At 71.1% G+C, this 204,240-nt stretch carries 202 protein-coding genes and 1 pseudogene; 100 read left to right on the forward strand and 103 right to left on the reverse strand.

Annotated elements, in window-relative coordinates; translation table 11 throughout:
• Window positions 1-103: 103 nt before the first annotated feature.
• The 3 genes from MT346_RS10410 to MT346_RS10420 form a co-directional block, all read right to left on the reverse strand.
• Entirely contained in the window at window positions 104-598 is a 495-nt protein-coding gene (locus tag MT346_RS10410; protein WP_243562999.1) for a hypothetical protein, read from the reverse strand.
• 99 nt (window positions 599-697) lie between these two features.
• Window positions 698-1,021, reverse strand: coding sequence for a Dabb family protein (locus tag MT346_RS10415; protein WP_243563000.1), 324 nt, complete (start codon window positions 1,019-1,021; stop codon window positions 698-700).
• A gap of 249 nt (window positions 1,022-1,270) precedes the next feature.
• Window positions 1,271-1,780, reverse strand: coding sequence for a dihydrofolate reductase family protein (locus tag MT346_RS10420; RefSeq protein WP_243563001.1), 510 nt, complete (start codon window positions 1,778-1,780; stop codon window positions 1,271-1,273).
• Window positions 1,781-1,882: 102 nt separating this feature from the next.
• Here MT346_RS10420 and MT346_RS10425 point away from each other — a divergent pair, with 102 nt between their 5' ends.
• The 6 genes from MT346_RS10425 to MT346_RS10450 all read left to right on the forward strand — a co-directional run bounded on the left by MT346_RS10425 (window position 1,883) and on the right by MT346_RS10450 (window position 7,161).
• Window positions 1,883-2,239, forward strand: coding sequence for a VOC family protein (locus tag MT346_RS10425; RefSeq protein ID WP_243563002.1), 357 nt, complete (start codon window positions 1,883-1,885; stop codon window positions 2,237-2,239).
• A 127-nt stretch (window positions 2,240-2,366) separates the two neighbouring features.
• Window positions 2,367-3,725, forward strand: coding sequence for a sensor histidine kinase (locus MT346_RS10430; RefSeq protein ID WP_243563003.1), 1,359 nt, complete (start codon window positions 2,367-2,369; stop codon window positions 3,723-3,725).
• Window positions 3,707-4,381: a response regulator transcription factor gene (locus MT346_RS10435; protein ID WP_243563004.1), complete on the forward strand. Its 675-nt coding sequence runs from the start codon at window positions 3,707-3,709 to the stop codon at window positions 4,379-4,381. Before MT346_RS10430 ends, MT346_RS10435 begins: the two co-directional genes overlap by 19 nt.
• A gap of 140 nt (window positions 4,382-4,521) precedes the next feature.
• Window positions 4,522-5,403 carry an ABC transporter ATP-binding protein gene (locus MT346_RS10440; protein ID WP_243563005.1) on the forward strand — a complete coding sequence of 294 codons (882 nt, stop codon included), beginning with the start codon at window positions 4,522-4,524 and terminating at the stop codon, window positions 5,401-5,403.
• Window positions 5,400-6,476: an ABC transporter permease gene (locus tag MT346_RS10445; RefSeq protein ID WP_243563006.1), complete on the forward strand. Its 1,077-nt coding sequence runs from the start codon at window positions 5,400-5,402 to the stop codon at window positions 6,474-6,476. Before MT346_RS10440 ends, MT346_RS10445 begins: the two co-directional genes overlap by 4 nt.
• 4 nt (window positions 6,477-6,480) lie before the next feature.
• Window positions 6,481-7,161 carry an NUDIX domain-containing protein gene (locus MT346_RS10450; protein ID WP_243563007.1) on the forward strand — a complete coding sequence of 227 codons (681 nt, stop codon included), beginning with the start codon at window positions 6,481-6,483 and terminating at the stop codon, window positions 7,159-7,161.
• A gap of 69 nt (window positions 7,162-7,230) precedes the next feature.
• Here the strand turns inward: MT346_RS10450 and MT346_RS10455 are convergent, their stop codons facing one another.
• The 5 genes from MT346_RS10455 to MT346_RS10475 form a co-directional block, all read right to left on the reverse strand.
• Window positions 7,231-7,917, reverse strand: coding sequence for a hypothetical protein (locus tag MT346_RS10455; protein WP_243563008.1), 687 nt, complete (start codon window positions 7,915-7,917; stop codon window positions 7,231-7,233).
• A complete protein-coding gene (locus MT346_RS10460; protein ID WP_308221890.1) occupies window positions 7,914-8,651 on the reverse strand; it encodes an ATP-binding cassette domain-containing protein in 738 nt (245 codons plus the stop codon). Before MT346_RS10460 ends, MT346_RS10455 begins: the two co-directional genes overlap by 4 nt.
• Window positions 8,652-8,788: 137 nt before the next feature.
• Window positions 8,789-9,433, reverse strand: a complete 645-nt coding sequence (locus tag MT346_RS10465) for a response regulator transcription factor (RefSeq protein WP_243563009.1) — start codon at window positions 9,431-9,433, stop codon at window positions 8,789-8,791.
• Window positions 9,430-10,605, reverse strand: a complete 1,176-nt coding sequence (locus MT346_RS18410) for a sensor histidine kinase (RefSeq protein WP_243563010.1) — start codon at window positions 10,603-10,605, stop codon at window positions 9,430-9,432. The genes MT346_RS10465 and MT346_RS18410 overlap by 4 nt, the downstream gene beginning before the upstream one ends.
• A 146-nt stretch (window positions 10,606-10,751) precedes the next feature.
• Entirely contained in the window at window positions 10,752-11,774 is a 1,023-nt protein-coding gene (locus tag MT346_RS10475) for a LacI family DNA-binding transcriptional regulator (RefSeq protein WP_243563011.1), read from the reverse strand.
• Between the two features lie 213 nt (window positions 11,775-11,987).
• Between MT346_RS10475 and MT346_RS10480 the strand changes: the two genes are divergently transcribed.
• The 4 genes from MT346_RS10480 to MT346_RS10495 all read left to right on the forward strand — a co-directional run bounded on the left by MT346_RS10480 (window position 11,988) and on the right by MT346_RS10495 (window position 17,375).
• The gene (locus MT346_RS10480) at window positions 11,988-14,024 is read left to right on the forward strand and encodes a beta-galactosidase (RefSeq protein WP_243563012.1); all 2,037 of its coding nucleotides are present in this window, start codon (window positions 11,988-11,990) and stop codon (window positions 14,022-14,024) included.
• Window positions 14,021-14,938 carry a carbohydrate ABC transporter permease gene (locus MT346_RS10485; protein WP_243563013.1) on the forward strand — a complete coding sequence of 306 codons (918 nt, stop codon included), beginning with the start codon at window positions 14,021-14,023 and terminating at the stop codon, window positions 14,936-14,938. Before MT346_RS10480 ends, MT346_RS10485 begins: the two co-directional genes overlap by 4 nt.
• 200 nt (window positions 14,939-15,138) lie before the next feature.
• Window positions 15,139-15,972: a carbohydrate ABC transporter permease gene (locus MT346_RS10490; protein ID WP_374202524.1), complete on the forward strand. Its 834-nt coding sequence runs from the start codon at window positions 15,139-15,141 to the stop codon at window positions 15,970-15,972.
• Window positions 15,973-16,034: 62 nt separating this feature from the next.
• A complete protein-coding gene (locus tag MT346_RS10495; protein ID WP_243563015.1) occupies window positions 16,035-17,375 on the forward strand; it encodes an ABC transporter substrate-binding protein in 1,341 nt (446 codons plus the stop codon).
• A gap of 87 nt (window positions 17,376-17,462) precedes the next feature.
• Here the strand turns inward: MT346_RS10495 and MT346_RS10500 are convergent, their stop codons facing one another.
• On the reverse strand, window positions 17,463-17,906 hold the full coding sequence (locus MT346_RS10500) for a DUF4190 domain-containing protein (RefSeq protein WP_243563016.1): 444 nt from the start codon (window positions 17,904-17,906) through the stop codon (window positions 17,463-17,465).
• Window positions 17,907-17,983: 77 nt separating this feature from the next.
• Window positions 17,984-18,604, reverse strand: a complete 621-nt coding sequence (locus MT346_RS10505) for a TetR/AcrR family transcriptional regulator (RefSeq protein WP_243563017.1) — start codon at window positions 18,602-18,604, stop codon at window positions 17,984-17,986.
• A gap of 80 nt (window positions 18,605-18,684) precedes the next feature.
• On the opposite strand from MT346_RS10505, the gene MT346_RS10510 reads away from it, so the two are divergent.
• The 4 genes and pseudogenes from MT346_RS10510 to MT346_RS10520 all read left to right on the forward strand — a co-directional run bounded on the left by MT346_RS10510 (window position 18,685) and on the right by MT346_RS10520 (window position 22,150).
• Window positions 18,685-19,305, forward strand: coding sequence for a GNAT family N-acetyltransferase (locus MT346_RS10510; protein ID WP_243563018.1), 621 nt, complete (start codon window positions 18,685-18,687; stop codon window positions 19,303-19,305).
• A 439-nt stretch (window positions 19,306-19,744) separates the two neighbouring features.
• Window positions 19,745-19,873, forward strand: a pseudogene (locus MT346_RS18560) (DUF4236 domain-containing protein); the annotation flags it as partial.
• Between the two features lie 129 nt (window positions 19,874-20,002).
• Window positions 20,003-20,800: a hypothetical protein gene (locus MT346_RS10515; protein ID WP_243563019.1), complete on the forward strand. Its 798-nt coding sequence runs from the start codon at window positions 20,003-20,005 to the stop codon at window positions 20,798-20,800.
• 258 nt (window positions 20,801-21,058) lie between these two features.
• Window positions 21,059-22,150, forward strand: coding sequence for a Fic family protein (locus MT346_RS10520; RefSeq protein WP_243563020.1), 1,092 nt, complete (start codon window positions 21,059-21,061; stop codon window positions 22,148-22,150).
• A gap of 147 nt (window positions 22,151-22,297) precedes the next feature.
• Here MT346_RS10520 and MT346_RS10525 read toward each other — a convergent pair whose 3' ends face one another.
• Genes MT346_RS10525 through MT346_RS10535 form a run of 3 tightly spaced genes read right to left on the reverse strand, consistent with a single transcriptional unit; the run spans window position 22,298 to window position 25,756 of the window.
• The gene (locus MT346_RS10525; RefSeq protein WP_243563021.1) at window positions 22,298-23,056 is read right to left on the reverse strand and encodes a copper homeostasis protein CutC; all 759 of its coding nucleotides are present in this window, start codon (window positions 23,054-23,056) and stop codon (window positions 22,298-22,300) included.
• The gene (locus MT346_RS18415; protein WP_243563022.1) at window positions 23,053-24,579 is read right to left on the reverse strand and encodes a M81 family metallopeptidase; all 1,527 of its coding nucleotides are present in this window, start codon (window positions 24,577-24,579) and stop codon (window positions 23,053-23,055) included. Before MT346_RS18415 ends, MT346_RS10525 begins: the two co-directional genes overlap by 4 nt.
• A complete protein-coding gene (locus tag MT346_RS10535) occupies window positions 24,572-25,756 on the reverse strand; it encodes an ROK family transcriptional regulator (RefSeq protein ID WP_243563023.1) in 1,185 nt (394 codons plus the stop codon). The genes MT346_RS18415 and MT346_RS10535 overlap by 8 nt, the downstream gene beginning before the upstream one ends.
• Before the next feature lie 187 nt (window positions 25,757-25,943).
• On the opposite strand from MT346_RS10535, the gene MT346_RS10540 reads away from it, so the two are divergent.
• Entirely contained in the window at window positions 25,944-27,740 is a 1,797-nt protein-coding gene (locus MT346_RS10540) for a peptide ABC transporter substrate-binding protein (protein ID WP_243563024.1), read from the forward strand.
• Window positions 27,741-28,028: 288 nt separating this feature from the next.
• On the opposite strand, the gene MT346_RS10545 is transcribed toward MT346_RS10540, so the two are convergent.
• On the reverse strand, window positions 28,029-29,057 hold the full coding sequence (locus tag MT346_RS10545; protein WP_308221891.1) for a LacI family DNA-binding transcriptional regulator: 1,029 nt from the start codon (window positions 29,055-29,057) through the stop codon (window positions 28,029-28,031).
• Window positions 29,058-29,209: 152 nt separating this feature from the next.
• On the opposite strand from MT346_RS10545, the gene MT346_RS10550 reads away from it, so the two are divergent.
• The 4 genes from MT346_RS10550 (at window position 29,210) to MT346_RS10565 (ending at window position 34,470) form a co-directional block, all read left to right on the forward strand.
• Window positions 29,210-30,145, forward strand: a complete 936-nt coding sequence (locus MT346_RS10550; protein ID WP_243563025.1) for a carbohydrate ABC transporter permease — start codon at window positions 29,210-29,212, stop codon at window positions 30,143-30,145.
• On the forward strand, window positions 30,142-31,110 hold the full coding sequence (locus MT346_RS10555) for a carbohydrate ABC transporter permease (RefSeq protein ID WP_374202523.1): 969 nt from the start codon (window positions 30,142-30,144) through the stop codon (window positions 31,108-31,110). The genes MT346_RS10550 and MT346_RS10555 overlap by 4 nt, the downstream gene beginning before the upstream one ends.
• Before the next feature lie 98 nt (window positions 31,111-31,208).
• On the forward strand, window positions 31,209-32,543 hold the full coding sequence (locus MT346_RS10560; RefSeq protein ID WP_243563026.1) for a sugar ABC transporter substrate-binding protein: 1,335 nt from the start codon (window positions 31,209-31,211) through the stop codon (window positions 32,541-32,543).
• 76 nt (window positions 32,544-32,619) lie between these two features.
• A complete protein-coding gene (locus MT346_RS10565; protein WP_243563027.1) occupies window positions 32,620-34,470 on the forward strand; it encodes a beta-galactosidase family protein in 1,851 nt (616 codons plus the stop codon).
• A 30-nt stretch (window positions 34,471-34,500) separates the two neighbouring features.
• Here MT346_RS10565 and MT346_RS10570 read toward each other — a convergent pair whose 3' ends face one another.
• From MT346_RS10570 to MT346_RS10580, 3 genes are all read right to left on the reverse strand, one after another.
• Entirely contained in the window at window positions 34,501-34,956 is a 456-nt protein-coding gene (locus tag MT346_RS10570; RefSeq protein ID WP_243563028.1) for a hypothetical protein, read from the reverse strand.
• Window positions 34,957-35,033: 77 nt separating this feature from the next.
• A complete protein-coding gene (locus tag MT346_RS10575) occupies window positions 35,034-35,570 on the reverse strand; it encodes an SgcJ/EcaC family oxidoreductase (RefSeq protein WP_243563029.1) in 537 nt (178 codons plus the stop codon).
• A gap of 225 nt (window positions 35,571-35,795) precedes the next feature.
• Entirely contained in the window at window positions 35,796-35,972 is a 177-nt protein-coding gene (locus tag MT346_RS10580; RefSeq protein ID WP_243563030.1) for a CsbD family protein, read from the reverse strand.
• Window positions 35,973-36,131: 159 nt separating this feature from the next.
• On the opposite strand from MT346_RS10580, the gene MT346_RS10585 reads away from it, so the two are divergent.
• From MT346_RS10585 to MT346_RS10595, 3 genes are read left to right on the forward strand one after another with little or no spacing between them, the layout of a single operon-like run.
• Complete coding sequence (locus MT346_RS10585) at window positions 36,132-37,436, forward strand: ABC transporter substrate-binding protein (RefSeq protein WP_243563031.1); 1,305 nt, start codon at window positions 36,132-36,134, stop codon at window positions 37,434-37,436.
• On the forward strand, window positions 37,433-38,356 hold the full coding sequence (locus MT346_RS10590) for a carbohydrate ABC transporter permease (RefSeq protein WP_243563032.1): 924 nt from the start codon (window positions 37,433-37,435) through the stop codon (window positions 38,354-38,356). The genes MT346_RS10585 and MT346_RS10590 overlap by 4 nt, the downstream gene beginning before the upstream one ends.
• A complete protein-coding gene (locus tag MT346_RS10595; protein WP_243563033.1) occupies window positions 38,353-39,186 on the forward strand; it encodes a carbohydrate ABC transporter permease in 834 nt (277 codons plus the stop codon). The genes MT346_RS10590 and MT346_RS10595 overlap by 4 nt, the downstream gene beginning before the upstream one ends.
• Before the next feature lie 43 nt (window positions 39,187-39,229).
• Here the strand turns inward: MT346_RS10595 and MT346_RS10600 are convergent, their stop codons facing one another.
• The gene (locus tag MT346_RS10600) at window positions 39,230-40,333 is read right to left on the reverse strand and encodes an SDR family oxidoreductase (protein ID WP_243563034.1); all 1,104 of its coding nucleotides are present in this window, start codon (window positions 40,331-40,333) and stop codon (window positions 39,230-39,232) included.
• A 37-nt stretch (window positions 40,334-40,370) separates the two neighbouring features.
• A complete protein-coding gene (locus tag MT346_RS10605; protein WP_243563035.1) occupies window positions 40,371-40,769 on the reverse strand; it encodes a DUF3253 domain-containing protein in 399 nt (132 codons plus the stop codon).
• A gap of 61 nt (window positions 40,770-40,830) precedes the next feature.
• Between MT346_RS10605 and MT346_RS10610 the strand changes: the two genes are divergently transcribed.
• Window positions 40,831-42,168, forward strand: coding sequence for an alpha-amylase family glycosyl hydrolase (locus MT346_RS10610; protein WP_243563036.1), 1,338 nt, complete (start codon window positions 40,831-40,833; stop codon window positions 42,166-42,168).
• Between the two features lie 116 nt (window positions 42,169-42,284).
• Here the strand turns inward: MT346_RS10610 and mmsB are convergent, their stop codons facing one another.
• From mmsB to chvE, 3 genes are all read right to left on the reverse strand, one after another.
• Complete coding sequence (mmsB, locus tag MT346_RS10615; RefSeq protein ID WP_243563037.1) at window positions 42,285-43,466, reverse strand: multiple monosaccharide ABC transporter permease; 1,182 nt, start codon at window positions 43,464-43,466, stop codon at window positions 42,285-42,287.
• Window positions 43,453-45,006, reverse strand: coding sequence for a multiple monosaccharide ABC transporter ATP-binding protein (mmsA, locus tag MT346_RS10620; protein WP_243563038.1), 1,554 nt, complete (start codon window positions 45,004-45,006; stop codon window positions 43,453-43,455). Before mmsA ends, mmsB begins: the two co-directional genes overlap by 14 nt.
• 102 nt (window positions 45,007-45,108) lie before the next feature.
• On the reverse strand, window positions 45,109-46,236 hold the full coding sequence (gene chvE, locus MT346_RS10625; RefSeq protein WP_243563039.1) for a multiple monosaccharide ABC transporter substrate-binding protein: 1,128 nt from the start codon (window positions 46,234-46,236) through the stop codon (window positions 45,109-45,111).
• A 190-nt stretch (window positions 46,237-46,426) separates the two neighbouring features.
• Between chvE and MT346_RS10630 the strand changes: the two genes are divergently transcribed.
• Entirely contained in the window at window positions 46,427-47,467 is a 1,041-nt protein-coding gene (locus MT346_RS10630; protein ID WP_243563040.1) for a substrate-binding domain-containing protein, read from the forward strand.
• A 236-nt stretch (window positions 47,468-47,703) separates the two neighbouring features.
• On the opposite strand, the gene MT346_RS10635 is transcribed toward MT346_RS10630, so the two are convergent.
• The 4 genes from MT346_RS10635 to MT346_RS10650 form a co-directional block, all read right to left on the reverse strand.
• Complete coding sequence (locus tag MT346_RS10635; protein WP_243563041.1) at window positions 47,704-48,654, reverse strand: carbohydrate ABC transporter permease; 951 nt, start codon at window positions 48,652-48,654, stop codon at window positions 47,704-47,706.
• Window positions 48,655-48,658: 4 nt separating this feature from the next.
• Window positions 48,659-49,600: a carbohydrate ABC transporter permease gene (locus MT346_RS10640; protein ID WP_243563042.1), complete on the reverse strand. Its 942-nt coding sequence runs from the start codon at window positions 49,598-49,600 to the stop codon at window positions 48,659-48,661.
• An 82-nt stretch (window positions 49,601-49,682) separates the two neighbouring features.
• Window positions 49,683-50,990: a sugar ABC transporter substrate-binding protein gene (locus tag MT346_RS10645; protein ID WP_243563043.1), complete on the reverse strand. Its 1,308-nt coding sequence runs from the start codon at window positions 50,988-50,990 to the stop codon at window positions 49,683-49,685.
• An 8-nt stretch (window positions 50,991-50,998) separates the two neighbouring features.
• A complete protein-coding gene (locus MT346_RS10650; protein WP_243563044.1) occupies window positions 50,999-52,984 on the reverse strand; it encodes a glycoside hydrolase family 127 protein in 1,986 nt (661 codons plus the stop codon).
• 153 nt (window positions 52,985-53,137) lie between these two features.
• On the opposite strand from MT346_RS10650, the gene MT346_RS10655 reads away from it, so the two are divergent.
• The 5 genes from MT346_RS10655 (at window position 53,138) to MT346_RS10675 (ending at window position 59,776) form a co-directional block, all read left to right on the forward strand.
• Window positions 53,138-54,127 (forward strand): LacI family DNA-binding transcriptional regulator, encoded by a 990-nt coding sequence (locus MT346_RS10655; RefSeq protein WP_243563045.1) that lies wholly within the window; start codon window positions 53,138-53,140, stop codon window positions 54,125-54,127.
• 383 nt (window positions 54,128-54,510) lie between these two features.
• Window positions 54,511-56,244: a xylulokinase gene (locus MT346_RS10660; RefSeq protein ID WP_243563046.1), complete on the forward strand. Its 1,734-nt coding sequence runs from the start codon at window positions 54,511-54,513 to the stop codon at window positions 56,242-56,244.
• Complete coding sequence (locus tag MT346_RS10665) at window positions 56,241-56,957, forward strand: L-ribulose-5-phosphate 4-epimerase (protein ID WP_243563047.1); 717 nt, start codon at window positions 56,241-56,243, stop codon at window positions 56,955-56,957. The genes MT346_RS10660 and MT346_RS10665 overlap by 4 nt, the downstream gene beginning before the upstream one ends.
• On the forward strand, window positions 56,954-58,477 hold the full coding sequence (araA, locus tag MT346_RS10670; protein ID WP_243563048.1) for an L-arabinose isomerase: 1,524 nt from the start codon (window positions 56,954-56,956) through the stop codon (window positions 58,475-58,477). Before MT346_RS10665 ends, araA begins: the two co-directional genes overlap by 4 nt.
• Window positions 58,478-58,480: 3 nt before the next feature.
• A complete protein-coding gene (locus MT346_RS10675; protein WP_243563049.1) occupies window positions 58,481-59,776 on the forward strand; it encodes an FAD-binding protein in 1,296 nt (431 codons plus the stop codon).
• Here MT346_RS10675 and MT346_RS10680 read toward each other — a convergent pair.
• Entirely contained in the window at window positions 59,683-60,117 is a 435-nt protein-coding gene (locus MT346_RS10680; RefSeq protein WP_243563050.1) for a hypothetical protein, read from the reverse strand. The genes MT346_RS10675 and MT346_RS10680 overlap by 94 nt on opposite strands.
• 599 nt (window positions 60,118-60,716) lie before the next feature.
• Here MT346_RS10680 and MT346_RS10685 point away from each other — a divergent pair.
• From MT346_RS10685 to MT346_RS10705, 5 genes are all read left to right on the forward strand, one after another.
• The gene (locus MT346_RS10685) at window positions 60,717-61,556 is read left to right on the forward strand and encodes a cation-transporting ATPase (protein ID WP_243563051.1); all 840 of its coding nucleotides are present in this window, start codon (window positions 60,717-60,719) and stop codon (window positions 61,554-61,556) included.
• 177 nt (window positions 61,557-61,733) lie between these two features.
• Window positions 61,734-63,401, forward strand: a complete 1,668-nt coding sequence (locus MT346_RS10690) for an ABC transporter substrate-binding protein (RefSeq protein ID WP_243563052.1) — start codon at window positions 61,734-61,736, stop codon at window positions 63,399-63,401.
• Window positions 63,398-65,200 (forward strand): dipeptide ABC transporter ATP-binding protein, encoded by a 1,803-nt coding sequence (locus tag MT346_RS10695; protein ID WP_243563053.1) that lies wholly within the window; start codon window positions 63,398-63,400, stop codon window positions 65,198-65,200. Before MT346_RS10690 ends, MT346_RS10695 begins: the two co-directional genes overlap by 4 nt.
• A complete protein-coding gene (locus tag MT346_RS10700) occupies window positions 65,197-66,135 on the forward strand; it encodes an ABC transporter permease (protein WP_243563054.1) in 939 nt (312 codons plus the stop codon). Before MT346_RS10695 ends, MT346_RS10700 begins: the two co-directional genes overlap by 4 nt.
• Entirely contained in the window at window positions 66,132-67,130 is a 999-nt protein-coding gene (locus tag MT346_RS10705; RefSeq protein ID WP_243563055.1) for an ABC transporter permease, read from the forward strand. Before MT346_RS10700 ends, MT346_RS10705 begins: the two co-directional genes overlap by 4 nt.
• A gap of 113 nt (window positions 67,131-67,243) precedes the next feature.
• Here MT346_RS10705 and MT346_RS10710 read toward each other — a convergent pair whose 3' ends face one another.
• The gene (locus MT346_RS10710; RefSeq protein ID WP_243563056.1) at window positions 67,244-68,560 is read right to left on the reverse strand and encodes a GNAT family N-acetyltransferase; all 1,317 of its coding nucleotides are present in this window, start codon (window positions 68,558-68,560) and stop codon (window positions 67,244-67,246) included.
• An 89-nt stretch (window positions 68,561-68,649) separates the two neighbouring features.
• Entirely contained in the window at window positions 68,650-69,288 is a 639-nt protein-coding gene (locus MT346_RS10715; RefSeq protein ID WP_243563057.1) for a hypothetical protein, read from the reverse strand.
• Between the two features lie 85 nt (window positions 69,289-69,373).
• Between MT346_RS10715 and MT346_RS10720 the strand changes: the two genes are divergently transcribed.
• The gene (locus tag MT346_RS10720; protein ID WP_243563058.1) at window positions 69,374-69,793 is read left to right on the forward strand and encodes a VOC family protein; all 420 of its coding nucleotides are present in this window, start codon (window positions 69,374-69,376) and stop codon (window positions 69,791-69,793) included.
• Here MT346_RS10720 and MT346_RS10725 read toward each other — a convergent pair whose 3' ends face one another.
• The 7 genes from MT346_RS10725 to MT346_RS10755 all read right to left on the reverse strand — a co-directional run bounded on the left by MT346_RS10725 (window position 69,794) and on the right by MT346_RS10755 (window position 75,402).
• Window positions 69,794-70,405, reverse strand: coding sequence for a GrpB family protein (locus MT346_RS10725; protein ID WP_243563059.1), 612 nt, complete (start codon window positions 70,403-70,405; stop codon window positions 69,794-69,796).
• 42 nt (window positions 70,406-70,447) lie between these two features.
• A complete protein-coding gene (locus tag MT346_RS10730; protein ID WP_243563060.1) occupies window positions 70,448-71,980 on the reverse strand; it encodes a cryptochrome/photolyase family protein in 1,533 nt (510 codons plus the stop codon).
• 136 nt (window positions 71,981-72,116) lie between these two features.
• Complete coding sequence (locus MT346_RS10735; RefSeq protein WP_243563061.1) at window positions 72,117-72,650, reverse strand: hypothetical protein; 534 nt, start codon at window positions 72,648-72,650, stop codon at window positions 72,117-72,119.
• Window positions 72,651-72,661: 11 nt separating this feature from the next.
• Window positions 72,662-73,297, reverse strand: a complete 636-nt coding sequence (locus MT346_RS10740) for a signal peptidase I (protein ID WP_243563062.1) — start codon at window positions 73,295-73,297, stop codon at window positions 72,662-72,664.
• The gene (locus tag MT346_RS10745) at window positions 73,294-74,175 is read right to left on the reverse strand and encodes a hypothetical protein (RefSeq protein ID WP_243563063.1); all 882 of its coding nucleotides are present in this window, start codon (window positions 74,173-74,175) and stop codon (window positions 73,294-73,296) included. The genes MT346_RS10740 and MT346_RS10745 overlap by 4 nt, the downstream gene beginning before the upstream one ends.
• Window positions 74,172-74,765 (reverse strand): CalY family protein, encoded by a 594-nt coding sequence (locus tag MT346_RS10750; RefSeq protein WP_243563064.1) that lies wholly within the window; start codon window positions 74,763-74,765, stop codon window positions 74,172-74,174. Before MT346_RS10750 ends, MT346_RS10745 begins: the two co-directional genes overlap by 4 nt.
• An 82-nt stretch (window positions 74,766-74,847) precedes the next feature.
• Window positions 74,848-75,402 carry an alternate-type signal peptide domain-containing protein gene (locus MT346_RS10755; protein WP_243563065.1) on the reverse strand — a complete coding sequence of 185 codons (555 nt, stop codon included), beginning with the start codon at window positions 75,400-75,402 and terminating at the stop codon, window positions 74,848-74,850.
• A 364-nt stretch (window positions 75,403-75,766) separates the two neighbouring features.
• Between MT346_RS10755 and pnuC the strand changes: the two genes are divergently transcribed.
• The 5 genes from pnuC to MT346_RS10780 all read left to right on the forward strand — a co-directional run bounded on the left by pnuC (window position 75,767) and on the right by MT346_RS10780 (window position 78,699).
• Entirely contained in the window at window positions 75,767-76,432 is a 666-nt protein-coding gene (pnuC, locus tag MT346_RS10760; RefSeq protein ID WP_243563066.1) for a nicotinamide riboside transporter PnuC, read from the forward strand.
• 32 nt (window positions 76,433-76,464) lie between these two features.
• A complete protein-coding gene (locus MT346_RS10765) occupies window positions 76,465-77,154 on the forward strand; it encodes a hypothetical protein (protein ID WP_243563067.1) in 690 nt (229 codons plus the stop codon).
• A gap of 58 nt (window positions 77,155-77,212) precedes the next feature.
• Window positions 77,213-77,860 carry a TetR family transcriptional regulator C-terminal domain-containing protein gene (locus MT346_RS18420; RefSeq protein ID WP_243563068.1) on the forward strand — a complete coding sequence of 216 codons (648 nt, stop codon included), beginning with the start codon at window positions 77,213-77,215 and terminating at the stop codon, window positions 77,858-77,860.
• A gap of 84 nt (window positions 77,861-77,944) precedes the next feature.
• On the forward strand, window positions 77,945-78,382 hold the full coding sequence (locus MT346_RS10775; RefSeq protein WP_243563069.1) for a chemotaxis protein CheY: 438 nt from the start codon (window positions 77,945-77,947) through the stop codon (window positions 78,380-78,382).
• On the forward strand, window positions 78,379-78,699 hold the full coding sequence (locus MT346_RS10780; RefSeq protein ID WP_243563070.1) for a transcriptional regulator: 321 nt from the start codon (window positions 78,379-78,381) through the stop codon (window positions 78,697-78,699). Before MT346_RS10775 ends, MT346_RS10780 begins: the two co-directional genes overlap by 4 nt.
• A 73-nt stretch (window positions 78,700-78,772) precedes the next feature.
• Here MT346_RS10780 and MT346_RS10785 read toward each other — a convergent pair whose 3' ends face one another.
• From MT346_RS10785 to MT346_RS10800, 4 genes are read right to left on the reverse strand one after another with little or no spacing between them, the layout of a single operon-like run.
• A complete protein-coding gene (locus MT346_RS10785; protein ID WP_243563071.1) occupies window positions 78,773-80,428 on the reverse strand; it encodes a glycoside hydrolase family 13 protein in 1,656 nt (551 codons plus the stop codon).
• Window positions 80,429-80,474: 46 nt separating this feature from the next.
• Window positions 80,475-81,338, reverse strand: a complete 864-nt coding sequence (locus MT346_RS10790) for a carbohydrate ABC transporter permease (protein ID WP_243563188.1) — start codon at window positions 81,336-81,338, stop codon at window positions 80,475-80,477.
• Between the two features lie 44 nt (window positions 81,339-81,382).
• Window positions 81,383-82,369 (reverse strand): carbohydrate ABC transporter permease, encoded by a 987-nt coding sequence (locus tag MT346_RS10795; RefSeq protein ID WP_243563072.1) that lies wholly within the window; start codon window positions 82,367-82,369, stop codon window positions 81,383-81,385.
• 30 nt (window positions 82,370-82,399) lie between these two features.
• Window positions 82,400-83,695: an extracellular solute-binding protein gene (locus tag MT346_RS10800; protein ID WP_243563073.1), complete on the reverse strand. Its 1,296-nt coding sequence runs from the start codon at window positions 83,693-83,695 to the stop codon at window positions 82,400-82,402.
• Between the two features lie 133 nt (window positions 83,696-83,828).
• Here MT346_RS10800 and MT346_RS10805 point away from each other — a divergent pair, with 133 nt between their 5' ends.
• Entirely contained in the window at window positions 83,829-85,091 is a 1,263-nt protein-coding gene (locus MT346_RS10805; protein ID WP_243563074.1) for an ROK family protein, read from the forward strand.
• Here MT346_RS10805 and MT346_RS10810 read toward each other — a convergent pair.
• Window positions 85,088-86,305 (reverse strand): ABC transporter permease, encoded by a 1,218-nt coding sequence (locus MT346_RS10810; protein WP_243563075.1) that lies wholly within the window; start codon window positions 86,303-86,305, stop codon window positions 85,088-85,090. The two genes, MT346_RS10805 and MT346_RS10810, sit on opposite strands and share 4 nt — an antisense overlap.
• On the reverse strand, window positions 86,302-87,249 hold the full coding sequence (locus tag MT346_RS10815) for an ABC transporter ATP-binding protein (RefSeq protein ID WP_243563076.1): 948 nt from the start codon (window positions 87,247-87,249) through the stop codon (window positions 86,302-86,304). The genes MT346_RS10810 and MT346_RS10815 overlap by 4 nt, the downstream gene beginning before the upstream one ends.
• 106 nt (window positions 87,250-87,355) lie before the next feature.
• Here MT346_RS10815 and MT346_RS10820 point away from each other — a divergent pair, with 106 nt between their 5' ends.
• The gene (locus MT346_RS10820; RefSeq protein ID WP_243563077.1) at window positions 87,356-88,009 is read left to right on the forward strand and encodes a hypothetical protein; all 654 of its coding nucleotides are present in this window, start codon (window positions 87,356-87,358) and stop codon (window positions 88,007-88,009) included.
• A gap of 141 nt (window positions 88,010-88,150) precedes the next feature.
• Here MT346_RS10820 and MT346_RS10825 read toward each other — a convergent pair whose 3' ends face one another.
• The 10 genes from MT346_RS10825 to MT346_RS10870 form a co-directional block, all read right to left on the reverse strand.
• A complete protein-coding gene (locus tag MT346_RS10825; RefSeq protein ID WP_243563189.1) occupies window positions 88,151-89,386 on the reverse strand; it encodes an alpha-hydroxy acid oxidase in 1,236 nt (411 codons plus the stop codon).
• An 86-nt stretch (window positions 89,387-89,472) separates the two neighbouring features.
• Window positions 89,473-90,939, reverse strand: a complete 1,467-nt coding sequence (locus tag MT346_RS10830; RefSeq protein WP_243563078.1) for a rhamnulokinase family protein — start codon at window positions 90,937-90,939, stop codon at window positions 89,473-89,475.
• Between the two features lie 5 nt (window positions 90,940-90,944).
• The gene (locus MT346_RS10835; protein ID WP_243563079.1) at window positions 90,945-93,032 is read right to left on the reverse strand and encodes a bifunctional aldolase/short-chain dehydrogenase; all 2,088 of its coding nucleotides are present in this window, start codon (window positions 93,030-93,032) and stop codon (window positions 90,945-90,947) included.
• A 35-nt stretch (window positions 93,033-93,067) separates the two neighbouring features.
• Complete coding sequence (rhaI, locus tag MT346_RS10840) at window positions 93,068-94,240, reverse strand: L-rhamnose isomerase (RefSeq protein ID WP_243563080.1); 1,173 nt, start codon at window positions 94,238-94,240, stop codon at window positions 93,068-93,070.
• Between the two features lie 249 nt (window positions 94,241-94,489).
• The gene (locus tag MT346_RS10845) at window positions 94,490-96,802 is read right to left on the reverse strand and encodes a family 78 glycoside hydrolase catalytic domain (protein WP_243563081.1); all 2,313 of its coding nucleotides are present in this window, start codon (window positions 96,800-96,802) and stop codon (window positions 94,490-94,492) included.
• Window positions 96,803-96,815: 13 nt separating this feature from the next.
• Window positions 96,816-97,619 carry a carbohydrate ABC transporter permease gene (locus MT346_RS10850; protein WP_243563190.1) on the reverse strand — a complete coding sequence of 268 codons (804 nt, stop codon included), beginning with the start codon at window positions 97,617-97,619 and terminating at the stop codon, window positions 96,816-96,818.
• 71 nt (window positions 97,620-97,690) lie between these two features.
• Window positions 97,691-98,545: a carbohydrate ABC transporter permease gene (locus MT346_RS10855; protein WP_243563191.1), complete on the reverse strand. Its 855-nt coding sequence runs from the start codon at window positions 98,543-98,545 to the stop codon at window positions 97,691-97,693.
• An 80-nt stretch (window positions 98,546-98,625) separates the two neighbouring features.
• Window positions 98,626-99,951 carry an ABC transporter substrate-binding protein gene (locus MT346_RS10860; RefSeq protein ID WP_243563082.1) on the reverse strand — a complete coding sequence of 442 codons (1,326 nt, stop codon included), beginning with the start codon at window positions 99,949-99,951 and terminating at the stop codon, window positions 98,626-98,628.
• A 462-nt stretch (window positions 99,952-100,413) separates the two neighbouring features.
• Window positions 100,414-101,514, reverse strand: coding sequence for a LacI family DNA-binding transcriptional regulator (locus MT346_RS10865; RefSeq protein ID WP_243563083.1), 1,101 nt, complete (start codon window positions 101,512-101,514; stop codon window positions 100,414-100,416).
• A gap of 45 nt (window positions 101,515-101,559) precedes the next feature.
• Complete coding sequence (locus MT346_RS10870; protein WP_243563084.1) at window positions 101,560-102,570, reverse strand: LacI family DNA-binding transcriptional regulator; 1,011 nt, start codon at window positions 102,568-102,570, stop codon at window positions 101,560-101,562.
• A gap of 453 nt (window positions 102,571-103,023) precedes the next feature.
• Between MT346_RS10870 and MT346_RS10875 the strand changes: the two genes are divergently transcribed.
• The 4 genes from MT346_RS10875 (at window position 103,024) to MT346_RS10890 (ending at window position 106,899) form a co-directional block, all read left to right on the forward strand.
• The gene (locus MT346_RS10875; protein WP_243563085.1) at window positions 103,024-104,346 is read left to right on the forward strand and encodes an MFS transporter; all 1,323 of its coding nucleotides are present in this window, start codon (window positions 103,024-103,026) and stop codon (window positions 104,344-104,346) included.
• On the forward strand, window positions 104,343-104,705 hold the full coding sequence (locus MT346_RS10880; protein WP_243563086.1) for an L-rhamnose mutarotase: 363 nt from the start codon (window positions 104,343-104,345) through the stop codon (window positions 104,703-104,705). Before MT346_RS10875 ends, MT346_RS10880 begins: the two co-directional genes overlap by 4 nt.
• A gap of 74 nt (window positions 104,706-104,779) precedes the next feature.
• Window positions 104,780-105,712, forward strand: coding sequence for a metallophosphoesterase (locus MT346_RS10885; protein WP_243563087.1), 933 nt, complete (start codon window positions 104,780-104,782; stop codon window positions 105,710-105,712).
• A 170-nt stretch (window positions 105,713-105,882) separates the two neighbouring features.
• Window positions 105,883-106,899, forward strand: a complete 1,017-nt coding sequence (locus tag MT346_RS10890; protein ID WP_374202525.1) for an NADP-dependent oxidoreductase — start codon at window positions 105,883-105,885, stop codon at window positions 106,897-106,899.
• A 58-nt stretch (window positions 106,900-106,957) separates the two neighbouring features.
• On the opposite strand, the gene MT346_RS10895 is transcribed toward MT346_RS10890, so the two are convergent.
• From MT346_RS10895 to MT346_RS10905, 3 genes are read right to left on the reverse strand one after another with little or no spacing between them, the layout of a single operon-like run.
• Window positions 106,958-107,908: an ABC transporter permease gene (locus MT346_RS10895; protein ID WP_279396954.1), complete on the reverse strand. Its 951-nt coding sequence runs from the start codon at window positions 107,906-107,908 to the stop codon at window positions 106,958-106,960.
• Window positions 107,895-108,839 carry an ABC transporter ATP-binding protein gene (locus tag MT346_RS10900; RefSeq protein ID WP_243563089.1) on the reverse strand — a complete coding sequence of 315 codons (945 nt, stop codon included), beginning with the start codon at window positions 108,837-108,839 and terminating at the stop codon, window positions 107,895-107,897. The genes MT346_RS10895 and MT346_RS10900 overlap by 14 nt, the downstream gene beginning before the upstream one ends.
• A gap of 38 nt (window positions 108,840-108,877) precedes the next feature.
• Complete coding sequence (locus MT346_RS10905; RefSeq protein WP_243563090.1) at window positions 108,878-109,957, reverse strand: outer membrane lipoprotein carrier protein LolA; 1,080 nt, start codon at window positions 109,955-109,957, stop codon at window positions 108,878-108,880.
• Window positions 109,958-110,104: 147 nt separating this feature from the next.
• On the opposite strand from MT346_RS10905, the gene MT346_RS10910 reads away from it, so the two are divergent.
• Window positions 110,105-111,574 (forward strand): FGGY-family carbohydrate kinase, encoded by a 1,470-nt coding sequence (locus MT346_RS10910; protein WP_243563091.1) that lies wholly within the window; start codon window positions 110,105-110,107, stop codon window positions 111,572-111,574.
• Between the two features lie 116 nt (window positions 111,575-111,690).
• On the opposite strand, the gene MT346_RS10915 is transcribed toward MT346_RS10910, so the two are convergent.
• From MT346_RS10915 to MT346_RS10930, 4 genes are all read right to left on the reverse strand, one after another.
• Window positions 111,691-112,170: a ribose-5-phosphate isomerase gene (locus MT346_RS10915; RefSeq protein WP_243563092.1), complete on the reverse strand. Its 480-nt coding sequence runs from the start codon at window positions 112,168-112,170 to the stop codon at window positions 111,691-111,693.
• Window positions 112,167-113,909, reverse strand: coding sequence for a dihydroxyacetone kinase family protein (locus MT346_RS10920; RefSeq protein ID WP_243563093.1), 1,743 nt, complete (start codon window positions 113,907-113,909; stop codon window positions 112,167-112,169). Before MT346_RS10920 ends, MT346_RS10915 begins: the two co-directional genes overlap by 4 nt.
• A 69-nt stretch (window positions 113,910-113,978) precedes the next feature.
• Window positions 113,979-115,289 carry an MFS transporter gene (locus tag MT346_RS10925; RefSeq protein WP_243563094.1) on the reverse strand — a complete coding sequence of 437 codons (1,311 nt, stop codon included), beginning with the start codon at window positions 115,287-115,289 and terminating at the stop codon, window positions 113,979-113,981.
• A 57-nt stretch (window positions 115,290-115,346) separates the two neighbouring features.
• Window positions 115,347-116,471 carry a zinc-binding dehydrogenase gene (locus MT346_RS10930; protein ID WP_308221892.1) on the reverse strand — a complete coding sequence of 375 codons (1,125 nt, stop codon included), beginning with the start codon at window positions 116,469-116,471 and terminating at the stop codon, window positions 115,347-115,349.
• A gap of 88 nt (window positions 116,472-116,559) precedes the next feature.
• Between MT346_RS10930 and MT346_RS10935 the strand changes: the two genes are divergently transcribed.
• Window positions 116,560-117,411 carry a GolD/DthD family dehydrogenase gene (locus tag MT346_RS10935; protein ID WP_243563095.1) on the forward strand — a complete coding sequence of 284 codons (852 nt, stop codon included), beginning with the start codon at window positions 116,560-116,562 and terminating at the stop codon, window positions 117,409-117,411.
• Between the two features lie 25 nt (window positions 117,412-117,436).
• Window positions 117,437-118,399 carry a sugar-binding transcriptional regulator gene (locus tag MT346_RS10940; protein ID WP_243563096.1) on the forward strand — a complete coding sequence of 321 codons (963 nt, stop codon included), beginning with the start codon at window positions 117,437-117,439 and terminating at the stop codon, window positions 118,397-118,399.
• A gap of 73 nt (window positions 118,400-118,472) precedes the next feature.
• On the opposite strand, the gene MT346_RS10945 is transcribed toward MT346_RS10940, so the two are convergent.
• Window positions 118,473-119,009, reverse strand: a complete 537-nt coding sequence (locus MT346_RS10945) for a DinB family protein (RefSeq protein ID WP_243563097.1) — start codon at window positions 119,007-119,009, stop codon at window positions 118,473-118,475.
• A gap of 190 nt (window positions 119,010-119,199) precedes the next feature.
• Here MT346_RS10945 and MT346_RS10950 point away from each other — a divergent pair, with 190 nt between their 5' ends.
• Window positions 119,200-120,729, forward strand: coding sequence for an MFS transporter (locus tag MT346_RS10950; protein ID WP_243563098.1), 1,530 nt, complete (start codon window positions 119,200-119,202; stop codon window positions 120,727-120,729).
• A 71-nt stretch (window positions 120,730-120,800) separates the two neighbouring features.
• Here MT346_RS10950 and MT346_RS10955 read toward each other — a convergent pair whose 3' ends face one another.
• A complete protein-coding gene (locus tag MT346_RS10955) occupies window positions 120,801-121,835 on the reverse strand; it encodes a GTP-binding protein (RefSeq protein WP_243563099.1) in 1,035 nt (344 codons plus the stop codon).
• Between the two features lie 44 nt (window positions 121,836-121,879).
• Between MT346_RS10955 and ykgO the strand changes: the two genes are divergently transcribed.
• Window positions 121,880-122,002 (forward strand): type B 50S ribosomal protein L36, encoded by a 123-nt coding sequence (gene ykgO, locus MT346_RS10960; protein WP_242088603.1) that lies wholly within the window; start codon window positions 121,880-121,882, stop codon window positions 122,000-122,002.
• A 24-nt stretch (window positions 122,003-122,026) separates the two neighbouring features.
• On the forward strand, window positions 122,027-122,683 hold the full coding sequence (locus MT346_RS10965; protein ID WP_243563100.1) for a histidine phosphatase family protein: 657 nt from the start codon (window positions 122,027-122,029) through the stop codon (window positions 122,681-122,683).
• A 155-nt stretch (window positions 122,684-122,838) separates the two neighbouring features.
• On the opposite strand, the gene MT346_RS10970 is transcribed toward MT346_RS10965, so the two are convergent.
• A complete protein-coding gene (locus MT346_RS10970; protein WP_243563101.1) occupies window positions 122,839-124,584 on the reverse strand; it encodes a glycerol-3-phosphate dehydrogenase/oxidase in 1,746 nt (581 codons plus the stop codon).
• 237 nt (window positions 124,585-124,821) lie between these two features.
• Here MT346_RS10970 and MT346_RS10975 point away from each other — a divergent pair, with 237 nt between their 5' ends.
• From MT346_RS10975 to ald, 3 genes are all read left to right on the forward strand, one after another.
• Entirely contained in the window at window positions 124,822-125,763 is a 942-nt protein-coding gene (locus tag MT346_RS10975) for a sugar-binding transcriptional regulator (RefSeq protein ID WP_243563102.1), read from the forward strand.
• A 44-nt stretch (window positions 125,764-125,807) separates the two neighbouring features.
• Entirely contained in the window at window positions 125,808-126,854 is a 1,047-nt protein-coding gene (locus tag MT346_RS10980) for an AraC family transcriptional regulator (protein ID WP_243563103.1), read from the forward strand.
• 135 nt (window positions 126,855-126,989) lie between these two features.
• The gene (gene ald / locus MT346_RS10985) at window positions 126,990-128,090 is read left to right on the forward strand and encodes an alanine dehydrogenase (RefSeq protein WP_243563104.1); all 1,101 of its coding nucleotides are present in this window, start codon (window positions 126,990-126,992) and stop codon (window positions 128,088-128,090) included.
• Between the two features lie 199 nt (window positions 128,091-128,289).
• Here ald and MT346_RS10990 read toward each other — a convergent pair whose 3' ends face one another.
• Window positions 128,290-129,087, reverse strand: coding sequence for a tryptophan-rich sensory protein (locus tag MT346_RS10990; protein WP_243563105.1), 798 nt, complete (start codon window positions 129,085-129,087; stop codon window positions 128,290-128,292).
• Between the two features lie 118 nt (window positions 129,088-129,205).
• Between MT346_RS10990 and MT346_RS10995 the strand changes: the two genes are divergently transcribed.
• The 5 genes from MT346_RS10995 (at window position 129,206) to MT346_RS11015 (ending at window position 136,054) form a co-directional block, all read left to right on the forward strand.
• Window positions 129,206-130,189, forward strand: coding sequence for a magnesium and cobalt transport protein CorA (locus MT346_RS10995; protein ID WP_243563106.1), 984 nt, complete (start codon window positions 129,206-129,208; stop codon window positions 130,187-130,189).
• A 115-nt stretch (window positions 130,190-130,304) separates the two neighbouring features.
• Window positions 130,305-132,536 (forward strand): alpha-galactosidase, encoded by a 2,232-nt coding sequence (locus MT346_RS11000; protein WP_243563107.1) that lies wholly within the window; start codon window positions 130,305-130,307, stop codon window positions 132,534-132,536.
• A gap of 182 nt (window positions 132,537-132,718) precedes the next feature.
• Window positions 132,719-133,687, forward strand: a complete 969-nt coding sequence (locus MT346_RS11005) for a carbohydrate ABC transporter permease (RefSeq protein WP_243563108.1) — start codon at window positions 132,719-132,721, stop codon at window positions 133,685-133,687.
• A 25-nt stretch (window positions 133,688-133,712) separates the two neighbouring features.
• Complete coding sequence (locus MT346_RS11010) at window positions 133,713-134,666, forward strand: carbohydrate ABC transporter permease (protein WP_243563109.1); 954 nt, start codon at window positions 133,713-133,715, stop codon at window positions 134,664-134,666.
• 14 nt (window positions 134,667-134,680) lie between these two features.
• Window positions 134,681-136,054, forward strand: a complete 1,374-nt coding sequence (locus MT346_RS11015) for a sugar ABC transporter substrate-binding protein (RefSeq protein WP_243563110.1) — start codon at window positions 134,681-134,683, stop codon at window positions 136,052-136,054.
• 27 nt (window positions 136,055-136,081) lie between these two features.
• Here the strand turns inward: MT346_RS11015 and MT346_RS11020 are convergent, their stop codons facing one another.
• Window positions 136,082-137,251, reverse strand: a complete 1,170-nt coding sequence (locus MT346_RS11020) for an ROK family transcriptional regulator (RefSeq protein WP_243563111.1) — start codon at window positions 137,249-137,251, stop codon at window positions 136,082-136,084.
• 82 nt (window positions 137,252-137,333) lie between these two features.
• Between MT346_RS11020 and MT346_RS11025 the strand changes: the two genes are divergently transcribed.
• The 4 genes from MT346_RS11025 to sufU all read left to right on the forward strand — a co-directional run bounded on the left by MT346_RS11025 (window position 137,334) and on the right by sufU (window position 140,987).
• Window positions 137,334-138,617, forward strand: coding sequence for a chloride channel protein (locus MT346_RS11025; protein ID WP_243563112.1), 1,284 nt, complete (start codon window positions 137,334-137,336; stop codon window positions 138,615-138,617).
• Between the two features lie 237 nt (window positions 138,618-138,854).
• On the forward strand, window positions 138,855-139,067 hold the full coding sequence (locus tag MT346_RS11030; RefSeq protein ID WP_243563113.1) for an antitoxin: 213 nt from the start codon (window positions 138,855-138,857) through the stop codon (window positions 139,065-139,067).
• A gap of 109 nt (window positions 139,068-139,176) precedes the next feature.
• Window positions 139,177-140,541, forward strand: a complete 1,365-nt coding sequence (locus tag MT346_RS11035; protein WP_279396957.1) for a SufS family cysteine desulfurase — start codon at window positions 139,177-139,179, stop codon at window positions 140,539-140,541.
• Window positions 140,538-140,987 carry a Fe-S cluster assembly sulfur transfer protein SufU gene (sufU, locus tag MT346_RS11040; protein WP_243563114.1) on the forward strand — a complete coding sequence of 150 codons (450 nt, stop codon included), beginning with the start codon at window positions 140,538-140,540 and terminating at the stop codon, window positions 140,985-140,987. Before MT346_RS11035 ends, sufU begins: the two co-directional genes overlap by 4 nt.
• 74 nt (window positions 140,988-141,061) lie before the next feature.
• On the opposite strand, the gene MT346_RS11045 is transcribed toward sufU, so the two are convergent.
• A complete protein-coding gene (locus MT346_RS11045) occupies window positions 141,062-141,469 on the reverse strand; it encodes a MarR family winged helix-turn-helix transcriptional regulator (RefSeq protein ID WP_243563115.1) in 408 nt (135 codons plus the stop codon).
• Window positions 141,470-141,521: 52 nt separating this feature from the next.
• Here MT346_RS11045 and MT346_RS11050 point away from each other — a divergent pair, with 52 nt between their 5' ends.
• The gene (locus tag MT346_RS11050) at window positions 141,522-142,268 is read left to right on the forward strand and encodes an alpha/beta fold hydrolase (protein WP_243563116.1); all 747 of its coding nucleotides are present in this window, start codon (window positions 141,522-141,524) and stop codon (window positions 142,266-142,268) included.
• 24 nt (window positions 142,269-142,292) lie between these two features.
• Here MT346_RS11050 and MT346_RS11055 read toward each other — a convergent pair whose 3' ends face one another.
• Window positions 142,293-143,297 (reverse strand): YdcF family protein, encoded by a 1,005-nt coding sequence (locus MT346_RS11055; protein ID WP_243563117.1) that lies wholly within the window; start codon window positions 143,295-143,297, stop codon window positions 142,293-142,295.
• A 100-nt stretch (window positions 143,298-143,397) separates the two neighbouring features.
• Window positions 143,398-145,416: a glycogen debranching protein GlgX gene (gene glgX, locus MT346_RS11060; RefSeq protein WP_243563118.1), complete on the reverse strand. Its 2,019-nt coding sequence runs from the start codon at window positions 145,414-145,416 to the stop codon at window positions 143,398-143,400.
• A 68-nt stretch (window positions 145,417-145,484) separates the two neighbouring features.
• Here glgX and MT346_RS11065 point away from each other — a divergent pair, with 68 nt between their 5' ends.
• Window positions 145,485-146,174, forward strand: coding sequence for a DUF402 domain-containing protein (locus MT346_RS11065; RefSeq protein WP_243563119.1), 690 nt, complete (start codon window positions 145,485-145,487; stop codon window positions 146,172-146,174).
• Window positions 146,175-146,428: 254 nt separating this feature from the next.
• On the opposite strand, the gene MT346_RS11070 is transcribed toward MT346_RS11065, so the two are convergent.
• Complete coding sequence (locus tag MT346_RS11070; RefSeq protein WP_243563120.1) at window positions 146,429-146,608, reverse strand: hypothetical protein; 180 nt, start codon at window positions 146,606-146,608, stop codon at window positions 146,429-146,431.
• Here MT346_RS11070 and MT346_RS11075 point away from each other — a divergent pair.
• Window positions 146,607-146,786, forward strand: coding sequence for a hypothetical protein (locus MT346_RS11075; protein ID WP_243563121.1), 180 nt, complete (start codon window positions 146,607-146,609; stop codon window positions 146,784-146,786). The genes MT346_RS11070 and MT346_RS11075 overlap by 2 nt on opposite strands.
• Window positions 146,787-146,796: 10 nt before the next feature.
• On the forward strand, window positions 146,797-147,405 hold the full coding sequence (locus tag MT346_RS11080; RefSeq protein ID WP_308221893.1) for a class I SAM-dependent methyltransferase: 609 nt from the start codon (window positions 146,797-146,799) through the stop codon (window positions 147,403-147,405).
• A gap of 30 nt (window positions 147,406-147,435) precedes the next feature.
• Here the strand turns inward: MT346_RS11080 and MT346_RS11085 are convergent, their stop codons facing one another.
• On the reverse strand, window positions 147,436-148,287 hold the full coding sequence (locus MT346_RS11085) for a PHP domain-containing protein (RefSeq protein WP_243563122.1): 852 nt from the start codon (window positions 148,285-148,287) through the stop codon (window positions 147,436-147,438).
• A 28-nt stretch (window positions 148,288-148,315) separates the two neighbouring features.
• Window positions 148,316-148,900 carry a TetR/AcrR family transcriptional regulator gene (locus tag MT346_RS11090; RefSeq protein WP_243563123.1) on the reverse strand — a complete coding sequence of 195 codons (585 nt, stop codon included), beginning with the start codon at window positions 148,898-148,900 and terminating at the stop codon, window positions 148,316-148,318.
• A gap of 156 nt (window positions 148,901-149,056) precedes the next feature.
• Between MT346_RS11090 and MT346_RS11095 the strand changes: the two genes are divergently transcribed.
• The 5 genes from MT346_RS11095 (at window position 149,057) to MT346_RS11115 (ending at window position 154,122) form a co-directional block, all read left to right on the forward strand.
• The gene (locus MT346_RS11095) at window positions 149,057-150,391 is read left to right on the forward strand and encodes an MFS transporter (RefSeq protein WP_243563124.1); all 1,335 of its coding nucleotides are present in this window, start codon (window positions 149,057-149,059) and stop codon (window positions 150,389-150,391) included.
• Between the two features lie 92 nt (window positions 150,392-150,483).
• Window positions 150,484-151,308: a sugar phosphate isomerase/epimerase gene (locus tag MT346_RS11100; protein ID WP_243563125.1), complete on the forward strand. Its 825-nt coding sequence runs from the start codon at window positions 150,484-150,486 to the stop codon at window positions 151,306-151,308.
• Window positions 151,305-152,456, forward strand: a complete 1,152-nt coding sequence (locus tag MT346_RS11105) for a Gfo/Idh/MocA family protein (RefSeq protein ID WP_243563126.1) — start codon at window positions 151,305-151,307, stop codon at window positions 152,454-152,456. The genes MT346_RS11100 and MT346_RS11105 overlap by 4 nt, the downstream gene beginning before the upstream one ends.
• 71 nt (window positions 152,457-152,527) lie before the next feature.
• Window positions 152,528-153,277 carry a helix-turn-helix transcriptional regulator gene (locus MT346_RS11110; RefSeq protein WP_243563127.1) on the forward strand — a complete coding sequence of 250 codons (750 nt, stop codon included), beginning with the start codon at window positions 152,528-152,530 and terminating at the stop codon, window positions 153,275-153,277.
• Entirely contained in the window at window positions 153,274-154,122 is an 849-nt protein-coding gene (locus MT346_RS11115) for a hypothetical protein (protein ID WP_243563128.1), read from the forward strand. Before MT346_RS11110 ends, MT346_RS11115 begins: the two co-directional genes overlap by 4 nt.
• Here MT346_RS11115 and MT346_RS11120 read toward each other — a convergent pair.
• Together MT346_RS11120 and MT346_RS11125 are read right to left on the reverse strand one after the other, a co-directional pair.
• Window positions 154,100-154,645 carry an HAD family phosphatase gene (locus MT346_RS11120; protein WP_243563129.1) on the reverse strand — a complete coding sequence of 182 codons (546 nt, stop codon included), beginning with the start codon at window positions 154,643-154,645 and terminating at the stop codon, window positions 154,100-154,102. The genes MT346_RS11115 and MT346_RS11120 overlap by 23 nt on opposite strands.
• Window positions 154,642-155,481 (reverse strand): ornithine carbamoyltransferase, encoded by an 840-nt coding sequence (locus MT346_RS11125; protein ID WP_243563130.1) that lies wholly within the window; start codon window positions 155,479-155,481, stop codon window positions 154,642-154,644. Before MT346_RS11125 ends, MT346_RS11120 begins: the two co-directional genes overlap by 4 nt.
• A 71-nt stretch (window positions 155,482-155,552) precedes the next feature.
• On the opposite strand from MT346_RS11125, the gene MT346_RS11130 reads away from it, so the two are divergent.
• From MT346_RS11130 to MT346_RS11140, 3 genes are all read left to right on the forward strand, one after another.
• Window positions 155,553-156,404 (forward strand): formate/nitrite transporter family protein, encoded by an 852-nt coding sequence (locus MT346_RS11130; protein ID WP_243563131.1) that lies wholly within the window; start codon window positions 155,553-155,555, stop codon window positions 156,402-156,404.
• 145 nt (window positions 156,405-156,549) lie between these two features.
• Window positions 156,550-157,926, forward strand: a complete 1,377-nt coding sequence (locus MT346_RS11135) for an LLM class flavin-dependent oxidoreductase (RefSeq protein WP_308221895.1) — start codon at window positions 156,550-156,552, stop codon at window positions 157,924-157,926.
• Window positions 157,927-157,930: 4 nt separating this feature from the next.
• Window positions 157,931-158,422: a GNAT family N-acetyltransferase gene (locus MT346_RS11140; RefSeq protein ID WP_243563132.1), complete on the forward strand. Its 492-nt coding sequence runs from the start codon at window positions 157,931-157,933 to the stop codon at window positions 158,420-158,422.
• A 47-nt stretch (window positions 158,423-158,469) separates the two neighbouring features.
• On the opposite strand, the gene MT346_RS11145 is transcribed toward MT346_RS11140, so the two are convergent.
• The 8 genes from MT346_RS11145 to MT346_RS11180 all read right to left on the reverse strand — a co-directional run bounded on the left by MT346_RS11145 (window position 158,470) and on the right by MT346_RS11180 (window position 165,038).
• Window positions 158,470-158,730, reverse strand: coding sequence for a hypothetical protein (locus MT346_RS11145; RefSeq protein WP_243563133.1), 261 nt, complete (start codon window positions 158,728-158,730; stop codon window positions 158,470-158,472).
• A gap of 21 nt (window positions 158,731-158,751) precedes the next feature.
• On the reverse strand, window positions 158,752-159,183 hold the full coding sequence (locus MT346_RS11150; protein ID WP_243563134.1) for an Hsp20/alpha crystallin family protein: 432 nt from the start codon (window positions 159,181-159,183) through the stop codon (window positions 158,752-158,754).
• Between the two features lie 137 nt (window positions 159,184-159,320).
• A complete protein-coding gene (locus tag MT346_RS11155; RefSeq protein WP_243563135.1) occupies window positions 159,321-159,893 on the reverse strand; it encodes a VOC family protein in 573 nt (190 codons plus the stop codon).
• A gap of 146 nt (window positions 159,894-160,039) precedes the next feature.
• Window positions 160,040-161,476 carry an FtsX-like permease family protein gene (locus MT346_RS11160; protein WP_243563136.1) on the reverse strand — a complete coding sequence of 479 codons (1,437 nt, stop codon included), beginning with the start codon at window positions 161,474-161,476 and terminating at the stop codon, window positions 160,040-160,042.
• A 12-nt stretch (window positions 161,477-161,488) separates the two neighbouring features.
• Window positions 161,489-162,922 carry an FtsX-like permease family protein gene (locus MT346_RS11165; RefSeq protein ID WP_243563137.1) on the reverse strand — a complete coding sequence of 478 codons (1,434 nt, stop codon included), beginning with the start codon at window positions 162,920-162,922 and terminating at the stop codon, window positions 161,489-161,491.
• Window positions 162,919-163,662, reverse strand: a complete 744-nt coding sequence (locus MT346_RS11170) for an ABC transporter ATP-binding protein (protein WP_243563138.1) — start codon at window positions 163,660-163,662, stop codon at window positions 162,919-162,921. The genes MT346_RS11165 and MT346_RS11170 overlap by 4 nt, the downstream gene beginning before the upstream one ends.
• 71 nt (window positions 163,663-163,733) lie before the next feature.
• On the reverse strand, window positions 163,734-164,492 hold the full coding sequence (locus MT346_RS11175) for an SGNH/GDSL hydrolase family protein (protein WP_243563139.1): 759 nt from the start codon (window positions 164,490-164,492) through the stop codon (window positions 163,734-163,736).
• 39 nt (window positions 164,493-164,531) lie between these two features.
• Window positions 164,532-165,038 (reverse strand): MarR family winged helix-turn-helix transcriptional regulator, encoded by a 507-nt coding sequence (locus MT346_RS11180; protein WP_243563140.1) that lies wholly within the window; start codon window positions 165,036-165,038, stop codon window positions 164,532-164,534.
• A 38-nt stretch (window positions 165,039-165,076) separates the two neighbouring features.
• Between MT346_RS11180 and MT346_RS11185 the strand changes: the two genes are divergently transcribed.
• Entirely contained in the window at window positions 165,077-166,309 is a 1,233-nt protein-coding gene (locus MT346_RS11185; protein ID WP_243563141.1) for an FAD-dependent monooxygenase, read from the forward strand.
• Window positions 166,310-166,324: 15 nt separating this feature from the next.
• Here the strand turns inward: MT346_RS11185 and MT346_RS11190 are convergent, their stop codons facing one another.
• A complete protein-coding gene (locus tag MT346_RS11190) occupies window positions 166,325-167,272 on the reverse strand; it encodes an AraC family transcriptional regulator (RefSeq protein ID WP_243563142.1) in 948 nt (315 codons plus the stop codon).
• 257 nt (window positions 167,273-167,529) lie between these two features.
• On the opposite strand from MT346_RS11190, the gene MT346_RS11195 reads away from it, so the two are divergent.
• The 4 genes from MT346_RS11195 to MT346_RS11205 all read left to right on the forward strand — a co-directional run bounded on the left by MT346_RS11195 (window position 167,530) and on the right by MT346_RS11205 (window position 168,680).
• A complete protein-coding gene (locus tag MT346_RS11195; protein WP_243563143.1) occupies window positions 167,530-167,751 on the forward strand; it encodes a hypothetical protein in 222 nt (73 codons plus the stop codon).
• On the forward strand, window positions 167,748-167,873 hold the full coding sequence (locus MT346_RS18105; RefSeq protein WP_279396958.1) for a hypothetical protein: 126 nt from the start codon (window positions 167,748-167,750) through the stop codon (window positions 167,871-167,873). Before MT346_RS11195 ends, MT346_RS18105 begins: the two co-directional genes overlap by 4 nt.
• Complete coding sequence (locus tag MT346_RS11200; protein ID WP_243563144.1) at window positions 167,866-168,024, forward strand: hypothetical protein; 159 nt, start codon at window positions 167,866-167,868, stop codon at window positions 168,022-168,024. The genes MT346_RS18105 and MT346_RS11200 overlap by 8 nt, the downstream gene beginning before the upstream one ends.
• A 62-nt stretch (window positions 168,025-168,086) precedes the next feature.
• Window positions 168,087-168,680 carry a TetR/AcrR family transcriptional regulator gene (locus MT346_RS11205; RefSeq protein WP_243563145.1) on the forward strand — a complete coding sequence of 198 codons (594 nt, stop codon included), beginning with the start codon at window positions 168,087-168,089 and terminating at the stop codon, window positions 168,678-168,680.
• A 105-nt stretch (window positions 168,681-168,785) separates the two neighbouring features.
• On the opposite strand, the gene aqpZ is transcribed toward MT346_RS11205, so the two are convergent.
• The 5 genes from aqpZ to MT346_RS11230 all read right to left on the reverse strand — a co-directional run bounded on the left by aqpZ (window position 168,786) and on the right by MT346_RS11230 (window position 173,558).
• Complete coding sequence (gene aqpZ / locus MT346_RS11210; protein WP_243563146.1) at window positions 168,786-169,577, reverse strand: aquaporin Z; 792 nt, start codon at window positions 169,575-169,577, stop codon at window positions 168,786-168,788.
• Window positions 169,574-170,032, reverse strand: a complete 459-nt coding sequence (locus MT346_RS11215; RefSeq protein WP_243563147.1) for an Asp23/Gls24 family envelope stress response protein — start codon at window positions 170,030-170,032, stop codon at window positions 169,574-169,576. Before MT346_RS11215 ends, aqpZ begins: the two co-directional genes overlap by 4 nt.
• A gap of 188 nt (window positions 170,033-170,220) precedes the next feature.
• A complete protein-coding gene (locus MT346_RS11220) occupies window positions 170,221-171,150 on the reverse strand; it encodes an acetamidase/formamidase family protein (RefSeq protein ID WP_243563148.1) in 930 nt (309 codons plus the stop codon).
• Window positions 171,147-172,538 carry an APC family permease gene (locus MT346_RS11225; RefSeq protein ID WP_243563149.1) on the reverse strand — a complete coding sequence of 464 codons (1,392 nt, stop codon included), beginning with the start codon at window positions 172,536-172,538 and terminating at the stop codon, window positions 171,147-171,149. The genes MT346_RS11220 and MT346_RS11225 overlap by 4 nt, the downstream gene beginning before the upstream one ends.
• 117 nt (window positions 172,539-172,655) lie before the next feature.
• Window positions 172,656-173,558: a proline iminopeptidase-family hydrolase gene (locus MT346_RS11230; protein ID WP_243563150.1), complete on the reverse strand. Its 903-nt coding sequence runs from the start codon at window positions 173,556-173,558 to the stop codon at window positions 172,656-172,658.
• An 86-nt stretch (window positions 173,559-173,644) separates the two neighbouring features.
• On the opposite strand from MT346_RS11230, the gene MT346_RS18425 reads away from it, so the two are divergent.
• From MT346_RS18425 to MT346_RS11245, 3 genes are all read left to right on the forward strand, one after another.
• Window positions 173,645-174,376 (forward strand): FadR/GntR family transcriptional regulator, encoded by a 732-nt coding sequence (locus tag MT346_RS18425; RefSeq protein WP_243563151.1) that lies wholly within the window; start codon window positions 173,645-173,647, stop codon window positions 174,374-174,376.
• Between the two features lie 226 nt (window positions 174,377-174,602).
• The gene (locus MT346_RS11240; protein WP_243563152.1) at window positions 174,603-175,469 is read left to right on the forward strand and encodes an SDR family oxidoreductase; all 867 of its coding nucleotides are present in this window, start codon (window positions 174,603-174,605) and stop codon (window positions 175,467-175,469) included.
• Window positions 175,466-175,942, forward strand: coding sequence for a DinB family protein (locus MT346_RS11245; RefSeq protein ID WP_243563153.1), 477 nt, complete (start codon window positions 175,466-175,468; stop codon window positions 175,940-175,942). Before MT346_RS11240 ends, MT346_RS11245 begins: the two co-directional genes overlap by 4 nt.
• 36 nt (window positions 175,943-175,978) lie before the next feature.
• On the opposite strand, the gene MT346_RS11250 is transcribed toward MT346_RS11245, so the two are convergent.
• Both MT346_RS11250 and MT346_RS11255 read right to left on the reverse strand, forming a co-directional pair.
• On the reverse strand, window positions 175,979-176,476 hold the full coding sequence (locus MT346_RS11250; protein WP_243563154.1) for a DUF2087 domain-containing protein: 498 nt from the start codon (window positions 176,474-176,476) through the stop codon (window positions 175,979-175,981).
• A gap of 98 nt (window positions 176,477-176,574) precedes the next feature.
• Window positions 176,575-177,228: a hypothetical protein gene (locus MT346_RS11255; RefSeq protein ID WP_243563155.1), complete on the reverse strand. Its 654-nt coding sequence runs from the start codon at window positions 177,226-177,228 to the stop codon at window positions 176,575-176,577.
• Between the two features lie 304 nt (window positions 177,229-177,532).
• Between MT346_RS11255 and MT346_RS11260 the strand changes: the two genes are divergently transcribed.
• Window positions 177,533-178,312: an L-threonylcarbamoyladenylate synthase gene (locus MT346_RS11260; protein WP_243563156.1), complete on the forward strand. Its 780-nt coding sequence runs from the start codon at window positions 177,533-177,535 to the stop codon at window positions 178,310-178,312.
• A gap of 72 nt (window positions 178,313-178,384) precedes the next feature.
• Entirely contained in the window at window positions 178,385-178,849 is a 465-nt protein-coding gene (locus MT346_RS11265; protein ID WP_243563157.1) for a hypothetical protein, read from the forward strand.
• A gap of 70 nt (window positions 178,850-178,919) precedes the next feature.
• Here MT346_RS11265 and MT346_RS11270 read toward each other — a convergent pair whose 3' ends face one another.
• On the reverse strand, window positions 178,920-181,091 hold the full coding sequence (locus MT346_RS11270) for a phosphocholine-specific phospholipase C (protein WP_243563158.1): 2,172 nt from the start codon (window positions 181,089-181,091) through the stop codon (window positions 178,920-178,922).
• A gap of 218 nt (window positions 181,092-181,309) precedes the next feature.
• Here MT346_RS11270 and MT346_RS11275 point away from each other — a divergent pair, with 218 nt between their 5' ends.
• Entirely contained in the window at window positions 181,310-181,942 is a 633-nt protein-coding gene (locus tag MT346_RS11275) for an RNA polymerase sigma factor (RefSeq protein WP_243563159.1), read from the forward strand.
• A gap of 19 nt (window positions 181,943-181,961) precedes the next feature.
• Here the strand turns inward: MT346_RS11275 and MT346_RS11280 are convergent, their stop codons facing one another.
• Window positions 181,962-183,092, reverse strand: a complete 1,131-nt coding sequence (locus MT346_RS11280) for an acyl-CoA desaturase (protein ID WP_308221894.1) — start codon at window positions 183,090-183,092, stop codon at window positions 181,962-181,964.
• 179 nt (window positions 183,093-183,271) lie between these two features.
• On the opposite strand from MT346_RS11280, the gene MT346_RS11285 reads away from it, so the two are divergent.
• Window positions 183,272-184,024, forward strand: a complete 753-nt coding sequence (locus MT346_RS11285) for a GAF and ANTAR domain-containing protein (RefSeq protein ID WP_243563160.1) — start codon at window positions 183,272-183,274, stop codon at window positions 184,022-184,024.
• Window positions 184,025-184,103: 79 nt separating this feature from the next.
• Here the strand turns inward: MT346_RS11285 and MT346_RS11290 are convergent, their stop codons facing one another.
• The 4 genes from MT346_RS11290 to MT346_RS11305 all read right to left on the reverse strand — a co-directional run bounded on the left by MT346_RS11290 (window position 184,104) and on the right by MT346_RS11305 (window position 187,283).
• Window positions 184,104-185,342: an ice-binding family protein gene (locus MT346_RS11290; RefSeq protein WP_243563161.1), complete on the reverse strand. Its 1,239-nt coding sequence runs from the start codon at window positions 185,340-185,342 to the stop codon at window positions 184,104-184,106.
• Window positions 185,343-185,568: 226 nt separating this feature from the next.
• On the reverse strand, window positions 185,569-186,177 hold the full coding sequence (locus tag MT346_RS11295) for a TetR family transcriptional regulator (protein ID WP_243563162.1): 609 nt from the start codon (window positions 186,175-186,177) through the stop codon (window positions 185,569-185,571).
• Window positions 186,178-186,239: 62 nt separating this feature from the next.
• On the reverse strand, window positions 186,240-186,734 hold the full coding sequence (locus tag MT346_RS11300; RefSeq protein WP_243563163.1) for a chorismate mutase: 495 nt from the start codon (window positions 186,732-186,734) through the stop codon (window positions 186,240-186,242).
• 93 nt (window positions 186,735-186,827) lie between these two features.
• Window positions 186,828-187,283 carry an SRPBCC family protein gene (locus MT346_RS11305; RefSeq protein ID WP_243563164.1) on the reverse strand — a complete coding sequence of 152 codons (456 nt, stop codon included), beginning with the start codon at window positions 187,281-187,283 and terminating at the stop codon, window positions 186,828-186,830.
• Between the two features lie 32 nt (window positions 187,284-187,315).
• Here MT346_RS11305 and MT346_RS11310 point away from each other — a divergent pair, with 32 nt between their 5' ends.
• The 5 genes from MT346_RS11310 to epsC all read left to right on the forward strand — a co-directional run bounded on the left by MT346_RS11310 (window position 187,316) and on the right by epsC (window position 192,191).
• Window positions 187,316-188,380 carry a putative sulfate exporter family transporter gene (locus MT346_RS11310; protein WP_243563165.1) on the forward strand — a complete coding sequence of 355 codons (1,065 nt, stop codon included), beginning with the start codon at window positions 187,316-187,318 and terminating at the stop codon, window positions 188,378-188,380.
• Between the two features lie 10 nt (window positions 188,381-188,390).
• On the forward strand, window positions 188,391-189,419 hold the full coding sequence (locus MT346_RS11315; RefSeq protein WP_243563166.1) for a dipeptidase: 1,029 nt from the start codon (window positions 188,391-188,393) through the stop codon (window positions 189,417-189,419).
• Between the two features lie 96 nt (window positions 189,420-189,515).
• Window positions 189,516-190,535: a YhcG family protein gene (locus MT346_RS11320; protein WP_243563167.1), complete on the forward strand. Its 1,020-nt coding sequence runs from the start codon at window positions 189,516-189,518 to the stop codon at window positions 190,533-190,535.
• A 139-nt stretch (window positions 190,536-190,674) separates the two neighbouring features.
• The gene (cysK, locus tag MT346_RS11325) at window positions 190,675-191,613 is read left to right on the forward strand and encodes a cysteine synthase A (RefSeq protein ID WP_243563168.1); all 939 of its coding nucleotides are present in this window, start codon (window positions 190,675-190,677) and stop codon (window positions 191,611-191,613) included.
• On the forward strand, window positions 191,610-192,191 hold the full coding sequence (epsC, locus tag MT346_RS11330; protein WP_243563169.1) for a serine O-acetyltransferase EpsC: 582 nt from the start codon (window positions 191,610-191,612) through the stop codon (window positions 192,189-192,191). The genes cysK and epsC overlap by 4 nt, the downstream gene beginning before the upstream one ends.
• A gap of 9 nt (window positions 192,192-192,200) precedes the next feature.
• On the opposite strand, the gene MT346_RS11335 is transcribed toward epsC, so the two are convergent.
• The gene (locus MT346_RS11335) at window positions 192,201-192,500 is read right to left on the reverse strand and encodes an excalibur calcium-binding domain-containing protein (protein ID WP_243563170.1); all 300 of its coding nucleotides are present in this window, start codon (window positions 192,498-192,500) and stop codon (window positions 192,201-192,203) included.
• Between the two features lie 110 nt (window positions 192,501-192,610).
• On the opposite strand from MT346_RS11335, the gene MT346_RS11340 reads away from it, so the two are divergent.
• The gene (locus MT346_RS11340; RefSeq protein WP_243563171.1) at window positions 192,611-192,994 is read left to right on the forward strand and encodes an MmcQ/YjbR family DNA-binding protein; all 384 of its coding nucleotides are present in this window, start codon (window positions 192,611-192,613) and stop codon (window positions 192,992-192,994) included.
• Between the two features lie 41 nt (window positions 192,995-193,035).
• Complete coding sequence (locus tag MT346_RS11345) at window positions 193,036-193,776, forward strand: ASCH domain-containing protein (RefSeq protein WP_243563172.1); 741 nt, start codon at window positions 193,036-193,038, stop codon at window positions 193,774-193,776.
• Here MT346_RS11345 and MT346_RS11350 read toward each other — a convergent pair.
• Entirely contained in the window at window positions 193,760-194,464 is a 705-nt protein-coding gene (locus MT346_RS11350; protein ID WP_243563173.1) for an MOSC domain-containing protein, read from the reverse strand. The genes MT346_RS11345 and MT346_RS11350 overlap by 17 nt on opposite strands.
• A gap of 151 nt (window positions 194,465-194,615) precedes the next feature.
• Between MT346_RS11350 and MT346_RS11355 the strand changes: the two genes are divergently transcribed.
• From MT346_RS11355 to MT346_RS11370, 4 genes are read left to right on the forward strand one after another with little or no spacing between them, the layout of a single operon-like run.
• On the forward strand, window positions 194,616-195,023 hold the full coding sequence (locus MT346_RS11355; protein ID WP_243563174.1) for an Asp23/Gls24 family envelope stress response protein: 408 nt from the start codon (window positions 194,616-194,618) through the stop codon (window positions 195,021-195,023).
• A gap of 33 nt (window positions 195,024-195,056) precedes the next feature.
• Window positions 195,057-195,623 (forward strand): RNA polymerase sigma factor, encoded by a 567-nt coding sequence (locus tag MT346_RS11360; protein ID WP_243563175.1) that lies wholly within the window; start codon window positions 195,057-195,059, stop codon window positions 195,621-195,623.
• The gene (locus MT346_RS11365; RefSeq protein WP_243563176.1) at window positions 195,620-196,303 is read left to right on the forward strand and encodes a hypothetical protein; all 684 of its coding nucleotides are present in this window, start codon (window positions 195,620-195,622) and stop codon (window positions 196,301-196,303) included. The genes MT346_RS11360 and MT346_RS11365 overlap by 4 nt, the downstream gene beginning before the upstream one ends.
• Window positions 196,300-196,641: a hypothetical protein gene (locus MT346_RS11370; RefSeq protein ID WP_243563177.1), complete on the forward strand. Its 342-nt coding sequence runs from the start codon at window positions 196,300-196,302 to the stop codon at window positions 196,639-196,641. The genes MT346_RS11365 and MT346_RS11370 overlap by 4 nt, the downstream gene beginning before the upstream one ends.
• Before the next feature lie 120 nt (window positions 196,642-196,761).
• On the opposite strand, the gene MT346_RS11375 is transcribed toward MT346_RS11370, so the two are convergent.
• The 7 genes from MT346_RS11375 to MT346_RS11405 all read right to left on the reverse strand — a co-directional run bounded on the left by MT346_RS11375 (window position 196,762) and on the right by MT346_RS11405 (window position 203,077).
• Window positions 196,762-197,916, reverse strand: a complete 1,155-nt coding sequence (locus tag MT346_RS11375) for a low temperature requirement protein A (protein ID WP_243563178.1) — start codon at window positions 197,914-197,916, stop codon at window positions 196,762-196,764.
• A gap of 27 nt (window positions 197,917-197,943) precedes the next feature.
• Window positions 197,944-198,822: a phospholipase gene (locus MT346_RS11380; RefSeq protein WP_243563179.1), complete on the reverse strand. Its 879-nt coding sequence runs from the start codon at window positions 198,820-198,822 to the stop codon at window positions 197,944-197,946.
• Window positions 198,823-199,066: 244 nt separating this feature from the next.
• A complete protein-coding gene (locus MT346_RS11385) occupies window positions 199,067-199,528 on the reverse strand; it encodes a MarR family winged helix-turn-helix transcriptional regulator (RefSeq protein ID WP_243563180.1) in 462 nt (153 codons plus the stop codon).
• A 101-nt stretch (window positions 199,529-199,629) separates the two neighbouring features.
• Window positions 199,630-200,280 (reverse strand): GntR family transcriptional regulator, encoded by a 651-nt coding sequence (locus tag MT346_RS11390; protein WP_243563181.1) that lies wholly within the window; start codon window positions 200,278-200,280, stop codon window positions 199,630-199,632.
• 184 nt (window positions 200,281-200,464) lie between these two features.
• Entirely contained in the window at window positions 200,465-201,271 is an 807-nt protein-coding gene (locus MT346_RS11395; protein ID WP_243563182.1) for a YqjF family protein, read from the reverse strand.
• Entirely contained in the window at window positions 201,268-201,669 is a 402-nt protein-coding gene (locus MT346_RS11400) for a hypothetical protein (RefSeq protein WP_243563183.1), read from the reverse strand. The genes MT346_RS11395 and MT346_RS11400 overlap by 4 nt, the downstream gene beginning before the upstream one ends.
• Before the next feature lie 85 nt (window positions 201,670-201,754).
• On the reverse strand, window positions 201,755-203,077 hold the full coding sequence (locus tag MT346_RS11405) for a phosphopantothenate--cysteine ligase family flavoprotein (protein ID WP_243563184.1): 1,323 nt from the start codon (window positions 203,075-203,077) through the stop codon (window positions 201,755-201,757).
• A gap of 41 nt (window positions 203,078-203,118) precedes the next feature.
• On the opposite strand from MT346_RS11405, the gene MT346_RS11410 reads away from it, so the two are divergent.
• A complete protein-coding gene (locus tag MT346_RS11410) occupies window positions 203,119-203,907 on the forward strand; it encodes an NRDE family protein (protein ID WP_243563185.1) in 789 nt (262 codons plus the stop codon).
• The last annotated feature ends 333 nt before the right edge of the window (window positions 203,908-204,240 follow it).

Genomic DNA, 204,240 nt, shown 5'->3' on the forward strand with positions numbered 1-204,240 from the left:
CTGTTGCCACCCACACGAACCATCCCCGGATCTGAACCGACTAAAGAGTCCAATATCCGGGGACCAGTTCACAGCTGGCACCGCGCCTCCCGTCAGTCAGTTGCTAGCGCTGCTTCGCGGCGAGCTTCTGCTCCTTGACCGCGCGGAACCACGCGCTCGAGGCCGGCAGGAAGGTGAGCACGGCGGCGACGATCGACGCGAGGACGCCGAGGACAGCGACGATGCCCCCCACGACACCGGTGAGGCCGAGGATCGTGATGATCAGCAGGACGATGCGGGCCCAGTTCGCGCCACGACGCATGAGCAGGTCGAACACCACGAACGCGATGATGAACAACACACCGACCACGATGCCGGACACGAACGAGGCCTGCACGACTGCGTCCACGTTGATGCCGTTCGTCGACCCGCCGGTCTGGGCGATCGCGTCCTTGGCAGCCTGCTTGGCCGCCGGCAGCTGCGTGGCGCTGACGATGATGCTGATGACGCGGATGAGCGCGGTCACCAGGTACAGCCAGAACGCGATGGTGACGAGGCGGGGTGCTGCACCGGCCGCGGGCGACTGGTACGGGTTCGACTGGTACGGGTTCGACGTCATGCTGGTGGTCCTCCTCCGGCCTCGACCTTCGGGACCGTCCCTACAGATACTGCCCGGTTCCGACCGTTCGTGACCGGAACCCACGTTCTGCGGGCCACGTCAGCTGGCGGCGATGTCGAAGACCACCACCCGCTTGCTGCCCGCACCGATGAAGTCGGCGATGGGCTGGTGCTCGGCGTGCGGCAGGTAGCCGACCAGGGCATCGCGGTCGCGGAACCGGACGACGAGCATCCAGTCGAAGCCGCCCTCGAGCCCCTCGGTGCTGACGCTCGTGCCGGACGACACCGCCAGGACCCCGTCGATCCGGGGCAGGTGCTGCTGCGACAGGGCATCGGCCTGGGCGGAGTGGTCGACGCCGTCGTGCCACTGCACCAGGACCACGTGGGTCACACCGGACGTGTTGAGTGCGTCGTTGTCGGTCATGCCTGCAGCCTGCCAGGACCATGCCGAGCGCGTGGAGGGCTCCGGAAATCGAACCAGATGAAGCGCCCCGAACTGGCGCGCCCCCCGTGTGTGACCGACGATACGGCGGGTCGGATCCTCGAGGCATCCTCCGGAAGAACGAGGTCCCGGCTCTCCCGGTGGCCGGTCGGCCAGTCGGGTGACGGCCAGGCGTCTACCGTCGCACGCCGTACCGCAGCGCCAGCGCGCCCGTCCGGAACGTCCGGCTGCTCAGGAGCTCCAGGTCCACCTGCCGCTCGAGCCGGGCGAAGAACGGGGTCCCGCCGCCGACCAGGACGGGGAGACCCGCACGCGGTACTCGTCGATCAGCCCGAGTTCGGCTGCCGCTGCGGCGAGCGTCGCCCCACCGATCGCGATCTCGCCGTCCCCGGGTTCGGCACGCAGTCGTTCGATCTCCTGCGCGACCGTGCCCGTCGCCAACCGGGTGTTGCTGGCGTCGACGCTGGTGAGTGTGCGCGAGAAGACCACCTTCGGCAGGGCGTTCCACAGGTCGGCCCACTCGCGCTCGGCCTCGTCCCACGTGGCCGCCTGCACCGGGTCCTCCCAGTAGACCATCGTCTCGTGCAGCTTCCGCCCGAGCAGGTGCACGTCGACGCCGTGGATCTCGTCGATCGAGGCGCGGAACTCCTCGGCGTCCGGGGCGCCCCAGGCGAAGCCGCCGTCCGGTCCGGTGATGAACCCGTCCGCCGTCATGCCCATGGAGTACGTGACCCGCTTCATGCCGCGGAACCTACGCCCGTGGTGCGGTCCGTGCACGTTCCTGAGCCGGTGCCCATCGCCCTGCGCCGAGCGTGCGGGTCACCAACCACGGAAGGCATCATCATGGCAACAGGAGTTGCAGCAGTCTGGGTCCCCGTCACGGACATGGCCCGCGCGGTCGCGTTCTACCGCGACACCCTTGGGCTCGAGGTCACCAGCCAGGACGACGACTGGAGCGAGATCGACGCGAACGGCCTGCGCATCGGGCTGAACGCGCGCGAGTCGGCCAGCGCGTCCAGCGACGGCGGCGCGGTCGTGTCGTTCCAGCCGGACGGCAGCATCGAGGACGAGGTCGCCACCCTCAAGCAGCGCGGTGCTGACATCCAGGGCGAGATCAGCGAGCACCCGTGGGGCAAGATCGTCCCCTTCAAGGACAGCGAGGGCAACGACCTGCAGCTGTACGCTCCGCCGACCAGCTGACGGGTCGCGTCGCGACCACAGATCGGACGGGAGGCCAGGTGTCAGCTGGCACCGGGCCTCCCGTCGGTTCTCCACAACGTCCCGCGACGCTGCCACCCGCAGCGGTCGGACCGCTACCGTGGTGCCAATGACGACGACGGGGGTGGCCGCGCACGACGGCTGGTCGCGCCTGCCCGTCGGCCGCCGTGAGTACCGGCAGGACGTCGTCGTCGCGCTGGTGCTCGCCGGCGGGATCGCGATCTCGGCCGTCCTGTCCGGCGCTGCCGGCATGTACGACGACCAGGCACCGTGGTGGGTCTCCGCGCTCATGGTCGTCGCGAACGCCGGGCCGCTGGCGTTCCGCCGCCGCTTCCCGATGACCGTGGCGGTGGTCGTCGCGCTGGCGTTCGTCGGCACGCAGCTGCTGCGGGTGCCCGAGGCCATCTTCATCAACTTCACGCTGTTCATCGGGCTCTACACGGTGGGGGCGTGGTGCTCCGACCGTGTCCGTGCCGAGTTCGTCCGGTGGTTCGTGATCGTCGGCATGTTCATCTGGCTGTTCCTGGCGATCGTGTTCCGCTGGTCGGTCCCCAGCGCACTGCCGAACCAGGGCGACTCACTCATCCCGCCGTTCATCGCCAACGCGCTGCTGTCGATCATCATCAACCTGGTGTACTTCGGTGCCGCCTGGTACTCGGGCAACCGGGCGTGGGCGTCGGCCGTGGCGAAACACGCGCTGCACGAGCGCACGGCCGAGCTCGCGGTCGAGCGGGAGCGCACGGCTGCCCAGGCGATCACGCTCGAGCGGGTGCGCATCGCCCGCGAGCTGCACGACGTCGTCGCCCACCACGTTTCGCTGATGGGTGTGCAGGCGGGGGCCGCTCGTCGGGTGCTCGAGCGTGACCCGGCCCAGGCGGCGACGTCCCTCGGGGTGGTCGAGGACAGCGCCCGCACGGCGGTCGAGGAACTGCGGCGGATGCTCGGCACGCTGCGCGAGAGCGACGCCGATGCGGCCGACGGTCTCCTCGACGCTGATCGCACCGCACGCACGACTGCCCCCAGCACCGACAGCATCGCGCGCATCGCCGAGCTCGCCGACGCTGCCACGACGGCCGGCCACCCCGCGCAGTACACGGTCGTCGGCGACGTCCGCCCGGTGCCCCCGACCGTGGCGACGGTTGCCTTCCGCATCGCACAAGAAGCGGTGACGAACGTCCTGAAACACGCCGGGCCGGACGCGCGCACGGACCTGCGCCTGCGCTACCTGCCGGACGCGATCGAGGTCGAGGTGACGGACACCGGGATCGGCAGCCGTGCCGTGCGTCCGACCGGCGCGGACGACCACGACGCCGACCGCGTTGCCGGAACCGGCACGGGCATGGGCGCGGGCAGCGGTCTGGGCCACGTCGGCATGCGGGAGCGGGTGTCCGCCGTCGGCGGCACGGTCGAGATCGGGCCCCGTGCCCGGGGAGGGTTCCTGGTGCGCGCATGGCTGCCGACGACGTGACCGTACGGGTGGTGCTCGCCGACGACCAGGACCTGGTGCGGGCGGGGTTCCGGGTCATCCTCGAGTCGGAGCCCGGCATCGTCGTGGTCGCCGAGGCTGCCGACGGCGCGGCTGCGATCCGCGCGGTCGAGCAGTACCGACCGGACGTGGTGTGCCTGGACGTCCAGATGCCGACGGTGGACGGCATCGAGGCCGCCCGTCGCATCACGGCGCTGCCCGATCCGCCGGCAGTCCTGATCCTGACCACGTTCGACAACGACGACACCCTGTTCGACGCGCTCGATGCCGGCGCGAGCGGCTTCCTGCTGAAGAACGCGACGCCCGAGCAACTGGTCGATGCGGTCCTGACGGTCGCGGCCGGTGACGCGCTGCTGGCCCCCGACGTCACACGCCGGGTGATCAGCCGCGCGACGACGGGCACGGTGCCGGTCGTCGCACCCGACGCCGCGGTGCCGGGGTTGACGGAGCGCGAGACCGAGGTGCTGCGGCTGCTCGGACGCGGGTGCAGCAACGCCGAGATCGCGACGCAGCTGTTCGTCGGCGAGGCCACCGTCAAGACCCACGTGTCGAACGTGCTGCAGAAGCTCCAGCTGCGTGACCGGGTGCAGGCCGTCGTGTGGGCGTACGAGCACGGGGTGGTCCGCTCCGGCGGATGAAGCGCGGACGGTCGTGCTGGAGCTCGGCTCCGTCTCGGGGTGGAGGCCCGGGTTCCGTCCGGCGTGGGAGGTACCGAGCGCAGGTCCTCCGTAGCGTCGGTGGTGCGGTGGGAAGCAGCTCACCGCCGGAAGGGGACACGATGCTCAGGGTCGAAGGAGTGACGAAGCACTTCGGCGAACGCCGGGTGCTCGACGACGTGACGTTCGAGGTGGGTCGTGGTCGGCTCACCGGGTTCGTCGGCGGCAACGGCGCCGGCAAGACCACCACCATGCGGATCATGCTCGGGGTGCTCGACTCCGACGGCGGGACCGTCTCGATCGACGGACAGCCCATCGGGCCGACCGACCGCCGCCGCTTCGGGTACATGCCCGAGGAACGCGGCCTGTACCCGAAGATGCCGGTCGCCGAGCAGATCACCTACCTGGCGCGGCTGCACGGCGTCGACCGTCGCGCCGCTGCAACCCGCACGGCCGAGCTGCTCGAACGGCTCGAGATCGGGCAGCACGCCGACGACCCTGTCGAGAAGCTCTCGCTCGGCAACCAGCAGCGCGTGCAGGTCGCCGCCGCGCTGGCCCACCGCCCCGAGGTCCTGGTGCTCGACGAACCGTTCTCCGGGCTCGACCCGATGGCGGTCGACGTCGTGCTGGGCGTCCTGCGCGAGGCAGCGGCCGAAGGCGTCCCGGTGCTGTTCTCCAGCCACCAGCTCGACGTCGTCGAACGGCTCTGCGACGACGTCGTGGTGATCGCCGGTGGCAGCATCCGCGCGGCCGGTCCGCAGGAGGAACTCCGCCGCAGCGCGGGTCCCGCGGCGTGGGAGCTGCTCGTCGACGGCGACGCCGCGTGGCTGCGCGACGAACCCGGCGTGCACGTGCGCGAGTTCGACGGCGGCTACGCGGTCTTCGAGGCCGACGAGGCCGTCGCCCAGCGCGTGCTGCAGCGCGCCGTCACCACCGGGACCGTGGGGTCGTTCGGCCCGCGCGTGCCCCGACTCAGCGAGGTCTTCCGGGAGGTCGTCCGATGAACAACTCCTTCGCCATGGCGGTCCGCCTGGTCACCGTCCGCGAGATCCAGGCCCGGCTGCGCAGCAAGGCCTTCGTGATCTCGGCGGTCATCCTGCTCGTGATGGTCGTCGCCTCGATCGTCGTCGGCGGGATCGTCGGCAAGTCCACCGCCGGCAACACCACCCCCGTCGCGGTCGTGAACGGCGTGTCCCTGCCCTCGTCCGACGGGCTGAAGGTCACGCAGGTCGACGACCGGGCCGCGGCCGAGAAGCTCGTCCGCTCCGGGGACGTCGACGCCGCGATCGTGCCCGAGTCCGGTCCGCTCGGGTTCGGCGTGGTCGGCCTCGACAAGGCGCCGACCGAGGTCATCCAGGCACTCAGCGTGTCACCGAAGGTCGAACTGCTCGACCCGAACGCGATGGCGCCGGGCTTGATCTCGCTGATCGGGATCGCGTTCGGCATCGTGTACTTCGCTGCCGCCGTGACGTTCGGACAGTCGATCGCGCAGAGCGTGGTCGAGGAGAAGTCCACCCGCGTGGTGGAGATCCTGATGGCGGCGATCCCGGCCCGCGCGCTGCTGGCCGGCAAGGTGATCGGCAGCAGCATCATGGCGCTCGGGCAGGTGGTCGCGATCGCCATCGCCGCCGCCGTGGCGCTCGCCGTGACCGGGCAGGACAACCTGTTCGGGCTGCTCGGGCCGAGCATGCTGTGGTTCGTCGTGTTCTTCGCGATCGGGTTCGTGCTGGTGGCGTCGCTGTTCGCGGCCGCTGCGGCACTGGTCTCGCGGCAGGAGGACGTCGGCAGCGTGACCACCCCGGTGATGATGCTGCTGATGATCCCGTACTTCCTGATCATCTTCGCCGCGGACAACCCCACCGTGGTCGGCATCATGTCGTACGTGCCGTTCAGTGCCCCGATCGGCATGCCGATGCGGATCTTCCTGGGCACTGCCGAGTGGTGGGAGCCGATCGTCTCGCTGCTCGTGGTCATCGCGTCCGCTGCCCTCGTCGTGGTCGTCGGCGCCCGCGTGTACGAGAACGCACTGCTCCGCACCGGTGGCCGCGTGAAGCTCACCGAGGCGATGCGACGATGAGCGCATGACCTCGACCGAGCAGGACACCCCCGTGCACCGAACACCCGACAGTCGTGGCCGAACGGGACTCGACCGGGTCGGACGGGACCTGGACCGCAACCCGGACGTGGTGGTGCGCGACGTCGAGGTGACGTCGGACGGCTGGCACGTGCTCCGTCGGACCACGTTCGACGTCCGCGGTCGGGACGGGACCTGGTCGACGCAGCAGCGCGAGACGTACGACCGCGGCAACGGTGCGACGATCCTGCTGTTCGACCGGTCGCGCGGGACCGTGTTGCTGTCGCGGCAGTTCCGGTTCCCGGCGTACGTCAACGACCACCCGGACGGCATGCTCGTCGAGACCGCGGCCGGGCTGCTCGACGAGGACGACCCCGAGACCGCGATCCGCCGCGAGGCCAGCGAGGAGCTCGGCGTCGACGTCGGCACCCTGACGCACGTGTTCGACGCGTACATGAGCCCCGGGTCCGTCACCGAGCGGGTGCACTTCTACGCAGCCGAGTACACCCCCGCCGATCGCGTGACGGCCGGCGGGGGCGTGGCGGACGAGGGCGAGGAGATCGAGGTGCTCGAGCTGCCGTTCGCCCAGGCACTGGCCATGGTGGAGGACGGTCGGATCGTGGACGGCAAGACCATCATGCTGCTGCAGTGGGCAGCGTTGCGGGGCGTCCTGTCGGACGGGCGCTGACGGGGAGACCGCAGGACTGCCGGACAGGAGGCCCGGTGCCAGCTGGCACCGGGCCTCCTGTCCGGTGGTTCAGACGTCCGACCGTCGGAGCCGGACGACCGCAACGGCACCGGTGGCCACGAGCCACAGCACCACGCTCACCAGCGGGCGGCCCCAGTCGGGTGTGCCGGCGACCAGTGCGGTCGCGTTGTCGGTGAAGAGCCAGTCGACCACGTAGCCGTCGCCGATCCGCACGCCGCCGATCAGCCCGCTCACCAGGAAGAGGCCGATCACGGTGACGATGGCCGTCGGAGCCACACGACGGATCAGGAAGCCGAGGAACAGGCCGAGCAGCGCCGTCGCCGCGACCGCGGGCCCTGCCACCAGGACCGGGACCGCCGCCGCACCGAGGATCCCGACCACGGCTGCACCGACGATCGCGCCGACCCACCCGATCGCCAGACCGAACAGCACGACTGCCAGGCCCTTGGCGAGCACGACGCGGTCGCGCTGCGGGACGACCGTGCAGGTCGTGCGGATCGACCCGGTGGCGTACTCGCCGGCGACGGACAGCCCGCCGGCCAGCGCCAGCACGGCGCCCCCGACCATGCTGCCGGTCGCGACCGCGACCCCCGGACTGAACTGCGCCGCGGCGACGATCGTCAGGACGATCGCCGGTCCGGCCAGCAGCAGCAGCCACCCGATGGACGGGACCGACCAGGTCTTCTGCACCTCGGAGCGCAGCAGGCCGGGGAAGGTGATCGGGGTGGTGCTCATCGGATGGCTCCTGCGTCGTGGCTGGTGTGGCCGGCGGTGAGGTCGAAGAAGACGTCCTCGAGGGTGGCGCTGCGGCGTGGTGACGCGGCCAGCAGCTGGTCGGTGGTGCCGTCGGCGACCAGGCGGCCGTTGCCGATGACGATGAGTCGATCGGCGGTGGCAGCGGTCTCGGCCATGTTGTGGCTGGACAGCAGCACGGTGCGGCCCTGGGCGGCGAAGGACCGGCAGAGCTGGCGCACCCAGACGACGCCCTGGGGGTCGAGGCCGTTGACCGGCTCGTCGAGCATCAGGACCTGCGGGTCGCCGAGCAGCGCGGAGGCGATGCCGAGTCGCTGGCCCATGCCGAGCGAGAACGTGCGGATGCGCTTGTTCGCCACGCCTGCCAGACCGGTCATGTCGAGGACGGCGTCCACGCGGCGCCGGCCGATGCCGTGCGTCAGTGCGAGCCCGGTCAGGTGGGCGCGGGCGGTGCGGGCGGGGTGCACGGCCTTGGCGTCGATCATCGCGCCGAGCAGCTGCATCGGGGCGGGGGAGTCGGCGTAGGGACGACCGCCGACCGTGACGGTGCCCGAGGTCGGGCGGTCCAGGCCGACGATCATCCGCATCGTCGAGGACTTGCCGGCGCCGTTCGGGCCGAGGAAGCCCGTCACCGTGCCGGGCTCGAGCGTGAACGACAGGTCGTCGACCACGGTCCGGGCGCCGTGCCGCTTGGTCAGGTTGCGTGCTGCGATCATGGCTCCGACGCTACGGAGCGGTGCGGCGACGCCCATCGCCCCGCGGGGCCACGCCGGTGGTACCCGGGTACCGGCGTCGCTGCTGCGGTGTTGCTGCGGTGTTGCTGCGGTGTTGCTGCGGCGTCGTCGCCGCGGCGTCAGACCAGGCCGAGCTCGTGCGCGCGGATCACGGCATGCACCCGGTCCCGCAGCTCGAGCTTCGCCAGCACGCGCCCGACGTGGGTCTTCACGGTCGACTCGGACAGGAACAGCTCGCCGGCGATCTCTGTGTTGTTCCGGCCGCGACCGATGGCCACGAACACCTCGCGCTCGCGGTCGGTCAGGGCTGCGAGCTGGTCGTCGACGCCGGTGGCGGTGGGGAACTTCCCGCGGTGCAGTTCGATCATCTGCCGGGTCACGCGCGGCGACACGATCGCGTCGCCAGCGGCCACGGTCCGGACGGCGCTGACGAGTTCCTCGGGGCGGGCGTCCTTCAGCTGGAAGCCGCTGGCCCCGGCGTTGAGCGCACCGAAGGCGTACTCGTCCAGGTCGAAGGTCGTCAGCACGAGCACCGCGGCCCGGGCGCCGGAGCCGACGATGCGGCGGGTGGCCTCGAGCCCGTCCATGCCGGGCATGCGGACGTCCATCACGACGACGTCGGGATCGAGCGCCGCCGTGCGCTCGACGGCGTCGTGCCCGTTCGCCGCCTCGCCGACCACGGTGATGTCGTCGGTCGCGCCGAGCACCATCGCGGTCCCCATCCGGATGAGGTCCTGGTCGTCGACGAGCAGCACGCGGATCATGCGGTCCCTCCGGCACGCAGGACGACGCGCACACGCCAGCCGTGCGGTGTCACCGGTCCCGCTTCCACCTGGCCATCGTAGAGCGCCGCCCGTTCGCGCAGTCCGACGAGTCCGCGTCCCGACCCCTGTGACGGCACCGACCCCTGCGCACGCCCGTCGTCCTGCACGAGGACGACGACCGAGCCGCCGGACCGGGTGACCCGGACGTCGACGGTCGTCGGGTCGAGGGCGTACCGGGACGCGTTCGTCAGGGACTCCTGCACGATCCGGTACACGGTGGTGGCCAGGCTGTCGGGCAGTCCGTCGACGTCGTCGGAGTGCAGCGTCACCGGCAGGCCCGCCGCGCGCTGGTCGGTGACGAGCCGGTCGAGGTCGGCGAGCGACGGCTGCGGGTCGGTCGGCGTCTGGTGGGCGGCTGCGTCACCGGTCCGCAGCACACCGAGCACGCGGCGCATGTCGGCCAGCGAGTCGCGCCCGACCGTTCCGATGCGCTGCACGGCGTCCCGCGAGCGCTCCGGCTCCTTGTCGACCAGGGCGTCCGCGCCGTCCGCCAGCCGGATCATCACCGACAGTCCGTGGGCGACGACGTCGTGCATCTCGCGGGCGATCCGGGCGCGTTCGTCCTCGACCGCGGCGACGGCACGCTGTTCCTGTTCGGCGCGCACCCGGTCGGCCAGGTCGACGAGCGCCTGCACGTACGCGCGGCGCGTCCGGATCCACAGCCCGAGCACCATGCCGGCCAGCAGCACGACCGCGCCGAACACGCCCCGGGACGGATCGTGCAGCGTCAGCGTCCCGACGACCGTGAACACCAGCACGGCGGCGGCGGACGCGATCCACCCGACGCGGACGCCGACGCGGGTGACGACCGTCGCGACGACGAGCAGCACGAGTGGCAGCAGGAGCAGCGGGACCGCCAGTGTCGCGGCGATCCCGGCGACGACGAACGCCGCCAGTGGAGCCCGTCGTCGGAGCACGCCGACGACGAACCCGGCGACCAGGAGCGCTGTGGCCCCGAACGGCGCGGTGGTGAAGGCGTCGAGCGACAGCAGCTGCCCGGTCGTGACGATGCTGTAGACCACGACGAGCAGGACGTCGATGGCCGCTGGGTGCCGGCCCGCCCAGCGCTCGAGGGCACCCGGTCGGGGCGGAGCAGGGGACGCGGTCGTCACCCGGCCCACCGTACCTTCCGGTCCAGGCGGTGCGCCGCGCATGCGGGGCCGATGCGCATCGCACCCCGATACGGACATCGCGCCCCGCTGTGGCGGGGTGCGATGTCCGCAACGGGGTGCGACGTCGGCGGCAGACGACTGACCGGTCAGGCCGAGCCGCGCCAGACGACCTCGGTCGGCAGGATCAGGCCGCGGGGCTCGGGGGTCGAACCCTCGATCTGCAGCAGCACGCGGCGGGCGGCGTCCTCGCCCAGGGTCAGCGCCGGCTGCCGCACGGTCGACAACGGTGGGTCGCAGCGGAGTGCCCACGCGCTGTCGTCGAACCCGACGATGCCGACCTGCCCGGGGACGTCGATGCCCCGGCGTTGCAGGTGGTCCATCGCGCCGGCGGCGACCGCGTCGGACGCGGCGAACACCCCGTCGATGTCCGGTGCGCGCTCGAGCAGCTCGCGCATCCCGGTCCCCCCTGCGGCGTAGCTGAACAGCGGGTCGTCGACCACGAGCCGCGGGTCGTAGCGGTCCCCGAGTGCCGCGCGGAACCCGGCCAGGCGGTCCTGTCCGGAGTCACGGTCGAGTCCGGACGCCAGCATGCCGACCCGCCTGCGCCCGGTGGCGACCAGACGGCGCGTGATCTGCTCGGCGGCTTCGGCGTTGTCGATGCCGATGTACGAGATGTCGACCGCGTCCGACGGGTGCCCGACGAAGCACGCGGGCAGCCCGATCTCGATGATGGCGCGCGTGATCGGGTCGTCGGTGCGGGCCGACAGGACGATGGCGCCGTCGACGAACCCGCCGCGCAGGTACTCGACCACGCGCTCGCTGTCCCGCGGGGAGTCGACGATGACGGTGACGAGCTGCTGGTCGGCCTCGGACAGGACGGTGTTCGTGCCGATCAGGATGTTCCCGATGTTCGGGTCGTCCAGCACGACGACGTGCGGCTCGTGCACGATGAGCGCGACCGCCCCGGCTCGGCTGGTCACGAGGCTGCGAGCGGCGGCGCTCCGCACGTAGCCCACGCGGCGGACGGCTTCACGCACGGCATCGCGGGCTTCGTCGGAGACGTACGGCTCGTCGTTGAGGACCCGGGAGACGGTGCCGCGGGAGAGCCCGGCTTCGTCCGCGACGTGCTGGATCGTGACGCGGGAGCGCGTGGGTCGGCCGTCGGGCATCTGGCCAGCGTAGCGGTGCGCAGCGGGCTCCTGAGGACGCTCGTGTTGACATCGACGCCGTCATGGGCTTTGATCTGGGAGCGCTCCCAGACAGATCCGACGCGAATCCGCCGTCGCGATCTGGGAGCGCTCCCAGAACAAGGGTGACCTTCACTGCCGAAGGGGTCGGACGACCGCTGGCAGGGAGCGGTCACCCCGGAAGCACGAGGACCCGTGGACACCAACACCCTGCCGGCGCCGGCCACCACCGCGCTCGGCCTCGGCACGACCGGACTCGTGTTCGGCTGCGACTACAACCCCGAGCAGTGGACCCCCGAGGTCTGGGCCGAGGACGTCGCCCTGATGCGCGAGGCCGGCGTGAACCTGGTCGCGATCAACGTCTTCGGCTGGTCGCACGTCGAACCCCGGCCCGGCGAGTACGACTTCTCCGGACTGGACACCGTCATCGAGCTGCTGCACCAGGCAGGCATCGGCGTGAACCTCGGTACGGGCACCGCCTCACCGCCCCCGTGGCTGACGACGCTGCACCCGGAGATGCTGCCGATGGTGGCCGACGGCACCCGTCGCTTCCCCGGCGGCCGCCAGGGGTTCTGCCCGAGCTCCCCGGTCTACCGCTCGCACGCCCTCGCCCTGGTCCGCGCGACCGCCGAGCGCTACGGCCAGCACCCGGCGGTCCGGCTGTGGCACGTGTCGAACGAGCTCGGCTGCCACAACGCGTACTGCTTCTGCGACGTCTCGGCCGACGCCTTCCGCGACTGGCTGCGTGCCCGGTACGCCGACGTCGACTCGCTCAACGCCGCGTGGGGCACCGCGTTCTGGAGCCAGCGCTACTCGGCCTTCGACGAGGTGCTGCCGCCGCGGGCCACGCTGTCGTTCGTCAACCCCGCGCAGACCCTGGACTTCGACCGGTTCTCGTCCGACCAGCTCCTCGACCACCACCGCGCCGAGGCCGAGGTCATCCGGCAGCACAGCGCCCTGCCCGTCACGACGAACTTCATGGTCGCAGCCCACATCACGGCGCTGGACTACTGGAGCTGGGCGGACGACATGGACGTCATCGCCAACGACCACTACCTGGACCACCGTCTGGACCGCCCCGAGGTCGAGCTCGCCTTCGCCGCGGACACCACCCGCGGTCTGGCTCGCGGCGGTGCCTGGATGCTCATGGAGCACTCGACGGGCGCCGTGAACTGGCAGCCGCGCAACCTGGCGAAGGCCCCGGGGCAGATGCTCCGCAACACCGTCGGGCACATCGCCCGTGGCGCGGACGCGGTCTGCTTCTTCCAGTGGCGCGCGTCGGTGCAGGGCACCGAGAAGTTCCACTCGGCGCTGCTGCCCCACGCCGGCCGCGACTCCCGCACCTGGGACGAGGTCGTCGCCCTCGGCTCGCTGGTCGAGCGGCTCGGCGAACTGCGGGGCTCGCGGGTCGTCGCCGACGTCGCGGTCGTCTTCGGCTGGGAGGTCCAGTGGGCTGCCGACCTCGAAGCGCACCCCACCGGCGACCTGCGCTACCTGGAGCAGGTGCACGCGCTGTACGGCGCGCTGTGGGACCTGGGCGTCGGTGTGGACGTCGTCGCACCCGGCGCCCCGCTCGACGGGTACGCGGTCGTCGTCGTCCCCGAGCTGTACCTGGTCCGCGACGAGCACGCCGCCGTGATCGACCGCTTCGTCGCGGCGGGCGGCACCGCGCTGGTGACGTTCTTCAGCGGGATCGTCGACGAGCGTGACGCCGTCCGCACTGGCGGCTACCCGGGCGCCTTCCGCCATCTACTCGGGGTGCACGTCGACGAGTTCATGCCGCTGCCGGTCGGGGGCACGCTCGCCCTGTCGGACGGGTCGCGCGGCTCGCTCTGGTCCGAGCCCGTCGCCCTGCGCGGCGCCGAGGCCGTCACCACCTACGCCGAGGGCCCGCTCGACGGCATGCCCGCCGTCACCCGCAACACCCACGGCGGGGGCACCGCCTGGTACGTCTCCACCGTGCTCGAGGACGACGCGCGCCGCGCGCTGCTGCGCCGCGTGCTCGACGGCGCGGGGGTCCGTGCCGGTGCCGCTCCGGCCGGCGACGGCGTCGAGGTCGTCCGCCGTCGTGACGACGACCACGAGTGGGTGTTCCTGCTCAACCACACCGACCGCACCGTGCACCACGACGAGTCCGGCCACGAGCTCGTCGGCGACCACCCCGTCGCCGGCCGGACCGCACTCGCCCCCGGGGGGACCCACATCATCCGCCAGGACAGGAAGCGCTCATGACCACCTCCGCCCAGCCCACCCGGGCGTCACGACGACGCCGGACCGCCGGCGGGTTCCGCTACCGGCGGGCCATCGCGATCTTCATCACCCCGTTCGCGGTGCTGTTCACCGCGTTCTACCTCGTGCCGATCCTGTACGCCGTGTGGCAGTCGCTGCAGAAGATCGAGCGTCAGGGCACGTTCGGCGCCCCGACGCAGGTGTTCGGCGGTCTGACGCAGTACGCCCTGGTGTTCCAGAACAGCGAGTTCTGGAGCTCGGTGCTGCGCGTGCTGCTGTTCGGCATCGTGCAGGTGCCGGTCATGCTCCTGCTGGCGCTCGTCTTCGCGCTGCTGCTCGACTCCCCGCTGCTGCGCGGCAAGCGGTTCTTCCGCCTGGCGTTCTTCGCGCCGTACGCGGTCCCCGGGGTGATCGCCGCGATCATGTGGGGCTACCTGTACGCGCCCAACCTGTCGCCGTTCTCCGCCGTCACCACGCGCTTCGACCTGCTCGGCGCGGACACGGTGCTGTGGGCGGTCGCCAACGTCGTGACCTGGGTCTACGTCGGCTACAACATGCTGATCATCTACTCGTCGCTGCTGGCGATCCCGGCGGAGATCTACGAGGCCGCCAAGCTCGACGGGGCGTCCCAGTGGCGCATCGCGGTGTCGATCAAGATCCCGCTCGTCGTGCCGGCCCTGGTGCTGACCGCCGTGTTCTCGGTGATCGGGACCCTGCAGCTGCTGACCGAACCGACCGTGTTCCGCCAGTTCACGTCGACGATCTCGTCCACGTTCACCCCGAACATGCTCGTGTACTCGACGTCCTCGGTGCCGAACTTCAACCTGGCGGCCGCGTTCTCGGTCGTCCTCGCCCTCGCCACGTTCATCCTGTCGATCGGGTTCCTCCGGCTGACCCAGCGGAAGTCCGCCGAATGACCGTCAACGTCCCCTCGGAAGGCCGCCGAATGACCGTCAACGCCCCCGCCGACCGCGCCGCCGCGCGCGCCGCCGACCCGAGCGCCACCGCGCGCGCCGCCGACCCCGCGGCAGCCGTGCTCGACGCAGGCCGACCGCTCGAGTCGAACCGGGCCTCCCGTCCGCCCCAGCGGGGCACCCGCGGACCGCGCGAGAGCGTCATCTCGCGCAGCGCCGCGATGATCGTGATGGGTGTATTCACCGTCTACTTCCTGCTGCCGATCTTCTGGCTGCTGGTGTCGTCGACCAAGACCGTCGGCAACTTCAACACCTCGGCGCCGCTGTGGTTCAGCGGCACCGCGGTGCAGGACACCATCACGAACCTGGGCGAGCTGTTCACCCGGCAGGACGGCATCTACCTGCGCTGGATGGCGAACAGCATCGCGTACGCCGGTGTCGCCGGCCTGATCGGCACCGTCATCTCCGCGATGTGCGGGTACGCCCTGGCGAAGTACCGGTTCCGCGGCCGTGAGGCCCTGTTCAACGTGTTCCTCGGCGGCGTCCTGGTGCCCGCGACCGCGCTGGCGCTGCCGTTGTTCTTGATCTTCAGCCAGGTCGACCTGACCGACACGTTCTGGTCGGTGTTCCTGCCGAGCATCGTCAGCCCGTTCGGCGTGTACCTGTCGCGCCTGTACGCGGCGTCGAGCGTGCCGGACGAGATCATCGAGGCCGCCCGCATCGACGGCTCCAGCGAGGTCCGCACGTTCTTCACCGTGGCCGTCCGGCTGATGTCCCCGGCCCTGGTGACGATCTTCCTGTTCCAGTTCGTCGCCATCTGGAACAACTTCTTCCTGCCGCTCGTGATGCTCCGGAACTCGTCGCTGTTCCCCGTCACCCTCGGTCTGTACACGTGGAACTCGAGCGTGAACCAGTACCCGGACCTGCGCACCCTCGTGCTCATCGGGTCGTTCGTCTCGATCATCCCGCTGCTCATCGCCTTCCTCAGCCTGCAGCGCTTCTGGCGCGGCGGCCTGGGCTCCGGCGGCCTGAAGTAGCGCCCCGCTTTCCCTCTCCTTCCCTTCGCACCATCCCCACCACATCCCGAAACGGAACCAGCATGAAGACAACGAAGTTCCTCAGCGTGGCCGCCATCGCGGTCGCGGCGACCGTGGCCCTCGCCGGCTGCAGCACCGGCGGCAGCGGCAGCAGCAGCGGCTCCTCCGACAGCAGCGCATCGAGCTGCAAGCCCTCGAGCGGCAAGGTCACGCTCGACTTCACGACCTGGGTCCCGAACATGGACAAGGTCGTCGCCATCTGGAACAAGGCGAACCCGGACATCCAGGTCAAGACCTCGATCGTCGCCAACGGCAACAGCGGCACCTACCAGAACTTCTTCAACCAGCTGAAGGCCAAGCAGGCACCGGACATCGGCCAGGTCGAGTACGACACCCTGCCGGCGTTCCGCGTGCAGGGCGGGCTCGAGGACATCGGCGCCTGCTCCGGCATCAGCACCGCGAAGAAGGACTTCTCGAGCGGCCTGTGGAACCAGGTCACGTTCGGCGAGGACAAGGCCGTGTACGCGGTCCCGCAGGACTCCGGCCCCATGGCGCTGTACTACCGCAAGGACCTGTTCGACAAGGCCGGCCTGTCCGCGCCGAAGACGTGGGCCGAGTACGCCGAGGACGCCGTCAAGATCAAGGCGATGGGCGGCAACATCACCAACTTCGCCAAGGGCGACGTCAACCAGTTCGCCGGGCTCGTCTCGCAGGCCGGTGGCCAGTGGTTCTCGAACTCCGGCCAGGACTGGAAGGTCGACCTGACCGACAGCGCATCCAAGAAGGTCGCCGACTACTGGCAGGACCTGATCGACAAGAAGCTCGTCAACACCCTGCCGAGCTTCACCGACCAGTGGAACAGCGCCTACGACAGCGGCCAGGACTGGACCTGGGTCTCCGCCGTCTGGGGTGCGAACACCATCTCGAGCGGTGCGCCGTCGACCTCGGGCAAGTGGGCCGTCGCCCCGATGCCGCAGTGGAAGTCCGGTGACAGCAAGTCCGCCGCATGGGGCGGTTCGTCGAACGTCGTCTTCGCGGGCAGCAAGCACCCCGCCGAGGCGTCGAAGTTCCTGGTCTGGCTGAACACCTCGACCGAGGCGCTCTCCGCCCTCAACAAGGAAGCCAACCTGTACCCGGCGTCCTCCACCGGTGCCGAGCTCCCCGCGCTGACCGAGGGTCTGCCCTTCTACGGCGACCAGAAGATCTACGAGGAGTTCGCCTCGGCCGCCAAGGACATCCAGCCGTTCACCTGGGGTCCGACGATGACGCAGACCTACGCCGACGTCTCCGACGGCTTCGGTCAGGCCGCGTCCGGCCAGGGCACGCTCGCCCAGGCGCTGCAGTCCGGGCAGAGCAAGACGATCGCGGCGCTGAAGGCGCAGTCGATCCCGGTCAAGGGCTGACGCCCCTGACCTGCTGACGCAGGGACGGACGGGAGGCCCGGCGCCAGCTGGCACCGGGCCTCCCGTCCGTCGTGTGGCGGTACCCGCCTACGGGCTGGTGGTGCTGCTGGTGGCCGCTGCGCCGAACAGGCCGATGCCCGCGATGAGCATGACCAGCAGCAGGATGACCCACCCGGCGATGATGATCCCGTTCAGCACGAGTCCGGTGATGGCCATCCCGCGTCCGGCGGGTTCCTTCCGGATGCCGATGACGCCGAGCACGAGGCCGACGGCCGGGACCACCAGCGTGAAGCCGGCGACGATCGACACCAGGCCGAGGACCATGCTCGTGATGCTCAGGCCGCGCGGCGGCGCGGGCTGGTACCCGGGGTAGGGCTGCTGCCCGTACGCCTGGGGCGTCTGCTGGAAGTGCTGCTGCTGGCCGTACGCCTGCGGTGCCTGGTGCTGCTGCTGCGCGGCCGCCGGCTGCTGGTACTGCGGCGGCGCGTCCTGGTGCGGCGGTGCCGGCTGGAGCGGGTCGTGGTCGGTCATCGTGGTCCCCTCGTCGATGGTCCCCGCACCCTATCGGCCACCGACACCCGAGCGCGATGGTCGGCAGCGGCCGGTCGTCATCTGACCGTCGTCAGCGCGGACGCCAGCCCGCGCACCAGCAATGCGCGCGAGCGATCGGTCGCCGCGCCGTCCGGGTCGCTCCACGACGCTCGCGCCAGCCCGTCGACCAGGGCGATCACCGCGGCCGCGGCGTCTGCGACGGGCTCAGTCAGCGCGACGCCGCGGGTCGCGGTCCATCGCTCGATGGCGGCCGAGACCGCGTCGTGCCACAGCCGGCGCTCGGCTTCGACCAGTGTCGCGTCGCCGCTCGTTCCGGACACGGTGGTGCTCATGGCCTCGAGCAGCCGGAAGCGCTCGGGCTCCTGGCGCACCAGCCCGATCCACGTCGCCACGGCGGCGTCGAGTGCGCCGTGCAGGTCGTCGTGCTGGTCGGCCGCGGCCAGGACCGGCGGCAGCGCTGCGCGCGCCTGCCGCTCGAGCAGGGCCATCACCAGGTTCCGTCGGGCGCCGAACACGTAGTGCACGACGCCGTGTGCGACCCCAGCGCGATCGGCGACCGCGCGCGTCGTCAGCCCGGACAGCCCGTCGTCCCGCACGACCAGGGCCGCGGCGTCGAGCAGTTCCTGGCGGCGGTCGGCACGGCTGCGGTAGTGCCGCGGCTGGTGGTCCTGGGTCATCACAGGAAGCGTACGGCTCCCGCGCAGTCCGGTCCGGCACGATGAATCTGGCCGATTGGCCAACATGGCGAGGAGGCATCATGCAGATCACCGTTCGACCCGCTGCCGAACACGAGGTCGACGTCGCAGCAGCTGTGCTGGGCGAGGCGTTCGCGACCGATCCGGTGCTCGCGGAGTTCCGGCCGCCCCGCCCCGACGAGGACCGTGTCGCCGTGCTCGGTCAGCTGTTCGCCGCGCTCGTGCGCGCGGTTCCCGCCGGGTCGCGCGCGCTGGACGTCGCCGTCGAGGCCGGTGGCCGCGTCGTGGGGGCAGCGTTCTGGGAGGCGCCGCGCCCACACCCGGGCGGCACGATCGCGTTCGTCCGCCAGCTGCCGGCGCTGCTCGGGGTCTTCGGGGTGGTCGGGGGGCTGTCGGCGCTGCGGCACCTGCGCCGGACCGACCGCGTGCGTCCGGAGGCGCCGCACTGGTACCTGCTGGGGATCGGCGTCGCACCGGTCGCCCGTGGGCAGGGGGTCGGCGGGCTGCTGCTCGAGCACGCGCTCGATCGGGTCGACGGGCAGGCGCAGCACGCCTACCTGGAGTCCTCGACCCCCGTGAACCGGCGCCTGTACCGGCGTCACGGGTTCGGTGACGGGGCGCCTGTGCCGGGGTTCCGGTCGGCTGCGCCGATCGCGATGTGGCGGCCGGCCGTCGCGCCCTGACGTGGTGCCGTTCGGCGCGGTCTCGTCAGCCGCATGCGGTGGTGCGTTCGGATGGTCGGGGCAGGAGCTCGACAGCTCCTGCCCTGACGCGCGGCTACTTGCAGCGCTGGCAGCGCGGCCATCCGTTGGTGCCCGAGGCCCTGTTGCGTTCGGGGATCTGTTTCCCCACCGGGCAGTCACGGTCGTCGTGGTGGACGTCGGGGTCTGACTGGTTCGTCGAGTGGTAAGCGGTGACTCGCATGTTGGCTCCTTTGCCGACAGAACTCACTGAAGTGAGCATTGCCCAGAAACGTACCCGAAGAAGCCCAGATCTCGGGCCGCTGAACGACCCGGGTCGAGACGATAGGTCGTCCAGCGCACCGTGCGGCAACAGTCCGGGTCCAGAACTCCCGCTCGTTACGATGGTCGCGCATCGTCGCGGCACGGGTAGGGGGCACACGTGGGTATCAATTTCCGAACGAGTGTGCGAGCGGGGCCGCTTCGGTTCACGCTGTCCAAGTCCGGGATCGGCGTCAGCGCCGGGATCCCAGGCCTCCGCGTCGGCGCGGGGCCGAGAGGCAACTACGTTCGCGTCGGAGCGGGTCTCGTCACGTACCTCGCCTCGCCGGCGACGCGGAGAGTCTCGCGGTACGGCACCCCTCCCGAGCGGACTCTTCCTCACGGGGCGGCCGAGGTGCCGCTGGTGGACGCTACTGGCTTGTCCGCGCTCGAGTTGCGCCCGACTGGCGGTGACGACGTCGTGCGGCAACTCAACGAGGCGGCTCGACGTACCCGGTGGGGCTGGATTGCAGCGGTCACTGCATTCGTCGTCGGACTGGCCTTCTTGCCCTGCGGGCTGATCCTGTGGGCCATCGCCGTCCCGAGCTGCTGGTGGTTGTTCCTCCGCGACGGGCTGCGGAAGAACGTGGTCCTGTTCTACGAACTGCAGAGTGGTACTGCAGAGTGGTTCGAGCGGTTTGCACTCGCGTGGGAGCAGGTGTCCGGCAGTCAGGAGGTCTGGCGAACCGTCCAGTCCGGGGCGGTCCAGACGACGTACCAGCACAAGACCAACGCGGGTGTCGGATCGCTGGTGCGGAGGATCACCGCCCGGGCGAGCACCGAGGTGCCGAAGTACCTCGCCACCAACGTCGAGATCCCTTCCCTCAGGGCGGGAACAGAGACGCTGTACTTCCTGCCCGATCGCCTCCTGGTGCGCACGGGGAAGCAGTACTCGGACATCGCGTACCGCCATCTGCGGTGGCGGCGAACGGCGACGCGTTTCGTTGAGCAGCCTGGGCAGGTGCCGAGCGACACCCGGCTGATCGACCGGACGTGGCAGTACGTCAACGTCAAGGGCGGGCCCGACCGTCGCTTCAAGAACAACCCCGTGCTGCCTGTCGTCCAGTACGGCCAGCTCGATCTGACGGCAGTGCAGGGGCTGCTCTGGAGTGTTCAGGCATCGCGCGTGAGTGCCTTCGATGAGCTGTGTCTCGAGCTCGAGCGGCGGCCCAGCTGACGAGAATGCTCGGTGGGACGAGGGACTCGCGTCCGGAGCACGTCATTTAGTCGAGTCGGCGTCGCCGCAGGGTTTGCCGATCTCAGAAGTCGTCAGTGATTTTTTCTGAGATGATGAATGAACTCAGAAAATCACAGAATGTTCGTCAGAGATCGGAGTGCCGTGGACACCCAGGCCTGGCCTGCGCTCGATCACGAGCAGGTCGAGTGGACGAATCGGTACGCCGAGGACGGACCTCGGGCCGCTCGTCGATCGACGTTGACCGAACGCTACGCGGCGGCCGTCCCGCCGATGATCGCGCACCTTCCGCTGACGCTCGGAGACGAGGTCGCTGGGCTGGTCGACGAAGCGTCTTCGGCGCTGGTCCGTTTCGACAGCGAACTCGGTGGCGAGATCGCGCCGTTCTCCTCGCTGCTCCTGCGGTCCGAAGCCGCCGCTTCCTCACAGATCGAGCACCTGACCGCGAGTGCCCGACAGGTCTTCACCGCTGAACTCGGAGCACCTGGCAAGCGCAACGCCGGTGAGATCGTGTCGAACACACGCGCGATGCGCACCGCGATCGAGCTCTCCGATCAGCTCACCCCGGACACGGTGCTCGCCATGCACCGCGTCCTGATGGAAGGCGATGCGCACCACGAAGCGGGAGCGTTCCGGAGCGAGGCGGTCTGGATCGGGCAGAACGGTCGTTCACCGGTGGGGGCGGACTTCGTGGCGCCGACATCCGCGCGGGTCCCCGACCTGGTTGCCGACGTGATGGCGTTCGCACGACGCCTCGATCTCCCGCGGCTGGCGCAGGTCGCGATCGTCCATGCACAGTTCGAGACGATCCACCCGTTCACCGACGGGAACGGACGAACCGGACGTGCGCTGCTGCAGGCGATGCTCCGCTCGAACGAGTTGACCCGGAACGTGACCGTGCCCGTGTCCGCCGGGTTGTTGACCGACACGGACGGGTACATCGCGGGATTGACGGCGTACCGCGCGGGCGACGTCCGTCCCGTCATCCGTCAGGTCGCCGAGGCTGCCTTCGTCGCGGCCGCGAATGCGCGACAGCTCGTCGCCGACATCCAGGAGATCCGTCGGGGGTGGCGAGAGCGGGTCTCGGCGCGGAGGGACTCCGGCGTGTGGCACGCCCTCGATGTGGTCGCGCGGCAGCCGGTGCTCAACGCCGCTGTCCTCGCCGCGGGGATGGGCGTCGAGCCGAGGAACGCGTACCCCCACATCCAACGACTCGTCGAAGCCGGCGTGCTCGTGTCGAAGAACGAGTACCGGCACGGGATCCTCTACCGGAACGACGAGGTGCTCACCGCACTCGATGCGTTCGCGGCGCGCGCAGGACGTCGGGGCTGACGGACAGGAGGCTCGGTGCCAGGCCGCACCGAGCCTCCTGTCCGGCAAGCGGGACTGGTCCGCTTCGCACCCCGCCACGCACATCGCGCCCCGGTGGGACGGGGCGCGATGTGCGTCAGGGGGTGCGAAGGCGGCGCCGCGCCGGCGTCAGGCGTCGAGTGCGGCCCGCGCCGCGGCGACGACCGCGGCGTCGGTGACGAAGTGCGCCGAGCCGTCGTCACCCGTGCCCATCGGGACCCCGTCGTGCGCGCTGCCGGCCGAGCGCTTGGCCGACAGGTGCACGGCTGCCACTCCCGTGCGCAGCAGGGCCGGGACGTCGTGTGGGGTGACCCCGGCGCCGGCCATCACCTGCACGGGGCCGGCGGCATCGACCATGCGGGCGATCGTCGCAGCGCCAGCCGAGGCTGTCGGTGCTCCACCGGACGTCAGCACCCGGGTGAACCCGAGGTCGGCGAGCAGTGCGACGGCGGCCACGGGGTCGGTGGCGTGGTCGACCGCGCGGTGCAGGGTGACCTCGACCGAGGCTCGCACCGAACGGGCAGCGTCCACGAACCGTCGGAGTGCATCGACGTCGAGCGTGTGGTCCGGGCGCAGGGCCCCGACCACGACACCGGCGGCACCGGACCGCAGCACGGCCCGGACCTCGCGCTCCATCAGGTCGAGTTCGTCTCCGTCGTACACGAAGCCGCCCGGCCGGCTGCGGACGAGCGCGTGCGCGGGGATCCCGGTCTCGTGCACGGCCTCGACCAGCGCCTGCGACGGGGTGAGGCCGCCGAGTTCCAGCCCGACACACAGCTCGACCCGGTCGGCCCCGCCGTCCCGGGCGACGAGCGCACCAGTCGGTGAGGTCACGGCGATCTCGAGTGAGACCGAGACCGGGACCGGGACGGACGGGGCTGTGGTCACGCGACGACTCCGAGGGGTTCGTTGGACGGCGGGATGATCCGGGCACCCAGGTCCGGGGCCGACGGGAACTCCCGATCGTAGGGGAACATCGGCCGCACGATGCGGTGGTGCCCGAGCCGCTCGAGGTCCTGGTCGACACCACCCGGCGTCAACGCGAGCATCCAGTCGGCGGCCATCGCGAACAGCTCGGGCTCGAGGTAGCCGATCTTCACGATGACGATGTCGGCCTCGCGCGGCACCAGGTCGAGGTCGGTGAAGTCGTGCTCGTGGTGGTACGGCTTCCGCAGCGTCGTCAGGATCGCGAACACGCTGCCGACCTGCAGGACGACCTCGGTCTCGGCGTCGCGGTCCCCGTGCTTGATCGCGTGGACGCGGCCGGTCATGGTGATCGGTCCGGCGTGGATGTCGTCCACCGCGGCACCGGCCGTCACGGTGACCGTCGCCCCGACCCCCGCATCGACGGCGGTGGCCACTGCGGCCGGTCCCGGCACGCTGGCGTAGATGACGACCGGGCCGGTGGGGTCGGCGAACTCGGGTCGCGCCAGGACCTGCGTGAGCCCCCACGTCATGTCGCCCGAGCCGCCGGCCGTCGGGTTGTCGCCCGAGTCGGAGACGAAGTACGGCCGGGCGGCGTCGGGGGCCAGAGCCGCGGCCAGGCACTCGTCGAACGAGCCCGTCGGCGCCACGAACACGAAGTCCTGGCGCACGTCCCAGAACGCACGTGCCAGGCGTTCGGCGCCCGCGGCAACGGCGTCGCGGTCCCATCCGGTCACCACGGTGACCGCACGGTCGCGCGGCTGGTCGGCCCACGCGTACCCGACCCAGATCGCGGCGTCGAGCACGCCGTCGGTCTGTTCGACGAGCGGTACCTGGGCGTAGAGCGACGCGGCGGGTTCGATGCGCGTCGAGGTCTGCTCGCCGGGCAGCAGCACCGGGATCGGGACCCAGGCCTTGACCGGGCGCTGCGACCCGACCGGCCGGGTGGTGAGCACGTCGACCAGGTTGCGGACGGCGCGTTCCTTGGTGTCCATCGCGTCCTCGTGCGGGGCCATCCGGTAGCAGGTGGCCAGGTCGACCTGGTGCGCGAGCTCGGCCGTGACGTTGCCGTGCAGGTCCATCGACGCCGACACGATGACGTCGGGGCCGATCACCGCGCGGATGCGTCCGAGCAGGTCGGTCTCGGCGTCGTCGAGCCCCTCGACCACCATCGCGCCGTGGATGTCGTACCAGAGGCCGTCCACCGACGTCGCGGACACGATGGCCTGCAGCCGCGACACGATCTCGGACGCCAGTTCCTCGTACGACGCACGGTCGACGATGCCACCGGGCAGCGCGTGCCCGATGAGCGCGCCGTGGAAGTCCGCGTTCAGGTCGGCCAGGAACGGGTACCGCGTCACGACCTCGTCGCCGCGGTCCGGGTGGAACGCGGCGGCGTGGGTCCTGGTCGGGGTGAAGGTCGACGTCTCGATGGCCAGCCCGGCGATGGCGATGACCGGACGGGTGGTGGTGGTCGTGTCAGACACGGGCGCTCCTGTTCCTGGTGGTCGACTGGGGGATCGGTGCGGAGAGCTCGTGCAACGAGGCGGCCAGCCCACGCTGCAGGGCGAACTGTCCGGCACCGACGAGACCCGCGTCCGCGCCGAGCGACGCGCGCTCGATGGCGAGGTGTTCGGTCATGAGCGGGTGGCAGCTCTCGTAGAGCTGGCTCCGCACGGCCGCGACGAACGGGTCGAGGGTGGAGAGGATGCCGCCGAGGTAGACGGCGTCCGGGTTGAAGAAGTTCACGTTGGCGGCCAGGACCTCGCCCAGGTAGCGCCCGGCCAGGCGGACCGCACGGGTGGCCTCGGGGTCGGCGTCCGACGCGAGCCGGACGACGTCGGCGGTCGAGGTCACGGGCGCCCCGGCGGCGGACAGGATCCGCACGAGGGCGGCTCCGGACGCCACGGTCTCCAGGCACCCGGTGTTGCCGCACGAGCACGGCGTGTCCCCGGCGGCGTCGATGCGCACGTGGGTGATGTCCCCGGCCGCGCCCGTCGAGCCGCGGTACAGCCGCCCGTCGATGACGATGCCGGCACCGATCGCCGATCCGGCCTTCACCGTGATCGCCTGGCGTCGGCGCGGGTCCTGCACGGTCTGCTCGCCCGCGGCCATGCAGTTCGCGTCGTTGTCGACGGCCGCGGGCACCCCGAACCGCTCGGTCAGCCACGCCGCCACGGGGAAGCCGTTCCACCCGGGCATCCGGCTCGGCAGGTCGACCACGCCGGCCTCGACGTCGACCGGGCCGGGCAGGCTCAGGCCGATGCCGCGCAGCCCCGCACGGCCCCGCGAGTCGACCAGCGACGCGAACAGCGCCGCCAGGCGCGTGAGCCCGGCGTCGGGACCGTCGGACAGCGCGAACGGGACGTTCGCGACGGACTCGAGCGAGCCTCCTGGCAGGACGATGCCGACCCGCGCGTGGCCGCCACCGACGTCGGCGGCGACCGCGTACTCGTCCGCTCCGCCGATCCGCAGCACCTTGCGGGGGCGACCACCGGTGGAGACGTCGGTGCCCTCTTCGGCCAGGATGCCGTGCTCGAGCAGCTGCCCGACCACGTGCGACACCGTCGACGGGGCCGCGCCGAGCAGCTGTGCGATCTCGGTCCGGCTGGACGCCTGACCCGAGGCGATGAGCTCCAGCACCCGGGAACTGAGATCGGCCACGACTTTCTCCAATCATGCACGAAGCACGGCCGGACGCGGCCGTCTGGTGGGAACTCTATGGGCGGAACAGCCGTCTGGGCTTTCGTCGGATCGGCAGAAACAGACTATTTACACGCGAATGTTTGTTTTTCCAACGACTTTGGCCATTGACTGTGCGCATCCCGACGTCCCCGCACAAGGAGTCCACATGATGAAGCCCCGTCGCTGGGCACTGCTCACCGGAGCAGCGCTCGCGGTGAGCGCCCTGCTCGCCGGATGCTCCGGAGGCGGTTCCGCCACCTCGAGCACGAAGTCCGACGAGATCAACTACGCGTTGCCGGCGAACTTCACGCCGAACTGGATCCTGCCCATCGGCACCGCCGCACACCTCAACACGAACAACGGCTCGATCGCGCAGTCGCTGTACGAGCCCCTGGTGGCGTACGACGGCTCGACGGGCAAGATCGCGTGGAACAAGGCGGGCTCCGTCGCCACGGCGGCCGACTTCGCCAGCGACGGCACGAGCGTCACCATGACGCTCGGCGACCGGCACTGGTCGGACGGCAAGCCCATCACCAGCCGTGACGTCGAGTTCTGGTTCAACCTGATCAAGGCGAACAAGGACCAGTGGGGGTCGTACTCCGAGGGCAAGGCGCCGGACAACTGGACGTCGTTCAAGGCCGTCGACGACACGCACTTCACCATCACGTTCGACAAGGCGTACAACGCCGACTGGATGCTCGCGAACCAGCTGAGCCACATCATCCCGCTGCCGCAGCACGCCTGGGACAAGACGAGCGCGAGCGCGAAGGTGACGGACGCCGACCGCACCACCGCCGGCGCGAAGGCCGTGTGGAAGTACCTCAACACCGCCGCGGGCAAGATCTCGGACTACGCCACCGACGACCTGTGGAAGACCATCTCGGGTCCGTACGGCGTGACCTCGTTCAGCACCGCCGGCAAGGTGCAGCTCACCGCCAACAAGCAGTACGACGGTGGCGAGAAGCCCGCGATCACGACGGTGAACCTGCTGCCCTACACGACCACCGACGCCGAGACCAACGCGGTCCGTTCGGGCGCGGTCGACTACGGCTACATCAACGCGACCGATCTCGACCAGAAGGACTCCTTCACGTCGAAGGGCTACGACGTCAAGCCGTGGACCGGGTGGGCGATCACGTACATGCCGTACAACTTCAACAACCCGACCATGGGTGCCGTGTTCAAGCAGCTGTACGCCCGCCAGGCCGTGCAGATGTCGATCGACCAGGCCTCGCTGTCGAAGGTCGTGTTCAACGGCACCGCCACCTCGACCTACGGTCCGATCCCGCAGGCGCAGGAGTCCGACTACGTGTCCAGCACGCAGAAGGACAACCCGTACCCGTTCAGCACCTCGAAGGCCAAGGCCCTGCTGACCAGCCACGGCTGGACCGCCAAGGGCGGCACGATGGTCTGCACCGACGCCGGCTCCGGCGACAGCCAGTGCGGCGAGGGCGTGGCGGCCGGCACGAAGTTCACGATGTCGGTCCTGTCGCAGTCCGGCTCGACCGTCACCGACAACATGATGAGCGCGATCCAGTCGTCGCTGCAGAAGACCGGCATCGGCTTCACGATCAAGACCGCGCCGGTGTCGAGCGTGCTGTCGCAGACCCCGACCTGCACCTCGGACCAGGCGAGCTGTGACTGGGACCTGTCGTTCTTCGGCACCGCGGGCAGCTGGTACTTCCCGGCCTACCCGACGGGTGAGTCGCTGTTCCAGACCGGTGGTTCGGCCAACTTCGGCAGCTACTCGAACAAGCAGGTCGACGCGCTCATCAACGCGACGACCACCTCGACCGACGCCGCAGCGGTGCAGGACTACAGCGCCGCCGTCGCCAAGGACCTGCCGGTGATCTGGCTGCCCAGCCCGGACTACCAGATCTCCGTCGTCAAGCAGGGCCTGACCGGGTTCGACCAGGACTCGCTGGCCAACTTCCACCCGGCCCAGTGGAAGTGGAGCAAGTAGGCCGCTGACGCGACCACGGCCTGGAGGCGGGGGGGGGGGGGGGGCCCCCCCCCCCCCCCCCCGCGTTTCCACTTCCCGGAGCGGGAGGGGGCGGTGGGCCGGCGCCCCGCCGGACGGGAGGCCCGGTGCCAGGCCGCCACGAGCCTCCCGTCCGCACCGTGCTCGGTTCGCGCGCCGTGCGAGCGTGCTCGGCTGGTGCGGCGCAACAAGCGCGCACCGGGCAGCCAACCCTGCACACGGGACCGACCTCGCACCGTGCGCGGTCCGCGGACCTCGCACCGTGCGCGCTCAGCGCGCCGGGGCCGCCGTGCTCGCGCGCTCGACCAGCCGCACCGGCACCAGGTCGGTCACCGCGTCGACGGTCTCGCCGTCGATCTGCGCCAGCAGGGTCGCGACCGCGCGCTGGCCGACCTCGTCGAAGGACTGGTGCACGGTGGTCAGCGGCGGCCAGAACGAGTCGGACTCCGGCGAGTCGTCGAAGCCCACCACGCTCAGCGACGCGGGCACCCCCCGACCGAGCTCGTGGCACGCCCGCAGGATCCCGAGCGCGGTCTGGTCGTTCGCGGCGAACACCGCGGTGATCTCCGGCCGCGTCGCGATCTCGAGTCCGGCACGGTAGCCGGAGCCGGTGTTCCAGTCGCCGTGGAACACCGGCGGCACCGTGCGCCCGGCCTGTTCGAGCGTGGCCTGCCAGGCGGCGAGCCGACGTGCGGCGGAGTACGACGACGAGGGGCCCGCGACGTGCCAGACCGTGTCGTGGCCCAGGTCGAGCAGGTGCTGCGTGGCCTGCCGTGCGCCGTCGGCCTGGTCGGTGTCGATCGCCGGGTGCTCGCTCGTGCCGGTCGAGTCGACGACGACGACGGGCACGCCGTCGGGCAGCGCGACCTCGGCGGTGTCGATGACGTGCGACTCGATGATGATCACGACGCCGTCCACGGCCTGTTCGTGCAGGCGTGAGAAGGCCGAGCGGACGCCTTCCTCGGTGCGCGAGGCCATCGGCAGCAGCGTGATCGTGAAGTCGGCGGCACCGGCGGCGTCGGCGATGGCCTCGAGCGTGCGCATGTTGCCGAACGACGCCAGCGTGAACATGATGACGCCGATGGTGCGGAAGCGGCCGGAGCGCAGTGCCCGGGCGGCGCGGTTCGGTCGGTAGCCGAGCGACGTCATCGCGGTCTGCACGCGCAGGCGGGTGTCGGGGCTGACGTTCTCGAACCCGCGGGCCACGCGCGAGACGGTCTGCATCGAGACGCCGGCGGCCTCGGCGACCGCGGCCAACGAGGGGGCGCGCTTGGCACCGGGCGACAGCTCCGTCGTCACGATGATCCCTCTCGACAACTGCGGCGACCGTGCGGGGTTCCGGACGGCTCCCTCGGACGCTAGCGCATGTTGACGTTGCCATGCTATCGTCTCGACGTTCGATGTTGACGTCAACATCGACGGCACCCGAACGCAGCAGACAAAGGAGTCCCATGAGCACGCTCGCAGCGCGCACGGCACCGGCGGCCTCGCCGGCATCGCCTCCGCGACGGCGGCCGAAGCCCCGAGGCCGCTACACCGGCTGGCTCTTCGTCGGACCGTTCGTCGCCGTCCTGGTCCTCATGCTCATCGTGCCGATCGGGTACGCGCTCTGGCTGAGCCTGTTCCGCGACCAGCTCGTCGGCGGCAACCAGTTCGTCTGGTTCGCCAACTACGTGCAGCTGTTCCAGGACTCGCAGTTCTGGACCGGGTTCGGCCGGGTCGCGGTCTTCCTGGTGATCCAGGTGCCGATCATGCTCGGCCTGGCGCTCGTCGCCGCGCTCGCCCTCGACAGCGCCCGTCTGTGGGGGACGAGCTTCTTCCGCATCGCCGTGTTCCTGCCGTACGCGGTCCCCGGGGTCGTGGCAGCGCTGATCTGGGGCTTCATCTACGGCAACCAGTTCGGCCTGACCGGGGCGGCGAACGACGCCCTCGGCATCGACCTGCTGCAGCCGTTCAGCCCGACCTGGGTCCTGACGTCGATCGGCAACGTCGTCACGTGGGAGTTCCTCGGCTACAACATGCTGATCTTCTACGCGGCACTGCGCACCGTTCCCGGCGAGCTCTACGAGGCCGCCGAGCTCGACGGCGCCGGCCCGCTGCGCACGGTGTTCTCGATCAAGCTCCCGGCCCTCCGCGGCCCGATGGTCATCGCCACGATCTTCTCGATCATCGGCAGCTTCCAGCTGTTCAACGAGCCGAACCTGCTGAAGACCCTCGCCCCGAACGTCATCGGCAGCTCGTTCACGCCGAACATGTACGCCTACTCGCTGTCCTTCAGCGGCCAGCAGTTCAACTACTCCGCCACCGTCGCGATCGTCATGGGCGTGATCACCGCCGTGATCGCCTACGTCGTGCAGGTCCGCGGCACCCGACAGGAGAACCGATGAGCACCCTGCAGGACCCGGCGACCGTGCCGGCCACGGTGACCGAGGCGACCACGACGCTCCGCGACGGCCGTGGCGGAGCGGGACGAGCCTCCAGGAAGGCGAAGCAGCCAGTCGACGGCCGGAAGCCGAAGCGCTCCGGGCTGCTGACCGCCGTGATGATCGTCTTCGTCGTCTACTCGTTCGCGCCGCTGTTCTACCTGCTGGTCAACAGCACGAAGACGCAGTCGTCACTGCTGAGCACCTTCGGACTGTGGTTCGGCGGGAACTTCAACCTGTGGCAGAACATCGTCGACACGGTCACGTACAACGACGGCATCTTCCTGCAGTGGTTCGGCAACACGCTGCTGTACGTCGTCGTCGGCGCCGGTGGAGCGACCCTGCTGGCCACCGTGGCCGGCTACGGCATGGCGAAGTTCTCGTTCCCCGGACGTCGCGCGGTCTTCGCCGTCGTCCTCGGCGCGATCGCGGTGCCCGGCACGGCGCTGGCCGTCCCGACCTTCCTGCTGTTCTCGCAGGTCGGCCTGACGAACACCCCGTGGGCGATCATCCTGCCGTCGCTGATCAGCCCGTTCGGCATGTACCTGATCTGGACCTACGCGGTCGACGCGATCCCGGCCGAACTGCTCGAGGCGGCACGCATGGACGGCGCGGGGGAGTTCCGGATCTTCTTCACGATCGCGCTCCGCCTGCTCGCACCCGGCGTCGTCACCGTGCTGCTGTTCGCGGTCGTCGCGACCTGGAACAACTACTTCCTGCCGCTGATCATGCTGAGCGACCCGAAGTGGTACCCGCTGACCGTCGGTCTGAACCAGTGGAACGCGCAGGCCACCGGCTCCGGCGCGCAGCCCATCTACAACCTCGTCGTCACCGGATCGCTCCTCACGATCATCCCGATCGTGGTGGCGTTCCTGTTCCTGCAGCGCTTCTGGCAGTCCGGCCTGGCGGCCGGTTCCGTCAAGGCCTGAGACCCGGACAGGAGGCTCGGGGCGACTCCGCCCCGTGCCTCCCGTCCACCCGCACCACAGCAGCACCACCCCCAACACGAAGAAGTGAAAGGCACCCCATGCACAAGCGCATCCGGCGCGGGCTCAGCGCCCTCGCCATCGGCGTCACCGCCGCCATCGCCCTGGCGGCCTGCGCCTCGGGCGGTTCGTCCGCCGGCGGCTCGTCGTCGGACATCGACTCCGCGCTGGCGAAGGGCGGCACGCTGACCTACTGGTCGTGGACACCGTCCGCCAAGGCCCAGGTCGCCGCGTTCGAGAAGCAGTATCCCAAGGTCAAGGTCAAGATCGTCAACGCCGGCACCGGCGCCGACCAGTACACCAAGCTGCAGAACACGATCAAGGCCGGGTCGGGCGCTCCCGACGTCGCGCAGATCGAGTACTACGCGATCCCGCAGTTCTCGCTGTCCGAGTCGCTGCTGGACCTGTCGAGTTACGGCTTCAACGACCTGAAGAGCAAGTTCGCGGCCAGCACCTGGAGCTCGGTCACGAACGGGGACAAGGTCTACGGCCTGCCCCAGGACTCCGGCCCCATGGCGCTGTTCTACAACAAGAAGGTCTTCGACGAGCACGGCATCGCCGTCCCCAAGACCTGGGACGAGTACGTCACCGCGGCCGAGAAGCTGCACAGCGCCGACCCGAACGCGTACATCGCAGCGGACTCCGGCGACGCCGGCTTCACCACGAGCATGATCGCCCAGGCCGGTGGCACCCCCTTCACCACGAAGGGCGACAAGGTCTCGATCAACCTCGCCGACTCCGGCGTGCAGAAGTGGACCAAGACCTGGAACCAGCTCGTCGAGAAGGGCCTGCTGTCCAAGACCGTCGGCTGGACCGACGACTGGTACAAGCAGCTCGGCAACGGCGAGATCGCGACCCTGATCACCGGCGCCTGGATGCCCGGCAACCTCGAGGCGAGCGTCGCCGACGCGTCCGGCAACTGGCGTGTGGCACCGATGCCGACCTACGACGGCTCGAAGGCCGCCACCGCGAACAACGGCGGCAGCGCCGAGGTCGTCATGAAGCAGACGAAGAACCCGGCCCTGGCCGCGGGCTTCCTGAAGTGGCTGAACTCGTCGAAGGAGTCCACGAAGGTCTTCATGGAGTCGGGCGGCTTCCCGTCGACCACCGCTGACCTGGAGTCGTCGTCGTTCCTCAACGAGGAGCCGTCGTACTTCGGTGGCCAGAAGATCAACGAGGTCCTGGTCGACGCGTCCAAGGCGTCGGACAACGACTTCACCTACCTGCCGTACCAGGTGTACGCGAACAGCGTGTACGCGGACACGGTCGGCCAGTCCTACGAGAAGGGGACGTCCCTCGAGTCCGGGCTCAAGGCCTGGCAGGATGCGCTCGTGAAGTACGGCAAGCAGCAGGGCTTCACGGTCTCGACCAAGTAGTCCCGCCAGCACTGACACCGGGGAGGGCCGCACGGACGACCGTGCGGCCCTCCCTCCATGACGAAGGAACCACACCATGCGCTTCGCCATCGGCGACACCGACTTCCTGCTCGACGGCGAGCCGCACCGGGTCCTGTCCGGCGCGATCCACTACTTCCGTGTCCACCCCGACCTGTGGGCGGACCGGATCCACAAGGCCCGGCTGATGGGCCTGAACACCGTCGAGACCTACGTGGCGTGGAACGCGCACGAGGCCACACCCGGCACCTTCGACTTCACCGGGGGACTCGACCTGGGACGCTTCCTCGACCTGGTCGCCGCCGAGGGCATGCACGCCATCGTGCGCCCCGGCCCCTACATCTGCGCGGAGTGGACCAACGGCGGGCTGCCGTACTGGCTGTTCACCGACGGCACCGTGGGCATCCGCCGCGACGAGCCGCAGTTCCTGGCCGCCGTGTCCCGCTACCTCGACGCCCTCGCGCCGATCCTGGTCCCGCGGCAGATCGACGCCGGCGGGCCGATCGTGCTCGTGCAGGTCGAGAACGAGTACGGTGCGTACGGGTCCGACCCCGTGTACCTGACCAAGCTCGAGGCGATGCACCGTTCGATCGGGCTGACCGTCCCGTTCACGAGCGTGGACCAGCCGATGGGCACCATGCTCGAGGACGGGTCGCTGCCGTCGCTGCACAAGACCGGGTCGTTCGGGTCCCGTTCCGCTGCGCGGCTGGAGCGTCTGCGACAGGCGCAGCCGACCGGGCCGCTGATGTGCTCGGAGTTCTGGGACGGCTGGTTCGACAGCTGGGGCGAGCACCACCACACCACCTCTGCGTCCGACAGCGCCGCCGACCTCGACGTGCTGCTGGCAGCCGGCGGGTCGGTGAACGTCTACATGTTCCACGGGGGCACGAACTTCGGGTTCACGAACGGCGCGAACGACAAGGGCGTGTACCGGCCGATCGCGACGTCGTACGACTACGACGCTCCGCTCGACGAGGCCGGTCGCCCCACCGCGAAGTTCCATGCGTTCCGGGACGTCATCGCCCGGTACGCACCGGTGCCGGAGCTGCCGGCGTGGATGGAGCCCGGTGCGTCTGACATGTCCGGCACGTCGGGCGGGTCGGGCACGTCGGGCACGTCGGGCGGGTCGGGCCTGGAGGCCCCGGTCGCCCCCGCCACGGACCTCGCCGTTCGGCTCGACCGGTCCACCCCGCTCCGTGCGCTGCTGCCGCAGCTCACGTCTTGGACCACGCACGACACCGTCCCCACGTTCGACCAGCTCGGAGCGGCATCGGGCTTCGTGCTCTACCGCACCGAGGTCGACCTGCCCACCGGCGGTGTCCTGACCGTCGGCACCGAGGTCCGTGACCGCGTCGTCGTCAGCGTCGACGGGCGCCCCGTCGGTGTCCTGGAGCGCGAGCACCACGACCGGGCGATCGCGCTGCCGCCCGTCACCGGCACGCTCGAACTGCTCGTCGAGGACCAGGGCCGCGTCGACTACGGCACGCGCATCGGCGAGCCGAAGGGGCTGATCGGCGGGGTCGCCGTCGACGGTGTCCCGCTGGAACGCTGGTCGGCGTCGCCGCTCGCACTCGATCCGATCGCACCGGTTGCGCTCGCCGCACTGCGCGAGGCGCCGGTGTCCGAGGGTGACGAGCTCGCCGGGCCCGTCGTGGCGATCGGGTCGTTCGACCTTTCCGACGTCGCCGACCGGTTCCTGGCCCTGGACGGGTTCCGCAAGGGTGTTGCGTGGGTCAACGGGTTCTGCCTCGGACGCTTCTGGTCGCGTGGCCCGCAGCACACCCTGGCCGTCCCGGGACCGGTGCTCCACCAGGGCGAGAACGAGGTCGTCGTGTTCGAACTGCACGCCTCGGCGTCGCGCACCGTTTCACTGCGCGTCACGCCGGACCTGGGGCACACGGAGTCCTGACAGCGGGTCCGGGGTCGCCGGGCCCGCACCTCAGGTCGAGCGTGCGTGTGCCCAGTCCCGGACCTGCAGCAGCGCTTGACGTCGCCATCGCCACAGCGGCGCGGTCTTCGTCCCGTCGTCCCGGTACGCGGGCGCGAGCATCCAGAGTTGCCGGCGACGCTGGCGGCCGGCCGCGTCCTGCCACTCCACGAAGCAGTCGTCGAGCACCGTGGTGATGCCGGCGCGCGGAGCGGTCCACGAGACCAGGAACCCGTCGTACCGCAGGGTGTCGTCGTCCAGCCGGATCGCGACCCGGGGCAGCCGGATGCACAGCCAGACGCCGCCGACCACGAACGCGACGCCGAGGACGGCGACGAACGCCCGTGCCGAGGCGCCGGGGACGAAGGCCACCGCGCCCACGGCGAGCCCGGTGCCGACCAGGACCGGCCCGAGCACCACGGCGGTCACCACCCGTTGCCACCGTGGCGCGCGGATCGCGGTGCTCATGCAGGAACGGCGAGGGTCTCGGTCACGCTCACGATCCTGCACCCCTGCGATCACGCGGCGGTCAGATTGCGCGGCGATCAGCTCGGGGGCGTCGACTCCATGACGTTCGCACCGGCGATGAACTGCCACGCGGCGTCGGCCCGCACGGCGGTGAAGGTGAGCACACCCGCGCTGTCGGGCACCACGAGCGTGGGGTCGGCGTCAGGGGCCTTCGCGAGTCGCCACGACAGCTGCACGACCGCGACGTCGGGCGCGACCTGGTGCTCGTCCACCCTGGTCGTCGTGAGCGCAGCGCCGCCCAGGCGGCTGGCGAACGCCGCCTGGTGGCCGTGTTCGATCCCCGACCGGCCGGACATGCGGATGCCGTAGATGTTGACGAACTCTGCATCGTCGGCGAACAGGGCAGCGAGTGCCCGGGCGTCGCCCTGGTTGAAGGACCGGACGAACGCGCGGGCCAGCTCGCCGGGACGGCTGTCGTCCGTTGCCGCGCGCGACGTCGAGGTGGACGTCGGAGCGTCGGGCACAGGGGACGCGGCGCAGCCGGCCAACCCCAGGGCGGAGACGATCAGGGTGGAGAGCGCGGTGGCCCGGACGACGGTGCGTGGCGTGGACATGGTCCCCCTCTGCTCGGATACTGTATTTCACAGTATCACCGGGGGGATCACGGGTCCAGCGCGTCCAGCGCGCGTTCGGCGACGCTGTTGCGGAGTCGGGCGGCCCGCCTCGCCCGGCGGATCGTCGGGCACATGACGACGGCAGCCCGTCGGGCCCCGTCACCAGATCGTGACCGTGCGCCTGTCGAGCTGCCGTCTGGCGTCGCGCCTGGCCGGCGCGGACGCTCACTCGCCGTCGAGCGCGTCCTTGGCCTTCTCGGTCTGCATGCGACCCTCGCCCATGACCTGGTCCTTCTGGCCCTGGTGCTTGAGCTCGGCGTCGTCGGTGTGCTCGCCGACGGCCTCCTCGACCTTGCCGACGATCTTCTGCGTGGCGTCCTTGGCCTTGTCTCCGAGCGACATGGTGGTTCCTTCCGGTGGGGGCATCACCGGGGACCCGATGGTGTGTCTCGGACAGTACGTGCACCCCTGTACCCCGCTCCCCAGGTCCGCGACGTGGACGGCGGAGCATGCTGATGGAACGGATGTCGTCCCAGCCCCGGACCGATCATCGGAGAACACGTGCACATCACCCGCCGCAACCTCCTCGTGGGGCTCGGTGCGCTCACGCTGCCCGCTGCCCTGGCGGGGTGTGGCTTCGTGCCGCAGGACACGGGTGGGCAGGACGACGCGGACACGCTCGCCTTCACCACCTGGGGGACCGACGCCGAGCTCGCCGGGTTCCGTTCCGCCATCGCCGCGTTCCAGCGTGCGTATCCCGGACGACGGGTCGCGTTGAACGCCGTCCCGTACGAGCAGATGTTCACGAACATCGACGCGCAGCTGCAGGCCGGCAACCCACCCGACGTCTTCCGGGTGCCGTACTACTCGTTCGGCGCCTACGCCGGGCGCGGGCAGTTGCTGGACCTGTCGCGGTCACTGAACGCCAGCGTGGGCGACCGGTTCACGGAGACGGCCTGGGCGGCAGTGCAGTCCGACGGTCGCCCGTTCGGTGTGCCCCACCACACGGACACGTCCGCGATCCTGGTCAACACCGACCTGATGCGGAAGGCCGGCATCACCGACCTGCCCCGGTCGGTGGACGAGGCGTGGACCTGGGACGAACTCGGCGACGTCGCGGGGAAGCTCCGCAACGGGCTGCCCGACGACGTCTACCCGTTCGCGTACAACTGGCAGGGCAACGGCGTGACCCGGTGGCTGAGCCTGCTGTTCCAGGCCGACGGGGCGTTCCTCGGGACCGACCAGAAGACCCCGCGGATCGACAGCGCAGCCGGCCGCGATGCCGTCGCCTTCGCCAAGAAGTTCTTCGACGAGCGGTGGGTGCCCGCGAACGACTCGATCAAGTCGGCGACCTACGCCAGTGACACCTGGTACCGCCAGCGGGTCGCGATGGTGTGGTCCGGAGCGTTCCAGATCCCCGACGCGGCGTCGACGCTCGACTTCCCGTGGACGGCAACCTACGCGCCCCGTCGTGACCGCGGTGGCAGCGACTTCGGCGGGAACGCGCTGGTCGCCACCGCGCAGACCACCAAGCCCGACCTGGCCGCCTCGTTCCTCGACTTCATCACCCGTCGGCCGCAGATGCAGGACTTCTGCCAGCGTGCGTCGCTGCTGCCCACCCGCCGCGACCTGGTCGACGGGGGACTGCGGTTCCGCGTGCGACCCGAGCTGACGGACGTGTTCGTCGACCAGGCGTCGGTCATCCAGCCCGAGGACGTCGCCCAGGTGGCCTCGCCCGACATGGCCGCCATCATCACCGTGCTGCAGAACGGCATCGAGGACGCGCTCGTCGGTGGCGTCGGAGCCGCCGAGACCGTCTCGCGCCTGCAGCGGGGCATCGCCGACGCCACCGGAGGCACCGCATGACCGCCGCGACCGATCGCCCGCTGCCGACGCGGCGGCCACGACGCTCCCGTTCCGCGCGACACGAGGAGCGGGCCGCGTACGCGTTCATCGCCCCGAACATGGTGCTGCTGGCGCTGTTCGTGCTGGTCCCGCTGGTCGGCGCCTTCGTCATCAGCTTCCAGCGCACGAACGGGTTCGGTGCCGCGGACTGGGTGGGGCTGGACAACTACCGACGGCTGCTCGGCGACGCGCTGTTCTGGCGGGCGCTGCTGAACACCGTCCTGTTCACGGTCCTGGTCACCCCGATCTCGATGGGGCTCGGGCTGCTGGCGGCACTGCTGCTCAACTCGGTGCTGCCGGCACGCGCGCTGTTCCGGTCGCTGCTCATCATGCCGATGGCCGTGTCCGGCGTCGCGACCGCCCTGATCGGGGTGCTCGTGTTCGACCAGAACTCGGGCGTGCTGGACGCGCTGCTCGGACTGGTCGGCGTCTCGCCCGTGCAGTGGCAGTCCGACCCCACCGCGGCGTTCGCCTCGGTGGTGCTCGTCACGATCTGGTGGCGCATCGGGTTCAACATGCTCATCTACCTGGCGGGTCTGCAGGGCATCGGACCGGAGCTGCCCGAGGCCGCCATGCTCGACGGCGCTGGCTGGACCCGGCGGTTGCGCTCGGTGACCGTGCCGCTGCTCGGTTCGTCGACGTTCTTCCTGACCGTGCTGAACGTCATCTACTCGTTCCAGGTGTTCGACATCGTGTTCGTGCTGACCGGGGGCGGGCCGCGGAACGCGACGTCGGTGCTCGTCACCTACGCCTACGACACCGGGTTCGTCACGCGCGACCAGGGGTACGCGGCGGCGATCGGCATGGTGCTGCTGTTGCTGGCGATCGTGTTCGCGATCGCCCAGTGGCGCGGCAGCCGCAACCGGGACCTCGCAGGATGAGCGCCCGCGCACGCCGGGCCCGCATCGGCCTCGCCGCCCGCACGGTCCTGGCGATCGTCGTGGCGGTGGTCATCATCGCGCCGCTGTACTGGATGGTCGTCGTCGCGTTCTCGCCACGCTCGGAGTTGCTCGGCGGCGTCGTGCGGTTCTTCCCCCGCACGCTCACGCTCGACAACCTCGACCGGGTGTTCGCGTCGTTCCCGGTCGTCGAGTGGCTCGGCAACTCGACCGCCATCGCGGTGTCGGTCGCCGTCCTGACGACGGCGATCAGTCTGCTCGCCGGGTACGCCTTCGCCCAGCTGCGGTTCCGCGGGTCGACCGTGCTGTTCTTCATCGCCCTGGCGACGCTCGCGGTGCCCGTGCAGGTGATCATGGTGTCGCTGTTCCGCATCGTCACCGGGATGCACCTGTACGGCACCTACTGGGCGGTGATCCTGCCGAGCGCTGCGTCGGCCTTCGGGGTGTTCCTGGCCCGGCAGTTCCTGCTCGGGATCCCGAAGGAGCTCATCGAGGCGGCGCGCATCGACGGGGCCGGGCACGCGGGCGTGTTCTTCCGCATCGTCCTGCCGATGGCCCGACCGCTCATCGCCGTGCTGTTCTTCATGAGCCTGCTGCAGGCGTGGAACGACTTCGCCTGGCCGCTGATCGCGCTGCGCGAGAACCGTCTGTTCACGCTGCCCATCGGGTTGCTGTACCTGCAGGGGCAGTTCAACTCAGACTACGGCGCCACGATGGCGTTCGCCCTGCTGGACGTGGTGCCGATCGTCGTCGTGTTCCTGCTGTTCCAGCGGTGGTTCGTGCAGGGCTTCGCGCGGAGCGGGATCCGGTAGCGCCGGGCGTACGAGGCGTGCACCCGGCGCCACGCGTCGGACCTCAGGGGACCAGGCGGTCCGAGCGGTAGCGGTCGAACAGGTCCGTGAAGGCCCGCTCGGTCCGCCGGTACCCGGTGAACCCGGCCTCGCGGCTCTTGCTCATGTCGGTGACGACCTCCATCGCCCGGCCGAGGTCGGCGTCGGTGTGCCACCAGGACGCCAGGCGGGTGATGTCCGGCTCGACCAGCCCGTGACGCGCCGCGATCGCCGGCCACGCCGACTCGTGGGGGGCCATCTGCTGCTCGAGCGGTCGGGGCGCGTCCTGGTACCCGACGACCCGCGCCGGGTCCACGCCGAGGTGTGCGGCCAGTCGTGGCCACATCCAGCGCCACCGGAACACGTCGCCGTTGACGATGTTGAACGGCTCGTCGGCACCCTCGGGCGACGTCGCCGCCCAGACCATGTGCTCGGCCAGCAGTCCGGCGTCGGTCATGTCGGTCAGGCCGTCCCACTGCGCCTCGCTGCCCGGGAACACGAAGTCCAGGTCGAGCTCCTTGGCCAGGGTCGCCTGCACCGCGATGGTCAGCCCCATGTTCATCGCGTTGCCGACGGCGTGGCCGATGACGGTGTGCGAGCGGTGCACCGACCACGTGAAGCCCTGGCGCGCGGCGGCGGCCATCAGCTCGTCCTCTTGCGCGTAGTAGAAGTTCGGGGTGTCGAGCCGCGGCTCCTCCTCGTGGAAGGGCGTGTCGGGCATCTCGCTCGCGGCGTAGGCCTCGAACGGGCCGAGGTAGTGCTTCAGGCCGGTGACCAGGGCGACGTGCTCGAGCGGCGCGTGGTCGAGCGCGGCGAGCAGGTCGCGCACCATCCCGCCGTTCACGGTGATGTTCTCGGCCTCGGTGGCCTGTCGCTGCCACGCGGTGAAGAAGACGTGCGTCGGCTGCTCGTCCGCCAGTGCGGTTCGGAGCGAGTCCGGGTCGCGCAGGTCCGCGGCGATGCCACGCACACCGTCACGCGTGCCGGCGCTCCGCGACAGGGCCGAGACCTGCCATCCGTCGGCGCTCAGCCGCTGCACGAGCGCCGAGCCGGTGATCCCGCTGGCGCCCACGACCAGGGCGCGGCGGTGGGGGAGGGTGGACTGCGGTGCGGTTGCGTCAGGAGTCATCCCGGCCGACAACACGTGTCGGCCGTGGTCTGTTCCCTCAGCGCGGACGACGGATCCGGATCGGGCCCTTCGCCGTGGACGGATCGACCACCGATCCCCCCTGCGTGATCTCGACCTCGCCCCGGGCGACCATCCGGCGGGCAGCACGGCGGGCGGGCTCCATCAGGTCGCGCCAGTCGTCGCCGCCGATCGCGCGCGCGGCATCGGACGGGCAGATGCTCGACGCGCGTGCCCGCGCATCGAGCAGCTCGGCGATCGTCCGTTCCAGGTCCCGGTCGGTGTCGTCGACCCGGTGCCGTCGGCAGGCGTCGGAACAGTACTTCGCGTCGGCCGCGGCGTTCGACGGCATCCGACGACCGCACGACGCGCAGGTGCGCTCGGCCTGCGCAGCGGCACTGCGCGCGGCATCGTCCTCGGTACGGATCGCTCGTCCCATGACCCCATCTTCGTCCGGCGGTGCTGCGGCACGTCCAGCTGGCACTGGCACGATCAGAGCAGTGACCCCCGACACCGCAGCAGTCCGTCCGCACGAACCGGAGTGGGTGCGCCACGTCATGTGGTGGCACGTCTACCCACTGGGCTTCGTCGGCGCCGATGTCCGTCCGGACACGTCCGTCGCAGACCGTGCGGTGGAGCACCGGCTCGACCGGATCACCCCCTGGCTCGACCACATCGTCGACCTCGGGCTGAACGGCCTGCTGCTCGGCCCGGTCTTCGCCAGTTCGACCCACGGCTACGACACGGTCGACCACCTGCAGATCGACCCGCGTCTGGGCGACGACGACGACTTCGACGCACTCGTCCGCGCCGCACACGACCGGGGCGTCCGTGTGCTGCTCGACGGCGTCTTCAACCACGTCGGCCGCGAGCACCCGGCGTTCCGTGCACTCGAGGCGCAGGGGCCGGACGCGCCCACCGCCGACCTGTTCGCCGTCGACTGGTCCGGGTGGCAGCCGGGGCAGCCCGTGCCGGTCGGCGACTTCGAGGGCCACGACATCCTGGTGGCGCTCGACCACGACACCCGCGCGACCGAGGACCTGGTGGTCGAGGTGATGACGCACTGGCTGGGACGCGGCGTCGACGGGTGGCGGCTCGACGCGGCGTACGCGGTCCCGCCGGCGTTCTGGGCGCGGGTGCTGCCGCGCGTGCGGGAGCGGTTCCCGGACGCCTGGTTCAGCGGCGAGGTCATCCACGGTGACGCGGCGGCGATCGTCACGGCGTCGACGATGGACTCGACGACGCAGTACGAACTGTGGCAGGGCATCTGGCACGGCATCGCGGACCGGAACTGCCACGAGCTCGCCCACGCGATCGAACGGCACGACGCCCTGCTGCCGACCTTCGTCCCGACGACGTTCGTGGGCAACCACGACGTCACCCGGATCGCCAGCGCCGTGGGGGAGCGGTTCGCCGGGCACGCCGCGGCGGTGCTGTTCACGGTCGCCGGTACGCCGATCGTCTACGCGGGCGACGAGTACGGCTGGACGGGTGTGAAAGAGGAACGCGAGGGTGGCGACGACGCCGTCCGACCCGAGTTCCCCGCGACACCGCCGACCGCCGACACGCTGACGCACGCGTACGAGGCGCTCGTCGCCCTGCGGCGTCGCGCACCCTGGCTGCACCGTGCCCACACCGACGTCACGCACCTGACGAACACGGCGGTCGTCCTGCGCACCGCGACGGCCGACGCCGCGGTGGTGACCGCCCTGAACCTGGGCGACGACCCCGTCGAGCTGCCCGTGGCCGACGCGACGCAGGTCGAGGCGGGCGGGGGCGACCTGCGGGGCGCGACCCTGCGCCTCCCGGCCGCCGGATGGGCCGTCCTGTCGGGCTGACGCCCGCCCCGCCCGCCCTCCCCACAACGCGAAAGCGACAGTTCGCCACCGATGTCCGGTGGCGAACTGTCGCTTTCGCGCGGAAGACGCGGCTCGCGCAGAGGACGCGCTGACCGCTACTTGCGCGCGGACGCCGCCCGGCGCTTGTTGAACACGTCGAACGCGACGGCGGCGAGCAGCACCAGGCCCTTGATGAGCGACTGGTACTCGGTGCCGACACCGAGGATCGACATGCCGTTGTTCAGCAGACCGATGATGAGACCACCGACGATGGCGCCCGGCACGGTGCCGATGCCGCCGGTGACGGCCGCACCACCGATGAACACGGCGGCGATGGCGTCGAGCTCGAAGCCGTTGCCGGCGCCCGGTGCCGCCAGGTTGAGCTGGCCCGTGAAGACCACACCCGCCAGTGCCGAGATGACGCCCATGTTCACGAAGAGCAGGAACGTGACGCGCTTGGTCTTCACGCCGGACAGCTGCGCGGCCAGGGCGTTGCCGCCGATCGCGTAGATGTGCCGACCGAACACCGCGCTGCGCATGACGACCGAGTAGATGACCACCAGGGCACCCAGGACGACGAGCACGATCGGGGTGCCGTTGTAGCTGGCGAGCAGCAGCGCCACGTAGATCACGAGCACCGCGCCGAACGCCGTCTTCACGATGAACCAGGCGAACGGCTCGCTCTCGAGCTGGTACTTGCGACGCGTCGCACGACCGCGGAAGGCCGTGATCACCATGACCGCCGCGGCCGCGAAGCCCAGGATCATCGTGAGCGGCTCGTACCCGCTGGTGCCGAACGACGGCAGGAAGCCGGAGCCCAGCGAGCGGAACCCGGTCGGGAAGGGCGAGATCTGCTGGTTCTGCAGGACGATCTGCGCCGCACCACGGAACGCGAGCATGCCCGCCAGGGTGACGATGAAGGCCGGGATCCCGAAGTAGGCGATCCAGAAGCCCTGCCAGGCACCGACCAGTGCACCGACCACCAGGCAGAGCACGACGGCGATGGGCCACGGGATGTGCCACTGCGTGATCATCACACCGGCCATGGCACCCGTGAAGGCGACGACCGAACCGACCGACAGGTCGATGTGGCCGGCGATGATGACCATCACCATGCCGATCGCCAGGATCAGGATGTAGCTGTTCTGCACGATCAGGTTCGAGACGTTGATCGGGGCGAGCGTGATGCCGTTCGTCGTCACCTGGAAGAAGATGACGATGACGATCAGCGCGATGAACAGGCCGATCTGTCGGAGCTGCCCGGTGAGGTAGCCGACGGCGGACTTAAGCGCGTTCATTGACAGGGGTCTCCCGTTCCTGGGTCATGTACTGCATGAGGACCTCGGGCGTGGCCTCGGAGCGGGGCACGTCAGCGGTGATGGTGCCCTCGGACAGGGTGTAGATGCGGTCGCAGATGCCGAGGAGCTCGGGGAGCTCGGAGGAGATGACGATGACGCCCTTCCCCTGGTCTGCGAGCTGGTTGATGATCGTGTAGATCTCGTACTTCGCGCCGACGTCGATGCCACGCGTGGGCTCGTCGAGGATCAGCACGTCGGGGTCGGCGTACATCCACTTGGACAGCACGACCTTCTGCTGGTTCCCGCCGGAGAGCTTCCCCGTCACGACGTCGACGTTCGGCGCCTTGATGTTGAGGCTCTTGAGGAACTGCGACGCCACGGTGGTCTCTTCGGACGCGTTGACGAAGCCCCACTTGGCGAGCTTGCCGAGCGCCGACCCGGAGACGTTCCGCTTGATGTCGTCGATCAGGTTCAGGCCGTAGCGCTTGCGGTCCTCGGTGACGTAGGCGATGCCGTTGTCGATCGCCTGCGAGACCGTGTGCGTCTTGATCTGCTGGCCGCGCTTGTACACGGTGCCGCTGATGCCGGTGCCGTAGGACTGCCCGAACACGCTCATCGCGAGTTCGGTGCGCCCGGCGCCCATCAGGCCCGCGATGCCGACGACCTCGCCGGCACGGACGCTGAGGTTGGCCTGGTGGATGATCTCGCGCGAGGAGTCGAGCTGGTGGTGCACGGTCCAGTCCTCGATCCGCAGGAGCTCCTCGCCGATGACGGGTGCTTCGCGCTCGGGGTACCGGTTCGACAGGTCACGACCGACCATCCCGCGGATGATCCGGTCCTCGGACACGTCGTCGGCGTGCATGTCGAGCGTCTCGATGGTCTTGCCGTCGCGGATGATCGTGACCTTGTCCGCGATCGCCTTGATCTCGTTGAGCTTGTGGCTGATGATGATCGCCGTCATGCCCTCGGCCTGCAGCGTGCGGATCAGCTCGAGCAGGTGCGCCGAGTCGTCGTCGTTCAGGGCAGCGGTCGGCTCGTCGAGGATGAGCAGCTTGACCTTCTTGGACAGGGCCTTCGCGATCTCGACCAGCTGCTGCTTGCCGACACCCAGGTCCACGATCTTGGTGACCGGGTTGTCCTTGAGCCCGACGCGCTTGAGCAGCTCGGCGGCCGTCAGGTTCGTCTTGTTCCAGTCGATGAAGCCGCCCTTGGACTGCTCGTTGCCGAGGAAGATGTTCTCGGCGATCGACAGGAAGGGGCTCAGCGCGAGCTCCTGGTGGATGATCACGACGCCCGAGGCCTCGGAGTCGTTGATGTCGGAGAACGACACGGGCTTGCCGTCGAGCAGGATCTGGCCGTCGAAGGAGCCGTGCGGGTACACGCCCGACAGCACCTTCATCAGCGTCGACTTGCCGGCGCCGTTCTCGCCGCAGATCGCGTGGACCTGTCCGCGTTCGACCGCGATCGAGACCCCCTGCAGGGCCTTGACGCCGGGGAACGTCTTCGTGATGTCCCGCATCTCGAGGATGGTGTCCGCCATGTGGACGCCTTTCCGTCGTGCGCGCTGGGCGCGCTGGTGGAGACGGACAGGAGGCGCGGTGCGAGCGTGCGCCGCGCCTCCTGTCCGTGAGATGGGCCCTGACTACTTCAGGTCGGCTTCGGTGTAGTAGCCCGAGTCGATGAGGACTGCCTTGTAGTTGTCCTTCGTGACGACCGTCGGCTGGAACAGGTAGGTCGGGACGACCTTGACCTTGTTGTCGTAGCTCTTGGTGTCGTTGACCTCGGGCTTCTTGCCGGTGAGCAGGTCCTCCGCCATGGTGACGGACTGCTTGGCCAACTTGCGCGTGTCCTTGTAGATGGTCGAGTACTGCTGACCGGCGATGATCGACTTGACCGAGGCGGCCTCGGCGTCCTGGCCCGTGATGATCGGGAGGGGACGGTCACTGGTGCCGTAGCCGGCGCCCTGCAGAGCCGAGATGATGCCGATCGACATGCCGTCGTAGGGCGAGAGCACGCCGTTCAGCGTGGTGCCGCCCGAGTAGGACTTGGCGATCAGGTTCTGCATGCGGGACTTGGCGGTCGCCGGGTCCCACTGCTGCGTCGCGGCCTGCGAGAGCTGGTCCTGGCCGGACTGGATCTTCAGCGTGCCGTCGGCGATGTACGGCTTCAGGGTCTCCATCGCGCCGTTGAAGAAGAAGCTCGCGTTGTTGTCGTCGAGCGAGCCGGCGAAGACCTCGATGTTGAAGGGGCCCTTCTTGCCGGTCTTCTTGCCGTCGGCGTCCAGGACACCCAGGCCCGTCAGCAGGCTGTTCGCCTGGTCGACGCCGACCTTCTCGTTGTCGAACGACACGTAGTAGTCGACGTTCTTGTTGCCCGTCAGCAGGCGGTCGTAGGAGATCACCTTGATGCCGGCCTTGGCGGCGGCGTCGAGCTGGTCGGAGAGCGCGCCACCGTCGATCGACGCGATGATCAGGACCTTCGCGCCCTTGGTGATCATGTTGCTGACCTGTTGGGCCTGCTGCTGGACCTTGTTGTCCCCGTACTCCAGGTCGACCTTGTAGCCGGCCTTCTCGAGGTCGCTCTTGACGGCGTTGCCGTCCTTGATCCAGCGCTCGGAGACCTTGGTCGGCATGGCGACGCCCACCAGGGCGCCCTTGTTGTCGGTGGAGCTGCCGGTGTCGGCGGCACCACGGCCGCCGGCGGAGCAACCGGCGAGTGCGATCGCGATGCCGAGGGCGGCGACGCCCGCGACGATCCTGCGCTTCATCATCGAAGTACCTCATGTTCCCGTCACGTCGACATCGACGTGAGCTGTGTGACGTCGGCTGCTGTGCCGTTGTCGGAGATGTGATCGCTCGGAGTGAGCGCTCACATACTGGGCTTTGTGTCACGCCCTGTCAACTCAGGACATGAGCGATCTGCAAGGGCGCGCCGGTCACGCCGGGCGGTACGGTTGCCCGATGACGACCACGGCGGCCGCGAACGGCAAGGGGCGGAAGGCTCCGACGATCTTCGACGTCGCCGAACGTGCGGGGGTGTCGCACCAGACCGTCTCCCGCGTGATCAACGGGGACCCGACCGTCCGCGACCACTTCCGCTCGCGTGTCACGACCGCCGTCGCCGAGCTCGGGTACCGCCCGCGCGCGGCTGCCCGGGCGCTCGCCGGCGGTCGCAGCAAGGCCCTCGGACTGGTGACAGCCGGCGATGCGCTCTACGGACCTTCCAGCACCGCGATCGGGTTCGAGCGCGCCGCCCGACACGCCGGCTACCACGTGCTGCTGTCGACGCTGCCCGAGGACCCGCGCCCGAACGACCTGTCGAACGCGCTCACCACGCTGCTGGCGCAGGACGTCGCCGCGGTCGTGCTCGTCGCCGCCGACAACCGCGTGCTCGACTCGCTCGCGTCGCTGACCGTGCCGGTCGACGTGCCCGTGGTCGTGTCGAACGCGGTGCAGCGGGATGCCCGGCGCGCCGAACGGCTGCCCACGGTGGCGGCCGTCGCGATCGACCAGGCCGCCGGCACCCGGATGGCGATGCGGCACCTGTTCGACCGTGGGTACCGCCGCATCGTGCACATCGCGGGGCCGACCGTGTCACAAGAGGCCGAGGTGCGCCGGGCGACCTACCTCGAGGTGATGACCGGCGCCGGACTCGAACCCGTGGTGCTCGACGGCGACTGGACCCCGGTGAGCGGGTTCGCGGCCGCCCGGACCCTCGACACCACCGCGGTCGACGCGGTGTTCTGCGGGAACGACCAGATGGCGCTCGGGGTGCTGCACGCCTTCGCGGACGACGGGCTGCGCGTGCCGGACGACATCGCCGTGGTCGGTTTCGACGACATCCCCGAGGCGGCGCACTTCACCCCGCCACTGACCACCGTCCGGCAGGACTTCAAGGCGATGGGGGAGCAGGTGCTCGCCACCGCCCGGTCGCTGGTCGAGGGTGAGCCGCTCGACGAGATCCTGCTGCAGCCCGAGCTCGTGGTGCGGCGCTCGGCGTAGCGCGAGGTTGATGCGCGGCGCGAGGTTGACCGCGTGGTGCGCGGTGCGAGGTTGCTGCGCGGTGCGAGGTTGACCGCGTGGTGCGCGGTGCGAGGTTGACCGCGTGGTGCGCGCTTGTTCCGCGGCACCGGGCGGCCAACCTCGCACCAGCGGCGAAGCTCGCACGGTGCTCGGTCGGTCCGAGATCAACACGGCGCCGCACCGTGCCGCGAACCCCGCACCGTGCGCGCCCGGCGTCAGCCCTTCAGCGCCCCGGACGACAGGCCCGCGACGTAGAACCGCTGCAGCCCGATGTAGAGCGCGATGCACGGGATCATCGCCACGACCGACCCCGCCACCAGGTTGCCGTACGACACCTGCCCGTAGGCACCCGTCTGCAGGTTGAGCAGCGCGACCGGCAGCGTGTACAGCGAGTCCTTCGTCAGGAACGTCAGCGCCCCGAGGAACTCGGTCCACGAGGCCAGGAACGCGTACAGCGCCGCGGTGGCCGCACCGGGCAGCAGCAGCGGGCGGAGCACCGACACGACGACCCGGAAGCGCGACGCACCGTCGACGAACGCGGAGTCCTCGAGTTCGGTGGGCACCGACTCGAACGCGTTCCGCATCACGAACACCCCGAAGGGCAGGTTCACCGTCGTGTAGAAGAGCACCAGCCCGAGCAGCGAGTTCGTCAGCTTCAACGCGTTCATCTCGAGGTACAGCGGCGTCAGGATCGCCTGGAACGGCACCATCATCGTGAGCAGGACCAACCCGAACACGAGCCCTGCGCCGCGGAACCGGAAGCGGGCGAACCCGTACCCGGCCATCGTCGCCAGGACCGCGGTCAGGACGGCCGTCGACACCGACACGATCAGCGAGTTCAGGACGCCGGTCAGCAGGTGCGACGACGACCCGAACACGGCCGCGAAGTTCTGCCACCCGAGTCGGAAGAACGTCGCCGGGTCCGGCGCCGCGGTGATGACGGCCTCGGGCTGGAACGCCCGCAGGATCGCCCAGACCAGCGGGACGCCGAACACCAGCGCCGCTCCGATGCCGGCGATGGCGTACAGGGTGCGCTTGACCACGGTGTCGCGGGGGTGCTGCACGCTGCCCTGGTGGTGTCGGCGGCGTCGGCCGGGGTCGGTGGTCAGCGTGCGGGTCGAGGCGTCGGGCACGGGTGCGACGGCACGGGAGGTGGTGGTGCTCATGGCGTCAGTCCTTCTCTCGGAGTGCCCAGAACTGGAACAGGGTGACCGCCGCGATGACCACGACGAGCGCGATCGACTCGGCCGTGGCGGCGCCGAGCTGCAGGTTCACGAACCCGCGGTTGTAGATCGCGTTGACGATCGTCGTGGTCTCGGTACCGGGGCCGCCCTGCGTCAGGATGTAGAACTGGTTGAACGCGAGCAGCGAGCCGATCACCGAGATGATCACGCTCAGCGCGATCGTCTGGCGGATCATCGGCAGCGTGATCAGGCGCTCGGTCTGCCACCACGACGCGCCCTCGAGCTGCGCGGACTCGTAGACCTCGTCGGGGATGCCCTGCATGGCGGACATCAGCAGCACCATCGTCAGCCCGGACACCGCCCACACGACCAGGACGCAGATCAGCCCGGTCGCGAGCGGGCCGTTGACCAGCCACGCGGTGCTGCCGTCGGTGATGTGCAGCGCCTTCAGCACGATGTTGACGGCGCCGGACCCCGGCTGCGCCTCGAGCACGAGCATGAAGCTCAGGGTGGTCAGGCCGACGACGTACGGCAGGAAGAAGACCGTCCGCAGCAGGGTCGAGCCGCGGCGTCGTGCTCGGACCAGGATCGCCAGGAAGTACCCGAGCACCAGGATCGGCACGGTCACGATCGCCGTGTACAGCAGCGTGTACCCGATCGCGTGCACGAAGGTCGGGTCCTGGAACAGCGTCGCGTAGTTCTGCAGCCCGATGAACCGGTACGGGCCGATCAGCGGCCAGTTGGTGAACGAGATGTACAGCGCGAACAGCAGCGGCACCAGGACGAACACGGCGACGAACAGGATCGCCGGGGTGACGAGCAGCGCACCGGCGCGCGGCGGGTGCGTGAGGGAGTTCCGTGACGGGCCGGAGCCGCGACCGAGGGGTCGACGGCCGACGGCCGAGCGCTTCGCCGAGATGGTCGACATGACGTGCACCTCTCTGTGCAGCGGGTGGAACCGGGTGGAACGGGGTGGTCCGGGACGGATCGACGGCCGGACCGGGGCTCGGTCAGGCCTGGACCTGGTCGAGGATCCGCTGGTAGTCGGACTCGGCGGTGCGCATGGCGCCGGACACGCCGTCGCCGAACACGGCTTCGCGGAACATCGCGAAGTACGGCGACGACGGCTGGTTGACCAGCAGGTTGTACGCCAGGGTGCGCGGCGCGTACCCCTTGTCGATCGCATCGAGCGGTCCGGACGCCAGCGGGAACTGCTTGCGGTACGCCGGCGTCGCGGCGTCGGCCCTGGTGGGGAAGTACCCGCCGTCCGGCAGCAGCTGCTGTTGCTGGAGCGAGTTCGCGTACTGCATGAAGGCCCACCCGCCGGACGGGTTCGCCGCACCGTTCGGGATGCACATGTTGTCGCCGCCATCGAAGAACGACCGGCGACCGTCCGCGCTCGGGATGAGGACCGTGCGCATCTTCGCCCGCATCGCCTTCGTCGCGGCCGGCACCGCGGCGCCGTACGACGTCGGCATGATCCCGACCTTCCCCGCACGGAAGTCGGCTCCCCAGGTGGTGCCGGCATCCGAGAACGTCGCTCGGCTGAGCGAGCCGTCCTTCCACAGCTTCCGGTAGAACTCGAGCATCTGTGTCAGTGCGTCGTTGCCGGTGATGTTCGCGCGCTGCTTCCCGACCTCGCCGGACATCATGTCGACGCCGGTGGCCCACACGTGCGGCTGGGTGACGAAGCCGATGATCCCGGCCGAGTTGCCCGCGATCGTCCACCCGTACACGTCGTCGCCGGTCTTCCGGATGCGCTTCGCCGCGTCGGCCAGGCTGTCGAGGTCCTTCGTGGCGTCCTCGACGTCGAGCCCGGCCCGCTCGAACAGCTCGGTGTTGACGAACAGCTGCGAGTTGTCGGCCAGGTAGGGCAGCCCGTACAGCCGGTCGCGGTACTCCAGCAGCCGCAGGTGCCCCGTCGACAACTCGTCGAAGTAGTCCAGGCCCTTGACCACGTCGGTCAGGTCGGCGAACGCTTCGCGGAAGATGAACAGCTGCGAGTTGATGTCGTCGAGGTCGACGACGTCCGGCGGCTCGCCCCCGCGGATGGCCGTCGCGAGCTTGGTCACGTACTGGCCGTCCGGCACCGGGGTCAGCTCGACCTGCAGCTTCGGGTTGCTCTTGTTGAAGCCCGCGACGGCACTGGTCAGGCCGGCCTGGGTGGCCGCGCGGCACCAGACGTGCACGGTTCCGGTGGCCCGGACGCCGAACCCGGCGACCTGCGCGTCCACCTTGGGCAGGGTGCCGGAGCACCCCGCCAGCATCAGTGCTGCTCCGCCGGCGAGGCCGCCGGCCAGGAACACTCTGCGGTCCACGGCGGTGCCTAGGCGTCCAGCGGGAGCCAGACCCGCATCGGGACGGCACCGCGGTTGGCCCACGCGTAGTACGGGATCGCGACGGCCGTGACGGACTGGAGGCCCGGCTCGGCCCCGCCGCCACCGCTCGCGTCGTCGACGCTGGTCGCGGTGCGGGCCGCACCCGCGCCTCCCGTCCCGGTCGCCGTGTCGAGACGGCGGTACGGCCATGCCGCCTGGGGGTGTCCCGCCGGTGCGTGTGCCGGGATCCGCAGGGTCACGACGCCGTCGAGCAGGTCGTCGCGGGGGGCCTCGGTGATCACGGCGCCGGGGTCGATCGTCAGGTCGTCGACCGTGAAGCCGTCCTGGTCGGGTTGTTCGACCGCGTAGACGAGCGGTCCGCGTTCGATCGCGACCTGTCCGCGCGCCGCGTCGATGCGGGTGTCGGCGACGTAGCGGTGCGGGGTGGTGTCGAAGACGACCTCGACCGTGTCGCCGACCTGCCAGTCCCGCTCGACGGTGTGCAGCGTGCCCGCAGTGGGGTGCTCGGTCGTGCCGTCGACGGTGACCGTCGTCGTGTCGGACCACGCCGGCACCCGGATGCCGAGCGCGAGCGGGCCCGCCTGCGTCACGGTGATCCGCACCGTGCCGTCGTGGGGGTAGCCCGTCTCGACGGACACCGGACCCAGGTCGGCGGTGGCGTACTGGTGCAGCTGGAGACCGCCGTCGGTCGCCGTCGCCAGGTAGCCGTCCAGGCTGGCGAAGGTCCTCATGATGTTGGGCGGGCAGCACGCGCAGTCGAACCAGCCGCGGCGTCCGTGGGCGGGGGAGCGGTTCTCGTCGGCGTGTGCGTGGTCGCGGTGCTGCAGCGGGTTGACGTAGAAGTACTCGGTGCCGGCCAGGCTGACGCCGGGCAGGAACGCGTTGTACAGCAGCCGCTCGACCGCGTCGGCGTACTCGGGCTTGCCGGTCGCCAGCAGCAGGCGCCAGGCCCACTGCACGCCACCGATCGCCGCGCAGGTCTCGGCGTAGCCACGGTCGGTCGGCAGCTCGTACGGGTCACCGAACGCCTCGAAGTCCCAGCGCGCGCCGAGGCCGCCCGTGATGAACGCCTTGGTCGCCATCATGTCGGCGAACTGGCGCTCGCTCGCGGCCAGCAGCTCGGCGTCACCGGTCTCGATCGCGACGTCGACGGCGCCGGCGGCCAGGTACACGGCACGGACCGCGTGGCCCTCGACCGTCGTGGCCTGGCGGTTCGGCACCCGGTCGGAGAAGTAGGTCGGTTCGCCGCCGGCGCGCTCGATGATGCCGTGTCCGCGGGCGTCGACGAACCAGTGCGCCAGGTCGAGGTAGGCGCGGGTGCCGGTCTCGCGGTACAGCTCGACCAGGCCCATCTCGACCACGGGGTGCCCGTCGATGTCGCGCACCTGGTCGGGGCCGTCGCCGAAGGTCCGCACCAGGTGGTCGGCGTTCTTCGTCGCGACGTCGAGCAGGGCCGTCTCACCGGTTGCCCGGGACTGCGCCACGGCCGCCTGCATGAGGTGGCCGGCGCAGTACATCTCGTGGCTCCACTTGAGGTCCGTGTACCGCGCGCCGTCGAAGCGGACCTGCTGCACGGAGTCGATGTAGCCGTCGTCCGCCTGCGCCGCGGCGATGAGCGCGGTGACCTCGTGCTGAAGGTCGCGCAGGTCATCGGCGGGTTCGCGCCCGAGCTCCCAGGCGACCGCCTCGAGCCACTTGTAGACGTCGGAGTCCATGAAGATCGGCCCGACGACCTCGCCCTGCTCGGTGCCGGCGGCGATCCGCAGGTTCCGGAAGTTGCCCGCCGTCTCGAGCTGGCGGTACCCGTCGCGGACGGCATCGCGACCGTTGCGCTGCTGACGCAGGTGCCAGAAGCCGCCGGTGATCCGCGCGTGGCCCGCAGGCAACGGTCGGAACCTCAGGTGCGCGCCCGCCGTCGGCAGGACCGGGGTCGCGGTGCGGGCACGGTGCTCGGTCGCGAGGGTGGTGCTCATGTCGTCTCCTGCTGTCGTCGTTGACACGGTCCGCTTGTCGCGGAAAACGCTTTCTGGGTGGAACGCTACGACAGGCACCTTCGGGGCGCAAGGGCGAATCGCCCGGATGATCGTATGATCGTCATCGCGACGCCGATCCGGAAAGGAGTTGCCGTGACGCTTGAGCGACCCGTGCGGATCACCGACGTGGCAGCGCTCGCCGGGGTGTCGATCGGTACCGCGTCGAAGGCGCTGAACGGCACCGGGCAACTCCGTGACGCCACGCGGGAACGGGTGAAGGACGCCGCCGAGCGACTCGGGTTCGTCGGGGACGCCCGGGCCCGCGCGCTGGCATCGGGACGGACCTACACGGTGGGCATGATCACCACCGACTCGTTCGGCCGGTTCTCGATCCCGGTGCTGCTCGGCGCCGAGGACGTCCTGTCCGCCGGGCAGATGGCCGTGCTGCTGTGCGACACCCGTGACGACCACGTGCGCGAGACCCACTACCTGCGCTCGCTGGTCGCCCGCGGGGTCGACGGCATCATCGTCACCGGCCGCTCCGCCGACGCCCGCCCACCCATCGACGTGTCGATCCCGGTCGTCTACGCGTTCACGCCCTCGACGGACCCCGCCGACGTGTCGGTCACGCTCGACGACACCCACGGTGCGGGCCTGGTGGCGTCACACCTGCTGACGCTCGGGCGGCGCGACGTGGCGATCGTGACCGGCCCGGCCCGGCACAGCTCCGCGTCCCGCCGCGTCGAGGGGGCGTCCCGGGCGCTCGGGTCATCGCTCGTCGCGCCCCCGCTGTACGGCGAGTGGTCGGAGCGGTGGGGTCGGCAGGCGGTCGACGTGCTGGTGCGCGGCGGGGTGCGGGTGGACGGGATCGTGTGCGGGTCGGACCAGATCGCGCGCGGCGTGTGCGACCGGCTGCGGGAGCTCGGACGGTCCGTCCCACAGGACGTCGCCGTGACCGGGTTCGACGACTGGGACGTGATGGCTCTGTCGAGCCGGCCGCCACTGACGACGGTCGACCTGCGGCTCGAGGAGCTCGGTCGGGTCGCCGGGCAGGCCCTGCTCGACCTGATCGAGGGCTCCACCGCTCGGTCCGCCGTCGTGACCCCGTCGCTCGTGCTGCGCGAGAGCACCCTCGGCACCTGACGCGCGCGGGCCTGCGCCGTCTCGTGGTCCCCGAGGTCGCCCCGTCCCGCCCTCGCCCCGCGCCGCGCCGCCCTCGCCCGTCCCGGCGCCCCTCGCCCCCTTCTCGAGTGGTCGCAACACCCCGCTCGTGTCCGTCGAGTGGTCGGAGAACGTCGGTTCAGGAGCGCCGGATCGACGATGTGTGACCGGTCGGCGTCCGGCGAGCGGGGTGTCGTGACCGCTCGGCGGGCCTCCTGGGGGCCTCCGGGGGGTCTCCGGCGGGCCTCAGTGGGCCTCCGGCGTGGTCCGTGCGCGCCGCGTTGCGGGAGTGAGCGCTCACGTGCCAGGATGTGAGCGCTCACCCGATGACGGTGGCACGGACGACGGAGTCTCGGGAGGACACCATGGGCGAGGACCGCCGACAGCAGGTCGCGGACGGCCGGACGACCCTGGGGATCGAACTCGGATCGACGCGCATCAAGGCCGTCCTGATCGACGAACAGCACCGCCCGATCGCCAGCGGCGACCACGAGTGGGAGAACGCCTTCGTCGACGGCCGTTGGACCTACTCGCTCGAGTCCGTCGAGTCCGGACTGCAGGCCGCGTACGCCGCCCTGGTCGCCGACGTCGAGTCGCAGTACGGCGTCCGCCCGACGTCGTTCCGCGCCGCGGGCGTCTCGGCGATGATGCACGGCTACCTGGCCTTCGACGGCGCCGGCGAGTTGCTCGTGCCCTTCCGCACGTGGCGGAACACCTCGACCGGACCCGCGGCCGAGCAGCTGAGCGAGCGCTTCGGCTTCAACGTCCCGCTGCGCTGGTCCGTCGCGCACCTGTACCAGGCCGTCCTCGACGAGGAGCCCCACGTCGCCGAGACCGCCCGGGTCACCACGCTCGCCGGGTACGTCCACCAACGTCTGACGGGTCGGGACGTCCTCGGTGTCGGCGACGCGAGCGGCATGTTCCCGATCGACCCCTCGACCCGCGACTACGACGCCGGGATGCTCACCACCGCCGATGCGCTGATCGGCGCGGACGTCCGCGCGCTCCTGCCCGAGGTCCTGGTCGCCGGACAGGACGCCGGCACCCTGACGCCCGAGGGTGCCGCGTGGCTCGACCCGACCGGCACGCTCGAGCCCGGCGTGCCGCTGTGCCCGCCGGAGGGTGACGCCGGCACCGGCATGGTCGCGACGAACGCGGTCGCGCCCCGCACCGGCAACGTCAGCGTCGGCACGAGCATCTTCGCGATGGTCGTCCTCGAACGCCCTCTCGGCACCCCGCACGAGGAGCTCGACGTCGTCACCACCCCCGCCGGTGACGCCGTGGCGATGGTGCACTGCAACAACGGTGCGAGCGAGATCGCCGCGTGGGCCCGCGTGTTCGGCCGGTTCTCCGACGCCGCGGCCGAGCGGACCGGGAGCGCCCGGGTCGACATCGACGACGTGTACGCGACCCTGTTGGCCGAGGCGGCGGACGCCGACCCGGACGCCGGCGGTCTGCTGTCCTACAACTACCTGGCGGGCGAGCCCGTCACCGGGGTCGCCGACGGCCGCCCGGTGCTCGTCCGCAGTCCCGACGGCCGCTTCACGCTCGGCAACCTGGTCCGCGCCGAGGTGCAGGGTGCGTTCGCGACCCTGGCGATCGGCATGGACGTGCTGCACGGCGAGGACGTCGCCGTCGACCGGATGACCGCACACGGCGGGCTCTTCCGGACGCCCGAAACGCCCCAGCAGCTGCTGGCGGCCGCACTCGAGGTGCCCGTCGCGCTCGAGGAAACCGCGGGCGAGGGCGGCGCCTGGGGCATCGCGGTGCTGGCGGCGTACCTGCAGCACGCCGGGGACACCGACCTGACGACCTACCTGGCCGCGCAGGTCTTCGGCGGCGACAGCGTGCACGTGGCCGAGCCGGACGAGCGCGACGTCGCCGGGTTCCGTGCCTACCTGGCGCGCTTCCGCGCAGGCCTGCCCCTGCAGGCCGCGGCGGTCGCTGCGACCCGACCGACAGCGCACGGCGACCAGACCGACGGCGCCGACCCGAGCCTCCAGGCCGACGCGACCGACGCGACCGACGCGACCGACCCGGCCGACGCGACCGACGCGGCTGACCAGGCCGACCGCACCGAGAAGGAGCCGACCCGATGACCGACCCGACCCCGCAGGACCCGACCACCCAGCAGGCGGTCGCCGCCACCCGCGAACGCGTCGCCCGCCTGCACGGCGAGCTGGTTCGCTACGGCCTGGTCATCTGGACGGGCGGCAACGTCTCCGAGCGCGTCCCCGGCACCGACCTGTTCGTCATCAAGCCCAGCGGGGTCTCCAGCGACGACCTGACCCCCGAGAACCAGGTGGTCTGCACGCTGGACGGTGTCCCCGCGGACGGCTGGGGCAACGCCCACGGCCCGTCCAGCGACACCGCCGCCCACGCCTACGTGTACCGGAACATGCCCGAGGTCGGCGGCGTCGTGCACACCCACTCCACCTACGCCACCGCGTGGGCGGCCCGCGCCGAGGAGATCCCGTGCGTGATCACCGCGATGGCGGACGAGTTCGGCGGTCCGATCCCGGTCGGCCCGTTCGCGATCATCGGCGACGACTCGATCGGCCACGGCATCGTCGAGACGCTCAGCGGTCACCGGAGCCGTGCGGTGCTCATGCAGAACCACGGCGTGTTCACGATCGGCAAGGACGCGAAGGACGCCGTCAAGGCCGCGGTGATGTGCGAGGACGTCGCGCGCACCGTGCACATCGCCAAGCAGGGCGGCGACCTCGTGCCGATCGCCCCCGAGGACATCGATCGACTCTTCGATCGCTACCAGAACGTCTACGGACAGAACCCCGAAGGAGCCATGCGATGACGCAGGTGGACCCCCGAGCAACGCTCGACAGCTACGAGATCTGGTTCCTCACCGGTTCGCAGGGCCTGTACGGCGAGGAGACACTGCGCCAGGTCGAGGAGCAGAGCCGCGCCGTGCACGCCGAGCTGGCACCACACGTGCCCGTGAAGCTCGTCTGGAAGCCCGTGCTCAAGGACGCCGACGGCATCCGCCGCGCCCTGATCGAGGCCAGCGCCGACGACAAGGTGATCGGTGTCACGGCCTGGATGCACACCTTCAGCCCCGCGAAGATGTGGATCGGCGGCCTCAACGCGCTGACCAAGCCGCTGCTGCACCTGCACACGCAGGCGAACGTCGTGCTGCCCTGGGCGGACATCGACTTCGACTTCATGAACCTCAACCAGGCCGCGCACGGCGACCGCGAGTTCGGCTACGCCCTCGCCCGCATGGGGGTGCGCCACGCCACCGCGATCGGCCACGTCTCCGACGAGCGCGTGCAGCTGCGCGTCGCGAACTGGAGCCGTGCCGCCGCCGGTGCCGCCGCCATCCGCGAGCTCAAGCTCACGCGCTTCGGCGACAACATGCGCTACGTCGCCGTCACCGAGGGGGACAAGACCGAGGCGGAGATCGAGCTCGGCGTGCAGGTCAACACCTGGGCCGTGAACGAGCTGGCCGCAGCGGTGTCCGATGCAGAAGGCGACGCGGCAGCGGTCGACGCGCTCGTCGCCTCGTACGACGAGTCGTACGACCTGGTGCCGGAGCTGCAGGACGGTGGCGCCCGTCGCCAGTCGCTGCGGGACGGCGCCGCGATCGAACTGGGCCTGCGCGCGCTGCTGGAGCAGAACGGGTCCGCCGCGTTCACGACGAACTTCGAGGACCTCGGCACGCTCAAGCAGCTGCCGGGCCTGGCGGTCCAGCGCCTGATGGCGGACGGCTACGGCTTCGGAGCCGAGGGTGACTGGAAGACCGCGGTGCTGGTGCGCGCGATGAACGTCGCCGGCGCCGGACTGCCCGGTGGTGCCTCGCTCATGGAGGACTACACGTACGACCTGACGCCCGGTGCGGAGAAGATCCTCGGCGCCCACATGCTCGAGGTCTCCCCGACCCTGTCGTCCACGAAGCCCACGCTCGAGATCCACCCGCTCGGCATCGGCGGCAAGGACGACCCGGTGCGCCTGGTCTTCACGGCCGACTCCGGTGAGGCCGTCGTGGTCGCCCTGTCGGACACCCGCGACGGGTTCCGGCTGACCGCCAACGTCGTCGACGTGGTGCCGCCGACCGAGGCGCTCCCGAAGCTGCCCGTCGGCCGTGCCGTCTGGGAGCCCCGTCCGTCGTTCCCCGTCGCCGCCGAGGCGTGGCTGACCGCCGGCGCCGCCCACCACACCGTCATGACGACGGCTGTGGGGCTGCAGGTGGTCGAGGACCTGGCGACGATGCTCGGCACCGAGTTCCTGGTCATCGACGAGCACACGACCTCGCGCGGCTTCCGCGACGAGGTCCGGGGCCAGCAGACCTGGCACCGGCTCGACCGCGGGTTCTGACCCGTGGCACGCACCAACTGGGCGGGCAACGTCACGTACCGGGCCTCGGCCCTGGCACGCCCGACATCGGTCGACGAGCTGCAGTCGCTCGTCGCGTCGACGCCGCGCCTGACGGCGCTCGGGTCCACGCACTCGTTCAACGAGATCGCGGACACCGACGCCGTGCAGGTGACGCTCGCCGACCTGCCGCAGGTGGTCGAGGTCGACACCGAGCGACGTGTCGCCCGGGTCGCGGCCGGCATGACGCACGCGCAGGTCGCGGTCGCTCTGGAGGCTCGTGGCTGGGCACTCGCGAACCTGGCGTCCCTGCCGCACATCTCCACGGCCGGGGCGGTCGCCACCGGCACGCACGGTTCCGGGGTGCGCAACCCGTCGCTCGCGCAGTCGGTGGTCGGCCTCGAGCTGGTGCGTGCTGACGGTTCACTCGCGCGGGTGTCCGGGTCCGGCGTCGGCGCCGGGTCCGTCGTCGGCGCCGACGTCGGCGCCGTCGCCGGTGCCGAGCTCGACGCCCACCGGGTCGCACTCGGTGCGCTGGGGGTCGTCACGACGGTGGAGCTGGCGATCGAGCCGTCGTTCCAGGTCGCCACGACCGTGCACACCGGGCTCGGGTGGGACGTCGTCGACGAGCACTTCGAGACGGTCATGTCCGCCGGGTACAGCGTCAGCATGTTCACGGGCTACACCGACGAGGGCGTCCGACAGGTCTGGACCAAGCGCCGCACCGATCGCGACGAACCGGTGTTCGACCTGCAGGCCGTGGGTGCCGTCGCCGGTACCGCGCCGATCCACCCCGTGCCGGGGTCCGACGTCGCGGGGGTCACCGACCAGCAGGGCGTTCCCGGGCCGTGGCACGAGCGGCTGCCGCACTTCCGCTCGGCGTTCACCCCGTCGGCGGGCGAGGAGATCCAGGCGGAGTGGCTGGTGCCCGCCGAGGCCGCCGTGCCCGCGATCCAGGCGCTCCGCACGATCGGCGACCAGCTCGCCCCGGTGCTGTTCGTGTCCGAGATCCGACGGATCGCCGCGGACCAGGCCTGGCTCGCGCCGAGCTCCGAGCGCGACTCGGTGGCGTTCCACTTCACGTTCCACCGCGACCCCGGGGCCGTCGTGTCGCTGCTGCCGGTCATCGAGGACGTGCTCGCGCCGTTCGACCCGCGGCCGCACTGGGGCAAGGTGTCCGCGGCGTCACCCGATCGGCTGCACCTGGCCTACCCGCGGCTGGCGGCGTTCGCGGCGCTGGCGCGGGAAGTCGACCCGGGCGGTCGCTTCCGCAACCCGTTCCTGGAGCGCGTGCTGGGCTGACGGGCCGTCAGTGGCGTGGCGCGAAATGACGCGGCCAGCGCCGGGAACCGGTTCTCCCAGGCAGCGCGCGCTCGTCCGGGGATCAAGAGATCGGCCCAGACCGAGCGGAGCCGATTCGGGTTGAGGATCGCGACGAGGTCCTCGATGCGGCCCTCTTGGATCACCGACTGGTACGCCTTGTCGACCCCGTCGTCCGTGTCGAGATCCACCACCGGGTTCGGTCCCCAGTAGACATTCACGGGGAGTTCGAGCAGGCCGTGTTCCGGTCCGTGGAGGTCTTCGAGACGCGCAGGTACGGCATAGGGCTTCACATTGCTGTACAACACACGGTTCGACGTCATTGCCAGAACTCCTCGAAGCAGGCCTGGGGATCTCGTCCCGCCCATGCCAGGGGCGCGGTGTGCGGGCGAAGACATCAGGGTGGCTTGGCTGTTGTTCGACGACGAGGAGCGGTCGCGCCGCTGGCTGCGACGCGACCGCCCGTCTCACTGGCCCCTGCGGTACAGGTCGTGCAGGAACCGTGCGACGGTCACGAGCAAGCTCGCGACCCCCAGCCACGGGACCTGACGCCTGGGCCGGCGCTCGTCGTCGTCGGACATCGAGTACCTCCTGGTGTCATCACCGGCGGACACGAGGAGCAGTCGGCCAGGGGTGTGGAGCCGAGCGGGCTCGGCTACACTGACTCCCGAGTGTTCGACTCGGGGAAGTCTGTTTTCCCCTGGCTCTCCACTCGGAGAGCGAACCGAAGCCCGGAACTGTTGTCGCAGTTCCGGGCTTCACTCGTTCGCCCTGGGGTCGCACTCCGGTGGTGGTGCGCCCCCGCGTCCAGCCTACCGATACTGATGTTCCAGTCGGCCTCCCAGGGGATCGGGATGGGTTCTCCGGGTGATGCACTGTCGGGGTGCTGAGCGTTCACATGTGAGAACGCAAAGGTCGATGCATGGCGAACCTCTCTCGATTCATCGGCATGGCCTCGAAGGTCATCAGCAAGCAGATGCAGCAGCGCGGCCAAGGGAGTGCCCCGGTCGGCAACCGGCAGCCGTCGCAGGGTGGCAGCGACTGGCGTGACATGGTGCGGAGCGCAGCGGACAAGCTGACCGGCGACGACCGGAGCCAGCCGCAGCCGCCGCAGTACGGCCAGCGTCCGCCGCAGCAGCAGTACGGCCAGCCGCAACAGCACACCCGCCCGCAGCAGCCCGGCCCCGTCGACGCCGACAAGGTGGCGCTGGCGAAGTACGACTACCTGCTGCGCACCGCGTCGCCCGACCAGCTGGAGCAGGTCCACCACGACGCGTTCGCGCGGCTCACCCCCGAGCAGCGGCAGCAGGTGCTCCAGCGCATGAACGCCGAGCTCCCGCCGCACGACCGGCCCGCGGACGCCTCGGCAGGTGGCTTGGCGCGCGCGATGACCCGCGGCGAGGTCGCACGGCCTGGCATGGCCCGCCGTGTCCTCGGTGGTGCAGCCGTCGGCGCCGGCGCGATGGCGCTCGGCGGCATCGCGGTGGCGGTCGCCGGCGGCGCGGTCATGAGCGCGGCGGCCGGACCAGTGCTGGCAGGCGCTGCCGACCTCGGCCTGGACTTCGAGGGGATCGCGTCGGGCTTCGGTGACGTCGGACTGGCCGACCTGGGCGGGGACCTGGGCGCCGGCGTCGACGGGCTCGGCGAACAGGCCTCCGGGCTCGGCGAGCAGGTCTCCGGACTGGGAGAACAGGCCTCCGGCCTCGGAGAACAGGCGTCGGGCCTCGGCAACGACCTGCTCGGAGGACTGTTCGACCGCTGACCTGGTGGGCCAGCCCCACGGATCGGGAATGGCGGCAGGGACGCACGGCTTGGATTGTTTCGTCGTGCGTCCTCTCGCGTGCCGCCAGCCCTGCGCGGTGCCAGGATGGACGCCGCCGTGGCGTGCAGTCCGCCGCGTGCACCGCAGCAACCACCCCCTCCGAGGAGCACCACCGTCATGAGACGCCCCAAGCGCCTGACCATCACCGCAGCCGTCGCCGCAGCCGCAGCCCTGGTGCTCACCGGCTGCTCGGGCGGCGGCGCTTCGGACGACGCGTCCTCCGGCACCAGCAAGGGCGGCACGCTCAACATCCTCACGCCCCAGACCGCGCTGCACTTCGACCCGGCGACCAGCCAGAGCCTCGGCATCACGTCGATGGGCCTGGTCGCGCGGCGCCTGACCACGTGGAGCGTCGAGCCGGGCAAGACCGCCAAGGTGGTGCCGGACCTGGCGACCAACACGGGTGACTCGAGCGACGGCGGCAAGACCTGGACCTACCACCTCAAGCAGGGCCTGAAGTTCCAGGACGGCTCCGCGATCACCACCAAGGACATCAAGTGGGGCATCGAGCGCTCGTTCGCGCCGACCCTGACCGGTGGCCTGAGCTACCACAAGTCGCTGCTGGTCGGCGGCGACAGCTACAAGGGGCCGTTCGAGGGCAAGACGCTCGACAGCATCGAGACCCCGGACGACTCGACCATCGTCTTCAAGCTCAACGCGCCGTACGGTGACTGGCCGTGGTTGGCGTCGATGCCCGCGTTCACGCCGGTCCCCGAGGGGCAGGGCACGGACACCGGTGCCTACGACGCCAAGCCCGTCGCGAGCGGCCCGTACCAGATCCAGTCCAACACGCAGGGCTCGCAGGTCACGCTCGTGCGCAACAAGGAGTGGAGCGCGAAGACCGACACCGTCCGCACCGCCGGTCCGTCGAAGATCGTCTTCAAGGAGGGCCAGGACGCCTCCACCATCACGCAGAGCCTGATCGCCGACAACGGTGACGCCAAGAACTCGTTCGGCGCGATCTACCTGGGTGCCGCCGAGCTGAACCAGGTGCGCTCGAACCCCGCCGCGCAGGACCGTCTCGCCACGAGCAAGGCCGGCCCGATCACCTACATGGCGATCAACACGCAGCGCGGGCAGCTCAAGGACCTCAAGGTCCGACAGGCCCTGCAGTACGCCGTCGACCGCAAGTCCTTCCGCATCGCTGCTGGTGGTGCGCTCGCCGGGTCGTACGCGTCGACGCTCATCACGCCGGGCATCGCCGGGCGCCAGGACTACGACCTGTACAAGACGAGCGCCACGGGTGACGTCGACAAGGCGAAGCAGCTGCTGAAGGAAGCCGGGGCGACCGACCTCAAGCTCACCCTCGTCACGCAGAACGACCCGACGTACCTGGCGCAGGCCCAGGCGCTGCAGTCCGGGCTCAAGCGTGCCGGCATCACCGTGACGCTCAAGCCGCTCGACTACGACTCCTTCACCCAGGCGACGACGAACGGCACCGACTTCGACCTGTCGCTGTCGAGCTGGCAGCCGGACTTCCCGAGCGCGAACGCCAACCTGCAGCCGCTGTACGCCTCGTCGCAGATCGGTGGCGGCGGCTACAACGTGTCGAAGTACAGCAACCCCGACGTCGATGCGCTCATCGCGAAGGCGACCGGCACGGTCGACCAGCAGGACGCGCAGAAGCTGTGGGCTCAGGCCGACGAGAAGATCATGGAGGACGCCCCCGTCGTCCCGCTGATCTACGCGAAGCAGTCGTTCCTGGCCGGCTCGAACGTCGCCGACTTCCGCATCGCGGACTTCCCGGCGTACCCGAACTACCTCACGGTGTCGCTCGCCAAGTGACCGATCCGATCCTGCAGGTCGAGGGGCTCCACGTCGCGTTCGGCGACGCGGAGCCCGTCGTCCGTGACGTCTCCTTCACCCTGACGCCCGGACGGGTGCTCGCCCTGGTCGGGGAGTCCGGCTCGGGCAAGTCCGTCAGCGCGATGAGCGTGCTCGGGCTCCTGCCGCCGCAGGCCCGGGTGTCGGGCAGCATCCGGTTCCGCGGCGACGAGCTCGTGGGCGCGCCGACCGAGCGGCTGCGTGCCGTTCGTGGTGCGGGCATCGGGGTCGTGTTCCAAGAGCCGATGAACTCGTTCACGCCCGTGCTGTCGATCGGCACGCAGATCGCCGAGGCCGTCCGGGCACACCCCCGAGGCCTCGATCGTGCGGGTGTCTCCGCGCGCATCGACGAGCTGCTGCGCTCGGCTGGGCTGTCCGACCCGGACCGCATCCGCCGCGCGTACCCGCACGAGCTCTCCGGTGGACAGCTGCAGCGCGCGATGATCGCGATGGCGCTGGCCGGCGACCCGGTGGCCCTGATCGCCGACGAGCCGACGACCGCGCTCGACGTCACCGTGCAGGCGGGCATCCTCGACCTGCTGCGCGACCTGTGTCGCGAGCGCGACCTGGCCGTCCTGCTCATCACACACGACATGGGCGTGGTGGCCGACGTCGCCGACGAGGTCCTGGTGATGCGTCGCGGCGAGGCCGTCGAGCACGGCGCGGTCGCTGCGCTGTTCGGTGCACCACAGGCCGCGTACACGCGTGCCCTGCTGGCCGCCGTCCCCGGACTGGAGGCTCGGGACCCGTCCGCCACGCCTGCCCGGCCGCCGGCCGGTCCGGCCCACCCCGCGGCCGGTCCCGCCGAGTCTCGGCCCACCGGACAGAATGCGGCGCACGACGGCCGCAATGTGTCCGCCGAGCCGAGTCTCGGCGACCCGCGCGCCGTCGTCGAGCCGAGTCTCGGCGACCCACGCGACGTGGCGGAGGCGAGTGGGGCCTCCCGTCCGGTGGTCGCGCAGGTGCGCGACGTGAGCGTCCGCTACGACCGGCGCGGTGCGCCGACCGTCTCGGGCATCGACTTCACGCTGCACGCCGGGCAGACGCTCGGCCTGGTGGGGGAGTCCGGGTCCGGCAAGTCGACCATCGGGCGGGCCCTCGCCGGCCTGGTGCCGGTCGTGGCCGGGTCCGTCGAGGTCGACGGCAGCGATCTCCGCACCGCGCGTGGACGTCGCCTGCGCGAGGTCCGCAGCCGCGTCGGGATCGTGTTCCAGGACCCCGCGTCGTCGTTGAACCCGCGACAGACCATCGGCTGGAGCATCGCCGAACCGCTGCTGGTGCACGGGGTCTCGCCGTCCGAGCGGTCCACGCGTGTGCACGACCTGCTGGTCGCGGTGCAGCTCGACCCGACCTGGGCCGAGCGGTTCCCGCACGAGCTGTCGGGCGGGCAGCGGCAGCGCGTCGCCGTCGCCCGTGCTCTGGCCCTCCGGCCCGCACTCGTGATCGCCGACGAGCCGACCTCGGCGCTCGACGTCACCGTGCAGGCGGCCGTGCTCGACTTGCTGGCCGCGCTGCAGGACGACTTCGGGTTCGGCATGCTGCTCATCAGCCACGACCTGGCCGTCGTGCGGCAGCTCGCCGACCAGGTCATCGTGCTCCGTGACGGGCGCGTGGTCGAACGCGGTGCCACCGAGGCTGTGCTCGACGACCCGCACGAGGACTACACGCGCATGCTGCTGGCCGCCGCACCCGTGGCGGACCCCACCCGCCAGGCCGAGCGTCGTGCCGCCTGGCGTCGACTGACGGAGGCTGCCTCGTGACCGCGAACGTCGTCGAACGGCCGATCTCGGCGTCGGCCGCCCGCTCGACCGGCTTCCGCGCCGTCGTCCGCCGGGTCCGCAGTGACCGGTGGGCGGTGGCCTCGGCCGTCGTCATCGTGGTGTTCCTGCTGGTCGCCGTGCTCGCTCCGGTGATCGCCGGCCTCAGCGGACAGGACCCGTACGGCTACAACATCGACGCGCTCAACTCGTTCGGCGCTCCGCGTGGGTCGCTCGGCGGTGTCAGCGCGGACCACTGGTTCGGCGTCGAGCCGCTCACCGGACGCGACCTGTTCGCGATCGTGACCTACGGCGCGCGGACCTCGCTCGGCATCGGCCTGGCCGCCACGGGGATGTCGATCGTGATCGGCGTGCTCGTCGGTGTCACGACCGGGTTCTTCGGCGGCTGGTACGACCGCGTGCTGTCGCGCGTGGTCGACGTGATGTTCGGCTTCCCCTCGCTGGTCTTCATGATCGCGCTGACCGCCATCGTGCCGACGTCGTTCCCGAAGCCGCTGCTGGTCGTGCTGGTCATCGGGTTCTTCGGCTGGCCGGCCGTTGCCCGCGTGGTCCGTGGCCAGACACTGTCGCTGCGGACACGGAACTACGTCGTCGCCTCGACCGCGCTCGGCGCCGGACGCTGGCACGTCATCCGCACGCAGCTGCTGCCGAACCTGGCCGCGACGATCACCGTCTACGCCACGATCTCGATCCCGTCGATGATCGGCGCCGAGGCCGCGCTGTCGTTCCTGGCCGTCGGCGTCACCCCACCGACACCGTCGTGGGGCCGCAGCATCGGCGACGCGATCGGCTGGGTGCAGACCGACCCGATGTACCTGGTGTTCCCGGGTGCCGCGCTGTTCCTGATCACCCTGGCGTTCAACGTGCTCGGCGATGCCCTGCGCGACGCCCTCGACCCACGGGGAGGCACCCGATGAGCGCCCTGCGCTTCCTGCTGTTCCGCGTGCTCGGCGCCGTGGTCGTCCTGCTCGTGGTCGCCGCGGTGACCTACGCGCTGTTCATGCTGCTGCCGACGAACCCCGCGCGGGCGATCTGCGACAAGCCCTGCACGGCCGATCGGCTGGCGCAGGTGCAGGCGTTCCTCGGCACGGACAAGCCCTGGATCGCGCAGTTCGGTGCCTACCTGGGTGGGATCTTCACCGGGCGGACCTTCGGCAGCGGCACGTCTGCCATCCACTGCGCCGCCCCGTGTTTCGGGTACTCGTTCCAGCTGCACGACAGCGTCACCTCGCTCATCCTGACCCGGCTGCCCGTCACCGCGTCGATCGCCGTCGGTGCCGCGGTGCTGTGGCTCGTCGCGGGTGTCGCCGGGGGAGCGGCCTCGGCCCTGCGCCGCGGGTCCGTGCTCGACCGCACCGTGATGGGCATCGCGGTGGCGGGGGTGTCCTCGCCCGCGTACCTGATCGGGTTGCTGTCGATCCTGCTGTTCGGGTTCGTCCTGGGCGTGCTGCCGACCAGCGGGTACGTGCCCTTCACCGAGGACCCCGTCGGGTGGCTGACGCACCTGGTGCTGCCGTGGTGTGTGCTGGCGTTCATCAGCGCCGCGATCTACGCCCGACTGACCCGCGGCGAGATGCTCGAGGCGATGTCGCAGGACTTCGTCCGCACGGCCCGCGCCAAGGGCATCCGCGAGCGTCAGGTCGTCGTGCGGCACGGGCTGCGCACGGCGATCCTGCCCGTGGTGACGCTGTTCGGGCTGGACCTCGGGTCACTGCTCGGCGGGGCCGTCATCACCGAGAAGGTGTTCTCGATGCAGGGGCTCGGCGCGCTGCTGATCGACGCCGTGCACACGCTCGACCTGCAGGTCGTCGTCGGGTTCACACTGTTCTCGGCGTTCCTGGTCGTCACCGCGAACGTGATCGTCGACGTCGTCTACGCGGTCGTGGACCCCCGGGTGCGCCGGCGGGCGTAGCGCGGCCGCGCGTGGTGCGAGGTTGATCGGCCGGTGCGAGGTCGTTTCCCCGCACCCGCCGATCACCCTCGCACGGGCCTCGAACCCCGCACGGTGCGACGGGGCATCGCGCGTCAGAAGTACGTGATGCCGTGCGGGGTCCGCGCGGGCAGCAGCATCGCACGCAGCAGCAGGGGCGCCGCCGGGTTCGACGCACGCAGCAGCCCCGCGGCGGCCAGCGTCACCGGGGACACCGACCCGAGCAGCAGCGCGCCGAGGTCGGCGACGTCGAGCTGCACGTCGGACGGGGCGTCGGCGACGTCGGACTCCCGCGTCACGGTGCCCACACCGGACACCACGTCGAGCCGGTACGTCCCCGTGGCGTGCCCGAGTGCGTCGGACACCGCCAGCACGAGCGTGCCGTCGGCGGCGTACGGGCGCGAGGACAGCGTGGCCGCGACGTCGAGCACGCGCAGCCAGACGTGGTCCTCCTCGTGGTCGACGTCGTACGCACGGTTGTCGCCGAGGGCCGCGACGATCGGGTCGTCGAGCCGTGACCGGTTGTACTTGACGACGTCGTTCAGGTCGATCGACAGCAGGAACTCCCACAGCGACAGGTACGCCTGGTCGGTCGCGTACACCAGGTCGAGGATCTTGACGGTGGTCTCGTCGCCCTCGTCGACGCGCCAGGTGACGTAGCCGTCGACCTCGTCCGACGCCGAGGCACGGTGGACCGCGGCGCGCACGCCCTTCGCCTTCTCGCCGTCCGGGCCGTACTCGCCGAACACGACGGGCCACGTGCCGGTGTTCCGGATCATCGACCCCGGCGTGCGTTCGTGGAACCGTGCGAAGACGTCCTTGCCGACGCCGTCGGCCAGCCAGGCGGTGGGCACGACGGTCACGATGCCCGAGGTCGGCGCGACGAAGGGCAGTGACCGGTTGCGGCGCACGCTGACGGCACGCTCGCGGATGGTGCAGCCGAAGCCGAAGCGTCGGTAGATCGTGCCCTCGGACGCGGTGAGCGAGGCCATCGCGTAGCCCTCGTCGACACCGCGCTGCAGCGCGTGGGTCATCATCGCGCGCAGGATGCCCCGACGGCGCTCGGTCGGCCGGACCGTGACTGCGGAGATGGCCTGCGTGTCGACGGACGACCCGTCGCCCCAGCTCAGCGCCTTGCGGAACCAGGTGAACGTGCCGACCGGCCAGGTCTCGTCGACGGACCCGGGGAGCGGGTCCTTGACGTGGACACCCAGGAAGGTCTCGTTGTCGGCGATGAAGTGCGATGCCATCCGCGCGGCCAGCTCCGGCGAAGCGGATGCCTCGTGGAAGCCGAGGCCCACGGCCTCCATCCACGGGGCGGTCCGGGCGTCGGGAGCGCCGTCGGCGTCGGTGCCGGGGGTGAACTCGCGCAGGTCGAAGCGGTCGGTGAACTCGTCGTTGATCGGTGCCACGTGCCGACCCTACCGGTGGGCCGCGCGGTCAGTCAGAGCGTGGCGCCGAAGCCCACGGCTCCACCGCAGCGACACGAACGGCCGGATGCTCAGAGCCCGACGACCACCAGCCAGGCGACGACCGACATGCCGACGGCCCGCAGCACCGCCGCCGCCACCGGCCGGTGCCGCCACGTGGCGACGAACTCGGCGATCGCCCCCGCGAGTGCGACCAACGTGGTCACCACGACGATGCCCGGCAGCGGATGCCCGACGACGCCCGCGCCCACCTGGTGGAACGCGATGATGCCCCACGGCACGATCCCGACCGCCGAACCGAGGCCGAGCGGCACGCGTGACCCCTCGCCGTCCGGTGGCCGAAGTCGGTCGTCCCGGTGCTGCACGACCGCGAACAGCACACCGGCCGAGGCGAGCGCGTAGATGCCGACCAGGGCGCCGACGTCACGCACGCCGTTCAACTGCGCGATCACGAACACGGTCACCGGCGTGGTCAGCAGCGGGTCGACGGCGCCGCCCGGACGCGGGGGCAGTACCCAACCCACGGCCAGCAGGGCGATCACGACGACCATCGCGAGTCCCACGTCCACGTGCGAGAGCGTCACGGGGTCGCGACCGTCGAGTGTCACGGTCACCGCCCGCGTGGCACGGGTACCGATCAGGGCAACGGCCGCCAGCGTGACCGTCTGGGCCGCCATCAGGAGGCCGAGGGTCCTGCGCCAGTTGCCCATGGTCGAGAGCCTGCCACGCGCCTCCCTCGGTGGTTCGGAGCAAGGGGACCTTGACCGCCCTGCCGCGGGCGAGGACCATCGCGCCATGAGCCTCTTCATCACCTGCCCGGTCGAGAGCGTCGAGCGCGCGACCGCCTTCTACACCGCGCTCGGCTGGACCCACGACGTCGCGATGTCGAACGACGGCGTCGCCTGCTTCACGATCGGACCGGCGCAGCAGACCGGCGCCCAGTCGGTCATGCTCGCCAGCCGCGAGATGTACGCCAGCGTCGGCGGTGTCGAGGAACTGATCGGCGGCCCGAGCACCCCGTCGAAGGTGACGGTGTCGTTCGACCTCGACAGCCAGGCGGCCATCGACGAGCTGGTCGAGCGTGCCGGGGCGGCCGGCGGTCGGATCGGCGACACCGACGACTACCCCTTCATGTACCAGCGCCAGTTCGACGACCCGGACGGGTACCACTGGTCGCCGTTCTGGATGAAGCCCGAAGCGCCCGCCGACGCCTGATCACCCCCGCGGCTGCGGGTCGTGCTGGTGCGCGGGGTCCGCGGCGAAGACCCGCTCGTACACGTCGTACACGACCGCCGCCTTCGCGTCGTTGTAGCGCAGCACCCCCGCGCCGTCGGCCGCCGCGCGCTTCGCCGCCGCGTACGCCGACCGGTCCGACGGGTGCGCCCGGAGCCAGTCGACGAACACCCGGTGTCGCCGGGGCTCGACGGCGTCGGGCGGGAACACGTGCAGGTTCGCGTTGGGCTCGGTGAAGGTCAGCTGCCGGTGCGGCGAGCCCCCGAGCTCGTCGCGGAACAGCAGCCGGAAGCCGACCGCCTCGAGCCCGGGGAGCCAGGCGCCCTCGTCCAGCACGTCGGGGACGACCAGGTCGACGTCGACGATCGGTTTCGCGAGCATCCCCGGCACCGCGGTGGACCCGACGTGGGCGATCCGGCAGTCGTCGCCGAGGGCAGCGCGGACCGCCGCGCGGACGACCAGGTACGCGGAGGCCCATCCCGGGTCGTGCTCCTGCAGCGGGCCGGGTTCCGTCTGCCGGAACGCCACCCGCTCCGCCTGCCGCGCAGCGTTGCTGTCGGGGGAGAACGGACGCCACAGGGGATGCAGGACCACGCACCCATCATGCCGGTGCCACCACGCGCCGGGCCGCCGCCCTCACGGCATCCGACGCCGGGCCTCCTGGGCGACGACCTGTTCGCGGTCCGCCAGCCCGCGCAGCTGCTGCAGCGGCCGCATCATCCGCTGGTTCCCGCGCAGCTCGGGCTCCGCGCGGTCCAGGAACGCCCAGTAGCCCGCGGTGAAGGGACACGCGTCGTCGCCGAGCCGCTTGGTCGGGTCGAACCGGCAGCTGCCGCAGTGGTCGGTCATCCGGTCGATGTAGCGGCCACCGGCGGCGTACGGCTTCGTGGCGACCCGCCCGCCGTCGGCGTGCTGGGACATCCCGATGACGTTGGCCGGCATCACCCAGTCGGTGCCGTCGACGAACACGTCGGTGAACCACTCGGTCAGCTGGACGGGGTCGTACCCGCGCTGCAGGGCCCAGTTGCCCAGGACCATCAGGCGCTGGATGTGGTGCGCCCAGCCGTGCTCTGCGACACCGTCGATCGCGGTGGACAGGCAGACCGCCTCGACCTGGGACGCATCGAGCTCCCGCCACCAGCGCGGCAGCCGCGAACCGGAAGTGGGACCGGAACCGGAACCCGCACCGGGACCGGAACCCGACCCCGACCGTGCCCCCAGCGGCGCAGCGTCCACCCCGTACTCCTCGCCGAACCACCAGTACAGGTGCCAGACGTAGTCCCGCCACCCGGCGACCTGCCGGACGAACCCCTCGACGCTGGCGAGCGGCGCGGCCTGGTCCTGGTAGGCGGCCACCGCAGCCGCGATCGCCGCGCGGGGGTCGAGCACCCCGAGGTTCATCGGCACGCTCAGCAGCGAGTGCGCCATCGTCCAGTCGTTCGTCAGCACGGCGTCCTCGTAGGGGCCGAAGTCGCCCAGCCGCACCTCGACGAAGTCGGCCAGGGCCGCGTCGGCCTCGGCAGCGGTGACCGCGAACCGCCGTCGGTCGTCCTTCCCGACGAACTGCGCGACACCGTCCCGCTCCCACCGGTCCAGGTCGTCGCGGACCTCGGCGTCGACGTCGTCCTCGGTCGGCCACCACGGGTCGGGCAGCCCGAGCGTCGTCGCGCCCTTCGGCGGGGGCTGCCGGTTGTCGGCGTCGTGGCTGAACTGCCCGCCGACCGGTGCGTCCCGGTCCATCAGCCAGCCTTCGCGCCGCCGGACCTGCTCGTAGAACGTCTCCATCAGGAACCGGTCGCCACGCCCCGAGGCCCACGCGCCGAACTCGTCCTCGCTCGTCACGAAGCCGCGGCTCGGCAGGATCCGCGTCTCGTGGCCCCAGTGCCGGACCTGGCCGCGCAACCGACGCGAGGGCGGGTCGATCGCCTCCAGGTCGTCCCGCCCGACCAGGGCATCGCGCAACTGGTCGACGCGGACGTGTTCCGCTCGGTCGCCGAGCTCGCGCACGCGGTGCCGCAGGGCGCTCAGCCAGAGGTGCGCCTTCGCCCGGTGCATCGGCCGGGCGGTGAAGAACTCGCGGGCCTCGACCACGAGCATCGGCCCGCCGTCGTCGAACTGCGGGCCGTACTGCCCGGGCAGGACCAGGCGGGCGCGTGGGGCATCGGTCACCCTCGGGACGCTACGCGAGCGCCGGTGGCCGTGTCGGTCGGTGGCCACCGGACGCGCTGGGCGCACGCTGGGATCGGACTGGAGGCCCGGCTCGCCTCCGCCACACGGCGCACCCTGGCCACGGGTCGCGTCGTGCTCAGTCCGTCGCGCCGGCGGGTGGGTCGACGAGCAGGCCGACGCGGTCGGCCAGGTAGTCGGCCAGCGGCACCGCGGTCGCGGCCGTGGGGGACCAGCGCACCATCGGCACGTCCCCGTCGACGTCGACGTACAGCACGCCGTCGCTGCCGACGAGTCCGTCGTCGAGCGGGATCGGGACGGCCCCGTGGTTGACCGTGTCCCCCGCATCGAAGTGACCGCGCACCGCGGCGGCCCGGTAGGCCCGACGGGTCTCCATGGACACCGACTGGAACTGCGCACGCCCTGGGTCGGTCACGCGGGTGATCGTGCCGGTCGCCCAGACGCGGCCGCCGGTCTCGAGCGACGACCCGAGCAGCAGGGCCCCGACCCGCCACACCCGGCCGAGCGATCGCATGGACGCCTCGCGCCGGATGCCGAGCACCGGCTTCGGCACGACGTACTCGCCGAGCGCCTCGTCGGGGACGTTCGCGGCCCGCAGCGTCCTGGCCGCGTCGTCGAGCAGCTCCCGCGTCCTGGCCACACCGTCCGTCACGTCCACCGAGCCTAGACGCGCGGGCCGGTCGCCCGCGCAGCCGACCGGGTAGGTGCCCGCCCGGGTGCCCGTCGACGTCCGTGACGACGACCCGCGCGGCGCCGACGGACGGCGGACACCGTCCCGCTCGTCACCATCACGGCGCCGGCGGTGATGAGGATCGCGGCCACCAGGGGGACGAGCCAGCCCCGCGAGCCGTTGACCACCTGGTTGACGTACCCGACCCGGGGGACGCTGTACCAGACGACGCCGCGCACCTGGACGGCTGCGACGGGGGCATCGGCGCGGGCGTTGGCGTCGCCCTTGACGACGAAGGTCCGCGAGCCGTCCGACGACGACGCGATCGACACCACGCGGTGGCTGATCACGGCCGACTGTCCGGACACGATCTGGTACGTCATGACGTCGCCGACGCGGATGTCGTCGATCGGGGTGGGGCGGACGACGAGCAGCGTGCCCGGGGGGAGCGAGGGCTCCATCGACTGCGTCAGGACCGTGAGCGGTGTCGAGCCGCTCGCCTTCGGCACGACGATGAGCACCACGGCCAGCCCTGCCACGATCAGCAGCATCCCGGTGCTCAGGCCGAGCAGGACGGCGTGCAGGACCGCTCGCCACCCGGTCCGCGGCGCCGCGCCACCCGACGTCATGCGCCGCACCGGATGGACGGTCCGTTGTTCTGCGTGAACAGCGTGACCGTGCCGCTGCCGGCGACCGTGGTGGTCGGGTTCCCGTTGCTGTCGAGCGCCTTGACCACGACCGTCTGGGTGCCGGTCGTCGCGGCGGGGGCCAGGTCTTGCGGGGCGAGCGTGATGAACCCGGAGTACGTCTGCGCCCGCGAGCCGACCATCGTGCCGTTCACGTACGCGGCGTACCAGGTGTCGGCGGGGCGGGACGAGTCCGGCCACCGGACGTCGACGTAGTTGTTGCTGTGGTCGGTGCAGGTCAGCGCCGCGGCGGCCGCGGGCGTGGTCAGCGAGAAGCCGCCCGTGACCGTCGCCGACCGCCAGCTGCCCGAGCTCGTCGACAGGCCGATGACGACGTTCGCGGTGCTCGATGCCGGGGCCGACGCACGCGGGGTGCTCCGTGTGCACCACACGGTGCTCGCGCCGGCGGCCAGGGACGACGTCATGCTCGGCAGTGACGCCCAGGTGCCGGTCACCGATCCCGTCCCGACGGCGGCGCTGGTCGTGCACGCGGCGGTGGATGCCACCGGCCATGCGACGACGTCGACGGTCTGGGCCAGGGCAGCCGAACTGCCGGCAACGGTGGACACCGTGGTCGTGGTGGTGCCGGCGAGGGTGCCGGTGTTCGTCAGCGTGACGGGCTTCGTCATCGCGGGCACGGAGTCCGAGAACGTCACGGTCATCGCGTCGGTCCCGCTGATGCCGGCGGTCAGCGTGCCGATCGTGGTGCTCGACGTCGTTCCGGCGCTGGAGGTCCAGAGTGCCCACGCCGCACTCGAGCCACCGACGACGAAGGTCGCGCTGAGCACGAGCGCGAGGGCGATGCGCAGCCGGCGGGTCACGGTGCCACCTGCGTCCCGGTCACAGTGAGGGTGAACGAGGTGACGGCACCCGCCACGCTCTGCGGGGCGTTCTGGGCCAGTGCGACCTCGACGCACGCGGTACTGCTCGCCCCCGCGGCGAGGGTGGACCAACCACTGCCGGTGTCGAACGACGCGAGGGGTCCGCTCGTGCCGCCCAGTCCGGCACGGCACGCCGACGCCGACGCGACGCCGGTGGTCTTCAGGGTCTGCGCACCGAGCACGACGGCGTCGGTGGTGCCGGCGGACGAGACCGTGGTCGCCGTGGTCGTCACGCGGAGCGACAGGGGGACCGTGCCGGTGTTCTTCACGGTGAACGAGCCGACGGTGCTCGACCCCGGACCGATCACCGTGGTGTTCATCGCCGACAGTTGGCCGACCGTCAGCGTCGCGGTGCCCGACTTGACCGTCGCGGCCCGGGTGCTGGCTGCGGCGTTCCAGAGCGCGTAGGTGCCGCCGGTGCCGAGCAGCGACAGCAGGACACCGGCCACCAGCACGAGTGCCGAGGGCAGCAGCCACCGGTGGTGTCGGGCCGCGCGGTGGCGGCCGTGCGTCGTCGTGGTGCGGGTCATCCTCGTTCACCCCCCGGTGCATCGTGGTCGACGGTGGTGGGACCGGCGCGGTCGGCGGATCAGGGACCGACCGCGCCGGGGGTCAGGAGCCGATCGCGGTCTGCGTCAGCGTGAAGGCGAGCGCGCCGACGTTGACGGTGCCGTTCTGCCCGGTGGTCGCGGACGACGGCAGCTCGATCGTGAACAGGACCTTGACGGCCGAGGTCGCGGTCGAAGGTGACACGACGAAGGTGTTGGCGTTCGACGTGGACTGCACGACCGACGTGCTCGCCGAGGTCACCGACAGGGTCTTCGTCGTCGCCGCGACCAGGGCCGCGTCGCCGGTGATGCTCTGGGTGGCGTAGGTCAGGTTCGCCTTGAGGTCCTGGCCGGTCGCCCCGATGTTGAGGGTCTGCGTGAACTGGTACTTGTTGCCCGGCACCATCAGCACGCTGGCCGGGTTGATCGTGGCGGAGCGGCCGTTCGTGACGTCCGTCCAGACGCCGTCGTTGGCGGCGCTCAGCGTCAGGGTGCCGGAGCTGACCGCGGTCGCGGCGGTGGAGGCGTTGGCGTTCCACAGGGCGAACGTGCCAGCGCCGCCCAGGAGCAGTGCGACGCCGGCAGCGCCGGCGATGGTTCCGGTGATGATCTTGTGCAAGGAGTGTCCGTTTCCGCGCAGGGGAGCGCGCTTCGAGCCAGCGGCACGATGGTTCGGGTCGAGGTGCCGGTGGGACGGTGTCTGTCGAGCCCGTGGAACGACGGGTCGCGGCTGACCGGTGCCGGGGAGGACCGCCGGGCTCCGGAGCAGGGGGCGCTCGGGCGGGCTGGGTCGCTCCTGAGATCGACGGTACAGGTCCCCCAAACGGCCGACAACACGATCCATGCTTTTTCATGGACCCAAAACAGGGGTCATTTTCGTCCCCGAGAGTGCGGACACGATCTGTACCCCGGTCTGGTGGCCGCGCTCCAGGAATGGGCGCACGGTGCGACCGGTTGCAGGCCACGGAACGAGGAGGACCCAGATGGGCATCGTGCGCTGGTTGTTCGACGCGCAGATCGTCATCGGTGACCAGACGGTGCTCTGGCGCGAGGTGATCGGCAACGTCTTCGGCCTGCTCAGCGCGCTCGGTGGCATGCGTCGCCGGATCTGGGCCTGGCCCGTCGGCATCGTCGGCAACGTCCTGCTCTTCACGGTCTTCATGGGTGCGCTCTTCGACACCCCGAACCCGGTGAACCTGCTCGGCCAGGCCGGCCGTCAGGTGGTGTTCGTGGTCGTCAGCGTCTACGGCTGGTACCGGTGGACGCATCGTCCTGCCGAGGCGACCACCGTGATCGACCCGCACTGGGCCTCCTGGCGGGCCCGCGCGTTGCTGGTTGTCGCGCTGGTGGGCGGCACCGCCCTGCTGACGCCGCTGTTCCGGGCCCTCGGGTCCTACGAGCCGGTGTGGAGCGACGCGTGGATCTTCGTCGGTTCGCTGCTGGCGACGTACGGCATGGCGAAGGGATGGGTCGAGTTCTGGCTCGTCTGGGTCGCGGTCGACCTGGTCGGCGTCCCGCTGCTGTTCTCGGCCGGCTACTACGCCTCTGGACTGATGTACGTGGTCTACGGCGTCTTCACGCTGACCGGGTTCTTCGTCTGGATGCAGCAGCGGACGAAGCCCTCGGCCGCGCCGGTGACGGTCGGCTGACCCCACAGGCTGCACCGGAGCAGGATGGGCTGATGAGCGATGGCGCGTTCGTCACCGGGTGGCGGGTGTACCGCGCCCGTCGGTCCGAGTTCCTCGACCCCGTGCGGGTCCGACGTCGTACGGTCGTGAGCGGGATCGTCGCAACGGTCGCGGGCGCGGCCGTCGTGGTCACGCAGCTGCTGTGGGACTGGACCGGGGTGTCCGAGCCGGCGGCCGTCGGCGCCGCGGTGGCGTTCGCGGCGGCGATCGGGTGCCTCGTCGCCACGTTCCTCCGAACCAGCCGGAAGCTGCAGGCGCAGCCGTTCTCGCCACTCCCCGGGGGATGGCGCCGCGACGAGCGGATCGGCGCGCAGTTCACCGCCCGGCCGCCCGCGCTCGACCCCGAGGACCGTGACGCCGTGCTCGACCGCGCGGACCGCAGCGTCGAGCCGGCGATCGCGAGCATCGATCGTCTGCGGTGGATCCCGACGGGCTGGTTCGCCGCCTGCATCGGCGTGATCGCCGTCGAGTTCGCCTCGACCGACGGGCTGGTCCCCGTGCTGGTGCCGGTGGTGTTCGGCCTGCTGCAGGGTGGCACCGCGGCCGCGGCGATCACCTGGCTGGGCCGCGCCGAGCTCACCCGCCGGCGGGTCGCCATGACGCCGGCGGTGGAACCGACGCCACCGCTGCCCGGACGGAACACCGAGCCGCGCGGGTCGAAGGTCGTCCTGCCCGACCAGTGAGTGGTGACCCCCCGGTCTGGGACGCGACAAACCGAGCGGCATGCGGTGAGATCACAGAGTGGACACCCTCACTGACGACACGATCGTCGAAGAACAGACGATCGCGGAGCGCCTGACCCGGGCCGCCATCCGCGCCTACCGCATGTACGCCTTCACGGACGTCGATGCCGCCGTGGTCGCCGAGGTCGCGGGCGTGCCGGTCGACGTGGTCACCCGGGCGTTCCCGTCGTGGGACGCGCTGCTGCTGGTGACGTACGACTACTGGACCCAGTTGCGGGGCTCGACCCGCCGTCGGAAGCCCACCTGCGCCATCGAGCACGTCCGGATGACCCTGGCTGAGGACATCGCCGACCCCGGTCTGGTGCGGGTGCTGGCCGGCGTGATCAACATCGCCGGTGCCGAGACGAGCTTCGCCGAGCTGTTCCGCAAGCGCTACGAGGACTACGCGACCCAGCTCGCCACCGCCCTGCGCCGCGACTTCGATGCCGGCGTCGAGACGTCGGTGATCGCGCCCGAGCGGGCGGCCACCCAGCTGCTTGCCCTGTACGAGGGCTTCCAGATCCAGCTGCTCGTCCGCCCCGGCATCGACGTGCTCGCCGAGTGGGACGAAGCCGTCCGTGGTCTTCGTGCGGCCTGGCGCCGTCCGCGGTCCGTCCAGGCCTGGGACCTCGACGCCGTCCCGACCTCGCCGATCCTGCCCGTCTGACCCGGCTGACAGCATGCCCGGTCTGGCAACCACTTGCCAAACTGGAAAGTAGTTGCGATGATGGAGTCTCCGAGAGGGGACACCATGGACGACACCGCCACCAGCAGCATCGGTCCGACCGAGGCACGAGCGCTGCTCGAGCACGCCGACCGCACCAGTCGTCGCGCGCACGACGCCGTGCGCTGGCCGTACGTCGGCTTCATCACCGCACTCGGCGTGTCGACGGCGCTCGGCACGCTCGCGATGGGACTCACCACGGGGACCGCCTTCGCGGCCGTCTACGTCGGCACACTCGCTACTGTGTTCGCCCTGATGCTGTGCTTCCTCATCGCGATCCGGGGACGATCCGCCTTTGCACGCAGCCGCCGCTGGACCGTCTACATGGCGAGCTGGACGGTGACCTACTGTGCGGCGATCGCGGTCGTGGCCTGGGTGCACGGATCGGTCCTGTGGTCCGGCATCACGTCGGGGCTGGTCCTGGTCGTCGCGCTGGCCTGCGCCGCGTGGGAGTCGCGGTCGTGACCGTGTCGCAGGGGACCCACCCGCGGCACCGGCTCGACGACGTGTTGCAGAACGCCGTGCGGTTCTCGGTCATGGCGGCGCTCGACCGAGCGGGCACCCTCGGCTTCCGCGAGGTCCGCGATGCCGTCGAGATCACCGACTCGGCGCTCAGCAAGCAGGTCACGACGCTCGAGGCCGCCGGGTACGTCGCCGTCGGCAAGGCCTTCGTGGGCAAGACACCGCGCACGTCGCTGACCCTGACACGCACAGGGCGCGCCGCCTGGCGCGCGCACCTGGACGCGCTCCGTCTGATCGCGGGGGGCGACGCGGCGCTCTGAGCGCGCGCCGAGACGGACTGGAGGCCCGGTGCCTGCCTGCACCGAGCCTCCGTTCCGTCATCTGGTCGCGGTGCTACGCGCGCAACCAGACCGTCCCCACACCCGTCAGGGCGCCGTCTGCCACCGGCGCCGAGGCGAGCAGGAGCTCACCCGCCGGCAGGTCGTAGGGCACGTCGGTGAAGACCGTCACGCTCGTCCACCCGTTCGGACGGCGGAAGGCCAGCACGTCGTCGCGGCCGGTCTCGAGCCACTCCAGGTGTTCCTCGGACTGCAGCTGACCGCGCAGACCGAGCGCCTTGCGGTACAGGTTCAGTGTGGAGCCGGGGTCGGTGTCCTCGGCCTCGACACTGCAGTCACCGAACCACGCCGGCTGCGGCAGGTGCGCGCCGCCGGTGCCGAAGCCGAAGCTCGGACCGGACCGGGTCCAGGGGAGCGGGACGCGGCAGCCGTCGCGGCCGACGTCGACGCCCGGGTTCCGGAAGAACGCCGGGTCCTGGCGTTCAGCGTCCGGGATGTCCCCGACCTCCTGCAGCCCGAGCTCCTCGCCCTGGTACAGGTACGCCGACCCGGGCAGGGCGAGCTCGAGCATGGTGGCCGCGCGGGCACGGCGCAGGCCGAGCTGCTGGTCGAGCACGTCCTGCGACCCACCGGCCAGCAGCCAGGCGCCGCCCTGCTTCTCGTCGCCCGTGCGGGGCGGCAGGGCGTACCGGGTGGCGTGCCGGACGACGTCGTGGTTGGAGAACACCCACGTCGTCGACGAGCCGGACTGCTCGGCGAGCCCGAGGTTGAACTCGATGATGCTGCGGAACGCGCCGGCGTCGAAGTCGGCTTCGAGCAGGTCGAAGTTGAACGCCTGCCCGAGCCCCTCGGCGCTGGCGTAGCGGGCGCGGCGGTCGGCGGCGACCCACGCCTCGGCGACCGCGGTGCGGGCCGGGGTGTACTCGTCGAACACCTGGCGCCACTCCGCGTAGATCTCGTGCACGTCGTCGCGGTCCCACAGCGGGTGCGACCCGTCCTTCGGCATCGCGGACAGCTCGGCCCAGGTCGGCAGCACGTCGCCGAGGTCCTTCGACAGCCCGTGCGCGACGTCGATGCGGAAACCATCGACCCCGCGGTCGGACCAGAACCGCAGCGTGTGCAGGAAGTCGTCGCGGACCTCGCGGTTGGCCCAGTTCAGGTCCGGCTGCTCCGTCGCGAAGCTGTGCAGGTACCACTGGCCGTCGCCGACGGCGGTCCAGGCCGGACCACCGAAGATCGAGACCCAGTCCGCGGGTGCCTGCTCACCGTGCTCCCCGGTGCCGTCACGGAAGACGTAGCGGTCGCGCTCGGGGGAGCCCGCCGGGCTGGCGAGCGCCTGACGGAACCAGGCGTGCCGATCGCTCGTGTGGTTCGGCACGATGTCGACGATCACCCGGATGCCGGCAGCGTGCAGCGCCGACACCATGGCGTCGAAGTCGTCCAGCGTGCCGAGCCTCGGGTCGACGTCACGGTAGTCGTCGACGTCGTAGCCGCCGTCGGCCAGTGCGGACGGGTAGAACGGGCTGAGCCAGACGGCCTCGATGCCGAGGGACGCCAGGTACAACACCCGCTCGGTGATCCCGGGCAGGTCGCCGATGCCGTCGCCGTTCGCGTCCGCGAAGGAACGGGGGTAGATCTGGTAGACGCTGGCCTGGCGCCACCAGGTCTCGTCGGAGCGGGTGGTGGTGTGGGCCGGCAGGGTGTCGGTCATGGCGTTCCTTCCGTGGTGCGGGGCGTCGGGCTGTCGGGCCGACTCGTCACTTGATGGCGCCCTGGGTCACCCCGGACATCACCCAGCGCTGCGTGAGCACGTAGACGATGATCGACGGGGCCATGGCCATCAGGTACGAGGCGAACGACACGTTGTAGTTGTTGCTGAACTGGCTCTGGAAGATCTGCTGCAACACCGGCAGGGTCTGGAGCGCCGGGTTCGCCGTGATCAGCGCCGGCATCATGTAGTCGTTCCACGACGCCAGGAAGGCGAAGATGCCGACCGTGGCGCTCATCGGCGCGAGCAGCGGGAACAGCAGCCGCCAGAAGACCTGGCCGACACTCGCACCGTCGATGCGGGCGCTCTCCTCGAGCTCACCCGGGATCGACCGCAGGAACGCCGTGAACAGCAACACGCTGAACGACAGCTGGAACATGACGTGCAGGATCGCGACGCCGAGCGGGTTGTCGAGCCCGACCATGCCCGTCAGCTTCACCTGCGACAGCGCGAGCACCGGGAACGGCAGGAACATCGCCGCCAGCAGGTAGAAGAACGACCAGCGGAACAGCCGGTGCTGCCAGTTGTGCGAGATCGCGTACGCGGCGAACGAGGCGAGCAGGATCGTGCCCGACACCGAGATCGCGGCGACGAACACCGACACCCCGAACGCACGGGGGAAGTCGGTCAGTTTCCATGCCTGCACGAACCCGTCGACGCTGAACGGAGCCGGCAGCGAGAATGCGTTGCCGTCGAGCGCCTGACCGGTCGTCTTGAACGCCATCACGACGGTGACGTACAGCGGGACCAGCACGGTCAGCGTGCAGACCGCCAGGATGATCGTCAGCGGCCAGTTCCAGCCGCCGTTCTTCGACCGCCGACCACGCGTGCCGTCGGCGTCGACGGACCGCATGCTGCCGGTCTGGGTGGTGCCGGGCTGCAGGGGTGCTTGGAGCGTCATGAGAACAGGGCCTTCCCGCGGCTGAGCCGCAGCTGCACGAGCGCGAGGACGACGGTGATGACGAAGAAGATCGTCGCGTTCGCCATCTGGTAGGAGTAGTCACCGCTGTTGAAGCCGTTGAAGATCGACATCGCGACGCTCGTCGTCGAGGTCCCCGGTCCGCCGGCCGTCAGACCGACGATGATGTCGTACGCGTTCAGGAAGTTCTTGAACCCGAGGATCAGGTTGATCACGATGTAGCCCGCGGTGAGCGGCATCGTGATCGAGATCAGCTGCCGCCACGACGAGGCTCCGTCGATGGCTGCGGCCTCGTACACCTCACCGGGGATCGCGAGGACGCCCGCGATGTAGATGAGGAGCGTGCCGGGGATGGCCTGCCACGTGGTGACGATGACGATCGCGACCCACGCCAGGTCGGGGTTCGCCAGGATGCTCGTCTCCAGCGGCGCGAACCCGAGCGACGTCGCCAGGGCCGGCACACTGTTCGAGAACAGGAACGAGAACACGTAGGCGATGACGATGCCCGAGATCACCATCGGCAGCACGAAGACCGCACGCAGGGCGACCTTCGCGCGGATCCGGCTGGTCAGCGCGATCGCCAGCAGCAGCGCCAGGGCGTTGACCACGAGCACGGTGACGAGCGAGAAGCCCATCGTGAACAGGTAGGCGTTGAGGATCGCGGGGTCCGAGAAGATCGCCAGGTAGTTCGTCAGCCCGGTGAACCCGAACTCGCCGAACCCGACCGAGTCCGTGAAGCTCAGGACGATGCCCATCACGGCGGGCACGGTGATCGCCAGCGTGAAGACCACGAGCGTCGGCAGCAGGAAGGCCAGGAACACCGGCTGGATGCGGTGCGAGTGGGGTCGACGGGCGCGTGTGGCTGGTGCGCTCGCCGTGGGGAGGCCGTCCGGGGTGGAGTCCGGGCTGCCGGGGCGGGGTTCGTTCCGGCGGTTGCCGCCGGATGACGTCGTGGCGATGGCCATGGTGATCGTCTCCTCGGTCCGCAGACCGGGTCAGGCCTTCCGACGCGCGACGCGCGCCCAGTCGGCATCGAGTGTGCGGAGCTGCGGAGCGGGGGCGCCGCCGAGCGCGATCGTCTGCGCGTAGTTGGCGACCGGGATCTCGGCGGGGACGAGCTGCGACGTGCCGAGGTAGAACGCGGCGTCGTCGTAGTACTGCTGCATGCCCTTGAGGGTCGGGTTGGCGACCGGTGGCGAGTCCTTGCGGGTCCCGAAGCCGTTGTTGTCGGCGTTGTACTTGTCCGCCACCTCGGACGACATCAGGAACTTCAGGAACTCGCGCGCGGCGTCCTGCTTCTTCGACGCCTTGGGGATCCAGAGCGCCAGGTCGACGTTGACCCGCACCTTCAGGTCGTTCGGGTCGTCGGTCACCGGCAGCGGGAAGGTACCGAGGTCCATGTCGGGGGACGTCTTGGCGATCTCGATGAGCGCCCACGGCCCCTGCAGGTACATGGCCGACTCACCCTTGGCGAACGCCAGGTTGCCGTCGCCGTACGCGCGGCTGGCGGCGTTCTTGTTCGACCACTTGGCGATCTGCTCGACGCGGCCCATCGGTGCCTCGAAGTCCTTCGAGAACGAGACGGGTGACGACGGGCCGACGCTGGTGCCCTCCTTCTCGAGGGCTGCGAAGGTCGACTTCACGTCGAGCATGCCGCCGATCGAGTAGTCGAACATGCCCTGGGCGATGGTCCAGGTGTCCTTGTAGGTGTTGTAGAACGGCGTGACGTCCGCCGCGAGCAGCTTCTCGCACACGGCGGTCAGCTCGCTCCAGGTCGTCGGGATCTCGATGCCCTGCTCGGCGAAGATCTTCTTGTTGTAGATCACCGATGCGGCGGTCACCGAGTAGGGCAGCGCGTTCCGCTCACCCGGGTACGACGCCGTCTGCTCCATGAGCGTCCAGAGGTCCGGGTTGATCGCCTTGGCCTCGTCCATGTCGGACAGGTCGGTCAGCGCGCCGTGCTCGACGAACGAGACCATCGCGTAGTTGTAGTTCAGGCACCCGAGGTCCGGCGGCGAGCTCCGCACGAAGTCCGCCGGCAGCGACGACGTCGAGTCGCGGACGACCCGGATCTTCGACTGGCTCTTGTGGAACTTCGCGATGACGTCGTCGAAGTACCCGATGACCTCGGGCTTCGACACGTAGAACGTGATCGTCTCGGTGCCGCCCGAGGACGAGGACATCGGCGCGCATCCGGCGAGCGCGAAACCGCTGGCGATGCCACCGGCTCCGAGCAGGAAGGAGCGTCGACTGAACCCGGCAGGCTTCCGTGTCGTGGCGTGTGCTTGCACGTCGTCTCCGTTCGACCGGGCCCGGCGTCCTTGCCGTCCTGGTTCCGCGTCCGGCTCCGATGCCGTCCGCATGACTAAATGTAGCGAGAAAATCTAATAGCGCAAGGAATGCGTGGCGCGATATCCTCGCGACATGCCCGGCACCCGCGTCACCGCCCGTGGGTCGAGCACCGAGACGGTGCTCGACCACGCCTTCGCCGCGCGCGCCTTCACGGCGACCGACGCCATGCACGCCACCGGGCTCACGCGCTCGACCGTCCTGGCCGCCTGCGACGAACTCGTCCGGCTCGGCTGGATCCGCGAACTCCGCGACGCACGCGCCGTCGGGCAGTACCGCATCGGGCGTCCGGCGAAGCGCTACGGGCTCGACGAGCGCGCGGGCGTGGTCGTCGGTGTCGACGCCGGGCAGCACCGCGTCACCGTGTTCGTCGCGGACCTGCGCGGAAGCGTCCTGGCCCGCGCCGAAGGGACCCCGGGCGCGGACGACCTCGACGTGGACGTCCGCCTGGGGACCGTGTCCGACACCATCGCCCGAGCACTGTCATCGGCCGGCGTCGCCGCCGAACGGGTCCTCGTCACCACGATCGGCGTCCCCGCACCGGTCGCCGCCGACGGCACCTCGTTGCCTGGCGACGGCGGCTACTGGGCCGCGATGAACCCGGGGTTCGACGGCGTCACCGGCCACGGACTCGTCGTCGTCGAGAACGACGCCAACCTCGCCGCGGTCGCCGAGCGCGACCTGCGTGGCGATGCGTCGTTCGCCGCGCTGCTGGCGGGCGAGCGTCTCGGCACCGGTCTGGTCGTCGACGGCCGCCTGCTGCGCGGCTCGCACGGCGGGGCCGGCGAGATGCGTGTGCTCAGCATGGTCACGGGCGTCGGGTCGGCCGACGGCCTGGGTCGCGCGGCGAAGGACCTGGTGGACGCCGCCGGACAACAGGACCGGATCGCCCCCGGCACGCCGCTCGCGGCTGCCGTGCGCGCCGGCCGGACCGACGCTGCGGCCGTGTTCGCCGCCGCACGCAGCGGTGACCCCGTGGCGCTCGACGTCGTGGAGCAGCTCGGCGACCGGCTGGCGCGGGTGTGCGTCGTGCTCGCGAGCCTGCTCGACATCGACCGCGTGGTCGTCGCCGGTGCCATCGCACAGCCGGCCGGAGCCGTGATCGACCACGCGCAGACACTGCTGCACGAGTGGAGCCTGGACCCCGTGCCGGAGATCGTCGCCTCGACGCTCGGCGCGGACGTCGTCGTGCACGGTGCCATCGCCCTGGCGCTGGACGTCGTGCAGGACGACCCGCTGTCGCTCGCACTGCCCGCGGCTCGTGCGTCGTCGCACCGGCAGCCCGTCGTCGACGCGGTCCAGCAGCCCGTGCCCGTCGAGACGCCCGCTGCGGTCTAGGAACGCCCCCGGCGCCAGGACAGCACCTGACGGACGGTGACCTTCGAGCCGTACTGCGCGACCGAGTGGCGGAACAGGTACTGCGCGAACCACAGCAGCACGACGGCCACGGCGAACACCTCGACGATGCAGATCACGGACTCGAGCGGTGACAGCGCCCCGACCGCGTTCCGGACCATCGCGGTGATCGGGGTGAACGTGGGGAAGTACGTGAAGAACGCGGCCACCGGGCTGCTCGGGCTGGTCATCACGAAGAACGCCGCGTAGACCGGGATGATCAGCGCGAAGATCGCCGCCGACTGCAGGGTCGAGGCGTCCTTGATCGTCGGCACCGCCGCGCCGACGGCCACGAACAGGGCCGAGGCGAGCAGCACTCCACCGATCAGCAGCAGTGCGCCGACCACCATCCGCCACGGGTCGACCACGACGTGTCCGATGCGCCCGGCCAGCAGTGGGACGACGACCACGAGCGACAGCAGCCCGGGCACCAGGAACACCCCGATCTGCACGAGCCCGACCAGCAGCATCGCGACGACCTTGCCGCGGATCAGGTCACCAGCGGTCACCGTGGTCAGGATCATCTCGGAGATCCGGTTCTCCTTCTCCTCGACCACGACGGTCACCATGCGGGCCGCGAGCAGGAGCACCAGCCCGAAGAACGCGGCGACGTACACCAGCGGCGGGATGATCGACAGCCACCCCGGGGCCACCCGGCCGTCGGCGTAGGCGGTCACGTCGGCGGTCGGTGGTGATCGCAGGATGCTCACCGACTCCGGGTCGTCGACGTCGGCGGCGACGCTCTGCTCGAGCACGCGCTCTGCCAGCGACGAGTAGCCGCCGTTGCCGAACAGGCCGCGGTCCTTCGCGGTCACCTGGATCGCGCTGCTCGACGGGGTCTTCGGGAAGACGATCAGGGCGTCGAGGCGTCCGGCGACGACGTCCGCCCGGTCGCCGGACTCGTCCGTCGACGGTGTCCCGCCCCACCGCGCCGCGACGGACTCCGACACCAGGCCGGAGCGGTCGACGTAGTGGAACGGGGTCTTCGTCGCGGACGAGCTCGACACGACCGAGTCGGCCCCGGCGCTCTGTCCCACGCCGACCAACAGGGACACGACGACGATGACGAGCGGCAGCGCGAGGGTGCCGATCCAGAACGCGGGCTTCTTGACCGCGCGGACGAACTCGAACCGGATCACGGTGCCCAGGCGGCTCATCGGGCGCCCCCGGATGCGGGGACCGGCGCGGCCTCGTCGGCGCCGGCGTCGTGGCCGTACACCTGCACGAAGATCTCGTCGAGCGGGATCCGGCGCATCTCGAAGCCCGTGACGTGCACGCCGTCGGCGACGAGCGACGCCAGGATGTCGGAGCCGTCCGCCGCAGCGGTGCTCGAGGGCACCAGGTACGCGACGTGTCCCTCGTGTCGGGCGAGCTCGTAGAGCGGGGAGCGTGGGACGGCACCGTCGAGAGCGACCTTGGCCACCGCGCCGCCGAAGCGGTCCTGCACGTCCGGGATGGTGCCGTACGCGGCAGCGGTGCCGTCCTTGAGCAGCAGGATCCGGTCGCACAACCGCTCGACCTCGTCCATGTGGTGCGTGACCAGGACGACCGTCGCACCGTCGGCCTTGCGCTCGTCGACCAGGTCGAGCAGCAGTCGACGGTTGACCGGGTCGAGGCCCTTCGTCGGTTCGTCGAGGATCAGCAGCCGCGGGCGGTCCATGATCGTGATGCCGAGCTGCACCTTCTGCTGCTGTCCGCCCGACAGCTTGTCGACGCGGAGCTTCGCCTTGTCGCCCAGACCGACGCGGGCCAGGTAGTCCATCGACCAGGCCGTCGCGGCCGACCGGGGCATGCCGCGCAGCGCCGCGAAGTACGTCATCACGTCGATCACCGACTCCTTCCGGTACAGCCCGCGCTCTTCGGGCAGGTACCCGATGCCGCCGGTGGCCGGGCGGTAGGGACGTCCGTCGATCGTCAGGGAGCCGGCCGTGGGCGAGGTGATGCCGAGCAGTGCACGGATCGTCGTCGTCTTGCCCGACCCGTTGCTGCCGAGCAGTCCGAAGGTCTCCCCGGGGGCGACGTCGAACGACAACCCGTCCACGACGGTGCGGTCCCCGAACCGCATCACGAAGTCCTGCACGTCGATGCTCGCCCCGGCCATGGAGCCCCCTTCTCGTCGCGCCGAACATACCGGGTGCGCTTGTGCCCCGGCCTCCCAGCAGCGCTGCACCCTCGACGGGCACGATGGCGGAGATCGAGGGAGTCTCATGGACCGTTTCCGCAGGTTGCCGCTGCCCGTGCTGCTGCCCGTCATGTTCCTGGTCGCCGGAGGGGCGTACTTCGTCATCGGCCTCGCCACCACTGGCGGGCGAGAGGGGTTCGTCGGACGACTCGTGAGCGCGGTGTTCTACGCCGCTGGTCTGACCGCAGTCCTCGGCGTGTTGATCGCCCGGCTGCGTCGTCGCGCCGGTGGTGCCGCCGAGCTCAGCAGGATCCAGCGCTCGGTGAAGACCGGGTCGGTGCCGCCGGATGCCGACCCCACGAACTGGGTGCCGTCGCTCGAACGCCTGCAGCGGCAGTCCCGCAGGAACCGGTGGCTCGGTCCGCTCGTGTTCGGCTCGGCAACGGTGCTCGCCGTCTGGCTTGCCGTCACGAGCGGGCCCGTGTGGTGGTTGTTCGTGGTCGCGTTCGTCGGCTTCTTCGCCTGGACGACGTTCGAGACCCGACGAGCCCTCCGAACCCTTCCTGTGATGCTCGCGGATCTGCGCGGCCGGCCCCTGTCGCCGACGGCCCCGGACGCCGTGCCGCGAACGACACCCGGTGCTCGGTGGAGCCTGCCAGAGCAGACGATGACCGCGGACCCGTCCTCGGCCACCGGCACGACCACCGGTTCCGAAGCGGACACCGCCGAGCGCCGCTGACCGATCCGGTTCACGAACAGCGGTGTTCGTCGACCGGATCGGCCACGGCCACGGCCACGGCCCCGGACGAGGACCGCCGCGCCGCGGCCGGGGACCGGGAACCGGAGCACCGGGAGCCGGAGCACCGGCCGGGTACCCGGCCTAGGGACGCGGGATCGGGGCGAGGCGCGCGAGCTGGGTGACGTGGCCGGGCTCGAGTTCGTCGAGGGACGCGACCCCGAGCAGCCGCATCGTGCGCTCGATCTGCTCGGACAGGATCTGGATCATCCGGTCGACCCCGGCTTCGCCGCCCGCCATCAGCCCGTACAGGTACGCCCGCCCGACCATGGTGAACTTCGCTCCGAGGGCGACCGCGGCGACGATGTCGGCGCCGGACATGATGCCCGTGTCCAGGTGGACCTCGGTGTCCGCGCCCACCTCCTTGACCACCGACGGCAGCAGGTGGAACGGGACGGGCGCGCGGTCGAGCTGCCGTCCGCCGTGGTTCGACAGGGTGATGCCGTCGACGCCCATGTCGGTCAGGCGCTTGGCGTCGGCCAGGGACTGCACGCCCTTGACGACGACCTTGCCCTTCCACTGGGACCGGATCCAGGCCAGGTCCTCGTACGTGACCGTCGGGTCGAACATGTGGTCGAGGAGCTCGCCGACGGTGCCGGACCAGCGGTCGAGCGAGGCGAACGCCAGGGGCTCGGTGGTCAGGAAGTCGAACCACCACCACGGGCGGGGGATCGCGTTCACGATGGTCTTCACGCCCAGCTGGGGCGGGATCGAGAACCCGTTGCGCTTGTCGCGGAGACGGGCTCCGGCGACGGGGACGTCGACCGTGACCAGCAGCGTGTCGAAGCCGGCGGCCTCGGCGCGGGAGACCAGTGCCATCGACTTCTCGCGGTCCTTCCACATGTACAGCTGGAACCAGTTGCGGCCGTGGGGGTTGGCGTCGCGGACGTCCTCGATCGCGGTGGTGCCCATCGTGGACAGCGAGAACGGGATGCCCGCGCGGCCGGCCGCCCGGGCCCCGGCACGCTCGCCCTCGGTCTGCATCATCCGCGTGAACCCGGTCGGCGCGATGCCGAACGGGTACGCCACGTGCGCTCCGAGCACCTGGCGCGAGGTGTCGACGGTCGACACGTCACGCAGGATCGCCGGCGTGAACTCGATGTCCTCGAACGCCTGGCGTGCGCGGGCCAGCGAGATCTCGGCCTCGGCAGCACCCTCGGTGTAGTCGAACGCGGCCCGGGGTGTGCGCCGGGCCGCGATGTCCCGCAGGTCCCAGATCGTCAGCGCGGACTCGAGTCGACGGCGCCGGGCGTTCAGGTCCGGCTTCTTGAACTGCATGAGCGGCGCCAGGTCGTGCACCGTCGGCAGCTGCCGCTTCATGGGGGTCCGCCGGGTCGACGGTGTCCCCGGGGTCGCTGCCGGGGCCCCGGTGGCGGGGTCCACGCGGCGTTGGTCGTCGGTCGAGGTCATACAGACATCCTACGTCTCGGGGTGGATCGGTGGGCGGTTCGTGTCGTGGTCGGGGTGTAGCGGACCGGCTCGACCGTGCGCGCGACCACGGCGCGGAGCGCTTCGAGCGAGGCACCGCCGAGTCCGGCCAACCCGGCTGCCCGCGCCTGCACCAGGATGTTGCCGAGCGCAGTGGCCTCGACGGGACCGGCGAGCACGGGCAGTCCGGTCCGGTCCGCCGTCAGCTGGCAGAGCAACCGGTTCTGCGACCCTCCGCCGACGATGTGCACCTGTCGGATGTCCTTGCCCGTGACGCTCGAGATCGTCGACACGGTGTCGGCGTAGGCAGCGGCAAGCGACTCGAGGATCGACCGCACGAACTCCGCCGGTGTCGCGGGCGCACTCAGGCCGTGCGCGTCGCACCAGGCGGCGATGCGGGTCGGCATGTCCCCGGGGGGCGTGAAGGAGTCGTCGGACACGTCGAACACCGGCACCGGGGCCGTGACGGCCGCGGCGGAGGCGAGCAGGGCCTCCAGGTCGACGCGGTCGCCGTCGCGCTCCCAGGTGCGGACGCTCTCGGAGAGCAGCCACAGTCCGGACACGTTCTTCAGGAACCGGACGCGGCCGTCGACGCCGCCCTCGTTCGTGCAGTTCGCCAGCCGTGCCGCGTCGGTGAGCACCGGCGCGTCGAGCTCGACACCGACGAGCGACCACGTGCCGGACGAGATGTAGGCGAAGTCCGGCTCGGTCGCCGGCACGGCGACCACGGCACTCGCCGTGTCGTGGGAGCCGACCAGGGTCACCGGCGCCGACGTCTCGAGCAGGCCGGGGAGCAGGGGGCCGAGCTGGTCGCCCGGGTCACGCAGCGCCGGCAGCAGACCGGACGGGAGGCCCGCCGCAGCCCGCAGCGTCGGGTCCCATCCACGCGTGGTCGCGTGCAACAGCCCCGTGGTCGACGCGTTGGTGCGCTCGGCAGCCTGGACTCCGGTCAGCCAGTACCCGAGCAGGTCGGGGACCAGCAGTGCGCGGTCGGCCAGGGGGAGCAGCGGGTCGGCAGCGAACTGGAACAGCGTGTTGAACGGCAGGTGCTGCAGGCCGTTGCGGGCGTACAGCGCGGCGGCGTCGATCGCGGCGTGCACGGGTGCGACCCCCTGCTGGTGCCGCTCGTCGCGGTAGTGGTACGGCAGGCCCAGCAGCCGTCCCTCGCGCAGCAGCCCGTAGTCGACGGCCCACGAGTCGATGCCGATGCTGGCGACGTCGTGGTGCTGGCCGAACGCCGTGCGCAGGCCGTCGACCACCTGTCGGTACAGCTCGACGACGTCCCAGTGCAGGGCTTGACGGTCGTGCTCGTGCAGGGCCACGGGGCCGTTCGGGAACCGTGCGACGTGGTCCGTCCGCACGCCGTCGCTGTCGACGTGCCCGACGATGACCCGGCCGCTCGTGGCACCGAGGTCGACCGCTGCCACGCTGCCGCTGGTCGTCACGGCGACTACCGCAGGAACGCGGCCGCGACGCCCGCGTCGACCGGCACGTGCAACCCGGTGGTGTGGGAGAAGTCCGACGTGCAGATCGCGTACACGGCGTTGGCGACGTTCTCGGGCACGACCTCGCGCTTCAGGATCGTGCGCTGGGCGTAGAACGCGCCGAGGTCCTGTTCGTCGATGCCGTAGGTCTTCGCGCGGTTCGCACCCCACCCGGACGCGAAGATGCCCGAGCCGCGCACGACACCGTCGGGGTTGATGCCGTTGACCCGGATGCCGTGTTCGCCGAGCTCGGCCGCCAGCAGTCGCACCTGGTGGGCCTGGTCGGCCTTGGTGGCGGAGTAGGCGATGTTGTTCGGGCCCGCGAAGACGGAGTTCTTGCTCGAGATGTACACGATGTCGCCGCCCAGGCCCTGCTCGATGAGGACCTTCGCGGCGGCCTTCGACACCAGGAACGAGCCCTTCGCCATGACGTCGTGCTGCAGGTCCCAGTCCTGCTCGGTGGTCTCGAGCAGGCTCTTGGAGAGTGAGAGCCCGGCGTTGTTGACGACCAGGTCGAGCCCGCCGAAGTGCAGCAGGGTCTCTTGGACCGCCCGGGCGATGTCGTCGGCGCTCGTGACGTTCGCCGCGACGCCGATCGCCTGGTCCGGACCGCCGATCTCGGCCGCCGCGTCCTGCGCCTTCTGCAGGTCGAGGTCCGCGATGACGACCGCCGCACCCTCGGCTGCCAGGCGCTTTGCGATCGCCTTGCCGATGCCGCTCGCAGCGCCCGTCACCAGCGCGATGCGCGTGGCGAGCTGCTTCGGGGCGGGCATCCGCTGGAGCTTGGCCTCTTCGAGCGCCCAGTACTCGATGCGGAACTTCTCGGCCTCGTCGATCGGGGCGTAGGTGCTCAGCGACTCGGCGCCGCGCATGACGTTGACCGCGTTGCCGTAGAACTCGCCGGCGACGCGGGCGGTCTGGGCGTCCTTGCCGTACGAGAACATGCCGACGCCGGGGACCAGCACGACGAGCGGGTCGGCGCCGCGGATCGCGGGGGACTCCGGCGTCGCGTGGCGCTCGTAGTACGCCTGGTAGTCCTCGCGGTACTGCTGGTGGAGCTCGTGCAGCCGGGCGATCTGGTCCTCGACGGAGGCCGTCGTCGGCAGGTCGAGCAGCAGGGGCTTCACCTTCGTGCGCAGGAAGTGGTCCGGGCAGCTCGTGCCGAGGGCCGCCAGCTGGGGCGCCTTCTCGCTCGCCAGGAAGTCGAGCACGACGTCGCTGTCCGTGAAGTGCCCGACGACGGGCTTGTCGTGGCCGGCGATGCCGCGGATCGTCGGTGCCAGGGCCGCCGCCCGTGCACGTCGTTGGTCGGTCGGCAGAGCACCGAAGCCGGCGCGCGGGGGACCGAACGGCTGGTCCGTGCCGTGCTGGGCGATGTACGCCTCGGCGGTGTCGATGATCCAGCGCGAGTTCGCCTCGGCCTGCTCGCCGGTGTCACCCCATGCGGTGATGCCGTGGCCGCCCAGGATGGTGCCGATCGCCTCGGGGTGCTGCTGCTGGATGGCGGCGATGTCGAGCCCCAGCTGGAACCCCGGCCGGCGCCAGGGGACCCACACGACCTTCGCGCCGAAGATGCGTTCCGTCAGCGCCGGTCCGTCCGCTGCCGTCGCGATCGCGATGCCGGCGTCCGGGTGCAGGTGGTCGACGTGTGCGGCACCGACCAGGGCGTGCATCGCGGTGTCGATGCTCGGAGCAGCCCCACCGCGACCGAACAGGCAGTGGTCGAACGCGGCGACCATGTCGTCCTCGTGCTCGACCCCCGCGTACACGCCACGGAGCGCTCGGACCCGGTCGAGTCGCAGCACCGCCAGGCCCGCCGGGGTCAGCGTGCCGAGGTCGCCCCCGGAGCCCTTCACCCACAGCAGCTCCACCGGTTCGCCGGTGACCGGGTCGGTGTCGGTACCCTTCGCCGAGGTGTTGCCGCCGGCGTAGTTCGTGATCCGCGGATCCGAGCCGAGCGCGTTCGAGCGCGCGATGAGCGCACTGACGGTGGCGTCTGCTGACGTGGGCTGCGGTGCGGGGTCCACCCGGGCCTCCTGGCTGGTGTCGGTCATGGTGCTGTGCGTTCCTTCGTCGTTCCGTGCGCCGGTCAGGCGCCCCAGCCGGCCTGCACGCCGCCGACACGGTCCTCGGCGATCTGCCGCTGGTACCCGGACTCCTGGTACGCGCGCATCGGGTTCGCGGGGAGCCCGCGGGACTCGCGCCAGGCGGCGAGGTCCGCGCGGACGTCGGTCTGGTACGCGTCCATGAAGACCTCGTTGGCGCCGAGGACGTCGTGCGATTCCTGTGCAGCGGTCAGGGCGACGCGGTCGAGCAGCAGTGCGCGGGCGGTCATCTCCTGCACGTTGAGCACGGAGCGGATCTGCCCGGGGATCTTGTCCTCGATATTGTGGCACTGGTCGAGCATGAACGCGACGTCGGGGTTGTCGTAGCCGCCGCCGCGGATCACCTCGACCAGGATCCGGAACAGCTGGAACGGGTCGGCCGCGCCCACGATCAGGTCGTCGTCGGCGTAGAAGCGCGAGTTGAAGTCGAACGAGCCGAGCTTGCCGAGGCGCAGCAGCTGCATGACGATGAACTCGATGTTCGTGCCGGGGGCGTGGTGGCCGGTGTCCAGGCAGACCATCGCCTTGTCGCCCAGGGCCGCCGTCTGCACGTAGCTGGTGCCCCAGTCCGGGACGTCGGTGTGGTAGAACGACGGTTCGAAGAACTTGTACTCCAGCACCAGACGCTGCTGGGGGCCTAGGCGGTCGTAGATCGTGCTGAGGGAGTCGTGCAGGCGGTCCTGACGGCTGCGCATGTCCTCTTGCCCGGGGTAGTTCGAGCCCTCGGCCAGCCAGATCTTCAGGTCGCGGCTGCCCGTGGCGTCCATCACGTCGATGCAGCGCAGGTGGTGGTCGATGGCCTTCTGCCGGATCGTCTCGTCCACGTGGGTCAGCGCGCCGAACTTGTAGTCGTCGTCCTGGAACGTGTTCGAGTTGACCGTGCCGAGCTGCACGCCGTGCTCTTCGGCGTGGCGTCTGAGGTCGGCGAAGTCGTCCACCAGGTCCCACGGGATGTGCAGCGCCACGGTCGGGGCGAGCCCGGTGTACCGGTGCACCTGCGCGGCGTCGGCGATCTTCTCGTAGGGGTCGCGCGGGGTGCCGGGCGTGCTGAAGACCTTGAAGCGGGTGCCGGAGTTGCCGAAGGCCCAGCTCGGCAGCTCGATCCGTTGCGCGGCCAACTGCTCGGCGATGCCGGCGAAGCTCGGGGTTGATGTCATCGTGTCACTTCCTCGTGATTGAATCGTTTCATACGGTAGTCCGTGGTGGACCTGCTTGCAAGCGGGCGTGTCGTCCGGCGGCACCTCTCGGCGTTGCACCTCCGTGCGGACATCGCACCCCGGTGCACCGGGGCGCGATGTCCGTGGGTGGGTGCGATCCGGCCTGGAACGCCGACGGCGTCCCACGCCGACGGCGTCCCCGGCCGCGTCCGCCGGCCCGGCGGCCGCGGCGCCCCGCGGCGCCCCGCGCTACCCCGCGGGGACCGCAGCCGGCGCGCGCACCTCGTGCGAGCCTCCGGTCAGGTGCTGCTCGTCCAGGCCGGGCAGCCGCACCACGGCGGTCACGCCGTCGGGCACGGTCGTCTGCACGACGAGTTCGCCGTCGACGAGCTCCCACCGGACCGCGATCCGCCCGTGCACGCTGTCCAGCGAGGTGGACGCCCACGTCAGCCCACCACCGGGCTGCGGCGCGATGAGCACCGACTCGTACCCGGGCGTCAGCGGCGCGAGGCCGCCCACCACACGGTGCATCCAGTCCGCCACCGCACCGAGTGCGTAGTGGTTGAACGAGGTCATCTCGCCGGGGTTGATGGTGCCGTCGGGCAGCATCGAGTCCCAGCGCTCCCAGACCGTCGTCGCGCCCATGGTCACCGGGTACAGCCACGAGGGGCACTCGGTCTGCAGCAGCAGCTGGTACGCGTCGTCGAGGTGCCCGGTCTGCGTGAGCGCATCGGTGATGAAGGGCGTGCCCGCGAAGCCGGTCGAGATCCGGTACCCGGATGCCGCCGCCAGCTCCGCCAGGCGGTCGCCGGCCCGGCGCTCGTCGTCCTCGGACAGGATCCCGAACACGATCGCCAGGGCGTAGACGGTGGTGCAGTCGGAGCGGATCCGGCCGTCCGTCACGTAGTGCTGCCGGAACGCGGCCTGGAGGCCCGTGGCCAGCTCGTCGGCCTCGCTCGCCTCGGCCGGGTGGCCGGTCAGACGAGCCGCCTCGGCCACCAGGGTCGCGCTGCGGTACGCGCACGCCGTCGCGACGACGCCCGGGTCGGCCTTGGCCTTGGCGGCGTCCTCGGGCGGGGCGTCCGGGTCGAGCCAGTCGCCGAACTGGAACACCGTGTCCCACAGTCCCTCGGGGGACAGGTGATCGCGGATCCGACGCAGGTGCGCGACCATCGAGTCGAGCTGTTCCTCGAGCACCGCGGTGTCGCCGTACGCCTGGTACAGCGTCCACGGCACCCAGACCCCGGCGTCCGACCAGATCGCGGTGGCGTCGGGGGTGCCGAAGTCCTCGGCGGGGGAGTACTTCAGCACGTCCGGCACCACGAAGGGGATGATCCCGTGGTTGTGCTGCTGCTCGAGGGACAGGTCGCGCAGCCAGTCGCCCAGGAACGCCCGCGTGTCGAACAGGTACGACGCGGTCGGGGCGAACGCGGCGATGTCGCCCGTCCACCCCAGGCGTTCGTCGCGCTGCGGGCAGTCGGTCGGCACGCTGAGGAAGTTGCCCTGCATGCCCCGCACGACGTTGTCGTGGAACGTGTTGAGCAGGTCGTGGCTGGACTCGAACGTGCCCGTCCGGGTCAGGTCGCTGCCGACCTGCACCGCGGTCAGTGCCGTCCGCAGTTCGTCGAGCGTGCCGGGCCAGCCGTCGACCGACGCGTACCGGAACCCGTGGAACGTGAAGCGCGGCTCGAAGGTGTCCGCTCCGCCGCTCAGGGTGAAGCGGTCCGTGGCCTTCGCGGTGCGCAGCGGGCGGGTGCCGAGCTCGTCGTGCTCGAGCACCTCGGCGTGCGTGATCGTCAGGACCGTGCCCGCTGGGCCGGATGCGACCACCCGGAGCCACCCGACCAGGTTCACGCCGAAGTCGACCAGGGTGGTGCCGGACGGGCTCGTCCAGACGTCCACCGGAGTGATCTCGGCGAGCGGTCGGACGGGCGGCACGGTGTCGGCGACCAGCGCACGCTCGCCGATGTCGACGGTGTGCACGGCGCTGGTGCGGCCCTGGTGCCCGTCGACGCTCGGCAGCGTGACCGGCCCGGGCTGCAGGAACGACCCGTCGCGCAGACGGGCGTCGATGTCCTGCCCGTCGTACAGCTGGTCGGCGGTGATGGCGCTCGACAGTGCCTGCCAGTCGGTGTCGGTGCCGACGACCTGCTGGTGGCCGTCCGCGAACGTGATGCGGAGCTCGGCGAACCCGGCACGCTCGTCCGTGTACCAGCCGCCACCGCCGCCCCAGGCCAGACGTCCGGCTGCCCAGCCCCGTCCGATCACGAGCGCCAGGACGGCTGCGTCGCCGGGAGCCGTGCTGCCGAGGTGGGACAGGACGTCGTGCGAGGCGACGCGGATGCGCCACTCGTAGCTCGTCCACCCCGGTTCGAGCAGGTGGTCCGAGACGCGTTGCGCGCCGAGCCAGGCCTCGATGACGCCGAGCGCGCTGACGTCGAGCGTCGCCCGGGTGACGGCGCCGTGGCCGTCGTCGAGGGTGAACTCGCGGCGCAGGATCGGTGCGGAGTCGCGGTCGGTGTCGTCGTCCGCCGCGATGAACGATGCGGTCCAGGTGGTCATGTGTGGTTGCCTTTCAGCCCTTGACGGCGCCGCTGGTCATGCCGGCGACGATCTGGCGTTGGAAGAAGATGTACAGCACGAGCGGCGGGATCGTGATGAGCAGCACGTCGGTGAACAGCAGGTTGAGCTGGCTGACCGACTGGCTCTGGAACGCGTACAGCGTCTGCTGCACGGTGGCGTTCTCGGACCCCGGCAGGAAGTACAGCGGGTTGGCGAAGTCGTTGAACACCGCGACCGACTGCACCAGCACGACCGTGATGATGACCGGCTTGAGCAGCGGCAGGACGACCCCGAAGAACAGCCGGATCGGGCCGGCGCCGTCCAGGACCGCGGCCTCGTCGAGCTCCTTCGGGATGGTCGCGACGAACGCGCGGAACAGCAGGATGCAGAACGACAGCCCGAAGGTGGCCTCGATCAGGATCATGCCGCCCATCGTCTTGAACAGGTTGAGTCCCTGCAGCACCCAGATCGTCGGGACGATCGCGGGCGGCACGATCAGGCCGGCCAGGACGAAGAAGTTGATGACCCCGTTCCACCGTCCCGGTCGTCGCTGCAGCACGTACCCGACCATCGCCGAGAACACGACCATGATCACGACGCTGCCGACGGTCAGCACGGCGCTGTTCAGGAACGCCCGGACGATGCCGGACTCGCCGCTCTGGAACACCGCCTGCAGGTTCTGCCACAGCTGCCACTGCGTCGGCAGCGTGAAGCCGAGCTGGTTCGCCTCGGCCGGGGACTTCGCCGCCTGCAGCAGGACGAACACGAAGGGGACCAGGAACACCACGAAGCTGACGACGATGGCGATGATGCCGATGACCCACTTGCGGGTCGTGTCGGGGCGTCGCCGGCGCGGGGTGGCCGTCCGACGCGGGGTGCTGACGGCGGTCACAGTTCCGGCTCCTTCCGGTTCAGCAGCCACGACACCGGGACCATGATCGCCGTCACGACGACGAACAGGACCACGTTGCCGGCGGTCGACAGGCCGTAGAAGCCCGCCTGGTACTGCTTGTAGATGACACTCGCGATGACGTCGCTCGTGAACCCCGGTCCGCCGCCGGTCATCGCCCAGATCAGGTCGAACGACCGCAGGCCGCCGATGAGCGACAGGATGATGACGGTGCCCATCGCGGGGCGGGACAGCGGCAGCGTGATGTTCCGGAAGATCGTCCACGCGCTGGCGCCGTCGACCCGGGCCGCTTCGAAGTACTCCTGCGGGATGGCGACGATGCCGGCGATGAAGATGAGCGTCGCGATGCCGACGCCCTTCCAGATGTCGACCGCGGCGACGCTCCAGAGTGCCAGGGCGGGGTCGGTCAACCAGCCCGGGGTGGGCAGGCCGACCGATCCCAGCAGGCCGTTCACGATCCCGTGGAAGGGGTCGAGCAGCGCCTTGAACGTGATGCCGATGCCGATCGTCGACACGAGCACCGGGAAGAACACGACCGCGCGCAGGTACCCGCGGCCGAGCACCGGGGACGTGAGGAGCAGGGCGAGGGCGAGTCCGAGGACCACCTTCGCCGCGCTCGTCACGAACCCGTACTCGAACGTGTGGATGAACCCCGAGACGAGTTGCGGGTCCTGGAAGAACCGGGCGAAGTTGTCGAAGCCGATGAAGGTCTGGTCGAACAGCGTCCAGCGTGTGAGCGAGAAGTAGAACCCGGCGAAGGTCGGGACCGCGAAGAACACGACGTACAGCGCGATCGCGGGGATGAAGAACCACGCGGGGTAGAACGAACGCATCTTCCCGCGAGCCGGACCCGGCCCGGACTTCGTCGTCTGCGGCGGGGCCACCGCCGTCGTGAGCGTCGCGGTCACCGCCGTCACCAGCCCTTGATGCCGAGCTGCTGGGCCTGCTGCACGACGTCCTGGTCGTACTGCTTGGCACCGACCGCTGCGGTGGTGATCCCGGAGCCGACCTGCACGCAGATCTTCTCGAGGTTCGGTCCCTTGATGGGCGACAGGAACTCGAGCGCCGGCGTCGCCTTGCCGTCCGTCAGGTACTTCTGGACGTCGGTCGCGATGGTCGGGACCGAGGAGGGCAGCGTGCACGAGCTGATCACGTACGGGCCGGCCGGGGCGCCGGTGTCGTTCTGCACCTTGCAGCCGTCCGACGAGTTGGCGAACGCGATGAACTTCTTCGCCGCCGCCAGCTTGTCACCCGTCGAGGTCTTCGGGATGTACAGGCCGTTCGGCTCCCAGATCGTCAGCCGGGTGTCCGAGGCGGTGTCGGCCGGCAGCGGGAACACCCCGATGTCGTTCACCGCGTCCGGGCTGTCCTGCTGCAGCGTCGAGATCGCGTTCGTCAGCATCGGGTACTGCGCCCCGGTGCCGTCGGCCAGCATCTTCAGGCCGTTCGCCTGGGTCGCCGACGCGTAGTCCTCGTTGACCAGGTCCTTGTCCTTGACCTCGGCCAGGTGCTCGAAGCCGGCGAACGCCGGGTCCTTCGCGTAGGACTCCTTGTGGGCGGTGTACTTCGTCGCCCAGTCGGCCTGCTGCGCGGAGATGTTCGCGAAGTCACCGAGCACGAACAGCTGGCTGGTCCAGGTGTCGCCGTAAGTCTGCACGATCGGTGCGACCTTGCCGGCGTCCTTGATCTTCTCGCTGTTGGCGATGAACTCGTCCCACGTGGTCGGGATGCTCAGGCCCAGGTCGGCGTAGACCTTCTTGTTGTACATCACGCCGCCACCGAAGCTCGTGCCGAACGGGGCGCCGTACACGCCCTTGTCGGTGCTGACGACCTTCGTGAACTGCTTGTCGACGTCCTTCGCCCAGCTCTGGTCGGACAGGTCGACGAGCGTGTTGTCCGGGTTGAGCGCCTGCATCAGCGAGCCCGAGTTGTAGTTGAACACGTCGGCCATCTCGCCGGTCGACAGCTGGGTCTTGACCAGGTTGTCGCCCTCGGTGCCCTGCGGACGGGTGTCGAACTTGACGGTGACGTTCGGGTTGGCCTTCTCGAAGGCCGCGATGAGTGGCTTCGCTGTGGCCGCGGTGGCCGGCGAGTTGTCCGCCTGGTAGGTGATCTGGACCTTGCCGCCGCTGCTGCCGGTGTCGGCGGAGCCGCCCGACGAACACGCGGCCAGGCCGCCGATCAGGACCGTGGCGCCGCCGATGGCGAGCAGCCGCGTGGTCAGGGAACGTGCTGACATCCTTACCTCCTCGTAAGGCCCGGGGATGGGGACCCGGGTGGAAACGGACCCGGTCACCGCGTCGTCGTGGTGGCCGGTCATGCTGTTTAGAACGTTTCAATCGGAATGGAACCATGCGGATTGAAGCGTGTCAATCACCGAGTCCGATTCGTTGCAGACGGCGCGCGACGCGCGCTCCACCGGACAGGAGGCTCGGTGCCAGGCCACCACGAGCCTCCCGTCCGGTGGGTGGCGCGCTGGTGCGCGCGCGCACCGTGCGAGGTCTGCCGCTGGTGCGCGTGCGCACGGTGCGAGGTCTGCCGCCGGTGCGAGGTTGGCGGCCCCGTGCGGGGGAACAACTTCGCACCACCCCGCGAACCTCGCACCGGGCGCCAACCGCGCACGGTGCGAGCGGCACACGGAGCGCCGCAGTGCGCACGGTGCGAGCTTGTGCTGTGACCCGGCGCGGTCACCGGTCTGACGTCAGGGCTCGGAACGCCGGGGATCCGTCGGAGTCGCGGCCAGCCGAGCACGGTGCGCCGCCGCTGCCTGGCGTCCGAGGGTGCTCTCGCGCGGCACGAGCTCGCTGCCGAGGACGACCGTGCGGTGCACGTGCTCCCCGGGCGGATCCGTCAGCTCGGCCAGCAGCAGGTCGACCGCGACCCGGCCCATGTCCGCGCCGTGCATCGTCACCGACGTCAGCGGGACGGCCCCGCCCCACGCGATGGAGTTGTGGTCGCAGCCGGAGACCGGGATGTCCTCGGGGACACGGATGCCGGCGGCGCGCAGCTCGGTGACGACGGCCATCGCGAGCAGGTCCGTCACGCCCAGCACCCCGTCCGGGCGCTCGTCCGCGGGCATCCGGGCGATCCGGGCGCCGGCGTCGGTGCCGCCCGGTGGGTCGATCTCGCCGGCATCGACGTCCACCAGGGTGACTCCGGGATGCGCGGCGATCGCCCGCAGGACCCCGGCCCGTCGACGGGACACGGGCTGCAGGTCGGGTCGGGCGCTGACGAAGCCGACGCGCCGCGAGCCGCGCTCGATGAGGTGCTCGGTGGCGATGTACCCGGCCTGCTCGTTGTCGACGACCACCGAGCAGGCGTCGACCTCGGTCGGCTCGTAGTTGACGTAGACCACCGGGTGGCCGTGGCGGCGGGTGCGTTCGACCTGGTCACGGGACTCCTGCATCGTCGCCAGCAGGACGCCCGAGGTGCGGGTGCTCTCGAGGTAGGCCAGGTGGTCGCCCTGGGCCTGCAGGTCGTTCTCGCTGCTGGCGATGAGCAGCGTGAAGTCCCGTGCGCGGGCAGCGAGCTGCGCTCCGTTCAACAGGTCGCTGAACAGGGAGTTCTGCAACGAGGAGACCACCAGGCCGATCGACCGTGTGCTGCCGGAGACCAGGGCCCTGGCGTTCCGGTTCGGGGTGTAGCCGAGGGCGGCGATGGCGGCGTGGACCCGGGCGGCGGTGGCCTCGCGCACACGTTCGGGGTGGTTCAGGACGTTCGACACGGTGGCCAGGGAGACGCCCGCCTGCGCAGCGACGTGGTGCACGCTCGGCGGCCCGTCACGACGAGGGGGCTGCACCATGCCTCGATCGTAGATGGACCGTCGACCCGGTCCGGTCGCGCGGTCTCAGCGGTCGCGGACGGTGGACTGGCGCACGACCAGCTCCGGCGTGAACTCGACGCGCTCCAGCTCGACGTCCTGGCCGTGTTCGACCTGGCGCACGAGCAGCTCGATCGCCTGCCGCCCGAGGTCCTGCGCCGGCTGCCGCACGCTCGTGAGCGGCACGACGGCGGCCTCGGCGAACGCGATGTCGTCGTACCCGACGATGGCGATCTCGTCCGGTACGGCGACGGAGCCGCGCATGATGAACGCCTGTTCCAGCCCCACGGCGAGCAGGTCGTTCGCGGCGAACACGGCGTCGGGACGCTCGGACGCCGGACGACGCTGCAGTGCTTCGCCGACGCGTCGGCCCTCGAGCACCGACAGCGAGGTCGTCGTGAGCACCTCGAGCGTGGCCCCCGCGGCCATCGCGGCGGCGAGTGCCCCGGCGTGACGGTCGACGACCTGCCGGATGCCGAACGGGCCGCCGACGTAGGCGATCCGGCGTCGGCCGATGGCGAGCAGGTGTTCGACGGCGATCCGTCCCCCGGCGACGTCGTCGACCGACACCGACGAGAAGTGTTCGTCGTCCGCGCGCCGGTCGACCAGCACGACGGCGGTCCCCTGGTCGCGCAGCCGGGCGAGTCGGGCGAGGTCGTCGCCGGCGGGGGAGATCAGCAGCCCGGCGACCCGGCGCTCCTCGAACAGGTCGACGTACATGCGTTCGCGGTCGGTGGACTCGTCCGAGTTCCCGATGAGCACCGCCAGACCCTTGGACATCGCGGCGTCCTCGGCCCCCCGCGCGACGTCGGTGAAGAACGGGTTGCCGCCGTCGAGCACGATGAGCCCCACGGTCGAGCTGCGTCCGGCGCGGAGCTGGCGAGCGGAGTCGTTGCGGACGAACCCGAGTTCGGCGATGGCGCTCTGCACGCGTTCGACCGTCGCAGGGGCCACCTTCTCGGGGCGGTTCAGCACGTTCGACACGGTTCCGAGGGACACGCCGGCGAGTGCTGCGACCTCCCGAACGCTCACCGTCATGCCGTCATCCTGACATCCCGACGTGGTTCCGCGGTCGTGGGGTGGGTCCCGGCGCGGCGTGAGCCCCGCCATCGCGCACCGTGCGGGGTCGACGGCGCCGCGCGGGGTCCCCAGCTCGAGCACGGTGCGAGGGTGCCGCCCCGGTGCGGGGTCGACGGGCTGAGCACCGTGCGAGCTTGCTCGTCCGTGCGCGACTGGTGGCCCGGTGCGCGGTTGTTGCCCGGCACGGGCCGCGCAACCTCGCATCACCCGGGCGGGCCGGCGCGTCGCCGCACGGGCCGCGCAACCTCGCACCACCCGGGCGGGCCGGCGCGTCGCCGCACGGGTCGCGCAACCTCGCACCACCCGGGCGGGCGCACGGGACCGCCGCTTGCGACGCGCGCGGCGGGCGCGTATCGTCCTCGCAGCACCGTTGAAACGATTCACCGACGAACACGCACGAACGGAGGACCAATGGCGGTCCGTATCGGAGCCAGCAACACCACCGGCTGGAAGGCCACCGTCTCGGTGGCGATGTCGAACTACATCGAGTCCGGGTCGATCATCGCGATCGCCACGAGCCTGAGCCTGTGGCAGGCCCAGTTCCACATCGGGGACCTGCAGGTCGGACTGCTCGCGAGCCTGTCGGCCAACGCCTTCGGCGCGGCAGCGGGTGCGATCGTCGGCGGTCCGCTCTGCGACCGCTACGGCCGGAAGTTCATCTACACGTACGACCTGCTGCTCTACATGCTCGGCATCCTGCTGGCGGTCTTCGCCGGCAGCTACGGCATGCTGCTCGTCGGGTTCATCCTGACCGGCATCGCCGTCGGCGCAGGGGTGCCCGCGAGCTGGACGTACATCGCCGAGCAGGCGCCTGCCGACAAGCGCGCCGCCCACGTCGGTACGGCGCAGCTGGCGTGGTCGATCGGCCCGATGGTCGGGTTCGCGCTGGCGATCGCCGCCGCGCCCCTCGGCCTGCTCGGCAGTCGGCTGATCTTCGCCCACCTGTTCGTGGTCGCGGCGATCGTGTGGTGGCTCCGTCGCGGCCTGCCCGAGTCCACGATCTGGAAGGACGAGCGAGCGGCGACCGGCACCGCGAACTTCTTCCACGGCATCACGCAGCTGTTCAGCCGCAAGGTGAACCTGACCGCGATGCTGTTCCTGTTCGGCGTCTACGCGCTCTGGAACACCGTCGCCGGGCAGGCCGGCATCTTCCAGCCGCGCGTGTACTCGGCCACGGGCGTGACGAGCACCACCGAGCAGTACGGGCTGCAGATCCTGGTGTGGGGCTGCACGGTCGCCGCGACGTACTTCGGGTTCATGCGCTTCGCCGACCGGATGAGCCGCCGCGTGCTCTACGCCATCGGGGCCGCGCTGGCGATCATCGCGTGGGCCGTCCTGATCTACGCGCCCGCCAATCTCGGCACCCTGCTGTTCTTCGCGATCGCGTGGGGGATCTCGTCGGGCATCGGCGCGCAGGCGTTCTACGGCCTCTGGACGAGCGAGCTCTTCGCCACGCGGTACCGGGCCAGCGCGCAGGGCGTCCTGTTCCTGGCAGCGCGGGTCATGGTCGGTCTCCTGAGCATCTGGTTCCCGCTGCTGCTGAACGGCATCGGTCTGCAGGCGCTCGGCGGACTCATCCTGGGCCTGCTCGCGCTGTCGTTCCTGGTCGGCACGATCTGGGCGCCGTCGACCCGTGGCCGTTCCCTCGACGACATCGAGGCCGAGCGGTACGGCACGGTGACGAGCAGGTCCGGGACCGTCCGGACCGTGGACGAGCCGGCGACCCGGTCATGACGGGAGGCCCGGATCACGTCACGCGCGTCTGCTTCCGGCTGCAGGTGGCCGCGGAACACCTGGACGCGTACCGCGAGCGGCACGCTGCGGTCTGGCCCGCGATGCTCCGGGCCATCGCGGCGGCGGGTCGACGCAACTACTCGCTGTTCCTCGACGAGGACGGCCTGCTGATCGGGTACTACGAGACCGACTCGGTCGCCGACGCCGATGCGTCGCTGGCTGCCAGCGAGGTCGCGACGGCGTGGGAGGAGCACATGCAGGACCTGTTCGACGGTGCCACCGGCCGGGCGGACCAGACGGCGCGGGTGCTGCCCGAGGTGTTCCACCTCGAGGACCAGCTGGCAGCGGCCGCCGACTGACGGTCCGGTCGGCTGACGGCCCAGCCGACTGACGGTTCAGCCGGCTGATCGGGCTGTTGGCTACCGTGGGCCGCATGCAGACACCTCAGCCCGGCACGCTCCGCATCCTGCACCTGTCCGACACCCACCTGACGGGGGACGGAGCGCTGCACCAGGGCACGGTCGACACCACGGCCGCGCTCGACGCCCTGCTCGCACGACTCGACGAGGTGCCGGGCATCGGGCTCGTCGTCGTGTCCGGCGACCTGTCCGAGGACGGCTCGCCCGACTCGTACACGGCGCTGCTCGACCGGGTCGGGGGATGGGCGACCCGGCACGGTGCCGCGCTCGTCGCCGTGCCGGGCAACCACGACCAGCGCGCGGGCTTCCGACAGGTGCTGGCGAACGGCCACGTCCTGGGCGAGGGCGGCCGCCCGGTGATGCACACGATGGAGCACCACCCGCCCACGGTGCCGGTGTGGGGGCAGTCACTCGTCGCCGGTCGGCGCGTCGTGACGCTCGACACCAGCGTGCCGGGCGCCGGCTACGGACTGCTCACGGACGAGTCGCTCAACCGGCTGCGGACGGCCCTGGCGAGCGACGCGAACGCCGGCGAGGCCGGTGCCGCCCGTGGCACCGTCGTCGTCCTGCACCACCCTCCGCTGCCCGCCCCGACGGCACTGCACGAGGCGCTCCGGCTGCAGGACCCCGAGGACCTGGCCGATGCCATCCGGGGCTCCGACGTGCGGGTCGTCCTGGCCGGCCACTACCACCACCCCTTCGCGGGCAGCATCGGTGGCGTGCCGGTGCTCGTCGCGCCGGGGGTCGCGAACGACACAGACCTCACCGGCCCCTACGGCACCGAGACCGCCCACGTCGGCACGGGGGCGCTGGTGGTCGACCTGGCCGAGGACGGCACGGTGTGGTCGACCCCCGTGCACGTCCGCACCCCGGCGGACGGAACGGTCGCGGTGCACCACGACGCCCAGGCCGTCGCGCGCATCATCCAGGCGGTGGGCCCGCGCTGACCGCGACGCGCGTGGCGGGCGGGCACCGGGCCTCCAGGACGGACGTGGCGACCACGGGCACGTCGTGACCCTCTGGGAAGTCCCCGGGACGCGCGGGCGGTCGCACGGCGGCGCGAGTATCAGGGTGCAACAAGGTCTGACAGGAGTGAGCCATGCGAACCGGCAACGCAGTGCAGTACGCCCGCTACGGCGGGTTCGACGTCGTCGAGGTCGTCCCCCAGGAGCGACCGAAGCCCGGCCCGGACGAGATCGTCGTCGAGGTCTCCGTCGCGGGCCTCAACCACATCGAGCGGTTCCTGCGTGAAGGGCGCCTGCAGGACTCCATCCAGCTCGAGTTCCCGGCGCGACAGGGCGTCGACTTCGCCGGCGTCGTCGCCGCACGCGGGTCCGACGTCCGCGACCTCAAGGTCGGCGACGAGGTCATGGGGCACGCACCGCACGGTGGCTCGCACGCGACGTGGGTGACCGTGCCCCGCAGCGCCGCCGTCAAGAAGCCGTCGACGATGAGCTTCGAGGTCGCCGGCAGCCTGTACCTGGCGGGATGCACCGCGCTCAGTGTCGTGCGCTCGCTGCGGCTCGGCCCGCAGGACACCGTCGTGATCAGCGCGGCGGCCGGCGGCGTCGGGCACATCGAGTGCCAGCTCGCCAAGGAGGCGGGCGCGACGGTCATCGGCCTCGGCAGCCCCCGCAACCACGACGCGCTCCGGCAGATCGGCGTGCTGCCCGTGGCCTACGGCGAAGGGGAAGAGGACCGGATCCGCGAGATCGCCGACGGTCGCCCCATCACGGCCTTCATCGACAACCGCGAGCACGGTGAGAACAACGAGCTCGCCCGTCGCCTGGGGATCGACGACAAGCGCTTCGTCACGAGCCAGGAGCGGGGCGAGCTCGAGGTCCGGTTCCTGCGCGCTCCCGGCGACGACCACGAGGCCATGGAGATGCTGACCACGCTCGGCGACCTGGTGCAGCGGCACAAGGTGCAGTTCATCATCTCCGGGTACTACCCCTTCGAGTACATCGTCGACGCCTACGAGGACCTGGCCGAGATGCACTCGCGCGGCAAGGTCGTGGTCGGCATGCAGCCTGTCGAGACCGGTGCGCGCCTGCACTGGTACAAGTCGGAGAAGTCCCGCGACCTGCGCGACCCCGTGTCGAGCGGCGCGCCCGCCCGGCCCGCGGCCGAGTAGCGCCACACACGACGACGGGCCCCGGCGGATCACCGGGGCCCGTCGTCGTGACACCGCTTCAGCTCAGGATGTCCTTCGAGGCGAACCGGCCGTACGCCAGGGTGCCGAACACCGCGACGTAGCAGAGCTGCAGCACGGCGTTGCTGCCGAACGAGTCGAAGGCGATCGGGTCGCGCAGCAGATCACCGAAGCCGAGCCACTGGTGCGAGAACAGGAACGGGTGCAGCCAGTCGAGCTGCGGCAGCTGGTCGAGCACCTGGGACGCCCCGGCGAGGACGACCGTGGCCGCCATCGCGCCGACGGGCACGTTCGTCAGCGACGACGCGAACAGCCCGATGGCGGACAGCCCGAGCATCGACAGCGTGACGTAGAGCGCGAGCAGCAGGGCACGGCCGGCGTAGGACCACCCGTCGACCTGGGTGCCCGACAGCAGGGTGACCGGGCCGATCGGGAACAGCAGTGCCCCGATGGCGGCACCGACGAGCACGATGACGAGCGTGGCCGCCAGGCAGAACGCCACCGCGCCGACGTACTTGACCAGGATGAAGCGCAGGCGCCCGGTCGGTGCGACGAGCAGGTAGCGGAGCGTGCCGTGACTGGCCTCGCCCGCGACGGTGTCGCCCGCGACGACCCCCACCGTGAGCGGCAGGAACAGCGGGATCGAAACCGTCAGCGCGGTGAACGACACGAACAGGCCGTTGTTGGTGATGTCGCCGAGGAAGGCGGGGCCGCCCGAGTCGCCGCCCGTGGTGATCCGGACCGCGACTGCGATCAGGACCGGTACGAGCGCCAGCGCACCGAGCATCGCCCACGTGCGGCGGCGGCGGAACACGAGGGCGAGCTCGGAGCCGAGCAGGGCGAAGGTGCGCGTGCGGGTTCGGGACGGCGACGTTCGCGGCGCGTCCTGCTGCTGCGGCTGCGCGGCCGACTGCTGCGCGGCCGACTGCGCCGTCGCGTCGCCGTCCGGACCGGAGGCCGTGGTCGCGTTGGTCGGGTCAGGCAGCGACATCGAAGCCCTCCCCGGTCAGGGCCACGAACAGGTCCTCGAGGGTGCCGCCGCCGACCGCGATCCCGCGCACCCGGACGTCGGCCTGCACCAGTTCGGTGACGATGGTCTCGGTCAGCAGCGTCGCCGGCAGGTCGGCGACCAGTGCATCCGCGCCGCCGTCGTGCCGCGGGGTCAGGCCGAGCCGCATCAGGACGGAGCCGGCCTGCCCGAGGTCGGGCGTGCGGACGGTCACCGTGCGGGCACCGGCCGAGCGCAGGTCGTCGAGTGTGCCCTGCGCGACGAGCTTGCCCGTGCGCATCACCCCGGCGTGGGTGCAGACCTGCTCGATCTCGGCCAGCAGGTGGCTCGAGACGAACACCGTGGTGCCGTCGTCGGCCAGGGAACGGATGAGGTTCCGGACCTCGCGCGTGCCCTGCGGGTCGAGGCCGTTCGTCGGCTCGTCGAGCACGAGCAGCTCGCGCGGTGTCAGGAGTGCGTTCGCCAGACCCAGCCGTTGCTTCATGCCGAGGGAGTAGGCGTGCGCCTTCTTGTCGGCCGCGTGGGTCAGCCCCACCCGGTCGAGCGCCCGGGCGACCCGCTCCTTGCGCGTGCGGGCGTCCGAGGTGGGGTCGGCGGCGTCGAAGCGTGACAGGTTGGCCCGGCCGGACAGGTACGGGTAGAACGCCGGCCCCTCGACCAGCGCGCCCACCTTCGGCAGCACCGAGTGCAGTGCCTTCGGCATCGACTCCCCGAGCACCTGGATCGAGCCACCCGTGGCGGACGACAGTCCGAGCAGCATCCGGATGGTGGTGGTCTTGCCGGAGCCGTTCGGCCCGAGGAACCCGTAGACGGACCCCCGGGGCACCGCGAGGTCGATGCCGTCGACCGCGCGCTGCTTCCGGAAGACCTTCGCCAGGCCCGTCGTGCGGATCGCCAGGTCCGTCTCCGTCACGGGAACTGACCGGTCCGGTTGGGTCGGTGCCGTCGTGCTCACTTGGCGGCGGCGACCAGGGACGACACCGGCACGGCACCCGCCAGGACACGACCGTCGTCGGTCAGGTACACCGACACCAGCGAGGTCTGGATCGCGCGGCCGCCGTCGACGGCTCGGGTCACCTGGTTCAGCAGCGAGGTGCCGTCGGCGTCGAGGCTGCTGGTGTCCGCGCTGCCGGCCGGGAGCTCGGCGATCGTGGCCCACCCGGTGCCCGTGGTGGTCGGTGCGCCACTGCGGTCGCCCGCGTGGCCCTTCGCGCCGTCGTGGTGCTTCGCGTGGTCGGCTTCGCCGGAGAGGTCCTTCGTGGTGACCTTCGCGTTCGACGGCGGGGTGAAGTCGAACAGGCGCGAGGCCGGAGCGCCGTACGACAGGCTGGTGTACCCGACCTGGAACGCGGGGGCGGACTGGCCCTGCGCCAGGACGGTCGCGCGCAGCGGGAGACCGGTCTGCTGGTCGACGGCGAGCTGGACGCGGCCAACCAGGGTGTCGGAGGACTTGGGCGTCAGCGTGATCTGCCACGCGCGCTGTCCGGCGACCGTGGTGCTGATCGGCTTGGAGACGGTGGTGCTGGGCGTGATCGCGTCGATGGCCTGCTTCGCGATGTCGGCCGGGGTGGTCGTGCCGTTCTGCAGCGACTTGGCGGTGTCCTTCGGCAGGGTGACGTGCGTGGCTTCGCGCTGCTTCGAGTCCCAGGTCCAGACGTCGCTGCCGTTGCGGACGAGGTCCTGTTCGGCGAGCTGCTGCGTGACCTGGATCCGCTGCTTGGACGCGCCGTCGACGTACACACGGGCGGTGTGCGACTGGGTGAGCATGCTCAGCGCGTCGGAGGCGTTGCCCTCGAGCGAGGACCCGCCCGAGCCGGTCGGCAGTTCGGGGAGCCCGAGGTCACTCGTCTGCGCGAGCTTGCCGGAGTACTGCGCGTCGGACGACTTCGCGACGCTGGCGATCACGTCGGCCGCGGTGGGGTTCGCACCGGCGAGCGGCGTGCTGGCGGCGTTGGCCAGGGCCGGAGCGGCGATCACACCGGCGACGACCACGGGTGCGATGACGGCGGGCAGCCATGCGGACTTCTTCATCAGGGATCCCCTTGCTTCGAGTCGAGAGCACAGTAGGTCCGGCAACCGACAGTCCGCTGTGCTCCGACCGGGTCCGACGCGGTCCGTGGACCTTCGTAGACTCGGGTGTGCGGCCGAGTCGGGTCGGATGGCGGCGAAGGAGACGGCATGCGGGCAGTGCTCGGTCTGGACATCGGGACGTCGAGCACGAAGGCGCTGCTGGTGCGGTTCGACGGACACGTCGTCGCCGAGGTCGTCCGGCACCACGAGGTCGACCGCCCCGAGCAGGGCCTGGTCGAGATGGACGGCGCCGTCTGGTGGGACGAGTTCGGCGCGTTGACGCGCGAGCTGCTGGCCATCGCACCCGACGTCGAGGTGGCGTCGGTGGGCGTCAGTGGCATCGGCCCCTGCGTGCTGCTGACCGACGACGCCGGCGAACCGCTGCGCCCCGCCGTGCTGTACGGCATCGACACCCGCACGTCGGCGATGCTCGACGACCTGACCGCCGAGCTCGGTGGCGAGGACACGATCCGGCAGCGCTGCGGTTCGGCCCTGAGCACCCAGGCCGCCGGCGCCAAGCTCGCGTGGGTCGCACGCAACGAGCCCGCGGTGTGGCGGCGAGCGGCACGGTTCACGATGCCGTCGTCGCGCGTGGTCGAGCTGCTGACGGGGGAGTACGTCCTCGACCACCACTCCGCCAGCCAGACGACCCCGCTGTACGACGTCCGCACCAACGCGTGGATCCCGGAGTGGTGCGACCGACTGGCGCCCGGCCTGCCCATGCCGCGTCTGCTCTGGTCCGGCGACCAGGCGGGGACGGTGACCGACGCGGCGGCCGCGGCCACGAGCCTCCCGGCCGGCATCCCGGTGACCGCCGGCACCATCGACGCCTGGGCGGAAGGGGTGAGCGTGGGGGAGTCCGTGCCGGGGCGGATGTTCCTGCAGTACGGCACCACGATGTTCATGATCGTGCCGACCCCCGAGCCGACCCCCGTGCCGGGGATGTGGACCACCGTCGGCACCCACCCTGAGCAGCCGAGCGTGTCCGGTGGGATGGCGACCTCGGGGGCGATCACCGAGTGGCTCCGGCGGCTGGTCGACGGTGACTGGCGGTCGATGCTCGACGAGGCGGACGCGTCCGGGATCGGCGCGCGCGGGCTGCTGATGCTGCCGTACTTCGCGGGCGAGCGGACGCCGATCGCGGACCCGGACGCACGCGGGGTCATCGCCGGACTGACCGTGCGCCACACGCGGGGCGACCTGTACCGGGCGACGCTCGAGGCGACCGCGTTCGCCGTGCGGCACAACGTCGAGGTGCTGCGCGGTGCGGGGGTGGCCGTCGACGAGCTGGTCGGTGCGGGCGGCGGGCTGCTCGGGCGGTTGTGGCCGCGGATCGTGTCGGACGTGACGGGGCTGCCGCAGACGATCCCGACGGTGACCGTGGGCGCCGCGTACGGGTCGGCGTTCCTGGCCGCGGCGCTCGTCGCGAAGGTCGACATCGCCGCGTGGAACCCGCCCGCCGAGCGCATCGAGCCGGACCCCGTCGCGCACGCGGCGTACGAGGACGGGTACCGCGACTACCGCGAGCTGTACGAGGCGACGAAGGCCGTGGTGCACCGGCTGGCGGCGCGGGGCTGACGCGGTCAGTCGCCGGGCTCGTGCGGGGTTGCGCCCCCTCGCGAACATCGCGCCCCGAGGGAACGGGGCGCGATGTGCGTACGGGGGTGCGAACCGGGGCGGGCGGGCGAGCCGCGCTACTGCGCGTCGACGCCGGCCGGGGCGCTGCCGTCGTACTCGCAGATGGCGGCGACCTTCTCGGCGCTCGCCGACGAGGTGTCGAACTCGTAGCCGAGCCACTCCTTCGCCAGGCGCCTGGCCAACTCGACGCCGATCACGCGCTGCCCCATGCAGAGCACCTGCGCGTCGTTGGACAGCACGGAGCGCTCGACGCTGTACGAGTCGTGCGCGGTGACGGCCCGGATGCCGGGGACCTTGTTCGCGCTGATCGCGACGCCGAGGCCGGTCCCGCAGATCAGGATCGCCCGGTCGGCCTCGCCGTTCGCGACGAGCCGGGCAGCGTCGAGGGCGACGTGCGGGTAGGCCGTGTGCCCGTCCGCGTCGACCCCGACGTCCACCACGGACGCCACCCGGTCGTCGCGCTCCAGGTCCTGCTTGATGATCTCCTTGTAGTCGAACCCGGCGTCGTCCGAGCCGATCACGAGACGGTACGTCATGCGTGCGTTCCTTCCTTGTCTGCTGCACGGTCGGCGAGGACCTCGCCGACGCGCGTGAGGATCATCCCCATCGAGGTGGCACCCGCGTCGGGCGTCCCCAGGCTCTTCTCGGCCAGCGGTCGGGCACGCCCCACCTTCGGCGTGAGGTCGGCGGTCTTCAGTGCCTCGTCACGAGCCACTTCCGCGGCAGCCTGCCATGCGGGAGCGAGCGACTGACCGGCCTTGACCGAGGAGTCCAGCGCATCGACGAACGGCAGCAGGGCGTCGAGCAGCGTCTTGTCCCCGCGCGAGGCGCCGCCCAGGTGCACGATCGAGTCCGCGAAGGCCTGGGCGGCATCGACGACGTCGCTCGCCGCGATCGCGGCGCGGTCGTCGCCGAGCGAGCGGCCGAAGGCCTCGAGCGCCGCACCCCACAGCACCCCGGAGGTGCCGCCCGCGAACTCGGCCCACGCGTCACCGGCGCGGCCCAGGACGAAGGCGACCCCGGCCTCCTGGGCGACCTGGTCGACCGCCTTGCGGGCGGAACCGATCCCCTTGACCATGCCGCGACCGTGGTCGCCGTCGCCCGCGACCGCGTCGATGCGGCCCAGCTCGTCCTCGTGCTCGCGGAGCAGGGCGTCGATCGCCTCGATCGCGGCGCGCGCGGTCTGCGCGGCCCGACGGGAGGCCTCGGTCGCGTCCGGCGCGACCAGTGCCTCGGTCTCGGCATCGGCCACTGCCTCGGCCGGCACGAGCGCCGCGACCGGCGCCGCCACCTTGCGGTAGGCGGGCGTGTACGCGTCGGCGCGCCACAGGGTCTCGAGCTCGTCGTCGAGCCACTGGAGGGTGAGCGAGCAGCCGCCCATGTCCAGACTGGTGACGAGCTCGCCGACCTCGGGGTCCACGACCTCGAGCCCGGCTTCCTGCAGCAGGGGGAGCACTCGGCCCCAGAGCAGGAAGAGTTCTTCGTACTTCGTGTCGCCCAGTCCGTTCAGGATCGGCGCGACGCGGGTGCCCGCGCCCGCGGGACGCTCGGCCAGCAGCCGCTCGACGAGCAGCGCCGCCAGGTCCGTCGCGCGGAGCAGGGGGACGTCCTCGATGCCGGGCTCGCCGTGGATGCCGAGCCCCAGGCCCAGGTGACCGTCGGGAACGGTGAACAGCGGCTCGGTGGCCCCGGGCATCGTGCAGCCCGAGAACGCGACCCCGATCGTGCGGGTCGCCGCGTTCGCCGCCGTGCCGACGCGTTCGACCTGGTCGAGGTCCGCGCCCGTGGCCGCTGCCGCACCCATCGCCTTGAACACCGAGAAGTCCCCGGCGATCCCACGGCGCTTCGACACGTCGTCCGCGCTGGCGACGTCGTCGGTGACGATCACGATCCGGGTGTCGATGCCCTCGGCGTTCAGCCGCTCGGCCGCCAGCCCGAAGTTCATCGTGTCCCCGGCGTAGTTGCCGAACGACAGCACGACGCCCCGGCCCTGGTCGGCGGCCTTGGCGACCGCGTACACCTGGGCCGTCGAGGGCGAGGTGAAGACGTTGCCCACCACCGCGCCCGTGGCGAAGCCCGGGCCCACGACGCCGCAGAACGCGGGGTAGTGGCCGGAGCCACCGCCGACGACGACCGCGACCTGGGGTTCGGCGTGCTCGGTCGGCAGGGCCACGACACCACCGTGGACACCGCGCACCCGGTCGGCGTACAGCGCGAGCCAGCCGGCGAGCTGGTCCTCGGCGAACTCGTCGGGGTCGTCGTGGATCGTGGTCATGTGCGGGGTCCTGTCGTGTCGGGGTTCAGTGTGCGCCTGCCCGGTGGGCCGACGGTCAGGCGGGGTCGGTCAGTGCGTGCGCTCGCCCTGCGGCACCTTGAGGAAGTGGATCATCACGAACGCGCAGGCGTACAGGCCGACGAAGGTCCAGGTCACCGCCTGGCCGCCGCCGCCCAGGGCGAAGACCGCCGCGACGACACCCGTGCCGAGGAACGCCGCCCCACCGGCAGCCGTCGTGTACATCGCCATCGCCGCGCCCTTGTGGTCGGGTGCGAGCGCCGGCATGATCGCGCCCATCGGGACGAAGCCGGCGAGCAGGCAACCGAACACGCATCCGGCGATCACGGAGAGCACGTAGCCCCAGGTCGAGCCGGCGGGGACGAGCTGCGGGACGTACCACCAGGCGACGAGCCCGATCGCCGAGCCCATGATCCCGAACCACTTGACGGTGCGCTGCCAGCCGATCTTGTCGCCGACCCAGCCGAACAGCGCGTTGACCAGGATGTTCGTCGCGTAGACGCACACGGTCATCAGCAGCCACCGGCTCTGGCCCCAGCCGCGGTCGTTCGCGATCACGGCGGGCAGCACGACGAACATGCCGAACTCGGGCGCGGTGTTGATCAGGCGGACCAGGAAGCCCATCAGGACCTTCGGGCGTGTGGCCGTCAGCCGGATGCCGCTGGTCAGGACCCGCCAGGCGCTCTCGCCCTCGGGGGCGATCCGGCGGAACCCGTTGGGCAGCCGCACGCCGAACAGCAGGATGAGGAACCCGATCACGACCAGGCCGATCGAGGCGACCATCGCGCCGGTCTCACCCACGGTGCCACCGCCGAACACCGGGATCGCCCCGATGGCGAACAGTGAGCCCAGCGTCGGCAGTCCACCGGTGAAGGCCACGTAGAACCACCCGACGGCCGAGCCGTTGCGCTCGACGGGGGTCGTGATGTTCACCCACACCAGGAACGCGAACGCGAAGAGCGGGTAGCCGAAGCCGCGGATGGCGTACGCGGTCGCGGCGAACGGCACGCTGCCGACACCGAGCGCGATGAGGAAGAGCACCTCGAACACGACCCAGACGGCGAAGCCGATGATCATCACCCGGCGCGGGCCGATCAGGTCGGACAGGGCGCCCGACACGTAGCTGCCGATCAGGGCGGCCAGGCTGTAGAACGTCACGATCGTCGCCACCGTCGCCTCGGGAGACCCGAGCACGGCGACCATGTGGGGCGTGATGAAGTTCGACTCGACGCCGTTGCCGGTCATGAAGACCAGGACGGCGAGGAACCCGAGTGCGAGCGGACGGGGGATGCCCATCCGGTCGAGGCGGCCCTCGGGGCGGGGTGTTGTGGGCGCAGCGCTGCGCTGTGTCGTCGTCGACATCGTCGTCTCCTGGACTGTTCCGGGTGGTCGGGGTCGGGTCGGGTGGGTCAGGTCGGCTCAGGACATCGAGGGGATGATCGACACCTTGACGCTGGCGCCGGCGGAGTCGCCGACCAGGTCGAGGGCGTCCTGGAAGCGCTCGAGCGGGAACTGGTGCGTGCAGATCTCGTCCATCGGCAGCGTCTCGGCCTCGAGCAGCTTGATCGCGGCGGGCCAGGTGTGCGGGCCGAGGTGGGCACCGCGGACGTCGAGCTCCTTGTCGTCCGAGATGATCGACCAGTCGACCGACACGGCGTCCTTGAAGACCGAGTACTCGACGAAGGTGCCGAGCTTGCGCAGCAGGTTCAGGCCCTGGGGGACCGCGGAGGGGTGGCCGGTCGCCTCGATGTAGACGTCGGCGCCGTAGCCGTCGGTCAGCTCCTTGATGATCGACACCGCGTCGTGTTCGGCGATGTTGATCGTCATGTCCGCGCCGACCTTCTCCGCAAGGTCGAGCTTGGCGTCGACGACGTCGAGCGCGATGATCCGGAGCGGGTTCTTCTGCCGGGCACCGGCGATGGCGGACAGGCCGATCGGGCCGGCGCCGGCGATCACCACGGTGTCGCCGAACTTGATGTCCCCGCGCTCGACGGCGTGGAAGGCGCACGACAGGGGCTCGGCGAATGCTGCGACCTGGCCGGGCAGCGCGCTCGACACGGGGTGCGTCAGGGCCTTCGCCGGCACCAGGACGTACTCGGCCATCGCGCCGTCGTAGCCCTTGAAGCCGAACATGTCGTGGACGTTGCACATCCAGTACGCGCCCTCGAGGCAGTAGCGGCACTCCCAGCAGGGGACGATCTGCTCGCAGGCGATGCGGTCCCCGAGGGCGACCTTGCGCTTGGCCAGGGCGTCGTCGTCGCCTGCGACGATCGTGCCGACGAACTCGTGCCCGGGGATGCGGTCGGTCTCGGCCCAGGCGGCGCGGTTCTCGTCGCCCCAGAACTTGGCGGCACCGTGGTAGCACTTCAGGTCGCTCGCGCAGATGCCGACCGCGTCGGTGCGCAGCAGGAGTTCGCCCGGCCCGGGGACCGGGACGGGGCGCTCTTCGAGCCGGTAGTCCTCGGGGCCGTGGACGACGACGGCACGCATCGTCGTGGGGATCGCCGAGGTGGTCTGGGTGGTGGTGTTCGTCGTCATCGACATGAGCTGCTCCTTCATCGGGTGGCTTCGCGGACGACTGTACACCTCGCAGAACGTTTGTCCAGAACACAATTTCTGGTACGGTCCGACCATGACCGACACCACCGAGTTCACCGACGCACTCCGTCCGGGTCCCGACACCGTCGACCTGACCAACGACTTCTCCGGGCGCACCGCGATCGTCACCGGCGGTGCGTCCGGCATCGGGAACGCCATCGCCGTCGCACTGGCGGCACGGGGAGCGCGCGTCGCGATCGTCGACGTCCGCGCCGAGGGCGCTGTCGAGGCCGCGGCCGCCCTGCCCAACCCGCCCGACGGGTCCGGTGCCGAGACTGGTGCGGCTGCGGGTGCCGGTGCGTCGCACGCCGGCTTCGGCTGCGACGTCACCGACCAGGCCGGGGTCGACGCCACCGTCACCGCGGTGGCCGAGCACTTCGGCCGCATCGACGTCCTCGTCAACTGCGCAGGCGTCGCGATCCTCGCCCCGGCAGAGGACCTGGACGCCGCCGCGTGGGACACCACGATCGCGGTGAACCTGACCGGCACCCACCGCGTCACCCAGGCCGTCGGCCGCCACATGCTCGCCGCCGGCTACGGCCGCGTCGTGACCATCGCCTCGCAGGCGGCGCACGTCGGCATCGACGGCCACGCGGCCTACTGCGCGTCGAAGGCCGGTGTGATCGGGCTGACCCACGTGCTCGCGCTCGAGTGGGGCCGCCGCGGGGTCACCGTGAACACCGTGTCGCCCACCGTCGTGCTGACCGACCTGGGCCGTGGCGCCTGGGCGAACGAGAAGGGCCTCCGGCACCAGGACGAGATCCCGACCGGCCGGTTCGCCACCCCGGACGAGATCGCGGCGGCGGTGCTGTTCCTGGCGTCGGCGTCGATCGCCATGGTGAACGGCGCGGACCTCCGTGTGGACGGCGGGTTCACGATCCGCTGAGACCCGGCGCGGCTACGATCGCCCCATGTCCGCCGAGACCCCCACCCCGGACGGAGCCCGCCCCCGTTTCCCGCTCGACACCGTGTACCAGGCGGCGCGGATGTACTACCTCGAGGACGCCACCCAGGTCGAGATCGCCTCGCGACTGGGGGTCTCGCGCCCGACGGTGTCGCGGCTGGTCGCCGAGGCTCGCCGCGCCGGACTCGTCCGCATCGAGGTCGTCGACCCGTTCCAGGACGAGACGGTGGCGCTCGCCGAACGCCTGCAGGTGAAGCTCGGCCTGCACGCGGTGCACCTGGCAGCGGTCACGCACACCGCCACACTCGGCGCCGACCTGGCGGGACCGCTCGCCAGTGCGGTCGAGGGGATGGGGCTGCAGCCCGGCGACGCGGTCCTGATGTCGTCGGGGCGCACCGTGTACGACGTCGCCCACGCGGGCATGCCGCAGCTGCCGGGCGTGCAGCTCGTCCCGACCGTCGGCGGTCAGGCGGACCCGATGCCCTGGTTCCAGACGAACGAGATCACCCGCACCGCCGCCGAGCACTCCGGTGCGATCCCGGCGTTCCTGTTCGCCCAGGCCCTGCCGTCCCAGGCGATGCGCGCGACCCTCGACGAGGACCCCGCCTTCCAGCACGTCATCGGCCTGTGGGGTCGGGCGAAGGGCGCGATCCTGGGCGTCGGCGCCCCGACACCCACCCGCGACGCCCTAGCACGAGGCGTCCCGGTCGAGGACCAGGCGTTCGACCGCGCCGCCGGCGACGTCTGCCTGAACTTCTACGCGCCCGACGGCTCGGCGATCGAGTTCCCCGGCAGCGACCGGATGGTGCGCACGTCACGTCAGGTGCTGGCCGCCGTGCCGCACGCCGTCGGTGTGGCCGTCGGCGAGGCGAAGGTCCCGAGCATCATCGGCGCGGTCCGTGGCGGGCTGGTCAACGAGCTGGTGTCGGACGCGGCCACGGCACGCGCACTGCTCGACGCGCTCGCCTGACCGCCGCGCCGTGGGCGCGACCCGGCACCGGACGGGAGGCCCGGGGCGGGCCCGCCCCGCGCCTCCCGTCCGACTACAGCCGGCCCTGGTGGCTGCGCCGCACGTCCCACAGGTGGTGCACCGGGTCGTGCGCGTAGTAGACCGCCAGCGAGGCGACCGTGAATGCGCTGCCGTCGGAGCGCAGCCCGGTGCGCTCGAGCTGGTCGTCGCGGACGTCGTCGAACGCGCGCGCTGCCCGGTGTGCCGCCTCGCCGAGCTCCCGCTCGACCGTCGCGGGGTCCTGCTGGTCGTAGGCGTCCTCGATCGCCGTGGCGTCCTGGTCCCAGTTCGCGAACGTCGGGGTGTCCTCGGTCAGCATCAGCGTCAGCCGCTCGGTCATCTTCCGGTGGACGTCGCGCACGTGCGCGGCGTACTCCAGCGTCGACCACGTCGCATCGTCCGGTCGGTCACGGACGTCGGACCGGGCGAGCGCGGTCGGCCAGCCGGTGGCGTTCGCTTCGACGATGCCGGGCACGTCGCGGATCGTCGTCGTGCTGCCGTCGTAGCCGCAGTCCGGGCACGGTGTCCCGATGACCCACGTCCAGTTCTTGGTGTCCGGTTCGATCGCCATGGCCCGATCGTACGAGATCGTGGCAGGCCCCGGCGCTTCCGCGGAACCGAGCGGATCGGGCGGGCTCCGCCGGGTGGATGACACGCCCGGTCCCTGGGAATCACCGGTCAATGACATTCCAGTTGCTCGGTAACGTCGTCGGCTGTTCGTCCGACCGGAGGGTCGGCAGTGCACCCGACCGAGGAGAGACATGGGTTCCGATCCCAGCAGTACCGAGCGCCGACGGCCCGCCCGCCGGCTCCGCGAGAGCGACGTCACCGTCGTCGACAAGAGCATGATGCGCAAGGCCGTCAGCGGGATGGTCGTCGGCAACACCATGGAGTGGTACGACGTCGGCGTGTACGGCTACCTGGCCGTCACGATGGGCCGCGTGTTCCTGCCGACCGCCGAACCCGCGGTGCAGATCCTGTTCAGCCTCGGGGTCTTCGCGGCGACGTACATCGCCCGCCCGCTCGGTGGGATCGTCTTCGGCCGTCTGGGTGACCGGATCGGCCGGCAGAAGGTGCTGGCCACGACGCTCATCATGATGGCGGCGTCGACGTTCCTGATCGGGGTGCTGCCCGCGTACGCCACGATCGGGGTGTTCGCGCCGATCGTGCTCGTGGTGCTCAAGCTGCTGCAGGGGTTCTCGACGGGCGGTGAGTACGCCGGGGCCACCACGTTCGTGACGGAGTACGCCCCCGACCGCCGCCGCGGGTTCTTCGCGAGCATCCTCGACTTCGGCAGCTACATGGGCTTCGCGCTCGGCGCGACGGTCGTCTCGGTGCTGCAGATCAGCCTGGGCGAGGAGACCATGACCGCGTGGGGCTGGCGCCTGCCGTTCCTGGCCGCCGGTGTCATCGGTGCCGTGGCGATCTGGTTCCGGCTGCGCATCGAGGAGTCGCCCGCGTTCCAGGCCACCCAGGCGGCGCAAGAGGCCGCCAGCGAGGCCCGCGCCGACGCCTCTGGGCAGCGCCCCACGAGTGTCGTCGCGATGGTCCGCGAGCACTGGCGTCCGATCGTCATCGCCGTGATGCTCGTCGCCGCGTCGAACACCGTCGGCTACGCCCTGACCAGCTACATGCCGACCTACCTGACCGACTCGCTCGGGTACTCCGCGATCGACGGCACGCTCCTGACGATCCCCGTGCTCGTGCTGCTCGCCGTGATGCTGCCCCTGACCGGCAAGCTCTCGGACCGGCTCGGACGCCGCGTCGTGATGTGGATCGGCGCCGCCACCACCGTCGTGCTGGTCGTGCCCGCGTTCCTGCTCATCGGCCACGGCGAGCAGTGGTCGACCCTGTCCGGCCTGGCGCTGCTGGCGCTGATGACCGCGCTGTGGGTCTCGAACCAGGCTGCGTCCCTGCCCGCGCTGTTCCCCACGTCGACGCGGTACGGCGGCATGGGCTTCGCGTACAACATCGCGATCGCGGTGTTCGGTGGGACGACGCCGCTCATCGTGCAGGCACTGCTGACGGCGACGGGCGACGAGCTCGCCCCCGCGTACTTCCTGATGGCGATGAGCGTCCTCGGTGCGATCGGGGTGTTCTGCATGAAGGAGTCGTCCCAGCGGCCGCTGCCGGGATCGATGCCCGCGGTGGAGACCGCCGCCGAGGCCCGCGAGCTCGTCCTGACGCAGGACACGAACCCGCACCTGGACCTGGGGGACCTGCCGTTCGCCGCGCAGGACGCCGCGGAGGCTGCTGCCGAGCCGGTCACCGGGGCGCGCGCCGGCCGCTGAGCCCGAACGACATCGCCGCTGTCGGACGACGGCGGCGATGTCGTTCCGCGTCGGAAGCCCCCCGGCCTCTCTCACCCGTGGTCGTGCAGCGCCGGCCAGACCGGGAACGGATCGGCCCACGAGCGCCAGACGTCCGGCCCGGCGAGCAGTTCGGCCGGGGTCAGGAGCGCCGAGTCGAGGGCACGCTCGATCCCGCGCACGTCGAGCCGTTCGCCGACGAACCACAGCGCCTGGCCGATCGGGGCGTCCTCGTCCCAGGACGGGTTGGCGGTCGGGTCGAGGGCGAGCATCGCGCCGAAGCTCGACCACGAACCGACGTGGTCCGGCCGCGACGCCAGCCGGAAGAACCCCCGCGAGCGCAGCACCCGGCCGCTGACCCCGGCGGCCAGGTCCTCGGCGATCACGGTGGCCAGGCGCCCCGGGTGGAACGGCAGCGGCTCGCGGTAGCGCATCGTGACCAGGTCGTCGTCGACGTCCCGCCCCAGGTCGGCGCCACTCGACAGCGCCACCATCCACCCGGCGCCGGTCGCCAGCAACCGTGCGGCACCGCCGTTCGACGCGGGCAGGTCGTCGGGGCCGCGCAGGTGGTCCAGGGCCATGATCGACGCGTACGGCGCCATCCGGTGCAGCAGCGCGACGAGTGCCCGCCGGCGTCGACCGGACAGCGGCCCGAGCCGGTCGAGGGCGATCACCGTGGCGTACTCCGCCAGCGACGCGATGCGGTCGGCGGCGACGAAGGCGTCGTCGACGTCGGACCAGAGCAGGTGGGCGACGTCGTCGGCGCGCAGGACCGTCACCGCGTGGCGGAGGACCCGGTCGTGCCCGTGCTCGGCGCGGGCGGCGTTCGCCAGGAGCATGCCGACGGCGCGGGTGTCCGCTCCGGGCGCCAGGGTCACGACGAGTCCGTGGTCGGCCTCCGGTCCGCACGCCCGGTCGAGCTGGTCCGTGCGGGCGGCGATCGCACGAGCGGCGGTGAATGCACTGCCGGCGACGTGCATCCGGTGGTCGGTGCTCCCGCGGGTGCCGCGGCGGGCCAGCAGGACGGCGACACGATCGGCGTCGGCCTGGTGCAGAGCGGAGACGAGGGTGATGACGGCGGGGCGCATGCGGACTACGCTACATGAAAACCGTTATCAACAAGGAGGATGTCGTGCAGGTCCGCAACTCGCTCAAGGCACTGAAGAAGATCCCCGGATCGCAGGTGGTGCGCCGGCGCGGCCGGGTGTATGTGATCAACAAGCAGAACCCACGGTGGAACACGCGTCAGGGCTGATCGCGTCTTCCGTAGGGTGGCAGCATGCGACTGCTCCTGATCCGTCACGGCCAGACCCCCGCCAACGTCTCCGGCATCCTGGACGCCGAGGTCCCCGGTCCCGGGCTCACCGAGCTCGGTGAGCAGCAGGCCCAGGCGTTGCCGGCGGCCCTGGCCGAGCGGGGGATCGAGCGCCTGTTCGTGTCGTCCATGCTCCGCACACAGCTGACGGCCGCGCCACTCGCCACCGCGCTCGGGCTCGAGCCGGTCGTGCTCCCCGGGCTCCGCGAGATCGAGGCGGGGGACCTGCAGGGCAAGCGCGACCAGACCTCGGTGCAGCGCTACCTGGCCGCCTGCTACGCGTGGGCGTCGGGGGAGCGCGAGGCCCGGATGCCCGGCGCCGAGACCGGTGAGGACTTCTTCGACCGGTACGACGATGCGGTCCGGCAGATCGAGGACACCGGCGTACAGGTCGCCGCGGCGTTCAGCCACGGCGCTGCGATCCGGATCTGGGCCGCGACGACCGCGCAGAACACCCCGAACCACCTGGGCGCCGATCGACACCTCGAGAACACCGGTGTCGTCGAGCTCGAGGGCTCGTCGGCGGACGGCTGGCGCCTGGTCGACTGGGAGGGTGAGCCGATCGGCGGCGACGACCTGATCGACCGGACCGCGCAGGACCCGACCGGCGAGCGGTTCTAGCGACAGCGGTGGATCGCAACCCTGTCGCGAAAGCGACAGTCTGCCGCCGACGTTCCGGCACGATCTGTCGCTTTCGCGGGGTGTGACCCCGCCACAGACGGACGGGAGGCGCGGGGCCAGCTGGCACCCGGGCGCCCCGCCCGCGGGGTGCGGGTCTAAGACGCGTGGGGCGCCCTGGCGGTGAGCGGCACGATCACGCCGTGCGCCTCGCGCAGCACGTCGAGGGTGTGCTGGATCTCGTCCGCACGCTCCTCGGTGCTCCAGCCGAGGGCACCGGCCAGCACGTCCGCCAGCTCGTCGAGCAGGTCGATCGTGACCCCGCCGACGAACGCCAGGTTCGTGCGACGCAGCACCACGTCGATCAGGTGGACGGCCTGCTCGTGCTCGGCGAAGTACGCGACCTCGGCGCGGGTCAGCGCCGGGTCGGACTCGAGCGGCTCGACCGGACCGTCGGTCAGCACGTCGACGACCTCGGCTGCACGGGTGCCGTAGCGCTCGAGCAGGCCTTCGACCAGGGACTCGTCGAGCCCGTCGCGGTGGGACTTGATCCACAGGGCGCGCTGGGCGTCCGTGGTCGGGAAGTCCTTGCCGCCGCCGATGGCCATCCCGGTCGTGTCGACCTTGCGGGCGACGCCGAGCTTCTGCGTGGCCTCGGTCGACAGGTGCGCGGCGAGGGCGCGGAACGTCGTCCACTTGCCGCCGACGAGCGACAGTACGGTGGTGCTGCCGAGCCCGGGGATCTGGGTGTCGACGATCCGGTAGTCGCGGGACACGAAGCCGGGGGCGGTGTCCTCGTGGCGGGGGAGCGGCCGGATGCCCGAGTAGCTGTAGACGATGTGGTCGCGGGTGACCTCGATCTGCGGGAACACGTGCTTGACCAGGCCGAAGAAGTAGTCGATCTCCTCGTCGGTGGTCGTGACGGGCTTCGACGGGTCGGCGTCGATGTCGGTCGTGCCGATGAGCACGCGGCCCTTGAGCGGGTAGATCAGCACGATGCGGCCGTCGTCGTTCTCGAAGAACAGCTCGCGGCCCTTGGTCGCCTCGAGCAGCTCGTCGTTCTGCACGACGATGTGGGAGCCCTTCGTGCCGCCCATGTACTTCGTCTCGCCGCCGAACGCCTGGTTCGTCAGGTCGGTCCACGGGCCGGATGCGTTGATCACGACGTCGGCCTGGAAGGCGAACTCCTCGCCGGTCTCCAGGTCACGCAGCAGCACGCCACCGTCGCGGGTGCCGGCGGCCTCGACGTAGTTGGTCGCACGGGCGGTCGCGGCGGAGCCGGTCCCGGTGCCGGCGGCCAGGCCGTCCTTGAGCACGTCGAGCGCCAGGCGCTCCGGCTCGTGCACGCTGGCGTCGTAGTAGGTGCCCGTGTACTTCAGGTCCTTGTTGAGCGCCGGCATGTCCGACAGCGCCGCCTTCTTGGTGCGGAAGACGTGCTTGGGGACCGAGCCGCCGTCGCGCGAGAACGAGTCGTAGATCGTCATGCCGATCTTGATGAGCATCGCGCCGCGCTCCTTGGTGGAGCGCTGCTTGTGCGTGAGCATGCGCAAGGGGGCGTTCATGATGCCGGAGAACGTCGAGAAGATCGGCATCGTCGTCTGCAGCGGCTTGACGTAGTGCGGGGCGATCCGGATCAGGCCGTTGCGCTCCTGCACGCTCTCGCGCACCAGGCGGAACTCGCCGTTCTCCAGGTAGCGGATGCCGCCGTGGATCATGTGGCTGGACGCCGCGGAGGCGCCGGAGGCGTAGTCGCCGCGCTCGACGAGCGCGACGTCGACGCCCTGCAGGGCGAGGTCGCGGAAGGTGGCGATGCCGTTGATGCCGCCACCCACCACCAGGACCTGTGCGTTGGGGCGCTCGGTGAGGGCGGTCACCGTGCGTCGGGGCTGCGTCGTCTTCGACATGTGCGTACGCATCGCTTTCTGGGGTCGGTTCTGTGGTCTTGCATCCGATCGTGCGCCTGTCGAGAAGTCCGGGCAACCTGCGTGCACGAACGTGCAGCACCGGTGTCGGCACGCCCGCTGGCGGCTCCGATCAGGCACTGGAGGCTCGGTCGGGCTTGCAGAGGCCGTGCACGTCCGTGCATGGTTGCTCCATGTCCTCGAGTGCCGGTGATCCGGTTGTCTGACGCGGCCCAGCCGATGCGCACGCAGCAGGCGCTGCGCGCCGCACACCTGTACTACCTGCAGGACCTGACGATGGACGCCATCGCGGACGAACTCGGGACGTCGCGGTCCTCGGTCTCGCGGCTGCTCAAGCACGCCAGGGACACCGGCCTGGTCGACATCCAGATCCGGTCGCCGCTCGACCAGGCCGCGGCGCTCAGTCGGAGCATCCGGGCCCGCTTCGGGGTGCACGCGCACGTCGTCCCGGTCCCTGACCACACGAGCGACGTCGACCGGCTCGAACGGGTCGCGCTGTCCGCCGCGCGGATCCTGACGCAGTACATCGAGTCGAACATGGTGATCGGGTTGTCGTGGGGCTCGACGGTGAGTGCCGTCAGCCGGTACCTCGTGCCGAAGACCACGCACGGATCGACCGTCGTGCAGGTGAACGGCGCGGCCAACACCCGGACGACGGGCATCGTCTACGCCTCGGAGATCCTGCGGCGGTTCGGCGAGGCGTACGGCGCGCTCGTGCAGCAGTTCCCGGTGCCGGCGTTCTTCGACGACCCCGCCACGAAGGAGGCCCTGTTCCGCGAACGTTCCATCCGCCGCGTGCTCGACCTGCACGAGCGGATGGACGTGGTGGTGTTCGGCGTCGGTGCGCCGCAGGCCCCGGTGCCCTCGCACGTGTACTCCGGCGGGTACCTCGACCCCGCCGACCGCGAGGAGCTGGCGAAGGCCAAGGTCGTGGGTGACGTGTCCACCGTGTTCTACCGCGCGGACGGGTCGTGGCGGGACATCGGTGTCAACGCGCGCGCCGGCGGCCCGGACCTCGACACGATCAAACGTGCGCCACGGCGGATCTGCGTCGTCGCCGGTCGTGGCAAGGCGGCGTCCCTGCGCGGTGCCCTGGCCGCCGGGCTGATCACCGACCTGATCCTCGACGAGAGCATCGGGCAGGCGATCCTGCAGAACTGACGGGCGCCACGCGTTTGTCGGTGGCTCGTCGTACGTTCGGGTGCATGGTGCCATCCACCGAAACCACCTCGCCGAAGGCGCTGCGCACGGCCGTTGCCGTGCCCGGTGCCGAGCGGTGCGTGACGAGCGTCCCGGACCGCCGCGGGACCGCCGACGGCCGCTGGTCGAAGCGACTCGCCGGTTCGGACGTCGACCAGGCCCTCGCGTTCTTCTCGGCCGACTACGACCTGCGGACGCCTGCCGTCCGCCGGACATCGACCGCCGCCAGCTGGAGCTTCGCCGGCGTCGGTGACGAGCGGATGTCCCTGCGCAGCTCCCGGTTCCAGGTCGACCTGCGCAGCGAGTCCCTGGTCGAGGACGAGTTCATCGTCGTGTGGCTGCGTTCGGGCACCAGCAGGATCTCGTACGCCGGACACAGCATCGACCTGCAGCCGGGCATCCCCGTCGTGCTGCCGAGCGACGGTGCCTACCAGCTGCATCACCGCGACATCGCGCTCAACCTCGTGCAGCTGGACCGTTCGTTCGTGGCCGAGCTCGCGGGCGACGCCGACTTCGCGTTCGAGCCGTTGCAGCGTCCGACGGCCGAGGGCGCGCACGTCTGGCAGCAGGCCGTCCGTGCGCACTCGGCGACGTGGCTCGACATGGGTCACACGCTCGGTGACACGGCGCGCCGTGCGGTCGCCGACGCGTTCGCCAGTGCCGCACTCCGGGCCTTCCCGCAGCGCACGACCTGGCGTGCATCGGTCCCCGGCACGGGTCCCGAGCACGACCGCCTCCGCCGTGCGCTCGAGTTCGTGCACGCCCACGCCAGCGAGGCGATCGGTACCCCCGAGATCGCCTCGGCCGCAGGGCTCAGCCCACGCGGCCTGCAGCAGTCGCTGCGTCGCCACCTCGACCAGACGCCCGGTGACCTGCTGCGCGGTGTCCGACTCGACGGCGCGCACACCGACCTGCGTCGGGCTGACCGCGACGAGACCTCGGTGGCGGACATCGCCCGGGCCTGGGGCTTCGGACATCTGGGACGGTTCTCGGCTGCCTACCGGGCCCGGTTCGGCGAACTGCCGAGCGAGTCGCTCCGCAGCCGGAGCTGATCCACCGAATCTGATCGCACGGATCCGGGGATCGTCATCCGGATGTTCGGCTGCAACCTGCGTGAAACGCACGAGTGGCTGGATGGTGGGTGTCACCGCGGCTCGGCCGCACCGCAGCCCACGAAGGAGTCCGCCATGCGCATCGGCGTCCCCACCGAGATCAAGAACAACGAGTTCCGCGTCGCCGCCACGCCGGCGGGTGTCGCCGAGCTGACGATGCACGGCCACCAGGTGCTCGTGCAGGCCGGGGCCGGCGACGGCTCGTCCTTCCCGGACGCCGAGTACCAGGTCGCGGGCGCGACGATCGTGCCGTCCGCGTCCCAGGTCTGGGAACAGGCCGAGCTCGTGCTCAAGGTCAAGGAGCCCGTCGCGTCCGAGTACGCGTCGATCCGACCCGGGCAGGTCCTGTTCACCTACCTGCACCTGGCGGCCGACCGTCCCCTGACCGACGCGCTGATCGCATCGGGCGCGACGGCGATCGCCTACGAGACGGTCCAACTGCCCGACCGGTCGCTGCCGCTGCTGTCCCCGATGTCCGAGATCGCCGGACGGCTGTCGACCCAGGTCGGTGCGAACCACCTGATGCGCGCCCACGGCGGACGTGGCCTGTTGCTCGGCGGTGTCCCCGGCACGCCGAAGGGTCGCGTGGTCGTCATCGGCGGCGGTGTCGCGGGGGAGCACGCCGCGGCGATGGCGCTCGGCCTGGGCGCCGAGGTCACGGTCTTCGACATCAGCCTGCCCCGCCTGCGTGCGCTCGACGCCCGGTTCGACGGACGGATCACGACGCTGCGGTCCTCGACGCACGCGATCGCGTCGGCCCTGCGCGACGCCGACCTGGTGATCGGGTCGGTGCTGATCCCCGGTGCTTCCGCGCCCAAGCTCGTCACCGACGCCATGGTCGCCGACATGCGCCCGGGGTCGGTGCTCGTCGACATCGCCATCGACCAGGGCGGCTGCTTCGAGGGCTCGCGGCCGACCACGCACGACGACCCGACCTTCCGCGTGCACGACGCCGTGTACTACTGCGTGGCGAACATGCCCGGAGCGGTCCCGCGCACGTCGACGATCTCGCTGACGAACGCGACGCTGCCGTACGCGCTGGCGATCGCCGACCAGGGGTGGGAGCAGGCACTCGAGGCCGACGCTGCCCTGGCTCGCGGGCTCAACGTGCACGCCGGTCAGGTCACGAACGAGGCCGTCGCCGCTGCCCACGGCCTGCTCGTCGCCGCGCGCTGACGCGCCCGGCCCGGCCCGGCCCGCGCGCCGACGCGGCCCGCGCCGGAGCTCACTCCCGGTTCATCGCGAAAGCGACAGTTCGCCGCGGAACATCCGCGGCGAACTGTCGCTTTCGCGTGGGGGTTGGGGTTGGGGCCGGGCAGCGGCGCAATGTCGCGTTCTCGGGCGGATCGCGCGCGGCGCCGCGCGCAGGCCCGGGCTAGCGGACCGTCAGGCGCGGGGCCGGGGCGCGGAACCCCGCGCGGGCCCGCACCACGAGGGTGACGACGACCGCGACGGCAGCGGCGACGATGGCCGCGACCGCGGTGGGCACCGACACCAGGGGTCCGTCGAGCCGCGCGACCGCGACCCACGCCAGACCCCAGGCGAGCGAGACGACCGGGGACAGTCGACCCTGTCCGCCGAGTGCCACCAGGACCCCGACGAGCCCGGCGACGAGCGCCACGACGACGCCCCACACGTCCTGCCCGAGGCCGAAGCCCCGGAAGCCGGCGGCGGTCAGCACCGCGGCGGTGTTCGCCGCCGTCGCGACACAGAGCCACCCGAGGTACAGCCCGAACGTCCCGTCGGTGACGATCGCCTCGACGATGCCCGACGGTCGCGTGCGCCGCAGGATGACGAACGCCCACACCAGCACCGCGAGCAGCGCGACGATGATCGGCTCGCTCGCCCACAGGAACCCGAACTGCACGGACAGGATCCACGCGGCGTTGAGCAACAGCGACAGCACCGCGGGCACGACCAAACGGTCGTGACGCTCCTGGTCGGCGTGACGCGGCAGGAACTGCCAGATCGCGAACGCGATGAGCCCGGTGTAGATGACGCTCCAGATGCCGAACGCGGGGCCACCGGGGGCGATCGCCGTCGACGATGCCGACAGTGCCCCTCCGGCGGCGTCCTGGATCGGCGTGCCGCCCGCGGCACCCGACCCGATGAACGAGCCCACCAGGGCGATGACGGCGCTCGCCGCGATCGCGATCTTCCGGAACCATCGCATGGTCACTCCTCTCGTCGGCACACCGTCGTCAGCATGCTGAAGACCCCACGCTATGCCCGGACCTGCTGGCCCTCGCAGGGAGTGCTCAGGCCGCGGGGGACGTGCGTAGCCTGGGCACGTGACCGTCGAGCTGAACACCGTGTACGTCGACCGCATCGCCCCGATGGCGAGCCCCTCGCTCGACGAGTCCTTCCGGCTGATGGCCGACCAGGACGCCAGTACCTGCATCGTCCTGTACCGCCCGGACGCCGAGGAGCTCGGGGACGTCGCCGTCGCGCTCGGACTGCACGAGCTCGCGGTGGAGGACTCGGCCGAGGGGCACCAGCGACCGAAGCTCGAGCGGTACGGGTCGACGCTGTTCGCGGTCCTCAAACCGGCGCTGTACAACGACCGGCTCGAAGAGGTGGCGTTCGGCGAGGTGCACGCGTTCGTCGGGGACGACTTCTTCCTGGCCGTCGTGCAGGCCGACCCGCGCGGACAGCAGGTCGTCCCGCGGGCCCTGCAGCGCATGAGCGGCAAGCCCGGCCTGGTCACGGCGGGTCCGCAGGCGCAGCTCTGGGCGCTGATGGACTCCATCGTCGACGACTACATGCCGGTGATCGACGGGCTCGAAGAGGACATCAACCAGATCGAGGACCAGCTGTTCGCCGGGGTGCCCGGCGTGTCGAAGCGCATCTACGAGCTGTTCGGCGAGGTCGTCGACTTCCAGCGTGCCGCCCGCCCGCTGGTCTACATGATCGAGAACCTGCACCGCGGGGCCGAGAAGTACCACCTGCCGGTCGAGATGCAGCGACGCTTCCGCGACGTGCTCGACCACGCGATCCGCACGGCGGAGCGGCTCGACACGTTCCGGCAGCTGCTGCAGAACGCCCTGACGGTCGATGCCACCCTGGCGGCGCAGAAGCAGAACGACGACACCAAGAAGATCTCCGGCTGGGCGGCGATCCTGTTCGCACCGACCCTGATCGCGGCGATCTACGGCATGAACTTCACGCACATGCCCGAGCTGACCTGGACGTGGGGGTACCCGCTGGCCGTCCTGGCGATGGTCGTCTTCGCCGCGGCCCTGTTCGTGGTCTTCAAGGTGAAGCGCTGGTTCTGAACCGAGGTGCAGCGCTGGTTCTGACCCAAGGCGAAGCGCCGGTTCTGACCCAAGGTGACGCGGCGGTTCTGACATACTGAGCGAACATAGTTGCGAAACAAAAGAAAGAGCTCCGATGACGCAGCACGCGCAGCCGACGCAGCACGACCGCCCCGATGCCCTCGTCCACCTGACCGCCGCCGGGGTGTCGCTCGTGCTCGACTGCACCGCCGGCCAGCTGCCCGCGGTCGTGCACTGGGGCGCCGCTCTCGGTGCCCTGTCGACCGCGGACCTGCTGTCCCTGGTCGAGTCCGGCCGTGAACCCGTCGTGTCGAACGCCGTCGACGAGCCGATCCGCCTGGCCGTCCTGCCCGAGCCGCACGCCGGGTGGTCCGGCAAGCCCGGCATCAGCGGCCACCGCGACGGCCACGACTGGTCGCCGAAGTTCACGACGACGAGCCTCGACGTGCACGGTGAAGCGCACCAGACGGAACCAGGAGCCGAGCGCCAGGACGACGCCCACGAGCGCCAGATCCCTGCCCGCATCGACGCCGGCCCCGCCACGGTCGTCGTCGAGGCCACCGACCCCACCGCGGGCCTGGCCGTCCGGCTGGAGATCGAACTGCTGCCCGCCGGCCTGGTCCGCACCCGGGCCGCCGTCACGAACACCGGCCAGGGCACGTACACGGTCGACGACGTCACGGTCGCCCTGCCGGTCCCGACCCGGGCGCGCGAGGTGCTCGACTTCGCCGGCCGCTGGGGCAAGGAGCGCACGCCGCAGCGCAGCGAGCTGGTGGTCGGCATCCACGAGCGTGAAGGACGCAAGGGCCGCACCGGAGCCGACGCCGCCACGGTGCTGAGCGTCGGGGTGCCCGGGTTCGGCTTCGCCCGTGGTGAGGTCTGGGGCGTGCACACCGCGTGGAGCGGCAACCACCGCCACCATGCCGAGCGCCTGTTCAACGGCAAGCAGGTCGTCGGCGGCGGTGAGCTGCTGCTGCCCGGCGAGGTCCGCCTCGGCACGGGGGAGACGTACGCAGGACCGTGGGTCTACGGCGCCTACGCTGACGGGCTCGACGCCCAGGCGCGGCGCTTCCACACCCACCTGCGCAGCCGCCCGCAGCACCCGCGCTCGGACCGTCCGATGACGATCAACGTGTGGGAGGCGGTCTACTTCGACCACGACCTGGCCCGCCTGCGCGACCTGGCCGATCGGTCCGCCCGGCTCGGCGTCGAGCGGTTCGTGTTGGACGACGGCTGGTTCCGGCACCGCCGCAACGACTTCGCCGGCCTGGGCGACTGGTTCGTCGACGAGGGGGTGTGGCCGGACGGGCTGACCCCGCTCGTCGAGCACGTCCGCGCGGCGGGGATGCAGTTCGGCCTGTGGTTCGAGCCGGAGATGGTCAACGAGGACAGCGACCTGGCACGCGCGCACCCGGAGTGGATCATGCAGGCCGACGGCCGCCTGCCGATCCGCTCGCGCCACCAGCAGGTGTTGAACCTGGCGATCCCCGAGGCGTACGAGTACGTGCTCGACCGGATGACGTCGATCATCGACGAGTACCGCATCGACTACGTCAAGTGGGACCACAACCGCGACCTGGTCGAGGCCGGACGCCCGGGCGGTGGTGCCGCGGTGCACGAGCAGACCCTGGCGGCCTACCGGCTGATGGCCGAGCTCAAGGACCGGTTCCCGGGCTTCGAGATCGAGTCGTGCTCGTCCGGTGGTGCCCGCGTCGACCTCGGCGTGATCGAGCACACCGACCGGGTGTGGGTGTCCGACTGCATCGATCCGCTCGAGCGGCAGCAGATGAACCGCTGGACGATGCAGCTGTTGCCGGCGGAGCTGCTCGGGTCGCACATCGCCAGCGGGGTGAACCACACGACCGGGCGTTGGCACGACCTGTCCTTCCGTGCCGGCACCGCGATCTTCGGGCACCTCGGCATCGAGTGGGACCTGTCGACGGCGACCGAGGCCGAGGAACGTGACCTGGCCGAGTGGATCGCCCTGTACAAGCAGGTCCGTCCGCTGCTCCACGGGGGCGACCTGGTGCGTGTCGACCAGGTCGACGCGACGCAGAACGTCTACGGCGTGGTCGCCCCGGACCGCCGCGATGCGCTGTTCTTCCTGGCCTCCCTGGGCAGCTCCGAGGTGAGCCTGCGCGGCCGCATCACCTTCCGCGACCTCGACCCGGACACGCGCTACCGCGTGGACCCGCTGCTGATCGGCACGGGTGCGGACGGCGTCCGGGCGCCGGTCTGGTGGTCCGGCGACCGCGTCTTCTCCGGCCGTGTGCTGACCGAGGTCGGCCTCGAGGCCCCGGCGCTGTCCGCCGAGCGCGTCGTGCCGTTCCGGGTGACGGCGGTCTGACGGCCGCCCACCGGCGGGAGCAGGGACCCACCTGCAGGACGGGAGGCCCGTGGTGACGTCACCACGGGCCTCCTGTCCGTCTCGGTGCCGGAAATGTCTTGACAAGCCTTTATTGCGCGGCAACACTAAGGGCATCCGGAGGCCGACGCCCCCGAGGAAACCGCGTTGACGAAGGAGTCACGATGGCCACCGAAACACCGTTGTCGTCAACCCTGACGACGAGTGCCCGGCGAAGCCGACCGGTCACGCAGAACGGCGCGGGGGTGTCGAACCCCAAGCGCCGCCGTCGGAACGACCTGTGGCTGGCGCTGGTCTTCATCGCCCCGGCCTCGATCGGGTTCGCCCTGTTCCTGCTCTGGCCGACCCTGCGCGGCATCTACCTGAGCTTCACGAGCTACAACCTGCTCACGCCGCCGGTGTTCACCGGCCTGCAGAACTACGAGCGCCTGCTGCAGGACTCGATCTTCTGGCACTCGATGGCGGTGACGGTCGAGTACGTCCTGCTGAACATCGGGTTCCAGACCGTGCTGGCGCTGTTCATCGCGGTGATGATGCACCGGCTGACGAAGTCGACGTTCGTCCGCGGCATCGTCCTGGCGCCGTACCTGGTGTCGAACGTGGTCGCGGCGCTCATCTGGCTGTGGATCCTCGACACGCAGCTCGGCATCGGCAACGAGGTCCTCAACGCGATCGGCGTCGGGCGGATCCCGTTCCTGCAGAGCGACGTGTGGGGCATCCCGACCATCGCGTTCATCAACGTCTGGCGGAACGTCGGCTACACCGCGCTGCTCATCTTCGCCGGCCTGCAGGCACTGCCCGAGCAGGTCTACGAGGCCGGCCGCATCGACGGTGCCAGCGAGTGGAAGATGTTCTGGGGGATCACGGTGCCGCTGCTGCGCCCGATCCTGTCGCTCGTGCTCATCATCACGGTCATCGGGTCGTTCCAGGTGTTCGACACCGTCGCCATCACCACGCAGGGCGGACCGGCGAACGCCACGAACGTCGTGCAGAACTACATCTACAACCTGGCGTTCGGCCGGTTCCAGTTCGGGTACGCGTCTGCGGTCTCGGTGGCACTGCTGGTCGTCCTGAGCATCATCACCGTCGTCCAGTACCGACTCTCGCGCTCCAGCGAGAGCGACCTGGACTGACCCGGACCACGGAAGCGAGTCGACGATGACCAGCACCCTGCCCCCGGTGGTCGAACCCACGACCACCCGCGCCGTCACCACCCGTGGCGCCAAGCCCCCGCGTCCGAAGCCGAGCGTCGGCCGCGTGGTCGCCTGGATCGCGATGATCGCCGTGATCGCCGTGACCCTGTTCCCGTTCTACTGGATCCTGCGCACCGCGCTGTCCTCGAACGGCGCGATCTCCGCCGACCCCACCTCGCTGTTGCCGACCGGGTTCAGCCTGGGTGGCTTCGAGCGGGTGTTCGGCCTGCAGTCCACGAAGGAGGCGCTCGCACAGGGCGGCTCCGGCGCGGCGATCAACTTCTGGCAGTACCTGCTGAACTCGGTCATCACCGCGACGATGATCACCGTCGGCCAGGTGTTCTTCTCGGCGGCAGCGGCCTACGCCTTCGCCCGCCTGCGCTGGCCCGGACGCGACCAGGTGTTCGGCGTGTTCCTGGCCGGGCTGATGGTCCCGACGATCTTCACGCTCCTGCCGAACTTCACCCTGATCAAGTCGCTCGGGCTGGTCGACACGCTGCTCGGGATCTCGTTGCCGTCGATGCTCATGACCCCGTTCGCGGTGTTCTTCCTGCGGCAGTTCTTCCTCGGGATCTCGCGCGAGGTCGAAGAAGCCGCACTCATCGACGGTGCGGGCAAGATCCGGGTGTTCTTCCGCCTCATCCTGCCGATCGCGTCCGCCCCGATCGCGACGCTGGCGGTGCTGACGTACATCACCGCCTGGAACGACTACTTCTGGCCGCTGATGGTGTCGTACACGGACAGCTCCCGCGTGCTCACGGTCGCGCTGGGCGTCTTCAAGTCGCAGTCCCCGCAGTCCGGCACCGACTGGGCGGGCCTGATGGCCGCGACCCTGGTGGCCGCGCTCCCGATGATCGTGCTGTTCGGCGTCTTCGCCAAGCGCATCGTCAACTCCATCGGCTTCTCCGGCATCAAGTAGGGAACCCCACGACCATGACGAACTCCATCACCCGTCGCTCGCTGTTCGCCGGCGGCGCCTCGGCGCTGGCCCTCGGTGCGCTCGCCGCGTGCTCGTCGCCCGGTGCCGTCAACCCGAAGAGCGGCGCGACCGGCACCGTGTCGTACTGGCTGTGGGACGCGAACCAGCTCCCCGCGTACCAGGCCGTCGCGAAGGCCTTCGAGCAGGAGAACCCGGACATCACGATCAAGATCACCCAACTCGGCTGGGCCGACTACTGGACGAAGCTCACCGCGGGCTTCATCGCCGGCACCGCCCCCGACGTGTTCACCGACCACCTGTCGAAGTTCCCGCAGTTCGCCGACCTCGACGTGCTGTACAAGCTGGACGAGCTCGAGGCGACGTCGTCCATCCGCGACGACGACTACCAGTCCGGGCTCGCACAGCTCTGGAAGGGCAAGGACGGCCACCGCTACGGCTCGCCCAAGGACTGGGACACCATCGCGATGTTCTACGACGAGAAGGTCATCGCCAAGGCGGGCTACTCCGCCGCGGACCTGGCCGCCCTGCAGTGGAACCCGGACGACGGCGGCACGTTCGAGCAGGCCGTCGCCCACCTGACCATCGACGGCAAGGGCCGCCGCGGGGACGAGCCCGGCTTCGACAAGAACGACGTCGCCGTCTACGGGATGAGTGCGAACGGCAGCGGCGGTGACGGCTTCGGGCAGACGCAGTGGTCGCCGTTCACCGGGTCGACGGACTGGTACTACACGAACAGCAACCCGTGGGGGAACAAGTTCCGCTACGACGACGCCGGGTTCCAGAAGACGATCTCGTGGTACTTCGGGCTGGCCGAGAAGGGCTACATGCCCAAGTACGGCGTCTTCTCGACCACGACCGGTCCGGACGTGCAGCTCGGGTCGAAGAAGGTCGCACTGTCGTTCAACGGCTCGTGGATGATCGGCACGTACGCCAACCTGCCCGGCATCACGGTCGGCATCGCACCGACGCCGTCGGGTCCGGTCGGGCATCGTGCGTCGATGTTCAACGGCCTGGGCGACTCGATCACCAAGCAGGCGAAGCACCCCGAGGCCGCGGCGAAGTGGGTCGCGTACCTGGGCAGCGACGCCGCGCAGCGGATCGTCGGTCGTGCCGGCATCGTGTTCCCGGCACGCCGGGCCGGCACGGACGCCGCGGTGGCCGCGTTCGCCAAGCGCGGGCTCGACGTCGCGGCGTTCACCGAGCAGGTCGACGACAAGACGACCTTCCTGTTCCCGGTCACCCGCAACCCGGCCGACGTGCAGGCGCTGGTGCAGCCGGCGTTCGACGACATCTACGCCAACGGCAAGCCGATCTCGTCGCTCACCGCGGTGAACGAGCAGGTGAACACGCTGCTCGCGCTCACCTAGGCGGGTGGTCCGGTGTGGGGTGCGGTGTCAGGCGCCCAGCGCGTGCATCTGGATCGCGACCGCGGCCGCGCCGCGGGCCCACTCGTTGAACCGGAACGGCTGTGCGATCAGCGTGGGGGCCGGGGTGGACCAGTGTCGAGCCGCCTCGACGGAGCGGTCGAGGGCATCGCGGCCGACCTCGGCGATCCCGACCAGCTCGCCGGACAGCAGCACGACCTCGGGATCCACGACGTTGACGACGTCGGCGACGAGCAGGCCGAGCGCCTCGGCGGCGGTGTCGACGACCGTGCGGGCCCGGGGGTCACCCTGTCGCGCGACGTCGAGCAACTCGGCGGCCGTCACCGTCCGGTCGAGCGCCCGGCTGCCGGTCAGGGCGAGCGCGCGTGCGCTGAGGACCGCCCGCGCGCAGCCGCGGTGGCCGAACTCGCACTGCAGGTCGGATGCGCCGACCGCACCGCCGAGCCGCTGGTGCCCGATGCTGCCCGCGGTCGAGTGCGCCCCGTCGACGACGGCGTCCCCGACGACCAGCCCGAGCCCGATGCCCGCGCCGACGGTCAGCAGCGCCAGGGACCGGTGGTCACGGCCCTCGCCGAACCAGTGCTCGGCGTGGGTGAGTGCGCGGACGTCGTTCTCCACCGACGCGGGCAGGCCCGTGGCGGCGGTGAGCAGGGCCGCGAGCGGGACGTCCTGCCACCCCAGGAACGGTGCACGCCGGATCGTGCTGCGGCCCTCGGTGGCGCCGCCGACCGCGACGCAGAGCGCCCGGATCCGGCTGTCCGTCGCGGTGACGTCGGCGACGACTGCGGCGATGCGCGCGACGACGGCCGACACGTCACGGTCCGGCAGGGGTTCCTCGCGTTCGGTGAGCACCCGACCCCGGTGGTCGGTCGACACCGCGAACAGCCCGTCGCCGGTGAGCTTCACGCCGATGAAGTGATGTGCGTCCGCGTCGATGTCGAGCGGGATGGACGGTCGGCCGGTGCCGGTCTGCTGGATGCCGTCCCGCTCGACCAGGACCCCGGACTCGAGCAGCGGACGGGTGATGCGCGACAGGCTCGGACCGGACAGGCCGAGCCGGGCGGCGAGCTCGGTGCGCGGGCGCGGGCCCGCACGCAGGACCTCGAGCACGACGGCCTGCGCGCTGCCGGCGAGGGGCTGCCAGGCGCGCGGGTGTCCTGGGTCGGAGGTGTCGAGCACGGTCGCAAGCCTAGGGCGCGGTGGCGGCCCACAGGCTCGTCCCGGTGCGGGCGCGGCGCGGGCCACCGGTAGGGTTCCTGACATGCCGCACGCTGCACACGCGACACCGATCTGGGCCGTCAAGCTGGCCGTCGTCACCGCACTGGTCGGCATCGCGGGCGGCATCGCCGGTGTCGCGGTGTGGCTCGCGCTGCAGCTGATCCAGTTCGTCGCGTTCGGGTACCCGTTCGGTGGGCACCTCGAGGCAGCCGACGCCCCCTCGGCGCTGAACCGGTTCCTGGCGCTCGTCGCCGCCGGTGTCCTGACCGCGTTCGCCTGGTGGGCGCTGCGTCGCTGGGGGCGTCCGACCGTCGCGGTGACGGCAGCCGTGGGGGGCAAGCGGATGCCGTCCCTGGTGACCCTGGCGAACTCCGGCGTGCAGATCCTGGCGGTCGGGCTCGGCGCATCGATCGGCAAAGAGGTCGCGCCGCGCGAGATCGGTGCCTGGCTGGCGCAGGTCGTCACCCGCCGGGCCGGCCTGACCGAACGCGAGACGAAGATCCTGGTGGCGTGCGGTGCCGCCGCGGGCCTGGCTGCCGTGTACGACGTACCACTCGGCGGGGCGCTGTTCGCGGTCGAGGTCCTGCTCGGCGAACTCACCCTGTCGACCGCCCTGCCGGCGTTCGCCACGAGTGCGATCGCGGCACTGGTCGCACGCCTGGCGATCCCCGACGAGGTGCTGTACCACGTGCCCGCGATGCCGATGTCGCCGTCGTTGCTCGTCTGGGCGATCGTCGTCGGGCCGGTGCTCGGCCTGGCCGGGGTGGGGTTCGTGAAGCTGACGAACCGGCTGCAGGGACTCGCGCCGAAGGGGTGGCACCTGCTCGTCGTCCTGCCCCTGGTGTTCGCGATGGTCGGGCTGATCGCCGTGCCGTTCCCGGACATCCTGGGCAACGGGCGAGCGCTCGGGGTGCTGGCGATGAACACCTCGCTCGACGACGGCACCACGATGGGCATGGCACCGATCCTGTTCCTGCTGGTGCTCGGCATCATCCGCACGATCACCACCTCGGCCACGATCGGCGCCGGCGCGGTCGGGGGCACCCTGACGCCGTCGATCGCCATCGGGTCGGCGTTCGGCGGGTTCCTCGGCGGTGCGTGGCTGCTGCTCTGGCCGGCGGACGGCCCGGGGCTGGCGTCCTTCGCGTTCATCGGCGCCGCGGCGTTCCTGGCGACGACGATGCGGGCGCCGTTCACCGCGCTCGTGCTCGTCGTGGAGTTCACCCAGCAGGGCACCGACATCCTGATCCCGTCGCTGCTGGCGGTCACCGGGTCGGTCGCGGTCGGGTTCGTGCTCGCGCGCCGTCGCAGCGCCCAGATGGCCTGACGCCCGCGCGGCCCCGGGCGGCCCGCGCGGCCCCGGGCGGCCCGCGCGGCCCCGGGTGGCCCGGGCGCTCGCCGAGTCTCGGCCTGGCGGACACGGTGCGGCGTCCGGAAGCCGAGTCCTGTCCGCGGGGCCGAGACTCGGCGCCGACCCGCGCGCGCACCGGGGAGCCGCCGGAGGCCTACCATCGGCCGCACACGCCGGGGCAGCGGGCCCCGCGTCGGAGCGAGAGGCACGCACATGGCGGGGTTCGACGACATCACCAAGAAGGCGCAGGAGTTCCTGAAGGACGGCAAGGTCCAGGACGCGCTCAAGAGCGAGAAGGCCGAGGACGTCAGCGACAAGGTCCTCGACGGCGTCGCCGACGCGGTGAAGAAGGCCACCGGCGGCAAGTTCGACGACAAGATCGACGGCGCCCGCGACTCGGCCGACAAGCACATCGGCAACCAGTAGTCGCGCCGGCACCGACCAGCACGGACACGGCCCCGGAGCCAGCACGGCACCGGGGCCGAGTGCTGCCCGGCCGCAGCCCGGCTGGACTCCGACCGGAACAACGGGGACCATGGAGCGGTTGTCCCCGACGACAGCAGGAGGAACCATCCCCGTGACGATCCATGCGCCAGACCGCCCGCTCACCGACGCCGAGACCCGACGGATCCGCAGCGACTTCCCGATCCTCGACCAGCAGGTGAACGGCTTCCCGTTGGCGTACCTGGACTCCGGCGCCACCGCCGAGCGCCCCCGGCAGGTGCTCGATGCCGAACGCCGGTTCCTCGAGCACGACAACGCGGCCGTGCACCGCGGCGCACACACCCTCGCCGCCCTGAGCACCGACGCGTACGAGGACGCCCGCGCCACCGTCGCCGGCTTCGTCGGCGCGGCCAGCCCCTCCGAGGTCGTCTGGACCGCCAACGCGACCGACGCCCTCAACCTGGTGGCGTACGGCATCGCCAACGCCAGCCGAGGGCGCGGGGGAGTCGCGGCCGAGCGCTTCCGGCTCACCGTGGGCGACGAGGTCCTGGTGACGGAGGCCGAGCACCACGCCAACCTGGTCCCGTGGCAGGAACTCGCGATCGCCACCGGCGCGACCCTGCGGTGGGTGCCCGTCGACGACACCGGCTGCTGGAGCGCCGACGACGCCCGCGCACTGATCACCGAGCGCACCAAGGTCGTCGCGATCGCCCACGTGTCGAACGTCACGGGCATGATCGCCCCCGTCGCCGAGGTCGTGGCGGCTGCCCACGCCGTCGGGGCCCTCGTCGTCCTCGACGCGTGCCAGTCCGCTCCGCACCGGCCGCTGGACGTACGGGCGCTCGACGTCGACTTCGCCGCGTTCTCCGGGCACAAGATGCTCGGCCCGAACGGCATCGGCGTGCTGTGGGGCCGTCAGCAGCTGCTCGACGCGCTGCCGCCCTTCCGCACCGGGGGCTCGATGATCACCACCGTGACGATGGAGCACACCGACTTCATGCCCGCGCCCGAGCGCTTCGAGGCCGGCACCCAGCCCGTGTCCCAGGCCGTCGCGCTCGCCGAGGCCGTCCGCTACCTGCAGGGCATCGGCATGGAGCGCGTCCGCGCGCACGAGGAGCACCTCGCCCAACGCATGCTCGACGGGCTCGCGCAGGTCCCCGGCGTCACGGTCGTCGGCCCGCCCGCCGGGGTCCCGCGCTCCGGACTGGTGTCGTTCGACGTCGCCGGCGTGCACGCGCACGACGTGTCGCAGTACCTCGACGCCCAGGGCATCGCCGTCCGCTCGGGCCACCACTGCGCCCAACCGCTGCACCGCCGACTGGGTCTGACCGCGACCAGTCGCGCCAGCTCGTACGTCTACACGACCGACGAGGACGTCGACCGGTTCGTCCGCGCCGTCGGCGAGGTCCGCGGGTACTTCGGCGCCGACGCACCGACCGAGGGGGTCACCGCGTGAACGCCCTCGACTCCCTGTACCAGCAGGTGATCCTCGACCACGCCAAGGCCCGGCACGGCGACACCGCGCTGCCCGACGCCGATGCCTCGCACTTCGAACGGAACCCGACCTGCGGCGACGAGATCACCGTCAGCGTGCGCCTCGAGCCCGGCTCGGACCGCATCGGGGCGATCGCCTGGCAGGGTGACGGCTGCTCGATCTCGATGGCGTCCGCCTCGGTGCTCACGGACATGGCCGTCGGTCGCACCGTGCCGGAGATGCTCGCCCTGACCGAGGAGTTCCGCACGATGATGCGCTCCCGCGGTGTGGGCGAGCCCGACGAGGACGTGCTCGAGGACCTGGTCGCCTTCCACGGCGTCTCGAAGTTCGTGATGCGCGTCAAGTGCGGCATGCTCGCCTGGGTCGCGGCCGAGGCTGCCGCCCGCGAGGCGACCGCGGCCCGCTGAGCGCGACCGCCTGACGGACAGGAGGCGCGCGGCGGCCCCGCCACGGGCCTCCCGTCTCATCGCCGGTGTCCGGCTCACCCCGTCAACCGGCCCAGCAGATCGGCCAGCGTCCGCCGCTCGGCTTCGCCGAGCGGCGCGAAGAGGTCGTCGAGCACCTGGCCGGCGATCCGGTGTCCCTGGTCGAGGGCCGAGCGGCCGGCCGGCGTCAGCGCGTGGTCGATCCGCCGGCCCTGCCCTGCCGACCGGACGATCAGCCCGCGATCGACCATGCGGGTGGCGAGCGTGCCGAACGCCTGATCGCTCTGGAACGTCGCGACTGCCAGGTCGTGGCCCGAGGCGCCGGGCATCCGGTCGATCGCCCGCAGCGCGTCCCACTGCACCAGGGTGACGCCGACGTCGTGCAGCGCCGTGTCCATCGTGCGGTGGTTGCGCCACTGCGTGCGTTTGATCGCCTGCCCGAGTCGTTCCAGGTCCGTCGTCATGGTGCTACCGTATCAACACACGTAGATAAACATGTTGAGATAGGACGCGACGATGAACCCCACCACCACGGACCCCACCCGGACCGCACTCGTGCTGCACGGGGGCGGTGGACCGATGACCGTCGCACCGATCGCGGCGCACCTCGCCCCGACGATGCACGCCGTCGCGCCCACGCACCCGGGCTGGGAGGGCACTGAGCGCCCCGAGGACATCGCCTCGGTGGCGGACCTCGCGGCGCTGTACCTGGAGCGCCTCCTGACGGACGGTGACCGGGACGCCGTCGTGGTCGGCTCGTCGATCGGCGGGTGGATCGCCCTCGAGATCGCGGTGCAGGCGGCGGCGGACGACCGGTTCGCGGGTGTGCTCGGCGCGGTCGTCGTGATCGACGCCGTCGGGGTCGTGGTGCCGGGGGAGCCCGTCGCCGACTTCTTCGCGCTCGACGCCCGCGGGCTGGCCGAGGCCGCCTGGCACGACCCCGAGCGCGGCTACCGGGACCCGGCCGCGGCGACCGACGAGCAGCGTGCCGTCCAGCAGTCGAACGGTGCCACGATGGCCGCCCTCGCGGGACGCGGGATGAGCGACCCATCGCTGCTCGAGCGGCTCCGAGCGATCACCGTCCCGACGCTCGTGGTCTGGGGTGCGAGTGACCAGATCGTCACGCCGGGGTACGGCAGCGCGCTCGCAGCCGCGATCCCGGGCGCGGCCTTCGTCGAGGTCCCGGCAGCAGGGCACCTGCCGCACCTCGAGGCGCCGCAGGACACCTGGGCGGCGATCGACCGGTTCCTCGCAGCGCACTGACGTGCGACGGCGGACGGTGACGGGTCAGACGACCTCGGTGACGACGACCCACACCCAGAACGCCACGACCGCAGCCAGCGCCACGGCGTGCGCGACCCGGTGCGCGGCGACGACGGCCACGAACTCGCGCAGGAACGCACTCGGCACGTAGTAGCGGGCGGTGCGGGCCCCGACGACCTCGGCGTCGCTGCCGATGCTCCGCGCCAGCATTGCCGCCCGCATGACGTGGTAGTTGCTCGTCGCCACCACCACCGACCCGGTCAGCCCCGCGTCCTGCTGCACGCGCTGCGAGAACCGCAGGTTCTCGTCGGTGTTCGTCGACCGGGTCTCGGGCAGGACCGCGGTCTCGGGGACCCCCTGCGCCACGAGGTACTCGGCCATGGCCGCTCCCTCGGCGCGGGACTCGTCGGGACCCTGTCCGCCGGACGGGATCATCACCGTCGACCGGCCCCGCTCGACCGAGTGCCGCCACACCGCGATGCCCTTGTCGAGTCGGGACCGCAGGAGCGGGGGGACCTGCCCGCGCACCAGGCCGGAGCCCAGGACGACGACCACGTCGGCCTCGCGGGGCTTGTCGACGTGCCCGTACACCAGGGCCGAGAGCAGGAAGACGAGGAACACGATGCCGACGTACCCGGCGACGGCGAGCACGAGCAGGAACGCCGCCTCGCCGAACGTCGACCCCGAGCGCAACAGCACGGCGAGTGCGGCGATCACGACGACCAGACCGAAGCCGACCACGAGTGACAGCAGGTTGCCGAGGCTGCGGCCCTCGCGCCGGAACATCCGGACGCCGTTCGCGATGAGGAACCCGGCGAGCACGACGACCCCCACGGGGAACAGCAGGATCGCACCGACCAGCAGGACCTGGACGGCGGGGAACCGCGTCGCGACCACCTCGACCACGCCGAGCACGCCGAAGAACAGCGCACCGAGCAGCAGGACGCCGTTGCGGAGCATCCGGCGGTCGCGTCGCCGCAGGGCGACGTAGCCGAGTGCGCAGACGACGGCGAACGCGAGGAGGACCACGGGACGAACCTAACGGTCGGGACTGACGGACTGACGGACTCACGGACAGGAGGCCCGGTGCCAGCTGGCACCGAGCCTCCTGTCCGCGGGGTGGGAACGCCTAGACCAGCGCGGTGAACGACGCGTCGCGCACCAGCAGGGTCGCGGCGTCGCCGTCGACCCGCTGGTCCGGGTCGCTCGACAGCCCGAGCGACCACGTCCCACCGCCCGGCTTGACGGGCAGGGTGAACTCGATCGTCGTCTCGGACGCGTTCAGCAGCACGGCCACCGTGTCGTCGCCCTGCTCGAGTACGAGCATCACGGCGCGGTTGCCGACGTCGGCCCAGTCGGCGTCCTCGAAGCCCGCGTCGTCCGCGCGCAGCACCGACACCGTCGACGGCGAGTCACCGGGTGCCGTGCGGTACCACTCCGGACGCAGCGCCACGTGCTCCTTGCGGAAGACGATGGCCGAGCGGGTGAACGCCAGCAGGTCCTGGTCGGCAGCGGCCCAGTCGAACCACGAGATCGCGTCGTCGTGGCAGTAGGCGTTGTTGTTGCCGCCCTGCGACCGAGCGATCTCGTCGCCGCCCAGGATCATCGGCACACCGGCGGACAGCAGCAGCGTGCCGAGGAAGTTCCGACGCTGCCGGTCGCGGTAGTCGTTCACGGCGCCGTCGTCGGTCGGCCCCTCGATGCCGCCGTTGAACGACGTGTTGTTGCTCTCGCCGTCGTTGTTGTCCTCGCCGTTCGCCTCGTTGTGCTTGTCGGCGTACATCGTCAGGTCGGCGAGCGTGAACCCGTCGTGTGCGGTGACGAAGTCGACCGAGCAGACCGGTGCGCGGCGCGAGCCCTCGTAGACGTCCGGGCTGCCCAGGAACCGCTGGACGGCGTCGCCCAGGATGCCCGCGTCGCCGCGCCAGAAGGCGCGCATGTCGTCGCGGTACTTGCCGTTCCACTCGGACCACTCGGCCGGGAACCCGCCCACCTGGTACCCCGCGGTGTCCCACGGCTCGGCGATCATCTTGACCGTCCGCAGCACCGGGTCCTGGTGGATGATGTCGAGGAACGCCGATCGGCGGCTGGCCTCGTTGTCCTGCCGGGTCAGCGTGGTGGCCAGGTCGAAGCGGAAGCCGTCGACGTGCATCTCCTCGACCCAGTAGCGCAGCGAGTCCGCGATCAGCCCGAGCGCGGTGGGGTGCGCGACGTTGAGCGAGTTGCCCGTGCCCGTCGTGTCGAAGTAGCTCGACCCGTCGTCCTCGACCAGGCGGTAGTACGACGGGTTGTCGATGCCCTTGAACGACAGCGTCGGGCCCATGTGGTTGCCCTCGGCGGTGTGGTTGTAGACCACGTCCATGATGACCTCGAGCCCCGCGGCGTGCAGGGCCTTCACCATCTGCTTGAACTCCGCGACCTGCTGGCCGGCCGTGCCCGAGGACGAGTACTCGTCGTGCGGCGCGAAGAACCCGATGGAGTTGTAGCCCCAGTAGTTGCGCAGGCCCTTGTCGAGCAGGGTCGAGTCCTGCACGAACTGGTGCGTCGGCAGCAGCTCGACCGCCGTCACGCCCAGGTCGACCAGGTGCTGGATCGCCGCCGGGTGTGCCAGGCCGGCGTAGGTGCCGCGGATCTCCTCGGGGACGTCGGGGTGCTGCTTCGTGAAGCCCTTGACGTGCACCTCGTACACGACGCTGTCGGCCAGGCTCGTGCCCGGGTGGGTGTCACCCTCCCAGTCGAACGTGCGGTCGGCGACCACGGACTTCGGCATCGCGCTCGCCGAGTCGGTGTCGTCGATCTGGTCGGGGTGCTCCATGTCGTGGCCGAACAGTGCCTGGCCCCATTCGTAGGTGCCGTCGATCGCGGTGGCGTAAGGGTCGAGCAGGAGCTTGGCGGCGTTGTGGCGCAGGCCGTTCGCGGGGTCCCAAGGGCCGTGCACGCGGAAGCCGTAGCGGGTGCCGACGGTGACCTCGGGCACGATGTCGTGGAAGGTGTAGCCGGTGCGGTGGGTGAGCTCCGTGCGGTGCTCGGTCCCGTCGTCGTCGAAGCGGCAGAACTCGACACGGTCGGCGGTGGTGGAGAAGAGAGCGACGTTGGCGCCGCCGTCGACGAGCGTGACGCCGAGCGGCGATCGCGTTGAAGAGGTCATGGGTCCAGTTGTACTGACGGGGCGCTGTGCTTGCGGGCGGTCCCCGTACCCCGTGGCACGATCGTCGGATGGACATCGCTGCTCCGATCGACACCAGGACCCAGCCCTTCGCCGTCGGCGACCCCGTCGCCCTACGGAGCGTCAACACCTACGGGGACCACGGAGAGGCGGTCGGCTTCTCCGTCGCCGGACGGGTGCTCGTGGATGACGCCGACCTGACCGTCGTGGCGACACCGGCGCGGTCCGCCGTCCGACGTCGCGCCGGGGTGGGCAGCGGACCGAACGGTCGGCTGGTCACGCCGGACGACTGGGACGGCTCGTACGTCGAAGACACCTGGTTCGGCGCACCCGTCGTCCGCGTGCACCGCCGGGGCACACCGTGGTCGGTGTGGCGGTGGCACGACGGCTCCGATTGGGAGCCCGACTGGTACGTCAACCTCGAGCTGCCGTGGGCGCGGACGCCCGTCGGGTTCGACAGCCAGGACTGGACGCTCGACGTGGTCGCCCGACAGGGTGCCGACGGCGGGTGGTCGGTGCGCTACAAGGACGAGGACGAGCTCGCGTTCTTCGCCGACCTCGGACTCTGGCCCGCCGCGATGCGCTCGGTGATCGAGGGCGCCGGCGCCGAGGCGACCGCCGCGGTCACCGCGGGGGAGTTCCCCTTCACCGCCGACTGGTCGGCCTGGGTGCCGGACCCGGCCTGGGCTCCGGTGGAGCTGCCGTCCGGTTGGTGCCGGCTCGATCTGGGTCGTGGCTGACGCCAGGCCCGTGGCGCGTCACGCCGTCGTCCGGCGGTACACGGAACGGGCGGCCGAGCACGCGGTGCAGTTCGGAATCGTGCCGACGAGCACCTCGTCACGGATCCTCGCAAGCTGTCAGTGACTGACGCGTTGCAAGGGTCCGGAAACGAGCTCGATCGGGCCAGCCGGTACCCGAGCGGCGTCGCGTGGCAGGTCGCGTCCGGACGGTGCACTCCGCGCCCGACTGCGCTGACGCGATCGCCCCGAGGCGGTCAGTCCCCGGGAGCCAGCTCCCGACGCATCTCGCTGGTCGGCTCGTGCCAGAGGTCGGCATCGGCCACCAGGGCATCCTCGACGACACAGGTGCGGACGTGCACGTCCCGTCTCCGGGCGAGGTCGCGGACGGCCCGTGGTGCGGCACGACGTGCCCCGTCGCGTACTGTGATCGGCATGTGGTGGTGGATCGGGGCCGGGATCGTGCTGACGGCGTTGCTGGTGCTCTGGTTCCTGCTGCACTGGTCCACCGATCTCGGTGCGCGGTCCCGCCGGTTCGAGGGAACGGATCCCGAGGTCGCCGCTGCCCTCCGTCAAGCCGAGATCGAAGCGGCGCGGGGCCGCATGCACTTCTGACGGGAGGCCCGTGGTGCGTCACGACGTCGTCCGGCGGTACACGGAGCGAGCGGCCGAGTACGCACAGCGGCTCGGCACGATCGCGCACCTCCACCCCGCCGACGAGCACCTGGTCACGTCCTGGGCGGCGTCCCAGCATGGTCGCGTGCTCGATGCCGGGTGCGGACCCGGACACTGGGCCGCGCACCTGGTGGCGTGCGGGCACGACGCCGTGGGCATCGACGCGGTCCCGGCATTCGTCGACCACGCACGTCGGGCTTACCCGGGCCTGCAGTTCGACGTGGGCGACCTCGGCGCCCTGACCGCTCCGGACGACGCGTTCGCCGGCGTGCTCGCCTGGTACTCGCTCATCCACCACGAGCCCGCGGCGCTGCCAGCCGTGCTCGCCGAGTTCGCGCGGGTCCTCGAACCCGGTGGGGGACTGCTCGTCGGGTTCTTCACCGGCGCTGCCGTGGAGCCCTTCGACCACGCGGTCACCACCGCGTGGCGCTGGTCGCCCGCGGCGCTCGCCGCAGTCCTCGACACAGCGGGCTTCGAGGTGCTCGAGACCCACACCCGCAGCGTTCCGGGTGACCGGCCGCGCCCGCACGGCGCGATCGTCGCTCGCCTGCGCTCCTGATCGAGCTCACGGGTCGTCCGGTGGAGTGGCTCAGCGTGTCCAGGGGTCCTCGGGGCGACGGCCCGGCCGGAACCCGAAGTGCTCGAGCATCGCCACGGCCTCGGGGAACCCGTGTGCCAGGACCTCGGGTGTGTGCGCGTCGCTGCCGAAGGTGACCGCGCGTCCGCCCTCGTCAGCCCACCACTCCGGGATCCACGACCACAGCCGGCGGGTGTTCATCTCGAGCGCACGACCGGACCGCGCGATCGCCCGCATCGCCGCCCGGAACCCGTCCTCGAACGCCCGGGGGTCGAAGGGTCCCTCGGTCTCGGAGGGCCAGGCGCGGACCGCGTAGTCGATGTGCGTGAACACCTCGAACACGCTCGACCCGTCGACCATGCGCGGGACTTCGTCCAGGTACGCCCACACCACGTCGGCCGCCGGGCGGTGCCGGTAGAGCGTCATCGGCTCTGCGCGCAGCCCGTCGTGGAACGGCAGCATGTGCAGCGAGCCGTTCACCCGGTCGATCGCACCCGAGTCGAGCACGGAGGACGCCGCCGACTCCCACAGGTGCGGCTGTCCGAACTCCAGCCCGGTCAGGATCCGCAGGTCGGGGAACGCGTGCCGGCACCGGTCGATCTGCTCCAGGTAGCCGTCCAGGTCGAACACCGGCAGTCGCACGATGCCGTCCGCGTCGACGTACTTCGTCTCGTGGTGGGTGAAGTCGCCCTCGTCCACCTTCCAGGCGTCCTCGAGGTCCAGGTGCTCGGTGAACACCAGTGCCGGCAGCCCGATGCGCATCGCCCGGGCGCAGGTGCGCCACATCAGGTCTGCGGAGTCGGGTGCCGAACCGGCGTCCCAGGAGAACTGGCTGTGCACGTGCGCGTCGGCGGGCAGCGTCATGGGCTCGACCCTGCCACATCCGCACCGGTCAGAGCACGCGTTCGAGCAGCCGGAGCGTGCCGGCGATGTCGATCCGCCGGTCGAGCAACCACTGCACCTGCAGGCCGTCGAACGCCGCGATGATCAGCGAGGCGACCTGGTCGAGGTCGGCGTCGGAGTGCCGGCCGGACGCGGCGAGTTCGTCGCGGAGCAGCGTGGCGAAGTCGGTGCGCGCCTGCTCGAACCGTGCCGAGAAGAAGTCCCTGGCCGTCTCGTTCCCGGATTCGACCGACGCGCCGAGCAGCGTCGTGTACAGCGTCACGAGCGCGGGCTCGCGGACGTTGTCGTTGGCGGACGCGGTCAGCCGGTCGAACACACCCGGCAGGTGCTCGACCGCCCGCACCGATTCCTGGTCACGCTGTCGGAGGACCTCGACCAACAGGGCCTCGCGGGACGAGAAGTAGTGCCGGAGTGCCGCGTGCGAGACCCCGATCGCCTCGCCGATCGCCCGCAACGAGGCGCCGTCGATGCCCCGCGACTCGATCACCTCGAGCGTCTGGTCGAGGATCTCCTGCCGGCGCTGCACCCCCTTGGCGTAGGGGCCTCGGGGGCCGGGTGTGTCGCTGGAGCTCACGGCGACGACCCTACCGGCCGCACAGCAGCGGCCATGGAGACCGCAACAATGCGACCGGAAACTTCCACACGGGGGTTTTCGGTGCTACATTCCCGATCACCTACCAGCACTAGGTATTGGAGGGCAGCGATGCCCCTGATGACTCGAGGAGGAGTCATGTCGACACCGACGTCGAACGAGAAGCACGGGATCGCATCAACCGCGTCCCCCGAATCCACCGCGGCGGCAGCAGCGCTCGCGGCGGAGGGGATCACCCAGCCGGTCGCCACCCAGCGCGTCACCCGCGGCTACCTGTGGGGGCTGAGCCTGGCGCAGTTCGGTCTGTTCGCAGCACTGCTCACACCGGTGTTCGTGAGCATGTCGCTCAAGGCATCGCAGATCAACCCGGAGAACCCGGAGCTCGTGGTCGGCGCAGTCCTGCCGATCGGCGCATTCGGTGCCCTGCTCGCGAACCCGCTCGCCGGCGCGCTGTCGGACCGCACCCGCACCCGGTGGGGCCGTCGGCGCCCGTGGATGGTCGGGGGCCTCGTCGTCTTCATGGTCTCGCTCGTCTGGCTCGCCTTCTCGACGAACCAACTGCAGCTCATGCTGGGCTGGCTCGTCGCGCAGATCGCTGCCAACGCGGTCTTCGCGGCGCTGACCGCGAGCTTCGCGGACAACGTCCCCGAGTTGCAGCGCGGGAAGGCGTCGAGCGTCATCGCGCTCGCGCAGAACCTGGCGATCCTGGCCGGCATCTACCTGGCCGTGTACCTGGTGGGCAACGTCCCGCTGCTGTTCATCGCCCCGGGCATCTTGGCGATCGTGCTGATCCTGGTCTACTGCTTCGTCGCGAAGGACGAACTGCCGACCTACACGCTCAAGAAGTTCACCTGGCTGAACCTGATCTCGTCGTTCTGGACGAACCCGATCAAGAACCCCGACTTCGGGCTCGCCTGGTGGGGCCGCTTCCTCATCACCTTCGGCACGTTCATGTTCACGACCTACCGCGTGCTCTACATGGAGAAGCACATCGGGCTCGAGCCGGCCAAGGCCGTCGCCGCAGTGGCCTTCGGCGTGCTGCTCTACACGATCGCCCTCATGATCGCCGCGGCGATCTCGGGCTGGCTGTCCGACCGGCTCGCCCGGCGCAAGGTCTTCGTCTGGAGCTCCACCGCACTGACCGCCGTCGGTCTGATCGTCCTGGCGCACTCGGACACCGTCGAGAGCTTCTACGTCGCCGAGGTCATCATGGGCTTCGCGTTCGGCGTCTACACCGCCATCGACACGGCGCTGATCGTCGACGTGCTCCCCAACGCCGATCGCCCCGGCAAGGACCTCGGCGTGATCAACATCGCCAACGCCCTGCCGCAGTCGCTCGCACCCGCCGTCGGCCTGTTCCTGCTCCACGTGGGCAGCACCGCCGGGCAGAACTACACGCTCATGCTCTGGGGCGCCGGCGTCGCCGTGATCCTCGGCGCGCTGGTCATCTTCCCCATCAAGTCGGTCCGCTGACCGACGCCACCAGCCTGGAGGCGCGACCTGCGTCGTCGACGCCCCCCGCGCCTCCAGGCAGTCACCTGACCCACCCACGGAAAGGACCCGACATGGCTCCCGCCATCTCGTTGCAGCTCTACACGGTGAACGCCGCCCTGGCGCCCGACCTGGACGGCGGCGTCCGCCGCCTGGCCGAGATCGGCTTCGACACGGTCGAGGCGTTCGCGTTCGTCGACCGCGCTCCCGAGCTCAAGGCCGCGTTCGACGCCCACGGCATCGCCGCCAAGACAGGGCACGCGTTCCTGGTCGAGGAGTCGATCCCGCTGCCCGACGGCACCGTGATGACGGCTCCGTCCCACGCTGACACGTTCGCCGCGGCGAAGACACTCGGCATCGAGATCGTCATCGACCCGTTCGTCGGACCGGACCACTGGACCACGCGCGAGGGTGTCGAGCGCGTCGCACAGCGCCTCAACGCCGCCGCTGCCGAAGCGGCCCAGCACGGCATGCGCGTCGGGTACCACAACCACGACCACGAACTCCGGCCCCGCATCGACGGCAAGCCCGCGCTGCATGTGCTGGCGTCGCTGCTCGACCCGGGCGTCGTGCTCGAACTCGACCTGTACTGGGCGTCCGCCGCCGGCATCGACGTCGTCGCGTTCGTGCAGGAGCTCGGCGACCGCATCGTCGCCGTGCACGTCAAGGACGGCCCGATGCGCGAGGGCATCTCGACCGCCGAGGTCCCGACCGACCAGACCCCGGCCGGGCAGGGCGACGTCCGCCTGGCCGAGGCACTGGCCGCCGCGACGGCGCTGGAGTACGCGGTGATCGAGTTCGACGGCTTCGACGGCGACGTGTTCGACGGGGTCGCCCAGTCCTACCGGTGGCTGGCGTCCACGCTGTCCGCTCCGGCCGCAGCCCAGGTGTCCGCATGACCCGCACGGGCCGGGTCGGCATCGGGTTCATCGGTGCCGGCATGATCAGCGAGCAGTACCTGACCAACCTGACGACGTTCCCCGACGTCGAGGTCGTCCGCATCGGCGACATCGACACCGAGCGGGCGGCTGCCTCGGCGGCGAAGTGGGGCGTGCCGGCGTCGGGCAACGGCGACGACGTGCTGGCGGACCCGGACGTCGAGATCGTCATCAACCTGACGCTGCCCGCCACCCACGTCGAGGTCTCGACCACGGCACTGCGCGCGGGCAAGCACGTGTGGAGCGAGAAGCCGATCGGGGTCGACCGGGCCTCGGCCGCGGGTCTGGTGGCGCTGGCGGACGAGCTCGGGCTCAAGCTCGGCATTGCGCCCGACACCGTGCTCGGCCCGGGGTGGCAGACCGCCAAGCGCGCGATCGCCTCCGGTGCGATCGGCACCCCGCTGACCGCGGTCACGAGCATGCAGTGGCAGGGCCCCGACGTGTTCCACCCGAACGCCTCGTTCCTGTACGCCAAGGGTGCCGGTCCGCTGTTCGACATCGGCCCGTACTACTTCACCGCCCTCGTGCACCTGCTCGGCCCGATCGAGTCCGTCGTCGCCACGGGCTCGAAGTCCCGCGACACCCGATCGCTGGTCGTCGGTCCGAACGCCGGGCAGGAGTTCCCGGTCGAGGTGCCCACCCACGTGTCCGTGCTGACCTCGTTCGAGCAGGGCGCCAACGCGCAGTCGCTGCTGTCGTTCGACACGCCCCTGTTCCGGCACGGGGTGTTCGAGGTGAACGGCACCGAGGGCACCATCGTGCTGCCGGACCCGAACACGTTCGGTGGCGGGCACCCGATCCGCATCGCACGGCCGATCCCCGTCGGGGCGTCGTTCCCGTTCGAGCAACAGTGGGAGACGGTGCTCGACGAGGAACCGACGGTCGGACGTGGCCTGGGCGTGCTGGACATGGCGCGGGCGATCCGGGGCGGGGGAGCGCACATCGCGACCGGGCACGTCGGCTACCACGTGCTCGATGCGATGGTCGCTGTCGAGGAGTCCGTCGAGCGACGGTCGTTCGTCGAGGTCGAGTCGACCGTGGCGCCGATCCCGTCGCTGCCGGAGGACTTCGACCCGCTGGCGTCGACGCTGGAGTCCGTGGCCGTCTGAGTCGCTCACCACCAGCGTCTCACGAGTGAGACGCTGGTGGTGGGTGTCTCATTGTTGATACACTCTGCGGCATGGACTTCCGTGCAGCGCTGTCCGTGTTCCGAGAATCTGGCGGACACGGCGTGGGTGAGCTCGCGCTCCGGAGCGGGATCAGTCGACCGACGCTGTACCGCCTGTTCGGCGGAGCGGTGCCCAGAGTGGACGACCTGGCCGAACTCGCGATCGCCTGCGGATGGGAACTCGACTTCGACCTCCGCACGCTGAGTGACCCGATGGCCGGTGTCGCGGCCCGCCTCGAGCTCGGCGACGACACGGCCCGCGAGTGGGGTCGCGAAGCCGCGGACTGGCGGGGACGTCTTCGTCGGTTCGTGGAGACCAACGCTGGCGAGCCGCACGACCTCGCTTTGATCGCTGAAGCCGGCCGCGCCACGGCGCCGGCCGACCGCCCCGGAGCGGCGTTCCTGCGGGGCGACCATCGTGACGTGGATCGACTCGTGTCGGCCGGCAGAGCGTCAGGGCAGCGGTGGGCGCTGTCCGGTTGGGCCGCGCTCGACGCGCTCGGCATCGACGTGGACGGCCCGACGGTCTTGTGGGTCGAGGACGTCCGGGTCACGACGCAGCTGCTCGGCGACTCCTTCCGCGCCGGCCGACGGAGCACCGCGGACCTGTTCGTGGTACGAGCGCACCCGTCGGTGTTCTCCGGCTCCACCACCGTCGACGACGTCGAGCTGGTGTCGCCGCTGCAGGCCTCACTCGATGGCATGGGTCTCGGCGGCGAACTCCGCGAGCGACTGACCGGACACCTCCGGGAGGGCCGATGACCGAGGAGCCGCCGTGGGGGGACGCGCTGGGTGGGTACGTCCGCCGCCCAGGATTGCAGCGTCACGACACCACACCGGATGACGTCGTCGCATCGCGGGTCCAGGACACGACGCCGGACGAGACCGTTGCCGCGACGCACGTGCGATGGGACGCATCGCGGATCGACTTCGAGCGGATCCAGCCGTCTTCCGTCGACCGTGCCCTGTTCCGCTTCGAGCAGTCGTTGCCTGATCTGGTGTGGAACGCCGCGGCGCTCGAGGGCAACACCTTCACCCTGCCGGAGGTCCGGACGCTCCTGGACGGTGTCACCATCGGCGGCAAGAAGATCGAGGAAGAGGAGCAGGTCCTCGCGCTCGCGGAGGGGTACACGCGGGTCGACGACCTGGTGCGACGCGGGGCGTTCGCCCTGACCAAGTCGGTGTCCGACGACCTCCACGGGCGCGTCGCCCGACACGAGGCCATCGAGTCGGGGGCGTTCCACGGTGAAGGGTCCGTCGGCGGCGGAGGCACCGTCCGGCTCGCCAGCGGCGGTTCCGTCGAAGGGGTTCCGCAGGCGCTGCTGCAGGAACGGTTCCAGCGCATCGTGGACTTCCTCGACAGCCTCAGGGACCCGCGCGAGCGCGCGTTCGGGTACTTCGCCGCAGCGACCCGATCGCAGTTCTACTTCGACGGCAACAAGCGGACCGCGCGGCTGATGATGTCCGGCGTCCTGATGGCGGGCGGCTACGAGTCCGTCAACATCCCGTTCGCGCGCCAGTTCGAGTTCAACAAGGCACTCGACACGCTGTTCTCGACCGACGATGCCACGCCGATCATGGCGTTCATCGCGGACTGCGCAGGGTGACGGACGACGAGGGACCGCCAGACCTGTCCCCGATCGCGCAGCAGCTCGCTGCCGTCAGTCCTCGGGCAGCGGCGAGGGCAAGCGACCGGTCACGTTTGTCATCCTCGTCGAAGTGCTCCGCGACCGTGCCGTCGTAGGTGCCGGAACGCACGTGCACCCGCGGACCGCCGTTCGGTGTGAAGCCGAACCGCCCAGCGATCGACTCGCTGACCGGCTGCCAGGCGAGCGAGGCGAGCATCGGCTCGATCGCGTTCTCGCGGCACCACGACACCACTGTGTCCGTGCCCTCGATCACCGGCAGCTCCGCCAACCAGCCCTCGACCTCCGACACCCGGTGGCCGCGCCACCCACGGGCGTCGATCGCACTGACCTGCTGGTTGGACAGCTCACCGGACGCGTACGCCGCTTCGGCGGCGTCCAGTTCGCGCTGGTGACCGAACCGACCAGCCAGGAAGCTGCTGCTCGACATCCAGGGGACCAGGGTCCCGTCGATGTCGAAGAACACGATGCCGCGGATCGTCACAGGGCGGAGGTGGTCCCGCTGATACCGAGGCAGTGAGCGAGGACGGCTTGCTGGACCGGTAGCAGCGCCTCCTTGAAGTGATGACCGACGAAGGCCGGATGTGCGACCGCGTCTGCGCTCACCTCGCGTCCTCGGAAGAACGGTGGGCACGGCGCCAAGCGGACGCCGACCGGAGCCGTGTCCAGGAGATCCGCCGTCACCCGGTAGGGCTCGAGCTGCTGCGCGTGGCGTCCGGGCCCGTCGGTCAGCACGACGTCGGCCGAGCGGATCGCGGTCGTCAGGTCGCCGTTCCAGCGGGCTCTCGGACTCTGGAGGCCGTCCGGGCAGCACTGCACCAGGTCGAGACCGAGCACGTGGGCGGCTTCCTGCCACGCTCGGCTGATGTTGCCGTCCGCGCCGACGAACAGGAACCGCTGGTCCTGCAAGGGCCGCTCCGAGCGCAGCGCGAACAGGTCGGCCAGCACCTCGCACGGGTGGTTCTCACCGGTCATCGCGTTGACGACCGGAACGGTTCCAGCAGCCGACAACGCCTCGAGCACCTCGAGGTCGTCGTGCCGGGCGATGACGATGTCCACCCAGTTGGCGAGGTAGCCGGCGACGTCCGACAGCGCCTCGTCCTTGTCGAGGGTGGTCGACGGCAGGACGATCGGCTGCAGGCCCATCAGCGACGCGCCACGCTCGAAGGTCACCCTGGTCCGCAGGCTCGTGGGCGGGAAGAACATGACCGCGCATCCCTCGGTCACCGGCCCCGATCCGTCGCGATAGGCGGCAGCCAGTGCGAACACCTGCTCGATGTCGTCGGTCGTCCAGTCGTCCAGTCGGATCAGGGAACGCATCCCACCACCGTACGGGCGGGCGGGTTGACACCCGTCCGTGCCGTCAGCGCCACGCGCCTACGCTCCGCAGGATGACGGACGAACGACGACGCGAACTCGGCACGCGTGACGCACCGGTCGAGGACGAGCTCGTGGAGTCGTTCGAGGCAACCGTGGAAGAGGGCGCGGAGCGGCTGCAGCGCACCCTCCGTGCGACGCTCATCACCGGGTTCTTCGGCGGGCTCGAGGTCGGACTCGGGGTGATGGCCTACCTGGCGGTGCTGCACGAGACGGACAGCCACCTGCTGGCGGGGTTGGCCTTCGGCATCGGCTTCATCGCGCTGTACCTGGCGCACAGCGAGCTGTTCACCGAGAACTTCCTGATGCCCGTCGCCGCGGTCGTCGCCCGCGAGGGGAGCGTCCTGCAGCTCGCCAAGCTCTGGGGCGGGACCCTGCTCGCGAACCTCGCCGGCGGGTGGGTGTTCATGTGGCTGCTCGTCCAGGCGTTCCCCCAGTGGCACGACACCCTCGCCGAGGCCGGACGCCACTTCATCGACGCGCCGTTCGGGCTGCAGAGCATCGTGCTCGCCGTGCTCGGTGGCAGCACCATCACGCTGATGACCCGGATGCAGCAGGGAACCGACTCCGACCCCGCCAAGCTCGTCGCAGCCGTCGCCGGCGGGTTCCTGCTGGCAGGCCTGCAGCTGTTCCACTCGATCCTCGACTCGCTGCTGGTCTTCGGCGCGATCCAGGGCGGGACGGACATCACGTACGGACAGTGGCTCGGCTGGTTCGGGTACACGCTGCTGTTCAACGTGCTCGGCGGTCTGGTGCTCGTCACCGCGCTGCGGCTGGTGCGGACCAAGGAGCTCATGCAGCGCCGTCGCAGCGACTCGCGGGACGACCCCGACCGTGCCGAGCACGAGCAGCCCCCGGCATCGTGACCGGACGTCGGCGCGTCATCGTTCGTCACCATGCGTGACGCACGCCGCGACCCGCCGTAGCGTCGCGATCGTGACGGAGCCCACGAACCCCACCGAGCCCACGAACCCCACCGAGCCCACGAACCCCACCGAGCCGCCCCGGCAGATCCGGTTCAACGCGTTCGACATGAACTGTGTCGCGCACCAGGCCTCCGGGCTGTGGCGGCACCCCCGCGACCGGTCGCGGAACTACCGCGACCTGACGTACTGGACCGAGCTGGCGAAGACGCTGGAGCGCGGTGCGTTCGACGGCATCTTCATCGCCGACGTGCTCGGCACCTACGACGTCTACGGTGACTCGAACGAGGCGGCACTGCGGACCGGGTCACAGGTCCCCGTGAACGACCCGATCCTGCTGGTGTCGGCGATGGCCTCGGTGACCGAGCACCTGGGCTTCGGCATCACCGCCGGCACCGCGTACGAGCACCCGTACCCGTTCGCCCGCCGCGTCTCGACGCTCGACCACCTGACCAGGGGTCGCGTCGGCTGGAACGTCGTGACGGGCTACCTGCCGAGTGCCGCGCGCAACATGGGGCAGACCGACCAGCTCAGCCACGACGACCGGTACGACGTGGCCGACGAGTACCTCGAGGTCCTCTACAAGCTGTGGGAGGGGTCGTGGGAGGACGACGCCGTGGTCGAGGACCGCGAGACGGGCGTCTTCACCGACCCGGCGAAGGTGCACCCGATCGAGCACCACGGCACGCACTTCGACGTGCCCGGCATCCACCTGTCCGAGCCGTCCGTCCAGCGCACGCCGGTGATCTACCAGGCCGGAGCGTCGCCGCGGGGCATCGCCTTCGCGGCCGAGAACGCCGAGGCGATCTTCGTCGGGGCGCCGACCCTGCCGCAGCTCGCCGCCACGGTCACCAAGATCCGCGACGCGCTCGAGGCCGCGGGTCGTGACCGGTACGCGGCCAAGATCTACACGCTGCTCACCGTCATCACCGACGCCACCGACGAGCTCGCCCGGGCGAAGTACGAGGACTACCTGTCGTACGCGTCCGAACTCGGCGCCCTCGTGCTCAACTCCGGCTGGATGGGTGTCGACCTGTCGCAGTGGGACCTGGACGAACCGCTCGGCGACGTCGAGTCGAACGCGATCCAGTCGGCGGCGGCGAACATCTCGGCGGCGACCGGCGAGGACGGCAGCGCCTGGACGATCCGCGACCTGGCCCGGCACACCGCGATCGGTGGACTCGGACCGGTGGCCGTCGGCGGGGGAGCGACCATCGCCGAGCAGCTGCTCGACATCCAGCGACAGACGGACGTCGACGGGTTCAACCTGGCCTACGCCGTGACGCCCGGCACGTGGGAGGACGTCATCGAGTTCGTCATCCCCGAGCTCCGCGCCCGCGGCGCCTACCCCACCGAGTACGTCGAAGGGTCGCTCCGCCACAAGCTGCACGGTCGCGGGGACCGGCTGCCCGACGAGCACCGCGGCGCCGGCTACCGGATCGCCAGCGACGCGGTCGTAGGCTGACCGGGTGATCGAGTCGTCCGTGGTCGTGCGTGCCGCAACCCCGGACGACGTCGACGCCTGCATCGACCTGTGGTGCGCAGCCGTCGCTGCGCGAGACGGTGTTCCCGAGCACCCGGCCGTCCGGGATCGTGCCGCGTCGAAGTTCGCCGCCCCGCGCGTGGAACTGCTCGTCGCTGACGGCCCCGTCGGTGCACTCGACGGCTTCGTCCTGGTCACGGAACCGGGGACCGGACGCCCGACCGACCCAGCGGACGCCGCGTACCTGTCGCTGCTGGCCGTGCGGCCCGAGGTGCAGGCGTACGGCGTCGGTCGGCGCCTGCTGATCGAGGCCGTCACAGCGGCACACACCGCCGGACACCCGGCCGTCGCGTTGCACGTGCTGGCGGACAACCTCCGTGCGGTCCGGCTCTACGAGGCCGCGGGCTTCCACCCGACGGGCCACGAGTTCCCGCACGCCGTGACGGGCGTCCCGACCCGCACCTACGTCACCCGCTGACGGACAGGAGGCCCCGGGGCCGCTGGCACCGGGCCTCCTGTCCGTGTTCACGTGCGCCGCGCCGGGGGCGACCTGGCCCACCGGTCCGCCGACGAGGCGTCGTCGAGCCGCACCGGCCGCGGCGGCTGCTCGCCGTCACCGGGACGGACGGGACCGTCCGACGGTGTCGGCCGGGGCGCGAGACCGGTCGTCGTGCGGAACCCGTCGCGGACCACCTTCGCGAAGAGCGCGTCGACGATGACGGACTCGGCGTCCCGGAGCAGCGCGTCGTCGACCTCGGGCGGCTGCACGGCTGCCACGAGTTCCACGGTCGCTCCCTGGTTGCGGGATCAGCCGGCGAGGGCCTGCTGGTCGGTCGGCGCGCCGCTCGTGACCTGGATCTTCCGGGGCTTCGCCTTCGGGGTGACCGGGATCACGAGGGACAGCACGCCGTTGTCGTAGTGCGCGGAGATGGCATCGGAGTCGACGCCCTCGCCCAGGCTGAACTGGCGCAGGTACGAGCCGTGCGGGCGTTCCCGCAGCAGCCACCCGCCGCCGTCGGTCTGACCGGGGGCGGTGCGCTCGGCGCGGATCGTGAGCAGCTGCCCGTCGACGTTGATGTCGACGGAACCCGGGTCGATGCCGGGCAGGTCGGCGTTGAGCACGTACTGGTCGCCGTCGCGGTGCAGGTCGACCGGCATCGGCCTGAGCGTCTGGCGGCCACCCAGCAGGGCGCCGGTCAGGCGGTCGAGTTCCGAGAGAGGATCGAACGTCACAGCCATGATGAAGATGTCCCCTTCCTGATGTCGAGTTGTGGTGTCCGGGGGTTCGTCACCGGGCACGATCAGACGGTAACGCCGTCGCGGATCCGGTTCCTCGAACGGTGCTGGAACATCGCTTCGAGCTCGCTCGGAACGCCTCAGACCCGCCACTTCGGACGCGGGGCGGCGAGCTCGCCGGCCTGCATCGTCGGGTAGGTGATGAGTTCGAGCGTCGAGCCCCACGGCGTGCCGACGTAGACGAACCGGTTGCCGCAGCCGCTCTCGTTCCCGCCCAGGTCCCGGGGCTCGGCGTAGCGCCGGCCACCCACGGACTCGACCCGGGCGAGTGCCGCGTCGAGGTCGTCCACGTAGAAGGCGACGTGCTGCCAACCGAGGTCGCTCGGTCGGGCGGCACCACGCTGGCCGCGCCCGTGGTACTCGAACAGCTCGAGCCCGGGACCGTTCGGCAGCGCGAGCATCCGCAGCGCCCCCTGGGCCATCGTGTGCGGGATGCCCAGACGCTGCTGCACGTCGCGTGTCCTGCGGACCGGTTCGCTGCGCAGGAAGCGGTCGTACAGGACGACGGCGTCGAACCCGCGGACGAAGAAGTCGGTCGCGGTGTCGATGTCGGGCACGGTGAGCCCGATGTGGTCGATGCCTCGGATCGTCCCGGTGGGGACGGCTGCGGCGGACGCGGCGGTGGATGGTGCGCGCGGTGCAGTGGTCGTCATGGCCGTCTCCCCGGACGTCGGCTGTGGTGGACTCGACGAGTAGACCGCCTGGTCCGCCGAGCGGCAACGGGAGTCGGTGCGCCGTGCGGGGAACCGTCGTGATCCTGCGTGATCACCACTCACTGAGCAGGCGTACAGCGCACCCGTCAGTCGGCGGCGAGCAGGGGAACCAGGCGTTGCCGCAGCGCGAGCACGGTCGGGACGACGGTCGCGAGCGCCACCAGCACGAACGCGGTCAGACACATCACCGACAGCACCGGGATGCCGAAGTCCGGCCGGACCAGCGGGTGCCCCGACGCGAGCACCGTCGTCAGTCCGACCCCGACGACCAGCACGACCACGACGGCCTCGATCAGGGCGGTCCCGGTCAGGACGACCGCCTCGGACAACGCCGTCAGCACGACCCCGCCGTGCGTGCCCCCGGCCGAGCGGATGAGCGCGTGCTCACGGTCACGCACGCTGCTCGACATGGACACGCTCGCCGTGGCGCCGCCGAGAGCGGTGGCGATGGCGCCGCCGACCAGCAGGACGAGCGCCTGCAGGCCGAGCGCGCCACCTGACGCCGGAGCATCCCCGGCACCGGCGGCCGATGCGCTGCCGGTCACCGTGTCGACCGCGGTGAGCACGGCCGGCAGGGCGATCGCGATCACCATGACGGTCACGGTGCTCGTGCTGCGGGTCAGGTCGTACCGGACGGTGTTGCGCGCCAGGTACCAGGACGCCGAGCGGCGCGGTGGCACCAGCGCGGTCCAGGACCGGAGGACGAGCGGCGTGAGGACCGGTGCGACGGCGACGACCACGACGACCGCTGCGAGTGCGCCGTACATCGCGTTCGAGCCGGCGTCGCCGAGCGGGACGGACCCACTCGAACCGATGCCGAGGACGGCGACCGCCAGGGCCGCGACCGCGAGCACCCAGCGGGTCGCCGTCATCCGGGTGGCCGACCGTGACGGGCCGCGCAGGGCCTCGATGGCGAGCACCCGGCCGGCCGCCCGCGTCGACCGGCGTGCGCCGAACGACGCGAGCAGGACGACGACCGCGACGCAGCAGAGCGCATCGACGGCGGTGTACACCACCGGGATCCGCGGCAGGCCCGACGCGGACCCGAGTGCCCAGTCGAGCACCGGCCCGACGAACAGGAACCCCGAGAACCCGCCGACGAGCCCGCCGACCGCGGACACGAGCGCGATCTGCAGCCGGACGACGGCCGTGATCCGGCGCGGGGACACCCCCGCCAGCTGCCACAGCGCGTACTCGCGACGCTGCAGCTCGACGGTCAGGTTGGTCACGGTGTTGACGACGGACACGACCGCGACCGACGTGACCACCACGACGCCCGCGCCCAGGCTGGCGTACGCGGCGAAGAACAGCTGCGCTGCCTGTGCCTGGTCGAAGCCGGGCGGCAGCTCGGTCAGGCCGGAACTCCGGACCAGGTCGGCGGGGTCGAGTGCGAGCATGTCCACGCCGGTCTGGACGACACCGGCGGCCAGACTGAGCGCCGCACTCGCGACGATCGCGACGAGCAGGGCGCCGATCCAGATGCGACGGTGGGTGGCCATGCTGGCCAGGGTCAGGCGGATCACGTCGGTCCCTCCTCAGGCTGCCGCGAGCATCGGCACGAGGCGCTGGCGGAGCGCGAGCAGCGTCGGCACCACCGTGGCCAGGATGACCAGCACCAGCGCGGCACCGAACACGCCGGCGGCCGGTGGCACGCCGAAGTCCGGGCGGACCGACGGGTTGTGCGCGGCCAGGCTGGCGGCCAGGCCGAAACCGGTGACCAGCAGCACGACGGCGGCCTGCACGAGCGCGGTGCCGGCGAGGATGACGCCCTCGAACACGGCGGACAGCAGGACGCCGCCGGGGGTGCTGCCGGCGGACCGGACCAGCGCGTGCTCGCGGTCGCGCACGCTGCTGGCCATGTACACGTTCGCCGCGACACCGGCCAGGGCGATCACGAGCGCTCCGCCGACCAGCAGCAGCAGGGTCTGGTCGCCGATGATGATGCTCTGGGAGGCGTCTGGCGTGTCCGGAGTGGCTCCGGTGCTGTTGAAGACCGCGTTGGCCGCTGCCAGTCCGCCGGGCAGCGCGATCGCGATCATCATGACGGTCACGGTGCTGGTGCTGCGCGTCAGGTCGTACTCTGCGGTGTTGCGGGCGAGGAACCACGAGGACGACAGTCGCGCGGGGACGATCGACGTCCACAGCCGCAGCAGGGGCGCCGTGACGAGTGGCGCGAGGGCGACGAGCGTGACCGCCGCCGTCAGGGGGAACATCGCCGACGGGACGGCGGCCTGGTCGAGCTGCAGGTCACCGATCGACAGGCCGTTCGACACCGTCGCCAGCAGCAGCAGGGCGGCCAGGATCCACCGGATGACGGTCATCCGTCCGGCGGCGCGACCGGGACCACGGAGTGCCTCGATCGCCTGGACCCGACCGGCGCGGCCCGATGCGCGGAGTGCGCCGAGCACGGCGATGACGACGACGACCAGGGTGGTGAGCACCGCGTCGAGCGGGTCGTACAGTGGCGCGACCGGCGGGAGCCCGGGCGTTGCCTCGAAGCCCGCCGTGAAGACGCGCGGTGCGACGGCGAAACCGACCACTGTGCCGACGGCGGCGCCGACCAGGCTGACCAGGGCGACCTGACCTCGGACGATCGCGGTGATGCGCGCGGGGGAGACGCCGGCGAGCTGCCAGAGCGCGTACTCGCGACGCTGCAGGTCCACGGCGAGGTTGGTGGTCGTCGCGACGACGACCATCGCGCACACCCCGGAGAACAGGACGATCACGCTGCCGAAGAACACGAAGAAGTACTGGATCGCGTCGGCAACCTGGCCCACGGCGTCGGCGGGGATGCCGTGCAGCCCTGATTCGTGCACGAGCGCGGCGGCGTCCAGCGTGCCGATGTGGATGCCGGTGTGGATGACGGTGGCGGCGAGGCTGAGCGCCAGCCCGGTCACCACGGCGACGATGAGCGTGCCGATCCAGATGCGCCGCTGGGCGAGCATGCCCGCCAGGGTCAGGCGGATCATGCTGCGGCCTGACCCGCGGGGCGATCGTGCACGGCGCGGAACACGGCGTCGGCGGTCGGGTGCGTGAGCTCCTGGTGGACGGCACCGTCGCGCATGACGAGCACGCGGTCGGCCATCGCCGCGGCGTCGAGGTCGTGGGTCACCATGACGACCGACCGGCCGTGGTCGGTCTGCGAGCGAAGCAGCCGCAGCACGGCGTCACCGCTGATCGTGTCCAGCGCGCCCGTGGGTTCGTCGGCGAAGACGAGACCGGGCTGCATCGCCAGGACGCGGGCGATGGCGACGCGCTGCTGCTGACCACCGGACAGCGCACTCGGGCGGTTGTGCTGGCGGTCGAGCAGTCCGACGGCCTGCAGGGCCGCGTCGATCTGCGCCGAGCGCACGTGGCCACGGGCCAGGCGGGCGGGCAGCGCGACGTTCTCGCGGGCCGACAGCGAGGGGATGAGGTTGTAGGACTGGAACACGAACCCGAGCTGCTCGCGCCGCAGCTTGGCGAGCGCGGAGCGGTTCAGACGGCCGATGTCACTGCCGGCGATCCGCACCGTGCCGCTGGTGAGTGGTTCGAGGCCGGCCAGACAGGTCAGCAGGGTGGACTTGCCGGAGCCGGACGGCCCGACGATGCTGACGAACTCGCCCTGCTCGATGGAGAGGGAGATGTCGCGGAGGATCTCCACCGGGGTGGGGTCGGAGAGTCCGGGGAAGGACTTGTGGACGCTCGTGGCGTCGAGGATGGCAGGCATGGGCGCTCCTGGTCGAGGACAGAAGCCACCAGTCTGACATGTGGAATTTCAGAAACTGCTGTGCGGCGCGATCAGGCTGGCGGTACCGGCACCCACGCCGGGTACGTCGCGGATCGACCGTCGCCGGAGGATCGCCGGGTGATGCGCCGCCCGAGCCACGGTGCGACGTGCTCGCGGTAGTAGCGCAGCTCGGTGCGCAGCCGGCGTCGTGGGAGTGCGGGGACGACGGGCTCGGTCGCGAGCGGTCCGTCGGCGATGGCGTGCAGGGCCAGGTCGGCCACACGCTGGTGTCCGACGGGGTTCATGTGCAGCCGGTCCGCCGACCAGAACTCGCCCCGCCCCAGGTGCGGGTCGCGGGACACGTCCACGAACGGCAGGTCCCGTCGTGATGCGAGCTCGCCGACGGCCTCGGCCCACGCATTGCCACGGCTGTTGATGAGCGACCCGAGGGGGAGTCCGGCACTCGGGTCCGCGGGGCTGAGCAGTGCCAGCCGGATGCCCCGAGCGGCGACGGCGTCCGCGGCGTCCTCGAGCAGGTCGATGAGCGGCTGCACCGCGTACCGCGGGCGGAGCATGTCGTTCCCGCCACCGCAGAACGTGATGAGCGTCGGTGCCGGGTCGAGTGCGAGCGCCGCGTCGAGCTGCCCCTCGAGCACGCCGGCCAGCAGGCGACCGCGGACGGCGAGGTTGGCGTACTCGACCGGACCCGGGTGCATCCGCGCCAGACCGCTCGCGAGCCGGCCCGTCCAGCCCGGGAACGGCACGTCGCCGTCGTCGCCCAGGCCCTCGGAGAAGCTGTCGCCGATCGCGACGTACCGGATGGTGTCCATCCGTCCATCATCGTGCACGCGGCTGTGCAGGATGGTCGTTCAGTCCGTGGTGGCCCGGCGCTCGACCAGACGGTCGTTGGCCGCCGCGGCCGCGGTGCGCATCCGCGTGAGGAAGTCGATGACCACGCGCAGGTCCTGCGGCGGGGTGGCCAGCACGGTCGTGGCGATCTCCGTGCCGGCGAAGGCCAGGAACCGCTGGCTCTCGGCGTGCGCCGACGGTGTCGCGCGGAGGGTGATGCGTCGGCGGTCGGCGCTCTCGCGGTGTCGTTCGACGTGTCCGGCGCGCTCGAGTCGGTCGAGCAGGATCGAGGTGGCGCCGCTCGTCATCCCGATCCGCCTCGACAGGGCAGCGGGGGACACGGGCGCACCGGCGACCTCGGCCCAGATGACCTGCCCGAGCGCGTTGGCGTCGGACACCGGCAGACCGATCCACGACGACAGGTGGTGGTTCAGCTCGGCGAAGGTCACCGCCCAGTCCCGCAGGCCGTGCATGACGGCGACCTGGTCCTCGGCCCAGGGGTGGGTCAGGGGGTCGATCTCGGGCATCCAGGTTCCTTTGCTGCAAAGTCGCTTTACTGTAAAGCATGACAACACCACACGCAGTGATCTCCGGAGCGAGCATCGCAGGTCTGTCCACCGCCTGGTGGCTCCGACACATCGGTTGGGACGTGACCGTGATCGAACGAGCCCCCGCCTTCCGTGACGGTGGCCAGAACGTCGACGTCCGCGGTGTCGCCCGCGAGGTCCTCGACCGGATGGGCCTGACGGAGGCGATCCGCAGCAGGAACACCACCGAGACCGGCACCGTCCTGGTGGACGCCGACGGACGGGTCACCAGCGAGCTGCCGTCCGACGGACCGGACGGTGCGACCGCGGAGCTCGAGGTCCTGCGGGGCGACTTCGCACGCGTGGTCCTCGAGGACCTGCCCGCCGGAGTCGCGTTCGTCTACGGCGAGACCATCGACGACGTCGACGACCCCGCGGGAGACGACGGCACCGATCGGGTGACCCTGACGACCACGTCGGGCCGGGTCCTGCACGCCGACCTGTTCGTCATCGCCGAGGGCGTGCGGTCCCGGACCCGTGACCTCGTCTTCGACCAGGCAGACGACGTCGATCCGCGACGGCTCGGTGTGACGATGGCGTTCGGGACGATCCCGCGCACCCCCTCGGACGACGACCGGTGGCGGTGGCACAACGCCGTCGGCGGGCGGCAGGTCCACCTGCGTCCGGACCCCTACGGCACCACGCGGGCGATCCTGGCGTTCACCAGCGGCGAGGGCCTGGCCGGTGCCGCGCGCGACGAGGCCCTGCCGGTGCTCCGCGACCGCTACGCCGGCGCCGGATGGGAGACCGCTCGCGTGCTCGACGGCTTCGCGGCGTCGGACGACGTGTACGTCGACGACCTCACCCAGATCCGGATGCGCCGCTGGCACCGTGGCAGGACGGTCGTCGTGGGTGACGCGGCGTGGTGCGTGACGCCGATGGGCGGCGGGGGCGCCTCGCTCGCGCTGACCGGGGGCTACGTCCTGGCCGCAGCACTGTCGTCGCGCGGCACCGACGTCCCCAGTCGCCTGGACCTCGACGCGGCGTTCGGGGGGTTCGAGCGGTGGATGCGTCCGCTGGTCGACCAGATCCAGGGCATCCCGAAGGGCATCGTCCGGTTCGCCTTCCCGCAGACGCGCCTGGGCCTGGCCGTCCGCGGACTCGCCGACAAGGTGCTGTTGTCGCCGGCCCTCCGGCCCGTGGCCGCCCGGTTCACCCAGGTGGCCGACACGGACGTCCCGCTCCCGCAGATCCACTCCCACGTGGGGTGACGCTGGGGGCGGGGGTCAGCGGCGCAGGGTCGCGCGCGGGTACTCGCCGTGCCGTTCCAGGTAGGCCGCCGAGAACCGGCCGGCGTGTGCGAACCCCCATGCGCGGGCGACGTCGGCGATGCTCGTGGTCGCCGGGTCGCCCTGCCGCAGGGCATCACGGACCCGGTCGAGCCGCACCTGGCGGATGTACCCGTTCGGGCTCACGCCGAGCTGTCGCTGGAAGGCCTGCTGCAGTGCGCGCAGGCTCAGCGCGGCGACCTCGGCCAGGTCGGTGCTGGTGATCGGTCGGTGCGCGTGCTCGTGCACGTACTCGACCGCGCGCCGGATGTGGGCGTTCCGGGGGAGCAGCAGGTCGCCGGGCAGTGACGAGGTCACGAGTGGGTACAGCTCGAGCAGGGCCAGGGCACCGAGTCGTCCCATCTCGGCCTGCAGCAGCGGCGACGCCTGCCGGTCCATGACCGTGTGCGAGATCAGTGCGACGGTGTTCTTCCAGATCGCCATCGCGCGGTCGTCGGGCCGGATGGTGTGGTCGAGGTGCACCTGACCGGCCTCGACCCCGCGTTCGCCGGCGAGTTCCTCGAGCGCGGACCGGTTGACCTGCACCAGTCGCTGGTCGTAGTCCCGGTAGGTGAAGGTCGCACCGTGCTGCGGCCAGAGCTGGGGACGTCCCACCTCGCTGACGATCCGGGTGTCGCCGTCGCCGATGGACCCGGTCCCGCGGGTGACCCACTGCACGACGAAGTCCGTCGTCGGCACCATGACGCCTTCGAGGTGTCCGTCGAACCGGATCGCCCGCAGCGTCATCGCCGAGTCGCCCACGGCGGAGTACCGGAACCCGAACGGCTGCGCGGTGGTCTCGGCGCGCCACTCGTCGGCGTCGTACGCGCCGACCAGGAAGTCGCGGGCCTGCTCGATGTCGTCCGACCGGGTCTCGTCGTGCACGCGCGTGCGGTCGTCAGTCATGGGGCATCGTGCGTCTGACTGTGCCGGACCCGACCTCGATCGGCACGCCCGATGTCCGGGAAGCGTGGCTCGCCTGAGCGCTCTCGCATCGCGGACGTTCCGACCGGCACGAAAGCGATGTCCACAATCCGGCGGACGTGACGGTCCGGACGTCCGCGATCCGAGACGTCCGGCGGTCGCCCCGGACACGTGTCGCCCCGGCTCGTACGTTCTGATCGACACCGACGGCATCCGCCGCGACGACCAGGAAGAGGACCATGAGCACCGTGACCGCAGCACCGATCGAGTCCGCCGCAGGGCCCAAGGCCGCGTTCGACGCGGTCGCGATCAGGGCGCGACGCGCACACCACCGCGGCACCTTCAGCGAGGTCCGCGACGCGCATCGCCACCGCGCACTGCAGGTCGCCGCCGTCAGCAGCGGCATCGTCTCGGTCACCGTCCTGGCCTCGGCCGCCGTCGTGCTGGGCCTGTCCGCATGAGCGCCACGCCGAGCACCAGCACCCCGCCGCGCGTCCCGACCGTCCGGTCGTACGACGAGACGCTCACGCAGCCGATCGACATGGCCGCGCTGCTCGCCGAGCAGGAGCCCTTCGATGCCTGACCGCATCGCGCTCGACCAGCTCCGCCGCGACCCGGCCGAGTGGCGTCGCCGGGGACTGACCCCACCCGCCGACCTCGAAGCGATCGTCCGCTCACGCGTGGGCCACGGCGTGCCCGCAGAACCGACCTACGCCGACTTCTTCACCGGGTGACCCCCGGCAGGCAGTCCACCACCGCCCGCAGCTCGAGCAACCAGGACCAGGCACCCGCCACCATGACCCTCACGCTGACACCTCCCGCTCCCGAGACCAGCACGCAACGCACCGCGTCGAAGGCGGCGGACGAGCTGTTCACCGAGCACGGTGTCCTGCCCGTCACCATGGCGGACATCGCGACCCGTGCGGGGCTGAGCGTCGAGGAACTGCGCGCGGCGTACCCGACCAAGCAGCTGCTCGTCGTCGCGGTCCTGCGACGGTGGCACGGGGCCTGGCGTCGCGCGCTGGCACACATCGCCGAGGCGTCGGACGACCCCCGTGACGAGATCCTCGGCATCTTCAGCTACCTCGAAGAGTGCTTCGCCGACGAGGGCTGGCGGGGCTGTGCGTTCATCAACGGCCACGCCGAGCTCGGTCGTCAGGACCCGGTGATCGCCGACCTGGCCGCAGAGCACTTCCGCGACGTCGAACACCACCTGGCGCTGCTGTGCGCCCGTGCCGACCTGCCCGCCCACATCGCCGAGACGCTGTCGCTGCTGGTCGAGGGCGCGCGGGTCGAGTCCGCGGTGCAGGGCTCGGCGAAGCCGGCGCGGTCCGCGCGCCTGGGCGCCGCGATGCTGATGTCGGTCTTCGAGGAGCGGTCCGCGTTCTGACCCACACACGCACATGACGAACGGGAGGCCCGGTGCCCGCTGGCACCGGGCCGCCCCTTAGGCGGGTGGTCGCACGCCCGGATCAGGAGGGCGCGCGACCGGTGGTCACGCCAGCTCGCGCCGGCGGGCCAGCCGCACGATCGCACCGGCGACGACGCCGCCGATGATCGGCGCGACGATGAACACCCAGAGCTGCTCGAGGGGAGCAGCGCCGCCGTAGACCGCGCTCGCGATCGAACGGGCCGGGTTCACCGACGTGTTGCTGATCGGGATGCTGACCAGGTGGATCAGGGTCAGCGTCAGCCCGATGCCGATCGGCGCCAGCGCCTGGTACTCGCGCTTCGCGGTCACCGAGAGGATCACCGCGACGAAGACGCCGGTCAGGACGGCCTCGGTCAGGAACACCGCACCCAGGCCGTAGCCACCGGGGCTGTGAGCGCCGAAGCCGTTCGACGCGAAGCCGGCGTCCTGCGCGGCCGCGAAGGCCCCGCGCTTGCCGGACAGCACGATGGCGATGACGCTCGTGCCGGCCAGGCCACCCAGGACCTGGGAGACCAGGTAGCCGGGGACGTGCTTGGCGTCGGTACGACCTGCGGCGAGCAGCCCCAGGGTGACCGCCGGGTTGAAGTGGCCGCCGGAGATGTGCCCGACAGCGGCGATCCCCGCCATGACGGTCAGGCCGAACGCCAGCGCCACACCGAGGAACCCGACACCGGAGGAGTTGTTCGTGTCACTCGGGAAGTTCGCGGCGAAGAGCGCGGTGCCCACACCGCCGAGGACGAGCAGGAACGTGCCGAAGAACTCGGACAGGTACCGGGCGAGCGGGCTCCAGTCGGCGGCGTCCTCACGCCGCTGCTCGGAGGTGGACTCGCTGACGGGTTCGTTGCGCGGGCTCATTCGACGCGCGACTCCTGCTTGTCGTCGTTGTCGTCGTCGTCACCCGGGATGTGGACGTCCTGGATGGTGACGTTGACCTCGGCGACCTCCATGCCGACGATCTGCTGGAGCGCACGCGTCACCGAGCTGCGGACACCGTCGGCGACCTGCTGCAGCGCGACGGGGTACTCGGCGACGATGGTGATGTCCGCGGCGACCTGCTTCTCGCCGACCTCGACCTTGACGCCCTGGCCGTGGTCGTGCTGGCCGATGGCGTCGCGGATGGCGCCGATGGCACGGGCTGCGCCGGAGCCGAGTCCGTGCACGCCGTTGACCTCACGGGCGGCGATGCCGGCGACCTTCTCGACGACGGTCTCGTCGATGTGGGTCGCTCCGGCGACGCCGTTCGAGCCGGCGTGCTGGCCGCTGCGCGTGGCCGCGGCGGTGCTCGGGGTGGTGGTCGTGGTGTCAGCCATGTCGTTTCCTCTCGTTGACCCGCCGGGCGTTCCCAGCGGTTGCTGTTCACGAGGGAGACGGGGCGAGGTCGACGGAAGTCACACGGTCGTGGACTCTTCGAGGGTTCTCCCAGAGAAGTGCGCCGGATCGGCCGCCGTTGTCCCCCGATGGCGCACGCGTCCGCGGGAACCGGCTGGCGCGTTGCGGGTCAGAGCACGGCCTTCGGGACCCGGTGCAGCGTCACCGACCCGACCGCGGCGAACGGGTGCAGCGGGTCGGGTGCGACCGATCCCGTGGGGCCGCCGAGCTTCGAGTCACCGACGGCGCTGAGCACCGCGTACGCGTCCTCGGCGCTCCACCCGTGCTCGTCGACCAGGAACGCGAAGGCGTCCTCGTACCCGCGGCGGACGCTCTCCTGCACGGGGTCGCCGAGCCCGACGAACAGCCAGGCGTCCTCGGTCTCGATGCGGGGCGCCCGGAGCGTCGGACCGCCCTTGACCAGGTCGACGGAGACGATGGCGGTGCCCTGGGCCTCGATCGCGACGAAGGACGACTCGCCCTCGGCCATGAGCGCGTGGATGTCCCCGATGGACAGCAGTGCACCGGGCACGCGGACGGGCAGGTACACGGTGGAGCCGGGGCGGGCCTCGGTGACGTCCATGTTCCCGCCCTCCGGGTACGCCGGCATGATCGTCGAGTTCTCGCCCTCGGCGGGCGCCGTGCCGATGCAGCCGATCATCGGGCGGACGGGGAACCGGTGCCGGTCGGACACCTGCACCATGCCGTCCTCGATCGGGCAGCGGCGCGCGAACACCGTGTCGCCCATCCGGTGCTGCAGCGCGCCCGACCCCGGCAGCGACACGGACCAGCCGTGGGTGGTGAGCTCGATCGCGTGGATCGTCACCAGCAGGGTGTCGCCCGGTTCGGCCCCCTCGACGGACACGGGGCCGGTGACCGGGTTGATCGGTGCCTGCAGCTGCGCCAGGTCGTGGTGGTCGTCGAGCTCCGCGTACACGGCGTCCGTCGTCTCGAAGCCGATCGTCTCGCCGGTGCCGGGCGTCACCCGCAGCACGGGCTGGCGATCGGCAGCGAAGCCCGGGCGGCCGAGGGTGTTCGGCAGGAAGTGGTCCGGGGTCATGCGACGTCTCCCTCGGCGCCGACCTGGGTGGACCGGCCGGTGCGACGGTAGTACAGGAACACGCCGGCGCCGACGACCAACCAGACGATGCCGCCGACCTTGGCCTCGACCGCCGCGTTGAGCAGCACGTACCCGATGATCAGGAACCCGATGAGCGGTACGACCAGGTGCAGCAGCCAGTTGCGCGAGTGGCCCTTGACCATGTGGTGCACGAACACCGACACGTGCAGCAGCATGAACCCGAACAGGGCGCCGAAGTTGACCAGGGACGAGATCGTGTCGATCTGGCCGACGAAGAACAGCACCAGGACCGCCGACAGCACTGACACGACGATGATCGCGTTCTGCGGGACCTTCCGCCCGTTCAGCCGGTGCAGGAAGGCGGGCAGCTGCCGGTCGCGGCTCATCGAGAAGAGCAGCCGGCTGGTGGCGGCCTGCGCGGCCATGGCGTTCGCGATGCCGACGGCCAGCACGTTGACGGCGAAGAAGGCCGTCGCCCACCCGCTCGAGGACGCCTGCTGCACGATGGTGAAGAACGCGTTGCCGGCCTCGCTGTCCGAGAACGACGCGCGGCCGCCGGCCAGGGCGCTGGCCAGCCAGGTCTGCACGACGAACAGGAACGCCACGATCACGAGCGCCAGGATCATCGCCGTGCCCGCACCGCCGCGGCGTCCGGTCGACTCCTCGGACAGGGTCGAGATGCCGTCGAAGCCCAGGAAGCTCAGCACGGCGATCGACAGGGCCGAGGCGATGAGCGGCGCGGACACCTTGGCCGGGTCCCAGACCTGGTCGGTGCTGAACGACGCGTCCGGGACGGTGCCGCCGGTCAGGGCCGTGACGGCGATGACGACGAAGACCACCACGAAGACGAGCTCGATGAGCAGGAAGACGCGGTTCGCCAGCTTGAGCGAGGACACCCCGAGCAGGTTGATCACGGTGTTGATCGCCACGAACACCAGCGCCCACAGCCACCGCGGGGTGCCCGGGAAGATCCCGACCATGCTCTCGGCCGCGAACACGTACAGCAGCGTCGGGACGAGCAGGTAGTCGAGCAGGATCGCCCAGCCGGCGAAGAAGCCCGCGGTGGGGTGGATGCCCCGGCCGACGTACGAGAACACGCTGCCGGCCAACGGGATCGACTTCGCCATCTGCGCGTAGGCCAGCGCGGTGAAGATCATCGCGACGAGGCCGACCAGGTAGACCAACGGCACCATCCCCGAGGACGCGTTGTAGACGGTGCCGAAGATCGCCCACGGGGCGATCGGCACCATGAAGACCAGCCCGTAGATCAGCAGGTCGGTGGTGGAGACGGAGCGCTTGAGCTCCTGTTTGTAGCCGTACGCCTCGAGCTGCTGCTGCGCGGAGAGCTCGGTGTGCTGCTGCGACATGTCGGGTTCCGTTTCGTGGGAGGGACGGTGCTGGGGTGGGGGTGGGGGTGGGACGGGACGGACGGGAGGCTCGTGGCGGGGTCCGGCAGGGGCCTCCAGGCCGGTGGGGTGGTCGGCTCAGTCGTCGTGCGCGGCCAGGAAGGCCGCGACGACCCGGCGGAACTCCGCCGGCTGTTCCAGGTGCGAGCAGTGGCTCGCGCCGGCGAAGACGTGCTGGTGCACGTCGGCGATGCGCTCGACGAACGGCGCCCACGTGGCGGGGGTGGCCTCGTCGTGCTCGCCGGCGACCACCAGGGTGGGGACCGTGACGGCGTCGAGCCGGTCGACGACCGTCCAGTCGCGCATCGTGCCGATGACGTGGAACTCGTTGGGGCCGTTCATGGTGTGGTAGACCGTCGGCTCGGCCTCCATCTGGGTCTCCGAGTCGACGAAGTCCTGCGGCATCGGGACGACACGGCACACGTGGCGCTCGTAGAAGACCTGGGTCGCGGCCAGGTACTCCGGGTCGTCGGTGGTGCCGGCGTCCTCGTGCCGGGTCAGGGCGTCCTGCACGTCGGCGGGCAGCTGCGCGCGGAGCTCGGCGGCCCCGTCGACCCAGAGCTGCATCGACGCGGGGGAGTTGCAGATCGCCAGGCTGCGCAGGTGTGCGGGCTGACGCACCGCGATCTCGGCGCCGAGCATGCCGCCCCACGACTGTCCGAGCACGTGGTGGTCCCCGAGCCCCAGGTGAGCCACGAGTGCGGTGTACTCGTCGACGAACAGCTGCGGCTGCCAGAAGTCCGTCGGCGCGTCCGGGCGGTGACTCGACCGGCCGCAGCCGAACTGGTCGTGGTGGATGACGGTGCGGCCCGTCTCGTCGACCAGGGCCGCCAGGTTGCGCAGGTAGTCGTGCGCCATCCCGGGGCCGCCGTGCAGGACGACCAGGGGCAGGGCGCCGAGCGTCGGGACGTCGGGCTCGGTGATCCGGTACCAGGTCTCGCCGTCCCGGAAGGGCATGGTCGCTTCGGTGGTGCTGGGCATGCGGGTCAGCATGGACCCGGAAAAGGTCCCAGGCAAGACCTTTTCACCTGCTTTAACCTGGCCGTAACAGGGGAAGGCGGGTGCGGGTGTCCGATCGAGGGACCGAGACGCGGGTCGACGAGGTCGAGGACCGGCTGGTCACCGCCGTCGCCGTGGGCGAGTACCTGCCCGGCGCCGGGCTGCCCCCGGAGCGGGAACTCGCGGCGCTGCTGGGCGTCGCACGCGTCACCGTGCGCGGGGCACTCGCGCGGCTGGTCGACCGCGGACTGCTCGAGACCCGCCGGGGTCGCGGGGGCGGGACCTTCGTCCGGACCCAGTGGCCCGACTCGTCGTCCCAGGCGGTCGGCCGCGTGCTGCTGGCGCGGTGGGCCGGCATCCAGGACACCGCCGACGCGATCGCGTTGCTGCACGGGGCCCTGGCGACGGCCGCAGCCGAGCGTGCGACGGCGGTGGACGCCGGGACCATCCGGGCGCACCTGGCCTCGTTCCGTGATGCGGCCTCCGGGCTCGAGAAGCAGCAGGCCGACGCGTTGCTGCACCGGGCGATCATCGACGCGGCGCGCAACGACGCCCTGCGCACGGCGCTCGCCACGTTGGAGTCGCAGATCTCGATCGCAGCGCCGGCGCACCTGTGGGGGATGGTCGACGGCATGGCCGACATGGAGCAGCGTGCGCTGCGCGAGCACGAGGAACTCGTCGACGCCGTGTGCGACGGTCGGGCGGCCGAGGCGGGCGTGATCGCGCGCCGGCACGTCGGGATCGACGTCGAGCTGCTGGAGCGCGCGATGTTGCGCGCGGGGCAGGTGCCGCAGGGGTAGCAGCGCTGCGCCGTGCGTGCTGCCCGCCGCCCGCTGCCCGCCGCCGAGACTCGGCCAGGCGGACAGTTTCCGGCGTACGGACGCCGAAAACTGTCCGCCGGGGCGAGTCTCGGCAGCACGCTCGCGCTGCTGCGCGGCCGTGGGTAGGGTGTCGAGCATGCAGTGCCGCTGAACCGTCTCCGATCCCCACCCGCGCCGACTCCCGGCGCCCTTCGAGAGGTTCACCATGTCCGCACACCTGCCCCTGGTCGGCAAGACCGCCCTGGTCACCGGCGTCTCACGGCGCCGCGGCATCGGGTTCGCCGTCGCCACCGAGCTCGCCACCCTCGGGGCGAACGTCGTCATCCACCACCACCGGCCGCACGACCTCGACCTGCCGTGGGGTGGTGACGACCTGGACGCGGTCCGGGACGGCGTGCGCGGCGCACTGGTCGAGGGCGCCCGGTTCGCGGACGTGTCCGCCGACCTGTCCGACCCCTCGACCGTGCCCGAGGTCATCTCGGCCGCGGCGGCACTCACCGGCGCGATCGACGTGCTGGTGTGCAACCACGCCAAGAGCGGGGACGACGGCAGCATCCTCGACATGACGCCCGAGCGGCTCACCGCGTTCTGGGAGGTCAACACGCGCGCGACGATGCTGCTGACCGCTGAGTTCGCCCGACGTCGCGCACCCGTCGCCGAGGAACCCCGACGCCCGGGGGACCGGATCGCGGGGAACGGCCCGTACGCCGAGGCCCAGGGGCACGTGTTCTGGATGACCTCGGGCCAGATCCACGGTGCGATGCGCGGCGAGGTGGCCTATGCGGCGAGCAAGGCCGCCCTGGCCGGGGTGACCGCCACGGTCGCCGCGGAACTGCTCGAGCTCGGGATCGTGCTCAACACGATCAACCCCGGACCGGTGAACACGGGCTACATGGACCCCGAGACCACCGACCGGTCGCTCGAGGACCTGGAATCGTACGTCGCGAGCACCCCGTTCGGGCGGGTCGGGCGGCCCCAGGACCCGGCAGCGCTCATCGGCTGGTTGGCGACGGCGCGCGGCAGCTGGGTCGTCGGACAGGTGCTGACCTCGGACGGCGGGTTCGGGCTGTGAGTGCGGACGCCGACCGTGACGTGCTCGAGCTGCTCGAGTACGCGGCGGCGCGTCTCGTCGAGCGGATGGTGGGGCTGACCGACGACGAGTGGTCGTGGAGGCCGGTACCGGGCGACCCGGACGTGTCGATCCGGTGGCGGCTCGACCACGTCACCGCCACGCTCACCGAGGAGCGGAACCGGACCTGGCTGGGCAAGCCGACCCGCGCCGAGGGCGACTCGGCCCGGCCCGTGTCCTCGGCAGCTGCAGCGCGGGCGGCGCTCGGCGACGCGATCGCCGCGTTCACCGACCTGGTGCGCGAGCGGGCGGGCACGCTCGGTGAGCCGATCGGCGCCGTCGCCGGACCGTACGGTGATGCGACCCGGCGGTCGTTCGTGCTGCACGTCGTCGACGAGCTCGTCCACCACGGTGCCGAGGCGGCGCTGCTGCGGGACCTGTACGCGGGTGGTGCTGCCGGGCAGCCGTCGACCTGATCCGTGTCCGTCGGCCGCGGGTGTGTTCCGTGGTGGTCAGGGCCGGGCCGGATCGTCGTCGTCCTGGCCGTCGGCGAACGCGTACGAGCCACCGTCGAGCGTGCGCACGAGCAGTCCCAGGTCGACGCCGTCGCGCCGGATGGTCGACACGTCGGCCGCGAACATGGCGATCGCGGCGTTCAGCACGGCTTCGGGGACGTTCGTGCGTCGCCCCAGCCGCTGCGCCACGGTGTCGAGGACCGCGGTGCAGACGCGGTGCCGTGCGGGCTCGTTGACGGGCAGCGGGTCGATGCGCTCGAACTGCAGGAGCGCCGAGGGGTCGAGCAGGTCACGCAGGCCGGCGGCGGTGTCGCGCAGCAATTCCTGGTCCACGGAGCCGTCCGTACGGATCCAGTCGAAGTGTGCGAGTGCCTGCGGCGCACGGTCTGGACCGGCGGTCCCTGCTCGGGTGACGGCGTCGCGCAGCTTCGGGTCGGCCAGGACTGCGGCTGTCTGTCGTGCGCGTGCGAGGGCGTCGCGGTGTCGCTTGCTCATGGTGACCATGATGGCCCGGGTCGCAGCCGCCGCGGACCGGGGGGACGGCACGAGCGGCCCGGCGACGTCCGCCGGACCGCTCGTCCTGGACGCTGCGATCAACCGCAGTGTGACTTCCACACCAGCGGGAAGTCGAACCAGTAGCCGCGCCCGCATCCGCCGCTCTTGATGAACTCAGCCGCGCCGGCCACGAGTGCGCCGAGCGCCGCGCACGACACCTTCGACAGGTCGAGACTGATGCACACGGCGGCCAGGTAGACGCCGGCGCCGACGGTGATGATCACCCGGACGACCTGCCCGGAGATGAAGTACTCGTGGTTGTTCCACCAGTGCTTGCTCTCGGTGATGCCCCCGGCGGCGCCGGTGCTCGCGGCCGGTGCAGACGTGACCTGACGGACGTCGTTCCTGGTGAGGTGTCCCGCGGTGGACTCGGCGGCCGTGGTGCTCGAGGCGTCGAGGTCGGCCCACGGGGCGACCCGGTGGCCGTTGGCTGTGAACCCAGTGGTGGCGAGCTGCTCGAGCGCCGCTGTCGAGACCCGACCGGCGTCGAGGTCGGCGGCGACGGTGCCACGCTCGATCGAGGTGATGACGGCGGTCTGCGCGGCGGTGTGGTGGTCGGCGGCGTCAGCGAACGCTGCGGGTCCCGGCGCGACGAGGACGGCGAGCAGCGCTGCCGCCGTGACGACGGCGGCCGCGAGCAGGTTCTTCGGCGCGCGTGTGGTGGTGCGTGGTCGGACGGAGTGTTCCATCATCGGAGCCCTTCGAGATCCTGATCGGGTGACGATCACCCGGCACCGATGGTCCGGTCGGCGGGCATCGACCAGGCAACCAGCCGAGGGCGTCGACACGAACCATGGGGTCCGGCCAGACGAACGTCTGATGAAACGGCTCTCAGTGCAGCGTGCAACTCCACCCCGCCGGAGGCCTCGGGGCTGAGCGTCCTCTCGGCCCCGGGGCAGTGTGCCGACGAAGCCCTGGGAGCCGTGGGAGGTGTCTGTCCTGCTCCATACGATCGTCTTGCGAAATCGATGTCACCCCGAACGGAACGAGGCGGTCTTGACCACACAACCGATGCACTGGAACGACCACGTCCGCCAGCAGGCGGTGGAACGGCTCGGCGATCCCGGCGGGATGGTCGTCGCGCCCACGAAGGTCGGCTACATCGTCATGACGACTGATCGCCGCGGCCTCGAGCGGAAGTTCGACGCCAAGCAGCGGCCGCTCTCGAAGCCCGGCGTCGTGCTGGTCAGCTCGCTCGAGATGCTGCACGAACTCGCCGAGACGAATCCCGAGATCGACGCCCTGTACCAGCGGTGCTGGGACGAGGACGTGCTGCTCGGGTGCATCCTGCCCTGGCGCGCGAGCGGCGAACGGCGCATCCCCGCGGACGGCTCTCGCGAGCTGGTGATGGACGCCCGATCGACGTCGTGCTTCGTCATCCGGTTCGGTGTGCCGGCCGAGGCGATCGCGCGCGACCTGTGGGAGCGGCACGGTCTGCTGTCGTTCGCCAGTTCCGCGAACCCGTCCGGGCAGGGCAACCGCGGCGTGCTCGCCGGCATCGGGGAGCGCATCTCCGCCGCTGCCGACCTGCTCGTCGAGGCGGACGACTACGTCGCGTCGATCCAGCCGGACCGTGATGCGGACACCCGGTGGGAGCAGGGCGTCATGGTCTCGATGGTCGACCAGGACGGACACCTGGTCCCCGAGCAGCACGGGGCCCGGTCGGTGACGCCCGCGCCGTCGCTGATCCGGAAGGGGCTCGACCTCGACCGCATCATGCGGTTCCTGTCCGACCGGTTCCCGAGCTGGGACCACCGCCACGGCCAGTACCACTGAGCCGTCCGACGACTCCGCCTCCCCGACGCACCGAGCCACATCCCTGAACCGTCGCTCTGGAAGGACATCGTCATGCCTGTTCCTCGTCTCCGCACACCACTCCGGCGTTCCCGCCTCGTCGCGATCAGCGCAGCGCCCCTGCTGGTCACCTGCGCCGTCCTGGGGGCCACGCCGGCCGCGTGGGCGGCACCGACGACCACATCCGATGTCGCCGCGCACCACGCGGTGACGGTCACCCTGTCGACCCAGATGCGTCGACAGGGTGACGTCGTGACCTCGGTACTGCTGCAGGGGCCGGACCCCGTGACCGGTCGGCCCGGGTGGTCGCGCTGCGTCGACCTGCCGCAGTCCGGGCTGCCGGTCTGGACCAGCCTGCAGGTCCGGCTGGCGTACCCGGCGACGTACACGACGTCGGCCTACAGCGACTTCGCGTGCTCGAACGGGTACGACTACCGCTGGTCGACCGGCCCGATCTCGACACGGCTCCAGCACTGGGTCGTGTACACGTTCCGCTCGCCGAAGATCACCCTGCGCTGAGCCGCACACCCGGGCGCCGCACGACCGCATCGGCCGTGCGGTGCCCCGGGAGTGGGTCGCACGCGCGTGGTCAGCGCCGCGGACCGCCCACCCGTCCGGCGAAGCGGTACCGGAAGTCAGCGTCGCCGTCGACCGTCACGACCAAGTCGTAGTACCCCCAGGCATCGAGCGGCCAGTCGATCGCGGTCCGGCCACCGTGCCCGGCACGGGCCGTGGCCCGGTGCGTCACGAAGTCGTTGGCCACGACGGTGAAGCGCACCTCGGGACGTCCCGCGTTCTCGAGCACGACGCGGAGGCGTGGGGTACGACCCGGGATCTGGTCCAGCTGGGCGTGCGGTACGGCGACGTCCGTGCCCGACCCCGCCACGACGGTGCCGGCGAACCGCCGCAGGAACCGGTCCGGTCCGTACACGCTGACGTCGTACCGCCCGGCGGTGGCAGCCGTCTGCCACGTCCACCGGGCCTCGGCCCCGCCGGCGAGCGTGTGCGGTGTCGCGGCGAAGGGGAGCGCGGTGTTCGGGTACACCAGGTGGCAGACGCCCTGGTCGCCGTCGTTGCCCATCACGACCGTCACGATCCCGGAGGCACGGTCGACCGTGACGTCCGCGCGCTGGCGGTAGGGGAGCGGCCGACGACGGACGACCCCCGTCTCCTGCACCGGCATGACCTGGGCACCCGGAGCGGGCTGCTCGATCGGAGGCTTCGCCGCGTCGGCGTCGGCCGCGGCGACGAGCGTGGCGGTGTGCGTCAGGTCCGGCACCACGTCCGTTCCGGGAACCGAGGTGTCGGGCGCGGTGAAGTCGAAGCAGCTCAGCAGGTCACCCGACACGGTCCGGCGCCAGGTGGAGATGTTCGGCTCGGTCACCCCGGTCACGTGCTCGAGGAACCGGATCACCGACGTGTGGTCGGCGACCTGCGAGTCGATCCACCCGCCGCGGCTCCACGGCGACACCACGGTCATCGGGACGCGGGCACCCAGGCCGACGGGCAGCCCCTCGACGTACTCGTCCGGAGTGCCCGGCTCGGGGAACGGCGGGACCACGTGGTCGAAGTAGCCGTCGTTCTCGTCGTAGTTCACCAGCAGCACCGTCGAGGCCCAGGTCTCCGGGTTGCTGAACAGCGCCTGCACCACGGCGTTCGTGAAGTGCGCGCCGTAGTCCGGGCTGGCGGCCGGGTGCTCCGACCAGCCGTACGGCGCGACGACGTAGGAGACCGTGGGGAGCGAGTTCGTCGCGCAGTCGCGCCCGAAGTCCCCGAGCAGGTGCCCGACGTCGAGCCCCTTGCCCGAGTTCGGCTTCCACCCGTCGTGCAGCCCGCCCTGCGTCGCCAGGGCACGCCTGGCCGGGTCCGTCGACGCGAGGGCGTCGTGGTACTGCTGGAACAGCCACAGCGGGTTGTCGCCGTAGTCACCGACGTACGGGTCGCTGCCGCTGTCACCGACCTCGTCGTTCGCGTACGTCTTCCACGACACCCCCGCGGCGGACAGGCGCTCGCCGTACGTGCCCCAGCGGTACACGGGCTCGTAGTCCGCCGGGTTGTCCGTCGCCGGACCGCCGAGGCCGCCGCTGGCGTTCACGGTCGCGCTCCACTGGTACAGGCGGTTCGGCGTGGTCGGCCCGTTGACCGAGCAGTGGTAGTCGTCGCAGATCGTGAAGGCCCGGGCGAGCGCGCGCTGGTACGGGATGTCCTCGTCGGTGAAGTACCCCATCGTCTGGGCGCTCTTGGCGTCGACCCACCGGTCCCAGGCGCCGCCGTTCCACGCGGTGTGGCCACCCGACCAGGAGTGGTCGAGGCCGCCGGCGTTCTGCGCGTTGTACTTCGTGGTGTCCAGGCGGAAGGGCAGCATCACGCCGCCGTCGGTGCGGGCGGGCGCGGGCTGGTGGAACACGTCGCCACCGCCGGGGAACTCGAGCGCCTGCTTGTCCGAGAACCCCCGGACCCCGGGCATCGTGCCGTGGTAGTGGTCGAACGACCGGTTCTCCTGCATCAGCACCACCACGTGCTGCACGTCCCGCACGGTGCCCGTCCGACGTGCCGTGGCTGCTGCGGCGGGCGCTGCTCCGCGACCGAACGACGCACCCGCGGCGACACCGGCGGTGATGGCAGCGGCTCCGCCGAGCAACAGGGTCCGACGACTCAGGCCGGAGCGGACCGTCTGGGGGTGCGTCGCGTCGGGCGTGAGCGGTGGGGCGGCGAGGGGACCGACGGCGGGAGCGTGGCGCTCTGGCTTGGAGGTGCTCATGGTGCAACTGGCCTTCCTGATCGAGGACGGGACGTCGTCGACCAGGAGAGTGGCGTGGACTGAACCGGGCGTTGCGCTGGTGTGACGCGCGGGCGGCGAGCCCATGAGAGTCCTCGGAGTGTCGCCACGCCCCCCGCTCTGGGGCCCTGCCCTGCCCCGCCGTCAGTTCCTGCGGTTCCGAAACATCCTCACGCAACCACCCCGAGGAGCGGAACCACATGACCATCACTGCCCCGTACCCGACGTTCGCCGGTCCGGTCACGTTCCCCGAGCCTCCCGTCCGACGGCAGCGCGTTCCCGCCCGGCCGCAGCTGCCGGAGTCCGGTGACGCTCTGGTGCGCCGCGCCGTGGCCGGGGACGACCGCGCGTTCGCGACCATCGTCCGACGCAACGCCGAGCTGTTGCGCGGGGTCGCGACGCGGATCCTGCGGGGCTCGAGTGAGGCAGACGACGTGGTGCAGGAGACGTTCATCGCCGCCTGGCGTCACCTGGACGGCGTGACGGACGGTGACGCGATCACGGCGTGGCTCGTGACGACGGTCCGACGACGGGCCTTCGACCGCCTGCGGAGCGCGGCGGTGCAGCGGCGTGCCGACCTGGACGAGTCCGTGCCGGCATCGTCCGAACTCGCACCGGGTGACGTGGCGGAGCGGGCCTCGTTGGTCGTGGCCGCGCAGCGCGTGCTCGACGGCATGCCGGCCGTGCAGCGGCGCTGCTGGGAGCTCCGGCACCTGGAGCGACACTCCTACGACGACATCGCCGAGGCGATGGGGCTGCCCAAGTCGACGGTGCGCGGGCTGCTGGCGCGCGCCCGGGTCGTGGTGGAACAGGCGCTCGCGCCCTGGCGGTGAGCGGTCCGTGCCCGCTCCGTCAGTTGATGCGGAGTTCCGTGACCATCGGGCAGTCGAACGGGTCGCGGGCGCTCAGCCCGACGCGGTTGAGGTACCGGACGACGATGCCGTAGGACCGCAGCAGGGTGGTCTCGGTGTACGGCACGTCGAGGGTGTCGCAGTGTGCGCGGACCAGATCGCGGGCCTGGCGGAGGGCTGGGCGGGGCATCGACGGGAACAGGTGGTGTTCCACCTGGTAGTTCAGGCCGCCCATCAGGAACGACACCCACCAGCCGCCGCGGATGTTGCGGGAGGTGCGCACCTGCCGCGAGAAGAAGTCGACCTTGGCGTCGTGGGCGATCGTCGGCATGCCCTTGTGGTTCGGGGCGAACGACGCGCCCATCATCACGCCGAACACGGCGAGCTGCACGCCGAGGAACGCGCAGGCCATGCCGAACGGCAGGAACCAGAAGACGACGGTCAGGTAGATGGCGAACCGTGCCACGAGCAGGACGCCCTCGGTGATGCGGCCGCGCGGGTCCGGCCGTCCGTCGGCGCCGCGCAGCACGGAGACGACGGCGTGCCGGTGCAGGTTGATGCCCTCGAGGGTCAGGAGCGGGAAGAACAACCACCCCTGGTGACGGATGACGGCGCGCATCGGACCCGTGACCTTCGCCGCGTCCTCGGGGATGAAGACCACGCCGTCGGGGGCGATGTCCGGGTCCTTGCCGACGGTGTTCGGGTTGCCGTGGTGGCGGGTGTGCTTGTTCATCCACCACGAGTAGCTCAAGCCCACCACGAAGGTGCCGAGGCCGCGTCCGGCGCGGTCGTTCCACTTGCGCGACTCGAAGACCTGACGGTGCGCCAGCTCGTGCGACAGGAACGCGAACTGGGTGAAGATGATCCCGAGTGCCCCCGCGACGATCAGCTGGAACCACGAGTCACCGAGCATCGCGAACGCGACCCAGCACGCGGCGAGTGCCACCACCAGGCCGGCGAACATCGACCAGTAGAACCCGCGGCGCCGGCGCAGCAGCCCGGCGTCCTTCACCTGGGCCAGCAGCGCGGCGTATGTCGAGGTGCCGCCGGTGCGCTTGCCGTCGCCCGGACCGGTGGACCGGTACGGGCGGGCAGCCGGAGCCTGGGTGGACAGAGGCAGCTCGGTGGTCATGGTTCTCCCTGGTCGTCGTCCGGCCGGTGGCCGCAGGTCGGGCGGCCGGGGGCTGGGGCTGCATCCACCACGCTATGGCGCGTGCGATGCGCGGTGCAACTCTGAGCAGTGGTCATGGATGTCGGTTGCCCGCCGACACGGTACGGTCAGACCGCACGGACTGACAGGAGTCATGACCCATGCTCCAGACACGCGAGGGTCGCCTCGTCGACACGTTCGTCACGCTGACGGACAGCCTGATCGCCGACTACGACGTGGTGGACGTCCTGCAGACGCTGGTCGACCGGGCCGTCGAGCTCTTCGACGCCGCTGCCGGCGCGATCCACCTGCTCGATGAACAGGGCCGACTCGAGGTCGTCGCGTCCACCAGCGAGCGCGGCGAGTTCATCGGCCTGCTGCAGCTCGACGCCGGCGAGGGGCCCTGCATCGCGGCCGTCACGACGGGGGAACTCGTGACGAGCGAGGACGTGGAGGGACTGCGGCGACGGTGGCCCCGGTTCGCCGCAGCGTCACAGGAGCGGGGGTTCCCCGGCGTCCACGCGATCCCGCTGCGACTGCGTGACGAGGTCATCGGGTCGCTCAACCTGTTCCGCGAGACCGAGGGTGCCCTGAACGGCGCGGATGCCCGTGCTGCGCAGGCGCTGGCCGACGTCGCGACGATCAGCGTGGTGCAGCAGCGGACGATCGCCACGGCGCAGACCACCGCCGACCAGCTGCGCCGCGCGCTGGAGAGCCGTGTGGTCGTCGAGCAGGCGAAGGGCTACCTGGCACGGGCGCTCGGGGTCGAGATGGAGGCCGCGCGGGAGTTGCTCCGCCGGTACGCCCGTGCCAACCAGCGCCGCTTGAGCGACGTCGCGTCGGACGTGGCCACGGGGGAGCTCCCGCTGGACGCGCTGACAGCCGGCACGCCTGACGCGCCCCGGTCGAGCTGACCCGCCCCGGTCGCGCTCGGGATGCACACGACCCCGGTCGCCACTGGCAACCGGGGTCGTGTGCGTCGTGCAGGACCCGCTAGATGCGGCCCGCGCGGCGGCGGTGTCGGGCGATGACGGCCATGCCGATGCCGGCCGCGAGCAGTGCGCCCGCGATGCCGAGGGGCACGGTCGGGTCACTGCCGGTGAAGGCGAGCTGGCCGGTCGGGGTGTTCCCGCCGCCGCCTGCCGTGGCGGTCGGGGTCGCCCCGGGTGTGGCCGGGGTCGTCGCGGGAGCGGACGGCGTCGGGGTGGGTGACGTCGTGGCGGTCGGCTGGACGGTGATCACCACGGTCTGGGTGTCGTTCGGCGGGGTGCCGTTCGACGCGGTGATCGTGACCGTGGACGAGCCCGGCGTGGTCGGGGTGCCCGAGATGACGCCCGTGGTGCCGTTGATCGTCAGGCCCGCGGGCAGTCCGGTCGCGGTGTAGGTCGGCGTCGGCGTGCCCGTGGCGGTGACCGGGAAGCTGTACGGGGTGCCGGCGGTGGCCGTGGTGGGGGTACCGGACGTGATCGTCGGTGACTCGGACGTCGTGCCCGTGGGCGGGCAGCCGGTCGAGGCGGTGATCGTGTTCGTGTCGAGGGTCACGGCGCCGACGCGGGCGAGCAGGCGACCCTGCACGGTCGCACCGGTCGTGGCCGTCACGGACTGCTGTGCCAGGACGGTGCCCTGGAACTGTGCGCCGGTACCGACCGTGGCCGAGCTGCCGACCTGCCAGAACACGTTGCACGAGCTCGCGCCACCGGTGATCGTGATCTCGCTCGCGGACCCGATGGTGAGCGTCGAGGCGGCCTGGAACACCCAGACCGAGTTCGCGCTGCCGGCCAGGGTCAGTGCGCCGTTGTTCGCCAGCGCCAGCGCGCCACCGGAGTAGACGCCGGGGGAGAGCGACAGCCCGTTCAGTTCGGTGAGGCCGGTCTGTGTCGGGGACAGCGACGCGGCGACGTTGTACGCCGTGGTCGTGTCGCGCTGGGCCTGCGTCGCTGCGGCGTCGGTCTGGTGCGTGGTGCCGTTGACCGTGCCGTTCGGAGCGCCACCGAAGCCCGTGATCGACGTGCCGGGGGACAACCCGAGGTCGCCGTTGATGACGGACGGTCCGGTGTTCGTGACGGCGCTGGCGCCGAGGACGCCGTAGGTCGCGGCGGTGCCGAGGTTGATCGGGCCGCTGATGACGGTCGCGGCCGAGGCGGCAGAGGTGGTCATCATCGCCATCGAGGCGGCGAGACCGATGCCGGTGAGGGCGATGATCGTGGGTCGGAGGAAACGGGACGTGGCCATGTGGGCCCCTGTCTGAGCGGGAGAGGCACTGGGTTGCACGTCGACGACGTGAGAACGTTCTCCGGTCGGGCCAGTGTGCGCCTGTCAGTGACCGTTCTGTGGTGATACAGGAGATTGCCGGGTCGCGGGGGACAGCGTTGTCGGGCGACTTGCCGACGGGGTACGCGTCGGGGTACGAGCCAGCCCGGAGGCGACGCCAGGCCGGAGACGACGCCAGGCCGCGTGCTCAGGCCGCGGGGACGAGCCGTTCGGCGTCCGTGAAGCCGAACGACACCAGCAGTGGGACCCACAGCGCACGCAGCCGTCGCGCGAGTTCGGCGTCCGACTCGCGCCGACCGGTGGTCACCAGGCCGAAGGTCGCCTCGAGCAGCAGGTGGTGTGCGTGCTCGGGCAGCGACGCCTCGGGGATGCCCGCCCGGGTGGCCGCGGCGGCGAGCTGCGCGCGGATGAACGTCGACCAGATGAAGCCGCGTGGCACGGGCAGCTCGGAGTGCAGCAGCTCGTGCAGCAGCCGCACGGCGCCGGCAGCGACGGGGTCGGTCCGGGCCTCGATGCTGGTGGCCAGGAGCATCGCCGTGAGGCGCTCGATCCCGGCCGGGTCGTCGAGTTCCGCCTCGGTCGCCGCCCAGCGTTCCTGCTGCCGCTCGACCACCGCCGTCGCCAGGGCGAGCTTCGACGGGAACAGGTGGTAGCCGACCGCCGACTTGGGCTTGCCCATCGCCTCGGCGACCCGTGAGAAGCTCGCGCCCTCGTACCCGTGCGCGGCGAAGGTGCCGCCCGCTGCCAGGACGATCGCCTCACGCGACGCCGCCATCGCTGCCTGCCGTTGGTTCACACTGCCTCTCCGTCTCCGGACCGCCGCCGGACCTGGCTTCCGAGTGTAGGAGCAAGCGAGGCTCACCTCCGGCAGAACGCCGCCCACGCCAGGCGCAGTCCCGTCCGGTGGACCGCGTCCAGCGCGTCGTCGGGACGTTCCTGCTCGTCGCGGACCCGTGCCGCACACCCGGGATCGTCGGCGATGGCGGCCGCGGCACCGACGGCATCGACGAGCGCATCGTCGATGGCGGTGACCTGCCGTCGGAGCGATCGGATGTCCGCCGCGACCGTGGGTGCGGTCCAGGGATCGTCGGTCCACCGCGTGAACAGGGCGCGCTGCACGAACTTGCTCGCGTCGATCTGCGACCCGACGACGCGGGCGACGATCGCGGGGTCGTGGCCCCGGCATGACGCCGCGGCCTCGGCACGATCCAGGACGGCGCGTTCTCGCTCGGGGTCGGAGATCGGCAGGCCGAGCAGCCACTTGTGCTCGGCGATGCGACCCGCCAGTCGCAATCGCGCGAGGACCAGAGGGCGCACGGCGGCCAGTCCGTCGGCGACGATCCGGTCGTGCACGCTCGGGCTCCTGTCGATCGTCGCGGCGTCAGACGATCGTCTGATGAACACGACGGTACATCGACACGCAGGCCGTGGGCGCTGAAGGAGCGCTCAGTCCGCCCGCAGCTGCTGGACGAGCGAGGCGTTCCGCACCCGGATCAGGTGCGGCAGGTACCGCCCGAGCACCAGGATCTCGGCCAGCCGCCCCAGCGGTCCGAGCGGTGCGCGGAAGACGATCTCGTCCACCATCCGCGTGCCGCGGGCCGACGGCTCGAACCGGTGCTCGTGCCGGAACCGGGCGAACGGACCACGCACCTGCTCGTCGACGAACCGGTGTGGAGCCTCCAGTGCGGTGATCCGCGACGTCATCCGCCAGACGATCCCGAGGTGCCGTGCGCGCCACGTGACGGACTCGCCCAGCCCGATCGTGCCGCTGGTCGTGCCGGCCACGGCGCGCTCGCCGCTGTCCACCATCGACCGCTCGTGCGCGCCGATGTCGAGCGAGATCGCGCACGCGCGCTCCGGTGGCACGTCGAGCTCGGTCACGATGCGGAACGACACGGTCATGCTCCGATCCTGGCGCAGGGCAGGATGGCCTGGTGACGTCGACGATGGAAACGGCCAGGAGGCTCGCCCCCGGTCTCGCGGTCGCCACCGGCATCGCCGTGGTCGCCACGGTCATCGGCCGGTTCCTGCCCGTGGTCGGCGCGCCCGTCAGCGGCGTGGTGCTCGGTGCCGTGATCGGGATGGTGCGCCGTCCGACCGACCGCTTCCGACCGGGGATCACCACCGCGAGCAAGTTCGTGCTGCAGCTCGCCGTGGTGCTGCTCGGTGCGCAGCTGTCCCTGCTCGAAGTGGTCGGTGTCGGTGTCGAGTCACTGCCGGTCATGCTCGGCACGCTGGTGGTGTGTCTGCTGGCGGCGTGGGGCGTCGGCCGGCTGCTCGGGGTCGTCGGCAACCTGCGCACGCTGATCGGCGTCGGGACCGGCATCTGCGGGGCGTCGGCGATCGCCGCGGTGACCCCGGTCATCGGCGCCGTGTCGGTCGAGGTCGCGTACGCCGTGTCGACGATCTTCCTGTTCAACGTGGCGGCGGTGATCGTGTTCCCGGTCGTCGGGCACGCCCTCGGCATGAGCCAGCACGCGTTCGGGCTGTTCGCCGGCACCGCGGTGAACGACACGTCGTCGGTCGTCGCCGCGGCCAGCACCTACGGCACGCAGGCGGCGAACTTCGCGGTCGTGGTCAAGCTCGTGCGGACGCTCATGATCATCCCGATCGTGCTCGGGCTGGCGTGGTTGGTCGGGCGGCGCGAGGAAGCGGCGGCCCGGCTCGCCGCCGAGCGCGCCGGGGACCACGGTGCCGCTGCGGTCCCGCGACAGCCCTGGACGCTCCGCCGGGTGTACCGACTCGTCCCGTGGTTCCTGATCGGCTTCGTCATCGCCGCGGCGGTGAACTCCACCGGGGTCCTGCCCGGCCCGGTCCACCCCGTCATCTCGACCGTCGCCGCGTTCCTGATCACCGTGGCGCTGAGCGCGATCGGCCTGTCCACCGACGTCGCGGGCTTCCGCCGCGCGGGTTTCCGCCCGCTCGTGCTCGGCCTGGTGCTCTGGCTCGTCGTCACCGGGTCCAGCCTGGCGCTGATGACGGTGACGGGCGCGTTGTAGCGTCGTGGGCATGCGCTTCCCCTTCCCGGTGATCGACGGCCACAACGACCTGCCGTGGGAGCGGCGCGAGTCGCACGGCTCGGGTGTCCAGGGGATCGACACCGAGCGGGACTCCCTGCACACCGATCTGCCGAAGCTGCGGGCGGGTGGGGTCGTCGGGCAGTTCTGGTCCGTCTTCGTGCCCGCCGACGAGCCCGACCCGGTCCGCACGACCCTGCAGCAGGTCGACCTGGCGCACCGGATCATCGAGCGGTACCCGGACGACCTCGCGCTCGCCCGCACCGCCGGCGAGGTCCGCGCGGCCGTGGCCTCCGGGCGCATCGCGTCGTTGCTCGGCGCCGAGGGCGGGCACTCGATCGGCGACGACCTGGCGGTGCTCCGCGACCTGGCACGCCTCGGCGTGCGGTACATGACGCTGACGCACAACGACGACACCCCCTGGGCCGACTCGGCCACCGGTGCCCGAGCACACGGCGGGCTGACCGACCGCGGGCGCGAGGTGGTGGCCGAGATGGAGCGGATCGGGATGCTGGTCGACCTGTCCCACACGGCCCCGGCCACGATGCGCGACACGCTCGACGTCGCCACACAGCCCGTCGTCTTCAGTCACTCGTCGACGATCGCGGTCGACGACCACCCGCGGAACGTCCCCGACGACGTGCTCGGACGACTGGCGCACAACGGCGGCGTCGTGATGATCACGTTCGTGCCGAAGTTCGTCTCGCGTGCGTGGGCCGACTGGGAGGAGTCCGGCTCGGTCGGGGACGGCCCGCTCGTGACGGTGTCCGACGTGGCCGACCACGTCGAGCACGCGCGCGAGGTCGCCGGCGTCCGGCACATCGGCCTGGGTGGTGACTACGACGGAACGCCCGTGCTGCCGCCGGACCTGCGCGACGTGTCGCGCTACCCGGTGCTGGCGGCCGAGCTCGAGCGACGGGGCTGGGGTGCATCGGACCTCGAGGCGCTCGCGAGCGGCAACGTGCTGCGCGTACTCGAGGCGACCGATGAGCGCTTCGCGCGCACGGCCTTCGTCCGGTAGCGGGCAGCCGACGGCTCTTGCAGGGCTGAGGTGATCGCACCCGCCGTGCATACCGAGGACGTGCACATCGTGACCCTGTGGGACCACTCTCGGGTGATGGCCGACGACCACCCGCTGCCCTCCGACTACATCGAGACCTTCGAGCTCATCAGCATCCAGGTCCGCACCGCTCGTTCCCGCGTGCAACTCGCCGCGAACGCGCAGCTCATCCACCTGTACTGGTTCATCGGGTCGGTCCTGCTCGATCGTTCGGCACGTGGGCGATGGGGGAGCGGTGTGCTGCCTCGGCTGGCCGACGACCTGCGGCGGGCCTTCCCGGACGTCAAGGGGTTCTCGGCGACGAACCTGAAGTACATGCGTCAGCTCGCGGCCGCATGGCCTGAGCAATCGTCATTAGGTCAACAGGCCGTTGACCAATTGCCCTGGGGTCACGTCACGGTGCTCCTGAGCGTCCGGGATGCCGACGACCGAAGGTGGTACATCGACCAGTGCTTGCGGCACTCATGGTCGCGGACGACGCTGCAGCACACCATCAGGAACCGGCTGGCCGGGCGCAAGGGCGCCGCGACCACGAACTTCGGGCGGCTGCTCGACCCGGACAGTGCCGACCTGGCCCAGCAGCTCACGCGCGATCCCTACGTCCTGGACTTCCTCGCGGTTGACGGCGACCGTGACGAGCGGGCGGTCGAGTCGGCCATGGTCGACCGCATCGCGGACACGCTCCGCGAGCTCGGCACGGGCTTCGCGTTCGTCGGCCGCCAGGTGCACCTCGAGGTCGACGGCAACGACTTCTTCATCGACCTACTGTTCTTCCACGTGGAGCAACTGCGGTACGTCGTGGTGAAACTGAAGCGCGGCGACTTCCGCCCGGAGTACCTGGGTCAGCTGTCGTTCTACGTCGCCGTGATCGACGACCGCCTGCGGCTCCCACCGCACGCGGAGACGGTCGGTCTGCTCCTGGTGACCGGGAAGAGCGATGCGGTGGTCCGGTACGCGCTCGGGTCGTCCGCAGCTCCGGTCGGTGTCGCTCGTTACGACCTCCTGCCCCCGGACCTGCAGCGAGCACTGCCGTCGGAAGCCGACCTCCGCCGAGCGCTCGACGGGTGCGGCGCCTGACCGGACAGGAGGCGCGGCGCGGCCCGCGCCGACCGCCCGCGTCACGGACAGGGCCACGTCGGGTCCGGTGGCTAGGATCACAGCGCACGCCGCGCCTCCTGGACGGACCGCGGGCGACACGAACCTGAGGACGGATCCGATGACGGGCACCATCTACGACAACATCTCGCAGGCCTTCGGCAACACCCCGCTCGTGCGGCTCAACCGGCTGCCCGCGGAAGGCGGCGCCGAGGTGCTCGCCAAGCTCGAGTTCTACAACCCGGGCGCCAGCGTCAAGGACCGCCTGGGCGTCGCGATCGTCGACGCGGCCGAGCAGTCCGGCGATCTGCAGCAGGGCGGCACGATCGTCGAGGGCTCGTCCGGCAACACCGGCATCGCCCTCGCCCTGGTCGGCGCTGCCCGCGGCTACCGGGTCGTCATCACGATGCCCGAGACGATGAGCGTCGAGCGTCGCGCCCTGATCCGTGCCTACGGTGCCGAGGTCGTGCTGACGCCGGGCTCCGAGGGGATGAAGGGCGCCGTCGCGAAGGCCGCGTCGATCGTCGACGAGACCCCGGGCGCGATCCTGGCGCACCAGTTCGAGACCGCGGCCAACGCTGCCATCCACCGGAAGACCACGGCCGAGGAGATCCTCCGCGACACCGAGGAGCACGTCGACGTGTTCATCGCGGGCGTCGGGACCGGCGGCACGATCACGGGCGTCGGCCAGGTGCTCAAGGAGCGTGTGCCCGGCGTGCAGATCGTCGCCGTCGAACCGGCCGACTCGCCCCTGCTGACCAAGGGCACGGCCGGCCCGCACAAGATCCAGGGCATCGGCGCGAACTTCGTGCCCGAGGTCCTCGACCGATCGGTCATCGACGAGGTGTTCGACGTCGAGCTCGACGACGCACTCCGTGTGGCCCGCGACCTGGGCACGCAGGAGGGGATCCTGTCCGGCATCTCGTCGGGCGCGATCATCCACGCAGCGCTGGTCATCGCCGCGCGGCCCGAGAACGCCGGCAAGCGCATCGTGGCGATCGTCTGCGACACCGGCGAGCGCTACCTGTCGACGATGCTGTTCGAGGGGCTCACTGCGTGACGCGACGCCGACCGGGCGTGCTGCGGACGGTGCGAGAGGACCTCGCCGCAGCGCGCCGGGGGGATCCTGCTGCCCGAGGGGACCTGGAGAACGCGGTGGTCTACTCCGGGTTGCACGCGATCTGGGCCTACCGGATCGCGCACCGGTTGTGGATCGCGCGTGACCTGCCCGGCTCGCGCTTCGCAGCCCGCGTGGTCGCGCAGACCGCCCGTGCGTTCACCGGCATCGAGATCCACCCCGGCGCGCGGATCGGCCGGCGGTTCTTCATCGACCACGGCATGGGCGTGGTGATCGGGGAGACCGCGGTGGTCGGGGACGACGTCCTGGTGTTCCACGGCGTGACGCTGGGCGGCCGCGGGGGAGCGCACGGACCCGGTGCCAAGCGGCACCCGACCGTGGGGGACCGCGTCGTGCTCGGCGCCGGGTCGTCGTTGATCGGCGCGATCACGGTCGGCGCGGACTCGGTCGTCGGTGCGAACACCGTCGTCACGAAGGACGTTCCGCCGGGGTCGGTCGTGACGGGTGTCGCCGGGACGGCCCGTCCGCGCTCCGGCGGCGAGGGCGTCCCGAGCCTCTGACCACGGGGGTCAGCTGATCTCGCAGGCGATCCCGTCGCCGTCGGCGTCCGACTTCTTGTTCGCGTTGTAGAGCGCGTCGTCCTTCTTGACGGTCCCCTTGAGCGCGCGGTACGTGACCTTGCCGTTCGAGGTGACGCGGTTCTGCGTCACCGACTTCTTCGCGATGCCGCCGGAGTACACCTTGTGGATCGCGTCGCAGTTCTTGTAGACGGTCGCGGCGGCTTCGGCCGAGGTCGCGGTGCCCAGGCTGACGGTCGCGGCGAGCGCGAGCGCCGTGGCGGTGACGCCGATGGTCTTGATGCGCTGCATGGTCCCCCCAAGGGTCGTTCGTCGCCACGTCGGGTACGTGACGATCGATCGTATCCACGAGCCGGCGGTCATCGGCACCCCCTGTCCGGGGTCTCGGGCATGCTGGTGGGATGGACGGCGCGACGTTGCACGAGGTGGCGGTCCGCACGGCGATGGGGCTGCCGGCGGTCGCGGAGACGCAGCCCTTCGGCGAGGGTGCGTTCGTGTACAAGGTCGTCGGCAAGATGTTCGTGATGACGTCGGAGCTGCGGGGCGTGCCGATCGTCAACCTGAAGTGCGCGCCACCGCACGGCGCGGCCCTGGTGCGCGACCACGACGAGATCACGCCCGGGTGGCACATGAACAAGCGGCACTGGATCACGCTGGCGCCGGGGGACGGCATCGACGAGACGTTGGTCGAGGACCTGGTGGCGAACGCCTACGACCTGGTCGTCGCCGGACTCCCACGGGCCGCGCGGCCGATCGACCCGGCCCGCGGGCGCGGCGCGACCTGATCCGGCTGCGCGGCGGGTGCGGTGCCTGGCAGGCTGGGGCCATGCTCTGGCGCACCGATGCGATGGTCCTCGACGCGGCGACCGCCGCCGCAGCCCGGCTCGGCGACCGACACCGACCAGACGACCCGACGCACACGGTCGCCGCGGCGGCGATCGACCTGTCCGGACGCGTGCACGTCGCTGCGAACGTGTTCCACTTCACCGGCGGCCCGTGCGCCGAACTCGCCGTGCTCGGGGTGGCCGCTGCCGTGTCCGACGACCCGGTCATGGCGATCGTGGCGGTCGGTGACGGCGGCCGGGGTGTGCTGGCTCCGTGTGGGCGCTGCCGGCAGGTCCTGCTCGACCTGCAGCCGCAGACCCTCGTGCTGGTGCCCGGACCTGGCGGCCCACAGGACGAGCCACAGGCAGTCCCGGTCCGCTCGCTGCTGCCCCGGTCCTACGCCTGGCCGGACGCCCCGGCGCCGCGGGTCGTCCGGTTCAACGCCCGCTACCGGGATGCCGTGCTGGCCGGCCGGAAGACGGCGACGATCCGCCACGACGACCCGCAGGGCACCGGCCCGACCACGTTCGTCTTCGAGGACGAGCACGCCGAGGTGTTCGACACCGCGCGCGCCGTGGTCACCTCGGTCGTGCGCAAGCGTGTGGCGGAGATCGACGACGACGATGCCCGTGACGAGGACGCCGGCTCGGTCGCGGCCCTGCGCGAAGGACTTCGCGGGCACTACCCCGCTCTCAGCGAGGACGACGTGGTCGAGGTGGCGCGCTTCAGCGTGCGGGGCTGACGCCCGCGGACCCGACGCCTGCGGACCGGACGCCCGCGGACCCGACGCCGGCCGTGTTCCGTGCCAGCGCCTTCGTCACCTCGCGCAGCACCTTCGGCGCGAGCGCCCGCCCCCCGGCCTCGTCGAGCACCGCCTGGGCGCGCTCCGGCGACAGTCCGGCGAAGAGCTCGCCGATCGTGACGCCGTGCGCCGGGCGCTCGACGACCACCACGGGGTCCCCGGCAGCGACGGGCCCGGACTTCAGCACCCGCAGGTACGCACCGGGTCGGCCCTCGGCGGCGAACCGCTTGACCCACTGGTCGATCCCCATCCGGCGGGCGAAGGTGCCGCAGGGGATGCGGGGGATCGTGACCTCGAGCAGCAGCGTCTCGCCGATCCGCCAGCGCTCACCGGTCACCGCACCCGTGACGTCGAGGGCCGACGTGCGGAGGTTCTCGCCGAACAGCCCAGGCGCGATCGGCCGGTCCAGCTGCTCCTCGAAGAACGCGGCGTCCTCGTCGGCGTAGGCGTACACGGCCTGGTCCTCGCCGCCGTGGTGCTTGCGGTCCGCCTGCACGTCGGCGTACAGGCCGAGCGGGCGGACGCGCACGGGGCCGTCGACTGGGCGCTTGTCGATCGCGGTGATCCCGATCGTGCCCCGGTCGGGCAGCAGACGGTCGACGCGGCAGACGGCGGTGACGAGCGACATGGGCCCAGCTTGCCGCACCGGGCGGTGCGAGCGGAACCTGGCAGTTCCCTGTCGGGCGTGACGTTCCGTCCGGGACGATCGTCACAGGGACAGCGCGGCCCCCGATGCGTCCACCCGGCGCAGCGCCCGCCCCCACGATCAGGAGCACACCATGAGCATGACGAACACGACGAACACCGCTGGCCGCACCGTCATCGAGGACGCCGTCGTCGAGAAGGTCGCCGGCATCGCCGCACGCCAGGTCCCCGGGGTGTTCGCCCTCGGCGGCGGCACTGCCCGTGCGATCGGCGCGGTCCGCGACGCGATCGGGCAGCGTGACCACGGCCAGGGCATCAAGGTCGAGGTCGGCGAGCGCCAGGTGGCGGCCGACGTCGTCATCGTCGCCGAGTACCCGGTGCCGCTGCAGCGCCTGGCCGACGACGTCCGCTCGTCCGTCAGCCGTGCACTCGAGCAGATCGTCGGCATGGCGGTCGTCGAGGTGAACGTGACCGTGCAGGATGTCCACATGCCCGAGGACGACGCCGACGACGCCGCCGAGACGGAGTCGCGCGTGTCCTGACCCAGCCCGCACCTGTGACCTGGAGAAGCAACCGTGCACCACCAACCACCGCGGACGGCCCTGGTCGACCTCGATGACGGCGTCCTCGCCGGTCGGTCGACCGACGGGGACGTCCGGGCCTTCGAGGTCCTGATCCGCCGACACACCCCGCTGCTCCGCGCCTACGCGCGCCGCACCCTCGGATCGACGGACGAGCTCGACGACGTCGTGCAGGAGACCTTCATCACCGCGTGGAACCGGCTCGACTCGCTCGAGGACCGTGCCCACGTGAAGGCCTGGTTGATGCGCATCCTGAGTCGCAAGTGCCTGGACCGCATCCGTGCGCGTCGCGACCACGACGACGTCACGGAGATCGAGGTCGCAGCCCCCGCGGACGGCGCTCCCGAACGCGTCGCCGAAGCCCACGACCGCGAGCACGCCGTCGAACTGGCCCTCGAGTCCCTGCCCGAGGCGCAGCGCCGGTGCTGGTTGATGAAGGAACTCCTCGGGTACTCGTACGAGGACATCGCCGCCGAGCTCGACGTGCCGCTGTCGACCGTGCGCGGGCTGCTGTCCCGCGCCAGGAAGAACATGATCAGTCTGATGGAGGGCTGGCGATGACCGAACTGCCCGACGACGCCGCACTCGCGTCCCTCGAACCCGAAGACCTGGACGGACACTCGATCGACGAACTCGCCGACTACCTCGACGCCGGGATGCAACCGGCCGACCCGAGCATCGACGACTCGCCCGCGTGCCAGAACGCCCTGTCCGCGATCATCCGGCTGCGGCACGCCTCGCTCGGCTCGCTCGAGACCGCCGCCCGCTCCGAGGCCCCGGCCGACGAGTCGTGGATCGGTGGCGTGCTCGCGAACATCTCGATCGAGGCCCGCTCCGGCCGTGACGTCCCGCTGCGCTCCGAGTCCGTCACCGAACACCCGGTGATGACCGAGGGAGCCATCCGCTCGCTGATCCGCCGTGCCGGTGACTCGGTCCCCGGCATCGTCGTCGCCCGGTGCGCGATCGAGGGTGACGTCACCGAGCTGCTGGCTCCGGTCCGTGTCACCGTCGAGGTGGCGATCATGGCCGGCCCGGCGATCCACGCGACCGCCGACCTGGTCCGCGCCGCCGTGGACCACACGCTCCGCGAGCAGACGGACCTGGTCGTCGAGTCGATCGACGTGCTCGTCCGCGACCTGCTGGTCGGCAAGGACGCGCAGGACGCCGAGGGCGACGCGACGGAGGCCGACGCGACCACGACCGAGACCACCGAGACCACCGAGACGGAGGCGGGAGCATGAGCGACACGAGCGACACCGAACAGACCAACGAGAGCTGGTCGTCCCAGGCGGTCGACGCCGTCGAGGCGGCGGTGCTCGAGGTCCCCGGCGTCGCGGAGCTCTACCGCGCGAAGCCGACGCTGCAGAGTGCCGCCGCCGCGGTCCAGCGCATCTCGGAGCAGGGCACCCCGCCACGGGTCGTGGTCGACGGCGACGTGCTGCGCGTGGTCATCGGCACGGACGGGTTCGCCCCGGCGCCGCAGGTCGCACGTGCGGTGCACGACGCGGCGTTCGCCGCCGCCCGCGCTGCCGGCCACACGCTGTCGCGCGTCGACGTGCGTGTCGCTCGCGTCGGCTGACCCGACCGTCCAGCGGACCGACGCGATCGTCCAACGGACCGACCCGACCGTCCAGCGCACTGACGCGACCGTCGACCGGCCTGGAGGCGCGTGGCGGCGCCGCCACGCGCCTCCAGGCCGTCAGGCGACCGGGCTGCGGTCCGCGACCTCCAGCACCACGACGATGCCGACGACCGCCACGGCGGTCACCGCCAGGGACGCCGCGGGAACCGCGGTGCTCGCCACGATCACCAGCGTGAGCAGGACGACGGCGACGTTCCACCGGGGCGCGAGCGACGGCCGGAGGGCCAGCGCCCACACCGCCCCGACGAACAGCGCGACCGGCACGGCGATCGTGGCCGCGACCGATGCGTGGGACAGGTCGGCCTGGCCGGCATCCGCGCTGACCGCCACCTCGATCCCCGCGGGCAGTGCGGCAGCGGCGGCGAACACCAAGTAGTGGCCGTACCCGAACACCAGGGCGCTCGGCAGACCGCGGATGTGCTCGTGCTGTTCGCGGGAGAAGTAGATCCACCACAGCCCGGCGACGATGACCAGGCCGCCGGCGGCCAGGGTGAGCAGCGGGCCCAGGTGTTCGGCGTGCCGCAGCCCGTCGATGACCGCGTTGGCCGATGCGACGAGCCCCTCGCCCAGCACGATGAGCGTGAACAACGAGTAGCGCTCGGCGATGTGGTGCGTGTGCCACGGGGTCGTCTCGCCCCGCGACTCGGCCACCACCGGCACCAGCAGCTCGAGCAGGATCAACACCGGGATGACGATCGGCCGGGCTGCGGGCGGGACCGCGAGCAGGGCCACCCAGAGGGCCTGCACGACGACCACGCCGAGCACGTAGGTGGTCGCGGTCGACCGGTACCGCGGGGCCGACACGGCCGCGCGGACCCACTGCGCGACGAGCGCCAGGCGCATCACCACGTAGCCGATCACGACGACCACCGGCGCCTCGCCGCGCATGGCGGGACCGACCCCGGCGGCCAGCACGAGGACCCCCGCCATCTGCACGAAGGTCGTCACGCGGTACAACCAGTCGTCCGTGTCGAACGACGTGGCGAACCAGGTGAAGTTGATCCACGCCCACCAGATCGCGAAGAACACGAACGCGTACGACAGGATCGCCGAGGTGACGTGCCCCTCGGTCTCGATCTCGTGCAGGTTGGACGCGGCGAAGCCCACCGCGACGACGAACACCAGGTCGAACAGCAGCTCGAGCGGGCTGGCGGCGCGGTGGTCCTCGGCGGGGTCGCGCGGTCGCATGCGCCGGAGTCCGATCGTCGTCACGGTGCATGCCTACACGACGATCACGGCTCAGTAGTAGTTCGTCGCCTGCGAGTGGCTCCACGCCGCGCACGGGCTGCCGTACGCGTCCTTGATGTACTTGAGCCCCCACGTGACCTGTGTGGTGGCGTTGGTCTGCCAGTCGGACGCGATCGTCGCCATCTTCGACCCAGGCAGCGCCTGGGGGATGCCGGTCGCGCCGGACGGGTTGTACGCCTGGTAGTCCCAGCCCGACTCCTTCGTCCACAGGCTGTTCAGGCACTGGAACTGGTCGGCGCCCCAGCCGTACTGCGACGACGCGAGCGCGGCCGCGGTGGCCTTCGCCCCGGCCGGGGTGTTGGCGGCGGCCTGGGCGGCTGCGGCCTGCGCGGCGGCAGCAGCCGCGGCGTCGGCGTCGGCCTTGGCCTTGGCGGCGGCTTCGGCGGCGCGGGCAGCGGCGGCTGCGGCGTCGGCATCCTGCTTGTCCTGGTCCGCGCTGGCCTGGGCGACGTCCTGCGCGGTGTCGACGGTCGTCTGGATGCGGTCGCTGATCGCCGCACCTGACAGGCGCTGGTAGTCGGACAGCGACGCGATGCGCCGCTCGAGGCTCCGGGTGTCGGTCTTGTCGTTCGCGTCGGCGACCACCGTCTTCGCGGTGCTGATGGTCGCGGCGGCCTGGGCACGGTCGAGCGCGGTGCCGCTCAGGGCCGGCGCTGCCGTGGCCGAGGACGTCGGGATGCCGATCGCCTCGCCGATGGCCGGCTGCGTGCCGACGGTCAGGGCGCCGCCGGCGACGACGAGCACCGCGGCGCCGCTGGCCAGCAGCACGCCGCGCTTGCGGAGCGTGCGCCGGATGCGGCGAGAGGGGCTGTCGAGCGCTGCTCGACGGGTGGTCGGGGACGTGGGGGAGTGCGGGTGCGGTGCTGACATCGTTTCCGGGTGCTCGGACGGCGCGCTCGTGGGCGCTGCAGCATCGCAGGCAGCACGATCGTCGCCGATGGTGGAGACCGGACGGTGGTGTGGGGCCCGTCCGTCCGCCGGGCAACCGTGTGGGGCGGCTGCCGCGTCGGCGGAGGGGCCACGATGGAGGACGAGCCTGAGCGACCTGTCCACGAGCCCTGGCAGAACCGTCCGTCCACCCGCCGGTAACGGTTCGGTAACGGCCCGTTCGACGCTAGGAGCTGGGCTGTTCCTGGGAGCGCTGCCCCTCGCCCTGGGCGACGCGCTCGAGGGCGTCGAGGGCACCCGCGATGGCGGCGAGGTCGGCGGCCGGCAGATCGTGGATGAGCTCGGCGACGATGCCGGTGCGCTGCGTCCGAGCGTCCTCGACCGCGGCCACGCCGGCGTCGGTGATGCTGACCATGAACGCACGGCCGTCGGTCGGATCGGCTTCGCGCTCGATCAGCCCACGCTGCTCGAGTTCGGTCAGGATCCGCGTCATCGTGGGCTTCGTGACGACCTCGAGCCGCGACAGGTCACCCGGGCGCAGGGGCCCCTCGCGCTGGACCGTGGCGAGCGCGGACACGATGCCGTACCCCAGCGAGGCCGCGTCGGAGCGGGCGCGACGGTTGATCCGCCCGACCGCCGCAGCCAGGCGTGCGGCGATCTCGTTGCGGTCGGTCTGCCGCCTGCTCATCTGATGCTCCGGGGGTCGTCCGTTGGTCGCCACGATGCTACCGGGGCGACCTGCGGCGTGGTGTCTGTGTGGATGCTCAGTCTCGTGTCGGCGATCCGCGGTCAGTGCTTCTCGCCGGGGAGCTGGTGGATGGCCTCGGTGGCGAGCTCGGCCGCGATGTTGTCACCGTTCTCGGTCGCCGTGCGCAGCCGCTTGAAGTCGGCGATCATCCGGTCCCAGTCCACGAGCTCGTCCAGGTTGGGCAGGCGCAGGCGGAAGGCCAGCCCGTCCATCGTGTCTGTGCACACGCGCTGCAGGTTCTCGTTGCCGCACTCGGCGACGTACCGGGCGAAGACCCCGAGGGCGTCCTTGTTCACGCCGCTGACGTCGTGTGACTCGAGTTCGACGATCGTCCGGTCGAGCGCCGCCAGGATCGCCTTGCGCGAGGTCGCGGTGAGCCGGGGGACCGCCAGGCGGACGACGCCGCCGAACAGGACGCCGAGGGTCTGCAGTGCCTCGATCACCTCGTCCGGGTTCGGCGTCGTGATGCGCGTGTACCGGTTCGGCGCCATCTCGATCAGGCCGGCGCGGGCGAGCTGACTGAGGGCCTCGCGGATCGGGGTGCGGGAGACACCCAGCCAGGCGATCAGTTCGTCGTCGTTGAGTCGCTCGCCGGGCTCGAGTGTGCCGTCCATGATCGCCGCGTGGATCTTCTGGCGGACGGTGTCGCGGAGCAGCTGGTGTTCGGTCGGGGCACTGCTGGGGACCGGCATGGCGTGTTCCTTCGGGTTCGGGTTCCGTGGGGCCACACGGTTCGGTGCGGACGCATCACCGACGATACCTGACATACGAACGGTGTTCTGGTCGGATCGCGGTGTGTCAGTCCGTTCCACGCACCCGGACGACGGGTCCCGGGGCGCCGCGGAACCGCGGCGCCCCGCGTCGACGCGGAACCGCTCAGCGGACGACGTCGCCCCACGCGTACCGCACGGTCGTGCCGTCCAGCACGAGCAGCGAGTCCGGCGCCCGGTCGAACAACCCCGACATCCCCACGGCGTCCGGCAGGTCGCCGTCCAGGCGTTCCAGTGTCGCGCGCCGCAGCGTCAGCGGCGGGTGCTGGCGCTGCCAGAACACCGTCTGCGCCAGGTGCCGTGCGTGGATCCCCGCGCGCGTGGTGAGCTCGGTCGCCAGGGGCGCGTCGTCGACCTCGCCGGCCACGACGCGGATCGAGGCGGCGTGGCGGGGCTGACCCGGGCCTCCTGACCGGAGGCCCCGGGAACGCGCGTCGCGCAGGCTGCGGAACCGGCCGAGGGGCGAACCCGAGCGCTCCGGGTGCCGTACCGACCGGTACCGCAGCGAGTCCCCGCGACGCCGACCACGGGCGTGCGCGAACGTGTACGGCACGCCGAGCAGCGCGTGCGCGGCGACGATGGCCGGCACGTTCGCGGTGTCGACCGTGCGGTAGACCACCCCGCGGCGTCCGTGGTCGTCGACGGTCAGGATCTCGATCGTGACCTCGGTCATCGACCCCAGACGCCCCGAGGGCGGGAACGGCGGCACCCGGGTCTCGCGGAAGACGTACGTCGTCAGGCCGGCCCAGGCGCTGCCGTCGACGACGTCCGGACGGGTGCCCCGCGGCACCATGTGCGCCAGCGACGCGGGGTCGTGCCGCCAGTGCGCGAAGACGACGTCCTGCCAGGCGTGCACGGTGACCGGCCGGTGGACCAGCGGGACGGATGCCCGCTCGCGCGAGGGTCGGGTCATCGCCGGGGTGCGTGCCGACCGACGCGCAGGGCCCAGACGACCAGCGGGGCCTGCAGGGGGAGTCGCAGCACCGACACCAGGCGCATCGCCCGCGAGGACCGGGGACTGTCGAGCAGCTGCTTCGCCATGGTGACGTTCGCGGGGAAGACCGCCAGGAACAGCGCAGCGGCCGCCATCCCCGCGGCCCGACGCGTCGCGGGGACCAGCAGGCCGGCCGCGATGCCGAGCTCGGCGGCCCCGGATAGCAGCGTGGTGGTGCGCGGCGGCAGGCCTTCGGGCACGATTCGGTCGTAGCCGCGCGGGCGGACGAAGTGCGTGATGCCGGCGCCGCCGAGCAGGAGTGCGAGTGCGCCGGCGGTCCTGGTGGCGCGTCTGGCGCGTGCTGAGCGTCGTCCCATGGCTCCATCGTGGCCCGCCCGGTGCCGGTTCCTCCCAGTAGCACCCCAGGATCCAGAAGCACCCCAGGATGCGCCGGACCCTCCGTCAGACCAGGGCCGTCGCCACCAGGTCGAGGACCACCGCTGCGACGTCGGCCTTCGTGCCCTCGGCCCGGCGGACCACGTCGCCACCGGGAACGATGACCTCGATCGCGTTCTCCTCGCGCTCGAAGCCCTCGGACCAGCCGACCCGGTTCACCACGAGCATGTCGGCCGGCTTGCGAGCGATCTTGGCGCGGCCGAGCTCGATGCGGGCGTCACGGTCGGGTTCGGTCTCGGCGGCGAACCCGACGACGATCTGCCCGGTCCGGCGGTTCGCCACCAGGTCGGCCAGCACGTCGGGGTTCCGCACCAGCTCGAGCGACATCGTCTCGCCCTGGGTGTCCTTCTTGAGCTTCTCGGGCAGCACCTGGGCCGGCCGGTAGTCGGCCACCGCTGCGGTCATCACGATCACGTCGGCCTCGGTGGCAGCGGCGTGCACGGCGTCGGCGAGCTCGAGGGCAGACCCGACGGCGACGATGCGCGCGTCGAGTCCGGCGAGCAGCCCGCCGTCGATGTTGGCCGCCACCAGGGTGACCTCGGCTCCACGGGCCGCGGCGGCCGTCGCGATCGCCACGCCCTGTCGGCCGCTCGAGCGGTTGCCGACGAAGCGGACGGGGTCGAAGGGCTCGCGGGTGCCGCCGGCGCTGACGACGACGCGGACGCCCGCCAGGTCGCCCTGTTCGCCGCGGGCACCGGTGCTGCCGACCGCGCCGGTGGTTCCGGTGCTGCCGGACTGGAGGCTCGGTGCGGCCCCGTCGGGTCGGCTCGCGGTGGTCGTCCGGTCGAGCACCGCCAGGGCGGCCGCCAGGATGTCCTCGGGTTCCGACATCCGGCCGATGCCCGCGTCGTCACCCGTCAGCGCGCCGACCTCGGGGCCGACCACGTGCACGCCGCGGCTGCGCAGGGTCGCCAGGTTCGCCCGGGTGGCGGGGTGTTCCCACATCTGCGGGTGCATCGCCGGTGCCACGACGACGGGTGCCTCGGTGGCGAGCAACGTCGTGCCGAGCAGGTCGCCGGCCAGTCCCGCGGCCATCCGGGCGAGCGAGTCGGCGGTGGCGGGGGCGACGACGACCAGGTCCGCCCGACGGCCGAGCGCCACGTGGCGGACCTCGGCGACGTCCTCGAACACGCTCGTGGTGACCGGGTTCCGGCTGAGTGCTTCGAGGGTGGGGAGCCCGACGAAGCGCAGCGCCCCCTCGGTCGGGACGACGTGCACGTCGTGGCCCGCCTTCACGAAGCCGCGGATGACCTGCACCGCCTTGTAGGCCGCGATGCCTCCGGTGATGCCGACGACGATGGTCCTGCGTGCTGCGGGTGCTCCGTTCACACCGCCCACGCTACCCGGGGCGGCGTGGAAGGATCGAGCGCATGTGCACCGTCGTCATCCGCGTCGATCCCGCGGCCGAGTGGCCCGTGACCATGCTCGCGATGCGCGACGAGTCCCCGAGCCGGCCGTGGGACCCGCCCGCGGCGTGGTGGCCCGAGCGCGACCCGGCCCTGCGCGGCGTCCGAGACCGTGAAGCCGGCGGCGCCTGGCTCGCGGCGTCGGACCAGGCCGGGCTCGCCGTCGTGTTGAACCGGTGGGAGGACGTGCCCGCGACCGACGGCACGTGGACCACCCGCGGGGTGCTGCCCCTCGACGCCCTGCAGGGAGCGCTCCCCGGTCACGACGACACCGTGCCGACCACGCGGGCCTTCAACCTGGTGCACGCCACGGCCTCGGGCGCGTCGGTCGTGTCGTGGGACGGGTCGCGCGTCCGCACCACCGAGCTCGGCCCCGGCGTGCACATGGTCACGCACGGCGAGCCCGACGACCCCGCGGCGCCCCGCGTCGGTCGGTGGCTCGGGGCGTTCCGCGCCGTGGCCGCACCGGACGGGCCGCCCGCCCTGGCTCCGTTCGACGAACTCCGGGCAGCGGACGCGGGGACCGACGCGGGCGACGGCTGGAGCCCCTGGTTCGGGCTGCTCGCCGAGTCCGCTGCCCTGCCCGCCGACGACCCGGACGCGATCCTGCGGGACACCGTCGAGCCCGAAGGACACTTCGCGACACTGTCGATCGTGGCTGCCGCTGTCGGCCGGGGGCGCACGGTGCTGCAGCACGCCCGCCTGGCCGACCCCGGCGACCTCCGCGGGTCCGTGGAGCTGCACCGCGCCTGAGCCGTGAGCGCCGGCGGCGCCGGGGGCGCCGGGGCGCGAGCGGTGCCCTCCGCATCGCGCCCCCTGGCGGACACCGCGCCCCGGTGCACCGGGGCGCGATGCCCGTTGCGGGGTGCGATCGCGCCGCCCGCCCGGCGGCGGCGGGCCGAGCGCCGCGCGAGCTCGCGCGCCCCCGCACCGGCGCGCGCCCGCGCGGCGCCGCACCCGGCCGCGCCGGCGTGGCGGGGGCGCGCCGGGCCGCCCGTCCGGGGTCTGAGCGCACCGGAAGCGGCCGGGGTACGCGCCCACCGCCCCGCCGCGGTCCACGGGCGGCGCGGCCCCGGCCGTGGCCCC

Origin of the sequence: Curtobacterium sp. VKM Ac-2922 (genome assembly GCF_022815645.1) — a bacterium.
In the GTDB taxonomy this organism is placed as follows: domain Bacteria; phylum Actinomycetota; class Actinomycetes; order Actinomycetales; family Microbacteriaceae; genus Curtobacterium.

Bases quoted from the DNA above. Each gene is read 5' to 3' on its own strand.
- MT346_RS10410 (WP_243562999.1), bottom strand. From the start codon at position 598: ATGACGTCGAACCCGTACCAGTCGAACCCGTACCAGTCGCCCGCGGCC.
- MT346_RS10415 (WP_243563000.1), bottom strand. From the start codon at position 1,021: ATGACCGACAACGACGCACTCAACACGTCCGGTGTGACCCACGTGGTC.
- MT346_RS10420 (WP_243563001.1), bottom strand. From the start codon at position 1,780: ATGAAGCGGGTCACGTACTCCATGGGCATGACGGCGGACGGGTTCATC.
- MT346_RS10425 (WP_243563002.1), top strand. From the start codon at position 1,883: ATGGCAACAGGAGTTGCAGCAGTCTGGGTCCCCGTCACGGACATGGCC.
- MT346_RS10430 (WP_243563003.1), top strand. From the start codon at position 2,367: ATGACGACGACGGGGGTGGCCGCGCACGACGGCTGGTCGCGCCTGCCC.
- MT346_RS10435 (WP_243563004.1), top strand. From the start codon at position 3,707: ATGGCTGCCGACGACGTGACCGTACGGGTGGTGCTCGCCGACGACCAG.
- MT346_RS10440 (WP_243563005.1), top strand. From the start codon at position 4,522: ATGCTCAGGGTCGAAGGAGTGACGAAGCACTTCGGCGAACGCCGGGTG.
- MT346_RS10445 (WP_243563006.1), top strand. From the start codon at position 5,400: ATGAACAACTCCTTCGCCATGGCGGTCCGCCTGGTCACCGTCCGCGAG.
- MT346_RS10450 (WP_243563007.1), top strand. From the start codon at position 6,481: ATGACCTCGACCGAGCAGGACACCCCCGTGCACCGAACACCCGACAGT.
- MT346_RS10455 (WP_243563008.1), bottom strand. From the start codon at position 7,917: ATGAGCACCACCCCGATCACCTTCCCCGGCCTGCTGCGCTCCGAGGTG.
- MT346_RS10460 (WP_308221890.1), bottom strand. From the start codon at position 8,651: ATGATCGCAGCACGCAACCTGACCAAGCGGCACGGCGCCCGGACCGTG.
- MT346_RS10465 (WP_243563009.1), bottom strand. From the start codon at position 9,433: ATGATCCGCGTGCTGCTCGTCGACGACCAGGACCTCATCCGGATGGGG.
- MT346_RS10475 (WP_243563011.1), bottom strand. From the start codon at position 11,774: ATGCCCGACGGCCGACCCACGCGCTCCCGCGTCACGATCCAGCACGTC.
- MT346_RS10485 (WP_243563013.1), top strand. From the start codon at position 14,021: ATGACCACCTCCGCCCAGCCCACCCGGGCGTCACGACGACGCCGGACC.
- MT346_RS10495 (WP_243563015.1), top strand. From the start codon at position 16,035: ATGAAGACAACGAAGTTCCTCAGCGTGGCCGCCATCGCGGTCGCGGCG.
- MT346_RS10500 (WP_243563016.1), bottom strand. From the start codon at position 17,906: ATGACCGACCACGACCCGCTCCAGCCGGCACCGCCGCACCAGGACGCG.
- MT346_RS10505 (WP_243563017.1), bottom strand. From the start codon at position 18,604: ATGACCCAGGACCACCAGCCGCGGCACTACCGCAGCCGTGCCGACCGC.
- MT346_RS10510 (WP_243563018.1), top strand. From the start codon at position 18,685: ATGCAGATCACCGTTCGACCCGCTGCCGAACACGAGGTCGACGTCGCA.
- MT346_RS10540 (WP_243563024.1), top strand. From the start codon at position 25,944: ATGATGAAGCCCCGTCGCTGGGCACTGCTCACCGGAGCAGCGCTCGCG.
- MT346_RS10550 (WP_243563025.1), top strand. From the start codon at position 29,210: ATGAGCACGCTCGCAGCGCGCACGGCACCGGCGGCCTCGCCGGCATCG.
- MT346_RS10555 (WP_374202523.1), top strand. From the start codon at position 30,142: ATGAGCACCCTGCAGGACCCGGCGACCGTGCCGGCCACGGTGACCGAG.
- MT346_RS10560 (WP_243563026.1), top strand. From the start codon at position 31,209: ATGCACAAGCGCATCCGGCGCGGGCTCAGCGCCCTCGCCATCGGCGTC.
- MT346_RS10565 (WP_243563027.1), top strand. From the start codon at position 32,620: ATGCGCTTCGCCATCGGCGACACCGACTTCCTGCTCGACGGCGAGCCG.
- MT346_RS10570 (WP_243563028.1), bottom strand. From the start codon at position 34,956: ATGAGCACCGCGATCCGCGCGCCACGGTGGCAACGGGTGGTGACCGCC.
- MT346_RS10575 (WP_243563029.1), bottom strand. From the start codon at position 35,570: ATGTCCACGCCACGCACCGTCGTCCGGGCCACCGCGCTCTCCACCCTG.
- MT346_RS10580 (WP_243563030.1), bottom strand. From the start codon at position 35,972: ATGTCGCTCGGAGACAAGGCCAAGGACGCCACGCAGAAGATCGTCGGC.
- MT346_RS10590 (WP_243563032.1), top strand. From the start codon at position 37,433: ATGACCGCCGCGACCGATCGCCCGCTGCCGACGCGGCGGCCACGACGC.
- MT346_RS10595 (WP_243563033.1), top strand. From the start codon at position 38,353: ATGAGCGCCCGCGCACGCCGGGCCCGCATCGGCCTCGCCGCCCGCACG.
- MT346_RS10600 (WP_243563034.1), bottom strand. From the start codon at position 40,333: ATGACTCCTGACGCAACCGCACCGCAGTCCACCCTCCCCCACCGCCGC.
- MT346_RS10605 (WP_243563035.1), bottom strand. From the start codon at position 40,769: ATGGGACGAGCGATCCGTACCGAGGACGATGCCGCGCGCAGTGCCGCT.
- mmsB (WP_243563037.1), bottom strand. From the start codon at position 43,466: ATGAACGCGCTTAAGTCCGCCGTCGGCTACCTCACCGGGCAGCTCCGA.
- mmsA (WP_243563038.1), bottom strand. From the start codon at position 45,006: ATGGCGGACACCATCCTCGAGATGCGGGACATCACGAAGACGTTCCCC.
- chvE (WP_243563039.1), bottom strand. From the start codon at position 46,236: ATGATGAAGCGCAGGATCGTCGCGGGCGTCGCCGCCCTCGGCATCGCG.
- MT346_RS10630 (WP_243563040.1), top strand. From the start codon at position 46,427: ATGACGACCACGGCGGCCGCGAACGGCAAGGGGCGGAAGGCTCCGACG.
- MT346_RS10635 (WP_243563041.1), bottom strand. From the start codon at position 48,654: ATGAGCACCACCACCTCCCGTGCCGTCGCACCCGTGCCCGACGCCTCG.
- MT346_RS10640 (WP_243563042.1), bottom strand. From the start codon at position 49,600: ATGTCGACCATCTCGGCGAAGCGCTCGGCCGTCGGCCGTCGACCCCTC.
- MT346_RS10650 (WP_243563044.1), bottom strand. From the start codon at position 52,984: ATGAGCACCACCCTCGCGACCGAGCACCGTGCCCGCACCGCGACCCCG.
- MT346_RS10660 (WP_243563046.1), top strand. From the start codon at position 54,511: ATGGGCGAGGACCGCCGACAGCAGGTCGCGGACGGCCGGACGACCCTG.
- MT346_RS10665 (WP_243563047.1), top strand. From the start codon at position 56,241: ATGACCGACCCGACCCCGCAGGACCCGACCACCCAGCAGGCGGTCGCC.
- araA (WP_243563048.1), top strand. From the start codon at position 56,954: ATGACGCAGGTGGACCCCCGAGCAACGCTCGACAGCTACGAGATCTGG.
- MT346_RS10680 (WP_243563050.1), bottom strand. From the start codon at position 60,117: ATGACGTCGAACCGTGTGTTGTACAGCAATGTGAAGCCCTATGCCGTA.
- MT346_RS10685 (WP_243563051.1), top strand. From the start codon at position 60,717: ATGGCGAACCTCTCTCGATTCATCGGCATGGCCTCGAAGGTCATCAGC.
- MT346_RS10690 (WP_243563052.1), top strand. From the start codon at position 61,734: ATGAGACGCCCCAAGCGCCTGACCATCACCGCAGCCGTCGCCGCAGCC.
- MT346_RS10705 (WP_243563055.1), top strand. From the start codon at position 66,132: ATGAGCGCCCTGCGCTTCCTGCTGTTCCGCGTGCTCGGCGCCGTGGTC.
- MT346_RS10715 (WP_243563057.1), bottom strand. From the start codon at position 69,288: ATGGGCAACTGGCGCAGGACCCTCGGCCTCCTGATGGCGGCCCAGACG.
- MT346_RS10720 (WP_243563058.1), top strand. From the start codon at position 69,374: ATGAGCCTCTTCATCACCTGCCCGGTCGAGAGCGTCGAGCGCGCGACC.
- MT346_RS10740 (WP_243563062.1), bottom strand. From the start codon at position 73,297: ATGACGTCGGGTGGCGCGGCGCCGCGGACCGGGTGGCGAGCGGTCCTG.
- MT346_RS10750 (WP_243563064.1), bottom strand. From the start codon at position 74,765: ATGACCCGCACCACGACGACGCACGGCCGCCACCGCGCGGCCCGACAC.
- pnuC (WP_243563066.1), top strand. From the start codon at position 75,767: ATGGGCATCGTGCGCTGGTTGTTCGACGCGCAGATCGTCATCGGTGAC.
- MT346_RS10765 (WP_243563067.1), top strand. From the start codon at position 76,465: ATGAGCGATGGCGCGTTCGTCACCGGGTGGCGGGTGTACCGCGCCCGT.
- MT346_RS10775 (WP_243563069.1), top strand. From the start codon at position 77,945: ATGGACGACACCGCCACCAGCAGCATCGGTCCGACCGAGGCACGAGCG.
- MT346_RS10785 (WP_243563071.1), bottom strand. From the start codon at position 80,428: ATGACCGACACCCTGCCGGCCCACACCACCACCCGCTCCGACGAGACC.
- MT346_RS10790 (WP_243563188.1), bottom strand. From the start codon at position 81,338: ATGCGGTCCGTCGACGCCGACGGCACGCGTGGTCGGCGGTCGAAGAAC.
- MT346_RS10795 (WP_243563072.1), bottom strand. From the start codon at position 82,369: ATGGCCATCGCCACGACGTCATCCGGCGGCAACCGCCGGAACGAACCC.
- MT346_RS10805 (WP_243563074.1), top strand. From the start codon at position 83,829: ATGCCCGGCACCCGCGTCACCGCCCGTGGGTCGAGCACCGAGACGGTG.
- MT346_RS10810 (WP_243563075.1), bottom strand. From the start codon at position 86,305: ATGAGCCGCCTGGGCACCGTGATCCGGTTCGAGTTCGTCCGCGCGGTC.
- MT346_RS10815 (WP_243563076.1), bottom strand. From the start codon at position 87,249: ATGGCCGGGGCGAGCATCGACGTGCAGGACTTCGTGATGCGGTTCGGG.
- MT346_RS10820 (WP_243563077.1), top strand. From the start codon at position 87,356: ATGGACCGTTTCCGCAGGTTGCCGCTGCCCGTGCTGCTGCCCGTCATG.
- MT346_RS10825 (WP_243563189.1), bottom strand. From the start codon at position 89,386: ATGAAGCGGCAGCTGCCGACGGTGCACGACCTGGCGCCGCTCATGCAG.
- MT346_RS10835 (WP_243563079.1), bottom strand. From the start codon at position 93,032: ATGACCGACACCAGCCAGGAGGCCCGGGTGGACCCCGCACCGCAGCCC.
- rhaI (WP_243563080.1), bottom strand. From the start codon at position 94,240: ATGACATCAACCCCGAGCTTCGCCGGCATCGCCGAGCAGTTGGCCGCG.
- MT346_RS10845 (WP_243563081.1), bottom strand. From the start codon at position 96,802: ATGACCACCTGGACCGCATCGTTCATCGCGGCGGACGACGACACCGAC.
- MT346_RS10855 (WP_243563191.1), bottom strand. From the start codon at position 98,545: ATGCGTTCGTTCTACCCCGCGTGGTTCTTCATCCCCGCGATCGCGCTG.
- MT346_RS10860 (WP_243563082.1), bottom strand. From the start codon at position 99,951: ATGTCAGCACGTTCCCTGACCACGCGGCTGCTCGCCATCGGCGGCGCC.
- MT346_RS10865 (WP_243563083.1), bottom strand. From the start codon at position 101,514: ATGGTGCAGCCCCCTCGTCGTGACGGGCCGCCGAGCGTGCACCACGTC.
- MT346_RS10870 (WP_243563084.1), bottom strand. From the start codon at position 102,570: ATGACGGTGAGCGTTCGGGAGGTCGCAGCACTCGCCGGCGTGTCCCTC.
- MT346_RS10875 (WP_243563085.1), top strand. From the start codon at position 103,024: ATGGCGGTCCGTATCGGAGCCAGCAACACCACCGGCTGGAAGGCCACC.
- MT346_RS10880 (WP_243563086.1), top strand. From the start codon at position 104,343: ATGACGGGAGGCCCGGATCACGTCACGCGCGTCTGCTTCCGGCTGCAG.
- MT346_RS10885 (WP_243563087.1), top strand. From the start codon at position 104,780: ATGCAGACACCTCAGCCCGGCACGCTCCGCATCCTGCACCTGTCCGAC.
- MT346_RS10895 (WP_279396954.1), bottom strand. From the start codon at position 107,908: ATGTCGCTGCCTGACCCGACCAACGCGACCACGGCCTCCGGTCCGGAC.
- MT346_RS10905 (WP_243563090.1), bottom strand. From the start codon at position 109,957: ATGAAGAAGTCCGCATGGCTGCCCGCCGTCATCGCACCCGTGGTCGTC.
- MT346_RS10910 (WP_243563091.1), top strand. From the start codon at position 110,105: ATGCGGGCAGTGCTCGGTCTGGACATCGGGACGTCGAGCACGAAGGCG.
- MT346_RS10915 (WP_243563092.1), bottom strand. From the start codon at position 112,170: ATGACGTACCGTCTCGTGATCGGCTCGGACGACGCCGGGTTCGACTAC.
- MT346_RS10920 (WP_243563093.1), bottom strand. From the start codon at position 113,909: ATGACCACGATCCACGACGACCCCGACGAGTTCGCCGAGGACCAGCTC.
- MT346_RS10925 (WP_243563094.1), bottom strand. From the start codon at position 115,289: ATGTCGACGACGACACAGCGCAGCGCTGCGCCCACAACACCCCGCCCC.
- MT346_RS10930 (WP_308221892.1), bottom strand. From the start codon at position 116,471: ATGTCGATGACGACGAACACCACCACCCAGACCACCTCGGCGATCCCC.
- MT346_RS10935 (WP_243563095.1), top strand. From the start codon at position 116,560: ATGACCGACACCACCGAGTTCACCGACGCACTCCGTCCGGGTCCCGAC.
- MT346_RS10940 (WP_243563096.1), top strand. From the start codon at position 117,437: ATGTCCGCCGAGACCCCCACCCCGGACGGAGCCCGCCCCCGTTTCCCG.
- MT346_RS10945 (WP_243563097.1), bottom strand. From the start codon at position 119,009: ATGGCGATCGAACCGGACACCAAGAACTGGACGTGGGTCATCGGGACA.
- MT346_RS10950 (WP_243563098.1), top strand. From the start codon at position 119,200: ATGGGTTCCGATCCCAGCAGTACCGAGCGCCGACGGCCCGCCCGCCGG.
- MT346_RS10955 (WP_243563099.1), bottom strand. From the start codon at position 121,835: ATGCGCCCCGCCGTCATCACCCTCGTCTCCGCTCTGCACCAGGCCGAC.
- MT346_RS10965 (WP_243563100.1), top strand. From the start codon at position 122,027: ATGCGACTGCTCCTGATCCGTCACGGCCAGACCCCCGCCAACGTCTCC.
- MT346_RS10970 (WP_243563101.1), bottom strand. From the start codon at position 124,584: ATGTCGAAGACGACGCAGCCCCGACGCACGGTGACCGCCCTCACCGAG.
- MT346_RS10975 (WP_243563102.1), top strand. From the start codon at position 124,822: ATGCGCACGCAGCAGGCGCTGCGCGCCGCACACCTGTACTACCTGCAG.
- MT346_RS10980 (WP_243563103.1), top strand. From the start codon at position 125,808: ATGGTGCCATCCACCGAAACCACCTCGCCGAAGGCGCTGCGCACGGCC.
- ald (WP_243563104.1), top strand. From the start codon at position 126,990: ATGCGCATCGGCGTCCCCACCGAGATCAAGAACAACGAGTTCCGCGTC.
- MT346_RS10990 (WP_243563105.1), bottom strand. From the start codon at position 129,087: ATGCGATGGTTCCGGAAGATCGCGATCGCGGCGAGCGCCGTCATCGCC.
- MT346_RS11000 (WP_243563107.1), top strand. From the start codon at position 130,305: ATGACGCAGCACGCGCAGCCGACGCAGCACGACCGCCCCGATGCCCTC.
- MT346_RS11005 (WP_243563108.1), top strand. From the start codon at position 132,719: ATGGCCACCGAAACACCGTTGTCGTCAACCCTGACGACGAGTGCCCGG.
- MT346_RS11010 (WP_243563109.1), top strand. From the start codon at position 133,713: ATGACCAGCACCCTGCCCCCGGTGGTCGAACCCACGACCACCCGCGCC.
- MT346_RS11015 (WP_243563110.1), top strand. From the start codon at position 134,681: ATGACGAACTCCATCACCCGTCGCTCGCTGTTCGCCGGCGGCGCCTCG.
- MT346_RS11025 (WP_243563112.1), top strand. From the start codon at position 137,334: ATGCCGCACGCTGCACACGCGACACCGATCTGGGCCGTCAAGCTGGCC.
- MT346_RS11030 (WP_243563113.1), top strand. From the start codon at position 138,855: ATGGCGGGGTTCGACGACATCACCAAGAAGGCGCAGGAGTTCCTGAAG.
- MT346_RS11035 (WP_279396957.1), top strand. From the start codon at position 139,177: ATGGAGCGGTTGTCCCCGACGACAGCAGGAGGAACCATCCCCGTGACG.
- MT346_RS11045 (WP_243563115.1), bottom strand. From the start codon at position 141,469: ATGACGACGGACCTGGAACGACTCGGGCAGGCGATCAAACGCACGCAG.
- MT346_RS11050 (WP_243563116.1), top strand. From the start codon at position 141,522: ATGAACCCCACCACCACGGACCCCACCCGGACCGCACTCGTGCTGCAC.
- glgX (WP_243563118.1), bottom strand. From the start codon at position 145,416: ATGACCTCTTCAACGCGATCGCCGCTCGGCGTCACGCTCGTCGACGGC.
- MT346_RS11065 (WP_243563119.1), top strand. From the start codon at position 145,485: ATGGACATCGCTGCTCCGATCGACACCAGGACCCAGCCCTTCGCCGTC.
- MT346_RS11075 (WP_243563121.1), top strand. From the start codon at position 146,607: ATGTGGTGGTGGATCGGGGCCGGGATCGTGCTGACGGCGTTGCTGGTG.
- MT346_RS11070 (WP_243563120.1), bottom strand. From the start codon at position 146,608: ATGCCGATCACAGTACGCGACGGGGCACGTCGTGCCGCACCACGGGCC.
- MT346_RS11085 (WP_243563122.1), bottom strand. From the start codon at position 148,287: ATGACGCTGCCCGCCGACGCGCACGTGCACAGCCAGTTCTCCTGGGAC.
- MT346_RS11095 (WP_243563124.1), top strand. From the start codon at position 149,057: ATGTCGACACCGACGTCGAACGAGAAGCACGGGATCGCATCAACCGCG.
- MT346_RS11100 (WP_243563125.1), top strand. From the start codon at position 150,484: ATGGCTCCCGCCATCTCGTTGCAGCTCTACACGGTGAACGCCGCCCTG.
- MT346_RS11105 (WP_243563126.1), top strand. From the start codon at position 151,305: ATGACCCGCACGGGCCGGGTCGGCATCGGGTTCATCGGTGCCGGCATG.
- MT346_RS11110 (WP_243563127.1), top strand. From the start codon at position 152,528: ATGGACTTCCGTGCAGCGCTGTCCGTGTTCCGAGAATCTGGCGGACAC.
- MT346_RS11115 (WP_243563128.1), top strand. From the start codon at position 153,274: ATGACCGAGGAGCCGCCGTGGGGGGACGCGCTGGGTGGGTACGTCCGC.
- MT346_RS11125 (WP_243563130.1), bottom strand. From the start codon at position 155,481: ATGCGTTCCCTGATCCGACTGGACGACTGGACGACCGACGACATCGAG.
- MT346_RS11130 (WP_243563131.1), top strand. From the start codon at position 155,553: ATGACGGACGAACGACGACGCGAACTCGGCACGCGTGACGCACCGGTC.
- MT346_RS11150 (WP_243563134.1), bottom strand. From the start codon at position 159,183: ATGGCTGTGACGTTCGATCCTCTCTCGGAACTCGACCGCCTGACCGGC.
- MT346_RS11155 (WP_243563135.1), bottom strand. From the start codon at position 159,893: ATGACGACCACTGCACCGCGCGCACCATCCACCGCCGCGTCCGCCGCA.
- MT346_RS11165 (WP_243563137.1), bottom strand. From the start codon at position 162,922: ATGATCCGCCTGACCCTGGCGGGCATGCTCGCCCAGCGGCGCATCTGG.
- MT346_RS11170 (WP_243563138.1), bottom strand. From the start codon at position 163,662: ATGCCTGCCATCCTCGACGCCACGAGCGTCCACAAGTCCTTCCCCGGA.
- MT346_RS11175 (WP_243563139.1), bottom strand. From the start codon at position 164,492: ATGGACACCATCCGGTACGTCGCGATCGGCGACAGCTTCTCCGAGGGC.
- MT346_RS11180 (WP_243563140.1), bottom strand. From the start codon at position 165,038: ATGCCCGAGATCGACCCCCTGACCCACCCCTGGGCCGAGGACCAGGTC.
- MT346_RS11185 (WP_243563141.1), top strand. From the start codon at position 165,077: ATGACAACACCACACGCAGTGATCTCCGGAGCGAGCATCGCAGGTCTG.
- MT346_RS11190 (WP_243563142.1), bottom strand. From the start codon at position 167,272: ATGACTGACGACCGCACGCGCGTGCACGACGAGACCCGGTCGGACGAC.
- MT346_RS11195 (WP_243563143.1), top strand. From the start codon at position 167,530: ATGAGCACCGTGACCGCAGCACCGATCGAGTCCGCCGCAGGGCCCAAG.
- MT346_RS18105 (WP_279396958.1), top strand. From the start codon at position 167,748: ATGAGCGCCACGCCGAGCACCAGCACCCCGCCGCGCGTCCCGACCGTC.
- MT346_RS11200 (WP_243563144.1), top strand. From the start codon at position 167,866: ATGCCTGACCGCATCGCGCTCGACCAGCTCCGCCGCGACCCGGCCGAG.
- MT346_RS11205 (WP_243563145.1), top strand. From the start codon at position 168,087: ATGACCCTCACGCTGACACCTCCCGCTCCCGAGACCAGCACGCAACGC.
- aqpZ (WP_243563146.1), bottom strand. From the start codon at position 169,577: ATGAGCCCGCGCAACGAACCCGTCAGCGAGTCCACCTCCGAGCAGCGG.
- MT346_RS11215 (WP_243563147.1), bottom strand. From the start codon at position 170,032: ATGGCTGACACCACGACCACCACCCCGAGCACCGCCGCGGCCACGCGC.
- MT346_RS11220 (WP_243563148.1), bottom strand. From the start codon at position 171,150: ATGACCCCGGACCACTTCCTGCCGAACACCCTCGGCCGCCCGGGCTTC.
- MT346_RS11225 (WP_243563149.1), bottom strand. From the start codon at position 172,538: ATGTCGCAGCAGCACACCGAGCTCTCCGCGCAGCAGCAGCTCGAGGCG.
- MT346_RS11230 (WP_243563150.1), bottom strand. From the start codon at position 173,558: ATGCCCAGCACCACCGAAGCGACCATGCCCTTCCGGGACGGCGAGACC.
- MT346_RS11240 (WP_243563152.1), top strand. From the start codon at position 174,603: ATGTCCGCACACCTGCCCCTGGTCGGCAAGACCGCCCTGGTCACCGGC.
- MT346_RS11250 (WP_243563154.1), bottom strand. From the start codon at position 176,476: ATGAGCAAGCGACACCGCGACGCCCTCGCACGCGCACGACAGACAGCC.
- MT346_RS11255 (WP_243563155.1), bottom strand. From the start codon at position 177,228: ATGATGGAACACTCCGTCCGACCACGCACCACCACACGCGCGCCGAAG.
- MT346_RS11265 (WP_243563157.1), top strand. From the start codon at position 178,385: ATGCCTGTTCCTCGTCTCCGCACACCACTCCGGCGTTCCCGCCTCGTC.
- MT346_RS11270 (WP_243563158.1), bottom strand. From the start codon at position 181,091: ATGAGCACCTCCAAGCCAGAGCGCCACGCTCCCGCCGTCGGTCCCCTC.
- MT346_RS11275 (WP_243563159.1), top strand. From the start codon at position 181,310: ATGACCATCACTGCCCCGTACCCGACGTTCGCCGGTCCGGTCACGTTC.
- MT346_RS11280 (WP_308221894.1), bottom strand. From the start codon at position 183,092: ATGACCACCGAGCTGCCTCTGTCCACCCAGGCTCCGGCTGCCCGCCCG.
- MT346_RS11285 (WP_243563160.1), top strand. From the start codon at position 183,272: ATGCTCCAGACACGCGAGGGTCGCCTCGTCGACACGTTCGTCACGCTG.
- MT346_RS11290 (WP_243563161.1), bottom strand. From the start codon at position 185,342: ATGGCCACGTCCCGTTTCCTCCGACCCACGATCATCGCCCTCACCGGC.
- MT346_RS11305 (WP_243563164.1), bottom strand. From the start codon at position 187,283: ATGACCGTGTCGTTCCGCATCGTGACCGAGCTCGACGTGCCACCGGAG.
- MT346_RS11315 (WP_243563166.1), top strand. From the start codon at position 188,391: ATGCGCTTCCCCTTCCCGGTGATCGACGGCCACAACGACCTGCCGTGG.
- MT346_RS11320 (WP_243563167.1), top strand. From the start codon at position 189,516: ATGGCCGACGACCACCCGCTGCCCTCCGACTACATCGAGACCTTCGAG.
- cysK (WP_243563168.1), top strand. From the start codon at position 190,675: ATGACGGGCACCATCTACGACAACATCTCGCAGGCCTTCGGCAACACC.
- MT346_RS11335 (WP_243563170.1), bottom strand. From the start codon at position 192,500: ATGCAGCGCATCAAGACCATCGGCGTCACCGCCACGGCGCTCGCGCTC.
- MT346_RS11340 (WP_243563171.1), top strand. From the start codon at position 192,611: ATGGACGGCGCGACGTTGCACGAGGTGGCGGTCCGCACGGCGATGGGG.
- MT346_RS11345 (WP_243563172.1), top strand. From the start codon at position 193,036: ATGCTCTGGCGCACCGATGCGATGGTCCTCGACGCGGCGACCGCCGCC.
- MT346_RS11350 (WP_243563173.1), bottom strand. From the start codon at position 194,464: ATGTCGCTCGTCACCGCCGTCTGCCGCGTCGACCGTCTGCTGCCCGAC.
- MT346_RS11355 (WP_243563174.1), top strand. From the start codon at position 194,616: ATGAGCATGACGAACACGACGAACACCGCTGGCCGCACCGTCATCGAG.
- MT346_RS11365 (WP_243563176.1), top strand. From the start codon at position 195,620: ATGACCGAACTGCCCGACGACGCCGCACTCGCGTCCCTCGAACCCGAA.
- MT346_RS11370 (WP_243563177.1), top strand. From the start codon at position 196,300: ATGAGCGACACGAGCGACACCGAACAGACCAACGAGAGCTGGTCGTCC.
- MT346_RS11380 (WP_243563179.1), bottom strand. From the start codon at position 198,822: ATGTCAGCACCGCACCCGCACTCCCCCACGTCCCCGACCACCCGTCGA.
- MT346_RS11385 (WP_243563180.1), bottom strand. From the start codon at position 199,528: ATGAGCAGGCGGCAGACCGACCGCAACGAGATCGCCGCACGCCTGGCT.
- MT346_RS11390 (WP_243563181.1), bottom strand. From the start codon at position 200,280: ATGCCGGTCCCCAGCAGTGCCCCGACCGAACACCAGCTGCTCCGCGAC.
- MT346_RS11395 (WP_243563182.1), bottom strand. From the start codon at position 201,271: ATGACCCGACCCTCGCGCGAGCGGGCATCCGTCCCGCTGGTCCACCGG.
- MT346_RS11400 (WP_243563183.1), bottom strand. From the start codon at position 201,669: ATGGGACGACGCTCAGCACGCGCCAGACGCGCCACCAGGACCGCCGGC.
- MT346_RS11410 (WP_243563185.1), top strand. From the start codon at position 203,119: ATGTGCACCGTCGTCATCCGCGTCGATCCCGCGGCCGAGTGGCCCGTG.